We start from the raw sequence: 229513 nt of genomic DNA on the forward strand, positions 1-229513 counted from the left end.
CAACTGGGGCTTAAATCCACCGTGCGCCCTAAGCGCTATCAGTCCTATAGGGGCGCTGTTGGTAAAACAGCTCCCAATTTACTGCAGCGTAACTTTGCAGCTAACAAGCCCAATCAAAAGTGGGTCACCGATGTCACTGAGTTCAATATTAAAGGCGAGAAGGTTTACCTCTCGCCAATATTGGATCTGTATAACCAAGAGATCGTCTCTTATGAGATCGCTGATAGACCTCAGATCCGCTCGGTGATGGAGATGCTCAAAAGTGCTTTTAAAAGACTGGGTAATAGTGAGCAACCTATGCTGCACTCAGACCAAGGCTGGCAATACCAAATGGGGATTTATCAACAGGCTTTGAAGGTACAAGGTCTTAGCCAAAGCATGTCTAGAAAAGGCAACTGTCTGGATAACGCAGTCATGGAAAACTGGTTTGGGATTATGAAAACCGAGTTCTTCTACCAAAAGAAGTTCTCAGATGTTCAATCATTTAAAACGGAGCTTAAGGACTACATCCACTACTACAACCATGATCGAATCAAGGAAAAACTAAAGGGATTGAGCCCGGTTCAATACCGAACTCAATCCCTCGTGCTAACCTGATTAAACTGTCCAACTTTTGTGGGTCAGTTCATAGAGTCTGGCTTTTCTGATTAACGCGAATGAAAATTAGTGCGCTGCTTTAGCAGCATTTCTTTTCTTCATATAGGTACCAAGGAGAATCACAATCGCAACACCAATCACCTCAAAGGCTAACTTAGCATCGCCTAATGCAGCTTGAATGCTATCTTTAATTGCTGGATCCTCGACCAACATGCCACCAGCTAGAAAGCCTAAAAGACCTGCGCCCAAAGTAATGATGATTGGGAAACGCTCCATCACTTTTAGCAACATAGCGCTACCAAAAATAATCAATGGAATAGACATACCCAAGCCAATAATCAACAATAGAAGTTGAGTCTCTTGAGGACCTTTTTGAGCCGCTGCTGCAACTGCCAAAACGTTGTCCAAGCTCATCACTAAATCGGCAATCAAAATCGTACGAATAGCTGCCCAAATACTTGTCTTGCCTTCCATATGCTCTTCGCCTTCACTATCGGCTAATAACTGAACCCCGATATAGACGAGCAAAATTGCGCCAACAAGCTTTAGGTACGGGAGAGTTAAAAGTGCAACGGCGGTAATAGTGAGCACCACCCGCAAGATGATGGCTGCAGCACTACCCCAAAATATTGCCTTCTTTTGCTGGGCAGGCGGCAGATTACGGGAAGCCAAAGCAATGACCACCGCGTTATCACCAGATAACAAAATATTCGCCACGATAATTGAGAGTAATGCCGCCCAAAACGTTGCATCTGAAAATGCTGAAAAATCCATAATGTCTCCGTACCTTATATATTTTAGTTTTGACTACAGGGTATTGCAAAAAGCATGCTGATTATCAGCATGCTTTTATTGATTACAACATAGCTTTGAGTAAAGCAGCCATTTCTGAAGGGTTTCTGGTTACTTTAAAGCCGCATTCTTCCATTACTGCAAGCTTTGCATCAGCAGTATCGGCACCACCAGAAATCAATGCGCCAGCATGGCCCATACGCTTTCCAGGAGGCGCTGTTACACCAGCAATAAAGCCCACAATTGGCTTTTTCATATTGGCTTTGCACCAGAGAGCTGCTTCAGCTTCGTCAGGCCCACCAATTTCGCCAATCATAATGACCGCATCAGTATCAGGGTCTTCATTGAACATTCTCATGATGTCAATGTGCTTTAAGCCATTGATGGGGTCGCCACCAATACCCACTGCAGTGGATTGACCCAAACCAATTGCTGTCAATTGACCAACCGCTTCATAAGTCAAAGTGCCTGAACGGCTAACAACACCAATACGACCTTTTTTATGAATATGGCCGGGCATGATGCCGATTTTGATTTCATCTGGAGTAATGATCCCAGGACAATTTGGCCCGAGCAACAAAGTCTTCTTGCCGCCAGCCGCTTCTTTTGCCGTCATCCTGTTACGAACTTCCAGCATGTCCTTGACTGGAATGCCTTCAGTAATACAAATGACAAAATCGAGGTCCGCTTCAACAGCTTCCCAAATGGCAGCAGCAGCACCAGGAGGTGGAACATAAATTACAGAAGCAGTAGCACCAGTTTGCTGAGCGGCTTCTTTTACAGTTCCATAAATTGGAATATTGAAAATAGACTCGCCAGCTTTTTTAGGATTTACACCAGCAACAAAACAGTTTTTACCGTTTGCGTATTCTTGGCACTTCTCAGTGTGGAATTGGCCAGTCTTACCAGTAATACCTTGAGTAATTACTTTAGTATTTTTATTTACCAAAATAGACATATTGAAGTTCCTTGATTATTTGTTTTTCGCAACAGCAGCAACTACCTTAGTAGCAGCTTCAGCCATTGAATCGGCGCTAATGATTGGCAAACCAGAGTCTGCAAGAATTTTCTTGCCCAACTCCTCGTTGGTACCCTTCATGCGCACAACCAAAGGTACAGTCAAGTTCACCGCTTTACATGCTGTAACCACGCCATCAGCGATCACATCGCAACGCATAATGCCGCCGAAAATGTTCACCAAAATCGCTTCAACACTCTTGTTCTTGAGCATGATCTTGAAGGCCTCGGTAACCTTCTCTGCAGTAGCGCCACCGCCAACATCCAAGAAGTTTGCTGGCTCGCCACCAAACAACTTAATTGTATCCATCGTAGCCATTGCCAAGCCTGCACCATTCACTAAGCAACCAATGTTGCCGTCGAGTGAAATGTAAGCCAAGTCAAACTTAGAAGCCTCAATCTCAGCTGCATCTTCTTCATCGATATCGCGGTAAGCCACGATTTCTGGATGACGATACAAAGCATTTGGATCGAAGTTGAATTTAGCGTCTAGCGCCTTAATCTTGCCATTGCCTTCAAGGATTAATGGGTTGATTTCCACCAATGAAGCATCGGTATCCCAATAAGTCTTGTACAAATTCTTGAACACATCACTTGCCATTGGAATAGAGGCATCTGGAACACCAATACCTTTAGCAATAATGTCGCAATCAGCATCTGTCAAACCAATCAATGGGTCAACAAATACTTTAATAATTTTTTCTGGATGAGATTCTGCAACCTCTTCAATATCCATGCCACCTTCACTAGAAGCCATGATGACATTCTTCTGTGTGCCACGATCAGTAACGATACTAAAGTAGTACTCTTTTTTAATATCAGCACCATCCTCAATTAAGAGACGGTTTACTTTTTGACCTTCCGGGCCAGTTTGATGGGTTTTTAATTGCATACCCAAGATTTCAGAAGCATATTTCTTCACTTCGTCCATGCTTCTTGCTAACTTTACGCCGCCGCCTTTACCGCGACCGCCCGCATGAATTTGCGCTTTAACAACCCATACAGGGCCACCTAGCTTTTCGGCTGCTTTAATTGCCTCATCAACACTAAATACAGGGATGCCATTTGGAACAGGCACATTAAATTGGCGTAGTAATTCTTTGCCTTGGTACTCGTGAATTTTCATTATTACTCCCGAAACGGTATCTTTTTTAGCAAGCGATGAGGATTAGTAAAACCGATTTCGCCTTAATTGCCTACTTACTCTATGACTAACTTTAAGAAGTTAACTGAAATAAATGGGAGGGGCTTCACCGACTCTATAAGTCTAGCATGCTGCAATGCGGCAACATGGCATATTGGATCCGTAGTTGCCCTAATCAGGGCGTCCTGCCACCACCTTAGATACAACAGCAGAGCTAAAGCCCTTAGAAGCTAGAAAACGATACTGGCGGGCACGCTCTTTTTGGTCTGTCGCTAGCACCCCAAATTTCCGTAACCACAGTTCGTGAGCCCTTTGATATTCAGTTTCTTTTAGATTCTTGAGGAGATCTGCAGTCTTTGAGCTATCTACGCCAGCCTGCGCAAGCTCGTCTTGAATTTTGCGGGCACCAAACCGCTCGCTACGGCGCCGAACTAAGGCCTCTGCAAAGCGCTGGTCAGAAAGCCAACCACGGGCCTCAAAATCATCCAAAACCGCTTCAATCTGAACTTCCAAGGGTATTTCTGGCACTGCTAGCCCTGAATCCCCTTCAAGCGGGCGCAATTTCAGCATCCTTGCTGCGGATTCTGCAAGCTTGGAGGCTAAGCCTTTTCGGCTGTACTCTCGCATCGACAAAAGGCGCAAAGCCCGAGCTTTGAGACTCGGGCTTTGTTTATTACCTTTCTTAGTGCTGCGGTCTAACTCTGACATTGAGCGATTACGCTTCCTCTTCTTCGCTCACAACGTCGCTAACTACCACTGTCCCAGCTTTTACACCTAATTTCGCACGAATCTTAGATTCGATATCTTGAGCAATGGCTGGATTCTCTTTTAAAAACTCGCGCACATTGTCTTTCCCTTGACCAATGCGATCGCCGTTGTATGCATACCAAGAGCCTGATTTCTCAACGATATCGGCTTCAACACCCATATCGATAATTTCACCTTCTCTGGAAATACCATGGCCGTACATGATGTCGAAAATTGCTTCACGGAATGGTGGGGCAACCTTGTTCTTCACAACCTTCACGCGGGTCTCATTGCCTACAACTTCATCACCCTTCTTAATGCTACCGATACGACGAATGTCCAAACGCATAGTCGCGTAAAACTTCAGCGCATTACCACCGGTAGTCGTTTCAGGCGAACCAAACATCACACCAATCTTCATGCGAATCTGGTTAATAAAGATGACGGTTGTATTGGTACGCTTGATCGCACCAGTCAGCTTACGTAAGGCTTGGCTCATTAAGCGTGCTTGTAAGCCAGGCAAGGAATCACCCATATCGCCCTCGATCTCCGCCCTTGGAACCAAAGCTGCTACAGAGTCAATTACGATCAGATCGATGGAGCCTGAGCGAACCAGGGCATCAGCAATTTCTAAAGCTTGTTCGCCAGTATCCGGCTGTGAGATCAATAAATTATTAACATCTACGCCAAGACGTGAGGCGTATTGAACATCCAATGCATGCTCAGCATCGATAAAGGCGCAAGTTCCACCAATCTTTTGCATCTCTGCAATCGCATGCAAAGTCAGCGTTGTCTTACCGGAAGACTCAGGACCGTAAATCTCAATCACGCGCCCACGCGCTAAACCACCAACCCCAAGGGCAATATCTAAACCCAAAGAGCCACTTGATACCACTTGAATATCTTGATGAATCTCTGCATCGCCCAATCTCATGATTGAGCCCTTACCAAATTGCTTCTCAATTTGCGCCAAGGCGGCAGTCAATGCTTTTTGCTTGTCTCCGCTCATGCCGTCAAATTCGGATGAGGCTGATTTTTTCTTATCGTCCAAGGCCATGTTTGATCCCTTTTCACTATTAGTTAGGCTGTTTTTTGAGTTTTTTGAGTTTTTTATCAACATGCAACTAACTGTATATAAAAACAGTAGTATTTGCAAGCGACTTTTAAAGGATTTATGGCTGATTTTTTAATAGGGCCGATCCTACGGGTCGATCCCAATAGAAAAAGAGGGGGATGGCTATACCCCAGGCCAGGCCCAGCAGAATGAGTCCGCCAATTTGGCCATTAACACCCCATGCCCCTGCGCCCATTCTGACCCCAGCCTCATAGGACATGGGCCCTGCAATTGCTCCTAGCACCCCACCCAGGATAGGTTTGCCCCGTAGCCAAGCCAAAGAACTATTGATGGTGCTGGCAACTAAAGCCCACAGCGTCCACATCCAAAATGGTGAGAGATAAGCGCTTGGCCAAGGGTTTTGAAAGCTTAAAAAGCCCCAATTGGCTACCAGCGTGTCGACTGCCACCCCAAATAGAGCCGCCTTAAAAAGAAGTTTTAGCTCCGACAGGGGCCGAGGGGAGCGCCAGCTATGAATGGCAAGGTAGACCAAGGTAGCGACTACAGGCCAAAACACCTGCTGATTGGCGGCGCCAATAATGCAAGCAAACCAACCAGCCTGGAAAAGTACAAAATTCCAAAATTTAGCCATCAATCAAATCCCAGTGACATTACCTAAGAAAAAGGCCACTGCCGGTGGGCAATGGCCTTTTGATTTGGTGGCGATTCAGGGATTCGAACCCCGGACCTGTGGATTATGATTCCATCGCTCTAACCAACTGAGCTAAATCGCCGAACGTCAGATTTTAGCTTATTTGATCAAAATCCTCAATTTATCTACTTTGACCCTAATGAACCAGGCAATCAAATGATCTTAATAGTTAAATCCGGCAAATTATCGATGCTGCAACGAACTATGTCGCCACGGACAACCGGCCCCACATTCTCAGGCGTACCAGAGTAGATGATGTCGCCAGGAAATAATTCATTTGCTTCGGATAATTTGGCAATTTGCTCTGCCACCGACCAAATCATTTGCTCTAAATTCGCCTTCTGTTTCACAACTCCGTTTACAGAAAGTGAAATCGCGCCCTTCGTAAAGTGGCCAACTTGACCAACCCGGAAGATCGGCCCAATAGGGGCGGAATGATCAAATGACTTACCAATCTCCCAGGGCTTCTTTTGGTCGCCCATAAAGCGCTGCAAATCACGACGAGTCATATCCAAACCCAAGGCATAACCAAATACATGCTCAAGGGCTTTTTCTACGGGGATATTTTTTCCCCCTTTATTAAGGGCAGCGACCAACTCAACCTCGTAGTGATAGTTTTTGGTCAGCGAGGGATAGGGATGGTCGATTATCTTATTTGGCGCTACAAATTGAATCGCATCGGTTGGCTTTTGAAAAAAGAATGGTGGCTCACGCGTTGGATCCGATCCCATCTCACGGGCATGTGCCGCATAGTTTCTGCCAATGCAGTAAATACGGCGTACAGGGAATTCAGCATCGCTACCCGCAATCGGTATCAGGGTTTGAGCGACCACAAATGGTGTCGAGACTACTTCTGCAGTATGCGCCTCAACAGCAGAAATTAGCCCTACCGATGAAAGGGAGGCAACACCCATTTTGATTGCGTTGCGTCGACCAATGAGATCTTTATCCCGAATTGACATTACTCACTTCTCCTTAAGAATAGCAATCATCGTATTCCGAATAGCGCATATGTACATCAGGAAAACCCCAGTAATCCCAAGCTAATTAAATCTCACTTAATCTGAAAAACGCTCATTGCCTCATCACGGTTATAGCGAATAAAAACCTCGATTTTCTTAGCTAAAAAGAGCTTTTTAAGAACCTCATCCTTATTTTCAAAGGTGATGGCAGTTTGCTCCGGGAAGCGCGAAAAGGGGTCACTCATCACTTCTATGGGTTGACCATCCACTTTAATCAATCGAATCGTCCGCTTGTAAAAGCGATCAGGCTGAATAAATATTAGACGCTTGACATATTTATCTAAGACCAGCTTTTGCCCTTGATCATTGGCTTTGTAGTAATAGACCAACTCGTCTTTACCATTCGTAGTGGCATCCCGCTCCTCATCCCATTTGGCAAATACAGCCTGACTTGCAAGCGTACAAAGAAAAGCTACCACTGCTAACCTATAAAGATGCATCATTTACTTTCCTAGTTGGATCAATTCATCTTATCAGTCATCAGCACATATGCGCCTTCTATCGATCTCGTCTGGCAAAGTCATGCCTCTTTTTGGATCCCATCACCCAAACTATAAAAGCGTTGCTTCTGCTATCAACAAGGAATCTATCAGCAACCTGAATAATCCAGTCCCAGTTGAAATTACCAGACTCGGTGTAGCAGGAGATGAACAGGCAGATCCATCCGTCCATGGAGGACTTGAGAAAGCGATTTATGTTTATCCAGTTGAGCACTACGCTTTTTGGAATGAGCTCCTGACTCGTGAAACAAAGAAATTAGTCAATCTTCCACTTGGCGCCTTTGGAGAAAACTTCACAATAGAAGGCTTGCTTGAAACTGGGGTATATATCGGCGACAGAATTCAAATTGGTGATCTTGAATTTACCGTAGTCAAGTTACGTGAACCTTGCTTTAAGTTTAATGCCAAGATGGGATACAAAGGCGCAGCGAAAGCCATGCTGCAATCTGGATTCAGCGGGTGGTACTTACGTGTCAATCAAATGGGCACACTTACAGTGGGCTTAGACATCAAAGTCATCCCAGGCCAGAGAGTCACCTCGATAGCAGATCAAAACAAGACCCTGTTTAACCGCGGCAATCAAAAAAATCTTTGGGATTAATTTTGGCAATAAAAAACCCGACCACTTAGTGGTCGGGTTTAGTTTTTGAAACAGACCAGTGAAGCTTAGTCTTTAGCGTAAATATCTACGTCTTTAGTTTCTTTAACAAACAGCACACCGATTACCAATGTCATTGCAGCAATGATGATTGGGTACCAGAGACCGTAGTAAATGTTACCGTTCTGCGCTACCAAGGCGAAGGAGATCGTTGGCAACAAGCCACCGAACCAACCGTTACCAATATGGTATGGCAAGGACATAGAGGTGTAGCGAATACGAGTTGGGAACATCTCAACTAACATCGCTGCGATTGGGCCATAAACCATGGTTACCAAAATCACCAAGTACACCAACAAGAGCAATACAGCTACGTAATTGATTTGTGATGAATCAGCTTTAGCTGGGTAGCCGGCAGCATTCAAAGACTCACGAATTGCCTTCTTGAACTCAGCATCTTTTGCTTTCGCATCAGCTGGAGCTAAGCCTTTTGCTGAGTAACCAGTGATTTCTGTATCACCAATCTTCACAACCGCAACACCGCCAGCAGGACCAGCAACAGTGCTATAGCTAGCAGAGTTGGAAGCCATCACTTGCTTTGCGATATCGCAAGAACTTGTGAACTTCGCTGTACCAGTTGGGTTGAACTGGAAGGTACATTCGTTTAAGTCAGCAGTAATTGTGGCTGGTGCTGTTGCCATCGCCTTTTCTAACGCTGGGTTAGCAAAGTGAGTCAAAGCATTGAACACGGAAACTGGTGTATTTGGAATGTAAGTGATGACAGCCAATAACAAGCCACTCATGATGATCACTTTACGACCAATCTTGTCTGACCATGCGCCGAATATCACGAAGAATGGTGTGCCGATTACCAATGAAGCGGCAATCAACAAGTTCGCAGTCTTAGCGTCCACCTTTAACACTTGCGTGAGGTAGAACAAAGCGTAGAACTGACCTGTGTACCAAACCACCGCTTGACCTGCAACCAGACCAAACAATGCCAAGATAACAATCTTCAAGTTTTTCCATTGACCGAATGACTCTGTCAAAGGTGCTTTAGACAATTTGCCTTCATCTTTCATCTTCTTAAAAGCTGGAGATTCGTTCATTGATAAACGGATCCAAACAGAAACAGCTAAAAGACCAATAGAAAGAATGAAAGGAACACGCCAGCCCCAAACATCAAAGTCTGCGCCAGTGAATTCACGTGTGAACAAAATCACGAGCAAGGACAAGAACAAGCCAAGAGTAGCTGTTGTCTGAATCCAAGCTGTGTAAGCACCACGACGACCGTGAGGAGCATGCTCAGCAACGTAAGTTGCAGCACCGCCGTATTCACCACCCAAAGCCAAACCTTGAAGCATGCGCAATGCGATCAAGATCACAGGAGCAGCAACACCGATAGTGGCGTAGTTAGGCAGAATACCCACGATGAATGTGGCGCCGCCCATCAACAGGATCGTCACCAAGAAGGTGTATTTACGACCAATCAAATCACCTAAGCGACCAAATACCAAGGCGCCGAAAGGGCGAACGATAAAACCGGCAGCAAACGCTAGCAAAGCGAAAATGAAGGCTGAGCCTGCATCTAGGCCTGAGAAGAATTGCTTGGCGATAACAGCAGCCAATGAACCGTAAAGATAAAAGTCGTACCACTCAAAAACCGTACCTAAAGAGGAAGCAAAAATAACTTTGCGCTCTTCAGCGGTCATTGGGGCTGCTTTAGTTGATGTTGACATCAGTAGCTCCTAACTATTTTTAATGAAATAAAAAACAACGTGTCGATTATGTCTTGAAAAAATCTAAAGAAATCCACTACTTAGGGTAATTCCCCATCAAATTGGGTCGGGGTTTTCCCCATAAATGTGGAATTGTTGCAACGCATTTGATGCATTCTCATAAAACGCACTTGCACCAAGATGTTGCTAGCAGCCCAATTTAGGTGCAAATCTAATTTAGCACTTATTTGTATCCCGATTTAATTGCATTTGTAGTCCGCATTCGGCAGTGCACTAAAAAAATAATTAATTTAAGGAGCAAGACAAATGAAAAGACGTGACTTTTTAAGTAAAACTGCATTAGGTGCCGCTGCCGGTGTATTGGCAGCTCCAGCCATAGCTCAATCCATGCCTGAAGTGAAGTGGCGCTGTGCCTCTAGCTTCCCTAAAAGCTTGGACACAATTTACGGTGGTGGCGAATACATTTCTAAGCGAGTGGCAGCCCTGACCGATGGCAAGTTTCAGATTCGTATTTTTGGTGCCGGTGAGATTGTTCCAGCATTTGGCACTGTAGACGCTGTGCAACAAGGCACCGTCGAGTGCACCCATACCGCCGGCTATTACTTCGTTGGAAAAAATAAGACTTTTGCTTTTGATACAACAGTACCTTTTGGCATGAATCAACGTCAACAGAATGCTTGGATGTATTGGGGTGGGGGTTTAAAACTCCAGCGTGAATTTTTGCGTGACTACAGCATTGTTTCTTTCCCGGCAGGTAATACTGGAACTCAAATGGGTGGCTGGTTTAAAAAACCCGTCAAGACTGTTGCCGACCTCAAGGGATTAAAAATGCGTATTGCCGGCTTGGGTGGCGAAGTGATGTCACGCCTTGGCGCAATTCCACAGCAAATTGCTGGTGGCGATATTTACCCAGCTCTTGAGAAGGGTGTTATCGACGCAGCTGAGTGGGTTGGGCCATATGACGATGAAAAGTTAGGCTTCTACAAGATTGCTCCTTACTACTACTACCCAGGATGGTGGGAAGCGTGCTCCATGTATTCCATGTACGTCAACATTAAGGAATGGGAAAAGTTACCCAAGCAGTATCAAGAGGCTTTTACTTCCGCTTGCGCTGAATGCAATATCGACATGATGGCCGAGTATGACTACAAAAACCCAATCGCCTTACAGAGCTTGATTAAGAACGGCGTGAAACTTCAGTCTTACTCAACAGAAATCATGAAAGCAGCATCGAATGCGGCCTTTGAGATGTATGAAGAAGAGGCTGCCAAGAATCCGTCCTTCAAGAAGATATATGAGCCATGGAAGAAATTCCGCAACGACCAAATGCTTTGGAACAAAGTTGCAGAACAGACGCTCATGAGCTTTATGTTGACGAACCCAGTCAAATAAGAACCTACCGATAAGTTGATATGCCAAAACAATTATTAGTTTTTTCAAGTTTCGTTGATCGCCTAAATGACCGTTTTGGTGTACTAGCGAGCTGGTTGGTGTTACTTGCCGTACTGGTCAGCACTGCAAATGCGTTGATCCGGTATAGCTTTAACTTCAGTTCCAATGGCTGGTTAGAAGCGCAGTGGTATTTATTTGCCGGGATGGTGATGTTCGGTGCTGCCACTACGTTTCGCCTTAATGAACATGTTCGGGTGGATGTGCTTTATGCGATGTACCCGAACAAAGTTCGCCTCTGGCTGGATTTCTGCGGAGGCATTGTTTTCTTCCTACCGGTGACTATCGTCATTGGGTATTACTCCTGGGAATTTTTTATTACCTCAGTGATTCAGAACGAAACCTCAAGTAATCCCGGTGGACTCATTCGATGGCCAGTTCGCGGCGCCATTACCCTCGGCTTTTTCTTGCTGACCCTTCAGGGTCTGTCTGAAATCATCAAACGATACGCAGCCATCATTGGCGTGATCAAAATCGATCCTAAGTACGAAAGACCTTTGCAATGATTAGTCATGATCTGATGGCCCCCATTATGTTTGGGGGTCTGATTCTATTTTTGTTAATTGGATATCCTGCAGCCTTTTCTCTTGGCGCTGTTGGCTTATTCTTTTCCTTTATCGGCATCGAGATGGGCATGTTCCAACCCACCTTTTTGCAAGCCCTTCCAGATAGAGTCTTTGGCATTCTTTCCAATGACCTTTTGCTCTCCATCCCCTTCTTTACGTTCATGGGAGCTATTCTTGAAAAGTGCGGCTTAGCAGAAGACATGCTTGAGGGATTGGGGCAGTTATTCGGTCCAGTCCGGGGCGGCCTTGCCTATGCCGTCATTATTGTGGGCGCCATACTGGGAGCAATCACAGGTACGGTCGCAGCTTCAGTCATTGCAATGGGCCTTATCTCCCTGCCAATTATGTTGCGCTATGGATATAACCCACGCGTTGCAACTGGCGTTATTGCAGCGTCAGGGACTATTACTCAGCTGATTCCACCATCACTCGTCTTAATTGTGCTGGCTGATCAACTGGGCAAGTCAGTTGGAGATATGTATGCCGGTGCTATTGGACCATCCATTATTCAAATAGTGCTGTTTTGTTTGTTTATTTTCTTTCTCTCAATTTTTAGACCACAAGATGTGCCAGCTCTTCCACCAGAGGCTCGCCCTAAAATTGACTGGAAATTACTCAAGAAAATTCTGTGGGGCATTGTTCCCTCGATTGCCCTGATCTTCTTAGTGCTTGGCACTATCTTGATGGGTCTTGCTACACCAACTGAAGGTGGTGCGATGGGCTCTGTTGGCGCCTTGGTTCTGGCAGCAATGAACAATCGTCTTAAAAAGCCTTTAGTCTGGGAGGCAATGACTTCTACCATGCGCATCAATGCCATGGTGATCTTTATCCTGATTGGTTCCACTGTATTCGGTCTGGCGTTTAGAGGTGTGGATGGCGATCTCTGGATCGAAAATCTACTCTCTGGGCTCCCAGGTGGGCAAGTTGGATTCTTAATCGCAGTGAACTTGTTTGTTTTCTTCTTAGCTTTTTTCTTGGATTACTTTGAGATTGCCTTCATCATTATTCCGCTGTTAGCACCTGTTGCTGAAAAGTTGGGTATTGATCTTATTTGGTTTGGCGTTTTGCTGGGTGCAAACATGCAAACCTCATTCATGCATCCACCATTCGGATTTGCCTTGTTTTATCTTCGGGGTGTGGCACCGAAATCTGTCAAGAGCTCCGACATTTACTATGGGGCCCTTCCCTGGGTTGGCTTGCAACTAATCTTAGTTGCCATCATCATCTTTATCCCAGAAACTGTGACTTATTTTGTTGATAAACCTACAGCCGTCTTTGATGCCAGCGGGCCCTCTGTTGATCCATTGGCCGGTGTAGAGCAAAATGAGATTACGGTAGACTCCAGCTCTGACATTGAACGTCAGTTACGAGAGAATAAATAACAATAAATATTGAGACAGCAGTCAAAGGGGTTTTAGTAATGCAACAAAAATGGGGTATTCGAGGGATGGCGGTAGCGCCACACTCACTAGCGTCAGAATCAGCCTTAGCAGTACTGCGCGAAGGTGGCAATGCATTAGAAGCGATGGTAGCTGCTGCGGCCACCATCGCTGTCGTGTACCCCCACATGAACTCGATTGGCGGCGACTCTTTCTGGGTGGTGCACTCCCCAGGTAAAGCCATGGGTGGCATTGATGCCTGCGGTGCAGCTGCTGGCTTAGCGACTAAAAATTGGTATGCCGAGCGAGGAATTACCAAGGCCATTCCTTTTAGGGGCGCAGTGGCAGCGAATACCGTTGCAGGCACTATCTCTGGATGGGGTGCAGCACAGCAACTCTCAAAACAAGGTTTAGGTGGCACACTTCCCCTATCCCGCTTGCTGGCGGATGCCATTCATTATGCAGAGGAAGGCGTTCCCGTTACCAATAGTCAATCAAGCCTGACTACCAAAAAACGCTCAGAACTCATTAACATTCCTGGATTTGCTGAAACATTCCTTGTGGATGGCAAAGCGCCATTAACAGGCAGCATCTTTAAGCAAGAGCGTCTCGCCAAGACCTTGCGCCAAATTTCGCGGAATGGGACGGAGGATTACTATCGCGGTGATTTGGCTGACCTGCTAGCCAAAGAGCTCACAGAGATTGGTAGCCCCCTCCGACTTGGAGACCTGCATCGCCACCAAGCCAAACTCATTGATCCGCTTGAACTAAAGCATAGCCTAGGCAATGTGTACAACATGACGCCGCCAACCCAAGGCGTTGTGTCCTTGATGATTATTGGAATATTGGATCAACTTAATCTCAAGCGCTTCAAAGTCGACAGTGCGGAATATGTCCACCACTGTGTTGAAGCTACCAAGCAAGCCTTTAAAGTGCGCGATCAATTTGTGACTGACCCGGCGTACATGACAAGAAATGCGCAGTCATTCTTATCCCCCGCGTTTCTAAAAAAACTCGCCAAGAATATTGATCCTGAGAAGGCTTTGCCTTGGGGTCAAGGCAAAGGGCCGGCAGATACCATCTGGATGGGCGTCATTGACGGTAACGGTAATTGTGTTTCATTCATTCAAAGCATTTATCACGAGTTTGGCGCCGGAATTGTTCTTCCTAAATCAGGCGTGAACTGGCAAAACCGTGGCTGCAGCTTCTCACTGGATACAAAGACACTCAATCACCTTGAGCCTTACCGAAAGCCATTTCATACATTAAACCCAGCAATGGCTTTATTTAAAGATGGTCGATCCATGGTGTACGGCACGATGGGTGGCGATGGACAGCCACAAACGCAATGCGCCGTCTTTACTCGCACAGCAACTTACGGGCTTGACCCGCAAGATGCCATTAGTCGTCCGCGTTGGCTCCTAGGTAGAACCTGGGGTCAAACCAGCGACAGCCTAAAGCTAGAATCGCGTTTTAGCCCATGGGTTGCCAAAGAACTCCATGCTTTAGGACATGAGATTGAAATGCTAGATGCCTTTGATGAAACCGTCGGTCATGCAGGCTGCATTATTCGCGATCCATCTGGCACGCTTCGCGGTGGCTGGGACCCTCGTAGCGATGGTGCTGTTAGCGCGTTTTAGTAATAAACAATTTGGGTACGCGCAGATCCCAGTAAATGGCGGCTGCGCGTAAGCCAAAAATAGCGAGCATGCAAAGTACTGATCCCTCTAGCGTTAAGGCGGGAAAGAAATTTAAAATCAGAACATAGACGCAGCAACCTAAAGTTACTGGGATTGCATAAAGCTCATGGGACATGAGCAATGTTTTTCTACCGGCCAAAATATCGCGCAGCAAACCACCGCCAATCGCCGTCACCACCCCCAAAATCACCGGGGCTACTGGTAATCCAAACCCCAAGTTCCACGCCTTATCGGCTCCCTGAATACCAAACAAGGCGGCGCCAAGACCGTCTATATATAGCATCCAGCGATAAATCTGCGGTTGTGTAAAAAAAGACTCAGCTACGAAAGTAACTATGCAGGCGCCCAATGCCACCCAAATATAAATTTGGGCAATCGACCAAAAGGCAGGCACGTCTAAAATAATGTCGCGTACAGTTCCACCACCAATGGCGGTAATCACACCTAGAACCAGAACACCAAAAAGATCGACGCCGCGATCGGCTATGGCAAGAACGCCCGTGACAGCAAATGCGATGGTGGCAACGATGCCAATCCAGAAATTAATTTGATCCATAGCCCTGAGTCTAAATCACTGGAAGCAGACGATCAATTAAGCCCTGAATATACTGAGGGTTATGCTCTCCAAGGAATCTTTCATGAAAACTCAGCTTTATAGTTTTTGGCGTAGTTCAGCAGCGTTCCGGGTGCGCATTGCCCTGAATTTAAAAGGCCTGGAATACGAAGTGATCCCAGTTCATCTTGTTAGGCAGGGTGGCGAACAGACTTCCCCTGAATACGCCAATAAAAATCCCAATCGCTTGGTGCCCCTCTACACCGATGGCAATTACACCATTCATCAATCACTTGCCATTATTGAATACCTAGAGGAGACTCAACCCTCCCCACCCTTATTACCTCGGCTCCCTATCGATCGAGCATGGGTGCGTGCAATAGCGATGGATATAGCTATTGAGATTCATCCCTTGAGTAATTTGCGAGTCTTGCGATACCTCATTAAAAAGTTAGGTATCAGCATGGAGGCGAAAGACGTCTGGTATCAACACTGGATGGCATTGGGACTTGAGAGCCTTGAGAAACAATTAAGCTCTGATTCAAGAGTGGGTCGCTTTGCTTGCGGTGCTCAGCCTGGCTTGATCGATATCTGCTTGGTGCCACAGCTATTTAATGCACTCAGTGCAAAGATGGATATGAAAGCCTATCCCACCCTCATGCGAATCTTTGCTGAGTGCATGACACTACCAGCCTTTATTGATGCCTCTTGGGAAAAACAAATCGATGCAGAAGGATCAAATCCCTTTATTCCACCAAAGGAATAAGGAAAGGGTTAGCAAAGATCCAATAGTCGTTAATAGCACTACTCGAGAAATCATTCTGCCATCCCTCTGGTAATACTGGGCGAGCATAAATGGGCCCGTACCAGTAGGGAGGGCAGCTAATATCACAACCGCACTCACCGACAATTCCGGTAAATTTAAGATCGGTCCAGCAATGAACCATGCAAGCACCGGTTGAATAATGAGTTTTGCAATACTAATTCCCCATGCTTGCTGCGACGCAAACCTTTCTTTTTGCATTAAAAATAGTCCGATAGAAACTAGCGCGCAAGGTGTTGCAGCCGCAGCCAGAAAGGCGATGACTTGCGCCAATGGATCATACAAAACCAAATCTGTAGAAGCCCACAGCAAACCAGCCACGGGAGCAATCAACAATGGATTCGTGCACAGTGATTTGATGACACTCCAAAAAATTTCATGGGATTTTTTGTGCGACAAAATGCCAATCTCAATCAGCACCGTAGCCAGTGCAAACATGACAAAAACAATAAAAGTAGAAATGATTGCTGGGGCCAACCCATCTTGGCCAAGAGCCAACACACACAGTGGGATGCCCATATACCCAGTATTGGAGTAGGACGCACTCAACCCAGAAAAGCTCGCTGCCGCTAAATCTCGATTGCGAACCCAGCTAAGTACCAGGACAAGAATAAATACTGCCAAGCAACTCAGAAAAAAGGCGGCAATAAAACCTGGCTGCCACAGCGTTTGCCAACTACTGCTCGATGCGAAATGAAATAACTGTGCAGGTAGCGCAAGCCAGACGACAAAGCGATTTAACTCTGTAGATGCACTTTCTCCTAACTTACCTGTTCTGCCGCAAACGTATCCAATCAGAATGAGGGCAAATACTGGAAAGACGACATTAAAGACGTAGAACAATTTAGGTGTGCTTTATTAAATTACGCAATCTTCTTGAGACTTTGTTGGTATCGTTGTGCATTGTTGACATAGCGCCCAGCAATATCTTGAATGCCCGCAATCTGCTCTGGCGTGAGTGTTTTCACGGCCTTGGCCGGCGAACCCAAAATCATCGACCCGTCAGGAAACTCTTTACCTTCAGTCACCAATGCACCAGCACCCACCAAACAGTTTTTGCCAATTTTGGCGCCATTCAAAATAACCGCACCAATCCCAATCAAGCTACCATCGCCGATGTGGCAACCATGCAGCATTACCTGGTGACCAATGGTTACTCGCTTACCGATGATGAGGGGGTAACCTGGATCGGTGTGCAAGATAGAGGCATCTTGCACATTACTGTCCTCGCCAATTTGAATGAGATCGTTATCGCCACGGATAACCACCTTGGGCCAGATACTGGCATTTGCGTGTAGCTCAACCTTGCCGATGACTTCTGCGCTCTCGGCAACCCAAGCTCCCTCCGCCAATTGGGGAGCATTTCCGTCTAGTTCAAATATAGCCATCACTCATTATAGGTAATGGCTATATTTAAGAAAGCTTACCAGTTAGGCTCGCGATCTGGCGTGGATGAAATACGGTGAATACTCAAATCAGCACCGTCATATTCTTCTTCATGCGACATCCGAATACCTAAAACAACTTTTAGCAGCCCGTAAACCACAAAACCGCCAATGAGTGCAATTGCAACACCCAGACCGCTTCCAATCAACTGACCCAAGAAGCTAACTCCACCTATACCGCCCAACGCTTTTGTCCCAAAGATACCCGCAGCCAAACCACCCCACAATCCGCACAAGCCATGCAAAGGCCACACACCTAAAACATCATCGATCTTCCAGCGGTTTTGCACCAAGGTGAACATATACACGAACAGGGCGCCAGCAATTAATCCAACTACTAATGCACCCATTGGATGCATTAAGTCTGAGCCTGCACACACCGCGACTAAACCCGCTAAAGGGCCGTTGTAGGTAAAGCCAGGATCATTGCGCCCAACCACCCAAGCAGCTAGAGTCCCACCAGCCATAGCCATCAAAGAGTTCATTGCTACTAAGCCACTTACCTTATCGATGGTTTGCGCACTCATCACATTAAATCCAAACCAGCCCACCGCTAAAATCCACGCGCCCAAAGCCAAGAATGGAATACTTGAAGGGGGATGTGCTGCAACGTTTCCATCCTTTGAATAGCGCCCGCGACGTGCGCCCAAAAGAATGATGGCAGGTAAGGCAATCCAACCGCCTACCGCATGCACCACGATGGATCCAGCAAAGTCATGAAATTCTTCACCAGTGAAACCTTTAATCCAGGCTTGAATTCCATAGTGCTGATTCCAGGCAATGCCCTCGAAGAAAGGATAAATGAAGCCAACTAAAACAAAGGTAGCAATTAATTGAGGATTGAACTTGGCACGCTCTGCAATACCGCCGGAAATGATCGCTGGAATAGCGGCGGCAAAGGTCAACAAGAAAAAGAATTTGACTAACTCATAGCCATTTTTCTCGGCCAACAATTCTGCGCCAGAGAAAAAGTCTACGCCATAGGCAATGCTGTAGCCAATAAAGAAATAGGCAATTGTCGAAACCGCAAAGTCGACCAAGATTTTGACCAAGGCATTGACTTGGTTCTTTTTACGAACGGTACCCAATTCGAGGAATGCAAAGCCTGCATGCATCGCCAGAACCATAATGGCGCCGAGCAAGATAAATAAGACATCACTGCCTGATTTCACAGTTTCCATCGAAATAACCCCTTTATGTTTTTGCGTCATTATGGGGACTATAAGGACCGATTTTGGGCATTAATGCACTGTTTTAGTGCAATTTAATACCAAAAATATGGTTTATTATCAAATTTACATATATCCAAGGGAGAACCCATGAAAAAAGTTTTAATTCTATTGGCTGCTTTAGTCTCATTTTGCGGCTTAGCCCAAGCTCAAGAAAAAGTTCAGGTACTAAGCACGCAAGAGCTAGTGAATGTTTGCAAATTACCTGCAAGCCCAGAATCACGCAGTTTTTGCATAGGCTATACAACAGCTATTTATGACACTTATTTAGCCACACGCCATCCACAGCGCGCGAAACCCTACATTTGCGTCAAGCAACCAGCCCCATCACGTGATGAAGTGATTGGTGAGTTTGTGAAATTTGGCCAAAGCAATCAACAGGTTTCAGATAAACCTGCAGCGGGCGTTTTCTTGGGCTTCTTGGCAGGACGCTTTCCTTGCGCCAGAAAATAATTCAAGACATTTAGCCAATTCAATCTATAGACATAAGGAACAGTTGATATGAAAAAAATGATCGCAATTACTGCTTCAACCCTAGCAATCGCAGGTTGCTCCAACATGAGCAATACAGAACAACGCACATTATCTGGTGCTAGCATCGGCGCAGCTGCTGGTGCAGTTGGCACAGCCATTTTCCACGGCAACCCTATCTGGGGTGCAGTTGGTGGCGCAGCAGTTGGTGCAGCATCTGGTTATGCATACGATGCTTACAAGAAAGAGCAGGCTTCTGAGTACAACTCTGGTTACAACGCTGGAAAAAATAATCAACCGGCTAAAGCTCCGCAGTAATACTTGGTATTACTGAAATAGCTTTAAAACTAGACTAAGTTCTAGTTTAAGAAAAATAAAAAACCCGACCCGCGTAATGCGAGTCGGGTTTTTCTTTAGGGCTTCAGTAATTTAAGAAAGTAACAGCTGATTAATACGTTTTACATAAGCAGCTGGATCATTCAACTGACCGCCCTCAGCCAAGAGAGCTTGATCAAACAAGACCCGAGTCCACTCATCAAAATGCTGGTTATCTGATTTCAACTTAAGCAGTAAAGGATGCTCTGGATTAATTTCCAAAATAGGCTTTGTATCTGGGGCTTGCTGGCCTGCAGCCTTGAGCATGCGCAATAAATTTCCAGAGAGTTCATTCTCATCAGAAACTAAGCATGCTGGGGAATCCGTTAACCGGAAGGTGACACGAACGTCTTTCACCTTATCCTCCAATGCCAACTTCATACGATCGAGCAAGTCCTTGAAATTCTTTTCAGTTTCTTCGTGATCTTTCTTTTCTTTCTCGTCGCTTAAGCTGCCAAGATCAAGCCCGCCTTTGGCCACGGACGTCATTTGCTTGCCATCAAACTCGGTAAAGAAAGAAAGCATCCATTCATCCACTCGATCAGAGAGCAACAGCACTTCGACACCCTTCTTACGGAAGATCTCTAAATGAGGACTGTTTTTAGCGGCGTTAAAAGTATCGCCAGTGACGTAATAAACCTTGTCCTGACCTTCTTTCATACGAGAAACATATTCAGCCAAAGAAACGGTTTGATCTGCAGAGTCGGTATGCGTACTTGCAAAACGTAAGAGTTTTAAGATACGCTCTTGATTTGGCTGATCCTCACCAATACCCTCCTTGAGAACTTGTCCGAACTGAGTCCAGAAGGTGCGGTACTTTTCTTTCTTAAGCTCATCATCGCTGTTAGCCAAATCTTCCAGCATACTCAATACACGCTTGGTCGAGCTTTCTCGGATGATCTTGACATCACGTGATTCCTGCAAAATTTCACGAGAGACATTCAACGGCAAATCAGTTGAATCAATCACGCCCGTGACAAAGCGAAGATACATTGGCATCAATTGCTCTGCGTCATCCATGATGAATACACGCTTCACATACAACTTAATGCCGCCACGCTTATTGCGATCCCATAAATCAAAAGGAGCGCGAGCCGGCACATACAGAAGTTGCGTAAATTCGCTGCGACCCTCTACTCGATTTAATGAGTAGCACAAAGGGCCCTCATAGTCATGAGAAAGATGTTTGTAAAACTCGTCGTATTGCTCTTCTGTAATTTCGGATTTAGCGCGTGCCCATAGGGCGCTCGACTGATTAATGCTCTCTAACTCATCCTTAATGACATGCTCACTTTTATCGGCATCCCATTCCTCTTTATTCATCTGAATTGGCAGAGAGATGTGATCGGAGTACTTGCGAATAATGGATTTTAGTTTATGAGTGGAAAGGAAATCATCCTCGCCTTCACGCAGGTGCATCGTGATTGATGTCCCACGCTGTAGACGGTCAATACTTTCTACCGTAAATTCGCCTGAGCCATCGGACTCCCACCGGACACCATCGGTAGCAGGCAGACCTGCGCGACGAGTTTCAACAGTAATACGGTCAGCCACAATAAATGCGGAATAAAAACCAACGCCAAACTGACCAATCAACGCGGCGTCTTTTTGCTGGTCACCGGAAAGCTTGGAGAAGAACTCTTTGGTACCAGAGCGAGCGATAGTCCCTAAATTGGATATAACCTCATCTCGACTCATGCCGATACCGTTATCCGAAATGGTGACTGTCCTCGCAGTCTTATCAAAACTCACCTTGATCTTCAGATCAGGATCGTCTCCGTACCAATCCGGATGCTCAATGCCCTCGAAACGCAACTTGTCTGATGCATCCGATGCATTAGAGATCAGCTCGCGGAGAAAAATTTCCTTGTTGGAATACAGGGAATGGATCATCAGTTGTAAAAGTTGCTTTACCTCGGCCTGAAAGCCTAAAGTTTCTTTACTAGCTACAGTCATACGAATACCCTCTTCATTAATGAACTTAACTACCCATAAATGGGGGCTAATTACCGCATTTCAAGATCTTTACATACAGGAATTTAGCCGTGGTGCAACTTAGGGTCCTTCTGGGACACAGGCAATTCCGCCTTTTTCCAGGCACTAAAACCACCCTCTAAGTGGCAGACCCCTGGAACCCCCATTTTTTGGAGGGTCTCAGTTGCCAAAGCAGAGCGCCAAGCTGAGGCACAATAAAGCACCAAGCGCTTACCCTCTCCAAAAACTGGCTTGTAATAGGGACTGTCTGGGTCGACCCAAAATTCCAGCATGCCACGGGGTGCATGTAAAGCATTGGGAATCATCCCTTCGCGCTCCAGCTCCCTTACATCCCGAATATCTACAAAAATCACATTTTCATCATCCAAGAGTCTTTGAGCCCGCTCCAAAGGAAGGGTCTCAATTTGAGCCATCGCTTGTGCAATTAACTCTTGATAGCCTAATTTCAATTTCATCAAAATCTCCTAAATCGCCAACATTTTTATTTGGTAAATCTTCGGGATATTTCCACGGGGGATGCCCTGATAATATGTCTCTATGAACTTTACCCCTACAGAACTTGGCGCAAGCATCATTTTTGCCATCGCAGTACTGCACACCTTTTGTACTTCGTATTTTGAAGTGCTTGCTAAAAAATCTCCAAGACATGCTGGTTTATGGCATTTGCTTGGCGAAGTCGAAATCGTTTTTGGTTTTTGGGCTGCCATTCTCATTATCTTTATGTGGCTTGCAAGCGATTTGGCTACGGCAACAGATTACGCCAACAAACGTAACTTTACGGAACCCTTGTTTGTCTTCGCCATTATGGTTGTTGCCGGGAGTAAACCGATTCTGCAGTTTGCAACTCAACTCCTACAAAGACTGGGTAAGGCAATTCAATTGGTGTTGCGCACCAAGCAAGCGCCTACGCTGTATTTCTTAACGCTCAGCATTACCCCGCTACTAGGCTCATTAATCACCGAGCCAGCAGCAATGACGCTTGCAGCCTTCTTATTACGTGACCTAGTTTATCGCCACAAATGCTCAACCCCATTGCTCTATGGCACGCTGGGAGCTTTATTTGTCAATATTTCGATTGGTGGCACGCTCACAAACTTTGCCGCCCCACCCGTCCTCATGGTGGCATCAACATGGAATTGGGACACCCCATTCATGTTCGCCAACTTTGGGTTCGAGGCAACTATCGCTATTTTTATTAACGCTACTGTGGTGACACTACTCTTTCATAAGCAATTAATTGAGCCTGCAAGCAAGTCTCAAACTGCGCGCATTCCACTGGCGATTACAACCATCCATCTGCTGTTCCTAGCTGGCATTGTGGGCTTTGCTCATGACCCTGTGATCTTCATGTGGCTTTTACTATTTTTTATAGGCTTCATTACAGCTTATCCAAAACATCAATGCCCGCTGATTTTGCGTGAGGCGCTATTAGTGGGATTCTTCTTGGCTGGCCTCGTTGTGCTCGGCGGATTACAGGGCTGGTGGTTGCAACCCATCCTGGAAGTCATGAGCCCCACAGCAGTGTTCTACGGAAGCTTGGCATTAACGGCTATTACAGACAATGCAGCGCTAACCTATTTGGGCTCGCTAGTGCAAGGAACCTCGCCGGAATTCAAACTGGCCTTAGTTGGTGGTGCAGTTGCAGGCGGCGGCCTGACTGTAATTGCTAATGCTCCAAACCCTGCGGGGCTAGCAATTTTGCGCAGTTACTTCCCCAATGCAGCAGTTTCTGCTGGATTACTGCTTGTAGCCGCGATTCCTCCTACGATTGTTACCATTCTTGCATTGCGCCTGCTGTAACAGTTTTATCCCGTAAAATCTGAGCTTCGCCCCCAGCTATAAACCTGAAAACGGCATATGAAAAAGCTCTATATCAAAACCTTTGGCTGTCAAATGAACGAGTATGACTCGGGCAAGATGGCTGACCTACTCCACGCCGATGAAGGCATGGTCATGACCGACACCCCCGAAGATGCTGATGTCGTTCTTCTGAATACCTGCTCCATTCGCGAGAAGGCAGAAGATAAAGTGTTCTCTGACTTAGGTCGTCTCCGTGAGCTCAAAAAATTGAAGCCTAATTTATTGATCGGTGTCGGCGGTTGCGTTGCCAGCCAAGAAGGACAACAAATCATCAGCAGGGCGCCCTATGTTGACGTCGTCTTCGGACCGCAAACATTGCATCGCCTATCAGACCTGCTTGCACAACGTCGTGCGACTGGAAGATCACAGGTAGATATCTCTTTTCCAGAAATTGAGAAGTTTGACCACCTACCCTCATCACGTCAGACCCGTGGCTCTGCTTACGTTTCCATCATGGAAGGTTGCTCAAAATACTGTAGCTATTGCGTTGTGCCATATACGCGCGGTGAAGAGGTTTCACGCCCTTTTGATGATGTGCTTACTGAAGTAGCCGGTCTTGCCGCCCAAGGTGTTAAGGAGATTGTCTTACTAGGACAGAATGTCAACGCCTATCTTGGCAAGATGGGTGGCACTGAAGAAATTGCAGACTTTGCATTACTTCTTGAATACGTCGCAGAAATTCCTGGGGTCGAAAGAATTCGCTTTACGACTAGCCATCCCAAAGAATTCACGCAGCGCTTGATTGACGTCTATGCAAAAGTTCCTAAGTTAGTAAGTCACTTACATTTGCCAGTTCAACATGCATCGGATTCAGTGCTATCGGCTATGAAGCGTGGATATACCGCCCTGGAATACAAAAGCATCATTCGCAAGATGCGTGCTGTGCGCCCCGACCTGACCCTTTCTAGCGATTTTATTGTTGGCTTTCCTGGTGAAACCGATGAAGACTTTGCAAAACTACTGAAGATGGTTGAAGAGCTGAATTTTGATAACAGCTTTTGCTTTATCTTCAGCGCCCGCCCTGGTACGCCCGCAGCCAATTTAAGTGATGACACGCCTTACGAAGTCAAACTAAAGCGCTTGCAAACCCTACTTACCCTTGTAGAGTCACAAGCAACTCAGATTAGTCAAAAAATGTTGGGCAACACTGAGCGAGTACTTATTGAAGGCTTAGCAAAAGATGGGGTAAACCTACAAGGTCGTGCAGCGAATAATCGCGTCATTCACTTTACTGCGCCAGATGAAGATATTGAATCTCTCAAAGGGCAAATGGTGGATATCCGTATCACTGAAGTTCTGAATTACACCCTCAGAGGTGAGCTGATTCAGGCACACGCAATCTAAGATGCCCAGTAGATCTACCCCTACACCCAAGCTGGCAATTGAAATTCAATTTGCCAGCCCCTCCATTGAAACTAAGGTGGGTGCAATTGCATCTTCAGCTTTAATTAAAAAATGGGTGAAAAAAGCTATTCAACACGATGGTTCTATAACGCTTCGCTTCGTGAATCAATCAGAAGGTAAAAAACTCAACCTTGCTTTTCGCGCCAAAGATAAAGCAACTAATGTACTCACCTTTCCATACGAGCTCACTAAAAAGACTTTGGCCGCCGATATTATTTTTTGCCTTCCTATTATTCAAAAAGAGGCATCCGAACAAGACAAGACTGTCAAAGCGCATTTAGCCCACCTGATTATTCATGGCTGCTTACATGCGCAAGGTCTAGATCACGTAAGCGATAAAGAAGCCAAAAAAATGGAAAATCGAGAAATAACACTTTTGAAAACGCTAGGCTTTGCTAACCCCTACGCACCTATTTAACGACTCTTTACTTCGATCTTCATTGAATTTACTTATTTCTACGATATTCTTGCTATATGCCTGACCCCAATAAATCCCTTTTAGAACGCCTGGCTGATTTTTTAACGCCACAACCAACCAGCCCAGCAGAACGTCGTCAAGAACTCATTGACACTCTAAGAGAGGCCCAGACTGAGGGCTTAATTGATGCAGATGCCCTCTCAATGATCGAGGGCGTCTTTCAGGTGGGCCAATTGTGTGCTCGAGATATTTTGGTCCCTAGAGCCCAAATTGACTGGATCGATATCAACCTGCCTTTATCTGAAATTATTAAAAGCGTCATTACAGCCGCTCATTCGCGCTTTCCTGTTTTTGAAGGTACCCGCGACAATGTCATTGGCACCCTGTTGGCAAAAGATTTATTGCGCCATTCCACTGAAAAAGATTTCCAGGTGCGTGACTGGTTGCGCCCCGCAGTATTTATTCCTGAATCAAAACGCTTAAGCGTTTTGTTGCGCGACTTTAAAGACAATCGAAATCATTTAGCTATTGTTGTGGATGAATATAGTGGCGTCGCTGGGATCATCACGATTGAAGATGTCCTTGAGCAAATTGTTGGTGACATTGAAGACGAACATGATATTGATGAAGAAGCAGACAACCTCATCTCGTTAGACAACGGTGATATTAGAGTCAAAGGCATCACCGAGCTTGAACAGTTTAATGAAACACTAGGCACTCAATTTGATGTCGAAGGCATTGAAACCGTCGCCGGTCTTGTTATTCAGCGTCTTGGTCGAGTTCCTAAAGTTGGTGAACTCATTAAGATCGACGGCGTTGAATTTGAGGTTCAGCGCGCTGATCCAAGACAGATTCATATTCTGCTCGCACGACAACTTCCTAAAAAGCCTGATTAAGGATTGCTTTGATTGATCGGCTACTGCCAAGGCTTAGCAATAGCATCGGCTTTCTGATGTTGTTCGCTCTTGGCGCAATGCTTGCAGGGGCTGCAGAACTGCCTTTGGGGGGATGGATTCAGATTCCGATCCTCAGCCTCATCTGGTGGCAAATCAGAAAAAATCCATCCACATCTTTTAGGGCAACCTTTTTACTAGGCCTGTCATTTGGCCTTGGCTACTTCGTCCTAGGGCTGTGGTGGATTTTCATTAGCCTGCATGACATCGGTGGAATGAACGTCGCACTCTCCTGCACCGCAGTCTTCTTGCTTGCCGGCCTATTGGCCATCTTTTTCGCTTGCGCCACACTGGCAATCAATGCCTCGAAAGGGAAATTTTTTCCAGGGCTACTTCTGGCGGCTAGTTGGGTAGCAACTGAATATTTGCGGGGCATTCTTTTTACAGGTTTCCCATGGATGGGCCTGGGAGAGACCCAAGTCTATGGTCCATTTGCGCCAGTCGCTCCCTACCTAGGTGGATTGGGATGTACGTTTTTTGTAGTGTTGATCTCTTGGCAACTACTCTCCTTGAGGGCGCATTTCAAAACTACTGCATTATTTTTAGTGTGCATTGTTGGGTTAAGTCAACTCTTGGGTGTTTGGTCTTTTACCAAACCAAAGGGGGGGCCACTTACTGTAGAGCTCATTCAGGGAAATTTTGCTCAAAGTTTAGTTTTTAAACCCGAGGGTATGCTGCAACAAATTGCATTTTATAAATCCACAATGACTGACTCCCAAGCAGATTTGGTGGTGTCTCCAGAAACAGCTTTACCATGGCCTGAGACCAATTTACCCACAGGCACACTGGAAGACCTTCAGGACTTCGCGACCAAGAATAAGCGCTTTCTTTTATTTGGCATCTTAGGGCGACACTTCAATCCTGCGGATGGCAGGGAGTTTTCCAATCGAGCTATTGGTCTAAGCCCAAGCAGCCCGCCTTATCGTTACGATAAGTCTCACCTAGTTCCTTTTGGCGAATTTATTCCTCCAGGATTTCGCTGGTTTGTAAATGCATTTAATGTTCCCTTAAGTGACTTTTCTCGGGGACCTCAAAATCAACCCTTGTTCATCATTAATAGAGAAGGGCAATTACCACTCTACGCAGCGATCACTATTTGCTATGAAGATGTCTTTGGCGATGAGTTAGCCGCACGCTTACGCAATAGCGAAGAATCTGCCAACCTCTTCATCAATATGACCAACCTCGCCTGGTTTGGAGATTCCCAAGCGCCGACGCAACAATTAAGACTATCGCAACTACGCTCACTTGAAACAGGCCTGCCTGCGCTACGCGCCACCAATACTGGGATCACAGCAGTGTTGGGGCCAGATGGCAAAATTTTGGCGGAACTCCCCAAGTTCACCCAGGGGATCTTAAAGACTAGCATTCAAACCTACTCCGGCAAAACGCCCTATGTCATTTGGGGAAATATCCCTATTTTGAGTCTTTCTTGTCTCCTCCTGATCTTAGGCTTCATTCGCCAAAGACGGATTTAATCGTTATTTCATGGTTTGCTCGCTTAGCCATGTAAAATCAAAGGCTTAGCTAGGTTAATCATGCTTACTTTTCAGCAAATCATTCTCAAACTCCAAGATTACTGGGACCAACAAGGTTGCGCCCTATTGCAGCCTATTGACCTTGAGGTCGGTGCCGGTACATCTCACACAGCCACCTTCTTGAGGGCCATCGGCCCCGAGCCATGGAAGGCTGCTTACGTTCAACCCTCACGTAGACCCAAAGATGGCCGCTACGGAGAGAATCCAAACCGTTTACAGCACTACTACCAGTTCCAGGTAGTGCTTAAGCCTGCGCCGGAAAATATTCTTGAGCTCTACTTGGGCTCGCTTACTGCCCTAGGCCTAGATCTTCAAAAGAATGATGTTCGCTTTGTTGAAGATGACTGGGAAAACCCAACCTTGGGCGCATGGGGTTTAGGCTGGGAAGTCTGGCTTAACGGCATGGAAGTGACTCAGTTCACTTATTTCCAGCAAGTTGGCGGCATCGACTGTAAACCCGTTTTAGGCGAAATCACTTACGGCATCGAGCGCTTGGCGATGTACATCCAAAATTGCTCCAACGTGTATGACCTTGTTTGGGCTGATGGTATTTCTTATGGTGATGTATATCACCAGAACGAAGTTGAGCAGTCTTGTTACAACTTTGAACACTCCAATACCGACCTGCTTTTTGCAAACTTCACCAACTATGAAAGTGAAGCCAAGCGCCTGATGGAAGTGCCATTAGCCTTGCCTGCTTACGAAATGGTGCTCAAGGCTGGACATACCTTCAACTTACTAGATGCCCGTGGTGCAATCTCAGTTACGGAGCGTGCGGCTTATATCGGACGCATTCGCAACCTTTCTCGTGCAGTAGCGCAAGCTTACTTTGAGTCTCGAGAGAAATTGGGATTTCCGATGTGTCAACGCCAATCCAAAGCATCAGTAGCGTAACCTAACTATGAGCACACCGAATTTTCTCTCTCAATCAGATACTCTTTTAATTGAAGTATTTACCGAAGAGCTTCCACCAAAATCATTGCGTCGCTTGGGTGATGCATTTAGTGATGGTATTTTCACTAGCTTAAAATCAGCAGGTCTTCTCGGCGAGAGCTCAGCGGCAACTGGCTATGCCACGCCGCGTCGGCTTGCAGTTCAAATTACCAATGTATTGAGCCAGGCTCCCGACTATCCAGTGCGCGAAAAATTGCTACCCATCAGCATTGCGTTTGATGCTGATGGCAAGCCAACCGCGCCGCTAATAAAGAAATTGTCCGCTCTTGGTTACGCTGACATCGACCTCTCCACACTAGAAAAATCAGGTGAAGGAAAAAATGAGGCGCTCTACCTCAATGTCATCGCAACAGGTGCAGCATTAGAGCAGACTGCTCAAGCAGCACTGGGGCAGACATTAAACAAATTACCCATTGCCAAAATGATGCACTACCAAGTACTGCAGAAAAATGGTGAATTAGCAGATGTTGAGTTTGCACGTCCCGCGCACCGCATCGTTGCCCTCCATGGTAAACACACACTCAATATCAGCGCTCTTGGTATTGACGCTGGCAATCAAACCGAGGGCCACCGCTTCCTTGCTCCAGGAGTCGTTACTTTTGCCTCTGCAGATCAATACGAATCTGATCTCAGCAATAAAGCGAAGGTAATGCCCAGCTTTAATCAACGCCGTGAATTTATCCAATCCGCTTTATTAAAAGCTGCTGGAGATGATTTGGTACTGATGCCAGAGAGCCTATTGGATGAAGTTACGGCTTTGGTTGAGTGGCCAGCAATTTATGAATGTCATTTTGATCCAGAGTTCTTGGAAGTTCCACAAGAATGTTTGATTTTGACAATGCAGACTAATCAAAAATACTTTGCATTGACGGATCAGCAGGGTAAGTTACGCAATCGGTTCTTAATCGTATCCAATATTGAGACCGATAAGCCAGAGGCTATTATTTCTGGAAATGAGCGCGTAGTTCGTCCACGTTTATCTGACGCGCGTTTCTTTTTTCAGCAAGATCAAAAGCGTCCATTAGCCTCTCGTGTAGTCGACCTTGGAAAAGTGGTGTATCACAATCAACTTGGCAATCAACTGGACCGGACAAAGCGTGTACAAGCAATTGCTGTTGGTATTGCTAAAGCCTTATCCGCTGATGAAACATTAGCTAGTCGCGCTGCTGAAATTGCTAAAACGGATTTGCTAACTGATATGGTTGGTGAATTCCCCGAACTCCAAGGGATCATGGGTCGCTACTACGCAACACATGATGGTGAAAACGCCGAAGTAGCTTCTGCTTGTAGCGAGCATTACATGCCCCGCTTTGCAGGTGATACATTGCCTCAGACCCAAACTGGCACGATCCTGGCTATCGCTGACAAGTTAGAGACTCTGGTTGGTATTTGGGGTGTTGGTCTCGCACCTACCGGCGATAAAGACCCGTATGCTTTGCGTCGTCATGCCCTAGGTATCTGCCGACTCTTACTAGAGAAGAATCTCAGCCTAAATTTACCGAATTTAATTGAGTTAGCTCGCCAACAGTTTCCGCAGAAAGATGTTCAAGAAAAAGCAAAGGCCGAAGATATCTACGGATTCATCATTGATCGTCTCCGCGCTTACATGCGCGATCAAGCAGTTGCCGGCAAGCCATTCACTACCGAAGAGATTGATGCTGTATTAAGCCAGTCTCCGACTCAACTGAATGATTTAATCGATCGCTTGACTGCCTTGCGTGAATTTAATGCCCTAGCAGAAGCTGCACAGTTAGCTGCTGCCAATAAGCGCATTAGCAATATCTTGAAAAAGAACGCAAGCGCCATTCCCGCGACTTGCTCAGGAAAGCTGCTCCAAGTCCCCGCTGAGATTGCATTGCATCAAGCGCTGGAAAGCATTATCCCGGCACTGACTTCTGCTTATGAGCAGCGTCAATTTGTCGATCTACTGAAAGCGCTTGTAGCTCTCAGCGCTCCAATTGATCAATTCTTTGCCGATGTGATGGTGATGGATCCGAATCCAGAGTTACGCGATAACCGTCTAGCTCTCCTGCAACAACTTCACCAGAAAATGAATCTCATTGCCGACCTCGGCAAACTAGCATGAGCAGTAGCTCTTCTAAACTCATCATTCTTGATCGCGATGGCGTGATCAACGAAGATCGAGATGACTACGTGAAGTCGAGTGAAGAATGGATTCCGCTACCTGGCAGTCTAGAAGCAATTGCACTACTCAATCAAGCAGGCTATCAAATTGCCGTGGCGACCAACCAATCTGGCTTGGCTCGCGGTTATTTCAATATCAATGACCTGCATGCCATGCATAGCAAGATGGATAAGTTGCTCAAACCCTTAGGCGGCCATATTGATAGCGTTTTTTTCTGCCCACACACTGATGCCAATGCTTGCGATTGCCGCAAGCCCCTGCCAGGGATGATGAAAGAAATTGCTCTACGCTATAAAAAAAAATCAGAGCGCTACTCCTTTATTGGGGGTTCCCATTGTTGGCGACTCTTTGCGCGACCTCCAAGCAGGAATCGCTCTTGGTGCAAGCCCCCATTTGGTGTTGACTGGCAAAGGTAGAAAAACTCTTGAAAAAGGTGACCTACCAGAGGGCACGCAGATTCATGAAGATTTGATGGCATTTGCTAATGCAGTCTTACAAGATAGGGTTTAATGCAAATATGACTTTTATCCGTTCCGCCCTGTTCACCCTGTTTCTGCTCGTCTTTACGCCGATCTGGTCAATACTGTGCATATTGGTTTTTCCATTCCTCAATCCTGAGAATCGCTACCGCTTTATCGGCCTCTGGAATAAGGTAGTAATCTGGATTTTGCAGCCCCTCTGTGGCATTCGTTACGAATTTCGTGGCATGGAAAACATGATGGCGGTTTTGGATCAACCCGTTGTCGTACTGAGCAAGCATCAATCTGCCTACGAAACCATTGCCTATATCGCATTACTTCCCAAGCAAGTCTGCTTCGTCTTCAAGCGTGAATTGCTTTGGATCCCATTCTTTGGTTGGGCCTTAGCCTTACTCAAGATGATTCACATCAATCGCAATAGCAAAGAAACTGCCGCCCTCTCAGTGGTTGGGCAAGGACGTAAACGCTTAAGTGAGGGTAAATGGATCCTATTGTTTCCCGAGGGCACTCGAACACCTACTGGCTCGCATAAACCCTATAGCAAAGGTGGCGCAAGACTTGCGAGCGCTACTGAGGCCATGGTTATTCCCATTGCCCATAATGCTGGTCGCTGCTGGCCAAAGAATAGCTTTCTAAAGCAACCGGGGACAGTGATCTTCTCAATTGGTCCTGCCATTGCCTCTGCTGGAAAAACCAGCGGTCAACTTCATCAAGAAGTAGAAAAGTGGATTGAGGCTGAGATGCGAGCGATTGATCCGACTGCCTATCAGTAGCCGATATCCATTTGTGAATTTAAGTGGCTAAGATCTTAGCCCATTCAATATAGCGCTCTACTGAAATATCTTGAGCACGTGCTTTTAATTCAGAGTCAGATAAAGCCAGCCGATCAGCGAAGGCTGATAAGTTAGTGCGTAACATTTTTCTTCTTTGAGAAAAAGCTGCTGCCACTACTTTTTCCAAGGCATGCCACTGGGCATTACTTAAATTGAAATCTTGTCGAGGAATCATGCGAACTACTGCTGAATTCACTTTAGGCTGCGGATCAAATGCTTCAGGAGGAACCTCAAGCACAAGCTCCATGTCATAACGCGCTTGCAGCATCACAGATAGCCTGCTGAATTCTGAGCCACCAGCCTTAGAAACCATCCGCTCTACTACTTCAGCCTGCAACATAAATACTTGCTCATCAATCATATGAGCGGCAGAAACTAGATGAAAGAGTAACGGCGAGGATATGTTGTAAGGCAAGTTACCAACCACCTTGCATAAACCACTATTGGCTGGTCGTACTTTTGCCCACTCTAGAAAATCGAACTTAAGCGCATCTCCCTCAATGACATTAAGTCCCTTCAGATTTTCTTGATTCCAATAGGCAACCAAATCTCGATCAATCTCGAGAAGATCTAAGCGGTCGAGATTACTCAACAGAGGTCTAGTTAGCGCACCAAGACCGGGACCGATTTCAATCACGTGCATATTTTCACTAGGATTAATTGCGGCAACTATGGAGTAGATAACCCCCGAGTCCTGCAAAAAGTTTTGGCCAAATCGTTTACGAGCACGATGCATCATATATTTGCATTCTGAGAATTTACCGCTAATTGATAGGCTAAGCTTAAGGCTTCAAACATACTGCCGGAATCTGCAATCCCTTTGCCAGCGATATCTAGTGCGGTGCCATGATCTACTGAGGTACGAATAATTGGCAAGCCTAAGGTAACATTCACGCCACCACCAAAACTGACAAACTTAAATGGCGCCAAGCCTTGATCGTGATACATCGCAATAAATGCATCCACACTCTCTAAGCAGCCAGCATCAAACATGGTATCACCCGGATAAGGTCCACTCACCTCAGTGCCCAGTTCTTTAGCTGCTTCAATAGCCGGAGTAATCACATCAATTTCTTCGCGCCCTAGGTAGCCCGATTCACCTGCATGAGGATTTAAGCCCGCTACACGAATGACGGGCCTAGCGATACCAAATTTTGCACGCAAGTCCGCGTCAACAATGCGGATAGTTTCCAGAATATGCTCATAGTTCAATGCAGAAGCAACATCCCTCAATGGTAGATGCGTCGTTACTAGAGCCACTCGAAGAGCATGGCTTCTCTGGAGGCCTAAGAAGCCTGCTGGCAAAGTCGCACATAACATCATGACAACATGATCTTGATTGCAGAGCTTGGCCAGATATTCAGTATGTCCAGTAAACAGCGCATCATTTGAAGTGACCCCATCATTAATCACGCTCTTTTGTATTGGTGCCGTCACCATGGCGTCAAAGCGGCCATTAAGACATCCCTTGGTAGCTTTATCCAGAATATCGAGGACATACTGCGCGTTAGTAGGATTCAATTGTCCTGAAATCACCGGCGCAGAAAGGGGAATTGGTTCCACCCTCAAACGAGCCGATAGCCCCTTAGGTATGCTAGATATTGGGAATAGACTTGCATCACCCAGAAGGGTAATAGTCGCCGCAGGCTGCTCTTGCAAGAAGGCTAGCGCAGCTGCGAAAGAAACCTCTGGACCAACCCCTGCAGGCTCGCCAGAGCTAATGGCGAGATTAACGAGGACTGGCTGCTGGATCATCTGCGTTAATGATCTTCACCGTAGCGGTATCGCGTAATTCACGCAACCAATCTTGATAAGCCTGTTCAAACTTACGCTCACGGATTGCTGCGCGAGCAAATTGACGCTGCTTCTCTAGAGTTAACTGCGCTTCACGACGCTCGAGTACTTGAATTAAATGCCAACCGAACTCAGTCTTCACTGGATTGCTTACTTCACCAATTTGCAAGCGATTCATGGCTTGATCAAATTCTGGGACTAAATCACCGGGCCCCATCCAACCAAGATTTCCACCATTTGCGGCAGATCCATCTTCTGAGTACTTTTTAGCCAATTCACCAAAATCAGCAGTCTTTGCACGCACCTGATCACGGTAGCCTGCAAGGCGTCTTTCAGCATCTTGATCGGTCAGTCCAGCACGACTACGCAGCAAAATATGGCGAGACAAAGTCTGTGTCACCATAATGTTTTGGGGGGTTGATGGAGTGCTCTCTTGCGGCGCAGCTTGTTGAACCTCAGGAGCGCCCGCTACCAGTGCACGACGATCCAATACCTTCAGCACGTGATACCCAGCAGGACTTTTGACTACTGCATTGGCAACTTGACCGCTACCGGTGTTTCTAACAGCCTCATAGAATAATTGCGGCAAGCGATCTGGAGTGCGATAACCCAACTCCTGAAACTTAATCTTCGGATTATCTTTTGCAGCCATAGCACCAAGTTGTAAGAAATCTACATCGCCACGGGCATCACGTAAAAGTGATTCTGCTTTTTTCTTTGCCTCAGCTTGAGCGCCAACTCCTGCACTAGCATCTGCAGGAATGAAAATCTGTGCAACATCAATTTCTTCTGGCTCACCCTTTGCAGCTGGGGTTGAACGCGTTGCTTTTCCCACACCAGCTACCGAACGATTTCGGTCTAAGATGAAGTTATCAACTTCTGCATCCGAAATTTTGATCTTGCCTTCAACTTCGCGTTCGCGATAGCGACTAATAATCACATCATCTCGCAGCATTGCTCGATAGCGCTCATAAGAACTACCAGTAGCCTCTATCTTGACCTTCAATTCAGCAATGGTTAATTTATTTTTAGCAGCAATATCACTAATGATTTTGTCGAGCTCCTTATTGCTTACCGTGACGCCTTCTTGTTCGGCATTTTGGATTTGAATCTTTTCAAGGATGAGGCGCTCAAGTACCGTCTTGCGCAAGGTGGCAGCATCAGGAAGTTTAGTTCCCTGCTTTTGAAGTGCCACGATGCGATCATCAATCTCTTTGCGCGTTACATAGCCAGTATTCACAACTGCCGCGACACCATCAATATTGCGAATTTTGCTATCTGACGAAGTCTTGGAGCTATCTTGCGCAAAAGCAAATTGAGACAGCAAGGCAGCGCTAGCCAATATCGTGGCTGCAAGAGCTTGTTTAAATCGATTCCTACGCATCATTGATAGTTCTCATATATTGAAGGGGGTATAGGCTTAGAAGTAGGCATATATCCGGGAACATTAAACTTCATGATATCAACTGGATTGCTTCCAGCGCTACCAAAACCCCTAAATTCGACCTGAAAGAGTACTTGAGTCGTGGTTATTTGTGAAGTATTCAGCATCTGTGAGTAAGCTCCACGCAAAGTCCAGCAGTCTCGCATCCACTCTAGAGCTACAAGTGTATTGAGCGTTTTGGTCGTTAAAGCGTCATAACCCCAGCGGCCCAAGACAGAGACCTCGCGAGTGAGCGGCCATTGGCCTGAAATATTATATTGATCAGTAGTGGTAGCTGCAGGTACAAAAAAAAGCTGGTTATTCTGAATGGATGCTTGTGTTGGCGGGGTCCAAACATTGCGATAGCCAAAGTTTAAACTTCTGCCCGGCGTAGGGCGCCAACTTCCACCTATCGTTGTTTGAACCAGGCGATTTAATTGAGTGTTGTACTGACCGAACATATCCGTGCTGAAGTTGCCAAGCAGGCGAATTGAGGCCGAACCCAATGTATCCGAATAAGTAGAAGGGTTTGCAATGGTGCCGTTTAGGCCCACTTTCTGACCCGTAAAGCCCTGTCGCTGAGCAAGAGTTACATTAGCCCGTTCTGCACCGGTATTGGCCTCAATCATGCGGCTAGTTAAGCCGCCAGTCAGTTTATTGTTATCAGCAATACGGTCATTGCCGATGAATGTGTTTTCGCTAAAAATTTGAGTTACACCAAAACCAGCGTCTGCCGTATCAAACAAAGGGGTTTGAGCTTGGCTTTGAAATGGCGTGTAAACATAAAAAGCTCTTGGCTCCATCGTGAGCAACATATCGCGACCAAAGAAGCCTTTTAACTCAGCAGCATCTCTTTCAAACGCGAGCCCTGAATCCAAACTAAATGTGGGGATAGTGAATCCCTGCGTAGCTGGTGCGCCCACTGGGTTGTATGGTGTTGCGTTATAAGTGTTTGACTGAAAGCTCACTTTAGGGGTGATGTAATAACCAGGCGTAATCTGAGGAAGAGCCATGGCGCCCTTAATCACTGTTCGATCTGCTTGACTGAACGCACCCGGAGCAGTTAGCGCCAAGTTGCCACCAATGTTATAGGCAAAGCGCGTGAAATCGGTTGAAAAGGTCGTTGCAGGACCTGATGGCAAGGTAATGTATTTCCCACTGGTATCGGCAACTGCTGGCGTTAAACGATTGTTATAGGCAGCTGTGATGTTCGGCAAAATATTATAGGGGGACTGCACTGTCACTGTTGGGTCTGGCTGTAAGGTTTGAAAAGTCATTGCCCTCGCCCCCACAGTCCAATTGCTTAAGCTTCCCGTCAAATTCTTAGTGGTGCCCACTTCTTGACGAAACTGACTAGTTACAGCCCCCGCAATACTTTGCGAAAAGTCAGTTGGGTACAAGTTATCTGAAACCCGAGCCATATTGGCATAACCCGTCCATGCACCAGCAATTGGGATTCCACCCATCCCCAATAAGTCACCACTAAAGTTTTGTCTCTGCTGCCAGTCATAGCGCCAGCGATCAGTTCCAGTCTTGCGGTCATAAGGAAGATAGTCTCCACCCAAATTGCCTGAATACTGTTTATCTAAAAATTGGTATTTAGCTCCCAACTGAACCCCACGCTGACCCATGACTCGTGGTATCAATAACAAATCACGGTTTGGTGCGATGTTCACGTAATACGGCTGCGTAATATCAATGCCGTTATTGGAGTTATAACCAGCTACTGGCGACAATATTCCAGAGCGGCGTTGATTGGCAGTTGGGGCTGTGAAATAAGGAACATAAGCAATAGGCACATCAAGGAATCGCATTACACCGTGCGTACCCACCATTTCTTTTTGTTCGTTATCTATCTCAAGCGTACTAGCCGTGAAATACCAATCCAGATTTTCTGGGGTACAAGTGGTGTAGGTTGCTTTATCAAACACAAATACATCAGAGGTTTCGATCGTTAATTTTTTTGCATTGCCACTGGCGCGGTTATCACGTAGCTCGTAATTCGGGGCCTCCATTTCCCCTTCACGTGCATCGACTCTAAAGCGGGCTTTCGGCCCCTTGAAGGATGCATTCCCTTTTGAGAACTCAGTATTGCCAGTTAAACTCGCTACATCTGAATCGGGATCGTATTGAATTTCATCTGCCTTGATGACAGCACCGTTACGACGAATTTGTGCGTGTCCTTTTAAACGCATTTCCCGATCAACAATTCCATCAATCGAATCACTCGATGTGAAGGTTAGCGCTTTACCGTCCTCAATAGGCTTTCCAACTCGCAATTGATCATCTAGCTTTAGGACGGTGACATCCCCACGATCAGGGATCAAAACGGAGTTGGCAGAGCTACCCAAAGACTGTGCTGAAGGGGGCGAAGGTGCGGGTGCTTGGGCAATACTGGGAAGAGCAAATTGTGACAATGCAACCCCCGTCAATACTCGCAGGGTGACAGCTAAAAAAAGAGGGGCGCAAAGGCCGGCGCGACGGCGATAATGACTCATAGATCCAGACCCGCCTTATTATACGAATCGACCATGACTGACTCTCGCTTAGACACCCTCCGCAACTGGCTAAAAGGCCTTGAACCTAGCTGGCAATTAGATCTCCCCACTTTGGCACCAGCCTCGGCAGATGCCAGCTTTCGGCGGTATTTCCGGATTGAGTCCAAAAACCCGGATTTTTCGACTTTGATCGTGATGGACGCTCCACCCCAACATGAGCCCTTGGATGCCTTCATCAAGGTCGATTTATTACTCGAAAATGCTGGTTTAAATGTTCCTCAAATTCTAGAAAAAAATGTTGCCGAGGGATTTCTTTTGCTCAATGATCTGGGAAATAAAACCTACCTCGCGGAGTTGAACGATGAGACGGCGGACTCACTCTATCAAGATGCAACCCACGCTTTAGTGCAAATGCAATTAGCAAGCAAACCAGATGTATTACCAAACTACGATGAAGCGCTCTTGCAGCGTGAGCTAGATCTTTTTCCAGAGTGGTACTTGAAGAAGCATCTGCACACAGAATTAACAGATCTTCAGAATTCTCAAATTAAGCAGGCGTTTGAGTTGATTATTCAAAATAATTTAGCTCAAGAAAAAGTCTACGTGCATCGCGATTACCATTCACGCAATCTTATGGTGACCAAAGAAAATAATCCAGGTGTGATTGATTTTCAAGACGCGGTTTATGGGCCGATTACTTACGATGCCGCCTCTCTCTGGCGCGATGCCTATATTGCATGGCCAGAAGAACGTGTGATTGATTGGGTCATTAAGTTTTGGGAAGAAGGTCGTCAAGCTAGCCTACCAATGCCAAATGATTTTGGACAGTTTTATCGCGACTTTGAGTGGATGGGTTTGCAACGTCACCTCAAAGTCTTGGGTATTTTTGCAAGACTCTTTCATCGTGATGGAAAAGACGGCTACCTCAAAGATATTCCATTGGTTCTCGAGTATGCGATTGCCACTGCCAACCGTTATATTGAATTAAAGCCTTTGGCGCGTATTCTGGAATCGACACGGCCAACTAAGGAATAAGCATCCATTCATAATGAATCAGCGCAATCTCATTCCCTGTTTATTACTTGCCGCAGGTCGAGGCGAGCGCATGCGTCCTTTAACGGATGAGCTACCTAAGCCACTACTCACAATCAAGAACAAATCCTTACTAGCATGGCACTTGGAAGCATTAAGTGCAGCAGGCATTCAAAAGGTTGTAATTAACCATGCTTGGCTAGGTAAAAAGATTGAAGATGCCTTGGGTAATGGCAGTCAATTTGACCTCAAGATCACATACTCCCCAGAAGCTAGCGCCCTAGAAACAGCGGGAGGCATTCGCAAGGCATTGCCCCTCCTAGACCCAAATGACTATTTCCTGGTAATCAATGGCGATGTCTTTTGCCCTAATTTTCCAATCGAACTACTCATTGCACAGCTAGATAAGCTTCGCAAAGAACTAAATCCCCCTCTGGCCCACCTTGTTATGGTGCCCAATCCAGTCCAACACCCTAACGGAGACTTTTATCTCAAAGCCTCCCAAGTGTTCGACCACCCAAGAGATGGGGCTGAAAAGTTGACCTTTTCTGGTATTGGCCTTTATCACCGGGACCTATTTAAAGACCTAGTAATGGGCGCTCCTGCCCAGCTAGCCCCTCTTCTAAGAGAGGTAATACTTAAAAATAGAGTGTCTGGTGAAAAATATACTGGACCATGGCACGATGTAGGTACACCCCAACGATTACAAGAGCTCAATGCAGCGAATGAATAAATCCCTTATTTACCAACAACGTCGAGTCGAACTGGCAAAACTGATCCGCACCAAAACTGGTGGTGGTGTGGCCATCATCACTACAGCGCCTGAGACTGCTCGCAATCGAGATAGTGAGTTTCCATATCGTCATGACAGTGATTTTTTCTATCTCACTGGTTTTGAAGAGCCGGGCGCAACGCTGGTTCTGAAGGTTGCAGGGTCGAGCTCTCAGCCTCAATTAGAGTCCCATCTGTTTTGCAGACCAAAAGATGCGGAGCGTGAAATTTGGGATGGCATTCGCTTAGGGCCAGAAGCCGCACCTGAGGCATTAGGCTTGGAATACGCCCATGGCAACCATGAACTAGATAGCAAGCTGAGTGATTTGTTGGCCGATCAAGATGCAGTCTATGTACGCCTTTCCGAAAGCGCAGAAACAGACCGTCGTTTACGGCATTGGATGAAACAAGTCCGAGGCCAAGCTCGTGCTGGCATCAATCCACCCTCCGAGTTTCATGATGTTGAGAGTTTGATTCATGAGATGCGTCTGTTTAAAGATGCGCATGAAATTGACATCATGCGTCGTGCTGCAGCCATTTCTGCACGCGCCCATATCCGCGCCATGCAGACTTGCAAACCCGGACTACGCGAATACCACCTCGAGGCAGAATTACTGCATGAGTTCCGCTATAGCGGTGCACAAAGCGTTGCCTATAACAGTATTGTTGCTGGTGGTGCCAGCTCTTGCATTCTTCATTACCGCGCCAGCAATGCCGAACTCCGCAGTGGCGAGCTCTGTCTCATTGATGCTGGCTGTGAATTAGATGGCTATGCCTCGGATATCACTCGCACCTTCCCAGTCAATGGCAAATTTTCTGGTCCACAACGTGCCCTGTATGACATCACGCTAGCTTCGCAAGAAGCGGCAATTGCGGCAACGAAGCCAGGCAATACTTTTATTCAGCCTCACGAAGCTGCATTAAGAGTGCTTACTCAAGGCTTACTTGATGAAAAACTTCTCAAGCTATCTGAATTAGGATCTCTGGAAAATGCTATTGAGACTGGCGCTTATCGCCGTTTCTATATGCACCGTACGTCACATTGGTTGGGCATGGATGTGCATGATGTCGGCTCGTATCGCGAACCACTGAGCACAGCAACAGATTCCTCAGAAAAGCCATGGCGCGTACTTCAACCGGGTATGGCCCTCACTATTGAACCGGGCCTATATATTCGACCAGCGGATGATGTGGATGAACGCTTTTGGAATATTGGCATTCGCATTGAAGATGATGCAGTTGTCAATGATTTGGGTTGTGAATTGATTTCTCGCGGCGTACCAGTGAAAGCCGATGAAATCGAAGCACTGATGAAAAATAATTAGTACCCTACCGAGTAAAAAATTACCCAGCATGCAAGCAGAGAACTTCGATATTGTGATTCAAGGTGGTGGGCCAGTAGGCCTCGCTTGCGCTGCGTGGTGCTTGCAAAAATTCCCAGAGGCAAAGATTGCATTACTCGATCGCAACCCTGTGGATGATGCAGACTTGGCAACTGCAGATAGCAGAGGCATTGCCCTATCTCACGGCAGCAAACTATTACTCGACACCATCAATGCCTGGCCAAGTGAATGCGCCGATATTCATCGGGTGCATGTTTCTCAAGCAGGTCATTTTGGTCGCACACTCATGACTCGTGAAGAGTTGAAGCAAGATGCACTCGGTCATATCATTCGCTATCGCGACATTCATCTGACTCTGCGCAAAGCCTTAAGAACGATTCAAGTTAAAAGCCCCAACTTTGTCTGGCGCCATATTGATGCCCAGGCCAATATTGAAAAAATTCAATCCAAATGCATCGTGCATGCCGAGGGTGGATTATTTAAAAATCAGGATTGGGTAGAGTCCGGTAGAGACTACGAGCAATCTGCATTGGTAGGCTTGGTTGAGGTCGAGAATGCAGCGCCTCATCAAGCTTGGGAACGCTTTACCTCCCAAGGCCCGTTGGCTATTTTGCCAAGTCACTATGGCTCCCATATTCTGAATCTGGTTTGGTGCGGATCGCCAGCATCTTCACAAGCTCGCCTAGAGCTAAGTGATGCGGATTTCTTAAAAAGCTTACAAGCAGAGTTTGGTTCGCGCATTGGACAATTTCTAAAGATCCAAGATCGCCGTCTTTATGAGTTAGGCCTCAATTACCGCAAAGAAATTACCCAGGCTAATGAAGTCTGGATTGGCAATGCTGCCCAAACTTTGCATCCTGTTGCAGGACAGGGTCTTAATTTGGGATTGAGAGACGCCTATCTTCTCTCTGAAAAACTCAGCGCACTTTTTTCCAGGCCTGAAGATCAAAAAAATCCCACAGCGATCAAAGAAACTTTGCAGGATTACGCGCTTAGCCGTAAGGCCGATCGCGCTGCCACCATCGGTCTCACTGACTTCATGGCTAGAATCTTCACATCAAATCTACTGCCGATTGTGATTGGTCGAGGATTGGCTTTATCAGCCCTCCAATGGCTCCCTCCAGTCAAGACAGCCTTAGCCCGCCAGATGATGTTTGGTAGGCGCTAGAAGGCTGAAATAGCCTCCAAAATTCAAGCCCTCCCAGTTTGACCTAAATCACGGAATGTGCCTATTTTTTAGGCAGATTTAAGCCCAATTGTGCTAAAGTGACATCCTTTCCTAAGCACTAGAAACAATCCAGATCCCACCCAATGCAAATGAAGATTGGCCCACACCTTCTCGCAAATAGATTATTTGTTGCCCCTATGGCTGGGGTAACAGATCGCCCATTTCGACAGCTTTGTAAAAAGCTGGGGGCTGGTTATGCCGTTTCTGAAATGGTTGCTTCAAATGCCTTGCTATGGAAGAGTGAAAAAACCCAGCGTCGCACTAATCACCAGGGTGAATTCAAGCCCATCGCAGTCCAAATCGCTGGCGCTGATCCACAGATGATGGCCGCAGCAGCCAAACTTAATGTCGATCATGGCGCTCAGATCATCGATATCAATATGGGTTGCCCCGCTAAAAAGGTGTGCAATGTTGCAGCCGGCTCAGCACTCTTAAGAGATGAGCCCTTGGTGCAGCAAATTTTAGAAGCGGTAGTTCAGGCTGTAGGTGTAGGGCCCGATGCCGTGCCAGTAACGTTGAAAATTCGTACTGGCTGGGATCGTGAACATAAGAATGCTATTGATATCGCGCGTCTTGCGGAAAGATCCGGCATCTCTATGCTGACAGTTCACGGTCGCACTAGAGCAGACCTGTATCACGGTGAGGCTGAGTACGAAACCATTACCGCCGTAAAAAATAATGTTGCCATTCCAGTGGTCGCAAATGGCGATATCAACACCCCAGAAAAAGCAGCTTTTGTTTTAAAGGAGACCGGTGCTGATGCCATCATGATTGGTCGCGCAGCTCAAGGACGTCCTTGGATTTTTCGAGAGATTAACCATTTTTTGGAAACGGGCGGTAAATTACCGACACCTCAAATTAATGAGATTCAGGACATCATGAATGCCCACCTGATTGATCACTACGAATTCTATGGCGAATTCATTGGCTTACGTACAGCACGTAAGCATATCGGCTGGTATTGCAAGGGCTTGCGTGACTCCCATGCATTCCGCCAAAGAATGAATACTGCTGACGATTGCAAAACACAACTGCAAATGGTGAATGATTTTTTTGATGAAATGAAATCTCACTCAGATCGTTTGTTATTTTTAGAAGCAGCCTAAATTTAGTTTTAAATTATTTAATTTACCTATGGCCAATAAACACCCCATCACCGAATGTATTGAGACCCAGCTACAGCAGTACCTGGACGATCTCAAAGGAACACCCCCATCTGACTTGTACCAAATGGTTCTAGCAGTTGTTGAAAAGCCTATGCTGGAATTAGTAATGCAGCATGCCAATCAGAATCAATCATTGGCTGCACAGTACCTTGGCATTAATCGCAACACCCTTCACAAGAAGTTGGTCGAACACCAACTTTTGAAATCAGTTCCACCTGAATCGCGAATTCTTGATTAATTACACCTCCAGAAAAATATGATCCGTACAGCCCTACTCTCCGTTTCCGATAAAAATGGCATTGTGCCTTTTGCTAAAGCCCTCCATGAGCAAGGCATCAAGCTGATCTCTACTGGTGGCACTGCCAAGCTTTTGGCTGAAAATAACCTGCCTGTAGTGGAGGTATCCTCGCTAACCAAGTTTCCAGAGATGCTTGATGGTCGAGTGAAGACATTGCACCCCATGGTTCATGGTGGTCTATTGGCTCGCAGAGATTTTCCTGAGCATATGGCCGCTTTAAAAGAACATGGTATTGATACGATCGACATGCTCGTGATTAATTTGTATCCATTTAATGAAACGGTTGCTAAAACTGATTGCTCATTTGAAGATGCGGTTGAGAATATCGATATTGGTGGTCCAGCGATGTTACGTGCTGCCGCCAAAAATCATCAAGATGTCACTGTGTTGATCTCGCCAGAAGATTACGCTCCAGTACTAGAGGAAATGAAAGCCAACAAGAATGTTGTTTCTTATAAGACCAATTTGGGTCTGGCTAAAAAAGTATTTGCACACACCGCTCAATACGATGGTGCCATTGCTAATTATTTATCTGCGTTGGGCGATGACTTAGATCACAAAACGCGCTCCGCTTATCCAGAGACTTTGCACCTCGCATTCGAAAAAGTACAAGAGATGCGTTACGGGGAAAACCCACATCAATCTGCAGCTTTTTACAAAGATATCTCTCCAGTCGATGGTGCACTTGCTAACTATAAGCAACTGCAAGGCAAAGAGCTGTCTTATAACAATATTGCTGACGCTGACTCTGCTTGGGAGTGCGTTAAGAGCTTTACTGGCAATGCTGGCGGTGCCGCAGCCTGTGTCATCATCAAACATGCCAACCCTTGCGGTGTTGCCGTAGGTGCCAATGCACTTGAGGCATACCAAAAGTCCTTTAAAACTGACCCAAGTTCGGCGTTCGGTGGAATCATTGCCTTTAATGTGCCATGTGATGGCGCAGCGGCTGAAGCAATCTCTAAACAGTTTGTAGAAGTATTGATTGCCCCAAGCTTTAGTGATGAAGCCAAAGCAATTTTTGCTACGAAACAAAATGTTCGTCTCTTAGAGATTCCGCTAGGTACTACATTTAATAGCTTTGATTTCAAGCGCGTTGGTGGCGGTCTCTTGGTTCAGTCTCCTGATTCAAAGAACGTTCTTGAAGGCGAAATGCGCGTTGTCAGCAAACGCCTGCCAACCCCAAGCGAAATGCACGACATGATGTTTGCTTGGCGCGTTGCTAAGTTTGTCAAATCCAATGCGATTGTGTACTGCGCTAACGGTATGACCCTCGGAATCGGTGCAGGCCAAATGAGTCGTGTCGACTCTGCACGTATGGCCAGTATCAAGGCTGAAAATGCAGGCTTAAGTCTTAAGGGATCAGCAGTTGCGAGTGATGCCTTCTTCCCATTCCGCGATGGTTTAGATGTTGTGGTGAACGGTGGCGCAAGCTGTGCTATTCAGCCCGGTGGCAGCATGCGTGATGATGAAATCATTGCAGCAGCTAATGAGCATGGCATTGCCATGATCTTTACTGGCATCCGCCACTTCCGTCACTAAGCCACTTAAAGAGACGAAAACAAATAAGTACCCATGCGCTGGATAGGAATTGACCCAGGTCTACGAACAACCGGTTTTGGCATCGTCGATGTTGATGGTCAAAAACTGACTTACGTAGCCTCTGGGACGATTGAAAGTGGTGATCCAGCCCAAGGACTTCCTGAGAGATTGGGAATCTTATATGCGGGCATCAAAGAAGTTTTAGAGACTTACCATCCAGAGCAAGCCGCTATTGAAGAGGTATTCCTGAACGTCAATCCCCGCTCAACCCTGATGCTAGGTCAAGCCCGAGGCGCAGTAATTGCTGCCCTAGTCTCTGAAAAACTTCCCGTAGCTGAATACAGTGCACTGAGAGTAAAGCAATCCATTGTTGGGACTGGTCGAGCTACTAAGCCCCAGGTTCAAGAAATGGTTAAGCGCTTGTTACGCCTAAGCCGCGCACCCGGAACAGATGCGGCAGATGCTTTAGGGGTAGCCATTTGCGCTGCGCATCATGCCCAGATACCTAAAGCAATTACAGCTGCTCTTGCAGTCAAGAAACGCAGTAAGTAAAACCTTAAAACAGTAAGCAACAACAATACAAACAGGTTAAGATCCTCACATGATTGGTCGCATTCAAGGCATTCTCGTTTCAGTTCATCCGCCCCGACTCTTGGTTGATTGCCAAGGTGTTGGATATGAGATCGATGTACCGATGAGTACTTTGTATCAATTACCTGAAATCAATCAAAAGATTACCCTTCTTACACACTTCCAGGTCCGTGAAGATGCACAACAACTCTTTGGCTTTGCCACCGAGACTGAGCGTGAAGCATTTAGACAGTTGATTAAGATCAGCGGTGTTGGTTCCAGAACTGCCTTAGCAGTTCTCTCTGGCATGAGCGTCAATGAATTGGCACAAGCGATTGCCATGCAAGAAGCTGGGCGTCTGACTCAAGTCCCCGGTATTGGCAAAAAGACCGCTGAGCGTCTTTGTTTAGAACTCAAAGGGAAGTTAGCCCCAGATTTAGGTATCACTGGCGGTAAGCCTCAAGCCATTGAAGCTAGTAGTGAAATATTGCAAGCGCTCTTAGCCCTAGGCTATTCAGAAAAAGAGGCTCATTTAGCCCTCAAACAAATTCCTCTGGATAGTACGGTTTCTGATGGCATTCGAATGGGTTTGAAATACCTCTCGAAATCTTAAAACCACTACACTTGTAGCATGGCAATACATACCGAAGACCTCAGCGCTATTCCCGAAGATTTACCAGAAGGTAATGACCGCATCGTGAGCGGTGCAGCCGGCAATTCTGAGGCTGTCTTTGAAAGAGCATTGCGCCCAAAACAGCTTGATGAGTATGTTGGCCAGACTAAAGCCCGCGCCCAATTAGAGATCTTCATTAGTGCAACTAGAGCAAGACAAGAGGCGCTTGATCATGTCCTACTCTTTGGCCCTCCTGGACTTGGCAAAACTACCTTGGCACACATCATCGCTAGAGAGCTTGGTGTTAACTTGCGTCAAACCAGTGGCCCTGTTCTAGATAGGCCCGGTGATCTTGCTGCACTACTGACTAATTTAGAAACCAACGATGTTCTCTTTATCGATGAGATTCATCGCCTCTCTCCAGTTGTAGAGGAAATCCTCTATCCAGCACTTGAGGACTACAGTCTAGATATCATGATTGGTGAAGGTCCAGCCGCGCGTAGCGTCAAGATTGATCTCAAGCCATTTACTTTGATTGGCGCAACTACCCGCGCCGGTATGCTCACTAATCCCTTACGAGATCGTTTTGGTATTGTGGCAAGACTGGAGTTCTACACCACGGAAGAACTCACCAAAATCATCACACGTTCAGCCAGCCTATTAAAGGCAAGCATTGATCCAGAGGGATCTATTGAGATCGCTAAGCGCGCCCGTGGCACTCCGCGTATTGCCAATCGCCTACTGCGTCGTGTGCGCGACTATGCTGAAGTCAAAGGCACCGGCATCATCACTAAAGCCATGGCTGATGCAGCACTTAAGATGCTCGATGTCGACCCAAGTGGTTTTGATGTGATGGACAGAAAATTACTTGAGGCCATCTTGCATAAGTTTGATGGCGGCCCAGTCGGTATTGATAACTTGGCAGCAGCTATTGGTGAGGAACGAGACACCATTGAGGATGTCTTAGAGCCTTACTTAATTCAGCAGGGTTACTTACAAAGAACCTCTCGTGGAAGAATAGCAACCCGACAGGCTTACGAGCATTTTGGCCTCACGCCACCAAACAACTCTGTGATAGAGCCCTAAGACTTAAGTCAGCGTTACCTTAGCAAACTTACGCTTACCTACCTGCACTACATAAGTGCCGAGTTCGATCTTCGCTTGTTTATCAGCAATCGTTACGCCATCAATCTTCACACCATTTTGCTCAATGTTGCGCATGGCTTCTGATGTTGATGGTGCAAGACCTGCGGCCTTGAGAAGATTGGCAATCCCCATAGGAGCGCCAGTCAGGGTTACTTCTGGAATCTCATCGGGCACACCGCCTTTAGCACGGTGGTTAAAGTCTTCTAGGGCTTTTTCTGCTGCATCTTGCGAATGGAAGCGCGCTACGATTTCTTGACCGAGTAGCACTTTGCAATCGCGTGGGTTACGGCCAGCGGCAACCTCTTGCTTCATTAAATCAATCTCCGCCATGGGGCGGAATGATAGCAATGTGAAGTAATCCCACATCAAGTCATCAGAGATGCTCATGAGTTTGCCAAACATTTCGCTAGCAGGCTCACTGATGCCAATGTAGTTGCCTTTGGACTTGCTCATCTTGTCCACGCCATCCAAACCAACGAGGAGTGGCATTGTCAAAATACATTGCGGCTCTTGACCATACTCACGTTGGAGTTCACGACCAACTAGCAAGTTGAATTTCTGATCAGTGCCGCCGAGTTCTAAGTCACTCTTTAAGGCAACAGAGTCATAACCCTGCATCAATGGATACAAAAACTCATGTACAGAAATTGGCACACCACTACGGTAGCGCTTAGTAAAGTCATCACGCTCTAACATTTGGGCAACGGTATATCGTGCTGCCAGCTGAATCATGCCGCGTGCACCGAGTGGATCGCACCACTCACTGTTGTAGCGGACTTCAGTTTTGGCAGGATCAAGCACCATGCTAGCTTGACGATAGTAGGTCTGCGCATTGACCGCAATTTCTTCTGCGGTTAACGGTGGGCGCGTAATATTGCGTCCAGAGGGATCGCCAATCATGCTGGTGAAGTCACCGATCAAGAAAATAACTGTATGACCCAAATCTTGCAGCTGACGTAATTTGTTTAAAACAACCGTATGCCCCAAATGAATATCCGGCGCAGTAGGATCTAAACCCAACTTAATCCGCAAGGGAGTGCCAGTAGCCTGACTTTTGGCTAGCTTCGCAATCCAATCTGCTTCAACTAATAGCTCATCACATCCCCTTTTAGTTACTTCAAGGGCTGCAAAAACTTCAGGAGTCAGTGGATATTTTTGTTCGGGTTTAGCAGGCATGCTGATTTGGTAAGCTGATTCAGTTAAATTAGTATTAGATTGCTAAAGCATAATTGTCGCATTCCTGAGAACAAAGTCCCGATACCGTATGAATAAGCCTCATTCCCTCTATATTGGCCTGATGTCTGGCACTAGCCTAGATGGGATCGATGCCGTGCTAGCGAGGATTGATTCTGACGGAGCGGTAAGCCTATTGGGGGCTGTAAGCAGCCCCTTCACGCCTGAATTACGCAAAGCCCTGCTAGGCCTGCAATCTCCAGGGCCAAATGAGCTCCATCGGGAAAAGCAGGCGGGAAATGCCCTGGCTATAGAGTACGCCCAGGCCGTTCAGGACTTGCTCACACAGAAGAATCTGAATGCCACTGATATCAGTGCAATTGGTGCCCACGGTCAAACCATTCGTCATCAAGCCGATCTTTCTGATCATCTTGCCTATACCCACCAAACCCTCAATCCAGCCCTATTAGCAGAGCTCACTGGGATTGATGTCATTGCTGATTTTAGAAGTCGCGACCTGGCAGCAGGTGGTCACGGTGCACCATTGGTGCCAGCTTTTCATGCGCAGCAATTTTCTGCCGACGAAAATATCGCCGTCCTCAATTTAGGTGGCATTGCTAATCTCACACTCCTCCCAAAAAATGGGGAAGTAAAAGGATTTGATTGCGGCCCCGGAAATATGCTGATGGATGCTTGGATTGCCGATCAGCAAGGGCATACCTTTGACGAAAATGGTACCTGGGCATTACAAGGCGCAGTCAATCAATCACTCCTCACCAGAATGTTGGCTGATCGATTCTTTTCTAAGGCGCCACCAAAGAGTACAGGGCGCGATGACTTTCATCTGGAATGGTTACAAAAACAGATTGGTCTAGACAACATCAATGCCGAGGATGTTCAAGCAACACTCTTGCATCTGACGGTGAACTCATCGCTACAAGCATTAGAGTGCCATGCTCCACATACCCAAACACTCATTGTGTGTGGTGGTGGCGCGCGCAATACGGCACTCATGAATGTATATAAAGCAAGCTCACAAGCGATCTTTAAAAAACCTCTGGAGATCGTGACAAGCGATGCGCTGGGAGTAGACCCGCAGTTAGTAGAGGGCCTCGCATTTGCTTGGCTTGCATGGGCGCATAAAGAAAAACGGCCAGCAAATTTGCCAGCCGTTACGGGAGCGAGGGGACCTAGAATTCTAGGCGCTTGCTATCCTGCGTAGTTTTTAAATTACTTAAGCAGAGAAAGAAGATCCGCAACCACAAGTAGTTTGAGCATTTGGATTCTTAATCACAAACTGTGACCCATTGATATCTTCTTTGTAATCAATCTCAGCGCCAACTAAATACTGAAAGCTCATTGAGTCAACCAACAAAGTCACGCCATTCTTTTCAAAGAGCGTGTCATCTTCATTGACTGCATCATCAAATGTAAATCCATACTGAAAACCTGAGCAACCACCACCTTGAACGAACACGCGGAGTTTCAATTCAGGGTTACCTTCTTCAGCAATCAAGTCGGCCACTTTTGCAGCAGCGCTATCCGTGAACACCAATGGGGTTGGTGGCTCGGCTAAATCTTGTGCAGTTTGTGTCGCTAATTCAGTCATGGTTTACTCCTAAATCAAAAAGGCAATGGTTTATTTTAGACTTTTAATGCCAAGCTTGCTGAAGGGTCTTTCCCTGCTGCCCCTATTATGGGGAAACAGCAATCTGCGTCAATCCAGTGGTCTCAGGCAAGCCAAACATTAGATTCATGCACTGCACGCCCTGGCCTGAAGCACCTTTCACCAGGTTATCCTCGACTACCAAAATGACTAAAGTATCGCCACCGCCTGGACGATGGATGGCAATTCGCAAGCCATTACTACCCCGCACGGAGCGCGTTTCTGGATGACTGCCAGCAGGCATGACGTCCACAAAGGGCTCACCTTGATAGAAGTCTTCATAGAGCTTCTGAAAGTCCACATCCATGCCAGCTTCAGTCAAACGCACATACAAGGTTGAATGAATACCTCTAATCATTGGAGTTAAATGCGGCACAAATGTCAGGCCAATATGCTCATGGCCAGCAATGGCTTTCAAGCCCTGTACGATTTCCGGAAGATGACGATGGCCTTTTACGGCATAGGCTTTGAAGTTATCACTGGATTCTGACAGCAAGGTGCCGATCTCAGCTTTACGTCCAGCACCAGAAGTGCCTGACTTAGAGTCGGAAATAATATGAGTGCCGTCGATCAACTGTTTACCACCAGTCGACTTTGGCGAAAGCAAGGGAGCCAAACCTAATTGCACCGATGTTGGGTAGCAACCAGCCAAGCCAACTACACGTGCTTTTTTGATAGCCTCACGATTTATTTCTGCCAAACCATATACAGCTTCAGCCAAAATTTCTGGGCAGCCATGCTCCATACCGTACCACTTGGCAAACTCTTTAACGTCTTTCAAACGAAAGTCTGCGGCCAGATCCAAAATCTTCACGCCGGCAGCTAATAGTTCTTTTGCTTGCGCCATGGCAACACCATGTGGCGTTGCAAAGAACACGACATCACATTCGCTCAACTTGGCCTCAGCCGGTGTCGTGAATTTCAGATCAATGCGACCACGTAGAGATGGGAACATCTCAGCTACTGGCATGCCAGCTTCGGTGCGAGAAGTAATGGCCTGGATCGTTACATCGGGGTGTTGCGCCAAGAGACGCAACAATTCCACTCCGGTGTACCCAGTTCCGCCTACGATGCCAACTTTAATCATGTCACTCTCCAAAATGCGCTATATCGAAATTATCTTATAGAGCTTAATACTTGATTCTTACAGCTTGCTTAATTGTGGAAACAAAAAGGGCCGCTTGCGCGACCCTTTCAATAATACTAAGCGACTGAAAGAAATTAGCGCTTGCTGAACTGCTTACGACGACGCGCACCGTGCAGACCAACCTTCTTACGCTCAACTTCACGGGCATCGCGAGTTACCAAACCTGCTTTAGACAGGGCTGGCTTCAAAGTGATGTCGTAATCCATCAATGCACGAGTAACGCCGTGACGAACTGCACCAGCTTGGCCAGTTTCACCACCACCAGAAACGTTTACTTTGATATCAAAGGTCGTTAAATGGGCTGTGAGCACCAAAGGCTGACGAGCAATCATGCGCGATGTTTCACGAGCAAAATACGCATCGATAGGCTTACCGTTAACAATGATATCGCCCTTGCCAGATTTAATAAATACACGTGCCACAGAACTCTTGCGACGACCAGTACCGTAATTCCAATTTCCGTAATTAATAGCCATTTGGTTTCCTTAAATCTCTAACGCTTTTGGCTGTTGAGCCGCATGCGGATGACTGGCGTCGCCATAGACTTTTAATTTCTTAATCATGGCATAGCCTAGTGGGCCTTTTGGCAACATACCCTTCACAGCCTTCTCCAAAGCGCGACCTGGGAAACGGTCCTGCATTTTGTCGAAGTTAGTCGAGCTAATACCGCCTGGGTATCCGCTGTGACGGTAATAAATTTTGTTCAAGCCTTTTGTGCCTGTAACACGCAGCTTAGAAGAGTTGATGACAACAATAAAGTCGCCTGTATCAACGTGTGGGGTGTATTCAGGTTTATGCTTGCCGCGTAGACGGAGTGCCACTTCACTGGCGACACGACCGAGGACTTTGTCCGTAGCGTCAATCACGAACCATTCATGCACTACCTCATGGGATTTTGCAGAAAAAGTTTTCATGATTTCTCAAATTGTTATAGTCAAAAAAAAATTACTCCAACCAAACTACGTCCACCTTGGCCCTGCTTATATTTGCAAGCTCGCAGATTCTGTAATTCACTTGGTACAACAATTACCGCTGACTGGTTCGGTAATTCAGTAAAGCCTTGAATTGTAACCCAAAAAAAACCCAGGAACTAGTCCTGGGTTGGAATCCACCTATGTTTTAAGTGGAGGAGACACTGGGAGGTAAGTCGTAGTCTTATATAAGACTAACTACCAATATGGTTATTCTACACAAGATATATGGTGCAACGCAAGATAATTGACCAAAATCAATTTTTTGATGTTTTTTAGCTAAAACGCATTTGTTTGGATCTTGATAAACTATTGATAATATTGATTAATTTAGTAAGTTAGGGGTCACTAATATGGAATGTCGAGTATCTTGGTTGGGTAATGGCGGGATGGCTTTTTCCGCAGAAACAGGCAGTGGTCACCTTGTAAACATGGATGGCCCACCCGAAGCAGGCGGCCAAAATAGTGCTCCAAGGCCTATGGAGTTGATTTTGGCTGGAACTGGGGGATGCTCAGCATTTGATGTGGTTTTAATCCTACAGCGTGCCAAACAAGCAATTAGTGCTTGTGACGTTAAGCTGACTGCTGAACGGGCAGAAGTAGAGCCAAAAGTCTTCACAAAAATTAATCTGCACTTTACGGTGACTGGCAAAGACTTGGAACGGGCTAAGGTTGAACGGGCCGTCAAGTTATCTCACGAAAAATATTGCTCAGCGACCAGTATGTTGGCCAAAACTGCTGAAATCACCTACAGCATTGATATCGTTTCTGAATAAGTGCAGAGTCAATCGATAAGCCGGATTCTGTCGCCTAGATTTGCATCTAGGGGCAATCATTCCTCTAGGCCGGCAGTTACCTGACGGCTCAAGCTCCCTACCCGCAGACTCAGCGGATCGCCTCATCGCCTGCTTACTTGGGATTGCTCCGGGTGGAGGTTACCGCGTTTCACCGTAACTAAATACGCTCGTCTCTGTGGCCCTATTCCTCACGTCGCCGTGGATGGTCGTTAACCATCACCCTATCCTATGGAGTCCGGACTTTCCTCCCCCTCAATAAAGAGGCGGCGATTGCCCAATTGACTCTGCGACTGCAGTCTAACGCAGTCGCAGAAATTTAACCTAAAAAAACTAAAAAACAGGAATGAGAATAGAGCGGGTCTAAACCAATGACCAGGCAATGGTTTCGCCAGCACGCAGTGGGACGATAGTTTCTTCCCCTAGGGGTAGCTCAGACGGAATACTCTGCGTCTGCTTCAGCAAGGAGATAGTTTTAGTATTGCGTGGCAAAGTATAAAAAATCGGGGCCAAAGAAGCTGGCAAAGCCCTCAAGCTTATCTAGCTTGCCAACACTCTCAAATGCTTCGGCATACAAACCTAAGGCATTAAATGCACTGTAGCAACCCGCACATCCACAAGCAGCCTCTTTCGCGCCCTTAGAGTGAGGCGCACTATCAGTGCCCAGGAAAAATCTTGGGCTGCCACTAGTGGCCGCTTCGAGCAGAGCTACGCGGTGCTCTTCACGCTTCAGAACTGGCAAGCAGTAATTATGGGGACGAATACCGCCTGCAAAAATGGCATTACGGTTCATGAGCAAATGTTGTGGCGTGATGGTAGCGGCTAAACTATTTTTTCCACCGGTTTGTGCATCACGAACATAGTGCGCAGCTTGCTTGGTAGTGATATGTTCAAAAACAATTTTAAGTTCAGGGAAGTCTTTACGCAAAGGATGGAGAACCTGATCAATAAATACCGCTTCGCGATCAAAGATATCAATCTCAGGACTAGTGACCTCGCCATGCACTAGCAATGGCATTCCAAGGGCCTGCATTGCCTCAAGCGCAACATAGCAACGTTTAATATCACTGACACCAGCATCACTATTAGTTGTGGCACCAGCGGGGTAAAGCTTAAATGCAGCAATACCTCCCGCTCTCGCCTTCCGAACTTCATCAGCGGAAGTATTGTCTGTGAGGTACAAAGTCATCAATGGTGTAAAGCCGTCAATACCTAAAGATTTGAGATTCACTTCAATCCGAGCACGATAGGCATTTGCCAAATCTACCGTGGTCACCGGCGGCCTCAAATTCGGCATGATGATGGCGCGAGCAAATTGACGCGCAGTATCCGCTAACACATCCCTCATGACCTCACCATCACGAATGTGTAAATGCCAGTCATCTGGTTGGATCAATTGGATTTGAGTTGGGCTAGTAGGCATGTATTGATATTGACTGAATTAATTAAGCAAGATGATGCGGAAATCATTCACATTAGTAAGTGTAGGGCCAGTTTCCACTAAAGCACCTAATTGGGCAAAAAAACCATAGCAATCATGTCGCTCTAAATATTGGGTAGGAAGCAAACCTTGTTCCCCTGCAGTCTGCCGGATTATGGGGGTAAACCAAGCACCAGCATTCTGTTCACTACCATCAATACCGTCAGTATCGGCAGCCAAAGCCGCCATCTTTGGAAGATCTGCGGAAGCAGCAAAGAGTGAGAGCAAATATTCGCTGCAACGTCCACCGCGCCCTTGAAGGCCTGCGGGGATAGTTACCGTACACTCTCCGCCAGAGATGAGGGCTAATCGTTTGTCAGTCTGATTCGCCAAATGCTCACGTGCCATTGCTGCCTGAGTAACACCCACATCTTGCGCCTCACCTGTAATGGTGTCACCCAATATCACAGGCTCGTATCCTTGAGTGCGGATATAGTCTGCTGCGGCCTCAAGACTTTTATAAGCCGTGGCAATCACATGATTATTCACTGGGGCATTTTGCACATCGCCCGCTTTTAATGTCTCCGGCACTTCACCGGCAAGGCCGCGATTCAAATGGAGCAAAACAGATGCAGGGATCGGACCCTCACCTAAACTATATTTAGCGAAAATATCCAAGGCATCCTGATAAGTGGAATAGTCTGCTGCGCATGGGCCACTTGCAATATCTGCCGGAGAATCGCCAGTCACATCTGAAATTAATAAGGCCTCTACTCGAGTACCTCTCGCAATAGCCACTCTGGCTAAGTTGCCCCCCAAGACAGCAGACAAGTGTTTGCGCACTACATTCATTTCCTCAATAGGCGCCCCCGAACGCAACAAAGCCTCCGTAGTCTGTCGCATATCCTCAATACTGATACCTACTTGCGGTAATGTTAGCAAGCTAGACCCGCCCCCAGAGACAAGTGCTATCAAAACATCGCCAGCCTGTAGTTCACTTACTAAGCGATGGATCTCTTTGGCGCCATCCATGCCCGCTTGGTCTGGGACGGGGTGCCCCGCTTCAATAATTCGAATATGCGTAGTTGGCGAACCGTGGCCATAACGAGTCAACACCACACCCTCAATATCAACTTGAGGCCAATGGGATTTTGCATAAGACTCTAATGCGCTAGCCATGGAGGCGCTGGCTTTGCCAGCACCCACCACAACACATCTTCCTATAGGCTCGCACCGAACAGGGAATATCTTCGCTAAATATTGCGGCACAATAATCTGTGGATCAGCTACCGCTAACGCGGCTAGAAAAGCATTTTTTAGAATAGTTTCTTGCTGGCTCATCAGGATATTCTAATCAAGAGCGGTGCGCTCTTGCATTTGCCACATCTCAGCATACCGACCATTGGCGGACAAAAGCTCGCTATGTGTTCCACGTTCTACTATCTGACCATGATCCATCACCAAAATTTGATCAGCATGAACAATAGTTGAAAGTCGATGCGCAATAATTAAGGTAGTGCGATTTTTGGCAAGGCCCAGCAACTCCTCCTGAAACGCACGCTCTGTCTTGGAGTCCAAGGCTGAAGTAGCCTCATCAAAAATCAGCATGGCAGGCTTCTTTAGCAATGTTCGCGCAATGGCAACGCGCTGCTTTTCGCCGCCGGACAACTTCAGACCACGCTCGCCTACTTGCGTGTCATAGCCGTCTGGCAGGCGCTTAATAAAGCCATCAATCTGCGCAGCTCTAGCTGCCTCATGTACTTCTCCGATCGAGGCATGTGGATTTCCATAGGCGATGTTGTAACCAATGGTGTCATTAAATAGAACTGTGTCTTGCGGAACAATGCCAATCGCCTTACGCAGACTGGCCTGAGTTACATCCACAATATTCTGATCATCGATCAGGATCTTGCCTGATTGAACATCATAAAAACGGAACAGTAGCCGGGCCAAGGTACTCTTACCTGCGCCACTTTGCCCTACTACTGCAGTAATCGTTCCGGCTGGAATATTAAAACTCACATCATGCAGAATTTCTCGCTTGGCATCATAGTGAAAAGAAACATTCTCAAAACGAACATCGGGGCCACGCCCTTGATTGCTAATCTGCAAAGGCTGAGCATTAGGTGCATCAGCAATCTCTTTATCCGTATTTAAGAGGGAGAACATCCGATCCATATCGGTGAGCGCTTGTTTAATCTCCCGATAGATCACACCCAAGAAATTCAGCGGAATGTAAAGTTGAATCATCAAAGTATTGACCAGCACTAAATCACCTAGGGTCATAGATCCATCAATGACACCCAAGGTTGCACGCCACAAAATCATAACTAATCCCACTGCAATAATGGTTTGCTGACCAAAATTTAGCAGCGCCAAAGATTTTTGGGATTTGACTGCGGCGGCCTGATAGCGCACGAGATTTTGATCGTAGCGACTAGCTTCGAACGCCTCATTGCCAAAATACTTCACTGTCTCGAAATTCAACAAGGAATCAATCGCTTTCTGATTCGCTTTTGAGTCCATATCGTTCATGGTGCGACGGAAATGGGTACGCCACTCAGTCACAACCACCGTGAAGCCAATATATAAAACTAAGGCGACTAAAGTAATTGCCGCAAACCAAATGTCATATGCATAGGCAAAGTAGCCCAGTACGAGACAGAACTCAATCAGGGTTGGCAGAATACTGTAAAGCGAATAGGAGATCAGCGACTGGATACCGCGAGTACCACGCTCAATATCCCGACTTACTCCTCCAGTCTGGCGAGCCAAATGAAAACTGAGTGCCAAAGAGTGCAAATGCTCAAAGACTTGCAGGGCCACTTTACGAACTGCATTTTGAGTCACACGGGCAAAGAGAGATTCACGAAGCTCTGTAAATAAAGAGGCGGAGATTCTTAATAGGCCATAAGCCAATATCAATCCAGTGGGCACTACTAGTAAAGCTTGTGGAGAATCTGCTTTGATATTGAGGGCGTCAATCAAATGCTTCATCAAAATCGGGATGCCAAGGTTGGTGACCTTAGCAGCAACTAAGCATGTCAGAGCAATCGCAACTCTAAATTTGTATTCCAGTAGATAGGGAAGTAAATCACGAATGACTTTCCAGTCGCTTCCCTGTGCAGGCTTGGAGTCTCCTGCCGAATGGTGATGCCCAGATGAATGTCTCATCGCTCTATCTTAGTCACTTATTTATGTAGATGCAGAGAGCAACTGCAGAATTGCCTCGCCATTGCTACGGGAAAAACATTTACTGGCTGCCTCTTCAAAGGGAAGCCATTGATAGGCCACATGCTCTCTTGGGGCTAATGTGATTTGGACATTCCCTGGCACCATTAATGAAAACCAATGCTCAGTATTTCTAGTCACTCCAGGAGCGTAGCGATGGCGCCACCGAGGATAAATCTCATACTCAATTTGATGGCGCATATTTTGCAAGGAGTTGACTGGGAGGCTTTTAACATCAATACCCGTTTCCTCTAGGACTTCTCGCGCCGCAGCTAGGGCAAGGTCTTCATCAATAGCGTCCAAACTGCCGGTAACAGACTGCCAGAAGTTCGTTTTATCAGCCCGCTCTATTAGCAAGACCTCCCCATTCGATTGATAGATAACCACTAAAACCGAAATGGGGATTTTCAAGATACTCTAAATACTTTCCTGCTTAAGCAGTTGGGGTCGCTTGACGCAAACGAATATGCAGCTCTTTCAATTGACGCTCGTCAACTGGGCTAGGAGCCTGAGTAAGTAAGCACTGCGCACGTTGTGTTTTAGGGAAAGCAATCACATCACGAATAGACTCAGCACCAGTCATCATCGTAACGATACGATCTAAGCCGAATGCAATACCACCATGCGGAGGCGCACCATACTGCAACGCATCTAATAAGAATCCGAACTTCGCCTGAGCTTCTTCAGCGCCAATCTTCAACGCGCGGAATACCTGGCTCTGCACTGCCTCTTGGTGAATACGGACTGAACCACCACCAATTTCGCTACCGTTAAGAACCATGTCATATGCTTTGGCCAAACACTTGCCTGGATTAGATTCAAGATACTGCATATGCTCATCTTTAGGGCTGGTAAACGGATGATGGCAAGCTACCCAACGGGCTTCGCCTTCATCGTAATCAAACATCGGGAAATCAACTACCCACAATGGTTTCCAACCCTCAATAGAGAGACCGTGTGCCTTACCCCAAGCGGAGTGGCCAATCTTCAAACGCAGACCGCCGATAGCATCATTCACTACTTTTTCTTTATCAGCGCCGAAGAAAATAATATCGCCGTCTTTAGCGCCTGTGCGCTTCAAGATGCCTTCGATTGCAGCATCATGCAAGTTCTTTACGATAGGAGATTGCAAACCATTACGGCCTTCTGCAACGGAGTTCACCTTAATCCATGCCAAACCTTTGGCGCCATAGATAGCCACAAACTGGGTGTAGTCATCGATTTCACTACGACTAATTTCAGAGCCGCCTGGAACACAGAGACCCACAACACGACCACCCTCTTGATTGGCTGCACCAGAGAAGACTTTGAAATCCACATCTTTCATTAAGTCAGTCAATTCGGTGAACTCAAAGTTGATGCGAAGATCCGGCTTATCAGAACCAAAGCGCGCCATACCCTCAGAGTAAGGCATGGTTGGGAATGGGTTCGGCAACTCTACATTCATGGTGGTTTTGAAGATATGGCGAATCATGTTTTCAAACAATTCACGAATTTCTATCTCATCCAAGAAAGCGGTTTCACAGTCGATCTGAGTGAATTCAGGCTGACGGTCAGCGCGCAAATCTTCATCACGGAAACACTTGGTAATTTGGTAGTAGCGATCAAAGCCAGCAACCATCAATAACTGCTTAAACAGCTGAGGAGATTGTGGCAAAGCAAAAAACTGACCGTCATGAACACGGGATGGCACTAAATAATCGCGCGCACCTTCAGGAGTGCTCTTCGTCAACATAGGAGTCTCAATATCGATGAAACCAGCAGCATCTAAGTAACGACGGGATTCCATGGCAACGTTGTAACGCAGACGCAAATTCTTTTGCATCTGCGGGCGACGCAAATCTAAAACGCGGTGGGTTAAGCGAGTCGTCTCAGATAAATTCTCGTCTTCCAATTGGAATGGAGGGGTGATGGAGGCATTCAATATCACCAAGCTATGGCAAAGCACTTCAATCTTGCCGCTGACCAAATCATTGTTCTCGGTGCCAGTAGGACGCGCACGCACCAGACCTTTAACCTGAATACAAAACTCATTACGAACCTGTTCAGCCAAAGCAAACATGTCTGGGCGATCTGGATCACACACTACCTGCACAAAACCTTGATGATCTCGCAAGTCAATAAAGATCACGCCACCGTGGTCGCGGCGACGATTCACCCAACCAGAGAGGGTTACTTCTTGACCAATGAGTGATTCAGTTACCTGACCGCAGGTATGGCTTCGCATCGACATAACAATTTCCTATAAATCAAAGATGATGGTTTGACACAATAGCGGTCAAACCAGTTGAACTGGTGGGAGGAACGGATCCCATTGAAACAATGTGCTTGAGCGCCTCTTCGACGCTCATCTCCAATTCAATGGTGTGCGCACGTGGGACGATCATAAAAAATCCAGAAGTTGGATTTGGGGTGGTTGGTAAAAATACATTTACATAGTCTTCACCCAGTTTTGCAGCAACCTCTCGTGCGGGTACGCCCGTCTGAAATGCAATCGCCCAAGAATCTGCGTGCGGATAGCGGATCAGTAACGCTTTACTAAAGGCTTGGCCGTTGCCAGAAAATAGGGTCGACGAAACTTGTTGAACGCTGGAATAAATGGATCGGACAATCGGAATACGATTCATCAGACGATCCCACACTTTCATCCACCACTGTCCAGCAAAACTAATGGCGAGCAGACCGGTCATCATAATCACGAAAACAACAATCAAAATACCGACGCCAGGTAATTCGCGGAAATGCTGTAGATCGTTGGCAAACTGATTTGGGAATACGGCAATGATGGCATGCATCACGGAGCCAAAAACACCATCGAGCAGACCCAGGCCCCATGCAATCACCCAAATGGTGATTGACATCGGTGCCCACACCAGAATGCCCGCAATAAAGTATTTTTTCATATGCCTATGCTTGTGCTTTGCCTAACCTGGCATTTTAGCGGGTTAAGAGGTGACAGGCGACAGACTAATAAAGACCAAGGCCGATGAGCAAAATCCCAGCCAAAAATCCGCCTGCGAACAACAAAGCCCCAACTAACAGGCGATGTGCACGCCTTTCCTGCAATAAAAGGCCTTTCAAGACCTCTAATTCAGCGTTTTGCTCCCTTTGAGGGGTGCGTGCTTGCGCCAAACTCTCTGCAATCAGGCGGGGCAAGGTTGGCAAAATTTGAGCCCAGCTTGGCGCCTCAGCCTTGATGCCATCAACCAAAGCCCTCCAACCGAGCTGCTGACTGATCCATTTTTCCAAAATTGGCTTGGCAGTCTTCCAGAGATCGAGATCGGGATCTAACTGACGAGCAAGCCCCTCTACGTTCAATAAAGTCTTCTGTAGCAAAGTGAGTTGCGGCTGAATCTCCACCTTAAAACGGCGGGAAGTTTGGAACAAACGCATCAGCACGATCCCTAAGGAGATTTCTTTTAGAGGACGGTCAAAGTAAGGCTCACAAACAGAACGTACTGCGCCCTCAAGCTCCTCTACCCGGGTATTGGCAGGAACCCAACCAGATTCAATATGTAATTCAGCAACACGGCGGTAATCACGATTAAAAAAGGCAAGGAAATTTAATGCTAAATAACTTTTATCGGACTGACTCAGTGCACCAACAATGCCGAAATCTAAAGAAATAAATCGGCCAAATGTTTCTGGCTCGAGGCTAATCATGATATTTCCAGGATGCATATCTGCATGAAAGAAACCGTGCTCAAATACTTGTGTAAAAAATATTTCTACGCCATCTGCAGCAAGTTTTTTAAAGTCAATACCAGCAGCGCGCAACTCTGCAGTGCGCCCAATGGAAATGCCATCCATCTTTTCCATCACGATGACATTGGTATGGCATAAATCCCAATACATCTCCGGGATCATTAACTTCTGAGAGTCAACAAAATAACGACGTAACTGACTTGCGTTTGCTGCCTCGCGCATGAGATCTAATTCATCATGCAAATACGTATCAAATTCTGCAACGTTCTCACGAGGCTTTAAGCGACGACCATCCTCTGAAACTCTCTCAACAATTTTTGCCAAGTCATATAACAAAGCAAGGTCGCCATCAATAATTGGCAAAATACCAGGACGCAAGACCTTGACTGCTACAGCACGGCCCTCCCACTCAGGATGTTTTTCAGTACCGCGCAATAAACCAAAGTGCACTTGAGCCACAGAGGCGCTGGCCACAGGAGTAGCATCAAAACTAATAAATACTTCTTCAATAGTTTGTCCAAGCGCCCGCTCAATCAAGCGACAAGACTCGTCATTAGAAAATGGAGGCACTTGATCCTGCAATTTCGCCAATTCATTGGCAATATCTTCGGGCAACAAATCTCGGCGAGTAGAGAGTACTTGTCCAAACTTTACAAAGATTGGACCAAGTACCTCTAGAGTCAAGCGAATACGTTCGCCTCTAGGTAAAGATTCACCTGGGGAGGTCCAGCAAATGATGGTTAATGCTCCACGACGAATGCCGGGCTTCAGAATATCTCGTAGTAGTGGTAGCAAGCCATAACGCCATGCGGTAAAGAAAATAAAGGAAAGGCGAGCAAGGCGACGCACGATCAATTAACCTTTTCGCTCTAGAAGTTGGATGCGTTTTTCCATGCGATCAACTGCATCACGCAAGACATTCAATTCATTTTTGCGAATCATAAAATCTCTTTTATTTAAAAGTACTTTTCTTTCTTCGCTGACATACTCCACCACATTCCCTAGCAAGTCAGAAGCAGCTGATCGTCCTGCAGAAATCAATTTCTTACCCTGACTCACGGCGAAGTTAGCGGGTGCATCACCAATCAAACGTGCCAAGTCTTCTTCATACTCCCAGCGAATCTGTCCTGCTAAGCGTCCCAGCAATTGCGCTAAGTCTGCATCGCCAGTAATCCTGACCGACTTCATTGCCTGCTCTCGTAAGCCTCCAGAACCGCCTGCAAGAGCACTCATTACCTCAGCGGAAATATCCAATTCCAGAGAGGGTGCATCAAATTCTGCTGAAGGAGCTAAAGAACCCTTGAGAGTCAACTCAAAACAAAGATTGCCAACAGGCAGCTTCACCAAAATGACTTTGCCTGCATGTCGCGCAAGCTCAGCCATTGCCCATGGCTCTGCCATTAGGACATGATTAATCCCTCGGCAAGCGGCAGCAGCTGCAATATGGTGAGTAGCGGGAGTTGCGGTGGTCATCAGTGTAAAAAACCCGCACAAGTGCGGGCTTTCAGTGGAAAGTACCTCAAGCTTAAACCAACTGAGAGATACCCGCCAGTACCCAGCCTCCAGGGCCAGTTACTGGCTTGCTGAGGTTCCAAATTTCAGAGAAATTATTTGCCTGGGCACCTGCTTGCTCACGAATCATGCCAGTGAACTGCACGCTACAGTAATACATATTGTTAATTGTCTCAATTCCCAATAATTGCGCATTAAGTGTAACGACATCAGTTTGATTGGCGCTATCGGCACGACCTGAAAGATCTTGCTCGATGGTAGCGAACATCTCGGGGGTGGTGAACTCACGCAATGCAGTTAAGTCACCTTGATCCCATGCTTTTTGCAAACCTGAGAAATATTGCTTCGCATTCTCTAAAAATGCGTATTCATCAAATCCTGGCGGCAGGGTTGACTGAAACGGTGCAGGCTCAGCGGCAAGGCCACCAAAAGCATTGGCAGCAGGTGTAAATGCAGGCTCCTGCCTTGGTGCCTGGTCCACATTGGTCCGCTGCATTCCTTGTGAAGTAACTTGAGGAGCTTTATTTGCACCAGACAAAGCAGGCAACAACCTTCTCATTACAAACATGATGGCAAATCCAGCAAGGACCGCAATCAACAATCCAGTAATCAAAGAGGATGCAGCCTCACCCATGCCAAAGTGGGATAAAAGATACCCAATACCAAGTCCTGCAGCAAGTCCACCCAAGATGCCACCCATGCCGCCAAAGCGACTAGGTGCTGGTGCTTGAGGGGCTGCGGCTGGTGCAGTTGGTTGAGCTTGTTGGGCTGGCTTTTGTACAGGAGAAGCTTGCTTCTGTATAGGAGCACTTGGCGCTTTACCGATACTTCTACCGCCACCCAAACGCGCCGCATCAGCATGACCAACAGTAGCAAATATTAAGCTGACACTTAATAGGAATGCCTTGAAAAAATGCTTATGCTTATTCATATTTTTATCCCCCATAGAACAACTCTAACTCTTAACCGCTAAAAATTACCAATTCACTAGTATTTAATACCAATATGTAGCGCAACGATACCCCCAGTCATTCTATGGGTATCAACTTCATCAAAACCGACCCCCAACATGATTTCTTTCAGAGCCTGCGCATCTGGATGCATCCGAATGGATTCAGCCAAATAGCGATAACTCTCGGAATCTTGTGCAATCTTCTCACCCAGCCAAGGCAAGACCTTAAATGAATAGGTGTCATAAACGGGCTGTAAAAAAGCATCCGGCTTAGAGAACTCCAGCACTAAAACTCGACCCCCGGGCTTGATGACGCGAAGCATCTCTGCCAAAGCAACATCTTTGTGAGTCATATTTCTCAAACCAAATGCCACTGTCACCACATCAAAGTGATTAGCAGGAAATGGAATTTTTTCTGCATCAAACTGAACGCAAGGCAATGCCAAGCCTTTATCTAACAGACGGTCGCGGCCAACTCCCAGCATAGAAGCGTTGATATCACTTAACCAGACCTGAGCCTCAGTGTTATGACCCCAATCTGCTGCGCGCGCAAAGGCTGCTGCCAAGTCGCCTGTACCGCCGGCAATATCTAATACTTTTTGACCAGGACGTACTTGAGCGCGAGCAATAGTGACTTTTTTCCATAGCCGATGCAATCCAAATGACATCAAGTCATTCATCACATCATATTTACTAGCTACAGAATGAAATACTTCTGCAACCTTGCCGGCTTTTTCAGCTTCATCAACGCTTTGGTATCCAAAATGGGTCTTACTCATGTTCTTCTTTACTCTGCTGAAATAACCATTAATGACTACCGCATGAATGTCCACCAACATTCATGGGGGTATCACGATCTACACCAGCGGCAGCTAATTTTTCCAAATGCTCTTTCCATATCTGCTCATGGTTTTCGCATAAAAAGTGTAAGTAGTCCCAAGTATATAGACCGGAATCATGTCCATCAGAGAAAGAGGGCTTCAAAGCGTAGTGACCCACGGGCTCAATATTGGCAATTAAAACCTCACGCTTACCGGTTTGCAGGGTCTCCTGCCCAGGGCCGTGGCCCTGCACTTCAGCCGATGGTGACACTACTCTTAACAACTCAAAAGGGAGGCGATAGGTATTGCCATTGTCATAAGTGAGCTCTAACACTTTCGACTGCTGATGAACAACAACATTAATTGGGATCATTAAACCAATACCCTTTCGATTCCGCCTTGATTGGCTTTCGCAACATACTCTTGCATCCAATCAGGGCCCAATAATTTTTGAGCCATTTCAACCACTATGTAATCTGCCGTTGTATCGCTATCAGCATCAAAGCGAGTTAAGCCCTGCAAACAGGATGGACAGCTTGTCAGCACCTTGACCTCACCAGTGAAATCGCCTTTACGCAATTCATTAGCGCCCTTCTCCATTTCAATCTGCTTACGGAAGCGCACCTGCGTAGAAATATCTGGACGCGTCACTGCCAGCGTTCCAGCCTCACCACAGCAACGATCATTCTTCTGAATGGCTTTGCCATCTTCCAACTGAATCAGCTCATTCACCGTCTTGAGTGGATCTTGCAACTTCATTGGCGAGTGACATGGATCGTGATACATGTACTTCACACCAGTCACATTGGAAAGCTTGACACCCTTCTCCAGCAGATACTCATGAATATCGATAATGCGACAACCAGGAAAGATCAGTTCAAACTGATAGCCGGCCAACTGGTCGTAGCAAGTTCCACAAGAAACCACCACTGTCTTGATATCTAAATAGTTGAGGGTATTCGCAACGCGATGGAAGAGTACGCGATTGTCCGTAATCATCTTCTCCGCTTTATCGAAGTCGCCATTACCCCGCTGTGGATAACCACAACACAAGTAGCCCGGAGGCAATACCGTTTGAACACCTACATTCCACAGCATTGCCTGGGTTGCCAATCCCACCTGTGAAAACAAGCGCTCTGAACCGCACCCTGGGAAATAAAACACTGCCTCAGTGTCAGCGGAAGTCGTTTTTGGATCCCGAATAATCGGTACGTAATTTGCGTCCTCGATATCTAAGAGTGCACGAGCAGTTTTCTTAGGTAAGTTACCAGGCATTTTCTTATTGACAAAGAAAATCACCTGCTCTTTTAAGTTCGGCTTGGTTACCGTCGCGGGTGGGTGCGCAGTTTGTTTGCGCGCCAACTTCCGAAATACATCATTACCCAAGCGCTGAAGCTTGTAACCCCAGCCAATCATAGTCTTACGAACCAAGTTGATAGTATCTGGATCAGTAGCATTCAAGAACAGCATTGATGCTGCTGTTCCCGGATTAAAGCGTTGCTGCCCCATCTTGCGCAACAAGTTGCGCATGTTCATCGTGACATCACCAAAATCAATGTTGACAGGACAAGGCGTTAAACACTTATGACACACGGTGCAATGCGCCGCGACATCATCAAACATTTCCCAATGGCGAATCGATACGCCACGGCGTGTCTGCTCTTCGTATAAGAAAGCTTCGATCAACAAAGAAGTTGCCAAGATTTTATCGCGTGGACTGTAAAGCAAATTCGCCCGCGGTACATGGGTAGCGCACACTGGTTTGCACTTACCGCAACGCAAACAATCTTTCACACTATCAGCAATTGCGCCGATATCACTCTGCTGCATGATGATGGACTCGTGCCCCATCAAACCAAAGCTCGGAGTGTAAGCAATGCTGAGATCAGCATGCGGCATTAATTTGCCCTTGTTGAAGCGACCCTCAGGATCAACACGCATTTTGTAAGCGCGGAAATCTTTTAGTTCTGCTTCAGTTAAATACTCGAGCTTCGTAATACCAATCCCATGCTCACCCGAAATCACACCATCCAATGAGCGCGCGAGCTTCATGATCCGAGCAACGGCGCGATGAGCATCTTGCAACATCTCGTAGTCATCTGAGTTCACTGGAATATTGGTGTGAACATTGCCGTCACCAGCATGCATATGCAGCGCTACAAATACTCGTTTGCGCAAAATAGTTTTATGGATAGCTTCAAGTTCATTGAGGATGGGCTCGAATGCTAGGCCGCCAAAAATAATTCTGAGCTCAGCACGAACTTCTGTCTTCCAGGAGGCCCGCAGAGTGTAATTTTGCAGACCAGGGAAATACACATCCATCTGCGTAAGCCAATCAGACCAACGTGTACGCACATTAGTAATGAGTTCAAGTGCCTGCTGCACGCGATCACCCAAAATTTCGGCAGTCGGGATTTCGTAATCTTCAGTCGCCTTACCTAATGGCAATGCACTCTTTTTCAAGAATGCTTCAAGGCCATCCAAAACTTGTAATTTATTTTTGAGGGAGAGCTCAATATTGATGCGCTCAATACCGTTGGTGTACTCACCCATACGCGGCAATGGGATCACCACATCTTCATTGATCTTAAAAGCATTGGTATGGCGAGCAATTGCAGCGGTGCGGGCACGATCTAACCAAAACTTCTTGCGCGCTTCAGCACTAACAGCCACAAAGCCTTCGCCAACCCGATTATTAGCCATACGAACAACTTCACTAGTCGCTGCAGCTACGGCCTCTTCATCATCACCAGCAATATCGCCAATCAATACCATTTTAGGTAAGGCATTGCGTTTGGACTTAGTGGAGTAGCCAACCGCCCTCAAATAGCGATCATCCAAGTGTTCCAAGCCAGCCAAAATAGGGCCGCCATTTTTAGTCAAACCATCAATGTAAGCCTTAATTTCTACAATGCTCGGAATGGCTTCTTGTGCTTGACCAAAAAACTCCAGGCAAACAGTGCGCATGTATTTCGGCATGCGATGCAAGATCCAAGTAGCGCTGGTAATCAAACCATCACAACCTTCCTTTTGAACGCCAGGTAAGCCTGATAAAAACTTATCAGTCACATCCTTACCTAGACCTTCTTTACGGAAGCGTTTACCCTCTACTTCCAGAATTTCTGTTTTTAAGATTCGTTGGCCTGGCTCACTTGAACCATCAGACCAAGTTAACTGAAAGCGAACTTTTTCTGCGACGTGGATTTTTCCCAGATTGTGATCTAGACGTTCAACATCTAACCAATTGCCCTCTGGATCCACCATGCGCCAGCTAGCCAAGTTGTCTAAGGCTGTGCCCCAGAGAACTGCCTTCTTGCCACCGGCATTCATAGCAATATTGCCACCAATACAGCTGGCATCTGCAGAAGTAGGGTCGACCGCAAACACAAGCCCAGAGCGCTCTGCAGCATCTGAAACTCTGCGCGTAACAACACCAGCACCCGTAAAGATCGTCGAAACTTCATGATCTACACCAGGCAAACGCTTCACCTTGACGCCGTCAATTTGCTCCAGCTTCTCAGTATTAATGACTGCTGACATGGCATACAGCGGAATGGCGCCACCGGTATAACCAGTGCCCCCTCCGCGTGGAATAATCGTCAAACCTAATTCAACACAGGCCTTCACTAAACCCGGGATTTCAGATTCGTAATCCGGCTTGAGAACCACGAGTGGAAACTCAACACGCCAGTCAGTTGCATCAGTCACATGCGCTGCTCGAGAGACGCCATCAAAACAAATGTTGTCAGAAGCAGTAATGCGACCAAGCTCCTTACGAGCACGCTTTCGAATCTCAGTAACCTCTTTAAAGCCCCGCTCGAAACTTTCGACAGCCTGATGCGCGGCCTTTAATAGGACTTGAACTTGCTCAGCAGACTCCCCGCTCGATCTTTTCTTCACTTCGCCAAGGCGATGCCATAGTGCATCAATCAATAATTGGCGACGATTGGCGTTATCCAACAGATCGTCTTGCAAGAAGGGGTTGCGTTGAACCACCCAAATATCGCCTAGCACCTCGAACAGCATGCGAGCTGAACGGCCGGTGCGACGAACCCCACGCAAATCATTCAGAACGCGCCAAGACTCCTCGCCCAGTAAGCGAATTACGATTTCACGATCGGAAAAAGAGGTGTAGTTATAGGGGATTTCGCGGAGGCGGGGCGAACCCGCCTCAGCATCTAGCAACTGGTTCAAAGCTAATGGAGCGTTCATAGCGTCATATTTGATAAATATGCATTTTAATTGAGGGATCTTGATATTGGCAGGAAACCAAGAAAGATGTTGGTCCAAGGCGATAAACCCTTGCAGATCTAAGGGCTTAGAGCCCATTCATGGTACGCTCATCGCATGGCAACGAACTATTTAAAGAAAATTTTATCGGCCCGAGTCTACGATGTGGCCAGGGAAACAGAGCTCCAAGTAGCCCCCGAACTCACCAAGCGCTTAGGTAACCAAGTTTTACTCAAAAGAGAGGATAACCAGCCGGTTTTCTCCTTCAAACTGCGTGGCGCCTATAACAAAATGGCGCATTTACCCCCAGAAGCCCTAAAACGGGGGGTTATCGCAGCCTCAGCAGGCAATCATGCCCAAGGCGTAGCCCTAGCGGCAGCAAAAATGAAGTGCAAAGCAGTCATCGTCATGCCCACAACCACTCCCAGCGTCAAAATCGATGCAGTAAAGGCCCGTGGCGGCCCGTGGGTTGAAGTGATCTTGCATGGCGAGTCCTATAGTGACGCTTTCAAATACTCCGAACTTTTAGAGAAAAAACGGGGCTTAACCTTCGTTCACCCTTTTGATGACCCGGATGTCATTGCTGGCCAAGGCACGATTGCCCTAGAAATCTTTCAGCAGCACCAAGAGCCGATCGATGCCATTTTTGTAGCCATTGGTGGTGGTGGCTTAATTGCCGGCATTGGTGAGTACGTCAAAGCAGTCAGCCCTAAGACCAAAGTTATCGGTGTTCAATCAGTAGATTCAGATGCGATGAGAAGATCTCTCGAAGCCAATAAGCGTATTGAAATGAAAGATGTCGGTCTTTTTTCAGATGGCACCGCAGTCAAACTTGTTGGCAAAGAAACCTTCCGGATTTGCAAACGCGTTGTAGATGACATCATCACTGTAGATACCGATGAAATCTGCGCAGCAATCAATGATGTATTTACTGACACGCGTAGCATTCTGGAGCCTGCTGGCGCCCTCGCCATTGCGGGCATGAAGAAGTATGTAGAAAAACATCGCCTTAAAAAGAAAACATTAGTGGCTGTTGCTTGCGGTGCCAACATGAACTTCAGCCGCTTACGCTTTGTAGCTGAGCGCGCTGACGTTGGTGAGTTCCGCGAAGCAGTTTTCGCAGTCACCATTCCTGAAGAGCGCGGATCCTTCAAACGCTTTTGTGAATTACTCGGCAATCGCAATGTAACGGAATTTAACTATCGCATCGCCGACCAAAGTGAGGCGCATATTTTTGTCGGCATTGGCACACAAAAAGCAGCGGATAGCGCGGCGATTGAAAAGCATTTCCGAAAGGCAAAATTTGCTACGATCGATCTAACCCATGATGAGCTAGCTAAATCCCATTTACGTCATATGGTTGGCGGTCGCTCCTCACTTGCAAAAGATGAGTTGCTTTATCGCTTTGAGTTTCCTGAGCGTCCGGGCGCCTTGATGAAGTTCCTCACCAGCATGGCGCCCAATTGGAATATCAGCCTTTTCCATTACCGTAATCACGGCGCCGACTATGGTCGCATCTTAGTTGGCCTGCAGGTGCCAAAAAATGAGCAGAAGAAATTCCAAAACTTCTTAGCTTCACTCGGTTATCCACATTGGAATGAGACTGATAACCCTGCTTATCGTCTGTTCCTTAAATGAGATGTAATTCATAAATGTCATTCACGCTCACCGGAAAACTCGTCGTTGCGATTTCATCGCGCGCACTTTTTGACTTCGAGGAAGAGAATCGCATCTTCGAATCTACTGATGACAGCGCCTATATGAAGTTGCAGTTGGAGCGCTTATCTAAAGCCGCTCAGACGGGAGTAGCCTTTCCATTGGTAAAAAAGTTGTTGGCCTTCAATGAAGAAGGTGAACAGCGCGTTGAAGTGGTGATCCTGTCACGCAATGATCCTGTCAGTGGTCTGCGAGTCTTCCGCTCTGCCAAGCATCATGGCTTACATTTGGAGCGGGGTGTATTCACGCGAGGACGCCCGCCATACCACTATCTACGCTCATTACATGCCAATTTATTTCTCTCAGCAAATGAAGATGATGTGCGTGCAACAATTGATGCAGGCTTTCCTGCAGCGCGCGTTTATCCAGAATCGAGCAAGACTGCAGAGTCTCATCCCAATGAAATCCGCATCGCCTTTGACGGAGACGCAGTACTCTTTTCAGATGAAGCCGAGCAAGTATTTCAGAGCGAAGGTTTAGTAGCGTTTGTAGATCATGAAAGCAAGAAAGCTGCTATCCCATTGCCGCCAGGCCCATTTAAGCCATTACTAGAAGCCCTACACCGCTTGCAACGCTCTACCAGTGAGAAGGGTATGCGTATTCGCACCGCCTTAGTTACCGCTCGTTCGGCCCCTGCACATGAGCGTGCTATTCGTACATTGATGGCTTGGGGTATTGATGTAGATGAAGCGATGTTCCTTGGTGGACTTTCTAAAAGCGAGTTTCTCCGCGAGTTTGAGCCAGACTTTTTCTTTGATGACCAAACTGGCCACTGCCAGTCCGCTGCATCAGTAGCGCCTACTGGTCACGTTGTATCTGGCGTATCGAATAAACCTAAAAGCTAAGTACGCAACGTATGTCAAAGCTATCCCTTGGCCAAGCAACGCAATATCCAGATCAATATGATCCAAGCCTGCTATTCCCCATTACACGCGCTGAGAATCGCCTCAAGCTAAACATCAAACCAAATCAGACCTTACCTTTTGTCGGTGTTGATATTTGGAATGCCTTTGAGCTCAGCTGGCTCAATAAAAAAGGAAAGCCCCAGATTGCTTTGGCAGAATTTCAAGTGCCAGCAGATTCGCCGAACATGATTGAATCTAAATCATTCAAGCTCTATCTAAATAGTCTGAATAACGCTCGCTTTGAAGATGAATCTGAAGTTCGAGAAAAATTGATTGGGGATTTATCAGCAGTGGCTGGCAGCAAAATTTCTACCCGCATTCATCCAACTGAAGCAGTTGCCAAAAAAGGAATGCAGGAAATGAGCGGCGTCCTGATGGATCGTCTCGATATCGAGATAGATCCAAGCTTATCGGCAGATCCCGCGCTACTCGAAGTAAACGAATCTTTTGGGCCCATCGAGCAGTGCTTAGTCTCTCATTTACTCAAATCCAATTGCCCAGTCACCGGTCAACCAGATTGGGCAAGCGTACAAATTCGTTATCAAGGACGTCCAATACTTGAAGAAGGTTTATTGCGCTACCTGATTGGCTTTAGGCAATTGGGTGAGTTTCATGAGCATTGTGTGGAAACGATTTTTTGTGACATCAAGCGGCAATGCAAGCCCGAGAAGCTCTCCGTCTATGCTCGCTACACTCGTCGCGGTGGGTTGGATATCAACCCCTTCCGCACCGATCACAACGCGCCCTGGCCAGATAACATGCGCCATGCAAGGCAGTAACAAAATCTGCAGGTAAATAAAAAGCCCTTCTAAAAGGGCTTTTTACATGAGGCAATACTAATGAACGAAATGGTTAAAACGGAATATCGTCATCCATTGCGCCAAGTGATGCTGCATTTGAAGATGCTGGAGCAGATTGCTCAGCCGGCTTTGAGCGACTATAACTTTCACCACCGCCATCACCGCTACCACCTACTGGCTTACCACCAAGCATTTGCATTGTTTCTGCAACGATCTCAGTGGAATATTTTTCTTGGCCGCTAGCATCAGTCCATTTACGTGTACGCAAACGACCTTCTACATAAACCTGTGAACCTTTTTTGAGGTATTGACCAGCAATCTCTGCAAGCTTGCCAAAGAATGCAACGCGGTGCCATTCTGTGGTTTCTTTCATTTCGCCAGACTGCTTATCTTTGTAACGATCTGATGTCGCTACTGAAATGTTTGTTACAGCGTCGCCGCTTGGCATGTAACGTGTTTCTGGATCGCGTCCTACGTTACCTACGATGATGACCTTATTTACCGAAGCCATGTTGTCTCCCGAAGAAAAATACTGCTGTTATTACTACTAAAAATAAGCTACCCGCTTTAATTAAACCAATGAAGCTACGGCACTGTCTTTGGTGCTACATCCTTTGATTCTGTGGCTCTCGTTGGCATCGCACCCATCGACCAAGCAATTATAAGCCAGCACAAAAGCAGTAATGCGCCCATGATAAAAACCGATAAATCACCATGGCTATCCATCAGCCAACCCCCAATAACAGCCCCTGTAAAGAGGCCAATCGACTGGGTAGTGTTGTAAACACCTAGAGCAGTACCCTTAGATTCCTTGGCAAAACGAGAAACTAAGGAAGGTTGCAATGCTTCCAACAAGTTAAAGCCAACGAAATAAATCAACAAGGCGACGGTGATAGCAGTAATTGAATGGGCGCTCGTAAACACGAATTCAGCAATCAAGAGCAGCACAATGGCCACCAATAAAACCGTACGCAATTGCTGCTTCTTTTCACCAAAAATCAGAATGGGCGCCATCAAGAAAAAGGAGAGTAGCACCACAGGGAGGTAAACCTGCCAATGGGAGGCTAATGGGAGGCCGGCTTGCACTAGCAAACTGGGCACTACTAAAAACATGGCTACTTGGGTGGCGTGCAATACAAATACACCAGCATTCAGACGCATTAACTCAGGGCGCAGAAAAACGTCCTTCAAACTCGCTTGCTGCACCTTGGGTTCAGGCTTAGTACTAGGCAGAACGTAGTAGGCGACAAACATCGCCCCTACCCCAAGCACCGCCAACACCACAAAGATGCCGCTTAAGCTGATCAAGCGATAGATTGGGGCAGCGATCACCAAGGAGAGGGCAAACGAGAGGGCAATACTGCCGCCAACTAAGGCCATTGCACGGGTGCGGACTTGCTCACGGGTTAAATCAGCGACCCAGGCAGAAATCGCTGCTGAGACAGCTCCCGCGCCCATTACCCCGCGACCGATGGCAATCCATAGGAGATCATCTTGGGCCGCACAAATCAAGGCACCCGCCACAAATAAGGAGAGTCCCCATAAAACGACGGGTTTTCGACCAATTCGGTCGGATAGGCGCCCCAAAGGGATATAGAAGCAGGCTTGAACAATATTGAAGATTCCGAGGGTCAATCCCACCCACAGGGCATGTTCGCCGCCAGGCAAGCCCCGCGCATGAATGCTAAAAACCGGCAAAAGCAGAAATAGGCCCAGCATACGGAGGCCAAAGATGCCTGCTAAGGCCAGAGTGGAGCGAAGTTCAGAAGGATTCATGGGAAAGGGCTATATTAACAAGTTACGCTAAAAAATCATGAATAACGAAATTAAGATCCGCGGTGCGCGCACGCACAACCTCAAAAATATCAATCTAGATATCCCTAGAGAGAAATTGGTCGTTTTGACTGGACTCTCTGGCTCAGGCAAAAGCTCGCTAGCCTTTGATACCCTTTATGCCGAAGGTCAACGAAGATACGTAGAATCCTTATCGGCCTATGCCCGCCAGTTCTTACAACTGATGGAAAAGCCAGATGTCGACACGATTGAAGGCCTCTCTCCCGCGATTTCCATTGAGCAAAAAGCGACTAGCCACAATCCCCGCTCTACGGTGGGCACGGTCACAGAGATTCATGATTACCTGCGTTTGTTATTTGCACGCGCTGGCACCCCGCACTGCCCAGAGCACGATCTGCCATTAGAGGCGCAAAGCGTTTCTCAAATGGTGGATACCGTTTTGGCAATGCCCGAAGACACCAAGCTGATGATTCTTGCTCCCGTAGTGAGTGAGCGCAAAGGTGAGTTCGTGGACTTATTTCAAGATCTGCAAGCGCAAGGATTTGTGCGCTTTCGGGTGCGCTCGGGTGGTGGCACAACTAATACTGCAAAAGCCGAAATCTTCGAAGTTGATCAATTACCAGTGCTTAAGAAAAACGATAAGCATTCTATTGAAGTAGTAGTAGATCGCATTAAAGTGCGCCCCGATATTCAGCAACGTGTAGCAGAATCTTTTGAGACTGCACTGCGCCTCGCTGACGGCAAAGCGATGATTGTCAATATGGATACCGGCAAAGAGATGATTTTCTCGAGCAAGTTTGCCTGCCCAATTTGCTCTTACTCATTGCAAGAACTTGAGCCACGTCTTTTCTCGTTTAATAACCCGATGGGAGCCTGTCCATCGTGCGATGGCCTGGGTCATCAGTCTTTCTTTGATCCAAAACGTATCGTTGCCCATCCCGACTTGTCGCTGGCATCGGGCGCCATCAAAGGCTGGGATCGTCGTAATCAGTTTTACTTCAAACTCTTGCAGACACTCGCAAAGCATGGTGGCTTTGATGTTGAGAAACCTTTTGAGACTCTCAATAAGAAACAACAAGATCTCATTTTGTTAGGCTCAGGTGATATCACCATTCCATTTGAATACATTAATGAGCGTGGCAAAAACAGTATTCGTGAGCATGCCTTTGAAGGCATTGTTGCTAACTTTGAAAGACGTTATCGCGAGACTGACTCTTCGACAGTTCGAGAAGAATTATCGCGTTATCAAAATATGCAAACATGTCCAGAATGCAGCGGCAGTCGTTTGCGCAAAGAGGCACGATTTGTCAAAGTAGGCGATGGCAAACAATCACGCGCTATTTATGAAATCAGCGCCCTACCTTTAAAAGAAGCTAAAGAATATTTTGAAGCGCTCGAGCTTAAAGGTGCTAAACGAGAAATCGCCGATAAGATTGTTAAGGAGATCGGCTCGCGCCTGCGCTTCTTAAACGATGTAGGTCTCGACTATCTCTCATTGGAGCGCAGCGCAGATACGCTCTCTGGTGGTGAAGCCCAACGTATTCGCCTAGCATCTCAAATTGGTTCCGGCCTCACCGGCGTAATGTACGTATTAGATGAGCCGTCAATTGGCTTACATCAACGCGATAACGATCGCCTCATTGGAACCTTAAAACACTTGCGCGATTTAGGTAATAGCGTATTGGTGGTTGAGCACGATGAAGATATGATTCGCGCTTCTGACTACGTCATCGATATTGGTCCAGGCGCTGGCATTCATGGCGGTGAAGTCGTTGCTGAAGGCACTCCAGCCGAAGTAGAAGCCAATCCTAAATCTCTGACAGGCGCCTATTTGTCTGGTCGAGAGTGGATTGCTGTTCCCGAAAAACGTATCCCGGTAAATGACAAGTTCTTAGAAATCATTGGGGCCCGTGGCAATAACTTGCAATCCGTTCATGCGCAGATACCAGTGGGCTTATTAACCTGCGTCACTGGCGTATCCGGCTCTGGTAAATCCACTCTCATTAATGACACACTGCATCACGCAGTTGCACAGCATATCTATGGCTCAAATGCAGAGCCTGCAGCGCATGATGCAATTAAGGGCCTGGAGAACTTTGACAAGGTCATTAGCGTAGACCAATCCCCTATTGGCAGAACGCCCCGCTCTAACCCAGCAACCTATACCGGCTTATTTACACCGATTAGAGAACTCTTTTGTGGTGTGCCCGCTTCACGTGAGCGCGGCTATGAGGCTGGTCGCTTCTCTTTTAATGTCAAGGGCGGTCGTTGCGACGCCTGCGAAGGTGATGGCGTTATCAAAGTAGAGATGCATTTCTTACCAGATGTCTATGTGCCATGCGATGTCTGTCATGGCAAACGCTATAACCGCGAGACTTTAGACATCCGCTACAAAGGCAAGAATATTCATGAAGTGCTGTCGATGACGATCGAGCAAGCTCATGAATTCTTTGAAGCCGTTCCCATCGTCAAACGTAAACTCAAAACCTTGCTCGATGTGGGTTTGGGCTACGTCAAGCTCGGTCAAAGTGCTACCACCCTATCAGGCGGTGAAGCGCAACGCGTCAAGCTCTCGCTAGAACTTTCAAAACGCGATACTGGCAGAACGCTCTATATCCTAGATGAGCCAACTACTGGCTTACATTTCCATGATATTCAGTTGCTCCTAACTGTTTTGCAAACCCTAAAGAAACAAGGTAATACGATTGTCATCATTGAACATAATTTAGATGTGATCAAGACTGCCGATTGGATTATTGATTTAGGACCTAAAGGCGGCGCTGGTGGTGGACAGATTATTGCTACTGGTACGCCTGAAGAAGTTGCTAAAAATGAGGCCAGCTTTACCGGTCACTACTTAGGGCCATTACTGATTCGTAAATCAGTCGCCAGTAAAAAGAAAAAGTAATTAGAGCAATTTAGATTCGGCTAAATCAGTCGCTTCTGAATTGCCTGAGAGCACTAGGATGTCGTTAGCTTGTAAACGTAATTCTGGGGTGAGCTCTAACTTGACATAGTCAGAGCCGCCCACTTTTCGTCTTACAGCCTGAACACTCACACCCTCATTTTCAAGATGAAGCTCGTCTAGTGTTTTGCCAATACTGATCGATTCTGGCAACAAGGTAACTGAATGCAAACGCCATGATTCATTCGATCCAAAATCATCATCAGCAGCACCACGGAAGTACCCTCTTAACAAGCTATAGCGCGCCTCGCGTGCACTGGTAATACGCCGCACTACTTTCCGCATAGGCACACCCATCATGAGCAACACATGTGAAGCCATCATGAGGCTACCTTCGATTAACTCTGGTACAACCTCGGTTGCGCCTGCTGCTTGTAGCTTAGCTAAGTCTGCATCATCCTTAGTACGTACCAAGGTAGTCATACCTGGGCGTAAATGCTCGACCTGATGCAATACCTTTAATGTTGCTGGTGTATCCGCATAAGTAATGACAACCGCCTTGGCCCTTGCTAAACCAGCAGCAACTAAATAATTTTCTCTGCTTGCATCCCCATAGACCACGTTGTCGCCCGCGCCAGCGGCTTCTTTCACCCGGTCGGGATCCATATCTAAAGCAATGTAAGGAATTTTTTCTTGATCAAGCATGCGAGCCAAGCTTTGACCGGAACGACCAAATCCACAAATCACCACATGGTTCTCCGTACGCACGCTTTTTGCTGCAACACGTGTCAGCGCCAATGACTGCAAGAGCCACTCATTGCTGGAAAAGCGCATGGCAATACGATCGCTATATTGAATAAGGAAAGGAGCGCCAAACATGGAGAGCAGCATCGCTGCTAAGACCGCCTGACTTAAGGCAGGATCAATCAAGTCAAGACCATCAATTTGATTGAGCAACACAAAGCCGAATTCACCTGCCTGCGCTAAACACAAACCCGTCCGAATAGAGATGCCTGGACTGGAACCAAAGGCACGTGATAGCAAGGCAATCAAGCCAAACTTGAAAATCAGTGGGCCAATCAATAAGAGTAGGACCAATACCCACTGCTGATGAATGACCTCAAAATCTAGCAACATGCCTACGGTAATAAAGAAGAGTCCCAGCAAAACATCTCTAAAAGGCTTAACGTCTTCCTCAACTTGATGGCGGTAGGGCGTCTCTGCAATCAACATACCAGCCAAGAAGGCGCCAAGCGCCAAGGACAAGCCAAAATGCTCTGTCAGCCCAGCCATACCCAACACAATAAGCAAGAGGTTGAGCATGAAAAGCTCTTGGGAACGCAATTTAGCTACCAAGCTAAACCAGCGACTCATTAAGGTTTGCCCAATGACAAAAATGAGCACAAGCGCCACCGAAATCTTGATGGATGCGGCGGTTAGGGCTAAAAATAGATCCCCTGGATTTTTACCAAGGGAAGGCAACAAAATCAACAGGAAGACCACCGCTAAATCCTGAAATAGCAAGATCCCGATAATGTTGCGGCCATGCTCAGTTTCAATTTCTGAGCGATCAGAGATGAGTTTAGTGACGATGGCGGTTGAGGACATGGCTAGTGCACCCCCCAAAGCAATGGCTGCCTGCCACGAGATCGGGTAAATCCAATTCATTAGCAGGCTGGCTGGAACCGCTAGGAGCATGGTCAAAATGACCTGACTGCCGCCCAGCCCAAATACGATGGACCGCATAGCCCGTAGCTTGTGGAGATTAAATTCCAGGCCGATAGAGAACATCAAGAAAACTACGCCAAATTCCGCTAAATACTTGACGGTAGCTGAATCATTGGCCAAACCGAGGGCATGAGGCCCGATCAGGACGCCAATAGCCAAATAGCCCAAAATAGGAGGTAGCCCGAAATAGCGGAAAATAACTACCCCGGCCACTCCGGAGGCCAGCAAGATGAGAGTTAACTGAAGGACTGACGGCATATACTCACCCCATGATAGCTAAGACTCGTGACCGAACCCTAAAGCTTGCGCGCGACACCCTCACTATAGAGGCTGCTGCACTGCAAACCATGCGTGATCGCCTTGAGGGCGCCAATGCAGATGCCCTAGTGCTAGCCATTGATCTTTTGCATTCTTGTAAAGGTCGCATTGTGGTTTCTGGCATCGGCAAGTCTGGGCATATTGCCCGAAAGATTGCCGCTACATTTGCCTCTACTGGCTCCCCCGCTTTTTTTGTCCATCCCGCAGAAGCCAGCCATGGTGACTTGGGTATGGTGACTCGTGACGACGTCTTTGTTGCTTTATCCAATTCTGGTGAAACTGATGAGCTCCTCACCATCGTGCCAATCGTAAAACGCACGGGTGCAAAACTGATCGCGCTCACTGGCGCGCCAAACTCCTCTATAGCGAAATTGGCGGATGCCCATTTGGACACCAGTGTTGAAAAAGAAGCTTGTCCACTTAATCTTGCCCCAACTACTAGCACTACTGCTGCACTCGCCATGGGCGATGCGCTGGCAGTTGCCTTGCTTGATGCTCGCGGTTTTCAAGCGGAAGATTTCCAACGCTCCCACCCAGGTGGGCGCTTGGGCCGCAAACAGTTGATGCATGTCAGCGAAGTCATGCGCAACCTAGATGAGACTCCAAAGATTTCGATCTCCGCCTCACTCCAAGAGGCTTTACTAGAGATGACTGCCAAGCGCATGGGTATGGTGGTGACCTTAAACAGCGCAAATAAAGTTGCTGGTATTTTTACTGATGGCGACTTACGCCGTCTGCTTGAAAAGAGCACCAATCTGGATGGCCTCACTTTAGAAAAGGCGATTACTTCAGCTCCTCGCACTATTCCTCCTGAACTGTTGGCGGAAGAAGCCATTGAAATGATGGAGAAACATCGAATCAACCACCTAGTGGTGACCGACCCTCAAGGCGCATTACTTGGAGCCCTCAATCTCCATGATTTATTTGCAGCCAAGGTCATTTAAGTAAACTCAAACCTTCACTGATCTACACCTATGCCTAGTGCCTTTAATGCTCATAACACCAACCCATTAAGCCAATATCCACAGGCTTGGGATCGCGCCAGCGCTATAAAACTCTTGGTATTGGATGTCGATGGCGTACTCACGAATGGCCACGTATTGTTCGGCGATAACGGCAAAGAGTCGCTAAAAGCATTTGATATTCAGGATGGATTGGGAATAAAGCTATTAGAAAAGATTGGTATTCCAACAGCCATCATTACAGGACGTAGCTCTGAAATGGTTTTAGCACGCTGCGAAGAGCTAGGCATCAAACATGTGCACATGGGCGTAGATAACAAAGCCATCGCTTTAGAAAAGATTCTCCAGTCCCTGGAGCTGAAGTCTACAGATTGCGCGGTTATGGGTGATGACTGGCCTGATTTCCAGATGATGAAGTCTGCCGGACTGAAAGTATGTCCCGCTCAAGGGCATGAGGCCGTCAAGGAAACTGCTCACTTTGTTACTACGAGATCTGGTGGTAGTGGAGCCGTGCGCGAAGTTTGCGACCTCATCCTGAAAGCGCAAAACCGCTATGAGGAATTGCTGGCTCAGGCGCGCGCTTAAGGTCTCTAGCAATGCAACTCAACCCCAAAAAAATCAAACTGAGCATATGGCGAGTCCTATTGCGCCTCATGCCTTTGATCTTGATGGGTACGCTCACTCTCGTTACGTTTTGGTTGGTCAAGAAAAATACGCCGGCGGAAAAATCTGCTATCGAACGAGTGCGTTTACACGAGCCTGATTACACCATTACGAATGGTGCGCTATCCGCCCTAGATGAATTTGGCAATACTAAATATCGAGTATTGGGCAAGAAGGTGACTCACTACGATGATGACGCCTCAATTGATATTGAAACGCCACGTATGCGCCTGTTCCCGCCTGAAAAAGCGCCAGTCACCGTCAAAGCAGATATAGGGCATTTAGATGGTGACCTCACTATTTTGGATTTGATTAATAACGCAGAAATTTTTAGGCCGCCCCAAGCTGCATCATCGACTGAGCCTGCAAGACCGCGCATGCTCGCGCGTTCTTCTTATTTCAAGGTACTTATTAACGATGACATTATTGAAACGGATAAACCCATTACGCTTGAGCAGGGCATATCTATCATGCACTCAACCGAGGGTGGCGTATTTAATAACATCGAACAGAGCATGGTTTTATCAGGGCAAGTAAGAGGTCGTATCGAGCGCATACAACCGAGAGCGCAACCATGATTCATGAGCGCTTCAATTTCTTGCGTCAACTCATTATCTCGACTGTGGCCTTAGCTGCTTGCATGATGACAGTGGCTCATGCTGAAAAGGCAGATCAAGATAAACCGATTATTTTGGAGGCCGAGAAGGTCTCAGTAAATGATGTTCGGCAAATTTATGAACTTGATGGTGAGGTGCTCCTAACCAAAGGTAGCATTCTGATTACTGGTGAGAAAGGCAACATCAAGGTTGATCCCGAAGGTTATGAATACGTTGATGTTCAAGGCAATCCTGAATCTACCGCCAGCTTTAGACAAAGACGCGAGGGGCCAGCTAATGAGTTCATGCAGGGTCGTGGGCAAACTGTGACTTACAACGCAAAGACTGAGCTCCTGACCCTGACTGGGGATGCTAATTTGAAGCGCCTTCATAATATGCAAATGCTAGATCAATTACGCGGCTGGAAAATTGAGTATGACGATGTTAAGCAATACTATCGGGTCTCCCCACCCACAGATGCCAAGCCAGATGACCTACCGCTGGCTAGAGCCATCCTTTCACCAAGAAGAAAAGCTACACTAGAAAAATGATCACGGATTCCAGCGGTAGTCACAAACCGGCAACCTTAAGCGCTCAACATCTTCAAAAGCGCTACGGGTCCCGCACGGTGGTGCGAGATGTTTCGGTAGAAGTAAAGTGCGGCGAAGTGGTTGGGCTCTTAGGGCCAAATGGTGCTGGCAAAACAACCTCTTTTTACATGATTGTTGGCCTAGTTCCACTGGACGGCGGTAGCATTGTTTTGGATGGCACTGATATCACCCGCCTCCCCATTCATGAGCGAGCTCGTATGGGTTTGTCCTACCTCCCACAAGAAGCTTCCGTTTTTAGAAAACTCAATGTAGCGGAAAATATTCAGGCTGTACTCGAGCTTCAAGTTCAGGGTGGCAAGCCTTTAAGCAAGGCTGAAATTGCACACCGCTTAGATGAGCTCTTAGGCGAACTTCAAATTAGTCATCTGCGTAATAACCCAGCCCTATCCTTATCTGGCGGAGAACGTCGACGTGTTGAAATTGCTAGAGCCTTAGCATCCCAACCTAAGTTCATTTTGCTAGATGAGCCATTTGCTGGTGTTGACCCTATTGCAGTCGGAGAAATCCAGCGGATCGTGCGCTTCTTACGAGACCGTCAAATTGGCGTCCTGATCACCGACCATAATGTTCGAGAAACTTTAGGTATTTGTGATCATGCCTACATCATCAGCGAAGGTAGCGTTCTGGCGGAAGGTAAGCCAGATCAAATCATTGAGAACGATGCCGTTAGAAGAGTCTACCTGGGTGAAAACTTCCGCATGTAAATATTCAGAGTTTTTCGAATATTTATTAAATAAAAGTGATCTGCCCCCTTGGTTTTCAGCAAAATCGCTGATACGCTGGAGGCTCATGAATTGCATTTCCATATAAACAAGTACAACTTTACAGGGGCCCGCTGCGCACCCTGGGTAATTATTTGCGCATGCATTTTGTTTTGCCATGAATAGGAGCTGCTGATGAATTTAAAAATTAATAGTCGTCATGTCGAAGTTACCCCAGCTATGCGTACTCACCTCGAAACTGGCTTAGCCAAAATTCGTAAACACTTTGATCACGTCCTCGATGCCTCCGCATTTTTGATTGTTGATAACGCTAAAGAAAAAAATCTTCGTCAAGCTGCCGAGATCACTATTCATCTTAAAGGCAAGGAACTCTTTGCAGAGGCGCACAACGCCGATCTCTACCATGCCATGGATGCGGTGGTCGATAAACTTGAGCGTCAAGTGGTGAAACACAAAGAAAAGATCCAAGATCATTACCACGACAAGCATTTTGAGTAATCCCTGGCGTCAGGGCACCTATAATCAATTGACATGAATGCCCTGACTGATCTTTTTACCCTCGACCGCATTGCCCTTGATAGTCCCGCCGCAAATCGGGCCGAGGCATTTGCGGCCGTAGGGGAGTTATTTTCCAAGCAAGCAGGCCTTGAGGCTGATGCGATTGTTGGCTTCTTAAATGCCCGCGAAGACCTGGGCTCCACCGCCCTGGGCGCTGGTGTTGCTATCCCGCACGGTCGCGTAAAAGGACTTAAGCACCCTATTGCAGCATTTTTGAAACTAAAAGAGCCGATTGAATTTGCCGCGCCCGATGGCGAAGCCGTCTCTATTCTGATTTTTTTACTCGTTCCTGAAAAAGCCACCCAACAACATCTAGAAATTTTGTCCTCAATTGCACAGCTCTTATCAGACCAAGAGACTCGTAAGTCACTAGCGTCGGAAGATAGCCCAGAGAAGGTGTGCCAGCTTTTACAAACGTGGGGCTCCGTTTGACAATCCAGCCCTTACTCCTGGAAGGTGTTACCGCCCAGCAGATCTTTGATGACAATGTCTCTGACTTAAAGCTCTCTTGGATTGGTGGCCTCGAAGGTGCGGATCGCACTTTTCCTCCAGAGGCTGTTAAAGCAGCCGCAGCCAGCTCAGACTTAGTTGGCCACTTAAATCTAATTCATCCAAGCAGGATTCAAATTTTTGGTGAGCAAGAGGTCGACTACCACGCCCAACTCGAGCCAAAGCAAAAGCAGGAGCAAATCTCCAGCTTGATTTCAAAGACGCCGCCTTGTGTGATTGTGGCGGATGGTAAAGCGGCTGACCCTGATCTACAGCTCTTTTGCCAAAGATCATCAACACCCCTATTTACAACCGCCATTTTGGCTGCGGAGGTTATTGATCACCTCCGCACTTACCTCACCAAGATTGGCGCCCCTCAGATCACTATGCATGGCGTTTTAATGGATATTCTGGGCTTAGGCGTCTTAATCATGGGTGAGTCTGGGCTAGGCAAAAGCGAATTGGGCTTAGAGCTAATTTCTCGCGGTCACGGCTTAGTGGCTGATGATGCGGTAGATTTTTCCCGCCTTGGCCCCGATTACATTGAAGGTCGCTGCCCCGTGATCTTGCGCAACCTCCTAGAGGTTCGCGGACTGGGTCTGTTAGATATTCGCACCATCTTTGGCGAAACTGCCGTGCGCCGTAAATTAAAATTGCGTTTAATCGTGCAATTAGTTCGCCGTAATGATGGTGAATTCGAGCGTTTACCTTTGGAAGCGCAGCATATTGATGTTTTAGGCATCAAGATTAGAACTGTAAAAATTCAAGTGGCTGCAGGTCGCAACTTAGCAGTTCTAGTTGAGGCAGCGGTTCGTAATACCATTTTGCAATTGCGCGGCATTGATACCCTAAAAGAATTTATTGAGCGCCAGCGTTTACAAATGAATGCCGAGGCAGAGTCCACCAAGTCCCAGGGTCGCCTCCTCTAATATGCAAATCAATCTGATTACCGGCATCTCGGGCTCAGGTAAATCGGTTGCACTGAGGTCCTTTGAGGACGCGGGCTATGACTGTGTAGATAATCTCCCAGTTACCCTACTAGAAAATCTCATCGCCACACTAGAAGATGAAAAGAGTGAGCGTGTGGCAGTAGCAATTGATGCGCGCCGCGGACAAGCGCTTGCAGAGCTACCCAAGATCTTAGAAAACCTGCGGCGCAATCATCAAGTGCGCGTTGTTTTCCTCAATGCAGATACCAATACACTCATACAGCGCTTCTCTGAAACCCGCAGGCGTCACCCACTCTCAGGCAAGACCAAACAGACGCAAGCTGCCACCCTCATTGAGGCGATTGATAAAGAACGTAGCCTCCTAGAGCCTTTGCGCACGCAAGCCCATAGCATTGATACCAGCAACCTTCCTGCTCATGCATTGCGCTCCTGGATTCAGGACCTTCTAAAAGATAAGCCTCAAGGTCTCACCGTTATTTTTGAATCTTTTGGATTTAAAAGAGGTTTGCCAAGTGAAGCTGATCTTGTATTTGATGTACGCTGCCTTCCGAATCCTCACTATGACAAAGCCTTGAGCCCTCTGTCTGGAAAGGATCAAGCGGTCAGAGAGTTTTTAGAAAAAATTCCTGAGGTGGTCAGCATGGAAAGTGACATCATTCAGTTTGTTGAAAAATGGCTACCCCACTATATTGCGGATGGTCGCAGTTATCTCACCGTTGCTATTGGTTGTACTGGTGGACAACATCGCTCGGTCTATCTTGTTAGCCGAATCATTGTGCATTTTTTGGCGAAAAGAGATTTGGCTGCACTCCAAATCAACTTCTTAAGTCGTCACCGCGAACTAGACTCAATGCCTGCAAAAGTAATTTAATCGGTTGCGGTAAACCGTACTTACCTAATTGACGCAGCGACACCCACTGCAAGTCTCCACCGGACAATTTCACAGCATCACTCGTAGAGACATGCCAAATCTGCATCCATAAACGTCGATGAGTAAAAATATGCTTAATCTCTAATCCTCGTTCAATTGGCTTGCAGCTCTTCAGAGCAGTAAAGGTCTTTTCATTCGGTAACACCAACTTGAATAAGTCCTTAGAAGTCAAATAAGCCTCACTTCTCTGCGCATGACCAGCTAAATTTTTCTCTTTTGCTCTCCACTCAGACTCAGGCAAAGACCAGAGTCCACCCCAAATTGCTTTTTCTGGACGCTTTTGCAACAGCACAGTATCGCCGTGTCGCAACAACAACATGTCGCAATCAAATTCAGGAGATTTTGCTTTAATTACTTTGCGAGGCAATACCAATACTTGATCACTTAAATTGGCCTGGCAATCTTTTGCAAAAGGGCATCGCTTTATTCCAGTCAAACACACTGGCTTACGAGAAGTGCACCAGGTGGCCCCAAAGTCCATCAAGGCTTGCGTGTATACCGGCATATCTGCAGCATTGTTGGGAAGCAGTTTTTTTGCCAAGAGCCACAGCTGGTCATTTACTGCTTTTTCCTGAATAGTGCCCTCTATGCCAAACAGACGCGCCAGAATACGTTTGACATTAGCATCTAGAATCGGCGCCCGCTCATGAAATGCAAAGGCTGCGATTGCACCTGCCGTTGACCTACCAATGCCTTTTAATTGCTCAAGCAAGATAGTGTCGCTCGGAAACTTGCCTCCAAACGCTTCTACGACTTGCTTGGCACAGGCATGCAAATTACGAGCGCGAGTGTAATAACCAAGTCCAGCCCATTCAGCCAAGACATCGTCCAATGGAGCGGCAGCTAACTTTTTTATCGTCGGGAAACGTTTCATAAAACGTGGATAACGCTCTAGGACGGTAGCCACCTGAGTTTGCTGCAACATAATTTCCGAAACCCACACTGCATAGGGATCGCGAACACTCTGCCAAGGTAAGCCCTGGCGCCCATCCACGCCATGCCAAGCAATAAGTTTTTTGGCAAAGTGTTTAATTAGCGCTTCTGACATTGGGGACAAAAATAGGTGGAGCGCTGACCTTGCACTATTTGCTTGATGGCTGTTTTACAAATCTTGCAGGGTTGATCCTTACGGTCATAGACTTTAGTTTGCATCATGAAGTGCCCGGGATCCCCTTCGCTATTGACGAAGTCTTTTAAAGAACTACCACCAGCGGCAATCGCTTTTGTCAAAATTGATCTTACGGAGCTTGCCAAACGCGAACATTGCGGCCTTGTTAACTTTCCAGCAGCTTTTGCTGGATGAATGCCAGCCTCCAATAAGCTTTCGGAGCAATAGATATTGCCAACACCAACTACCGCTTGCCCTGCCAAAAGAAATTGTTTCACTGCGATACGACGGTTGCGAGATTTTTGATACAACACTTCCGCACCAAGTTCGCCCGAAAATTCTGGTGAGAAAGGTTCGACTCCCAATTTTTGCAGGAGGGCATTTTTTTCAATCGGCCCCGTGGATTTTGGGTGCCATAAAACAGCACCAAACTTCCGGGGATCATGCAAACGCAGACTTAACTTGTCAAACTCAAATGTCACACGATCATGTGGCTTTAGCGGATCACTACTAGGGAGCACCCGCAATGTTCCCGTCATACCCAAATGCAGCAAAAGATAACCGGCGTCTAATTCCATCAACAAATATTTTCCGCGTCGTTCTATACCCAAGACTTTTTGGCCAGGAAGAAACTTACCCAAATTACTGGGTACTGGCCAACGCAGGCGGCCGTCAATAATCTTGACCGCACTCAGCTTCCGGCCTTCTAAGTGCGGCTGGATACCTAATCGGGTAACTTCGACTTCTGGGAGTTCTGGCATGAATGGATTGTAGATTCGCAGATTAGAATGTGCTTATGACCAAATTTTCACTAAAGCCCTCTTTATGGGCCTTACTGCTCGTAACTGGACTTGGCATCAGCCTTTTCTCTAATCATGCCATCGCCAAAACCAGTAGCCTAGATAGTGGTGAAGCCATATTTGAGGTTCTAGCTTCTGAAATCGCTTTACAACGCGGTGAAGCTGGTCTTGCCTACAGCACCTATTTAGAGCTCGCTCGCCAGTTGAACGACCCTCGCTTGGCGCAAAGGGCTATGGAGATTGCCATTACGGCAGGCGCACCGGATTTAGCGCTACAAGCTGCCCAAACCTGGGATGGCCTCGCAGGGCCCAAACAGATCAAGCCCAAGGAAGTCCTAGTTACTCTCCTGATCCTCAATCAGCGCTGGTCAGATGCGGTCAAACCAGCCATCGCCCTTTTGAATCAGCAAACTCCAGCACAACGTGAAAATACTTTGGTGCAGATTCAGGCGCTACTGGCCAAGGCAAGTGATGAAACTCAGGCATTAAGGGCTTTCTACGAAATCGTTTCGACACTAAAGCCAGAACCACAAGATCCTAGCCTTCTCTACACCTACGCCATGTCTGCTGAAAAATCAGGGCGCATCGATGTCATGGAGAAAACCTTGCGCGAGATTTTGCGCAAAAATCCGAATGATGTGAATAGTCTGAATGCACTGGGTTATTCATTAGCGGATCGCAATCAGAAATTGCCAGAGGCATTCAAGCTCATCAGCAAAGCACATCAACTCTCGCCTAGAGATGGCTTCATCTTGGACAGTCTTGGTTGGGTTAATTTTCGCATGGGCAAAAATGCCTTGGCACTAGAACAACTCCAGCAAGCTTTCAACATCAAGCCTGAGGCAGATATTGCTGCGCATATCGGTGAAGTCTTGTGGGTCATGAATCGCCCAATAGAAGCAGAAGATATGTGGCGTAAAGGGCAACAACTAGATGCCAACAATCCTACTCTCAAAGAAACCTTGAAGCGTTTGAAACCAGATTGGTCAGTAGCGGATACCGCCCTCAAAGGCTCATGGGATGGTCGTTTCGCTGTAAAGGTCACTGGATTAACCGAAAGCAGAAATCAGGGTGGCTCAGGTGGATTTACCCTGACCCAAGATGCGCTCACTGATGTTTTGGAAATTCGCAATCCTGTTGGTGGATCGATTGCCAAAATTACGATTAAGCCTGGCGAGGCCATTCTGGAGCGAGATGGTCAATTAACTACAGCGATTGATGCCGACACTTTGATTCATACTGCGTTAGGACTTCCGCTGCCTGCTCGTGGCTTATCCGACTGGTTGCGCGGACAAACTCGTCCTGGCAGCAATGCCAGCATTGAGCGCAATGCAAACGGGCAAGTGAGCAAAATCACGCAAGATGGCTGGACCCTTAATTACAACTGGGGTAACACTCAGCAACTAGAAAAACTCACCATGACTCGTAGCTCTAATATCGGGTCTATTGATATCCGCTTGGTATTCGATACGCCGAATGAGTGAAGTTAGGATTGAAAGTGCTGCCTTAGAGCTTCGCTGTCCAGCAAAGCTGAATCTCTTTTTGCATATTGTTGGACGTCGTGCAGATGGTTACCACCTGCTTCAATCCGTTTTTCAGCTGATTGACTGGTGCGATGTCCTCACACTCAAGCGCATCCCAGAAAATACTATTCGCCGCATCGACCCCATTCCGGGCGTGCCCCCAGAACAAGATTTAGTAGTTCGTGCAGCGCAACTATTAAAAGATTTCTGCAAACTTGATCATGGCATTGAAATTAGCCTAAAGAAAATGATCCCAATGGGTGCTGGGCTGGGTGGAGGGTCTTCTGATGCCGCCTCCACATTAATTGGGCTTAATTACCTCTGGAATCTCCATCTCGATACTCCCACTTTGAGCCAACTCGGCCTCAAACTAGGGGCAGATGTGCCATTTTTCATCTTTGGTCAAAATGCCTTTGTAGAGGGCGTTGGGGAGAGATTGCAAGCAATCCCCTTGGAAATCCAAGACTTTGTGGTGATCTTCCCAAATCAAGGCATCGCGACTGCGCAGATTTTTCAAGACCCTCAATTGACCCGAGATCACGCTCCGATTACAATAGAAGGCTTTCTTGCATCGCCAAAGTCATTTCAGTCAAACGATTGTCAGTCAGTAGCGGTGCAGAATTGTCCTGAAGTGAAGCAAGCATTAGATTGGATTTACAAGGCAGTGCCAAACTCGGCGCCCTGCATGTCCGGCTCTGGAAGTAGCGTATTTGCCGCCTTAGACCCTAAGACGGATACCGCAAATCTGGAAAATCTTCTGCAAAATCTTCCAAAAGGATGGATAGGTCGAATTGTTCGAGGGCTAAATAAAAATCCCGCTTACAATTTGATTTCTTCAGATTGACCTGTAGGGGAATCGCCAAGCTGGTTAAGGCACTGGATTTTGATTCCAGCATGCGAAGGTTCGAATCCTTCTTCCCCTGCCAACAACTGTAGATACGACCAAAAGACATCCATTCGACCCTTACCAAAATTCCAAAATCCCCTATGTCCGCCACAATGAACGCAGATTTACTGACTCTTTTCACAGGCAATGCAAATCCGGTTTTGGCCCATGCGGTAGCCAAAGAGCTCAATCTCCCGATGGGAAAAGCTTTTGTAGGTCGCTTCTCCGATGGTGAAATCCAGGTAGAAATTCAAGAAAATGTCCGCGGTAAAAATGTCGTAGTCATCCAATCTACTTGTGCTCCAACGAACGATAGTTTGATGGAGCTTATGATCATGATTGATGCTCTCAAACGAGCTTCTGCGGGCCGAATAACCGCAGTGATCCCTTACTTCGGTTACGCTAGACAAGACCGTCGCCCACGCTCAGCTCGGGTTGCGATCTCCGCCAGAATCGTGGCAAACATGCTTCAGTCCGTTGCCGGCGTTGAGCGTGTTTTAACCATGGATCTCCATGCTGACCAAATTCAGGGCTTCTTTGACATCCCGGTAGACAACATCTATTCATCCCCAGTATTGCTTGCTGACCTTCAGGCTCAGAAGACCCAAAAAGATCTCCTTATTGTTTCGCCAGATATTGGTGGCGTTGTTCGCGCCCGCGCAATGGCCAAGCAATTGGGTACAGATTTGGCAATTATTGATAAACGTCGCCCAAAAGCAAATGTGTCAGAAGTAATGCACCTGATTGGCGAAGTAGAGGGCCGTCACTGCGTGATCATGGACGACATCATTGATACTGGTGGCACTCTCTGTAAAGCTGCTGAGGCCCTAAAAGAGCGTGGCGCCAAGGGCGTTACTGCCTACTGCACCCATGCTGTTCTCTCTGGTGGTGCTGTGGCACGTATTGCCGCTTCTGAGTTAGACGAATTAGTCGTTACCGACACCATTCCACTGACTTCAGAAGCTCTGAAAGTAGCCAAAATCCGCCAATTGAGTGTTGCCCCGATCCTAGCTGAGACCCTTTCCCGCATTAGCAAGGGTGATTCAGTCATGTCGATGTTCGCCGAATAAGCCCAAAATAGCGTTTACAACCCTGTTTTTTATAGTTTTGAGGCTCTTCTAGCCAAAAACTGCTATTCCCACGATATAATCAAAGGCTTTTCTGTTTGGTCGCGAACGGAAATTAACCTTAATTTTAGGAATTCGATATGAAAGTAGTAGCCTTTGAAAGAAGCGTACAGGGAACGGGTGCGAGCCGCCGTCTGCGCAACTCCGGTAAAACTCCGGGCATCATCTATGGCGGTAAAGACGCCGTATCAGTAATTGAGTTGGATCACAACGCACTATTCCATGCTCTCCGTAAGGAAGCATTCCACTCATCCATTCTTGATCTTGAAATCGGCGGCAAAGCACAAAAAGTGTTGTTACGCGATTACCAGATGCATCCATTTAAGCCTTTGGTTCTGCATATCGACTTCCAGCGCGTTTCTGCGACTGAGAAAGTTCACATGCGCGTTCCATTGCACTTCATCAATGCTGATACTTCATCTGCAGTGAAATTACAAGGCGCTGTAGTTAGCCACATCTCCACTGATTTGGAAGTGTCTTGCTTACCAGCAGACTTGCCAGAGTTCATTGAAGTGGACTTGAGCAAAATTGAAGTTGGTCATGGTATTCATGCTAAAGACATCACATTACCAAAAGGCGTTTCCTTGGTATTGCATATCGAGCAAGAAAACCCAGTATTAGCTAACGCACGTATCCCAGCAGTGAAATCTGCCGATACTGAAGCTGCTCCTTCAGCTGCTGGAGCTCCTGCTGCTGAAGCTGCAAAAGATAAATCTTAATTATTTAAGCCTTATCTTTGCGACAAAGAAGGCCCGCTGAATAGCGGGTTTTCTTTTTTGCAGAAATACTTTTATGCTTAAGCACTGAATATGACTAAATTAATTGTTGGCCTCGGCAACCCAGGCGATGAACATAAAGAAGATCGGCACAACGCTGGTTTCTGGTTTGTAGACGCCCTCGCCAAGCAATTAAACACCCGCTTTGAAACTGAAAAACGCTTTCATGGAAAAGTGGCGAAGGGTAAATGGGGTGGCGAAGATCTCTTCTTACTAAAGCCCTCTACCTATATGAATCTCAGTGGTCAGGCCGTAGGGGCACTTTGCCGCTTCCACAAAATTACACCCCAAGATGTGTTGGTGGTGCAGGATGAGCTGGATCTCAAGCCCGGCACGGCGCGCATCAAGCTTGGCGGCGGAACTGGCGGACACAATGGCTTAAAAGACATCCAAGCCCACCTCAGCACACCTGAATACTGGCGCTTACGATTAGGCATCGGCCACCCTCGCGACCTTACTGCGGAAGGCGCTCGTCCGATGGATGTGGCTGACTACGTATTAAGACGGCCCTTGCAGGCAGAACAAAAACAAATTGAAGCCAGTATTGAAAATGGCTTGCAAATTCTTTCTTTGTTTCTCAAGGGTGATACTCAAGCAGCGATGCTGGAATTGCATTCCAAAACAAATTAATTGCCGCTGAATTTCTGAAGAGTTATTTAGCTAGCGCTTTTTTGGCGGCAGTTAAGAGTTGATACTTCACCAATAACTGCGTTTGATTTTCTGGAAATGCAGGATTCAACGGGATACAGTCGACTGGGCACACTTGCTGACACTGGGGGGCATCGTAGTGACCCACACATTCAGTGCACTTATTGGCATCAATCTCATAAATCTCCAGGCCCATATAAATGGCATCGTTCGGACATTCAGGCTCACACACATCACAGTTGATGCATTCATCCGTAATCATTAAAGCCATGTTATTGGTCTGCCAGCCTTACACTTTATTTTGATTGGCAGCCGCAATCTTTTTTACCAGCCACTTTTCTACGGATGGGAAAACAAATTTACTGACATCGCCGCCCATTAAAGCGATCTCACGAACAAAAGTTCCAGAGATAAATTGATACTGGTCGGATGGCGTCAAAAACAAGGTTTCTACATCGGGCAATAAATAGCGGTTCATACCCGCCATCTGAAACTCGTATTCAAAATCCGATACTGCGCGCAAGCCACGCACAATCACACGAGCATTATGCTGACGGGCAAAGTCTTTTAAGAGGCCTGTGAAGCCAACAATCTTGACGTTGGAATAATGACCAAGAACTTCTTTGGCGATTTCAATGCGCTCTTCCAAGTTAAAGAAAGGGTGCTTGCTACGACTATCAGCAACACCAACAATCAGTTCACCGAAGATGCTAGAGGCACGGCGTACCAAGTCCTCGTGACCACGAGTAAAAGGATCAAATGTTCCAGGGTATACAGCAACAGTCATAACACTCCTAAGGCTTTATCAGCTACAGGCAAGATTTTAGTCCCTTCTAGAGCGAAATAGACAAGCTTTTACCTGACCAGCCTCTAAGTACTTTCCACAATGCCAATTAGGCATTAGGGCCTCAATCTGATCACGAGAGCGACTTGCAGGAAACTCTACATAAATCCCCCCGCCAGCACTGTCATCGCATACACGGGCAGCCTCCGCAAGCGCTTGATTTAATAAGCCCTCTTCCTGAAATGGTGGGTCTATGAAAATCAAATTGCTAGAGTGATCAGCCTGTTGCTTTAAAAATTCCAAACTATCTCTGTGCAGTATTTGAATTACCCCAGGCGCCGGAGAAGATTGGAGTGCGGCAAAATTGGTCAGAAGATTTGCATGGGCTTTTTTATCTTTTTCCAACAAGATCACCGCATTGGCATGTCGCGAAGCAGCCTCAAAACCTAAAGCGCCCGTTCCAGCGAACAAATCCAAACAGTTCAAGTCGGTGAGATCCTGCCCCAACCAATTAAATAATGTCTCACGAACCCGATCCGTGCTCGGACGCAAACCTGGCAGATCCAAAACGTTCAATAAGCGGCTACGCCAAACTCCCCCAATGATGCGAATTTTCTTGGGGGGATCAGAGCGCTTTCCTGGCTTTCCTAGATGCGCTGATTTGGCTAGCTTATTTATTTTTAGCCCCCAAAACCACAATCTTCATCCGATCCATGGCTAAATATTTTTGAAATGCCGCCTTTACCTGCTCCAAGCTCACTGCTTCCACTTGCTTAGTCCACACCTCCATCGTATCGAGCGGTAAATTATTCCAAGCAATTGATGAGACGTTATCCAGTAACTTGCGGTTGTTATCAATTCTTAATGGATAGCCATTCATCAAATTTGCTTTGGCAGCATCCAGTTCAATTTGTGTAGGTCCATTAACAATAAATTGTGCGATCGTTGAGCTCATTACTTCTAGCGCCAAGGTAGCTTGATCATTCTTGGTTTGTAATCCAGCCTGAAATATCCCCGCATTCTTACCAGGGGCAAAGTAACTAAAGACACTGTAGGCCAGTCCACGCTGCTCACGAACTTCTGACATCAATCTCGAAACGAAGCCGCCGCCGCCCAGGATGTAGTTGCCGACCAGTAAGGGGAAGTAATCGGGGTTACTGCGCGTGACCGCTGTCATTCCCATGGCAATATGCGCTTGCTGAGAATCAAATGGAATAGTCATCTCACGTTGACTCAAGGGCTCTACTGGTGAACGCTCGAACTCTGGCAACTTCGCGATAGGAGAGCCAGATTGAGGCACTTTTTGCAATAAGCCCTGAACTATTTCAGCAGCCTCAGCCTTACTGACATCGCCAACAATGCTGACAATCATTCTGTCACCACGGTAAAACTCTTTGTGGAATTGCTGCAAATCAGTTGCACTGATATTGGCAATAGTCTGCACAGATGGCGAATTACCCAATGGATAATTTCCGTAAACTGATTTTCTAAAGCGGCGCTCTAGTACTGCCTCCGGTTTAGTCTCAGACTCAAGTAAAGCAGTAGTCATTCTTTGCTTCTCACGCACTAAGATCTTGGCATCGTAAGTAGGTGCACTCAACATGGCTGAGGCTAATTGAACAGCACGATCGAGCAGATCTTTTCTGCTCAGGGTCCGTATGCGCATAGTCGCGCGCTCACCACCGACAGAGACTCCAAGGTTTGCACCCAAGTCCGCAATCTCATCGGCAATCTGCGCCTCTGTAAGCAAACCTGTATTGGACTTGGCGCCATAGTTCATTAGCTGGCCGGCCACAGTTGCTAAGCCACTCTTTGCTGCAGGATCATAGCGATCGCCTGCATCAATGCTGATCTCAATATCAACCATAGGCAAAGTTTTAGTTTGAACCAAATAGGCCTGTGCACCCTTATAAGAATCCAACTTCTCAATGGGTAAGATGGCATGTGCAGATGTGAGTAATCCAGCTGTCAATACCGCTACAAGATAGGCTTGCTTAATCAATTTATTTAACGGCACGATTGTCTCCTTGCTTGCTCTCACTAGACTTGCGCGCCTGTGGATCCAAGACTGCAATGGTCAGCCCTTTATCGACTAAATATTTTTTAGAAACCGCCTGAACTTGGGCTGGAGTGATGGTTTGCATCCTCTCCAACATCACATCAATGTCTCGCCAAGAGAAGCCCGCCATCTCAGTGCTACCAATTTCCATGGCTTGACCAAAAATAGAGTCGCGCTTATAAATCTGCTCCGACAGAATGCGTACCTTGATGCGCTTTAACTCTGAATCCAGGATTCCGTGATCCACAATTTCTTTTAGGGCCTTCCGAATACTGCTTTCCGCTTGCTCGACTGTTTTGCCCTTGGCCATACTAGTGCTAATTAAAAATAATTCTGGGCCCCTGGAGATCATGTCGTAGCCAACACCTACATCATTGACCACTCGCTCTTGCTTAACAAGCGTGCGATTTAGACGGGCATTGTCATAGCCATCTAGTACAGCTGCCAATAGCTCTAAGGCATAGGGTTCATCGTCATCCAATTTGCCAGGCTGAAGTTTTGGCACTTTCCAAGCCATAGCCAATTGGGCGCTATCCGCTGGCGCCTTTACTTGCACCTTCTTGATGCCTTTTTGTGTTGGCTCTACCTGGGGCTTACGTACCGGCAACTCTCTTGCAGAAGCAGCCCCGTAATATTTTTCTACAACTTGTAAAACTACTTTTGGGTCAACATCACCAGCAATCACTACAGTTGCATTATTCGGCTTGTACCAACTGCGATACCAGTCACGCGCATCTGCCGCCTTCATATTCTCAAGATCATTCATCCACCCGACTACTGGATGACGATAGGGGGAGCTCATATAAGCAGTGGCCATTAAGGATTCGTTGAGTAAGCTGCTGGGATTATCTTCGGTGCGCAGACGACGCTCTTCCATCACTACCTGAATCTCTTTTAAGAACTCGGCATCATCAAAATTGAGATTGCTCATCCGATCAGCCTCAAGCTTCATCACTTCATCTAATTTGGATTTTTCAACCTGTTGAAAGTAGGCTGTGTAATCACGTGAGGTGAATGCATTCTCGCGCCCACCAACAGCAGCCACCATGCGAGAGAATTCGCCTGACTTTACTTTGTCTGTACCCTTAAACATCATGTGCTCAAGCACATGAGCTACACCAGTTCGGCCATTGACTTCGTCCATTGATCCGGCGCGATACCAAACCATATGTGCAACGGTAGGTGCTCGGTGATCTTCGCGCACGATGAGCTTGAGTCCATTAGAAAGTTGAAACTCATGGGTATTTGGTGTGCCAGCATCCGAGGCTGCCCAAGCGGTCTGGCAACAGAGCATCAAATAGAAAGAAAAACGCAGTAAAGTAGAGCGCATCTGTAAGATCACCTATCCCAAGAATTAAATTGATAAGATGCAAGGATTAAATTGTATCGATTATGTTCGGCCTACGTAAAACCCTCGGATCCCTATTTAAATCCAATCAGACTGATGAAGCCTGGTTTGATGCCCTAGAAGAATCTCTCATCCTTAGCGATGTGGGCCTACCTACGACTGAGCAACTGATTAGTAAACTCCGTAAGGCCGCTAAATCTGAAAAAGCCAATAGCCCAGAAGATCTTCAAAAGTTATTGATTCAAGAAGTTGCCACCCTATTAAAACCATTAGAGCCGATTCCCAATCCTTTATATGTGCATGAACAAAAGACGGTGCCTGAAGTTTGGCTAGTGATTGGCGTCAATGGTGCAGGCAAGACCACGACGATCGGCAAGCTTTGCCGCCTCTTCCAGTCACAAGGTAAATCCGTTCTGCTGGCAGCGGGCGATACCTTCAGGGCCGCAGCGCGGAACCAGCTCCTTGAATGGGGTGATCGTAACCAAGTAGACGTCATCATGCAAGAGAGTGGCGACGCTGCAGCAGTGGCTCACGATGCCATTCATGCAGCGATTTCACGCAATAATGACATTCTGATTATTGATACTGCTGGCCGACTTGCCACCCAAGATCACTTAATGGAAGAACTAAAGAAGGTAAAAAGAGTCATCGGCAAGGCCCTTCCTGGGGCGCCTCACCAGACTTTGCTGGTTCTTGATGGCAATACTGGTCAAAACGGTTTAAGCCAGGTGAAGGCGTTTCACGCAGCTTTAGGGCTTAGCGCTCTAATCGTTACTAAATTAGACGGCACCGCCAAAGGGGGAGTGATTTGCGCACTCGCCCATATCTTGAATAACGGGCCAAAACCAGTAGTTTTAGCCTTGGGTAAAGGGGAGGGAATTGATGACTTAGCCCCCTTCACAGCCGCCCAATATTCGTCAGAATTATTCAATTAAATCATAGACTTATAGAATTAAAAAACCCTTGGCACTCTCTTGACAAGAGTGCTAAAATGGATTCTTATTCATACCTGAAATGCATAAAAAAAATGGTTCAAAAGAAAGCATATAAACCGCAATTGCAAGCAAGGCAGACACTGCCGGCCGCGCAGACTGCTGCGGCTTCGCTTGCCTTTCCGATGTTGCCTTCCCTAGGGGTTGGAACGCTCGACTCTTATATTGCGTACGTTAATCGCGTACCCATGCTCAGCGCTGCAGAAGAACTGCATCTAGCGCAGGAGTTTCGTCGCACTGAAAATGTGGATGCTGCGAAAACTTTAGTTCTTTCACACCTCCGTCTGGTGGTGTCTGTTGCACGCCAATATCTAGGCTATGGAATCCCTCATGCTGACTTGATCCAAGAGGGCAATATCGGCCTCATGAAAGCCGTTAAGCGTTACGACCCCAATCAAGGTGCACGCTTAGTCTCTTATGCCATTCACTGGATTAAGGCAGAGATTCATGAGTACATTCTCAAGAATTGGCGCTTAGTTAAAGTTGCCACGACTAAAGCACAGCGCAAGTTGTTCTTTAATTTACGCAGCAACAAGCCCACTCTCGCCGCCCTCACCCCAAATGAAGTGGAGGCACTAGCCAAGGCCCTTGATGTCAAAGGTTCTGACGTTAAAGAAATGGAAATGCGCCTTGCTGGCGGTGATGTTGCCCTAGAGGGTGATGACAGCGATGATGAGTCAGCCTATGCGCCGATTCAATGGTTGGCCGACAACAGCCAAGAGCCTACTGAGATGATGGCTGCGGCTGCCACTGATGCATTACATGGTCCCCAACTTGATCAAGCCCTCATGGCTTTGGATGAGCGCAGCCGTAACATTGTGCAATCACGCTGGTTGGCAATGGATGCGGATGGTAAAGGGACAAAAACATTGCATGATCTCGCGAGTGAGTACGGTATCTCAGCAGAACGCATCCGTCAGATTGAGACCTCTGCACTCAAAAAGATGCGCGGCCTCTTACAAGCGCAAGCGGCCTAAATACACTTCCGTTACTTCGTAATTTTTACTTCAGCAGCTCTTTCAAGTCTTGCGCCAAGGTTTCCGGACCTTGCGCATGCTTGATATAAAGACGCAGATGCCCCTCTGGGTCAAAGGCGTAGCTTCCTGCTGTGTGATCCATGGTGTATGAATTAGGGCTGGTGCCAGGCACCTTCTTGTAATAAATCTTAAAGTCCTTAGTCACTTTCTCCAAAGCCGCCTCATCCGCTGGACGCAAGCCCAAGAAACGTGGATCAAACGCGGGAACATATTGCTTCAGTATTGCCGCAGTATCCCGATCTGGATCTACTGTTACAAATAGAACTTGTACCTTATCAGCCTGAGGACCCAGTAAAGTCATGACATGTTGCATCTCAGTGAGTGTCGTCGGGCAAATATCTGGGCACTGGGTGTAACCAAAGAACATGACTACTGCTTTGCCCTTAAAGTCAGCCATCGTTCTAACATTGCCATCGGGATCAAGCAAACTGAAGTCATTGCCAAACGCCTTACCACCCGTAATGTCGACATTCTTGAAGCTAGCCTTTGGGCTACAGGCAAGTACAGTCAAGCCTAATAGTGACACCATCAAAATGCGGGCAACGCGGAAACTTAGCTTTGATAAATTCATGCTCATCTCAAATGAAGTAATGATCTATTAACAGCGCTGCAAACAACAGCGATAAATAGGTAATTGAAAATCGGAAAGTCTTCTTCGCCAGTGCATCACTATAAGAGACAAATAAGGCAATTGCATAAGCCAAGAATATGAAGCCCAGAATGATTGCAGAAATGAGATACACCATGCCACTCATACCGTAAATGTAAGGGAGTAAGGTAGCAGCAATCAGAATCAAGGTGTACAGCAAAATATTAAGCAGCGTGAAGCGTTCGCCATGCGTCACCGGCAGCATCGGTAAACCGCTTTGCACATAATCATCGCGACGATATAAAGCCAGCGCCCAAAAGTGTGGCGGGGTCCAAACAAAAATAATGAGCACTAAGAGCCATGCTTCAGCAGATAAACCATTGGTCACCGCAGCCCAACCTAAAGCAGGTGGCATTGCGCCAGAGAGCCCGCCAATCACGATGTTCTGGGGGGTTGCGGGCTTCAGTAGCCAGGTATAGATAACGGCATAACCAACAAAGGTTGCGACCGTGAGCCACATCGTTAATGGGTTACAGAAGTTCCACAAAATCACCGCACCCAAACTACCGAGAACAATAGAAAAAATAGTAATGTGAAAAGGCGTTACTTCACCGGTTGCCGATGGTCTCCAAGCAGTACGCTTCATCTTGGCATCTACAGCCTGCTCAATTAAGCAGTTCATAGCAAAAGCTGCGCCAGCCAGCAGCCAAATACCCACGATGCCGCCAATCAGTACGGGGTAAGGAACCATGCCTGGCGTTGCCAAGAACATCCCAATCACGGCACAGAAAACAGCCAGCTGAGTGACGCGAGGTTTAGTCAATACCCAGAACTGGCGCCAACGTGGCATCGCTGCAGGAGAAGAAGGTGTAGGACTGCTCATAATTATTTGGCTATCTTAATATGAATGGGTGCACTCCATGATGCCCAGCTGCTTAAGCGTACCAAGCAAAACACTAATGCTGCAGAGCCAGCGGTGTGCATTAAGGCAGCAACTAAGGGCCACTGAAAAACCACGTTAGAAATACCAGTCAGCGCCTGAAGGATCAGCAGGGTCAGCAATAGCCTAGCAATACGCCCTAATCCTGATAAAGCTGTACTCGTCACACTAAATGCATTCAGTGACAACAATCCCAGAGCCGCAAGAGCGCAGATCGCAAATACGCGATGCGCCCAATGGATCGTTTGCAGAGCCATAGGTGAAATAGATTCGCCCAGGGCATTGAGGCCCAGCGCGCGCCATAAAGTAAAACCCTCTTGCCAAGCAGTTTCTGGCCAGAGAGCGCCCATGCAGGTTGGAAAATCAGGGCATGCCAACACAGCGTAATTGGTGCTCACCCACGCACCCAAAAATATCTGCATTGCTAACGTGACTGAAGCCAATAACAGCAACTTTGCAGAAAGGGGTCTTACTTGAAGCTGCCTTACTGAGGAGAGCTGGTCTTCCCATTCTTCTTGTGCGTAGGCAGTTAAGCAAGCAAGCAATACCAAGGCCAACATTAAATGAATACTCACAATGATGGGTTGCAACTTCAGCGTGACAGTCCACGCACCAAATGCACCTTGAATACAGACCAAGAGCAACAAACTAAGACTGCCCAGCAAAGGGCTCTTACCCAAGTGCTTGAGCTTGCTCCAAGCCAATCCCACCTGGATCAAAATCAAGGCACCTACTGTCATTGCTAAATAGCGATGAATCATTTCGATCCACGCTTTGATTACAGTTACTGGGCCAGTGGGCATCGTTGCTTCTGCAAGCGTGATCTCACCAATCGCATGCCACGGATTTGAAGTGCCGTAGCATCCCGGCCAATCAGGGCAACCCAAGCCAGAATCCGTTAGGCGAGTAAAAGCACCAAACACAATCAGATCAAAGGTCATAAAGACCAATACCCAATTGAGCTTCTGGAAAAAATTGTAGCCCGGCCTTTTCCATAAATAGAGCAGCGGTAGGCCAGCAAAGACAGCGGCGATTAACGCTAACTCCGCAAGCAACAACAAGTTACTCATTGCAAGTTCTCGCCTTTGCGATTGAGACGCAGTAGTTTTTCTAGATCTTTTTTAATGCTGCCGAATTCTTTAGGGGAGTTAGTCACTGGAAAGACCATCATCTTAGCTGGGCTAGGATCAATCAACTGAATCTTCTGGCCTGCGCCATCCCGATTGAGCCAAGCCTCAAACTCACCCTTTAACTTAGGGTCTGTTGGCAACGTAAGAATCTGAAAGCCTGCCGTCTTCTGATCGTAGGCTAGCAATACCTCTGGATCTACTGACTTACCATCAGTATTAATCCACACCAACTGCACGCGACCACTCTCTCGACCTACGGCAATACGAAGCTGGCGCATTAAAAATAATGCCTCGAGGCAGGATTCATTTTTTGCAGTGCATTCACTAGCGGGTCTCGCTACCAACAAAGTCCATTTACCTTTAAATGGCATATCAAACCAGGCAGGATTCAGTTCTTGCGCGGGCTGAACCAAGGTTCCAAAATTGGTTTTTCCACCCTCTGGTTTAAATACGTAATAAGCCAAATAAGAGGCGATCACGGGTGCAGCACAAGCCAGCAATAAAAAAAGCATTTGCAGGCGCCCACGACGGGTCTGGGCATTAATCGCTGATGCGTCTGTTTGCGAAGCTGGGATCAATAACTCTTTATCACTCACACTCTATCTCCGTTGACAACAAGCTCTCGCCGATATTTCATGAGCCCATTGATGAGCCAAAACAAAAATCCTGATAAGGCCAATGCAAACCACTGAAAGGCATAAGCATAATGGCGATCGACTCCATTTGTTGGCGAGGGCCAATTCCTGATCAAACCATCATTTTTGCTTGATTGGGACTCTCGTACGATGAACGGTAACTGTGCCCAACTGTGGCTTTGAGCCTCAAGCGCTAAATCAAAGTTTTGCTCAATCCGGGGCTTCATTACTGTGCCACCCTTTTCACCCAACTCATACACTTTTCCAGGATGAGGAAAGCCAATGCCTTCAATCGTGACTACCTCATCAGCAGTCTTTACAGGCGGCAACTCAATACGATTGTCATTATTGCGGGGAGCCCAACCGCGGTTTACCCACAAAACCGATTCTTTCCCATCTAGTCTCAAAGGCATCATCAAATAAAAACCAGATTGCCCCACACTACCAGCGCCACCATCAGGAATAGGGCGAGGCCGGTTATCCAGCCAGATTGCCTCATCTTGAACAAAGCGGCCACGAGCAATAATCCGCCGCTCTGCAGCCTGCTCTAAAGTCAAACTGTCGGCATTCGCATTCAGAATGGGCATTTGCAGTTTGGCAGCTAGGGACTCACCCAAGCGAATCTTCTGATCTGCCCGATTGAGCTGCCAAATACCAGCACTGCAGCCAACTAAAATCACCACTAGGGCTGATAAAGTAGCGACTATACGACTAGTAATTAAGCTAGAAAACATGTTCACAGGAGTACTTTGAGATGAAATGGATTATTCCAATTGCACTGCTAATGATTGTGGGAAGCTTAGGCTCAGCACTCTACTACATGATGAAGGATAAGGGCGGCAGCTCAAGAATGGTTCAGTCCCTCATGCTCCGTATTGGGCTTTCAATAATTCTATTTCTTGGCATTCTGATTGCCCACTATTTTGGCTTTATTGAGGCTACTGGTGTTCGGGTTGGAACAAACTAAGCGCCACGAAAAAACCAGCCAAAACAAATCGGGGCTTAGCGCCCCGATTTTTATTTCCTTACATCCAATAAACGGCAATATAGAGGCCTAGCCAGACAACGTCAACGAAGTGCCAGTACCAAGCAGCGCCCTCAAACGCGAAATGATTATCAGCAGTAAAGTCGCCACGAATCATACGACGTAAGACAATCGCCAACATCAAGCCACCTAGAAATACGTGGAAGCCATGAAAACCAGTCAACATAAAGAAAGTTGAGCCATAAACGCCTGAAGTTAACTTCAGGTTGAGCTCATGATAAGCATGGTAGTACTCGTAACCCTGGAAACACAAGAATATAAAGCCCAGACCAACAGTAGCAGCTAAGCCTCTGATTGCCTGCTTCATGTGATTCTCACGAAGTGCATGGTGAGCGTAAGTCACGGTTACACCTGAGCTCAAGAGCAGCAAGGTATTAATCGTAGGAATTGGCCATGGACCCATCGTGGTAAATTTCTCAACCAGTCCTGCAGGGCCATCATTAGGCCAAACAGCGGTGAAGTTAGGCCAAAGCAATTTGCTCTCCACATCGCCCATCCAAGGCATTGCAATATTGCGCGCATAGAACAAAGCAGCAAAGAATGCACCGAAGAACATAATCTCTGAGAAGATGAACCAGGCCATCGACCAGCGATAAGAAATATCAACGTTCACACCGTTCTTACCAGCATTAGATTCGGCGATTGTGTCCCCAAACCAGTTATAGAGAACAAATAAAATCCAAAGGACGCCAACTGCAGTAACAGGGCCTCCCCAGGCTGCGTGGTTTACCCAACCAGACATACCGGCACCAAAGGCAAGCAAGCCTAGAGCTGCCGCGGCTGGATGACTAGATAGTCCGGGAACATAATAGTAAGGGGTTGAATTGGATGACATCTTATTCTCTCTATTCAATCAAAAAATAATCAATGGGACACAACTGCTTTAACTATCAAGAGGAGGATGCCCATGAAAATTAAGGCGCCAAGTACTCCCGCAATAATAATATGGACAAAACTTAATGAAGCTACATCTTCCTGCAATCCTGATTTTTTACGCACACCCAAAAAAGCCCATAACACTGCGATCATGGATTGCATAAAAGTACTTTTCTTGCTCATGATGCCGATTTCGACTTAGGGGTTGTTGATCCCGCCGGCTGCTGACCGACGCCTAATTCAAAGAAGGTATACGACAAAGTAATAGTTTTTACATCAGAGGGTAAACCTGCATCAATCACAAACACTACCGGCATTTTTTTAACCTCATGAGCTGCCAGAGTTTGCTGCTGAAAACAGAAACATTCCAATTTCGTAAAAAACTCCATTGCGCTTTTTGGGGCATAACTAGGAATCGCCTGAGCTTCTACAGGGCGATTCATATTATTGGTGACTTCATACACAATTTCAGTCATCTCGCCCGGATGCACTTCCAAGTAATTCTTCACTGGACGGAACGTAAATGGGCCACGGCTATTAGAATCAAACTCAATCGTTACCACTCGTGAGTAGTCCACTTGAGTGTTGCCCACTTTGTTAGGGCTATACGCCCGAATACCGTAATCATTCTTGTTGGTCACTACATTAATACCAGTAACCTCACATAGCGCTTTGTACATTGGCACCAGCGCATAACCAAAACCAAACATCATTACTGAGGCAATCAGTAGCTTCAATAAGATTTGGCGGTTAATGGAGGCAATAGCAGACATGAATAGTGATTGAGCGTTAGCTCAATACGCTCCGCTTAATCACAATGCCAATAAAAAACACAATGGCAACGCTCAAAAGGATAAAACCCAATCTGCGATTACTGGCAGATTGGGATTTTTGTAGGGCTACTTTAGATTCCTGCAGCATTTAACTCTTCAGCACTAGGAGGAGTTTCAAAGGTATGGTGTGGCGCTGGTGAAGGCACAGTCCACTCCAAACCTTTGGCGCCATCCCATGGCTTCATTGGCGCTTTTTCGCCTTTGCCACTGTATGCCGGCAACACAACGAATACCAAGAAATATACCTGAGATAGGCCAAATCCAAGGGCACCAATAGAGGCAACCATATTGAAGTCAGCAAACTGAGTAGGGTAGTCGGCATAGCGACGTGGCATACCTGCTAAGCCCAAGAAGTGCATTGGGAAGAAAGTGACGTTGAAGAAAATCATGGAAGTCCAGAAATGGATCTTGCCGCGAGTTTCATTGGCCATGAAGCCAGTCCACTTTGGACACCAGTAATAGAAACCAGCAAACATGGCAAACAATGAGCCAGCCACCAATACGTAATGGAAGTGAGCAACAACGTAATATGTGTCTTGCACACCAATATCAATTGGGGCCATCGCCAGGATCAAACCTGTGAAACCACCCATGGTGAATACAAAAATAAAGCCAACTGCCCACAACATCGGAGTTTCAAAGGTCATTGAACCTTTCCACATAGTGGCTACCCAGTTAAAAATCTTTACACCAGTAGGAACAGCAATCAACATCGTTGCGTACATGAAGAATAGTTGGCCTGTTACAGGCATACCAGTTGCAAACATGTGGTGAGCCCAAACGATGAATGACAAGATCGCAATAGATGCGGTTGCATAAACCATAGAGCTGTAGCCAAACAATGTTTTTCTAGAGAACGCAGGAATAATTTCACTCACGATTCCAAACGCTGGAAGAATCATGATGTAAACCTCTGGGTGACCAAAGAACCAGAAAATATGCTGGAACATGATTGGATCGCCACCACCAACTGCGGAGAAGAAAGAAGTACCAAAATGGCGGTCTGTGAGAACCATGGTGATGGCGCCAGCCAACACAGGCATTACAGCGATCAGCAAATAAGCAGTGATCAACCAAGTCCAGCAGAACATTGGCATTTTCATCAATGTCAAACCAGGGGCGCGCATATTCAAGATGGTCACGATGATGTTAATCGAGCCCATGATGGAAGAAGCACCCAATAAGTGGAGTGCAAAAATACCCATGTCTAAACCTGGGCCCATCTGTGAAGTGAGTGGTGCGTACAAAGTCCAACCACCAGCAGGTGCGCCGCCAGGAGCCAAGAAAGAACCAAATAATAAACAAGCCGCTACTGGAAGAATCCAGAAACTAAAGTTATTCATACGGGCAAAGGCCATGTCAGATGCGCCAATCTGCAATGGAACCATCCAGTTTGCAAATCCAACGAATGCCGGCATGATCGCGCCAAACACCATCACCAAGCCGTGCATGGTCGTCAATTGATTAAAAAACTCCGGACGCAAGAACTGCAAGCCTGGTTGAAATAATTCCAAACGAATACCCAGAGCCATGACACCACCAGCCATCAGACTGATGAAGGAGAAGATCAGGTACATAGTGCCAATATCTTTATGGTTGGTTGCGAACAACCAACGACGCCAGCCATGTGGCGTGTGATCATCATGCGCATGGTCGTGTGCGTGATCGTGGGTGGTAGAGACTGTGCTCATGGATTACTCCGGTTTAGTTTGATCTGTATTAATGAATGAATTACTTGCCAGCGCGAGTAGTAATAATGTCTTGGGTCTGAATCACATCACCCGTTTTATTACCCCAAGCATTGCGAGTGTAGGTAATCACTGCAGCAATATCGCCATCAGAAATTACGCCTGCCCACTTAGGCATTGCACCCTTACCATTCAAGAGAATGTTGTATTGCGCATCCTTAGGACCCAGCACTACTTTGCTGCCGTCCAATGCCGGGAATGTGCCCGCACCCTTGCCGTTAGGCTGGTGGCAAGCTGCGCAGTTAGCTGCATATACTTTTGCGCCGCGCTCTTTTTGCTCATCCAATGTGTAAACCTTGGATGGATCATCTGAGGCAGCACCCATTTCTTTTTTCTTCTGCTCTACCCACTTGGTGTAGTCATCTTGTGAAACGACATTGACCACAATAGGCATAAAGGCATGTTCAGCACCGCACAACTCAGAACATTGGCCGCGGAATTTACCGATAGCGTCAGCACGGAACCAAGTGTCACGTACGAAACCAGGAATCGCATCCTGCTTGACGCCGAACGCTGGAATAGTCCATGAATGGATCACGTCATTCGCAGTGGTAATAATACGAATCTTTTTACCAACAGGCACAACCATCTCGTTATCCACTTCCATCAAATACGTATTTGATTTAGGGGCTAAGTTATTGATGGCTTCACGTGAAGTAGATAGGGTAGACAAGAAACTAATGCCTTCGCCCTCACCTTTGATGTAATCGTAACCCCATTTCCACTGGTAACCAGTGGTCTTAATAGTGATATCGGAGTTAGTGGTGTCTTTCATAGCCACAACAGTTTTTGTTGCTGGCAAGGCCATACCAATGACGATCAGGAGTGGAATGACTGTCCAAATGATCTCTACAGTGGTGCTCTCATGAAATGAGGCAGATTTAGCACCTAATGACTTACGGTGCTTGAGCATGGAATAGAACATCACCCCAAAAACACCCACAAAAATCACGGCACAAATGATCAACATCATCCAATGCAACCAATGGATTTCTTGCATGATTTTGGTTGCTGGAGCTGTGAAATTCAACTGCATGACAGCAGGGCCGCCTTGCATATCTTCAACTGCATATGCAAATGCAGTGCCGAAGGCTGCTACTAAATAGAGCGAAGCCCTAATGACTTTTCCAAATAAATTCATCTTATTCTCAGTTTATTGTCATGAACTTCTGTGGCAATACAGCCCCAGATAGTCCAAAAAAGCGGTATCAAGCCAATACATCTAGCGCTGATTATAGGGTTATTTAAGTTCAACAACAAACCAGGTGAACCTAGCTTGCCTCAATCTTGATAAAGGTTTAAAAGATAGTAAGCACTTACACTTAAGCAGAATCACTCCTAGTCTTGCGCCCGATTTGATTTGGATCAATATAGGCGACATGATCCTGTGCTTTAGCTAGGTGCTTACCCAAAGCCCAAGCGTGGCCATAAACGACCTCTAAAGTGAGTTTTTTAGGTAATTGAGCAGATGGAGTGCTATTTCGACCTTCGGCAGCCAGCAAATTTAAGGCAATAACATCTGCCCACAGCACTGCGTCAGACTCATAATCCAAATTGAGGAACTCCATATCCATTACTGGGTCAGAAAAACGCTCGCCTAGAAGGGCATCCCCCATGTCATGCATATCCCAAGGGCTGGCCAGCTTCTTCAGGGGAAATTGTTGAGCCAGATCTTCAGAGCGGAGCTCTTTGGCGGTATCGGGGCCCAGATAGCTCAATGTGAGTAAGCCCCCCTCTTTAAGCACTCGCCAACACTCCTGCAAAAAATGCTTTGGGTCAGCCAAATCCTGGATGAACAAAATACTGAAGACCAAATCAACCGAATTATCAGGAAGATTAATTCGGCCCGTTTTCTTATAGTCATCCAAAGAAACCAGGGGTGTAGATTTCAAACTTGAATTCCAAAAACGGGTCATCCTGAACTTCAATAAATCAAAGCCGGATAACTCGGCTTCTGGCGCACTATGAAAACAAATTCCTTGAAAACGTTTTGTCAGGAAACGTGCATACGACCCAGGGAAATCTGGAATGACGAGCACATCCCTTACTTCCAGCTTGACGATATCTAATTTTTGCAACATCCGGTCTGCAATTTCGTCCTGAAGCCATCTAATTGATTGGGTCATTGGCTCAGTATACTCAGCAGCCCATGCGCCCAATAGAGAATATTTTCCAAGCAATTTATGCTCAAATATTACCTAGCGCATGCATTGTTTGTGCAGCATTTCAACAGCACATTCTCTGCACTCGAGGATTTAATCAAAGCTGGGAATTGGCTAGATGCATTCGCTGCACAAACCAAATAAAGAAACATCCTCATATCTTGCTACGCCACCACCTCACACAACATCAGGACCATGAAAACTGAGTGAATCGTTATAAAGCCATTCGGGACATGTTCTACGTCAACCCCAAACACAGAGGGCGCCTAGAGTCCACAACTGTTATTGTGTTTGACGATGTCATGACTAGCGGAGCAACCTTAAATGAAATCGCACGCATTCTGAAGGACAATGGTGCATCTCTTGTGATTAATTGGGCTCTATTGAGAACACCTCGCCCAACACAACAAAGAACGGTACAAAGAGCAGAGCATGTTTAATATTGTTTTATTCGAACCAGAAATTCCACCAAACACGGGCAACATCATTCGCCTGTGCGCGAACACGGGTGCGAACTTGCATTTAATCGAGCCAATGGGTTTTCCGATGGAGGATGCCAAACTTCGTAGAGCGGGTCTCGACTATCACGAGTTCGCCAAAGTGAAGGTACATAAAAACTGGGCACAATTTCTTGGAAACGAACAACCCAAGCCTGAACGTATTTTTGCCTTAACTACTAAAGGGTCTGGAAAGTTTCATGATGGTCAATATTTGCCCGGTGATTACTTTGTTTTTGGCTCAGAGACCAAAGGGATCTCGGAAGAGGTCAGAAATGCTATTCCAACACCCAATCAAATGCGCTTAGCAATGCAAGATAGCAGTCGCAGTTTGAATCTCTCAAATACGGTAGCGATTGTGGTGTATGAAGCTTGGCGCCAAAACGGACTGCTTGGGGGGAACTAGTCGAAACTTAAAGTTCAACCTTGGGGTCGCGCCCCATCAGTTTTTTAACGGCGTCCTGTGGCGATAGTGTTCCAGATAAAACTTCACCCATCATGGCGGTAATTGGCATCTCGACACCCAAACGCGTAGCGAGATTACCTACTGCCGAAGCGCACAAGACACCTTCTGCAACGTGTCCTAAGTTACCCAAGATTTCAGGCAAGGATTTTCCTGCTGCCAGTGCTAATCCAACCCGGCGATTGCGAGAGAGATCGCCCGTGGCAGTCAAAATTAAATCACCTACGCCAGTCAATCCCATGCAGGTCTCAGGCCTACCACCAGCAGCCTTTACTAAGCGCATCATCTCCGCAAGACCGCGGGTTAATACCGCAGCTCGCGCATTTAAACCAAGATCTAAACCATCACCAATACCAGCAGCAATGGCTAAGACGTTTTTAACAGCACCACCTAATTCAACGCCAACCAAATCATCGCTGGCATAGATACGCATATTCCCGTGATGAAATGCACCTTGAACGATGTCGCACAAAGTATTTGATTTACTAGCAATCGTTAATGCGCAAGGCATACCATTGCCAACTTCTTGCGCAAAACTAGGGCCAGATAATGCACCATAGGAATGGTGGAGGCCATGACTATGAAGCTTGTCTTCACGATCCACCACTTGATGTGGCAATAAGGTAGTGCTGGGCTCTAAACCCTTACATAACCAAACGATATTGAGTGGGTGTTTTGCAAGATGCAATACCTGTGTTGCGGTTTCTGATAATCCCGACATCGGGGTGGCAATCACCAAGAGATCGTTTTCAGAAAGACGTTCAATGGCGCGCTCAAAACTACTCTCAAATTGCAGGCTTGTGGGCAAGGTGACGCCAGGCAAATATGCTGTGTTTTGACCCGCCCTTTGAATGCCTTCTAACTGCTCAGCACTTCGTGACCACAGACAAACATCACCCGACTGAAGATGGCGCGCAGCTTGTGCGGCCATAGCAGTACCCCAAGCACCAGCTCCAAGCAGCGTCACTTTCATGATCTGTGGGCTTTAGCTAACTAGGCTTAGTGAGGAAGAATGATTTTGCTTTCATCGGCAGAGCTGCTCTCCGTTGCAACTCCTTGCGCGGCCTGCATGATGCGATGCTCATACATCCCGTGGAAATTTATTTCATTCAGATGAATTGGCTGGAAGCCGGCACGACTAATGACATCGGCAATGTTCGAGCGCAGGTAAGGATACAAAATGGTTGGGCAGGCAATGCCTAACATTGGATCAATTTGCTCTGCAGGAATATTGCTAAATTCAAAAATACCCGCTTGCTTTGCCTCAACCAAAAAGAGCACTTTGCTCTCAACTTTGGCAGTGACGGTCGCAATTAAGGCAACTTCAAAAATCTCATCACTTAAGCGAGTGACCGCAATATCCACCTCAACCTCTACTTGTGGCTCAGCGGCGACTAGCAAAATTTGCGGGGCATTCGGTTGCTCTAAAGACAAGTCCTTGAGATAGATCCGCTGAATACGGAAACCCGGTTCTTTTGAGGTATCGGCTCCGCCTGGAGCGGAAGTAGTTTGTTCAGTCATAAGAAACTTTCTGAGTAAATATTTAAGCTAATAGTGGATCCAATTGGCCAGCACGATCTAGGGCAACTAAATCGTCGTAACCACCAACATGGGTCTCACCAATATAAATTTGAGGCACAGTGCGGCGACCCGTACGCGTCATCATGATCTCGCGCTGCACAGGATCCCGATCAATCAAAATCTTCTCTAAATTGGCAACACCCTTCTTCTGTAAAAGCTTCTCTGCCATAACGCAGTAAGGGCAGACTTGGGTGCTATACATCGTGACTGGTGGCATATCTCAGGCTCGCTGAATTATTTGACTAACGGCAGCGCTGCAGCCTGCCAAGCCTGAACACCGCCATCTAGGGTGCCCACTTCAGCAAAACCTAGCTTTTGCACTTCAGCAATCGCCTTACGGGAGCTCACACCAGTTTCACAAACCAAAATTAGTGGGTTCTTGGGGTCTAGCTTAAGCTTTTCAATCCTAGCGGCAATCGCATTAGATGGGACATGTTTTGCACCTGGCAAATGACCAGCTTTAAATGCGTCTTCTGGGCGGAGGTCTAAAACCGCCGCTTTACGACGATTCATCCAAATAGTCGCCTCAGTAGGGGATAAGCCTTTTCCGCTAATTAGCGTAGATAATGTAGGAAGGAAGAGCGCTGCGCCCGAAACGAGCAGGAGGGCGATAAGCGCTAAATTATCAATTTGAGTGAGAAAGTTCATCACCGGATTATAGAATGGCTCTATGAAACAACTTGTCCTTATTCGTCATGGCGAATCCGCCTGGAACCTTGAAAACCGCTTTACTGGCTGGGCGGACGTTGACTTGACCCCAAAAGGCACTGAACAGGCCCTTGCTGCAGGTGAAAACCTCCGTAAAGCAGGCTATGAATTTGATGTGGCCTACACGTCAGTCTTGCGAAGAGCCATCCGAACCCTTTGGCATGTTCAAGACACCATGGATCTCATGTGGTTACCTGTGGTTCATAGCTGGAGATTGAATGAGCGTCACTATGGCGCCCTTACCGGCCTCAATAAGGCAGAAACTGCTGCTCAGTACGGAGATGCGCAAGTCCATATTTGGCGCCGCTCTTACGATGTGCGGCCACCACTCTTAGAGGCGGGTGATGAGCGCAACCCACAAAATGATCGTCGCTATGAAAAACTTAGCGCCGCCGACATCCCTCTGGGCGAGTGCTTAAAAGACAACGTCGAACGTGTCTTGCCCCTCTGGAATGAATCCATTGCCCCGGCCCTCAAAGCGGGTAAGCGGGTATTGCTAGTGGCGCACGGCAATAGCATTCGCTCATTAATTAAGTATCTCGATCAGGTTTCTGACGAGGATATTATGGAAATCAATGTTCCTAATGGCATCCCACTCGTTTACGAGCTTGATGACAATCTCAAACCGATTCAGCATTTTTATTTGGATTAAGGTAAAACAGAAGCATGCGCGTATTTTTTAAGAACTTTGCCCTAGTCTCTGTTGGTCTCATAGCCGGGGTCGCAGCCACCATCCAACTGTCAGCTACTGCCCAACAAGGTGCAACACTGCCGTTGGATGAGCTGCGCACGCTATCTAATGTCTTTGCTCAAATTAAACGTGAGTACGTTGAACCAATTGAAGATAAGCAGTTGCTAACCGATGCCGTGAAAGGCATGGTGAGCAGCCTTGATCCTCACTCCACCTATCTTGATAAAAAAGATTTTTCAGAGATGCAGGAGCAAACCAGCGGTAAGTTTGCTGGTCTTGGAATTGAAATCACATCCGAAGATGGTGTTGTCAAAGTACTGAATCCAATCGAAGATAGTCCTGCAGCACGCGCTGGCTTGCAAGCTGGCGACCTCATTACCCGCCTAGATGACAAGCCAGTTCGCGGCATGTCTCTTGATAAAGCAGTACGAACCATGCGCGGTACACCGGGCACAAAAATCACTTTGACAGTCTTTCGCAAAAGTGAAGAGCGTAGCTTTCCAGTCACAATCACTCGCGCTGAGATCAAGGTGCAATCTGTCAAAGCCAAAATTTTAGATAACAATATTGCCTGGGTCAGAGTGACCAGCTTCCAAGAGCGCACCGTTCCCGACCTTGCAAAAAAATTAGCAGAACTCGCCAATCAAGACCCAAAAATGAAGGGCATCATTCTTGATCTGAGAAATAATGGCGGTGGATTGCTGCAAGGCGCGGTAGGTGTTGCTGCTGCTTTCTTGCCTGCGGATGCTGTGATCGTTTCGACTAAAGGTCAAACGCCTGATGCAAAACAGGTATTCAATGCTACGCCAGCGATGTATCGCCTGAGTGAACCCGGAGATCCTTTAGCAAGCGTACCTGCGATATATAAGAAGCTACCGATGGTAGTTTTAGTAAATGCGTATTCCGCATCTGCCTCTGAGATTGTTGCTGGCGCACTGCAGGATTACAAACGCGCAACGATTATTGGTAAGACTACTTTTGGCAAGGGCTCAGTACAGACGGTTCGCCCATTAAGTAATGATTCAGCACTCAAAATCACCACGGCCTACTACTACACACCAACCGGGAAATCCATTCAGGCTTATGGCATCAAACCAGATATCGCGGTTGATCAAAACAAAGATGGCGATCCTGATGATGTATTAATTACGCGTGAGATTGATAGCGAAAAGCATTTACGCAATAAGCAATCCTCAGAAGAAAAATTGATTGCCGATCGTGAGAAGCGTCGTCTTGAAGAGCTTCAGCGCATTGAAGAAAAAAATGCCAAGAAGACTCCTGAAGAGAAAGAAAAAGATAAAACCAAAAAGCCAGTCGAGCTTGGTGGTGCGGATGACTTTATGCTGACTCAGGCAGTAGCGTTTATCAATGGTGAGCCTGTAAAACGCTCAGCCTCTAAGCTAGAGTAAATTCTAGCAATTGGGGCATACATATGAATGATGAGCAGCTACTACGCTACTCGCGGCATTTACTGCTAGAGGAAATTGATGTTGCTGGCCAAGAAAAACTGCTTGGCTCACACATACTCATCATTGGTGCTGGTGGCTTAGGTAGCGCTGCTGCACCATACTTAGCTGCAGCCGGCGTGGGAAAAATAACTCTAGTCGATCATGACAAAGTTGAGCTCACTAATCTGCAGCGACAAATTATGCATAGCGAGCATTCAATTGGTAAGAGCAAGGTGGCATCAGGCAAAGAGTTTCTGCAAGATATCAATCAAAACCTCATCATCGATACACTTGAAGAGAAGGTATCAGGAACTCTACTAGATAGCTTGCTACCAGAAGTTGATATTGTTTTGGATTGCACGGATAACTTTGCTACTCGCCATCTAATTAATGCTGCTTGTTTCAAACATCAAGTGCCACTAGTCTCAGGATCAGCGCTCAAGTTTGATGGTCAACTCAGTGTCTTTGATTTTCGCAATACAACATCCCCCTGTTATGCCTGCCTCTTCTCACCAGAAGAGCAACTTGAGGAAGTTAGTTGCGCCAGCATGGGCATCTTCTCTCCTTTAGTGGGAATCATTGGCGCCATGCAAGCAGCACAAGCCTTGCAAGTATTGATTGGATTTGGACAGCCCTTAGTGGGGAGAATGTTGCTATGGAATGCGCTTAATACTCAGATTGATGAGATCCGAATTAGCCGCAATACTGAGTGCCTAGTATGTGGCTCTCAATATTAGGAAATTAAGAAAGTAATCGCTCCAAAGCTTTAGCCTGCTCTTCGGGCTCATATGCACGAAGGACTCTAGGCGCGCGTGCTTTTAATAAACCCACATTTGCCTTTAAGATCTCACGCTTAACCAATAATAATTGACTGAAGTGCATCGAGAAATCTGTCAGTCCCAGTGCAAGTAATAGCTTTGTTAATGCGGGATCGCCAGCCATCTCACCGCAAACAGCAATAGGCACATCTGCGCGCTTAGCTTGATCAATAATACTTGACAATAAATTCAATATGGCTGGATGCAAGGGGTCGTATAAATGCGCCACCGAGTGATCTGCGCGATCAATCGCCAAGGTGTACTGGATTAAGTCGTTAGTGCCAATAGAAAGAAAATCGAATCGATTAATAAATAACGGTAGTATCAAAGCAGCTGCCGGAATTTCAATCATTGCACCCACTTGAATATCAGGATTAAACGCATTGCCGCGCTGATGCAGTTGTTGCTTTGCCTTTTCAATCAATCTAAATGTTTCATCAATTTCTTTGGCGTGCGCCAACATTGGAATCATGATCCGCGCTTGACCATGCGCCGATGCGCGCAAGATTGCTCTAAGTTGGGTTAAAAAGATTTCTGGCTCAGTCAAAGACCAGCGAATCGCACGCAATCCAAGTGGTGATGTACCAGTTTGAGAAACATCGCCGCCGCCGCCCAATGCTTTGTCGGCACCAACGTCAATAGTTCTAATATTAATAGGTAGGCCATGCATTAAATCGACTACACGCCGATATTCTTGATACTGTTGCTCTTCATCAGGTAAGGCCAACTTGCGATCCATAAATAAAAATTCAGAGCGGAATAAACCAACACCCACAGCGCCCAACTTCACCGCCTGAATGGCATCCTCTGGGAGCTCAATATTGGCAAATAACTCAATCTCAACTCGGTCTAGTGTTTCAGTCTTTGCATGCTTTAACTGCTTTAGCTTGCGAGCCTCTTTTATGGCTTGGGTTTGTAGTTTTCGATATTCAGCAAGAAGGTGCTCATCGGGAGCAACCACCACAACCCCGTGCTCACCATCCAATACCAGCCAATCCCCATGACGAATCATTTCGCTGGCATGTCGCACACCCACTACCGCAGGAATCTCCATGCTGCGCGCAACGATAGCGGTATGAGAGGTCTTCCCTCCAAGATCCGTAACAAACCCTGTAAAAGCATGCTCTTTGAAACGCAACATGTCATGAGGAGCAATATCATGAGCAACAATGATGGATTCAACGCCGATATCGCTAGCAGTCAAGGAATCGACATCATTTAAGGGATCTTTTTTCTGAGCATTTAAAGCTTTAATCACTCGCTCAGCCACCTGCCGGATATCGTTGGCGCGCTCTTTTAAATAGACATCCTCAATATCCGCAAATTGCTCTAAAAGATCATTAAGCTCAGTTGTTAAGGCCCAAGCTGCATTTAATCTTTGAGTGCGAATCAATTTAATGGGCTTCTCGGCCAAAGCGGGGTCAGCCAGAATCATGCCATGCACATCTAAGAATGCAGCCATTTCCTGCGGCGCATCTTTAGGTAAGCCCTGACGTAGCTGCGCTAACTCAAGGCGAACCTGCTCAAAAGCATCTAATAATTTTTTGGCTTCCGCCTCTTCTTTCCCAGCCTCAACTAAGTAATGACTAACCTCTAATGCTGCACGCGAAATCAGTACGGCCCTGCCAATAGCAATGCCTTTTGATACTGCAATTCCGTGCAAAGCAAAAGTCATTACTATTCACCCTCACCAAATCGATTATTAATCAGCTCCGTTAAGGCGATCATTGCATCATCAGCTTTTTCGCCCACCGTCTCCAATGTCACCGTACTACCAATTCCAGCAGCCAACATCATCACACCCATAATGCTCTTGGCATTGATTTGACGGCCATTGCGTGACAACAATATTTCACAAGGGAATTCAGCGGCAAGTTGCGATAGCTTTGCAGAGGCGCGCGCATGCAAACCCAACTTATTAATAATTTCTATTTCAGCAACCGGCATAGCTCACCTTATTTCTCAGTCTATTCTTGCGGAGTTTTAGACCCCAAACGCAAAATTCCATTTTGGCCACCTTGAAGCGCTTTTTGAGCCAACTCTTCCAAGCCCTCGCCACGATGGGAGATGCAACGCATCAACATGGGTAAATTTAATCCCGCCAAAACAATCACTGGCGTATTCAACCCCGATAAAGGTCCGAGTGCTTCGAGCTTGGAGGCCACATTGGCCGGGGTCGCGCCCATCACATCCGTCAGAATTAACAAACCACTGCCAGTGTTCACGCCGTATGCCGCCCTAACCACGCGATCAAAGCTGGCCTTAGTATCTTCATAAGGTGGAATGTCGACCGCCCTAACTCCCTCAGGCAATACTCCAAAAGCATGCTCCGCAAAACCGAGCATCGCGCTTGCCACTGGAGTGTGGGCAACAATTACGATTCCTACCATCTTTATACCAATGCCTTTTCGAGCGCTGTTAACCAAAATTGTGGGACATCAAATCCACTCTGCTCAGTAATCTCTACAAAACATGTTGGGCTAGTCACATTAATTTCTGTGACATAAGCCCCAATTAAGTCTAATCCTACCAAGAACAAACCACGCGCATTCAAAATAGGGGCAAGTCGCTCCGCAACATTCTTTTCGGCATCCGTTAAGGGCATCGCAACGCCCTTCCCACCAGCAGCTAAGTTTCCTCGGATTTCACTACCTTGTGGAATGCGGGCTAACGCAAACGGCACCACCTCACCGCCGATGAGCAGAACGCGTTTATCTCCCTGCGCAATCTCTGGCAAGAAGCGTTGCACCATCAAGGTACGGGCACCGTTTTCTCCTAAGGTTTCAACGATGCTGGCCAGATTCAAACCATCTGGTCCCACGCGAAATACACCCATGCCGCCCATGCCATCCAAAGGCTTGATCACAATGTCCTGATGCTCTTGATGAAATACTTCAATCGCACTCAGTTCGCGAGTAACCAAGGTTGGTGGAATCAGCTCAGGAAATTCCGTGATCGAGATCTTCTCAGAGTGGTCCCGAATAGCGGTCGGATTATTAAGTACTTTTGCACCTTGACGAGTCGCAGCAGATAACAACCAAGTGGTATTGAGATATTCAATATCAAACGGTGGGTCAGTGCGCATCAGGACTGCGTTAAATGTATTTAATGGGCGACTCTCTATGGCACCCAACTCAAACCAAGTTGTGCTGCTTGGCTTAATAAGCAGGGCTTGACAGTCAGCCACCACAAAGTCGTCTCTCCAGAGCACATTACGGCTTTGGCAACACCAGAGTTGATGACCGGCCGCTTGCGCAACACGCATCATTGCCAAAGTGGAATCTTTACTAATCTTGAAAGATTCCAGGGGATCGGCAATAAAAAGGAGGTCCATCTTTATGCCCAAATATAAGAAATTAAATTAAGCCGCTTCAGCATTAGGGTCAGAACGCTCTAACTCTAGAGAGGCCGCAAGCAAGGCCAAGCGTGCCACAACACCATAAAGATAGAAGCGATTCGGTGGCGCACTACCGGGCTTAGCGGCCATGTCTGGCATAGAGTTTTGCTCAAATGCTAGAGGTACAAAATGCATGCCTGGCGCATTGAGATTCTCATCGGGGCCGCGGTCAGTATGCACGCGATAGAAGCCACCAATGACATAACGATCAATCATGTATACCACCGGCTCAGCAACCGCCTCATTGACCTTCTCAAAGGTATATACACCCTCTTGGATCAATACATCACTCACCTCAAGGCCCTCTTTCACGACACTCATCTTATTGCGGTCTTTACGATTTAAACCTTTGAGCTGAGCTGGGTCATTCACCACCATCACACCCATGCCATAAGTACCTGCATCTGCTTTCACAACGACATACGGCTTTTCTTTAATACCGTACTCACGGTATTTCTTGGCGGTCTTCTTCAGCACTTTTTCGACAGCAGCTTGTAACTCTTCTTCACCTTTGCGCTCATGGAAATTCACATTAGAGCAACTAGTGAAATATGGATTGATCATCCAAGGATCAATATCAACTACCTTGGCAAATTTCTTAGCCACTTCATCGTAAGCAGCAAAGTGATTCGATTTACGACGGACATGCCAGCCAGCATGCAGGCCTGGCAAAAGGTATTGCTCATGCAAGTTTTCCAAGATCGGCGGAATACCTGCCGATAAATCATTGTTCAACAAGATCGAGCAGGGATCAAAATCTTTCAACCCCAATCGCTGCTTCTTCAAGCCAAGGCGCGATAAAGGCTCCATCAATAGACGATTACCATCCGGCAAATCAATCCAGGTCGGCTTTTTAATTTCATCAGACAAAGTGCCTAAGCGCACATTAAGTCCCGCTTGACGCAAGATTGAGGACAAACGTGCAATGTTCTGTAAATAAAACGTATTGCGAGTGTGCCGCTCTGGTATCAACAGTAAATTTTTTGCTTCTGGGCAAATCTTCTCAATCGCGGCCATTGCAGCCTGAACCGCCAAAGGCAACATTTGGGGTGAGAGATTATTAAAACCACCCGGAAAGAGATTGGTATCAACCGGTGCCAGCTTAAAGCCTGCATTACGTAAATCCACCGAACAGTAGAACGGCGGAGTGTGCTCCTGCCATTCAAGCCTAAACCAGCGCTCAATCGTGGGAGTTGCTTCTAATACCTTCGACTCGAGATCGAGGAGGGGGCCGCTAAGGGCAGTGATGAGATGTGGGACCATATCACCATTGTAAGATTTTTAAAAGAAAGACGCGGAATCCGAGGATCCCGCGCTTAAAAACCGGGCAACCAACAAAAGTCGCCCGATAGGGGTTAAATCTACTGATTAAGACTCGTATGCAGACTCACCGTGTGAGCTGATATCCAAGCCTTCGCGCTCTTCATCTTCTTTGACGCGGAGACCAATCACCATATCTACCAATTTAAAGGCTATATATGAGACAACGCCGGACCAAATCAAGGTCACGATGACACCTTGGCTCTGAATCCACAATTGGCTAGCGATTGAGTAATCAGGAGCTGCAGCATTAGCCACATAATCCCAAATACCTGTTCCGCCTAAAGCTGGGTCTGCGAATACGCCAGTTAACAAAGCGCCCAAGATACCGCCAACGCCATGCACACCGAATACGTCCAAGCTGTCGTCTGAACCCAAAATCTTCTTGAGACCAGTAACACCCCATAAGCAAACTACACCAGCAGCAGTACCGATCACGAGAGCACCCATTGGGCCTACGAAACCAGCTGCAGGAGTGATCGCAACCAAACCAGCTACGCAACCAGATGCGCCACCCAACATGGAAGGCTTACCTTTGAGAACCCACTCGGCAACTGACCAGCTTAATACTGCAGCAGCGGTTGCCAACAATGTGTTTACGAATGCCAAGGCTGCACTACCGTTTGCTTCGAGAGCAGAACCAGCATTGAAACCAAACCAACCGAACCACAAGAGTGAAGCACCAATCATGACGAACACTAAGTTGTGTGGCTTCATTGCTTCTTTACCGTAACCCAAACGTTTGCCGATCACGAATGAACCTACCAAGCCTGCAATCGCAGCATTGATATGAACAACGGTACCGCCAGCAAAATCGAGAACACCCTTCTGCCACAACCAACCAGCACGAGCTGTGATTGCTTCAAGTGATGCAGCATCTTTAATATCGTCAGGACCAGGCCAGAACCAAACCATGTGAGCGATTGGCAAGTAGCTGAAAGTGAACCACAAGATCACAAATAAAATGATTGCAGAAAACTTAGCACGCTCAGCAAATGAACCAATGATCAAGCAGCAAGTAATGGTTGCGAACGCAGCTTGGAAGGCCATAAATACATACTCAGGAATCACAATGCCTTTACTAAATGTAGCAGCAACTGAGTCTGGAGTAATGCCTTGCAAGAACAGACGATCGAGTCCACCAATGAATGCGCCGCCTTCAGTAAATGCAAAGCTATACCCATAGAGAGACCACAACACTGTGATGAGTGCGAAAACAAACATACACTGTACAAGTACAGAAAGAATGTTTTTGCTACGTGTCAAACCGCCGTAGAACAAAGCCAAGCCTGGCAACGTCATCAAGATTACTAATGCAGTACACACCAGAACCCAGGCTGTATCACCTTTGTTAGGTACTAATGCAGGCGCAGCAGCAACCGCGGCTGCGGCAGCAGCGGCAACTGGCTTAGCTTCATCAGCAAAAGCCGGCGAAGCCACCATGACACTGGTTGCACCAATGGCCAAGGCCATTGCGCTTCCAGCTAGGAGTCGTTTCATCCAAGTTAACATTTTGAACCTCTCTTTAAAGTGCTGACGCGCCGGTTTCACCGGTACGAATGCGAATGACGTGTTCAACTGAAGAGACAAAAATCTTGCCATCACCAATCTTGCCAGTACGAGCTGATTTTTCAATTGCTTCAAGCGCTCGCTCCAAAATGCCATCTTCAACAGCAGCTTCAATTTTTACCTTAGGCAAAAAGTCGACTACATACTCAGCACCACGATATAACTCGGTGTGACCTTTTTGACGGCCAAAGCCTTTAACTTCAGTGACGGTGATGCCCGAAACTCCCACCTCAGAGAGAGCTTCGCGCACCTCGTCAAGCTTGAAGGGCTTGATGATTGCAGTAATTAATTTCATACGTTTCTCCGTTCAGAGGAAAGAATTAGAAAGTTTTTGTGAGTGTAACTACGCCTGTTGAACCGCCTAAGTTTTTGCCTGATGGGCTAACGTATGCATAAGTACTACCAACTTTCTTTGCATCAGTTCCGATGTAAGCAGCAGCCAGGGATAAGCCACCTCCAAAGTCTTTAGTTACGCCTAATTTCCAATCGGTGTAGCTGTAGAGGCTGGAATTAGAAGTGCTTGTACCAGCTGGAGTTCCAGCAATATATTGGTAACCAACGTGTGCATTCAATGCAAGCCCCCAGATACCAGTATCGTAGTTAGCAGTCAAATCAGGGTAGTAAGAACCTGAGCTATTTTGGTTTCCGAAAGTATTTGTTACTGCATAAGAGAATTTCAAGAAGCCAGTTACGGGACCAAATGTGTAGTTCTGTGCAGCGTAAATCTCTGTTGTATTTGGATTCACAGAAGGGCTAGTGAAGTTTCCACTGGTTGGGTAGTAGTACTGCAAAACACCTAGATCAGAAGCAAAACCTTCTCCAATCAACTCCTTCTTCACACCGGCATAGAAATCCATCTCAACGCCTGAAGAGACATTTGGATTTAAGTTATTAACCCATGTAATAGAGCTATTCCAGTTGCCAATGTAGAAGCCGCTTTCGTGAGCATAATCAAACCCACCTTGAATTGCTGGCCTCAGGTTTGACTGAGAAATACCGCGGTAACGATAATCAGACACCAATGAAACGTTAGCTGTAACTGGGCTCGCCTCTGGAGCCTCTGGTGCAGCTGGAGCTGTTTGCGCAAATGCCGCTGTTGCGAATAAGCCAGAAGCCGCAAGAGCGATGGCTGTCTTTTGAATCGTTTTCATATGAAACTCCTTAGTAGTCATGAAAAAAGGGGTAAATGCTTTATTGCATGGAGTCATCATGAATCTCGGGGCGTTCACGTTTTTGTCACAATTCCCCTAAATAAGGCGAATTCCCATTATTGGTGCACATCTATGCACCTTTTTTGTACATTTTGGTGCACTTTCCGGTTTTAAGGCCTTTTTTGCCTGTTTTTGGCACTACAACTTAAAATAGCTACTATGTCTTTTATGCAACTCCTTACAGAATGGCGGGCAGCATCATGCAAAAACCAGGCGAAATCCTAGAACAAATTCAGCGCATTGCTAGCGACATGCAAAGCAAAGTTGGCGATGCTATTCGCAATTCACCGGCACAAGAAATTGAGAAGAATGTGCGGGCTATGATGAATCAAGGTTTTCAGAAGATGGATTTGGTAACTCGTGAAGAGTTTGAATTGCAATCAAAAGTGCTATCCAAGACCAGAGAAAAACTAGAGGCCCTAGAAGCTAAAGTGGCAGCCCTAGAAAAATCTTAATCAGAGATTTTTAGGCTTTGAGTTTATTAACTCAAAATTACTCAGGATGAAATTCATCAAAGAAGTTTGAGTACGCCTCTTCAGAAAAAAACTTCCTTGCATCTACCCGCGCTGGGGCGGTATGCAATACAGATAACTGATAAATCCATGCGCCATTATTTGGAGTGACTCTTGTGATCCAACGCACCCGCATTGATTGCTCTACCGCACCAGTAGATTTAAATTCCAGAAAATAATCCTTAGCAGGCGGGCGCTGACGATTGGCCGTTTGATAAAAGGTATTTTCGCTGATAGCAGTTTCAGTATTAACGCCCGCTCTACCCAGCAGATTGTTTTGTAATTGCTCTAATAATTTTGGCGCGAGCGCGATTTGATCTTTACTCAGATGAATAGTGCTGACTGAATAAATATCATCCTCTATTTTTACTGCCTCTAAAGTTTGGGGTATCTCTTGGTTTTGATATGGCAAGCGTCGCTCAATCTTTTCAGGCTTGCCTGGAAATAATGCGCTATAGCCTTCCTGAGAAGACTGCACTGTGCGCCAATCTAACTTGGGACTACAAGCGGCTAGCAGAAATGCAAAGGCTAAAAATACCCCAAGCCTGTGGAGGGGCTGTTTAGACAACGCCCGCCCCATGCGCTTGTTCATCTGCATGGTAGCTAGAGCGCACCATGGCCCCTACGGCAGCATGCGAGAAGCCCATGGCATAAGCCTCTTCCTCGAAGTGCTTAAACACATCCGGATGTACATAGCGCTGCACTGGCAGGTGGTGGCCTGACGGTGCCAAATACTGGCCAATGGTGAGCATATCGATATTGTGCTCTCGCATATCTCGCATGACCTCCAAAATCTCTTCATCAGTTTCACCCAAGCCAACCATCAAACCACTCTTCGTTGGAATATTTGGGAAGCGCTCTTTAAAGTCCTTTAAAAGCTTGAGGGAATGCGCATAGTCCGCACCAGGTCGCGCCTGTTTATACAAACGCGGCACGGTTTCTAAGTTGTGATTCATGACATCAGGCAAGCCTTGTGGTGCATGCTCAGAAAAAATATCTAAAGCTTTATCTAAGCGACCCCGAAAATCAGGAACTAATACTTCAATACGCGTATTAGGAGATTGGCCTCTCGATTGAGAAATACAATCCACAAAATGCATGGCGCCACCATCACGTAAATCATCACGATCTACGCTGGTAATCACTACATAATTTAATTTCAGAGCAGCGATCGTACGCGCTAAATTGCCGGGCTCTTTTGCATCCAATGGGTCTGGTCTACCATGCCCAACGTCACAAAATGGGCAACGACGCGTACATTTATCACCCATGATCATGAAGGTGGCCGTACCTTTGCCAAAACATTCACCAATGTTGGGGCAACTCGCTTCTTCACACACAGTCACCAGTTCGTTTTCTCGGAGAATCTTTTTGATCTCAGAAAAACGGGAGTTGCCAGATGCAGCTCGAACCCGAATCCATTCGGGCTTCTTGAGTACTTGCTCCAAGGGCACGATCTTGATTGGAATACGCGCAGTCTTCTCGCTCGACTTCTGCTTGCGTGAAGCGTCGTAGTTAAGATCCTGCCGACTATTACTATTGGCAGTGGAATCGAGATCCAGCTTATTGGTGGTCATGATGAAATCAGTTGCCTTTGCAAATGCTCCAAGAGGGTTTGGCTAATAATGTCCATATTGTCCTTGATCCCCAGAGTTTGCATATCGACTGTCTTTAAGCCCTCATAGCCACAAGGGTGGATACGGGCAAAAGCCTCCAAATCTGTTGCCACATTTAAGGCTAAGCCATGATAAGAGCATCCTTTGGAGACCTTCAGGCCCAAGGCCGCAATCTTGGCACCCCGATACTCCGCAGCAATACCGCCATCCTGAGCGACATAAATACCAGGCGCACCAGGATGTCTTTCTGCTTGAATACCAAAATCTGCCAGGGTGTCAATCAAGGCCTGCTCAATTCGAGAAACCAGCTCTTTTACAAAAATCCCCAAACGCCTGAGATCTAATAAAAGATAAACCACAATTTGTCCGGGGCCATGATAAGTGATCTCACCCCCACGATCCACCTGCACCAATGGAATTTGACTGCTAGGGGAATGTAAGTTGCTTGCATCTCCCGCAAGACCCAAAGTAAACACTGGAGGATGCTCTAGGATCCAAATTTCATCCGAGGTACTACTATCCCGCTGTTGCGTGAAATCTCGCATCGCTTGATAGGTCAAATCGTAATCAGCAATCCCTAGATGCTTTACTAAAAAGGACATGTAAGCAACTTAAAGAACGACGCTGACCAAGGGATGCGTAGATAAGGTTCGATACAACTCATCTAACTGCTCACGGCTCGTTGCCGTAATGGGCAAAGTAATGCCAAGATAATTGCCATCTTTAGAAGGTCGCTGCTCAACCTTACTCTCATCAAATGTCGGATCGAATTGACGGGCAATATGCAAAATCGCAGGGAGATATTCTGGATTGGCTTTACCCATCACCTTAATCGGAAACTCAGATGGGTACTCAATCAGGGATTTCTGCTCTTCAGTCATGATTTCTTTCCTCTTAATTGTTGCGATGATCAGGCATACCCAACCAAGCACCAGTGATGATGTTCCGAATGCAATGTAAGCGCCGATGGAAAAAATGATCAGCTCCTGGCACTACTTGCACCGTGAGCTCTTGTGGGCGCGCCCAATCCAACACATCAAGCAGCGGAATGGTTTCATCTACTTCACCATGGATCAAAATCGTATCTGCAGGCACGGGTGCCAATGTCCACTTGCCTGCTGCGCTACCGACCATGACTAATCTCTCAGCTGGACGACCTAATTCCGCCAACCGTTGCACTAAATGGCTGCCAACGAAACTTCCAAATGAAAACCCAGAAACTACCAAAGGCAAGGTATTTGCAGTCTGAATCCATGCTTGATGTGATGTTGCCTCGAATTGATTCCAGCTTGATGGGGTCCGCATCCAATCAGTGACATGCAGCAAATCCTCCATCTCACCAACGCCATCATCATGCACACCTGCAGTAGCGCCCACTCCACGAAAATTCGGGCGCACGCTAACGTAACCTAATTGATTAAAGGCACGTGCCATCGTTTGTGCCACCTTGTTGTCCATCGTTCCACCCATCAGAGGATGCGGATGTGCCACCAAAGCCAAACCTCTTACTAAGAAGTCTGGATTATTTTTTAATTCATCAGGAAGGTCGATAGACATTTCAATCTGACCTACGACACCCTCAATATGAATTATTTTTGTACGGCTATTCATAAAATAACTTTCTAAAATCTTTTTTAAGCTAACTGCAGACGCTCCACTGGACGTCCTTGTATTAAGTGCGATTGAATAACTTCCTCAACATCCTCAACATCAACAAAGGTGTACCAAACACCCTCTGGGTAAATCACCGCCACCGGGCCATCAGCACAACGATCCAAGCATCCAGCCTTATTAACGCGAATCTTTCCTGGGCCAGACAGACCCAGCTCTTTCACACGATTTTTTGCATACTCAAATAATGCAAATGCATTGTGTCGATCACAACAGTCTTCGCCATTGTTGCGCTGGTTAAGGCAGAAAAATACATGGTGTTTAAAACTCATACACAGTCTCAATCAAGGTTTTAAATTAAAGGTCGTCTTATTCCGAATCACCCAAAACAAAGCTAATGGCAACCATACCACTGAAACCCACTGCATTAATTCGTTAAAGTGTAATAGTCGCCCTTGATGCCAATGTCGCAAGGTGAGAATAAAGTAAGGATTGTCCGGCAAAAAATTAATCGCAATAGTGGTGCTGACCAAACAAGTAAGCGCAAGCCAAGCCTTGGTGGTTCCAGAAAATTTCAGAGCCCACCTCAACAACAAAATTCCAAATACCATCCCCCAAATTGCCCCAGCCGTAAGCCAGAGCAAACTAAATTCTGCCCCGAATTGCAGCGTCGTAAAGGCAATCTTCACTAAAACAGTAAAGCAAAGTAGGCTATTCAAGATTTTCCACTGAGGCGCTTTAACTCGCATCCCCAGAGACAACAAAAGTCCCGTGCCAAGCCAACATATCGCAGTAATGATGGACTCCTGGACGACATGGTTCACCACCATCGTCCCCCAGTCGACCGAGGCAAAAATGGCATGTCCCCATACTCCAGTCCCCAACCAAGAGCTTTGAGGGTAAATCTGGGCCCAAGGGAAGAGCAGAAATAAGGCGCAGGCAGCCCAATTCAAACCAAACCACTGATCAAACCGACGTCGAATAGCGCTGCCAGAGAGCCATTGTGGGCCCAAAGGAATAGCCAATAAACCGCCCAACAAGCCCCCTAGAACATTTGCCCACCAATCCATCTGGCTTGGTATCCGAGTGGGTAACCACGTTTGCAATGATTCCACGCTGAAAGCCAATATGGCACTGAAGCCCAAAGCGATGCCCAGGGCAACAAAATTGTGCCAGCGCGGGTAGCAGGCAAAGACCAGTAAAAATCCCAAGGGGATATAAGCCAAGATATTCACCGAGACATCAAAGAGCGTAATAAAGCGTGGCAAAGGGGCATCTAACCATGCCCAAGCAGCAATACCATTCTGGAAGTTGAAATCAAAGGGGTTTAGGCTGACATAGATGATCAAAAGCGCATAACTTAAGCTAATGGCTCTAGCCAAAGGCATGGCCTGGAGAGGCCAAACGAACTTACGAGGGCGCTGATCTTCGTGATGCATTCCCCCATTCTAGGTCAGCCAGGTCAGATCTTTCTACAATAGGAAAATGAGTCCGAATTGCATCCTAGAACGCGTCGCTACTACCAAATCTACTAATGACGATTTATTGGTCCGTTGGCGGGCTGGGGAGTTAATTGACCCCGTAGCTCGGATCGCGCATGAGCAGACTGCCGGCAAAGGCAGGGCTGGGAGAGTCTGGCTATCCAACCCTGAAGATACCCTGTGCTTCTCTCTGGCCTATCCTTTCCAGAAGCGCCCAAACGAACTGAGTGGCCTCAGCCTAGTGATTGGCTTGGCGGTCATTGCCGGAATTGCTGCGGCATTAGGCATCAGCGAAGCAGCGCTCCATCAACAAGGTTTGCGACTGAAGTGGCCCAATGATTTGCTAATAAATAATGCCAAGCTTGGCGGCATTCTTATTGAAGGCGGGCAAACCAATTTAAGCTCACCTACCTGGATGGTGATTGGCCTTGGCCTGAACTTACGTAATGCAGATGCTATTCAACAAAATTTAGAAGCTAATTCATCCTTCGGCGCCACCGCCTTGGATCAACTGATGCCACATCAGGCGCCAGTTCCCGATACTGAGTTTATTTGGCTAAAACTAATTGAGTCATTTGAACGGTATTTATCTGAATTCAATCAACATGGCTTTAGCCACTTTCAAAATCACTGGAAACAGTGGGATGCCTATGATGGGCAAGCTGTTTGTATTTCTGGTGCCGGCAAAGAATCTGTATTCGGCATCGCAGACGGAGTAGATGGCACTGGTGCACTACTCCTAAATCAACATGACAAAACTATTGCCATACATGCGGGTGATGTTTCTTTACGAGTTCAATCATGAGTCTCTATTTAGTATTTGATATTGGCAATACGCGTCTCAAATGGGCCGCTGTTGAATCCACGCAAAACATTGCCGATCGCAACAAAAAATTGTGGGCCTACTCTGGATCCATTAGCAATCAATCTTTCCAGTCTCCCGAACTTCGTGCAGAGTTATCGGATTATATTTCTAAAACCATGCCAAAGCCTGATGCCATCGGCTTTTGCTGTGTGGCGGCCAGCGCTACTATTGACAATCTGCGCAGTCTTTTTCCGCAATGGCAGAATCTCGATTGGAAGCAGTTCACCGGCAGCAGTCCTTATGAGGGAGTCCGCACACTCTATGAAGAACCAGGCAAGTTAGGTGCAGATCGTTGGGCAGCCCTAATTGGAGCAAGAGCACTATCCAATACAAACACACTAGTGGTGAATACAGGCACTGCGACCACCATTGATTTACTAGGTGGCAATGGCGTTCATTACGGCGGCTGGATCTTGCCAGGACTTAGCTTGATGCAAGAAAGTCTCCAAAGCAATACCGCTCAACTTCCATTGGCAATTCGCTCCAGCACCCTAGCAGCCCAAGCAAAATTTGGTACGAATACTAATGAAGCGATTACAGGTGGTTGTGATGCAGCGCAAATGGGAGCAATATTGCGAGCGGTTTACTTAGCAAAGGAAATCCATCATCCCGTTGAACGCATTTGGCTTGATGGTGGAAACGCCAAAATTTTGGCAACTGAAATCAAACAATTCCCAGAATTAGCAGCGCTTCCGATTGAGCCTATTGAAGGATTGGTCTTGCGTGGCCTTTGGGCCTGGCTTCTACAAAACCTCTAAAGGCCCAAATCCACCTTGATTGGAAGTACTGACTATTTAGCTAGTACGGATCTTGCCCAAAAGAGTCGTTGTAGAGCGCTCATATAAAAATGGGATAGCGATTGCTTTACCACCCCAAGTCTTCACCAGACGCGTTTCTTCCAAAGTATCGATATCATAATCTCCACCCTTGACATAAATATCCGGACGAATTTTGGCGATCAAATTCACCGGAGTCTGCTCAGTAAACAACACTGCCAGATCCACGCTTGCAAGGGCAGCCAATAAGGCTTGGCGGTCTGCCTCTGAATTAATAGGGCGGTCATCTCCTTTTCCGAGCATCCTGACTGAGGCATCGGAGTTCACCCCAACCACGAGACTGGCCCCCAACTCCCGAGCTTGAGCTAAATAGCTGGCATGCCCGCGATGCAAAATATCGAAGACGCCATTGGTAAATACAAGCGGTCTTGGGAGCGCGGCAATACGAGCATCCAACTCTTCTGGATAGCATACTTTTGACTCAAACGAGGGTAAAGATAAAGAGGTCATAACGTCATATTAATGGCATTGAGACAGGTCCAACGATATTTGCCAGAATGTCTTAGACTTAGACATCCCCGCTCAAGTAAAAGGCTTTAGATGATCCGCAATATGACAAGGCACCTATTGGCACTTCTTTTACTAGCTTCAGCAATGCAATTCGTAGAGGCAGCTCCTCCCATGAGTCCCAACTGCAGCGCCCTCTTGTCCCATACCTTCCCAAGGCTGCAGGATGAGGCCCCACAAAATCTCTGCCAATACCAGGGTAAGGTGATCTTGGTCGTGAATACTGCGAGTTTTTGTGGATTTACTAGCCAATATGAGAGCCTAGAGAAGTTATATGCCAAATATAAAGATCGCGGCTTGGTTGTACTGGGATTTCCATCCAATGATTTTGGTCAGCAAGAGCCCGGTAGCAATAAAGAAATTGCTGAATTCTGCAAAAATACCTATGACGTGAAGTTTCCCATGTTCGCCAAGAGCTCAGTCAGCGGAAGCAATCCAAACCCCTTATTTAAGATGCTCATTGCCAAAACTGGCACGACGCCTAAATGGAATTTCTATAAATATCTGATTGATCGTAACGGTAATGTAATCGATGCATTTGGCAGCATGACTAAACCCACTAGCAGCAGCCTTACGAGCGAGATAGAAAAACTTCTTGGAGAAAAAAATTAGTGAGTAAGAAAAAAGTTGCCATTATTGGCGCTGGGATATCTGGACTGGGATGCGCCTATGCATTAAGACAGCGCCCCGATTTAGACATCACGATATTCGAAGGTGGCAATCATATCGGTGGTCACAGCAATACCGTGGACATCTCATTGAATACACCTCAAGGTACCCTTACTCATGGGGTGGATACTGGGTTTCTAGTATTCAATCGCAAGACCTACCCTCGCTTAGTACGTCTATTTGAGGAGATCCAAGTTCCGATTGCGCCATCAGAAATGTCGTTTTCGGTATCGATTGATGCTAGTGAAAAAACGGGGCGCTCAAAAAAAATTGAATGGGCTGGTAACGATCTCAATTCTTTTTTTGGTCAAAGATCAAACTTGATTTCACCCTCTTTTTGGAGAATGGCCTATGACATCTTGCGCTTTAATCGTCTTGCCACCCAACTAGCCGAGGAGCAAATTACTGCGAAGCTCGAATATTCTGAGCCAGATGAGTGCATCAAAGACTTTCTGGATCGCAATCGCTTTAGCACCAGCTTTAGAGAAAATTATTTCTTGCCGATGATTGGTGCAATCTGGTCATGCTCGGTTGAGCAGATGCTGGAGTTCCCCATTCAGACTATGGTGCGCTTCTGCCACAACCATGGCCTTTTGCAAATTCAGAATCGCCCTCAGTGGCTTACCGTTCAGGGTGGGTCACGAGAGTATGTGAAGCTTCTAGTAAAAGCCCTAGAGAAACATCAAGTCAGGGTTTTACGTGAGTCTGTTAGCCGCGTCAATGCGAGCCAAGCAGAAAAAGGTCCAGTTGAAGTCATCACAGCCTCTGGCTCACATTGGTTTGACGAAGTAGTGATGGCTTGCCATAGCGACCAAACTTTAGATTTAGTGCACGGCATTAAGCAAGATGCTAGGAATATTCTGGCATCGATTCCCTATCAAAAGAACCGTGCAATTTTGCATACAGATACCGATTTCTTGCCTACTAACGAGCGCTGCTGGGCGGCTTGGAACTACACGGCAAAATCTGGCGCAACCCCAACTGCACAACAGCATGTGAGCGTGAATTATTTAATCAACCGCTTACAGCCCTTGCCTAAAGCACTTCAAAACACGCAAATTATTGTGAGCTTAAATCCGCTCACAGACCCCAATCCAAAGTTAGTGCATGAAGAAATTCATTACTCACACCCCGTATTTGATATGCGTGCTGTACAGGCGCAAAAAAAGCTGCCTCTGATTCAGGGCAACTCCTCTATTTGGTATTGTGGTGCATGGACAGGTTTTGGCTTCCATGAAGATGGCCTACGCTCAGGTGAGCTGGTGGCGAAGGATCTGATAGAAAGTATCTCCTATCGCATCCAATCAAACTCCCCCCAAAATATTCAATAAATGAATTTGCCAACGATTAATTTTGGGGCGGTAAAACATCGGCGTTTTCGCCCCGCCCAAAATACATTTGGTTATGGTGTATTTACCTTATCCATTCCAATGCGTGCGCGCAAAGCAGACAACACATTGCTAAGCAAACATGGGTTACGGGACAATCACTTCGGACTTTTTGCATTCTTCGATCAAGATCATGGGGTAGGTAATAGAGATAGTCTTGCCTGGATTGAGCAAGTGCTTCAAGAAAACCACATTCACTCTGTCGATGGTGAGATTTGGCTACAAACCTTCCCGCGGGTCTTGGGCTATGTCTTTAATCCAGTGAGCTTTTGGATCTGCGCTAGAGCCGATGGGCAAGTACAAGCTGTACTCGCCGAAGTCAATAACACCTTTGGTGAGCGGCACTGCTACCTTCTCCATCATGATTCTGGTGAAGTACTCAAATCTGGGGAGACCCTCGTTAGTAAGAAAGTATTTCATGTATCGCCTTTCTGTGATGTGCGAGGGGACTATCACTTCCGCTTTTTGTTTCCCCAAGATAGCAAGTCCAAAAGAAATATTGTCTGTCGCATTGAACTCCATGAGGATGGCGCCCCACTGATCAATACCAGCATTAGTGGCTTAGCTGAACCTTTGGACAAGAGCGCCCTCTACCTCGCGTTTCTGCGTTACCCCCTGATGAGTCTGGGAGTCATTGGTAGAATTCATTGGCAAGCATTGAAATTATGGCTAAAAGGTGTACCTTTTTATTCAAAACCAAAACCTCCTGAAATTGAAATCACTCGATGAATCGCCCCGGTCAATCATTGTTGTCGCGCCTGATATTTTCTCGGTCAGAGAAGCGAGAGTCTAAGCAGCAGCAACACCGCGCGAGCACAGACGCCTTTCTGGGCTTGCTGGCTCGATTGCGTAGCGGACATCTTGTACTTACCCTGCCTAACAAAGGGGTAAGGGAGTTTGGCAATCGCACCGATCTGCTCCATGCAGAAATCCAGATCTTAGACTGGTCCGTCTTTAAGCAGGCGCTATCCCATGGTGATATTGGCTTCGCTGAAAGCTATATTCGCGGGCAATGGAATACCCCTGATCTCAAGGCTGTTCTGGAACTTGCCATTCGAAATCGCACCATCCTAGAAAAAGCAATTTATGGCAGCTGGCTCGGCTCTTTAGCTTATCGCCTCAGGCATTGGTTTAGAGATAACTCAAAAGCGGGTAGCCGCAAAAATATTCATGCGCACTATGATTTGGGCAATGCTTTCTATACGCTCTGGCTTGATCCCACCATGAGCTATTCCAGTGCCTGGTTCTCTGAGGGCGACCAACAATCATTGATGGATGCCCAGCGCGACAAGATCAAGCGCATTTTGAAGTCTATCCGCGCTAAAGCTGGTGATCAACTTTTAGAGATAGGTTGTGGCTGGGGTGGCTTCATGGAGGAAGCGCTGCGAAATAACAATCAAATTACCGGCCTCACTTTATCTACAGAGCAAAAAGCTTTTGCGGAGTCTCGACTTCAACAGGTCTCTGTAGAAGTAGGTGGCTTGAAAAAATTTGAGGTTCGCCTTCAAGACTACCGCGACTGTACAGAGCAGTTTGATGGCATTGCCTCCATTGAAATGTTTGAAGCAGTAGGTGAAAACCACTGGGGTGAATACTTCCAAACCATTGCTAAACGCCTCAAAGCAGGTGGTAGGGCTTGCATTCAAACGATCGTCATTGCAGAGGATCTGTTTGAGCGCTATCGCCATAGCACCGACTTTATTCAGCAATATGTTTTTCCAGGAGGCATGTTGCCATCACCCTCTAAATTTAAGGCTGCTGCAGCTAGTGCAGGCCTAGTGGTGGAGTCAGAGTTTGCCTTTGGTGCCGACTATGCAAAAACCTTATGTCTCTGGCGTGATAGTTTTAATCAGAAGATTGACGAAATCTATCGATTAGGATTTGATGAAGCTTTTATACGTCTCTGGAATTTCTACCTGATGTATTGCGCGGCTGGCTTTTCTGAAAAGAATATTGATGTCGTGCAATACACCTTAAAACACCAATCTAATCACCTTTCTGGCGACGCACTGACACCATGAAACAACAAGGGCTCGAGAATTTTCTAAATAAGCGCATCTGGGTCATTGGCGCCTCTAGCGGGATCGGCGAAGCTTGTGCTACCGCTTTATTAAAGCTGGGTGGAAAAGTAGCTCTCTCTAGTCGTCGTGCCGAGCGTCTAAATACCCTCGCACAACTTGGAGGCAAAGAACAAACTTTGGTTCTTCCTCTAGACGTTACCCGCCAAGGGGATCTGGAATCTGCCTATCAATCCATTCTTGATAGCTGGGGTGGATTAGATTTGTTACTGTTTGTTTCGGGGATGTATGTCCCCTTACGCGCTGACAACTTTGATTTCGATATTGCGCAAAAAACAATTGATGCTAATTTACTTGGCCCCATGCGCGCAGTTGCAGCCGTCTTGCCTGAAATGCTCAAGAATCACGCTGGTCATATTGCCATTGTGGGTAGTGTGGCGGGCTATAGCGGACTCCCAAAAGCCTTGGCGTATGGGCCTAGCAAAGCGGGGATTATTAATTTCTGCGAAACCCTTTATTACGACTTACTACCACAAGGCATCAGCGTACACATGATCTCCCCAGGCTTTGTGGCCACTGAAGCTACTGCAAAAAATGATTTTGAGATGCCGGCACTCATCACTGCAGATGAAGCTGCACAGGAAATTTTAAAAGGCATTCAGGCTGGGAAATTTGACATTCACTTCCCTAAGCGGTTTTCAGGATTCTTAAAGTTCCTCAGAATCCTGCCCTACCCACTTTACTTTTGGATCGTACGTCGCTTCGTTCAACTCTAAAAAATTATTTGAATTTATCCTTACGGATTTTTTGCTCTAAGTAATCCATCACGGAGATCGCTTTCGCTTTAGTGCCAGCAATCGATGGTGAAGTTACATAACGGCCCTGCATCACAATGGTTGGCACTCCATCAATGCGGTACGCGTCAGCCATTTGTCTTGCTGCACGCGCCTTAGCTACCACCGCAAACGAACGATAAGTCGCCAAGAAAGTATTGCGATCAATGCCTTGTGATGCAACCCAGTCAGCAATCTCATTCTCGGTCATGAGGCGCTTATTCTCTTTGTGCATGGCGTACATCACTTTTTCATTCATTGCCTCGCCTTTACCCATCGCCTCTAGGGCATAGAACAACTGGCTATGTGGCATAAAGTCATCGCGGAACGCAACAGGCACTCTACGGAATGTCACATCCTTAGGCTGGCGTTTTATCCATGCACTTAACTCTGGCTCAAAGTCATAGCAATGTGGGCAACCGTACCAAAAGAATTCGATAACCTCAACCTTGCCTTTAGATTCCACTGGCTGAGCAACTGGCAGAATACGGTAATCAAATCCTTCCTCGATCTTAGGACTTTGCGCATTTGAAAGGCCAGAAAAAGAAATTGCCAGACTTAGGGCGGCAACAGATAGAAGGGTTCGCTTCGACTTAGATAATGTAATCATGATTTGCTAGATTTAATAACGCTAGGTTTAATGCCCATGCTATTAAGCCTATCTCGCACGGGATTGCTTTCTTCAACACTGTTATATGGACCAACACGAACGCGCCAAAGTGTATTGCCCTCGCTACTGATCTCACTCAATTGCGACTGAATACCTTGAATGGCCAAACTCGCCTTTTGTGCATCAGCATCAGCGCGCTTATTAAAAGCGCCTACTTGTAAGAAATAGATTGCATCGGATTTGGCTACAGCAGCTGGGGCCACTTCTGCTGGTTTCTTACCAGCAGCTACGTCACCAATCGGATCCGATGTATTGGCAGCGGGTGCAGAAGATTTACCTTGTAAGGGTTTATTCAAATCTAGAGGCTCTGCCGGATTTGCCACCCCACCCTCTGCGGGTGCAGGAGCAGATTTAATCGTTAGCGGAAGATTAGGGGCCCTTACTCCTGGCCTCTCCTGTGGGGTGTTCTTTGAAAGGTAAAACGCAATCACAAATGCCACACCCAAGCCAACTCCTAAGCCCAAAATAAAGCCTAGGATGGTACCACCGTACTCCGAGTTTGAAGTATCCACTTTTGGAATATAGCCAGCCTGTTGATTCGTTTTTTTCATCGCGTCTCCAACCTTCTTTTTTACTTCTTTAGCACCACCAAACACTCACAGCTTACATCTTAGCTGGTGCTGAAACTCCCAATAGTTTTAAACCATTTTCAAGCACTTGGCGAGTCGCCGAAAGCAGGGCTAATCGAGCCAACTTCAAGGCGGCATCATCCACCAAGACACGGTCCGCGCTATAGAAGGTGTGGAAATCTCCTGCCAAATCACGCAAATAAAAAGCTAAGGCATGGGGCGCTAAATCCGCAGCTGCATCAGTAAGCATTTCTGGGTACTCAGCTAAGCGACGCAATAGATGGTCGGAAGCCTTACTTTGCAGCAAAGAAAGATCTGCTGCCTTGAGGTCAGACACCTGACCGCCCCATTGAGTCAAGATAGAGCAAATACGCGCATGAGCATACTGCACGTAGAACACGGGGTTCTCATCGTTTTGTTGCAGCGCTAAATCAATATCAAAGACAAACTCAGTATCGGCCTTACGTGAGATTAAGAAAAAGCGTACGGCATCTCGCCCACGCTGTAATGCGAACTCACGTTCATCGGCAGTCATCTCTGGCGTAACGCCGCCAGACCACTCCACTAAATCACGCACAGTCACATAAGATCCTGCACGCTTAGAAATTTTAACTTCTTCACCATGGCGCATCACTGTGACCATCTTGTGCAACACATAATCAGGGTAGGTTTTAGGAATATCCCAGCCACGCTTCTGCGCTACGCCCTGCAATCCAGAGCGCACACGGGCAATCGTACCGTGGTGATCACTGCCTTGAACGTTAATCACCTTTGCAAAGCCACGATTCCACTTGCTGGTGTGATACGCGACATCGGGCACAAAATAAGTAAAGCTGCCATCAGACTTACGCATGACGCGATCTTTATCATCGCCATCATCAGTGGTCTTAAGCCAAAGCGCACCCTCAGATTCATAGGTCTTGCCAATGCTCTGCAACTCCTCAACAATTTTTGCAACACTGCCATCAATATACAAAGAAGACTCTAAGTAATAGCAATCGAACTTCACGCCAAAGATTTTTAAATCAATATCTTGTTCGTTACGCAAGTAAGCGACCGCAAATAGACGGATCGCCTCCATTCTTTCTGCATCTGATAAATCATCTCGATATCCAGGAGCCACTTTATAAGCGCTTGCAATCTCAGCAATGTACTCGCCGTTATAGGCATTCTCTGGCCAAGCAGCATCGCCTGGCTTCAAGCCATTTAAGCGCGCCTGAACGGAAAGCGCCAAATTGGCAATCTGTACGCCAGCATCGTTGTAATAAAACTCGCGATGCACTTTAATGCCTTGAGTTGCCAAGAGGTTTGCTAGCGCATCACCCAAAGCAGCTTGGCGGCCATGACCCACATGCAAAGGGCCAGTGGGATTGGCTGAGACAAACTCAATCATGGCGCTGGGTACCAGAGCATTCTCTGGGGCTAATTGGCCAAATTGAGATCCCGCTGTCAGCACCTCTTGAACCACAGCGGTTTTAGCGGAATTGCTGAGGCGAAAGTTAATAAATCCGGGGCCTGCGATTTCGCAAGAAGCAATCAGATCGCTATAACCGGGTTGCTGCTCTAGGCGCTCAACCAAGGCTTGCGCCAATTCTCGAGGATTAAGTTTCCAGGCCTTGGAGAGCTGGAGAGCGATATTACATGCGACATCCCCATGATCGACCGCCTTAGGGCGCTCCAAACGGGGCTGGGGAGCCTCGCCTAAACCACGCTCCTGAGCCAAACCTTGCAGTGCAACGCCGAGCATTTCAATTAAACGATTTTTATTAGTTAACAACATAGATAAGTGAGTTTATCAGGTGGTAAGCTATTGAAATGATCTATCAATTTCGCTCCAAAGCGGGCCCAGACGTCATTATGTTGGCTGATCTGACTCAACGGATATTTGATATCTTGGGTCGCTCCTTAGAACACAGAGGAATTTTGACGGTTGAGCAATTGCCACCCCTCATCACCGCCCTAGAAACCGCTATCCTGAAAGACCTTGAGGAGCGCTCCAAAAGCAATACCGCCGAACAAGAAAATACGGAAAAACCGAAGTTAGCAGACAGACTCGGGCAGCGCGCCTACCCCTTCCTAGAGCTTATGAAACAGGCTAAGGCCAAAGATGAGCCGGTAATGTGGGGCGTTTAAACGAAGCCACCCCGCTCCACATAATCCAAACAAAGTAACTGTATTTAATCGATTGAGCTAGCCAGCTGGCGACGCACATCCTCAATAGACTCATCACGGCGTTTAGCTAGATCCTCAACCTGATCAGCAGAAACTTTACCCACGTTAAAGTAGCGTGCATCCGGATGGGCTAGGTAAAAGCCACTGACGCTAGAGGCTGGATTCATAGCCATTGACTCGGTCAGAGTCATGCCAATATCCTCCGAACCAATGACGCGCAGTAAATCCCTCTTCACTTCATGGACTGGACAGGCTGGGTAACCAGGAGCCGGACGAATACCGCGATATTCCTCGTTAATCATTTGATCACTCGTCAAGAACTCGTCTGTCGCATATCCCCAAAGGTCAGTACGGACGCGGTGGTGCATGAGCTCTGCAAATGCTTCCGCCAAACGATCGGCCAAAGATTGCAGCATGATTGCACTGTAGTCGTCATGCTTCGCATGAAACTCAGCAACCTTCTTCTCAACGCCGTGGCCTGTAGTGACTGCAAAGCAGCCTAAATAATCTGCAACACCCAAATCTTTTGGCGCAACATAATCTGCCAAACAACGATTAGGGCGACGTACGCCATCGACTACCGGACGCTCAGCTTGTTGGCGCAAGTTATGCCAAACAAATAGTGGGTGCTCGCGAGACTCATCGCTATATAAGACGATGTCGTCGCCAACCGCATTAGCGGGATAGAAGGCTACCACTGCATCAGCTTGCAGCCATTGGCCTTTGATGAGCTTATCTAGCAACACCTGAGCATCTTCAAAGACGTTGCGAGCCTCTATGCCCACCACTTCATCATCAAGGATTTGCGGGAACTTGCCAGCCAAATCCCAAGTCTGGAAAAATGGTGTCCAGTCAATGTATTTGGCGATATCACTTAAAGCGAAGTTCTTGAAAATACGACGCCCAATAAATTTGGGTTTCTCAGGCACATAGTTGGCCCAATCAATCAACTCACGATTCTTACGTGCAGCCTCCAATGAAATCGTTGGAGCTACCTTTTTATTCGCATGCTGTTCACGAATGCGGACATAGTCATCGCGCAAATCTTGAATAAATTTCTTAGAATTCTCATCAGACAACAAGCTAGATGCTACCGATACAGAGCGAGACGCATCTGGAACATAAACCACCGGACCATCGTAGTGTGGTGCGATCTTCACGGCAGTATGCACACGGGAAGTTGTTGCGCCACCAATCATCAGCGGAATTTGACGCTCACGGAAGTAATCATCACGCTGCATTTCTTGCGCAACATAAGTCATCTCTTCAAGTGAAGGTGTGATCAAACCAGATAAGCCAACGATGTCCGCCTTTTCTTCTTTAGCGCGCTTGAGAATTTCTGCGCAAGGCACCATCACACCCATATTGGCAACTTCGAAGTTATTACATTGCAACACTACAGTCACAATATTTTTACCAATATCGTGAACATCGCCCTTCACGGTAGCCATGACAATTTTGCCCTTGGCTTTCGCTTCACCACCAGAAGCAATGTGGAGGCGCTTCTCTTCTTCAATGTAGGGAATCAAAATGGCAACAGCTTGTTTCATCACGCGCGCGCTCTTCACTACTTGCGGCAAGAACATCTTACCCTCGCCAAACAAGTCGCCAACGACATTCATGCCGTCCATGAGCGGACCTTCAATAACTTCAATCGGCCTGCCGCCTGCGCCCATAATTTGCGCACGCAACTCTTCCGTATCTTCTTCAATGAAAATAGTAATACCATGCACGAGTGCATGCGTTAAACGAGCACGCACTGGCGATTCACGCCAAGCCAAGTTCTCAACCTGCTTTGCGCCACCACCTTTAAATTGGTCGGCAATATCGAGTAAACGCTCGGTTGGAGTCTTACCTTCTTTTTCTTTAAAGCGGTTGAGAACAACATCTTCAACGCGCTCACGCAACTCAGCATCTAAGTCTGCGTAGACGCCAAGCTGTCCTGCATTGACGATACCCATGTCCATGCCCGCCTGAATAGCGTGATACAAGAACACCGTATGAATAGCTTCACGCACGCGATCATTGCCACGGAATGAGAAGCTAACGTTCGATACTCCACCGCTAACTTTTGCGCCCGGTAGATTTTCTTTAATCCAGCGAGTGGCATTAATGAAATCAACCGCATAGTTGTCGTGCTCTTCAATCCCCGTAGCGATTGCAAAGATATTGGGGTCAAAAATAATATCTTCAGCGGGGAAGCCAACCTCATTAACCAAAATCTCATAGCAACGTTGACAGATTTCTGTCTTGCGCTTAAAGGTATCGGCTTGGCCCGCCTCATCAAACGCCATCACCACAGTAGCAGCACCGTAACGACGAAGTAAACGAGCTTGCTTTCTGAAAGGCTCTTCACCTTCTTTCAGGGAAATCGAATTGACAATCGGCTTACCTTGAATACATTTCAGACCGGCCTCGATCACGCTCCACTTAGAGGAGTCCACCATGATGGGTACGCGCGCGATATCGGGTTCAGAAGCAATCAGATTTAAGAAGCGCGTCATCGCCGCCTCAGAATCTAGCATCGCCTCATCCATATTGATATCGATGACTTGGGCACCGTTCTCCACTTGCTGTCTCGCTACTACCAATGCTTCATCAAACTGATTATTTAGAATCATGCGTGAGAATGCTTTGGAGCCCGTAACGTTCGTACGCTCACCAATGTTCACAAAGCCGACATCGGCCGTGACATTAAAGGGCTCTAGGCCAGATAGCTTCATCGCTGGCATAGCAGATTTATTTACTGGTTTATTTTCTTTGGCGCTCATGATGATGCCTCCGCGCTCTCTCGATAAAAGGCACGTGGCTTACGCTTTGCTACCGCATTGGCAATTGCGCGAATATGATCTGGCGTAGTTCCACAGCAACCACCCACCAGATTGACCAAGCCATCTTTTGCAAAACCATCAACCAAGCTAGAGGTAATTTCTGGAGTCTCATCGAAACCGGTATCACTCATCGGGTTAGGTAAGCCAGCATTCGGATAGCAAGACACTGCCGCATCACAGATGCGAGCAAGCTCTGCAATATAGGGGCGCATCAATGCTGCACCTAAAGCGCAGTTCAGGCCAAAGGTTAAAGGTTTAATGTGACGCAAGCTATTCCAAAAGGCTTCAACTGTTTGACCAGATAAAATGCGGCCAGAAGCATCGGTTACCGTTCCTGAAATCATGACGGGCAAACGCTCGCCCGTTTCTTCAAAGAATTCATCTAACGCGAATAATGCAGCTTTGGCATTGAGCGTATCAAAAATAGTTTCTACTAAAAATAAATCAACGCCACCAGCAAAGAGTCCTTCAATTTGCTCACGATACGAAGCGCGCAAAACCTCAAAAGTTACATTGCGTGCGCCAGGATCATTGACGTCTGGAGAGATGCTTGCCGTCTTGGGCGTTGGCCCAATCGCGCCCGCAGCAAAACGGGGTTTATCTGGTGTACTGTATTTTTCACAAGCAGCACGAGCGAGTTTGGCAGAGATTTCATTCATCTCATATGCCAAGCCGGCCATCTTGTAATCCTCTTGAGCTACCGAGGTGGCGCCAAAGGTATTGGTCTCAATAATGTCTGCGCCAGCATCAAGGTACTGCTCATGAATTTTGCTAATAATTTGGGGTTGAGTGAGCACCAGCAGCTCGTTATTGCCCTTAATATCGCCCGGATGATCTACAAAACGCGTATTGGTGGGCATGCCACGGTAATCGGCCTCATTCAACTTGTATTGCTGAATCATGGTGCCCATAGCGCCATCCAAAATCAGAATGCGTTGCTTTAGGAGCTCAGGAAGGGCCTGACCACGGGTGTAAGGCTGGGATAAACCATTAGATTGCATTGCTTAACCGGGATTAATCTCTAGAATCTCTTATTGTATTGGCATTACGCCACTTTTATCTGACCCGGAGCCCCCTATGTTTGGAACTATCCCAGAATTCAATCAAAGCCTTGAAATGATGAAAACCATGTGGGGTCAAGGCGCGACTGGGCAGATGCCTGGCCAATTTCCCTTCACTACAGATGCCTCTAAGGCGGCAGGAGGGTTTGGATCAGCATTTCCAGGCCTCGATACAGATGAGCTGGAGAAGCGCATTAAGGACCTTAAAAGCGTTGAAAACTGGCTCAACCTCAATCTCAATATCTTAAAGTCCACCATTCAGGGCTTAGAAGTGCAACATGCCACCATGATGGCACTCAAATCCTTTGGTGACGCGGTTTCAGCAACCGCTGCTGCTGCCACCGGATCGTCTGAAGAATCCGGAACAAAAGCTGCTAAACCACGCAAAACCGCAACACGCCGTCATCGCAAAGCTGGCGACTCAACTTACCTCGACGAAGTAGGTAATTCAGATGAGCAATAGCCTCACCCATGGCAAATGTCATTTGATGAGTATCTAACTCACGTTTAAACAAAACCGGCACTATCTCACGAGCAGTTGCCGGTTTTTTACATGCCCCAAGCGTTTCAGCTAAGCGCTCATCATGATGGGCTTTAAGTTGATCAATCCGTGGCTTCATACCAGTAAATGGCTTACCGTGAGATGGCAATACGAGAGTGCCGTCAGGTAAGGGCAAGTATCGATCTAAAGAGCTGAGATACAAACCTAAAGGATCGGCATCCGGATCGGCATCGTAGACGCTGACATTGGTAGAGATACGCGGCAACAACATATCGCCCGAAATCAACACGCCCAAATTTTTGCAAAATAGTGAAGCATGCTCAGGCGCATGTCCAAATCCCATGATGACCTGCCATTCGTGCCCACCAATCAGAATCATTTCACCATCGATGATCCGACGATATTGGCGCGGCACACCAGGAACCATATTGCTATAGTAATTAGAACGCGCCCGAATTTTTTCTAAATCTTCTGGCGCACTGAGTCCATGTTTTTGAAAGTGATCAGCAGAACCGCCGCTGCCCGCACGAGCGCCTATCGCGGCACCGCCCTCTTTATGGCTGAGCCACTGAGCCGTTAAATAGTCCGTCATGGAAATCCACAGTGACACATTCCATTTTTCACATAGCCACTGGGAGAGACCTACATGGTCCGGATGCATGTGGGTAACGATGACCCTCAATACAGGCAGGCCCCCTAACTGCGTGGCAAAGATTTGCTCCCACGCAACCTTCGTCTCATCATTAGCAATGCCGCAATCGACAATTGTCCAGCCCTGGACCCCCTCAAACTCGTCGCGCAAAAGCCATAGATTGATGTGATCCAAAGCAAAAGGAAGGCGCATGCGAAGCCAGCGCACACCAGGCGCAACCTCCACCGAACTGCCCGCTTCCGGCAAAGCATCCACCAAAGGATAATGAATTGAACTAAGATCGCTGGATTGGTTTTTGGTCTTCATTTATTTCTACCTAGGTTTACTTTGGCAACAGTTCCATCGCCTTGCATCAATTGGTGCGACATTAATCCAGAAAATGGCTTTTGTCGTGGTTGTTATCGCACTCTGACTGAGATTGCGGACTGGTCTAAATTATCTAATCCCGAGAAGCTTGCGGTTTGGGCCAATCTCAAAATGCGCAAACCTCCAACTTCGGAGTAAATACTTTTAATTTGTTATTTATTCACGTCCACAATTAAGCGCCCACGAACATTTCCCGCCATGAGTTCAGCGGCATACTTCAAAGAATCTTCCAGGCTAATCTCGTGAGAGATCTCTTCTAATGTTTTTAGGTCGACTAACTTACTGAGTTGTTCATAGGCGGCAATGCGCTTTGCTTTCGGCACAGTCACACTATTAATGCCATAGAGAGTGACGCCGCGCAAAATAAATGGTGCTACGCTCGATGGAAAATCCATTCCTTGGGCTAGTCCACAAGCAGCAACTGCGCCATCACTCTTGGTTTGTGCACACGCATTGGCCAAGGTATGACTACCTACGCTATCGACTACCGCAGCCCAACGCTCTTTGGCTAAAGGCTTCCCGGGTGCTGATAAAACAGCGCGATCAATTATTTCAGTGGCACCCAACTTCTTCAGATAATCAGCCTCAGTCATGCGGCCAGTACTTGCTACAACGGTAAAGCCTAGTTTGCTTAGCAGGGTAATCGCAAAACTTCCAACACCGCCAGCTGCGCCAGTGACCAATACCTCACCATCACTTGGCTTAAGACCATGCTTTTGCAATGCCATGACACACAACATCGCCGTATAACCTGCAGTACCGATGGCTAGTGCTTGTTTAGCAGTAAACCCTTTCGGCAATGGAATCAGCCACTCAGATTTCACACGTGCTTGTTGAGCTAGGCCGCCCCAATGACCTTCGCCAACACCCCAACCATTGAGAAGCACCATATCACCCACTTTGAAGTCTGGGCTGGCACTCTCTAAAACCTCTCCTGCAAAATCAATTCCAGGAACCATTGGGAAGCTGCGCACTACTGGACCTTTGCCAGTAATTGCCAAACCATCTTTGTAGTTCAGTGTTGAATAGAGCACCTTAACCTTAACATCACCCTCGGGCAGGCTAGCATCATTGACCTGAGAAAGCTCGGCCCGATAGCCTTGATCATCTTTATTTACCAAAATTGCTTTAAACATGTCTCTTCCTTTTAAAAGCGCCGCATTCTCCACCGCAAATTCGTAATAGGTTTATCCTAACGAGCATTGCTGATTATGGAGGCTTCCATGAAAAAAATTCTACTATTAACTACGATTTCTAGCTTAGCGCTGCTTGGATGCTCATCAAGCCAAATAAATATGTCTATGGGTAATATGCGCTTAATCACTTCTAGCGCTGCGCCGCAAGATGTAATGGATTTTGCCAATACCGCCTGTAAAAATGATTTCTACCAAGGCGCTAGCTTTCTGTCTAAAGCTGGCAAGGAATATCGCTTTAAATGCGTTAAAGCTGAAGAAAATGAAATCCTGACCCCGATTCCTGGGACAAGCATTCCTGCTGAAGTATCTGCGCCAGCCGCAGCGAAGTAAGCCAAGATGACCCCCTTTACCTCTCAAGAGCTACGCAAAGGATTTTCTTCTTTCGCAACCGGGGTCACTGTAATCACTTGCTTAGATTCTGATCAAAATGCTCATGGCATCACGATCAGCTCCTTCAACACTGTTTCTTTGGAACCACCACTGATTCTGTGGAGCCTGAAGAAGCACTCCCGCTTAATGCCTCACTTTGAAGTTGGTCACAAGCAACTCGTTCATGTGCTGGAGCGCTCACAAGAAGCAATGGCGATGCATTTCGCTACTGTGAAAGAAAATCAGTTCATCGCCATTCCACATGAAATTGCAGCCAGTGGCCTTACCCAAATTGATGGATGCTGCGCTTACTTCGAGTGTGAAACTGTTTCTGTACATACCGGCGGTGACCACAACATCATCGTTGCCAAAGTTCTCAATCTGAAACATAGTCCAGATAGTCAGCCACTCATCTTTGCTCACAGCAAATTTCTTGGCTTAGATTTGTCGCTTTAACAATACCAAAAAATAGGAGTTCTCATGATGCGCTTATGGGGGAGAAAAAGTTCTATCAATGTGCAGAAGGTTTTATGGTGCCTTGCAGAACTCGGATTAAAAGAGGGTGAAGATTTTGAGCGCATTGATGCGGGTCTAGATTTTGGCAAGAACCGCACACCCGAATTTCTAGCGCTTAATCCGAATGGCTTAGTGCCTACCCTCGAAGACGGCGATCTCGCGCTTTGGGAATCTAATACCATCCTGCGCTATCTTGCTCACCAGCACGATCTATCAAAGCGCTTCCCCACCGACATTGCAGGCCAATATTCATCTGAGAAGTGGATGGATTGGCAGCTAGGGACCATGTGGCCCACTTTACGAGTTACTTTTTTAGGCCTCACTCGCACCCCCGAGAGCGAAAGAAACTACGGGGCTATTCGAAAGGCCTATCAAGATACCAACGCATTACTTGGCCTACTGGATCAACAATTAGCAAATCAACCATACTGCTCAGGAAATACTTTTAACATTGGTGACATCCCGCTCGCACTCTGCGTCAGCCGCTGGAATTTATTGCACCAAACGTTTCCAGATCAAACTGGGCCACGCTTAACATTGCACAACCTTGATGCATGGATGAAGCGAATAGAAGAAGGCACTCAGTACAGCCTGGTGGCTGAAAAAGAACTCAATATTGTGAAGTAGTTATTAGCATGCATCTCAAGCAGTTCTGAAATACAAAAAGGGTGAATTAGATTCACCCTTTTTCTTGAGAAGCTTACAAGTACTTACTGTTGCTTAAATTTCTTCTGATGGTGATCGGCGCCGATAAATAAATACATCGCCGGCACAACAAAGAGGGTGAATAGCGTACCGATCGATAGGCCAGTAAAAATCACAATACCCATAGACTGACGGCCTGCGGCACCAGCACCAGAAGCAATCACCAGTGGCACCACACCCAGCACCATTGCAGCGGTCGTCATCAAGATCGGACGTAACCGTACGCTACTCGCCTCAACGATGGCATCCAACTTACTTCGACCAGCCTCTTGAAGTTCATTGGCAAATTCCACAATCAAAATGCCGTGCTTACTAATTAGACCCATCAGCGTCACGAGTCCAACTTGGGTGTATACGTTGAGAGTAGTAAAGCCGAGGTTAATGAAGATGAGCGCCCCAAATAGTGCAAGCGGCACTGAGACCAAAATCACGATTGGATCACGGAAACTTTCGAACTGCGCAGCTAGTACCAAGAACACGATCAAGATCGCAAAGAACATGGTGACCAGGAAGCCGCCAGATTCCGCCATAAACTGGCGTGAAGGACCGGCGTAATCCATCGTATAGCCGCTCGGTGCAACCTCTTTCAAAGTCTGACGCATGAACTCCAATAAATCCGCTTGAGAAATAAATGGCGTACTCACACCAGAGATCGTTGCTGAGTTCAGCTGCTGAAAATGGTTAATCGATTGCGGAACCACTTTTTGCTTAATAGTTGCAATCGTTCGCGCCTGAATCATCTGCCCACTTGGAGTGCGAATGTAGTAATCCAAAATCTGATCTGGATTAAGACGGTCCACTTGCTTTACTTGTGGAATGACACGATAGGAGCGGCCAGCTACAGAGAAGTAATTCACGTAGCCACCACCCAAAGCTGCCGATAAGGCGCTACCCACCTGTTGTTGCGTCATTCCCAGCGCAGCAACTTTTTCACGATCAATCACCAAAACATCTTGCGGCTTATCAATTTTCAAATCGGAGTCGACGAAAAAGAAGTTTCCGCTGCGACGAGCCTTATCAAGCACCGCCTGAGAAACCTCATTGAGCTGCTCATAAGACTCGGTAGTATTGATCACCACCTGAACAGGAAGGCCTTGCGCTCCCGGTAAAGCCGGAAACTGGAAGGCTGCTACACGAGCACCAGCAATCGTATTCCACTTGCTCTGCATATCCTCTTGGAACTTGGTGGCATTACGGCTGCGCTGATCCCAATCTTTCAGCAGTACACCGCCAAAACTACTGGTAGGACTAGTAATTTGGAACATCTGCTCGTACTCAGGCTCTGCAGCAGATATTTGGTAAATCTGATCAGCATAGGTCTGCATCTGATTTACAGTGCTATTGGGTGGTCCTGAAGCCTGCATCAAGACAATGCCTTGGTCTTCCGTTGGCGCTAATTCAGCACGAGCAGTGGCATAAAGGTATGCGACAGCGCCTAACAAAATCACACCCATCACAATGATGACTTGCCAAGTGCTTAAGAGTTCACGCAAAGTCGTTTGATAGCTATGGTGAACCTTTTCAAAAATACGGTCGATCTTCTGTACAAAAGGAGATGCCTCTTGCTCTTCCGTAAAGATCCGTGAACACATCATGGGAGAAAGCGTCAACGCAATCAATCCTGATACTGCCACCGCACTTGCCAAAGTAAATGCAAACTCGGTAAAGAGTGCGCCCGTTAAGCCGCCCTGAAAACCAATCGGAATATATACAGCAATCAACACAATCGTCATTGCCAAGATAGGCCCGCCCAATTCGCGAGCAGCTATCAAGGAAGCCTCTAAGGGAGACTTTCCTTCTTTCATGTGACGGTCAACGTTCTCCACCACAATAATGGCGTCATCCACCACCAGACCAATCGCAAGGACAAGAGCGAGCAGGGTTAGTAAATTGATGGAGTAGCCCAATACCTGCATCAAGAAAAAGGTGCCGATTAAAGAGAGTGGCATCGCAATCACCGGTACAGCAACCGCTCGAGCGCTTCCTAAAAATAGATAGATCACGACTGTCACAATCAACAATGCCTCTAGCAGTGTTGCAACAACCTCATCAATCGAGGTCGTAATGAACTTGGTGGAGTCATAAACAATCTTTCCAGACATGCCGGTCGGCAACTGCTGCTGAATATCGGGCACCGCAGCACGCACCCGCGCAGCAACATCCAATAAGTTAGCTTGTGGCGCTACCTTAATTGCAATAAATACGGACTTCTTGCCGCTGAACGCTACATTGGTGTTGTAATCCTCAGAGCCCATGCTCACGGTGGCTACCTGGTCCAAATAGACAATATTGATGCCATCTTTTTTGATGACTAATTTGCGGAACTCATCGAGCGTATGTAAGTCAGTACCGGCTACCAAGTCAACCGCAACCATGTCGCCCTTGGTGCTCCCCACTGCTGATAGGTAGTTATTGGCAGCCATCGCGCTATAAACGTCATCAGCGCCCACTCCAAGACCAGCCATCTTCTCTCGGTCTAACCAGGCACGCAGTGCAAATTTTCTACCCCCAGTAATTTCAGCATTCTGCACACCATCTACTGAGTCTAGCTTTGGCTTGACTACGCGTAACAAGTAATCCGTAATCGCATTGTTGGGGATGTCATCACTATAAAAGCCCATGTACATCGCCGCAGTCGACTGACCAATTTGCACCGTCAATACGGGTTGCTGGGCTTGTGGCGGCAGCTGATTCTTCACTGAGCTAATCTGCGTCTGAATCTGTGTCAACGCCGCATTGGAGTCATAGTTGAGCTTCAAGGTGGCTGTAATAGTAGACAGACCACTCACACTCATCGACGATAAGTAATCGATGCCCTGGGACTGTGCAATGGCAGTCTCTAGCGGCTGAGTAATAAATCCAGCAATCGTTTCTGGATCAGCGCCGTAGTACGCAGTCGTAATGGTGACGAGCGCATTTTGCGTTTGCGGGTATTGATTGACGGGCAAAGATCCAACTGCCTTCAAGCCAAACACTAAGACAAGCGCACTCACCACCAGTGATAGCACTGGCCTACGAATAAATATGTCAGTCCAATTCATCTAGGACTTATTCCTGTGGCTGTGGGTTTGGTGAATTTGAAGGCTGCACTTTGTTATTCACAATCAATGGTGTGCCATTCTTCAGCTTCAGCTGACCACTAGTTACTACTATGACACCCTCTTCAACACCTTTCAAAATTGCCACCTGGTCTCCACGTGTAGGGCCCGTAGTTACAAAGACCTGCTGTGCTTCAAGCGCAGGGTTGCCTTGTTTATCTTTCTTGCCAGTTGGCTTGGCAATAAATACTGTGGAGCCGTAGGGGTTATAAGTCACAGCAGTCTGCGGCAAAGTTAGCAACTTCACCTCATCGCCTAGCTTGATATTGACGTTGGCAAACATGCCCGGCAATATCTTTTTATCTGGATTGGCCAACTGCGCTTCAATCTGAATATTACGGGTGTTGGTATCGACCTTCGGGCTCACTGCAGTCACTTTGCCAGTAAAGCTCACATCCTTAAAGGCATCCGTCGTAACAACAATCTCTTGTCCAACCTGAATTTGTGACGCATTGCTTTGCGGCAAATTAAAGTCGACAAAGATAGGATCTAAGGTCTGCAGGGTCAGTAATTTATCGCCAGGATTGACATATTGACCTGGGTTAATCATCACGATGCCAACTCGACCACTAAAGGGTGCCTTCAAATTCTTCTTGGCGACCAATGCAATTTGTTGCTCAACCTGGGCTTGCTTGGAAGCGGCATCAGCCTTGCTGGTATCAAACACATTTTTGCTAATCGCCTGAATGGCCAACTGCTGCCTATCCCGCTCATTAATGACTTTGGCTAAATCCGCCAATGCTTTTAGTGAATTTAATTGAGCAACATCAGAAGCATCATTCAACTTAATGAGCAACTCGCCCTCTTTGACATCCATGCCTGATTTAATGGGAACCGTTTGTACTAGACCACCGATTTCGGTACTCAGCTCGACGCCCCTGTAAGCACGCACATTGCCCACGCTGGAAAGCTTTGGCTGCCATTCTGTGAAAGTTACTGCTAATGTAGAGACTGCTGCAGGAGGCAAGCCCATGCCAGCAATGAAATGCTTAATCATGAAAGTCTTGAGTTGATTAAAACCAAAGATCAATCCCAGCAACAAAAATACACCGCATAGCATGATGGTCATACGACGACGCAATGGTGTCATAGCCTGCAGCTTGGCATAGGCTTTAGTTCGCAACAAGCGTTCGCGCAAACGAACCCCGAGCGCCCTTACCTTTTCCCAAAGAGCAGCGAGCTTCTCGCGAAGCTTCCACTCTTCTGCTTTAGCATGCGCCCAAGCCCATAAGGCAACTGTAGCTGCAGTTACTTTGGCTTTAATTGTTTCCAGAAGTTTCATTTTGATCTTTGTTCGCTATGGCTTTTGGTTGAAAGGCTGGGCCGGTACGATTCCACCAACCACCACCTAGTGCTGCAAATAATGCTGCTGAATCAGAGAACCGAGTTGCTTGCGCAGAAACGGATTTGACTTTAGCAATTTGATATTGATTTTGATAGTAGAGAACAGCTAGGTAACTTGCGGTACCTAATTTATATTGCTGCTGAACTAAATCGAGAGTTTCGTAAGCGTAACGCTCCGCATCAGATGCTGACTTCAATGCTTGAGCGCCAGTCTCTAAAGCCCGCAATGCATCAGCCACTTCCTGAAACGCTTTCAGAACAGTTGCCTGATATTGATAAACCGCTTGCTCGTAGTTGGCCACAGCGCCACGACGTTGTGCCAACAACTGGCCACCCTGAAAGAGTGGCTGGAAGATGCCGCCAGCAATCGACCATAAAGCAGCATTAGGTCCAAATAGTGCGTTACTCGTTAATGCGGCAGAGCCAATGGCACCCGTAATATTAAATTGTGGCAACAAGTTTGCAGTAGCGACACCAACCAATGCATTGGTTGCCTTTAGCTGGGCCTCTGCAGCACGCACATCTGGACGTTGACGCACTAAGCTTGATGGCACCGAGAGTGGCAACTTATCAGGTAAGTGCAAAGACTGTAAATCGAACTTAGTAATGTTGGCATTACTCGGCAACTCACCAACCAAGACTGCCAGTTGATTGCGAGCAAAGGAGAGATTGCGCTCATACGTAAACAAATCTACTTGGGAGTTAGATACCAAAGTTCTTTGTGAGGTAACGTCAACTCTAGAAACGGTGCCGATCACCAATTGCTTCTCGGTTACTTCAGCTAGATTAGTTTGAGCCTTCAGAATTTCTTCAGTGGCTTGCATCTGGGCACGTAGTGCTGCTTCGCGTACGGCACCAGTCACAATATTGGCCGTTAAAGAAAGGTAAGCACCCTCCAACTGAAACTGGGCGATCTCAGCTTGTGCTCTTGCGCCCTCAACGGCACGACGCGCACCACCGAAAACATCAAGCTTATACGTAACATTTACCGAGGCGTTATATAGGTTGTAAGTATCAGAACCATAAGGTAGACCATAGATCGCGGAAGGCTGCAGCTGTCGTGTAGCGCCCCCATTTAAACCAATGGCTGGGAAGTATTGCCCACCAATTTGTGCGCTGACATTTTCTTGGCTGGCGCGTAGCGCAGCATCAGCAGCACCTAAATTTGGATTTTGCTGCAGGGCTTTTTTGATGAGGACATCTAACTCGGGAGACTTAAATAATTCCCACCACTGAGCCTCAATATCCGCGCCCTCGATAAACTCTTGATTCGTACCACCAGGTACCCCAGGTGCAGTAGTTAATTTCTTAGAAAGAGTGGTCTCGGTATAGGTAGAAGTATTGGGCGCATCTGGTTGCTTAAAGTCTGGGCCCACCGCACATGCAGAGAGAAGTCCCGCGGAAAGTAGCGAAAGCAAACGCACAATAGAGAAATCTTTTGAATCAAACATGAGGTGGTACAAATATCTTTTTCTTCACGAGATATTTAAACACACTTTTCTAATTCAGTCTGTGTAACACCTTGATTTGAATAATGAATTTTGTACACAGCTGAGTGTAGAAGTCAAACGGATTTTTTATACTCCAACCCTATTGTTAGTGGGCAATTTTTCCAAAACTACCGCTATTGAAATCCTGCATCGCCTGAGCGATCTCTTCTTTGGTATTCATAACAAAGGGGCCATATCCAACAATCGGCTCGTCAATCGGTTCTCCACTAAGCAATAAGGCAACAGAGTCCTCCAAGACATTAACTTGGATATCTTCGCCCTGCTTGCTAAACATCAACATCTGAGCATCTTTTGCTACTATGCCCTCACCAGCCTCAATAGCGCCCTTCAGAACAACGAGGGAGGTATTCCACCCTTCAGGCACAGGAATAGTAGATGAGCCCTTCTTTAATTTCAAATCAATGACATTTAGCGGAGTAAAAGTATTGGCAGGTCCTTTATGGCTATTGAACTCCCCTGCAATGATGCGTGCTTGTCCTGCGCCATTCTTCAAATTGACCACCGGAATCTGCTTATTCAGAATAGCCTGCTAGCCCGGCTGAGTCATTTTGAGTTTAGTTGGTAAATTCACCCACAGTTGCACCATATCTAATGTGCCACCATTTTTGGCAAAACCTTCCGAATGAAACTCTTCATGCAAGATGCCAGAGCCAGCAGTCATCCATTGCACATCACCAGGGCCAATGACACCGCCCTGACCAGTTGAATCCTTGTGGGCCACTTCACCCTCGTAAACAATCGTGACTGTTTCAAAACCACGATGGGGGTGTGAGCCCACACCCTTGCGCTCAGTCGTTGGAAGAAACTCTGCCGGACCTGCGTAATCAAGCATCAAGAACGGGCTCATTTGTTTTCCTAAATCTTGATAGAAAAACAATGTGCGCACTGGGAAGCCGTCGCCAACCCAGTGGCCCTGATCATTTCCTTGTATGCCGATTACTTGTTTCATAGTTTCCCCAATATATTTACAGCCAATACTTCCAAGCCAATTACTTGCTTTTAAATTCGCTGGCAATCTTAGCAATACGCTCACCATAAAGACGGGCAGTCTCTAAATCACCTATATTCACTTCATCCGCACTGGCATCTGAAGGCGTCTGCATCATGGCGCCAGCAGATGAGCCGACATAGTTCACATCATCACGCCTAGCTGCTTTGGTGTTGGAAGGCATTAAACCAGTACCCACCCAAATTCCTGAGTGCTGCATCGCCAAGGTAAAGAAATAATGCAATGTGGAATGCTTATCCCCATTCATCGTGGCAGAGTTCGTGAAGCCACCGAATACCTTATCTTTCCACTGTTGTGTAAACCATGGCTTAGAGCTGGCATCAGCAAACTTCTTAAACTGCCAGCTGACTGTACCCATATAGGTTGGAGAGCCAAATACAATGGCATCGGCTACATTTAAAGCCTCCCACTGCGCATCAGTAATATTGCCTTCAGCATCAATCGCTACCAGAGTGCCATTAGCGCCTTTTGCAACTGCTTCAGCCTGTTTAACGGTGTGGCCATAACCACTATGAAATATAACGGCTACTTTAGTCATGATTTTTTCCTTAGATGAATAAAATTACTTCGCTACCTTGCGACCGTCAATACTGAAACCACCAGCACCAGCAGAAGCGAGAATTAAAAGACCGCCCATGACGGCAATATTCTTAAAGAATAATAATTGTGCAATGAATACCGCGTCAGCGGGAGCGGCCCAGAATGCATGGCCAGTAACTGCTGCGATTAAAGTAAAGAGCGCCATGATCAAAGCAACCACTCTTGTGTGGAAGCCCACGAGCAAAGCAATACTACCTACAACCTCAATCACAATTGTTGCTACCAAAGAAAACACTGGTGCTGGAATACCTAATGATGCGAAATAAGCTAAGGTTCCCTCAAAGCCAGCCAGCTTTGACAGTCCCGCTGGTAAAAACAAGGCCACAATTAAGATTCGACCGATAAGATTTAATGCGTTTTGATATGTTTTCATTTGCTATTCTTTTTTAAGACTTCTTTATCTGTTGATTAATTAAATATTGATTTAATACTTTGGAGAGCTATCACTGCCTGCTCTAATTCTTTTTTACTAAGTTTTCCGAAAGCTTTACCCAGATACTCGACATGCTCCGGAAATACTTTTCTGAACAGCTTGTCGCCACCCTTAGATAAACTGATCTTGTAACTACGGCCATCTTCAACATTCATCAATTTTTCTATGAGACCTTTAGCCTCTAAGCGCTCTAGAACCCCAGTCATGGTGCCTTTAGAAACAAGTGTCTTTTCACCCAGCTCCTTACAAGTCATTGGTGGCTGGTTCCCTAAGGTCGCAACAATGTCGAACTGAGTGGTCGTTAAGCCCATCTTCTTAATATGCGCTCCAGAGTGCGCCTCAAATGCCTGATAAGCCTGAACCAGTCCCTTGACCAGCAATAGGTGATTCATCTTGATACCTTATTTAGTTTGTATACGTACTAGTTTAGTACTAGTTTGTACTAAATGCAAGGGCCCAAAAAAACACTCACCATTTTTAGCGGCCAAGCATTGATATAGGCAGCCTAAGAAAGGTTTGCGGACTCTTCTTTGCCCCGGAAGATATAGAAAGGAAAATGGGAAAATATTCCCAGTGGGGTGAAGCAGCAAAACCTAGGAGGTAAAACAGGGATTACTCTACGGTAACCGACTTTGCCAAGTTACGGGGTTTGTCGACATCAGTACCCAGGGCACAAGCCGTGTGATACGCCAAAAGCTGCAATGGAACTACATGCAAGATTGGGGAGAGGTTGCCATAGTGCTCAGGCAGGCGAATCACGTTGATACCTTCGCTGCTTGTAATATCCGTATCTTGGTCAGCAAACACATACAACTTGCCACCACGTGCTTTGACTTCCTGCATATTGGATTTAAGCTTCTCCAACAAGTCATCTTTTGGTGCCACTGTGACTACTGGCATCTTCTCAGTAACGAGCGCAAGCGGTCCATGCTTTAACTCACCAGCGGGATAGGCTTCAGCATGAATATAAGAAATCTCTTTGAGTTTGAGCGCGCCTTCAAGGGCAATCGGGTAATGCATACCACGACCCAAGAACAAAGCATTCTCACATTTAGCAAATGCAGTACTCCACGCTATGATCTGTGGCTCAAGTGCTAAGACCGCATGCAAAGCTTTTGGCAAATGGCGTAGGTCACGTAAAAGCTCTTTTTCTCGCTCGGGGCTCACTTTGCCCGCACGTTTAGCCAATGAGACGGTCAGTAAGTAGAGTGCGACTAGCTGAGTCGTAAAGGCTTTCGTAGATGCCACACCAATCTCAGTACCGGCCTTAGTTAAGAAATTCCAATGGGTTTCGCGAACCATGGCGCTACTGGCAACGTTACAAATAGCTAAGGTGTATTGATGACCCAGTGCCTGTGCGTGACGCAAAGCAGCCAAGGTATCAGCAGTTTCACCAGATTGGGACACAACAACAATGAGCGTAGTTGGATTAGGTACGGTTGTGCGATAACGATACTCACTAGCAATTTCTACCTGCGTCGGAATACCAGCAAGATCTTCTAACCAATATTTGGCAACACATGCAGAGTAATAACTTGTGCCGCACGCCAAGATCAAAATTTGATCGAACTTTTTCCACTGCTCAGGATCTGCATTAAATAACTCTGGGCCAAAGCTAGCAATATTGGCAAGCGTGTCACCAATTGCTCTTGGTTGCTCAAAGATCTCTTTTTGCATGTAATGCTGATAAGGCCCAAGATCTACAGAGTCAGCTTGAGCGGGCATAGCCTTATGCTCTCTTTGTGCCGCTTTGCCAGATTGATCAATGATCTCAACACTATCAGCCTTCAGAATAGCAATATCACCCTCTTCAAGGTACATCATCGAATGGGCGCGTCCAGCTAAAGCCAAAGCATCAGAGGCAAGGAAATTTTCATTCTCACCAAGTGCCACCACCAATGGGGACCCAACGCGTGCACCCACCAAAACATCTGGACGATCTTGTGCAATGACACCAATCGCATAAGCGCCATGCAGCCTTGGCAATACTGATCTAACTGAAGCAACTAGATCCATTTGTTTGCTGGATACATAAGCTTGATGAATTAAATGCGCAATGACTTCGGTATCTGTTTCTGAAGTAAAGATATACCCCGCAGCCTTTAATTCAGTACGCAGGGATTCATAGTTTTCAATAATGCCGTTGTGAACAACAGCGATCAATCCACCAGAAATATGGGGATGTGCATTTTGTGTGTCTGGCTTGCCGTGTGTTGCCCAGCGAGTATGCGCGATACCTAAGGTGCCATGAAAATCTTTGCCCTGCTCCGCCAACTCGGAAACACGGGCAGTAGTGCGGGCGCGTTCAATCGGATGCTGCTCATCATTGCCATTAATTACTGCAAAACCACAAGAATCATAGCCGCGGTACTCAAGACGGCGCAGGCCTTCAATCAACACATCAACAATATTCTCGCGCGATGCTGCGCCAACAATTCCGCACATTATTTTTTAGCCTTAACGGATTTTTTGGCACTTACTTTTTTGTCTATTTTTTTCGCTGCTGGCTTTGGGGCAACCTTCTTCACTGGTCGTTGCCACTGCAAAGAAATTTGCTTGGCGCGTGAGACTGTTAATTGATTCGGTGGCGCATCCTTTGTTAAGGTTGTACCCGCACCCAATGTAGCCCCGCGCCCTACGCGCACCGGAGCAACCAACTGAGTATCGGAGCCAATGAAGACATCATCCTCAATAATGGTTTGGTGTTTATTCACACCATCGTAGTTACAAGTAATCGTGCCCGCACCAATATTAACTCTGGAGCCAACAATCGAATCACCCACATAAGCCAAATGATTAGCTTTGCTATTGGCAGCAATCTTACTGTTCTTCACTTCTACAAAGTTGCCAATATGCACATCGTTAGCTAAGTCTGCACCTGGGCGCAAACGCGCATACGGACCAATTAAAGAACTTGGGCCAACCTTTGCGCCATCAATATGGCTATATGGATGAATCGTGACACCCTTGCCAATTACGCTATTACGAATAATGCAGTAAGGGCCCACTTTTGTACCTGAGGCCAAAGTGACACGCCCTTGAAAAACGCAACCCACATCAATAAACACATCAGTACCGCACTCTAAGCTTCCACGAATATCTATCCGCGCTGGATCGGCCAAGGAAACGCCTGCATCCATCAATATATTTGCTTGATTGAGTTGATGAACTCGCTCGAGCGCTGCCAACTGATCACGACTATTGACGCCAACAGTCTCGTATTCAGCATCAGCTTGTGTTGTCCGAATCGGCACACCGTCTTTAACCGCCATCGCAATCACATCAGTCAAATAGTATTCGCCTTGAGCATTGCTGGCACGCAGACCCTTTAACCACTTCTTAAGCGAGTTAGTTGGTAGAACCATGATTCCGGTATTAATTTCTTGAATGCGCTTTTGCGCAGGCGTCGCATCTTTTTCTTCAACAATTGCTTTGACTGATCCATCAATATCACGCACGATGCGGCCATAGCCCGTTGGATCGCTCAGATGTTGAGTCAAAAGCGCTAGAGCAGAATCTTGACCACGTACACCGTCAGCCAATTTGGCTAATTTAGAAAGTGTCTTTTTGCTCGTGAGGGGGACATCGCCATAAAGAACCAAAGTAGGCTCATTCACATCCAATTTAGGCAAGGCTTGCAATAAAGCATGGCCCGTTCCCTTTTGCTCGGCCTGTAGTACGGTGCTCACCTTGCTAAAGCTAGGATCTTGCTCGCTGGCGATCTGAAGGAATTGTTTTACATCGGCAGCACCATGACCAACCACGACGATTGGACCAGTTTTAGCGCTTTTGCCCTGTAGGTCCAGAGCTGTATTGAGCACATGCTGGAGAAGCGGTTTCCCGGCCAAGGTTTGAAGAACCTTGGGTAATGCGGATTTCATCCGCTTTCCCTGCCCAGCAGCCAAAATAACGATGTTCATAAAGAGGGATTATAAGACCCCTGAATGAGTGTGCCGCAGGCTAATTCATCGATTTCTGTCTCATCAATTGCCTTATCGCCAGTTGACCTGGCAGCAATACCCGACAGTTCTGTAGAAATCTCTAGATTCTTGAAATCAAATGCCTCCCCATCCATTAAATGAGAGGGGACGATATGGTGCATTGATCGGAATATATTCTCTACGCGGCCAGGATGCTTCTTCTCCCATTCGCGCAACATGTCTTTCATAGCACCGCGCTGCAAATTTGGCTGACTGCCACAAAGATTGCACGGAATAATTGGGAAGTGCATATCCACCGCATAACGTTCCAGCAACTTTTCTGGAACATAAGCCAAAGGACGAATCACAATATGCTTGCCGTCATCTGAACGTAGCTTTGGTGGCATTCCTTTGAGCTTGCCTGCAAAGAACATATTTAGCAACAAGGTTTCTAAGATGTCATCGCGATGATGTCCCAAAGCAATCTTGGTGGCACCCAGTTCATCGGCTACACGATACAAGATGCCACGACGCAATCGAGAGCATAGTCCGCAAGTGGTTTTGCCTTCTGGAATAACGCGCTTCACGATACTGTAGGTATCTTGATTCTCAATATGGTACTGAACACCCAAAGCCTTTAAATAGTTCGGCAAAATATCTTCTGGGAATCCTGGCTGCTTCTGATCAAGGTTTACAGCAACAATCTCGAAATCAATTGGAGCGCGTTCACGCAACTTTAAAAGTATGTCGAGCATGGCATAACTATCTTTACCGCCTGACAAACATACCATCACTTTGTCGCCATCTTCGATCATGCCAAAGTCGCCAATCGCTTGACCAACTAAACGGCATAGCTTTTTCTCAAGCTTGTTTTCTTCGAAGACGACTTTACGAATATCGCTCATAGCTATTCAATTCTTTTCTGACAACTTTTACGCCTGCTTCATCCGAAATACCTCAACGCCTACTGAGTGGCAGTCTGGGTACACGTCTGGCTTAGCCGTGCTGACACGAGCAGCAATCACTTTGGGATGCAGCAACATCGCAGTTATGATGTCATCACAGAAGGTCTCTTGCAAGTGAATATGGCCCTGGGAGGACCGCGCCTTAATAGTTTCACGCATAAAGTCATAATCCACCACCTCTTCTAGCAAGTCTTTGGAAGGGGTATTCATATTCAGGGGAATATACAAATCTACATTCAGGATGACGCGCTGCTCAGCCTTCTTCTCAAAATCATGCACACCAATATTGATATAGATTTCATAGTCGCGTAAAAATAAACGACGGCAATCAGCTAATGCTGGATGAGAAAGAATAGCGTGCATAAATTGTGTATTAACTCTTTCTTTTTAACTTTTTTGTTTTTTATTGGAACACTTAGTTTGTTTTAAACATTACATCGCGTGAAGATGGCAGTAAGTGTTGTCCACCATCTACATATAAAGTGCTACCAGTAATAGCATTAGAGCTTGCCAAAAATACTGCAGCTTTAGCAATATCACTCGGTGTGGATGATTTCCCTAGAGGCGTCATTTGATGGGCTTTAGAAAATCCCTCATCAGTTTGATCGCCTGAAGTCAGCGTAATGCCGGGCGCCAATCCAATCACTCTTAAGTGAGGGGCAAAATCCACTGCCAACAATTCCACCGAAGTGAGAAGGGCTGCTTTAGATAAGGTGTACGACAAGTAATCTGGATTGAGATTAATCAACTTTTGATCGAGTAATTGAATCACCGAGGGGATAGAAAAATCGGTATCAGCTATTTTTCTCGCCCTGCTCTTTTGATATTCAAACATCAACTGAGATAGCAAAATTGGCGCAGCTAAATTGACCTGCATATGATCTTGCAAGCTTTTACCATTCAATGGGGTATCAGAATTAGCGCGATCATATTCAAAGATTGAAGCGCTATTGACTAGGCAATCTAACTCAGCAAACCCACTGATGACAGACTCAAATAAGTTATTGATTTGTGCTTCGTTCGCGAGATCAGCTTTAAATGCCATAGCATTGCTTCCGAGCCTTTGGATTTCTGCCACGGTAGCTTGGGCATCTAATTCAGACTGCCCATAATGAACCGCCACATCCCAGCCTTGGCGAGCAAACTCCAAAGCAATCTCTCGACCAAGACGCTTGGCAGCGCCGGTCACTAAAACTGCTTTATTTTGCCGAGGTTGTGAGTTTGAACTCAAGTTCACTTAAATTCTCTTAGACTAGCGAGCTATGGATATTACCTTGACCAGCCTTGAAACGTCTCATACCGAGCTTCTCAGCCAAAAAATAATGGCAGAAATTGCCTCCCAAGGCGGCTGGATGGCCTTTTCAAGGTATATGGAAATGGCTTTATACGAGCCAGGAATGGGTTATTACAGCGCTGGGGCCCATAAATTGGGTGCTGGCGGGGATTTCACGACCGCCCCAGAACTCTCTCCCTTATTTGGCGCAGCGATTGTTTCAAGCCTTTTACCGATTCTTGAAGGACTTAGAGCGCAAGGCTTGCCTACACAGATTTTAGAGTTTGGTGCTGGTTCAGGCAAATTGGCAGAATCCATTCTGACCCGCCTGAATGATCTGGGCCTCCCCTTGGATAGTTACGACATCATTGAGATCTCGCCAGATCTGGCCCAAAGACAAGAGGCTCGCCTCAAGGCTCTCCCGGAAAAGCTCAGCATATCCACTCAATGCGCCTGGCCAAGCTCTTTACCCAGCAACTTCAAAGGGATCATTCTGGCTAATGAAGTGATTGATGCCATTCCTTGCGATGCCATCATCTATCGAAATGGCTTTTGGTATTGGCAAGGGGTTACCGTAATTGATGGCAAGCTTGCTTGGTCAATAGGAACACCAGTAGAGCAATCTTTGCTTCCCGAAGTTTTGCTGACGGGTAAATTTTCAGAAGACTATGTCACTGAATTACACGCGCCAGCAAATGCCTGGATGCGCCAAGTAGCCAAACATCTTGATACTGGTCTCTTCCTCACTTTTGATTACGGCTTCCCTGAGAATGAGTACTACCATGCTCAAAGACTGGAAGGCACGCTGATGGCGCATCATCGCCATCATGCCATTCAAGATCCCTTTCATCTTCCGGGTCTGTGTGATGTAACGACTCACGTGGAATGGTCTCAGATTGCTCGCAGCGCTTTAGAAGAACAAGCAGATGATGTCTATCTCAGCAATCAAGCGAGTTACCTGCTTGATGCCGGTATTGGCGATATCGCTCTAGAAATTGGCGACCCAGGCAATCCAGAAACCTTCTTACCGATTTCTAATGCATTGCAAAAGTTATTGTCTGAAGCGGAGATGGGGGAGTTGTTTAAGGTCTTTGCATTTACAAAGAATTTGAATACCATATTACCGGGCTATTCCCTGGAAGACCTGCCGGGATTGCGTGGCAGGAACCGACTCTAAGTCTTTAGTGTTTGAGTGCGGCCGAAATAGCCGATAGCCTTGCAACATCTACAGCGCTTCGAATGCTTTCACCATTGGCGCGATCTTCAGCAGGAACACCCGCAATAATTTCTGCTGTGTTGAGTGACTGAGCTTTCTGCACTGCATCGATCAAGACAGTCACTGGTAAACCAATCTGCTGAGCGAGTTTAAGCAAGGCATGTCCACGCTCAGGCTTGCGCCAAACATCAGCTCGGTTAAGCCAGGCCAATACATCAACAGCTTGGTATGCACCACCTGTGGTGTGCACCGTCTTTTCGATCAGTAAATTGAGTTCACTAAATATTTCACTGAAATCACGTACATCATTTGGCATTTTTACGCACTCTGCCCATGAGCGAATTTCATTGGCAGGTAAATGCATCAACACTACTGCGCAGCGATCTTCCAAGCCACTATCTACTGCGTGGAAATGGGCGATCAAGTCCTCGCGATATTCCCCTTTGGCCAAATTAACCGTAAATGCTGATGGCAGCAACGTTTTGGCTGCACCCGTGTCCAGCAATACTTGCAACATGCGCATTGGCTTAATAGCAGTAAAGCCCCTCGCCAATTCTTGCCAGATCCGTTCAGCAGATAATGCCGACAACTCATTTGACTGCACAATGGCCTTTAGGGCATCCATAGTTTCTGGTGCTACCGTAAATTCAGGGAAGCGAGCCGCAAATCTTGCGATACGCAATAGGCGCAATGGATCTTCTGCAAATGCATCTGATACATGGCGGAATATTTTGGCTGCCAAATCTTCCTGGCCGTTATAAGGATCCAGAATGGGGCCTATCCATTGACCATCTTCGCCAACCTCTTGCGCCATCGCATTAATCGTCAGATCGCGACGCTCTAAATCTTGCTCCAAGGTTACGGTGGGGTCGGCATAGAACATAAAGCCCTTATAGCCCTTCCCCGTCTTACGCTCGGTACGGGCTAGAGCATATTCAGCTTGAGTCTCTGGATGCAGGAAGACGGGGAAATCCTTGCCAACAGGGCGGTAGCCTAGGGCAATCATCCCTTCTACGCTAGAGCCAACCACCACATAATCTATGTCGTGCACCGGTAAACCCATGAGGGTGTCCCGAATAGCGCCACCAACTGCGTAGATCTTCATTTATTTACTTCATGCCTTCTAATGTGCGGCGGCTAATACCAAACACTTTAGTCAATGCATCCAGCCCATTGAGTGGCAAGATATTAGGAGCCTTCATAGACGCAATATTGTCTCGCGACATCAAAGTTGGGACTGGCAAAAACTCAAATGCCAGAGCTTGCAAATATCCTATAAATGCAGGTACAGGAATAATGGCGCAACGGGTATGCGCTTTGCGCGCCGCAAACTCTACAATCTCTTTCATGGTGTAAACAGTGGGGCCTACCAAATCATAAGATTGATGGATGGTTGATGGCATTTTTAAAGACTTTGTAAAAGCTGTGGCCACATCATCTACGCTTACCGGCTGAAACTGCGCTTCCGAATTTGCTAAAGGCATAGCCGGAAATAGTTTGGTCAGCTTGGCAAACAAGTTAATGAATTGATCTTGCGCACCAAAAATGACTGAGGGCCTAAAGATGGTCCAATCTAAATTACTGGATTTAACCGCAGATTCGCCGTCACCTTTACTGCGCTGATACATGGAAGGGCCTTTTGAGTCAGCACCTAAGGCACTCATATGCAAATAGCGCTTGAGGCCATTCATCTGCATAGCCGTCATGATATTTTTTGGGAGATCAACATGCGCTGCTTGAAATACTTTTCCATAAGGCTGTGCGGGCTTGTCATGCAATACGCCCACTAAATTGATCACGGCGCCATTAGGATTAATTCGCGAGCAAAGCGCTTGCAGAGAATCAAATTCATGTACATCAGCATCTTCTAAATGGATCTTAGGCAACATGCGCAATTCACGGGCGGCCGCTAAGTGACGAGTAGGCAACAAAACAGAATACCCCTCTGCCTGCAATTGAGCGGCTAAAACTCTACCTACAAAACCGTTACCACCGATTAGCAGAATGTCATATTTCATAAAACTCCAGTGTGGTTGAAGTACTAGGGTAGCTCAGATGCGATTGCCGCTTTAGGAGTAATCACGCCTAAACGCTGTTTTAAAGACTGCGATTGACCATGCATCACTGATGAATAATACGTCGCATTAGCCAAGACATTTTTTACATAGGTTCGCGTCTCATTAAACGGAATAGTTTCTGCAAAGATCGCGCCTTCTGTTGGGCTCGTGAGTTTTTCACGCCAAGACTTCGAGCGCGAAGGCCCAGCATTGTAGGCCGCCGAAGCTAGAACCCAGGAGCCATCCAAGTCTACCAAGACCATATTCAAATAATTGCTTCCCAATGTCAGATTGGTATTGGTGTCGCTCAATTTGTCATTGGTGTAAGTGGTCATGCCAATTTTCTTGGCCACGTACTTTGCAGTATTAGGCATCACCTGCATCAAGCCAGAGGCGCCCACCGAAGAGGAGGCATTCATGATGAAGCGGGACTCTTGACGAATGAGCCCATAAGCCCATGCCAAGTTCAAATCAATTTGTTTTGCAATGGGCGAAAGTTCATCGCGATACGGTGTTGGATAGCGCAAGCTAAAGTCATGCTCTTGCTTGGTGCGATCTGCAGTATTGACAACGCGGTCATACAGGCCGATGCGCTTAGCGTATTCAGCAGAGGCCAGTAGCTGTTTATCGCTCATATTGCGTAATTCCCAGTTCCACTCACGGTTGCCTTCGAAGCGTAAATTCATGGCATACAAACGCTCGCCTCGAATAAATCCTTTACGACTCGCCATCACCTCGATTTCTGCATCGCTGACTTTAGTGCGTGCAGGTGCATGATTAGATTTACCCAAGTCTTCGCGGGCTAACTGTCCATAAAAGTTGTATTGATCGGCAACCAGCTCAAGGCTCTCACGTGCCTTCTCATTTTGGCCGTCCACCTTCAGTGCACGTGCATACCAATAAGTCCAGGCAGGATCCTTGCTGCGCACTGCCGGGTTCATGCCCTCAATGGCGTTCTTGACCAAAGTCCAATCTTTCGCACGCAAACCTGCGCGCACCTTCCACTCTTGTCCCTCAGTGGAGAGAAGCTCGTTGTAGCCCAACTCTTGTTGCAAGCGATATGCATCATCTGCGTTGGGATCTAATTTCTTGGCCAAGAATTGGCCAATCACACCCCAAGCTACCGCTTGATTCTCTTTGCTGTAGCGCGATGCATTTTGTAAAAAATCTTTATAGGCTTTTGCAGGATCCGCTTTAGCAGCCTTTACGACATCGGCAATAGGGTCCTCACCACCCAAGCGGCGTGACATGGTGTCAAAACCCATTTCACTAGCGGCCCGGCCTATAGCCTTGGCTTCGCTAGGAGTTATGCCCCCAGCACTGACTAAAGCGGGAACCAACTCTTGGCAAGCCTGTCCAAAATAGCGTGGGTCTAGCAATATTGCGCGCGCATCAATTCCTACCTTGGCTGGATTCTCGCCTTGAGCCAACTTAGATTGCAGTGAATAACACTTCACCGGGGTATCGTCATCCAAAACAAACTTGGGATACTCAATATCAAATCGCGTCCAATCTTTGCGCTTACCCAATACCAAGAGCCAATCATTGCGCATCCGATCTGCCAAGGCGGTTCCTTGATATTGATTCAGAAAAGCCATAACCTGAGAGTCTGCATTGCTATCTGCGCGAGCACCGCCTGCGCTATCAAATAGCTGGGGCTTAATGCGGAAATAGGCTACATAGTCATCGTAGGGGTAATTGGAGAGGCTCGCCGCTAAGGTCTGTGAACGTGCAACATCATTTCTTTTAGCAGCTTCACGTAGTTCAATAAAGGTGCGATCGCCCTCAGTAACCTCAAAAGCGGAGATCCTGCTTTCTTTAGCAGGGACAGTTTTTTTAGATTTCTCTGCTGAAATACTAGGGGCATTAGCTAGCAAGGCAAAAAATACAATCCCGCCTAGCGTTTTTTCCCAGCCACCAAAAACATCAAACCTCTTTTTCACCGTTTAACCCTATCGATTTACTATATCTCTTAATTTTCGCCTGATAATGGTCGATATGCACGGCAATTCTCCAAAATCGCTACGGCAGGACTTACTAGCCCAAAGGAAACAGTTTGCGGCCAGCGCAAGCTATCCAGCTGCACAAGAAGCTATTTTGACTAGCTTTAGTCGATTTCTTGCAGATTACGATGCACAGATTCAAACTATTGCCTTGTATTGCCCCATTCAAGATGAGCTTGATCTGCGACCCGCTCTATTAGCATGGGCTGCCAACAAAGCAGGCAAAACACTTAGCCTCCCTTTTGCGCGCCCCGATAAACATTTAGATTTTTACGCGTGGCAAGAGGGCGATCTTCTCATTCCAAGTCGCCACGGAGTACTAGAACCCGACCCCAATAATCCACGCAGACCTCAAGCCACTCCAGACTGTATTTTGATCCCCTGTGTAGGCTGGTCAAAATCCCCGTCAGGAGATCGCAATCACTATTGGCGCCTTGGGTATGGTGGTGGCTATTTCGACCGTACCTTAACGCAATTACGCGCTAGCAATCCAAGTCTACTTTGCGTAGGGATTGGATTTGATTGGCAAAAACTAGATGATGCGCAGTGGCAAGCTCAAACGCATGATGAGCCCCTGGATCTACTCCTAACGGAGTCAGGGTTACTGCGCTAACCCCCCGTTGAGGCTGATTGAGTGCTTACCTATTTACCTATTCAGACTCAAATTATCCGCAATCGCTAAAACAGCATCTGCCTGATTGAGTGAGTAGAAATGGAGTCCAGGTGCGCCAGCCGTTAATAGCTGATCACAAAGGTCGGTAACCACCTCTTCACCAAAAGCCCGAATTGAGGCGGTGTCATCGCCATAAGACTGCAAGCGCAAGCGGATCCAACGCGGAATCTCTGCGCCACAAGCATCTGAGAAGCGGAGTAGCTGGGTACTATTGGTAATCGGCATGATTCCAGCGATGACTGGCTGAGTCACCCCCAGGTCATACGCTTCATCTACAAAACGGAAATAAGCATCGCTGTTGTAGAAATACTGAGTCACTGCTGAATTGGCTCCGGCCTTCATCTTCTGCACAAAGAAATCGACATCCGTTGCCGGCGACTTAGCCTGAGGATGGCATTCTGGGTAAGCTGCCACATCAATATGAAACCACTCGCCGGTTTCTGCACGGATAAACTCCACCAATTCATTAGCGTGGTGGAACTCACCATACTGGCCCATGCCAGATGGCAAGTCGCCACGTAAAGCCACAATCCGTTTAACGCCCAAAGCTTGATATTGTTTCAACATTTCGCGCACGCTCTCACGTGAACTACCAACACAAGATAAGTGCGGAGCAACCGCTGCACCTGCAGCATGAATATCGCTCACTACTTTTAATGTGCCAGATTGTGTAGAGCCGCCGGCACCAAAAGTCACAGAATAAAAAGCGGGCTTGAGTGTTTCACTAAAACGCTCGCGCACAAGATGTAGCTTAGCCTCACCTTCAGGTGTTTTTGGAGGGAAGAATTCAACGCTTAATTCCATGATCTTGGGCCTGTGTCTCTATTGAACAATATCTAACAATGGTGCAGATTAATAACGGTAGTGGTCAGCCTTATACGGGCCTTCTTTTGTTACGCCAATGTACGAAGCTTGCTGATCTGACAATACAGTTAACTGTGCATTCAATGTCTTGAGCTGTAAACGAGCAACCTTCTCATCCAAATGCTTAGGCAAAGTGAAAACACCGATTGGATATTTATCTGTACCAACTGCATTCCACAATTCGATCTGCGCAATTACTTGGTTTGCAAATGAAGAGCTCATTACATAGGAAGGATGTCCTGTACCGCAACCTAGGTTAACTAAGCGACCTTTAGCCAAGATGATGATGCGCTTCTCAGGCTTGCCATTGGCTGCTGGGAAAATCACATGATCTACTTGTGGCTTGATCTCTTCCCACTTGTACTTCTCAATACCAGCAACATCAATCTCGTTATCGAAGTGGCCAATGTTACAAACGATGGCTTGATTCTTCATCTTGATCATGTGGTCATGCGTGATCACATGGTAGTTACCTGTTGCAGAAACAAAGATGTCCGCTTTATCAGCAGCGTAGTCCATCGTTACGACGCGGTAGCCTTCCATTGCCGCTTGCAGTGCGCAGATTGGATCTACTTCAGTAACCCAAACTTGAGCAGACAAAGCTCGCAGTGCTTGTGCAGAGCCCTTACCCACATCGCCGTAACCACAAACAACAGCAACCTTACCAGCAACCATCACATCGGTTGCGCGCTTAATTGCATCCACCAAAGACTCGCGGCAACCGTAGAGGTTGTCGAACTTGCTCTTAGTAACAGAGTCGTTGACGTTAATAGCCGGGAACTTCAAGTCGCCCTTGGCGAACATCTGATACAAGCGATGCACACCAGTGGTGGTTTCTTCAGTAACGCCCTTAACTTTCTCTAAGCGTGTGGAGTACCAAGTTGAATCTTGAGCTAATTTGTTTTTGATCGCAGCAAACAAAATAGTTTCTTCTTCGCTGGTTGGGTGATTCAAGCAAGCTTGATCTTTTTCAGCACGAGCACCAAGGTGCAATAACAAAGTAGCATCGCCGCCGTCATCCAAAATCATATTAGTGAAGCCACCATCAGCCCACTCAAAAATACGGTGGGTGTAATCCCAGTATTGCTCAAGGGTTTCGCCTTTAATCGCAAACACAGGTGTGCCATTAGCAGCAATCGCAGCAGCAGCGTGATCTTGTGTAGAGAAAATATTGCAAGATGCCCACTGCACTTCAGCACCTAGAGCCTCAAGCGTCTCAATCAGTACTGCAGTCTGAATGGTCATGTGCAATGAACCAGTGATGCGTGCACCACGTAGTGGCTGTTGGGCTGCGAATTCGTCGCGAATCGCGATGAGTCCTGGCATTTCAGTTTCGGCAATAGCGATTTCTTTACGGCCAAAGTCAGCCAAAGAAATATCAGCAATAGCGCAACGGGTTGCTACAAAGTTGTTTAAATCGGAAACGGTACTCATGAATGCTCCAGCTAAATACGATCCAATGCTGGAGTAGAAACTCGCTAGCCATTGAATCATGGGTTAGCGAGCGCAGTTGCAATTAGCAAACTCTGGGGTTACCTAGGAGTCCACTCCCTTCAAGCCTGGGGAAACGCTGGTTCTCAGCATTCCTTGCAACGCTCCTTGAAGGTATGGCGAAATTGTAATCAATTTCGCCATATTTCGCCTCAATACAACTACATACTGCAAATTTACTACTTAGAAAGCAGATTACAGGCCAGCTGCTGCACGTAATACGGGCGCCTTATCGCACTGTTCCCAAGTAAATTCTGGCTCTTCACGACCAAAGTGACCATAAGCAGCGGTCTTGCGATAAATCGGACGCAAGAGGTTCAACATCTTGACGATGCCCTTTGGACGCAAGTCAAAGTGCTCGGATACCAATTGCGCAATCTTTTCATCAGAGATCTTGCCGGTACCAAACGTGCTCACCATGACTGAAGTTGGTTTAGCAACGCCAATAGCGTAAGAGATCTGAATCAAGCACTTGCTTGCCAAACCAGCAGCAACCACGTTTTTCGCAACGTAACGACCGGCATAGGCAGCAGAACGGTCCACTTTAGAAGGATCTTTGCCGGAGAAGGCGCCACCACCATGCGGGGCTGCACCACCATAGGTATCCACAATGATCTTACGACCAGTCAAGCCGCAATCGCCTTGTGGGCCGCCGATCACAAATCGACCTGTTGGGTTTACCAAGAAGTTAATCGCACCTTTAATCAGATGCTTTGGCAATACTGGTTTGATGATTTCTTCGATAACAGCTTCACGCAATTTCTCGAGAGAGATTTCTTCATCATGTTGAGTAGAAAGCACAACAGTATCAATAGAGTCCGGCTTGCCATCGACATAACGCAAAGTCACTTGTGACTTGGCATCTGGGCGCAACCAATTCAAACGGCCATCGCGGCGCAGTTGGGATTGACGCTCCACTAAACGGTGCGACAAATGAATCGGCAAAGGCATGAGCTCTGTAGTTTCGTCACAGGCGTAACCAAACATCAAGCCTTGGTCGCCGGCGCCTTGATCTAGGCCATCGTCATGTGCCTTATCTACGCCCTGAGCAATGTCTGGACTCTGCTTGTCGTAAGCCACTAATACCGCACAGCCCTTGTAATCAATACCGTAGTCAGTATTGTCGTAACCAATTTCACGCAAAGTGTTGCGGGCCACTTGGATGTAATCCACGTTTGCATTGGTAGTGATTTCACCGGCCAGTACAACTAAACCAGTGTTACACAAGGTTTCTGCAGCAACTCGTGCTGTTGGATCTTGGGCCAAGATGGCATCCAAGATGGCATCAGAAATTTGGTCTGCTACTTTATCGGGGTGACCTTCAGAAACGGATTCTGAGGTAAAGAAGTAATCATTTGCCATTGCATATTCCTTTAAAAATTAACACGATCTATGGGACAACTCGACGTGCCAGGAACTACAACGGCGACGCTTTAGCAGAATTTATGAATCGCCCTGCAAGTTGCCTTAACTCAGCGATAGGGTAATTCTATCCGAAAAATGCCTTATCCATCAAGCCTTATGAGAAATTTGGCCCTACCGCCCGCATTGAATATCATGAGGGGGTGCGCAAACTACTACTCAAGCTAACCCTCAATGTAATTGCTGTATTACCCCTATTCCTGGCTCAAGTCATTGGGGCGGCTTTAGGGGTCTTGGCTTATGTAGGCTCCAAGCAATATCGATCACTTTTTCGCCCTCAATATGAGGCGGTAGTGAGCAGCCATCATTTACCCCGGCAAATTTGGCGTGCGACAGCAGCCTCAGGCCAACTCTTATCTGACAGCCTCTGGATCTGGCGTAACCCTCAAAAAGCTTTAGAGCTAGTTGAAGTTCAAGACTGGGACTTGGTGGAGTCAGCGATTAACGAAGGCCATGGACTCGTAATGCTCACCCCACATTTGGGCGGCTTTGAAATTATTCCCCGCGTATTAGCGCAGCACTTTCCAGCAACTATCCTCTATCGCCCCTCACGGCAAGAATGGCTCAATGAAGTAGTTGAAACTGGTCGCGCCTATCCCAATATGCATTTCGTACCAACGAACCTCAATGGCGTTCGCCAAATGACACGCGCCCTGACGCGCGGAGAGGCCATTGGCATTCTTCCCGATCAGGTGCCTAGCGGCGGTGAAGGCGTATGGGTGCCGTTTTTCGGACGCCCGGCTTATACAACGCCACTACCCGCACGGCTAGCGAACCGGAACAACACGCCAGTTGTGATGTTTACCGCTAAACGCAAAGGGCTTGGCAAAGGCTGGCTCATGCAGGCCAAGAGATTGGGATCGCTTTCTGAGGATTCCACCATCGCAGCAACTGAACTCAATATCGCCATTGAAGATGCGATCTTAGTTGCGCCTAACCAATTCATCTGGGCGTACAACCGCTATAAACATCCAAGCGGAGCAGAGTTACCACCGCTCTAAGTCTTGAACACAAAGGCTATATTTGCATTATTAGTGCGCATGAATAAATACATCGAAGAGCTTGTCCGAGAAAAGCCGGCAGGGTACTATTGGGTACATAAACGCTTTAAACATCTGCCGTCTAGCGAGCCCAGCCTATACAACTAATTGGAATTCTTTTGAGCACGAATTTAAGCAAACCCACACGCAAACTGCGCTTCACCAAAATGCATGGTGCTGGCAATGATTTCATTGTGCTCAATGGTATTGATCAAGATCTCAGCGACATGACTCGAGAGCAATGGCAAAAACTAGCTCATCGTCAGCTTGGTATTGGTGCCGATCAAATCTTGTTGGTCGAAAAAGCAACGCATCCTGACGCCGATTTTCGTTACCGAATTTTCAATGCTGACGGTGGTGAAGTGGAGCAATGCGGCAATGGTTCACGTTGCTTTGTGCGCTTTGTGCTCGACCAAGGTTTATCCGCCAAAAATCCTTTGCGTGTTGAAGTGGCGCATACCGTTCTTACCCTCAAATCTCATGAAGATGGGCAAGTAGAAGTAGATATGGGCGCACCTATTTTTGAGCACAGCCAAATTCCTTTTAATGCAAAAGACCTCCCGAACAAACAAGAGTTTCATGAAATGCTTTATGCACTTCCGCTTAATACTCCAGCAACTCACGACAGTTGGATTGGCGTGGTCTCCATGGGTAATCCGCACGCCGTCCAAGTAGTTGGGGATGTGGATAGTGCGCCCGTATTAGAAGAGGGTCCGTCAATCGAGAAGCATGCCGCGTTTCCTAAAAAGGTCAACGCGGGCTACATGCAAGTTTTAAATCGCAATCAAATTAAGCTACGCGTATTTGAGCGTGGCGCTGGTGAGACCTTGGCTTGCGGCACTGGCGCATGTGCTGCAGTGGTGTCTGGCATTCGTCGTGGCTTGCTTGACTCACCCGTCAAGGTACATACCCGAGGTGGTGATTTGCAAATTGCCTGGGGCGGAATAATTAATGAAGTCGCTCAACCAGTCATCATGACTGGCCCAGCCGTTACTGTGTTTGAAGGTGAAGCAAGCATCTAAAGGGCAGTTACAGCAGTTTCACTCTTAAGATTAAATTCCGTACTTCTCGCGGTAAGCTTTCACAGCAGGCAAATAATCCGTGAGCTCGGTATTGCTCGATGCCTTTAAGAAAGCCATTACATCAGCTAAGTTCGCAATCGCCACTACTGGAAGCCCAAATTCCTGTTCAACCGCTTGTACCGCTGACTTCTCACCAATATCTATTGCGGTACCCGACCTCTCCATGCGATCTAAGGCAATTAATACGGCGGCGGGTTCAGCGCCGGCAGCGCGAATTAATTCAACAGACTCTCTGACTGAAGTTCCAGCAGAAATCACATCATCAATGATGACTACTTTTCCTTTGACTGGGGCGCCAACCAAAGAGCCGCCCTCGCCGTGGTCTTTGGCTTCTTTGCGGTTGTAGGCATAAGGCACATTACGTCCGGCATCTGCCAAAGCGATCGCCGTAGCGGCGGCCAAGGTAATGCCCTTATATGCTGGCCCATAGAGCATGTCGTACTCAATGCCAGATTCCTGCAAAGCTTTGGCGTAATAACGGCCCAAGGCACTTAAACGGGCGCCGTCATTAAATCCACCCGCATTAAAGAAATAAGGAGAAAGACGCCCCGCTTTGGTTTTAAACTCCCCAAACGACAAAACATTTGCCTCCAAGGCAAATTGAATAAAGTTATCTTGATTAGAATTTTTTGAGCTCATAGGCCTATATGTTACGCATCATTTCTGCCAACCTCAACGGTATCCGCTCTGCGGTCAAAAAAGGCTTTTTACCATGGGTGACCAAACAAAAAGCCGACTTTGTTTGTATGCAAGAGCTCAAAGCCCAACAAGATGATCTCGAAGACGCCATCCTCAATCCCGATGGCTTGCACGGCTTTTTTCATCATGCCGAGAAAAAAGGCTATAGCGGTTGTGGAATCTATACCCCCCACAAGCCCGATGTAGTGCTCTACGGCTACGGTAATCCAGAATTTGATGCTGAGGGACGCTATGTAGAGGCTCGGTTTAAAAAGCTGTCAGTAATCTCGGTATATATGCCCTCAGGCTCAAGCTCGCCTGAAAGGCAAGAGGCCAAATATCGCTATTTGGATTCTTTCTTGCCGCACCTGGTGGAGCTGAAAAAGTCGGGGCGCGAAATTGTGCTGTGTGGCGACATCAATATTGCCCATAATGAAATCGACCTCAAGAACTGGAAAGGCAATCTTAAGAATTCAGGATTTTTACCAGAAGAGCGTGCGTGGCTAAGCAATCTATTTGAGCGAGTAGGCTATGTAGATGTCTATCGAGCATTAGAGCCAGAAGCCACTGACGATTGTTATACCTGGTGGAGCAATCGTGGCCAGGCTTATGCAAAGAATGTGGGTTGGCGCATCGACTATCACATCACCACACCGGGGATTGCTGCTAGCGCCAAAAATACTGCGGTCTACAAAGACGAGCGCTTCTCAGATCATGCGCCACTCACAGTGGATTACAACTGGGCTATTTAGAAACTTGTGAGTCGTGCTTTTTGAATTCAACTACCTTAAAGTGAATGGCCAGCCAAATCAGAATTAACACTGGTGCGCCAATAACAGCAGTGATGATGAAGAAGTTTTGGTATCCGAAAGAATCAACAAAGACTCCCGAGAAGCCAGCCAACCACTTTGGCAACAAGAGCATCATCGAACTAAATAATGCGTACTGCGTCGCGGAATACTGGATATTAGTCAAGGCTGATAAGAATGCAATAAAAGCCGCTGTTGCAATTCCGGAACTCAGATTGTCAGCGGAGATGACCCACACCAATCCATGCAAATCATGGCCCTGGGTAGCTAGCCAAGCAAATAACAAATTACTCACGGCAGACAAGATTGCACCCAAGAATAAGATCCGCATGACTCCAAAGCGCAAAGTCAGCACCCCGCCCAAAAAGGCTCCCACTAAAGTCATGACTACACCAAATACTTTGCTGACAGCGGCCACCTCATCCTTGGTATAGCCCATATCTACATAAAAAGGATTGGCCATAATGCCCATCACCACATCACTAATTCGGTAAATTGCAATCAGAGACAAAATCAGAGCGGCATGCCAGCCATAGCGCTTAATAAAATCCGCAAATGGTTCAATCAAGGTTTGATGCAACCAAGCTTTAGCATTGCGCGCTTTTTCCAACTCAATACGCACTGGCTCTTTGCTAAATAAAGTAGTGATCACGCCGACACTAATCGAAAGCGCCATACAGAGATAAGCAAATTGCCAGGCGCTTGCGTCATAACCAGTATTACCAGCCTCAGCGCGGGCCGCCAACCAAAGAACGCCGGCTCCCGACCAAATTAAAGCCAGTCGATAACCAGTTTGATAAGTGGCTGCCAAAGCCGCTTGATGATCACTATCTGCCGACTCAATACGAAAAGCGTCTAAAGCGATATCTTGGGTTGCAGAACCAAACGCGACGAGAAGTGCGCACCACACAATCGGCGTGAGCTGAACTTTGGGATCAATACTAGCCATGCCCACTAGACCAAGAATGATCAGCATCTGAGCAAAGATTAGCCAGCTGCGCCTTCTACCGAAAAATTTTGACAATACGGGAATAGAAAGTCGATCAACCAAAGGGGCCCACATCCATTTAAAGGCATAGATCAAGCCAACCCAAGTGAGATAACCAATGGTACTACGATCAATGCCCGCCTCTCTCAGCCAAAAGCTAAGTGTTCCTAAAATCAGTAGCAGAGGTAGGCCCGCAGAGAAGCCCAGGAAGAGCATTCGAAGGCAAGGCCATTCGAGATAAACCCGAAAATCTTTCAGCCAGGACTGAGCGGTACTAAGCACGTCGAACGCGGAACAGCGCTAGACTTCCAAAAAGATTGGGCATCAAAGTAACCTGCCGCCCTTCATGCAAGATGCATTGATCTAAAACTTTTAATCCTAGGCTTGAAGCCAGCTTCTCAAAATCGGCTACGGTGAGTACGCGGACATTGGGCGTGTTGTACCACTGATATGGCAAGCTCTTAGAAACAGGCATACGACCAAAGCCAACCGCCAAGCGATGTGACCAATGGCCAAAGTTAGGGAAAGAGACAATAGACTCTTTTCCGACGCGCACCACTTCACGCAAGATCTTTTCAGTTTCATGAATAGTTTGCAAAGTTTGTGAGAGCACCACGGTGTCAAAGCTATTGTTCTCAAACAATGCTAAGCCACCCTCCAAGTTTTGCTGAATGACATTCAAACCTTTTTGGACGCAAGAGAGCACGCGAGCATCATCAATCTCAACACCATATGCATGTACTGGTTTCTGTTTTTGCAAATACTCCAAGAAACTGCCATCACCACAACCGAGATCAAGCACCTCGCTATTGGGGGCGATCCAATTGGCTATCGCAGCAAAATCTGCGCGCTTCATGATTTGACCTCTAGCATTTGTTCAAAGTAAGCATGGATCAGGTTGTGATAACGAGGATCATCCAACAAGAAAGCATCATGTCCATGAGGCGCATCTATTTCCGCATAACTGACTTCACTCTTATTGCTGAGCAAAGAGGCCACAATCTCGCGACTGCGGTTTGGCGGGAAGCGCCAATCGGTAGAGAAGCTCACGACCAAGAACTTGGCTTGTACCTCAGCAAGGGCGCGATTCAGACTGCCTTCATAACGACGTGAAGGATCAAAATAATCTAGCGCTCTCGTAATGAGCAAGTAGGTATTGGCATCAAAGTAAGTGGAGAATTTATCTCCTTGATGACGCAAATAACTTTCGACCTCAAACTCCACATCAAAGCTGAAGCGGTAATCATTAGATTCGCCATTCGGTCTTTGTAGCTCGCGCCCAAATTTTTCAGCCATATCGTCATCTGACAGGTAGGTAATATGCCCCACCATACGCGCCAACCTGAGGCCTCGCTTCGGCACTACACCATGTTCATAGTAGTTGCCACCATGAAAATCCGGGTCAGACAAAATAGCGTTGCGCGCCACTTCATTAAAAGCAATGTTCTGTGCACTGAGTTTTGGTGTGGATGCAATGACTAAGCAATGCGCTAAGCGCTTTGGGAACTGGATTGCCCAAGCCAAGGCTTGCATACCACCCAAGCTTCCGCCCATTACCGCAGCAAAACGACGAATGCCTAACTTGTCCGCTAAGCGCGCCTGAGTGTTCACCCAATCTTCCACTGTAATGACTGGAAAATCTGCACCGTAAGGCTTGCCACTGGCGGGATTAATACTCATGGGCCCTGTGGATCCAAAACAAGAGCCTAAGTTGTTTACGCCGACGACAAAAAAGTGATCCGTATCTACTGGCTTACCCGGCCCAATCATGTTGTCCCACCAACCAATATCGCTTGCATCATCGGGGTTAGGACCGGCAACATGGTGCGATGCATTTAATGCATGGCAGACCAATACAGCGTTACTTTTGTCAGCATTCAGTTTGCCGTAAGTTTCAATAACTAGATCGTAGCCAGATAAGATGGCGCCACTTTGCAAAGGCAAGGGCTCGGCAAAGTGGATAGTGTTTCTAGAGAGGTGTAGCTCGCTCATTCGGATAGAAGAATGCGAAGACTAATATCAGACGCCTCAGTTGGAAGCTTCTTAAAGCCGCTACGAGCAAAACGATGCCAGCGGCCTAATACGTAGCTCATCAACATTGCCGCGCGAATACTGACCTCATCTTGACCTACACTTGCCCAAGAGCCACCTTGCGTTTGAGCAATGCGTAAGGCTTGTTTCAGTGATGCCTCCACACGATCAAGCACTTGGGTAATACGCTCTTGCAGACGGTCATCCTCTTGCAACAAAGCATCACCCAAGAGTACGCGGGTCATACCCGGATTCTTTTCAGCGAAGAACAAGAGCATCTGCAAAATACCGCGCGCTTGTGCAAGCCCAGACTCTTCTTTTTGATTAATTTGATTAATTAGACCAAAAACAGTTTGCTCAATAAAAGAGATTAAACCTTCAAACATCTGCGCCTTACTGGCGAAGTGTCGATAGAGCGCCGCTTCTGAAACTTGAATTTTTGCCGCCAAGGCTGCAGTGGTTACGCGCTCGGCCTTCGGATTTTGTAGCATCTCTGCCAACACCTGCAGAATCTGAAGGCGACGCTCTCCAGGGCGAGGGCGTTTACGCGTTTTACCCTCATCAGCAATTGAAGCTTCGATGTCTGATGCAGTGGGGTCTAAAGAATCGCGCATGGTTATATCTCTTATTTAGTCCCTTAACGCGAGCGAATCATCGTTCCAAATGCCTGCTCGGTCAAAATCTCCAACAGTAAGGAGTGCTCAATTCTTCCATCAATAATATGAACTGAATTCACGCCACTCTTTGCTGCATCTAATGCGGAAGAAATCTTCGGCAGCATGCCGCCAGAAATCGTGCCATCAGCAAACAAACCATCAATCTCACGAGCCGTAAGGTCAGTTAACAGTGTGCCGTTTTTATCCATCACACCAGGGATATTCGTCATCATGACCAATTTCTCTGCATGCAAGATTTCTGCCATCTTACCGGCCACTAAATCGGCATTGATGTTGTAAGCCTGACCTTCTTCGCTAAAGCCAATTGGAGAGATCACGGGAATAAACGCGTCATCCTGCAATGCTTTTACGACCGCAGGATTAATGGCCTCAATCTCGCCAACAAAGCCTAGATCTATCATGGCCCCAGCATGCTGTTGATCTGGAACCAACATCTTCTTCGCGCGAATCAAGCCACCATCTTTACCAGTTAAGCCAACTGCCTGACCGCCAAAGTGGTTGATTAACATCACGATGTCTTGTTGCACTTCGCCACCTAGAACCCACTCAACTACTTCCATGGTTTCTTCGTCGGTCACTCGCATGCCCTGAATAAAGGTGCCGGCTTTGCCAATCTTCTTTAAAGCTTCATCAATTTGTGGGCCACCACCGTGTACTACTACAGGGTTCATGCCGACGAGCTTCAGCAAGATAACGTCGCGTGCAAAACTTTCCTTCAAGCGCTCTTCCACCATGGCGTTTCCGCCGTACTTAATCACAATAGTTTTACCGTGATACGCGCGGATGTAAGGCAAAGCCTCAGCCAAAATCTCCGCCTTTAATAAAGGAGGGATTTCGCTAATAGATGGTGATTGCTTAGTCATTGCTGCTTTTATATTCGGTCTAGTCAATTAATCGCCAAACAACTTTTGACGAAGTTCACGACGCTCTTGAGCCTCAAGAGATAAATTGGCTGTTGGGCGGGCAATTAAACGATTTAGACCAATCGGCTCACCAGTTTCTTCACACCAGCCATAATCGCCAGACTCAGTGCGGGCTAAGGCCTGCTCTACTTTTTTCAACAACTTGCGCTCGCGATCACGGGTGCGTAACTCAAGAGCGTGCTCCTCTTCAATGGTTGCGCGGTCAGCCGGATCGGGAACTAAAATATTTTCGCGAAGATGCTCTGTCGTCTGCGAAGCATTCTTCAAAATGTCATTCTTTAGGGTCAAGAGCTTCTGACGGAAAAAATCTAACTGAGCCGCACTCATATAGTCCTTTTCAGACATCTTGAGCAATTCAGCTTCTGTTAAAGGCTCACCCTTTACAGCCTTGCTACTTGTTTTTGCCGTAGCCGTAGATTTCGTTGGTGTTTTTACCGTCATTTCATTCTTTCCATGGGTTGAACCATTATTGCTTCATTCTGCCAAAGTTTTGCTACCCTTTGCCAATATTTATCAATATTGACTGTGGCGGCGGATTGTACTTTAAATTTCCTAGGCCAAGCAGCCATCAAGCCCAGCCAGCAGGGTATCCTTAGGCAAATCGATGCCTATAAACACCATGCGGGTTTGCTTCGGCTCTGCACCCCATAAACCAGCTAAATCACTGCCCATCATCTGATGGACGCCCTGGAACACGACTTTTCGGTTGCTACCCTTCACATAGAGAACGCCCTTGTAACGCAACATCTTCTCTCCAAAGACCTCCAAAATACCGCCTAAGAAGTCCTCTAATTTTTTATGGTCAAAGGGTTTATCACTACGAAAAACAAAGGATTGGATGCGATCGGTATGGCCTGCATGGCCATGGTGATCGTGACTGTGGTCGTGGCCACAGGTACTATGATCATGATCGTCATGCCCATGATCATGTCCGCAAGTGGCGTGGTCATGATCATCTTGCCCTAAAAAGTGAGGGTCGATATCGAGCTTGGCGTTCAAATTGAAGCCTTTGAGATCTAAAACTGCATCTAAAGGCACCACTCCTTTAGAAATCCCCTGAATCGGTGCGCGGGGGTTCATGTGCATTAAGCGATTCCGCAAGGCATCTACTTCAGCGGGTGTTACTAAATCTGTCTTGGTAATAAAGATTTGGTCAGCAAAACCCACCTGACGCTGCGCCTCTTCATGCTCATTGAGCTGTTGCGGGCCATGCTTCGCATCCACTAAGGTGATCACTGCATCCAAAACATAATGGTCAGCAACATCATCATCCATAAAGAAGGTTTGAGCCACCGGGCCAGGATTGGCTACGCCGGTTGTCTCAATCACCACACGTTCAAAGCTGATTTTTTTATCTTTGCGTTGCTCCCAAAGCGTATTTAGCGCTTCGACTAAGTCACCGCGAATCGTGCAGCAGATACAACCATTACTCATTTGCACAATGTTTTCTTGATTATCTTGAACCAAGATGTCGTTATCGATATTCTCTTCGCCGAACTCGTTCTCAATCACGGCAATTTTTTTGCCGTGCTGTTCGGTCAGGATGTGCTTGAGCAAAGTCGTTTTGCCACTGCCCAAAAAGCCTGTGAGAATTGTTACCGGAATTAACGCCATCATTGATCCTATCAAAATCTATAAATACATTCCCCAAATGGGAAACATGACATCTTACCGAGTTCCTCAGCCTTTGACAGCCTTTGCTCTCGGATGCGCTTTGTCATATGCCTGTGCTAAGTGCTGAAAGTCTAAGGAGGTATAAATCTGGGTGCTGGCAATACTGGCATGTCCCAGCATCTCCTGCACGGCGCGAAGATCCTGAGAAGACTGCAAAACATGGCTAGCGAAGCTATGACGCATCATATGCGGATGAACATGGGTAGGCAGTCCCGCCCGCATAGCTAGGGTGCGTAAGCGCGCCTGAACGGTGCGGGGAGATAAGCGCGCGCCTGTGGCCGATATAAATAAGGCGGCTGAAAGCTGAGATTGCCCCGACAGCGTCGCCTCCTCACGAACATCGCGCCAGACTCTCAAGGATTGCATGGCGGGGGCCCCAACAGGTACGGAGCGACGTTTCCCGCCCTTACCCAAAACAGTAACTTCCGCAGCATCCCAATCTAACCATCCAGCAGATTCGTGCTGACGATCCTTGCTCTGCATCACATCAATACCCAGAAGCTCCGATAAGCGCAGGCCGGAGGAATATAGCAAATCGATGATCGCGGCGTCACGCACCGTTTCTAAATCTGGCTTCGCTTCTGCTTCTTTGACCGCTTGGTTTACTAAAGATAGGGCTTGCTCAACCGAGAGTGCTTTAGGCAAAGACTTCAAACGCTTGGGGGCCTTTACATCATCTACTGGATTGGCAACTAGGTTTGCCGTTGCGCGTCCTGCTTGCGCATCACGACGCGCATCTTTTTCGGTCAACCAGTCATACCAACCCCGCCACGCAGAAAGGGCTCTAGCAATGGTGCGAGATGACTTTCCTTTCGAGTGCAGGCGTCCCGCCCAGCGACGCACATGGGCATTTGTTACCCTCAAGAGTTCTACAGAATCTTCAGATGCAAAAGCTTGGAGCTCACTCAAATCCATTCGATACGCTTTGAGCGTATGGGGTGAGAGTTGCCTTAATACATGCAACTCATGCAAATATTCCTGTACGAGGGGGTGAAGGTCAGTTAGGGCTTGGCTCATAAGCCTGGATGCGGTCCAAAGCTGCAGCGGTTAGCTCGGCAATCTGACGCAAGTAAAAGGCGCCCATGTCAGCCGTAAAACGGGTCTCATCTTTGCTTGCCAGCAGCAGCACGGCTGGTGACTGAACGGTTCCGATACTTTTACCTAATGGCAAACCAATCGCCACCATGCTTTGCCATTCAGAATCAATGGTGACTTGGGTGGCCAATAAATCCACACTGGCAGAGGCCAGCTCTTTAGCCGATCCACACAGGGGTGTGTCGATCCATGGACCAAACGCAGCGTTTGGCGACAGGAGTTGTGCTGACTCAACCTCAAATACTTCGGCCAAACCTGCAGTCACCGCAGACTCCACATCCGCCTTGCTATTGGCCCCCATCAAGCGCAATAACCAGGACACTAGGCTTTGCTGAGTTTTATCATTGCGGCTACCAAAGTGCAGCATCTCACTCAAGCGGCGATTGAGCTCCTGATTCTGAGTGCGCAATAAAGTCATCTGACGCTCTTGCAATGAGATTGCCCGGTCTTCATGTGGATGCTTTAAACGAATTTCATTCAAGAGATTGGCGTAACGCTCAAAGAAACCTGGGGTCACACGTAACCACTCCGCAACCAACTCTTCTTGTTCGGCTTGCTTGGGATCAATTGCGCTCATCTATTTCTTTCTTGTTTAAATTTGATTAACTCAGCTTTTTATGGAGCAACTCATTGACTTGGCCTGGATTGGCCTTACCTTGCGACGCCTTCATGATCTGGCCCACCAAAGCATTAAACGCTTTTTCTTTGCCAGAGCGGAACTCTGCAACAGACTTCTCGTTAGCGGCCAAGACCTTGTCAATCATGGTCTCTAGCTCACCGCTATCGCTAATCTGTTTTAAGCCTTTGGCATCAATCACCTGATCAACTGTGCTGATAGTTTTACCAGCCACAGCCTCTTCCCACAAAATTGCAAAGATATCTTTAGCAATCTTGTTAGAAATAGTGCCGTCAGCTACACGAGTGAGTAGTGGCGCCAAATGTTCCGCTTTTAAAGGGGCGTTGGCAGTAGCGATGCCCGCACGATTAAGCGATGATGCAAGCTCTCCCGCAATCAGGTTGGCCGCTGCTTTTGCCAAGGACTTACCAACAATAGCCAATAACGCTTCAAAGACTTTTGCCGTATCTCGATCTTGCGTCAGCAATTGTGCATCGTAAGCACTTAATCCAAATTCACTTTGCCACTGTTTACGAAGTTGCGCTGGAAGTACTGGCATTTTACTGCGTACTGCGGCAATCCAGGCATCGTCAATCACGACTGGTAACAGATCCGGATCAGGGAAGTAGCGGTAGTCGTTTGCATCTTCTTTACTCCGCATGCTGCGGGTTTCCTGACGATCAGGATCATACAAACGGGTTTCCTGAACAACCGTGCCGCCATCTTCAATTAATTCAATTTGTCGACGCACTTCATATTGAATGGCCTCCTCCAAAAAACGGAAGGAGTTCAAATTCTTGATTTCGCAACGAGTGCCAAATTCCACTTGCCCCATGGGACGCACAGAAACGTTGGCATCGCAACGGAAAGAACCCTCTTGCATATTGCCGTCACACACTCCAAGCCAGACTACAAGGGTATGCAATGCTTTTGCATAAGCTACTGCTTCAGCGGCGCTGCGCATCACTGGCTCGGTCACAATTTCTAATAATGGTGTGCCAGCACGATTTAAATCGATGCCACTAGATGCTTCACCATGCGGGCCCAAGAAACCTTCCTCATGAACGGACTTACCAGCATCCTCTTCCATGTGCGCGCGTGTGAGCTCAACCACCTTCACTTGATCGCCGACCAAGATTTCTAAATGGCCGCCTACGACTAGGGGGAGCTCCATCTGACTAATCTGATATCCCTTCGGCAAATCAGGATAGAAATAATTCTTTCGAGCAAAAATACTCGCTGGAGAAATTTTTGCGCCCACAGCCAATCCAAAACGGATGGCATGCTCAACCGCTTGGCGATTGAGCACAGGCAATACACCAGGCAAAGCTAAGTCGACCGCACAAGCTTGGGTATTCGGGCCTGCTCCAAAGCGCGTACTGGCACCGCTAAAAATTTTTGATTGCGTTTGTAATTGTGCGTGGGTCTCTAGACCAATAACGACTTCCCATTGCATCATGCCACCTCGCTTGCTTGACGCAAATGCCAGTCACTATTTTGCTGATACTGATGTGCCACTTGCAATAAGCGCGCTTCAGAAAAATAATTACCAATCAACTGCATGCCAATCGGCAAATTGCTTGTATTAAAACCACAGGGAACGCTCATTGCTGGCAGCCCCGCTAAGTTTGTAGAGAGCGTATAGATATCTTCTAAATACATCTGCACAGGATCTTTCGATTTTTCGCCTAGTCGCCATGCGACATCAGGGGCAACGGGACCTAAGATCACATCGCATTTTGCAAATGCAGCCTGAAAGTCAGCTGCAATGATGCGACGAATTTTTTGCGCTTGCAGATAATAGGCATCGTAATAACCATGGCACAGTACATATGTGCCAATCAAAATACGGCGCTTTACTTCGGCACCAAAACCTTCGGTGCGCGACTTCTTATACATGTCCGACAAATCGCGATATTCATTGGCGCGATGTCCGTAGCGCACACCATCAAAGCGACTCAAATTGCTAGAGGCTTCGGCGGGCGCCAAGACGTAATACACCGGTATAGACAGTTTTGTTTTGGGCAGACTCACTTCAACTAGCTCTGCACCTAAATCTTGCAGTGCTTTTGCTGCAGTATTGACAGCATTAGCCACTTCTTGCGCGAGGCCTTCTGCAAAAAATTCCGTTGGCAGCCCAATGCGCAATCCTTCTAGGGGCTTTACTGCATTGGTATTGCCTTCTTTCCAAGCTTGCGTGAGGTAACGACCATAGTCTTCCCCTGAATCAGCCAAAGAAGTCGAATCACGAGGATCGTGGGAAGACATGGCTGTGAGCAACAAAGCGCAATCTTCTGCAGTTTTACCTATTGGGCCAGCCTGATCCAAAGAAGAGGCATAGGCAATCATCCCGTAACGGGATACGCGCCCATAACTTGGCTTAATGCCAGTTAAGCCACAAAAAGCCGCCGGCTGACGTATTGAGCCCCCGGTATCGGTACCAGTTGCAATTGGGGCCAATCCCGCTGCTACGGCAGCTGCTGAACCGCCTGAGGAACCGCCGGCTACATATTCAGAATTCCAAGGATTGAGTACGGGGCCATAGGCTGAATTCTCATTCGAGGAACCCATGGCGAACTCGTCCATATTGGTCTTGCCCAGACAAACCATTCCAGCGCCATTTGGATTTTCTTCGCTAGGAATTCCTAGGTTGGCCACCACGGTAGCGTCAAACGGGCTGAGGTAACCCTCGAGCATTTTGGAGGCTGCAGTCGACTTCCAGCCGCGCGTCACAAAGACGTCTTTATGGGCAACTGGAATGCCTGTCAATTTTCCGCCTTGACCAGCTGCTAATATGGCATCCGCTTTAGAAGATTGCTCTAAGCTTAAGTGAGCGCTTACATCAAGGTATGCATTCCAGCGCTTTCCTGCCTCGATACGATCTAAAAAGTATTGGGTCAGCTCGGTACTAGAGACCTCTTTTGCAGCCAATGCTTTAGCCATTAAGGCGATAGGAGTTTGGTGCCAGCTCATTCAATCACCCTGGGAACTAAGAAATAACCATCCTGCTCAGCAGGGGCAGATTGCATATTCTGGGCGCGCTCGTCAGACTCTGTGACGGCATCTGGGCGCAAAGGTTGCGCCAAGTCACGCAAAAAGAGAATGGGGTGAGCCAAGGGAGCAAGACCACTTGTGTCGACAGCCTGCATCTCCTCAACCAAGGCAAAAACAGCCTGTAATTGGGGTAAAACTGCCTCGGCTTCTGCCTGACTTAACTCAAGACTGGAAAGGTGCGCAATGCGCTGGACATCATTAAGTTTCATGGGGCGCTAGAGTATCATTCCTATATATATTTTTTAACACTTACTTATTTTCCCACTACATCATGTTTGGTTTTTTCCGCAGCTACTTTTCTAATGACCTGGCCATCGACCTAGGTACCGCTAACACCTTAATTTACATGCGTGAACGAGGTATTGTGCTTGATGAACCATCGGTTGTGGCAATTCGCACCGAAGGCGGCCCAAATGGCAAAAAAACCATTTTGGCCGTTGGAAAAGAAGCAAAAGCGATGTTGGGTCGTGTTCCTGGAAATATTGAGGCGATTCGCCCCATGAAAGACGGTGTTATTGCCGATTTCACGATTACAGAGCAAATGCTCAAGCAATTCATCAAATTAGTTCACGAGAGCAAGCTGTTAAAGCCAAGCCCACGAATTATCATTTGCGTTCCTTGTGGCTCCACCCAAGTTGAGCGTCGTGCGATTCGCGAATCTGCATTAGGTGCAGGCGCATCTCAGGTATTTTTAATTGAAGAGCCAATGGCCGCAGCGATCGGTGCTGGTCTGCCAGTATCAGAAGCAGCCGGCTCGATGGTGGTTGACATCGGTGGTGGTACAACCGAAGTTGGTGTGATGTCATTGGGTGGCATGGTGTACAAAGGCTCTGTTCGTGTTGGTGGCGATAAGTTTGATGAGGCGATCACAAATTACATCCGTCGTAACTACGGCATGTTGATCGGCGAACAAACTGCTGAGTTAATCAAGAAGACTATTGGCTCCGCATTTCCTGGTCAAGAAGTACGCGAGATGGAAGTAAAGGGTCGCAATCTTTCCGAAGGTATCCCACGTAGCTTCACTGTGACAAGCAATGAAGTGCTGGAAGCCTTGACAGACCCGTTGAATCAAATCGTGACCGCAGTAAAAGCAGCGCTGGAGCAAATTCCTCCTGAGCTCGCGTCCGATATCGCTGAGCGCGGCATGATGCTGACTGGTGGTGGCGCATTGTTGCGTGACCTCGATCGCTTGCTGCTCGAAGAAACTGGCCTCCCAATTCATGTTGCAGAAGATCCCCTCACTTGCGTCGCTCGTGGTTGCGGTATTGCTTTAGAGCGCATGGACAAGCTGGGTGGCGTGTTCTCACAAGAGTAATTGACTTAAGTATTGATTAGGGAATTGCAACATAGCGCTCCTCCTCTTTTCAGACAAGGCGTTCCGGCTTTAGTCAAACTGATTGTCTGTCTATCGATCAGCGTCGCATTGATGTTGATCGATTTCCGCTTTAAAGCGCTCGACCCCATTCGCAACAACGTCAACTGGTTGTTGCGTCCACTTGAGTATGCAATGATGATGCCGCGTAATGCGTATGAAGCTACATCAGAATATTTCACAACACGCGGAACACTCGATAAAGAAAATCAAGAAATGAAAGTGCGACAAGCGGAGCTCTCTTTGCTTGCCAATCAATCTGAGTTTCTTCTCGTCGAAAATCAAAATTTGCGCCAGTTAATGGATTTGCAAAAACAAACTTCATTTAAAACCCTGCCGGTTGAAATTTTATTTAATCCACCCAACCCGATTTCACAACGCATTGTGGTGAACCGTGGAAGCAGTGATGGTCTCAAGCTCGGCAACCCCATCGCCAATGACTCCGGCATCTTGGGGCAAGTGGTGCGTATTTACGATCACTCCGCGGAAGTCTCTTTATTAGAGGATCGTGATTTCGCAGTTCCCGTACAAGTAGCCCGCAACGGCTTGAGGGCAGCGGTTTTTGGTGTGGGGCGCGGCAATCCCCTCGAGCTTCGCTATCTTCCAGTAGCTAGTGACCTAGAAGTAGGCGATGTGCTTATTACCTCTGGCATTGACGGAGTTTATCCTCCAGGCTTTGCCGTTGCAGTAATTAGCCGCATTGAACGCAATGCCGATAAAAACTCTTCGAATGTATTTTGCGTACCGGTTGCGCCAGTCAATCGCTATCGCCAGGCCTTAGCCCTACTTTACGATCCGCAGTGGGATGCCAAAGCATCCACTGCAACTAGCAAACCCGGCGCACCCCTGACAAACACGCCTGGTCGTCGCCAAACTCGTGCGCGAGGCATGCAATGATTGATTTTCAAAGCGGCTATATTCTGCGCCCGGTCAATCCGGTATTTATTTATTTCAGCTTGTTTTGTGCGCTGCTGTTGAATCTCTTGCCAATTGGCAATTACGGCTGGGTGCCAGACTGGTTGATTATTTGTATTGTATTTTGGAATATCCACCAGCATCGCTATGTGGGCGTGATCATTGCATTTACTCTTGGCCTGTTGATGGATGTTCACAACTCTGACCTATTGGGTCTTCATGCCTTTAGCTACTCATTGGTTGCCTTTCTTGCAATCTCTTGGCATCGGCGAATTATTGCTTTATCTGTCATGACGCAAGCACTCCACCTTTTACCAATCTTCTTATTGGTTTCACTATTCCCCGTACTGGCACATTGGTTGTTGAGTGGGGAAATTTATTGGTGGGCATTGACTGGCGCGATTCAAGCACTGATCGAAGCATTATTGTGGCCCCTGGCAACGCGCATCTTGCTGTCGCCCCAACGTCGCCCAATTGACGTTGATCACAACCGTCCCATTTAAAGAGCGGTATGGTTTCATTTAAAAAACCAGATCTCGACTCATTTCAAGAGCGCATTTATATTGCGACTTTGTTTGTTACCTTTTGCTTCTTATTATTGATTACACGCTTAGTGTGGCTACAGCTAGTGAGTCACGGTAAATATGCACTCCTCGCTGAAAATAATCGCATAGCCTTGGTGCCCGCGCCAGCGAACCGAGGCCTCCTGATAGACCGTAACGGCATTGTGATTGGTAGAAACTATTCTGCCCTGACTTTGGATGTGAATGCTGAAGAGGTCAAAGGCAATGTGGATGAGCTGATTGATGAACTCTCCAAAATCGTACTGATTTCACCTAGAGATCGTCGGAATTTCAAGCGCTCCCTCGAAGATTCTCGAAAAATGGGCATCTTTCCCCTTAGATCGATGCTCACTGAGGCAGAAACAGCCCGTTTTATGGCTAATCGCTATCGATTCCCTGGGGTAGAGATCCGCGCCCGGAGCTTTCGAGAGTATCCCTACAATGAGTTAGCCTCCCATTTAATCGGCTACATCGGGCGAGTTTCCCAGCGCGATAAAGAACGTATGCAGTCAGAAATTGAGAGCTCCAGAGTAGATGATCCCGATGCATTGCAGACCTCTTTTTTGCCGGGGATTCAATACGTTGGAAAGATTGGTTTAGAACAAAGCTATGAAACTGTTCTCCGCGGCGTACCAGGCTATGACCAGGTAGAAATCACTGCGGGCGGCAAACCCGTGCGTACACTTTCTAGCTCGCCGTCTGTGCCTGGAAAAAATGTCGTGCTCTCCGTAGATATCAAACTGCAATATTTAGTCGAGCAACTCTACGGAAACTTCCGCGGGGCATTTGTTGCGATCGAGCCAGAGACTGGTGACATCCTGGCTTTTGTCTCAAAGCCAAACTTCAATCCCAATGACTTTGTTGAAGGCATTGATTCAGTGACCTGGAAAGAGTTGAATGACTCGCCCCAAAAGCCACTCTACAACCGTCCCCTCAAAGGCATCTATCCGCCTGGATCAACTTATAAACCGTTCATGGCGCTTGCTGCTTTAGAAACCAAAAAGCGCACGCCATCACAAACGATTTCTGACCCAGGTTATTTTAATTTCGGCAATCACACATTTCGCGATGATAAAAAAGGTGGGCATGGCATTGTCGATATGCAAAAGTCTATCGTTGAATCCTGCGATACCTACTATTACACGTTGGCACGTGACATGGGCGTGAATATGATGCATGACTTCATGAAGCCATTTGGCTTTGGACAAATCACAGGGATTGACTTGCAAGGCGAATCAAAAGGCATCCTACCGTCAACCGAGTGGAAAAAAAATACCTTTAAGAAACCAGAGCAGCAAAAATGGTACGAGGGTGAAACGATCTCCCTAGGCATTGGTCAGGGCTACAACGCATTTACTATTTTGCAGTTGGCGCATGCCATGGCCAATATGGCGAACAACGGCATTGTGATGAAGCCGCACTTAGTAAAGGCGATTGAAGATCCCTTTACTAGACATCGCACTCTAACCACGCCCAAAGAAAGTTATCGCATTGATCTTGTTCCCGAGAACATTGAGGTAATTAAGAAGGCAATGGTCGAAGTAAATAATTCAGGTACCTCTGCTTCTGTTTTTAAAGGCACCGGATATCAAGTCGGCGGTAAAACAGGAACGGCCCAAGTATTTAGTTTGAATTCAAAAGAATATAAACATGGATCTACTGCAGAGTTTTTGCGTGACCATGCTTTATACATTGCTTTTGCTCCTGCAGAAAAACCGACCATTGTGATTGCGATGGTAGTTGAGAATGCTGGATTTGGAGCGCAGCATGCTGCACCCATTGCGCGTAAGGCGCTCGATTTTTATCTTGAGGGTAAATGGCCAAAGGAGGTTCCTGAATGGAAAAGAGCGCCATAAGCAAAGCAAAGAAAATATTTTTCAGTATTTTCAGTGGGCTTGATCGCCAGCTAAGTCTTATTCTGATTGGCTTGGCGGCTGTAGGGTTTATTACCTTTTTATCGGCCAGCCAAAATACACCCGTTCGCTTTGAAGATGAACTACGCAACCTAGCACTCTCTTTTGTTGTGATGTGGCTGGTCTCTCGGGTTCCACCGAAATGGTTAGAGACGGCTGCAGTTTGGATTTATGGAGTGGGCATCGCACTACTCGTTGCGGTAGCTGTATTTGGCCTGATTAAAAAAGGTGCGAGGCGGTGGCTCAATATTGGATTCGTCATTCAGCCTTCGGAATTAATGAAGATTGCCATGCCACTCATGCTGGCTTGGTACTTTCAAAAACGTGAGGGCATACAAAAATCTTGGGACTATGGAGTGGCCGCCATCATTCTCGGTATTCCAGTATTGCTGATTGCGCGTCAACCTGACTTGGGTACTGCGCTCTTAGTATTTGCTGCGGGTATGTACGTGATCATTCTGGCTGGTTTACCTTGGAAATGGATTTTGCCATTTATAGGTGTTGGCGTATTTGGAATTATTCTCGTCATTATTTTTGGAGACACTATTTGCGCCAATGATGTTGTATGGCCATTCGTTCACAACTACCAGAAGCATCGAGTATGTACTTTGCTCGATCCGAGTAGCGACCCCCTTGGAAAAGGTTTTCATACGATTCAATCCATGATTGCCATCGGCTCCGGTGGTTTTTTTGGTAAGGGTTGGTTTCAAGGCACTCAAGCACATCTGGAATTTATTCCAGAAAAACACACTGACTTTGTCTTTGCTGTTTTCTCTGAAGAGTTTGGACTATTAGGTAATTTGGTGTTGCTAGCACTTTTCTTTGCACTTGTTAAAAGAGGTCTAGCTATTTCCGCAAGCGCGCCCAATTTGTTTACTCGCCTGCTCGGGGCATCAGTGACGCTGATTTTCTTTACCTACGCCTTTGTCAATATTGGGATGGTAAGCGGACTACTACCGGTGGTAGGTGTTCCCCTACCCTTCATTAGTTATGGGGGCACTGCTCTAGTGACGCTGGGGTTTGGGGCTGGAATTTTGATGAGTATTCACCGCCATCGACGGCTGGTGCAAAGCTAGAAAATAGGGCCAAAATATATGCGCAAGATTATTGCGCTATTTCTAGAAACAAAAAAGCCCGGCATGCCGGGCTTTTTCATCGACAAAGCAAGAATTACTTCTTACGCTTGTTAACTGAATCTTTAAATGCTTTACCAGCAGAAAACTTAACAGTTTTAGCAGCAGCAATTTTGAGTGGCTCGCCAGTTTTTGGGTTACGACCCATACGCGCAGCGCGCTTACCAGATGCAAAAGTACCAAAACCGATCAGTTGTACTGAGTCGCCTTTAGTAACAGCTTTAATGATTTGCTCAATAGCAGAATTCAATGCAAATTCAGCTTTGGCTTTTGAGATCTCAGCATCGCCAGCAATAGCTGCGATTAGTTCTGCTTTGTTCAAGTGAAGCTCCTTATAAATATTGATGTCGGCGCACGTTGCGCTTACATGGCGGATTCAAACACGAAGTGCAACACGGTTTAAAGATTGCATAAAGACTTCACTTGGTGTTTTAAATCCCAAGCGCTTTCTGGGTCGGTTGTTTAATTGATCTTGGATCATTCTAAGCTCCTCATCCGTTACGGTTGATAACTGTCTTTTCTTGGGGATGTATTGCCTTAGCAGTCCATTGAAGTTTTCATTCGATCCCCTTTGCCAGCTAGCAAAAGGATCGGCAAAGTATGTGGTGCTATTTAATGCAGCATCAATTTTGCTGTGTCCTGCAAATTCCTTCCCGTTGTCAAAAGTAATAGTTTTGACCAGTGGGGCTAAGGGACTCAGTTTGTTAATGATGGCGCTACCTACTGAATCAGCAGTTTTATTGATGACTTTGGCGATGAGGGCATAACCACTCTTACGTTCTACTAAGGTCACTACGGCTTGCTTGTGATGGGCTCCAATGATGGTATCGCCTTCCCAATGACCCACTTGGGCTCGAGTCTCAATATGGACCGGGCGCTCGCTAATGGGCCTTCTGCCGATGATCTGACCTCTGCGTTCCCGACCGCTGGCATAGCGCTTTTTACGCTTCTTTTGGCAGCGCAGCTGTTGATATAGGCTACCGCCAGCCGCTTTATCCGCATAGACATGGCGGTAAATCGTCTCATGGCTAATGCCTACTTGATTGGCAATTTGGACTGGGCTCCACTTGTCTAAGAGGCAATCAACTGCCTTGCTCCAGTCGGTAGCAGCAATCTGGGTAGCGTTGCGAGAGCCTAAGGATCGTTCTTGCGTCAAGAGACAGGCTTGCCTAGGTCGATAACCCTTACCTCCCGTATTGCGAGCAAGCTCACGGCTAATGGTCGACTTATGTCTATCCATCAGCTTTGCAATCTGGGTTTGGGTTTTTCCGTCTTTCATGAGGATATAAATCTGATATCGTTCAGTTTGGCTAAGGTGTTGATAGGTCATGGCTACTTTGACTTGCAGGTCTAGAAGCTTTGGATACTAAAACATCCTTAGCCACTAGGCGTTTATCAAAGTTGCACTTCGTAGTTGAATCCGCCCATTATTTTAACCACAAAAAATTATAAAAATAAAGCTGCGTTACAGCAATTTTATTAATTGCCTATTTTTTTACTCTTCTATCACTGTGACACCCGACACAAAATACTCGGTATCGCCAAAACAGCTTGTAGGCAATCCAATATGCTGGTCATACTTAAGGGCAACCTTTTTACCTAAATTGGCATTGATTTTTTGCGCCACAGCATCTTCACGCACCGTAAAAAGGAACTTTTCAGACATGGTTCCCGGCATGGAAACCATTGCCAACTCCCCCTCCCAGGTTTTGCAAATGTATCCACGATTAGAAAACTTCTGGACGTAACCAGCTCGCTCGCCACTACCGTAGCTCCAATTGAACATAATCCAGGTGTACACCGCCAAGCCAGCCAAGCCAATCAAAACAAGGCTTACGAGCCATTTTACAAATCCATTCATGTGATTTTCCTTAATAAATCATCCTTGCAGCCCTCATTAGGTGCAATCCCTGTAGCCTGTTTTGACCCCAATTCATATTTGAGCATAATCATTACAGAAATAGGGATGAAATCACCCTCTATCCAAATTAAAATACTGGTATTAACGCTAATTGGTAAATCCCATGGAACTACGTCACGTCATCTTTATTATCTTTGTTGTCTCGGCTATTTATGTCTACTTTAGAGGCAAGGTTCGATTTGGCATAGTGCGCTCACTGACGGACTATCAAGTTCTTTTGGCACCCATCAATTGCCTGCTCTATTTATTTTCCAAAACCAAGGCTGGGGCATTTATTCCGGTTGCGGACTTCCCTGAAATGAAGCCCCTTCAAGATCATTGGCAGACCATCAGAGATGAAGCGCTCGCACTAAATGCAGATGGTGCCATAGCAGCCGCTACGGGATACAACGATATTGGGTTTAACTCCTTTTTTCGTACGGGCTGGAAACGCTTTCACCTCTACTGGTATGGCAAAGAAATGCCTTCGGCACAACTAAATTGCCCTAAAACTGTGGCACTTCTCAAATCTATACCCTCAATTAAGGCGGCAATGTTTGCCTCCTTGCCGCCAGGAGCAACGCTAGTGCGCCACCGCGACCCTTATGCAGGCTCGTTGCGCTATCACATTGGCCTAGTTACCCCAAATGATCCCAAATGCTTCATTGATGTGGATGGCGAGCGTTATTACTGGAAGGATGGCGAAGCTGTGATGTTTGATGAAACCTACATTCACTATGCCGCCAATGAAACAGATCAACAGCGTATCGTCTTATTTTGCGATGTGGAGCGCCCAGTTCACACTAAATTGGTGCAATTATTAAATCGCTTGTTTGGGCGCTATGTCATGAGCGCCGCCTCTTCTCAAAACGTCGAGGGAGAGAAGGTAGGATTTGTAAACATTCTCTTTAAGTATTTTTATCACTTAAGGGCACAAGCGAAAAAACTTAAAGCAAAACATCGTAGCGTTTACTACATCGGCAAGTGGGTTTTGATTCTAGGAATCTTGTGGGCAATCTTTTGGTAAGCCCTAGGGGCTGAGTACTTCAATAATTTGCTCTGGGGTGATTGAACCCCAGATTTCCACCCGCTTGATACGGCTATTTTGCCCAGATAGCAGCTGAATTTGTTTTTGTGGCACCCTTAACTGCTTGGAAAGCCAAGACAACAGCATCTCATTCGCCTTATTTTCCAGGGCAGGAGCCTGAAGAGATATCTTAAGGCAACCATCATGCAGTCCGACCACCTTGGTCAGCTTTGCGCCCGGCTGGCAATGTAAATTCAGGGTAATGCCGGTGGGGGTTTGTTTTAACCAAAGGGGCATCATCAAAGTACTTTAAACTCAAATCATGATTATGAAGAACTCTAGCGCCTTAGACCAGTTATTTGCCAATAATCGCGAATGGGCTGAAGCCAAGATCGCCAAGGACGCCGATTTTTTCAAGCGCCTGGTTTCTCAGCAAGCACCAGAATATCTTTGGATTGGCTGCTCAGATAGTCGCGTGCCTGCAAACGAAATTGTGAACCTGCTTCCAGGTGAACTCTTTGTCCACCGTAACGTTGCCAACGTGGTTGTTCATACTGACTTGAATTGTTTATCGGTAATTCAATTTGCGATTGACCTATTGAAGGTAAAGCATATTTTGGTGGTTGGCCACTATGGCTGTTCTGGTGTGCATGCCGCTCTCGCAGACAAACGCATAGGTCTTGCTGATAATTGGCTGCGCCACGTTAAGGACGTCCATCAAAAGCATGGGCGCTATCTTGGGGACAGTATTCCAACTCCAAAACGCCAAGATCGCTTATGCGAGCTTAACGTCATCGAACAAGTTGTCAACGTTTGCGAGACCACTATCGTGCAAGATGCTTGGTCGCGGGGTCAGGATCTAACTGTTCATGGTTGGGCCTATCGCCTTGAAACTGGCTTGGTAAATGATTTAGGCATGTCCATTAGCTCTACCGAAGAAATGAATCTACGTTACGCCAAATCCTTATCTCGCTACGACGTCGAATAAATTCAGCTTTGTTTAAAAACTTTTCGAACTACACCGGAGTTGCTCTCCTCAGATTTCTGGCATCCCTTCCATATAAGACTTTAGTTTCACTCGGTTATGGCTTAGGTTACTTGGCATCACACATCCCCAATGATCGCAATCGCGTTGTTCAGAAAAATCTAGAGCTCTGCTTCCCGGAGCTCAGCGCACATGAGATTGATCAACTCAGAAAACAACATTGGCGGCTACTAGGCCGCAGCCTGGTAGAGAAAAGCATTATTTGGCTGGGCAGCACAAAACAGCTCAGTAACATGATCGAAGTTCAATCTGAGGTAGACCTCGCCGATAGAAAACCTCGAATCTTAGTAAACATGCACTTCGTCGGCATTGAAGGCAGCATTATTTTGAGCGCACTCGCAAAAGATAAAGGTTGGCCCCGCACCTCTGGTTTTTTTCAAAGAATGAAAAGCCCTTTCTTCAATCAAAAGATTGTTGAGTGGCGCAATCGCTTTGGTGGAAACTCTATTGATCGACAAGGAAACTCGATTGCGCTCATTCGAGAAATCCACAAGGGTAGCTTTATCATCATTGCGCCCGATATTGATTTGGGTCTTAAGGACTCCGCCTTCGTGCCCTTCTTCAATATTCCAACCAATACGATCACGGCCGTATCGCGCCTTGCCAAAATAACGGGCGCGCAAGTCTGCATGATGATCACAACCCTCAAAAAAAATGAAGCGGGCTATATCTGCTCCATTAGCAAGCCCCTGGAGAATTTCCCGACCGACAATCCTGAGGCAGATACTGCACGGCTAAATCAGATTTTTGAACAGGAAATTCGCCTCAGGCCCGCCGAATATTATTGGGTACATAAGCGCTTTAAAAATAGACCTTTTAACGAAGTAAGCCCTTATTAGCCCTTCTGCTAGAGGCGCTTTTGTCCTATCATTAAAGAATGACCGAACGTATTGGGCTATTTGCCGATCTACATAGCAATTTAGAAGCTTTTGATGCCTGCATGGAGCAGGCTAAAGAGCTTGGCGTCACCCGTATGGTTTTTTTGGGAGACCTTGTTGGCTATAACGCCGATCCTGGCGCCGTGATTGATCGCATCGGCGAAATGGTTGCCAACAAGAAGGCGATTGCAGTTCTAGGCAATCATGATCAAGCTGTATTTGAAGACCACAGCAAACAAATGAATGCGAGCGCAAACGCAGCAATCGAGTGGACCAAAAGTCAGCTGAACGCCACCCAAGTACAGTTTCTAAAAGATTTACCGTTAATGATTCAAGAAGAGAACATATGCTTTGTTCATGCGTCAGCTCATAATCCTGCCGACTGGAATTACATTACCGACAGCATGAGTGCTTGGCGTTGCGTACAAAGCTCAGGCAAGACATACACTTTTGTTGGTCATGCTCATGAACAAGCGCTCTTTTATCAAAGCGCTGTCGGCAAGCTGATTCGTTTTGCTCCGCATCCTGGTGATGAAGTGCCGGTAATGCATCATCGCCAATGGGTTGGAGTAGTGGGATCCCTTGGTCAGCCGCGAGACGGAAATCCTGAAGCCTGCTTCGCAGTATTTGAGCCAGAATTAGAAGTCTTGACCTTTCACCGCACCGCCTACGATCAATTCACCGCAGCGGATAAAGTCCGCCGTGCTGGATTGCCGGAAGATCTTGCCAATCGCCTCATCACAGGCAAATAATTTCCCCATGCCAATTAACACTGATATCGAAGCAGTTGATGAGATTTTTCAAGATGGCAAAGTTGTAGATGGATTTATTTTGGGAACGGAGGTTCATCGTGGTGGCATGGCCAGCCTGTACTCCGCAACCAAAGAGGGGATTGATGTACCCATTCTTCTAAAGATTCCAAGGGTCGGTCGCGATCAACCTGTTGAAAGTCTGATTGGTTTTGAAACCGAACTCACCATTCTGCGCTCACTTAAGAGCCCCTATGTTCCAAAATATCTCGGCTCTGGCAATATGGCCACGCGCCCCTACATTGCAATGGAACGAGTTGCGGGGCGACCCCTTGAGGACTCCATAAAAGAAGGTAAAGTTTTTACAATCGATGAGGTGGTGCAGATTGGTTCTGACCTAGCGCAAGCGGTGCAATCGCTACATTCTCAGGATGCAATTCATTTAGATATCAAGCCAGAAAATATTCTGATTGACGATCAAGGCAAACTCACTTTAATTGATTTTGGTCTGTCGCATCATGCGCGCTTCCCCGACTTACTCGCAGAAGAAATGCGCAAAGGTATTGGTTCCGCGCCCTATATCTCACCAGAGCAAGTCATCGGTATTCGCTCAGACTACCGTAGTGATATTTTCTCTATCGGCGTCATCATGTACGAGCTTCTGACAGGAGAGCTTCCTTTCGGCAATCCACAGACAATGAGCGGCTTGCGCAAAAGGATGTGGGCACAAGCGTTCCCCCCACGTGCAATCCGCAAAGAAATTCCTCGTTGGCTACAAGAGATTGTTTTGCGCTGTCTAGAGCCCCGTGCAGCAGACCGCTATCAAAGCGCCACCCGCTTACGTCAAGTCTTGCTGAATCATGAGAGCGTCACTCTTACCGAGCGTGCGGATCGGGTTGATCCACTGAGCTTTTGGGATAACCTGAAGCGCATGTTGCGCGCTGCGGGTTACGAGCCCTCACCCAGCCCGCGCCCCAGTATGGGAAATTACGATGCCCCATTAATGGTTGCGGCAATCGATACGCGGCAATCAGATGCAGATTTGCGCGAGCGCATGCAAACAACTGCTAAAAATTTACTATACGCATATCCTGAAAGTCGCCTAGTGTGTATTAGCACCATTGCAGGCACACCTACTTTTGAAGGCAACCAAGAAAGTGAAACTGCTAGTGGCATCGTCCGTGGCCACCTCGTTCAGCTAATGGAATGGGCAAAGCCCTTGAAATTGCCGCCGGAGCGCATTTCGTATCACGTACTAGAAGCGCTTGATCCAGCCAGTCGAATCGTAGAATTCGCCAAAGACAATGATGCTTCGCTGATCTTGATTGGCGCCTCTCACAAACTGCCAAACAAAGTAACGCCTTGGCGAACCTCAATGACGAAGATCGTTGAAGAGGCCCCTTGTAGCGTGCATATCGTCAGAACCTAGTCTTTAGCAGGGCAATTGCCCGATAATGCAGTCATGGAAGAAAAAATTCGTGTATCCAAGCTACTTTCTGAGCTAGGCCTATGTTCCCGTCGTGAAGCAGACTCTTATATTGAACAGGGCCTGGTCACCGTAGATGGTGAGGTAGTCAATGAGCTAGGCTCCCGCGCCTTTCGTCATCAGAAGATTGAATTACAGTCAGGCGCTAAAGCACAACAAGCCTCCCGGATTACCGTCATCCTCAATAAGCCCGTAGGCTTTATTTCTCATTTTGATGACGAGCAAGAGTATCAACCTGCCGCCTCACTGATTACCCCAGACAATTACTTTGCTAGCCCGCTAGATAAGGGTCGCAATCCACGCTTTAATACCCGCGGCCTGGCACCAGCTGGGCGTCTTGATATTGACTCCACCGGCATGCTGGTCTTGACTCAAGATGGTCGCATTGCAAAACTCCTCATTGGTGAAAATAGTCCTATTGAGAAAGAATATTTAGTCCGCGTAGAAGGCGCTCTCTCTTTTGAAGATCTAGACCGCTTAAAACATGGCCTGGAATTGGATGGAGTAGTTTTAAAACCAGCCCAAGTGAGCTGGCAGAATGAAGATCAGCTCCGCTTTGTTTTGCGTGAGGGGCGTAAGCGTCAGATTCGTCGTATGTGCGAGATGGTTGGTCTTAAAGTTCTAGGATTAAAGCGGGTACGCATGGGCAAAATTTCTCTTGGCGCCCTACCCCCCGGTAAATGGCGCTTTGTAAGGCCTGAAGAGCAATTCTAAGGGGCTGTGCCCGCTTATAATTCTGTCAACTAGATTAGGCACAGAATTACCATCGATACCATCACCTCCAGCACTCCCGGCGCAGAAGTTTTAAGACGTCGCAGCTTTGCCATCATCTCTCACCCAGATGCGGGTAAAACCACGCTCACAGAGAAACTCTTGTTATACGCGGGCGCCATTCAAATTGCGGGTAGCGTGAAGGCTCGCAAGGCCAGTCGGCACGCCACCTCGGACTGGATGGAGATTGAGAAACAACGCGGTATTTCGGTTGCAAGCTCTGTAATGCAGATGGAATATCGCGATTGCGTTATTAACCTCTTAGATACTCCAGGGCACCAAGACTTCTCGGAAGACACTTATCGCGTACTCACCGCAGTAGATTCTGCGCTCATGGTGATTGATGCGGCCAATGGTGTGGAGTCACAAACCCTGCGCTTGCTTGAAGTCTGTCGTGCACGCAATACGCCAATCGTCACCTTCATTAACAAAATGGATCGCGAAGTAAAGCCTCCCATGGAATTAATGGATGAGATTGAAACTGCACTTGGCATTGAAGTAGTTCCTTTTACGTGGCCAGTGGGCATGGGCAAATCATTTGCCGGTGTAATCGATATCGCCAACTCCCAAATGCGCATGTTCAAGGCAGGCGAAGATCGCGTGACGGAAGACTCTCATGCAATAGTTGATATCAATGACCCTGCACTGAAGGAGCGTCTTGGAACCGATCTTGAAAATGCGCTTGCTGAAGTAGATTTAATTAAAAATGCTATGCCCGCATTCGATCGTGAAGCATTTTTAGCGGGGCGTCAGTCACCGGTGTTCTTTGGCTCAGCCATCAATAACTTTGGCGTGCGAGAAATCCTCAACACCTTAGTAGAACTTGCGCCATCACCTGGCTCACGCAAGGCTTTACAGCGTGAGGTGAGTCCTGCTGAAAATAAATTTACTGCAGTTGTCTTTAAGATTCAGGCAAATATGGATCCAGCTCATCGAGATCGAGTTGCCTTCTTGCGCATTTGCTCAGGACATTTTCAGCGTGGTATGAAACTCAAGATTTGTCGTAATGGTAAAGAAGTGCGCACCAATAATGCCCTATCTTTCCTGTCACAACGGCGCGATATTTTGGATGAAGCTTACCCTGGCGACATCATTGGCCTGCCAAACCATGGGCTGCTGAGGCTAGGTGACACACTCACTGAAGGTGAGCAATTGCAATTTACCGGCCTGCCATTTTTTGCACCAGAGATTTTCCGCATGGTGGAGTCGGCTGACCCATTGCGTTCCAAACAATTACGCACTGGCTTGATGCAGCTAGGCGAAGAGGGCGCGATTCAAGTGTTTCGCCCCATGATAGGCGGCACTATGTTGCTCGGTGCATTTGGACAGCTGCAGTTTGAAGTGGTTAGCCATCGCTTGCAAACTGAGTATGGTGCCGAAGTTCGCCTGCTTCCTGCGCGCTACAACCTGGCGCGCTGGGTAAGCTCAGATGATCCTGTGGCGCTGAAGAAATTCATTCAAGAAAATATTCACCGCATGGCTGAAGACGTTGTAGGTGCTTCTGTATTTTTAGCCAGCCATAAATCCGAATTAGATGTCGCTCAACAACGTTGGGAGTCCATTCAATTCCATGCCTTAAGAGAGCATGCCGGCCTGATCTACCAATCAGACCTAGCTGGCTAACTCTAGCGCGGACTTGCTTGCGGCCAATTGCAGTCAAACACTGCAACTAGCTGAGTATCACTCTTCCTAAAAGATGCAGTCTTGCCATATTGCGCACAATAAGAATTTGCTTTTTGCATCAGCGATGCAATGGATTCGCCATCACTGTTGAGAAAAGTAACGTGATTCGCATCCGAAGCATCGGTGTAAACCGCAGCACAACCACTCAAACTGAGAATGCTTAACAACAGAATATATTTGAGATACTCCATACAATTCCTCTTATCCGCTAAATAGGTTGATCGTGCTTATTGCCTGAGTTTATTGACCAAAGTTATAGTGAGATTACTCGCAAAAGGCCGATAGATGAGAATGCAAATAATCGCAACGGGGTAGGCTACAGACCAAACCTCAAACCATGCCCAAAGGAAATGCTGTACCAGCCCCACTCTCATCAAGGTCGTGGCCAAGGTAATACTCAAAGACATGAGTCCACCCATGATGACGGCAAAGATGAGGTTGGGAATATTAGTCATGATTCAAGCATAAAGTAAGTGTCATATAGGCCTTGGAGCGCATCGGCAAGCCAATAGAGCTGTTGGGCATGCATAATCATAGCGCCTGGATCGCTTAACTGTTATTCTGACTCGTGTGATCACTATCCCGCGCCCTATCTAGGGGAGTCTGCTGAGCAAGCTCAGAGGTTCATCATTTAAAGACCCCAGGAAAATATATGGCTGTTGGCCAAAATCAAAGAAACAGAAAAAATGACCCCATGGTTAGCAAAACTGGCAAAGCTAAATTGGGCCCGCTCAACGTCACTCAATTGACCAAATTACTTGACTCAAGCACCAAGCCCAAAGAGAAGGCAAAGATTCAGAGAGCTCTTAACAAGCGCCCTCCAGCAGCAGTAATAGCGGAACCAGCAACTGCAGCAGCGTAAATACTAAGCCCCGAAATTACCGGGGCTTTTTCTTATGTAATATGCTCTCATCATGACGGCATCTCCACAGATCCACTCGCTGTACATCGCTAATCTAGCAGGCGAACCCATGATCCAGATTGGGCAAGCTAACATTGTTTCGGGAGAAGGCATTGTTGGTGACCGTTATGCAGCAGGCCTTGGAGCGTTCTCTGTCAAACAGCCAAAAATACGTCATATATCTCTCATTGCCCTTTCTGGCATAGCAGATGCTAACCGCGAATTACTGGCCAATCAACATATCCCCTTTAACGAAGGCGATACCCGCAGAAATATTGTGATCAAGCATCTTTCTGCAGATGAGCTCAACAAGCTAGTAGGCAAGACTTTCTATTTAGGCGGTCTCGCATTCAAAGGAACTGAGCTCTGCGTACCCTGTCAGAGGCCAGCAAAATTGCTGGCAAGGCCCGATTTCATTAAAGCCTTTGAGGGTCGGGGTGGAATCAGAGTGGAAGCGTTGGAGTCCGGAATTCTTACTAACGAGGACTTACTCACCCACCAATTGAATATTAGAAGATGACCACAACAAAACTTTGCCTTATCCGTCATGGGGAAACTGCCTGGAATGCTGAAAGGCGCCTTCAAGGACACACTGATATTCCGCTTAATGCGAAGGGTGAAATACAGGCACTTCAAATGGCGCAAGCACTTAAAGATACAAAACTCACCTTCGATGTGCTGTACACGAGCGACCTCAAAAGGGCAGCAGATACTGCTAAAGCAGTCGTTCAATTATTTGGAGTGAAGGCCCGAGTTGAGAGCGCTTTGCGAGAGCGTCATTTTGGAGTGCTCCAGGGATTATCAATTAGTGACGCGCCCTTTCTAAAGCCTGATATTTGGCAGGCTCATATTGCTCGCGACTTAGATCATGAGCTCGAGGGTGGTGAAAGCATTCAGCAATTCGCATTACGAGTCCAAAAAGCCTTAGATCAGATTCAGGAACAGCATGCTGGTAAAACAATTTTGATTGTTAGTCATGGCGGCACGCTCGATATGATGTACCGCATTGCCAGCAATCAAGCCTTAAGTGCCGAAAGAATAGCTTCTGTTCCAAATGCCTCGCTAAATTGGATTGCCCATCATCAGGGTGCCGGCTGGGTAGTCGACCAATGGGCTGACACTCGCCATCTCGAAGGCCCCGCCCTAGATAACGTTGACCTCTAAGAAATAAGCCACCCGAAGGTGGCTTTTAACTTTTCAGAAAAGACTTACTTTCTGATGTGTGCGTGACGTGCAGCATCCTGTGACATGCCTTCGCCTTTTGGCTTGCCTTCGAGCGTTTCTTTTTCAGCAGTAATTTCTTTACGGCGCTCTTTGCAAGAGCCGGCAATCTCTTGCAAAGCCTTGCGAGCTCTAGCTGCAGATGCCTTGATTCCTTTGCCCTGAAACTTTTCATTCTCTGATTGGTAAGTCTCGAAAGCGGCAACTAACTTGTCATGATGGGACATATTTTTTCCTTATGAATTATTGAAATAATCGGCTAAAAGTGCACTTTAACTCATTACCAAGTCGTCAACTACATTTATTGCGCCCACTGGCCCTTAATTTCCTTGAGCTTTTCTGGCCCAAGTTCTGCAAGATAAAGATTAAAGTCGTCGCGTAACTTTGAACCCTTCTTAAAGGCAAATCCTAGGTTATCAAACCCTACCACTTGGTAACTACTGCTAACCGGTAGATTTAAGGATTTTTGATAATTGACCAGCATAACGCTATCCACGAATACCAAATCCACATTACCATTTTGCAATGCAATCAGCGCCTCAGCTGGAGATGGATATAGCTTCACTTGTTCTACCGAGTAATAGCCTTTAGGCTGCAATACGGTTTTTACATAATCATCAAATACGCTGCCTGTTGGATAGGCAATGGTGTATTTCTTTAGCTGCGATAAATCCGTTATTTTGATGTTGCGATTTTTTAATCCAATCAATTGCCAAGTGCTAGTGAAATAGGGGTTTGAAAAATCCATTACTTCTTTACGTTTATCGGTAATGGATATTCCGGAAAATGCGACATCTGCCTGCCCACTGCTAACTGCGCCCAACATGCCTAGCCAATCGTAAGCAGTCATTTTGAATGTGCAAGCCCGCGACTTACAGTAGCCCTCAAATATCTCCAAATCCATCCCCGTGTATTTGCCATCTTTCTCAAATAGCATTGGGGGAATAGTAGGAGATATCGCCACCTTAATTACATTGGATTGCTCCTCTTTGGAGCAGGCGCCAAGAATCAACAGGATCACTAGTAATGCAGGAATTAGACGGGCCAGTCTCATGATGTATTTGAAGTTAATTTAGATGAGTAATCTTAACAATAATTAAATAGTTAAAAACCACCCGAAGGTGGTTTTTAACATTTTCTGCCAATAGTGCAATACCGCTTTATCTAGCTGTCACTTTTTATCTAGACTATGGCTTGCCTTACAAAACTCCACAATGGCATCTGAAAACTTGAGATAGCGTGCATTCACTCGCCTGAGTTCACTTAACTCTGAAATGGTTTTTGAAACTTCACTCTTAAATGACGCATCCTCATATCCTGGATGGTACGGGGCTTCTTCTGTGTATTGCTTGTTCATGGCCTATGCCTTATTCAGTAAGTGTTTGATAGATCCCTGCTGGGGAAGCTAATAATGACTTCTTGCTGAATTAATTGGAGGTGGTATTCATGCGGGACTCCTAACATTTGCGCGCGTGCAAACCAATGCATCACTTGCCTGCCGCTCCCCCTGTCCTTGTTACCTGAGAGATTCACACCAAGACCCAGCTTAGTGCTTGCTCCTTCGGTGCACCATAAAATGATGACTCTCCAGACGGCTATTTAGGATAAGCAGTACCTTCCTGTTGGGTACCTGAGCGTTCATGGGAGTTTGCGCCTTCGGTGGAGGCCTAGACCTCGCTCTCCTGCTTGACGCCAGTATATCTTGTTAAATTATCTTTCAACTACGGGCTTATACCTAGCCTCACTACTCAGCAGGAAATTAATTTACTTTCTTAATTTCTTTAATGGTGTTGCCTTCGCCCAACAAAACAATCTTGGGGATATGCTGCGCAATTTCATCGTTGCCGACTTGGCCGTAAGTACAAATAATTAAATGATCGCCAACATGTGCCTTGCGTGCAGCAGCGCCATTGAGGGAGATGATCCCAGAGCCACGTTTTGCTTTAATAATGTAGGTTGAAAAACGCTCGCCATTATTGATGTTGTAGAGTTCGATCTTTTCAAATTCACGCATATCAGCAGCATCAAGTAAATCCTCATCGATTCCGCATGATCCTTCGTAGTGCAAGTCCGCCTCAGTGACGGCTGCTCTGTGAATTTTTCCCAACAACATAATGCGATTCATAGTATTTCCCCAGGAATTAAAAACGTGCCTCTTTCAGCATTTATGAATGACTGCCTTACTATTTTCTCAAATTTTTTTGAGGCGACACCATCAAAAAAACCCCGCATATACGGGGCTTTCTGAATGGCTATTATCTACTAATTACTTAGCGCGACTTTTTGCTGCTTTAGGCGCTTGGCCAAATTGACCTTGTGAAGCCTTCATTGCTGTTTCAACACTTTTCTCAAAGTTTGCAAATGCATCTTGAGTGCTTGAGCGAACTTGATCAAAGTTTTGCATTGTAGTATTAAATGCTGAAGTAAAAGCGCTTACATATGCCTCTGTACCAGCGGGTGCTTTTGAAGTAGCTGCAGCTACAAAACTCTTCAAGTCATCCTGAGATTGGTCAATAGCTGCTTCTACTGCCTCAACCAATTCCTGGTTTCCGCGACGCAATACTGCGGCAACTTTTTTCTGATACGCAGCAACTTCAGCAACTGCCTCTTGTACTTCTGGGCTCTGTAGTAGTTCTAACGCTGCCTTGGCATCTTTACCTTTTAACAATTCAGCAGCCTTTGCTTGTGCATTGGCTACAGCTTGTTGCGCTGCCTGGTAATTAATTTCACTCAATTCTTGAGCATTCTCAAGAGCGGTTTGTCCTAAAGCGCGTGCGCTTTCAACGGATTTAGCTTGGTTTTCTGCAAATTGATTTTTGAACATGATATTTCCTTTAAGGGGTTTATTTGTTGCACTGCACCATATTAATAGTTTATTTGGGGCTTAGCAAGCAAATATTGCTGCAAAGCAACATATGCCCTCGTCAGACCTGATGATTTATCACAAAAACAGGGTTGAGGACCGCTTAGAGCTTATTTTGCCGCCCACCAAAAGATTAGGCGGGTTTGTTTTTTAAATAGTTGATCACCCACGCCGGATCCCTATCACTTGGAAATATGGGGTAATGAACAGCCTCAATCACGCCCTCATTGGCAATTAAGGTGATGCGCTTTAATAAAGTCATTCCAGCTGCAACAAACGTGGGTAATTGCAGCGCCCGCTGAAATTGATAATCCACATCGCTGACTATCGGAAATGGTAAATGCAAACGATCCGCCATCTCTCGCTGGTATGCAGTTGATTGAACGCTCAGCCCCACCACCTGTGCACCAAGAGATTGAAGCTCTTGGTAGTGATCTCTGAACGAGCAGCTTTGCGGCGTACAACCTCTTGCCCCTGGTATCTGGTCCCATCCGTCTGGCAACGCAACATTGGGCTGGCCTGTCATGGGGTAACAGTAAATAACCAAATGGCCCTTGATGTCACCCAAGTTGAGTTCCTTGCCCGTGCTTGCGCTCAACAAAAGAGTGGGTATGCGCATGCCCACTAAGTGATTAGCAGCTCCATCATCTTGAGGGATGGGCAGGTCGGTGGGAAGCTGATTGAGATTCGTCATATCTTTTACTTTATCTTAATTTCACCCAATTTACTTGCATGCCCTTGGCGAAGATGACCCCTTTAAGGATGCTAGCTCAGCCATTGCCTCAAACTGTCGGCGCACAATGTTTTTGATAAAAAACTCAATCACTGCTGACGGCAGCAAAGAGTTTGGTTCAACTTGTGCGTCGTACTTAAATGTAGTGAAACCCTTGTCAGGCGATAGCCGCCAACTTCCTTTGTAATATTTTGTATCCCCACTCAACTGCTCAAAAAGCAGCACTTTGTTAGGAACTTCAACGTACTCAAGCTCGGAGCGCATCTCAATCGGCATAAACAGTATTCGTTCTTCGAGCAAACGGGCCACCCTCACCTTATTGCCCAATCTTGAAAGCACCTTCGAATCTACTACCCCTGGAAAACTCTTAGCGCCCTCATAGTCAGTAATAAATGCAAAAGCTTCGCATACCGTAATGGGCACTTCATAGCTCGCACTCACCTGAAAACGATCGCCAGTTCTGGCAATCGCCAGCTTCAAGTCATAAGGATTAGATGCATCTTGCGCAAGGGCAATAGCAGCAGCTACAAAAAGGAAAATGCCGAGGATCCGCTTCATGACAGTAGTTTAGGGGATTTTTATGACACCCTATTTTCGGATGTTTTCCAGCTTTTCACTTAAGGCCTCCACCGCTTTTGTTAATGCGCGTAGCTCTTTCTCTTTCATCAAATCAATTTTTTGATGGAGCAACTCTATCTCTAGCTCCGCCTTTATATTCACCTCAAAGTCATTGCTAGCCTGTTGACGATCAATTTCTGACAGTCGGTTTTGGCTCATCATAATTGCTGGGGCCGTGTATGCCGCCTGAAAAGACAACATTAGATTTAGCAGAATAAATGGGTAGGGATCCCATGCATTTGAGCCATTAATTGAGTTGTAGCTAATCCAAGCAAAGATACAGACACTCTGAATGATGATGAACTTCCAGGAGCCCACTGTTTTAGCAACAACATCAGAAATATGCTGGCCCGCTGTTAGTTCGGGTGCCAAATCATGCATGTGGCCCGAGATCCTGCTGGGAAGTCCTTGGCGGTGCCTTCTTCTGTGGGCTCTTAAGGCCTCTAGCACTTGCAACTCTTCAGTGGTGGGTGTTATTGCAGTCATAGCCCCTCTTCCTTATTTAAGCTCTATATGCCTATTTTATGGGAGTGCAGCTCAATCAGTAGCCGAACGTAGCAGCCCCAATGGTTCATCTTCATGTTCTAGCAGGCGGCATTCCGCAAACGAAAAACCACCCGAAGGTGGTTTTGGTATTCCTTGATGACCCAAGATAAAAATAGTTAGAGCCAAGGTGCGGCTCTTATTTAATTAGTCCGCAAGCAATTCTAGGGCCAGAATTACCTGCTGGCTGTGATTTGTAATCATCGGGATCGCGATGAACAACAACAGATCTTCCCAAGATTCCATTCGGGCCATTATTAACCGCAAAACCACTTAGCTTGGCTGAATAACTAGCATTACCATTGGCATCCGACTTAATATTGGGCATATCTCCAGCATGATTTGACCCGCTACCTGGCATCCCGTGTGATTTTGTATCTGGGTTAAAGTGCCCGCCCGCACTAGTGGCATCAGGAGCAGTGCAATCCCCTTTTTCGTGAACATGGAAACCTTGCTCAGCATTCGGTTTCAAGCCAGAAAAGTTTCCGCTTACCAAAACATCATGCCCTTGCCATACAAAATTCACCGTACCCTTAGCATTTGATCCTGAGCGCGAATCTAGGCTGGCCGATGCTTTTTGTCCATTGCCATGCTCGATAGACTGACACGCAACCAACGATACAGTGGCCAAAGCGCCGATTACCAGAGAAATACGTTTAATCATTGCCGCTACTCCTTATTCATATTAATAGAAAATATCTCACAATTAATTCTCACATAAATAATATCGAACCAAAGCAAAGACCCCATAGCGAGTAGTCTTATTGATATTAGATCTACTTTTTAGACTTATATTTTTGTATTGCCTCTTTGAGGTCGGTATATTCTTCGCACCCAAAAGTACACGCCTTATCAAGCCTTGCCAATAGAGCCTCTGCACCAGGCAAGTCATTATTAATCAACTTGAGCTTTCCGTAATACTCGAGAGCCCCGCGATGCTCTGGATTTAATTTCAACGCGGCTTGATAATATTTTTCAGCCCCAACTAAGTCGGGCGGCTGCTTTTTACGCAGGCTATAGCCCATCAAATTATTCCAATCAGCTGAACTTGTGTCATTAGCACCCTGCAATTGCTTAATGGCCTGATCGTATTTTTCAGACTTAATACTTGCCCTTGATTCTGTTAGCCAAGTCGGATCTTGTTTGGTCGGAGAAATGTCTGCAGCTCGAGATGGCTCAAGCATAGAGAGAAGTAATAAAAATGTTGTGGCTATTTTTCTCATATAAGGGACTCTGATTAATGATCCGTCATTTATATACCCATTCCTCAAATCATGCTTAGGGTGGCCTTAGTTTTAATCGAGTCCAACACTTTGCTTAATGCACTACCTTCAAAGTTTGGTTTTTCACCAATCTCTTCAAAAGGGTGGCCGAATCGATTGACCCAAAACACATCAAAGCCGTACCACTTAGCCGCCAGAGCATCCCAAGCGTTGCTAGATACAAACAAAATTTCTTCTTTCTTGACGGAGAATGCTGTTAATAGCAATTCATAGGCTTGTGGGGCAGTTTTAAATAAGCGCACATCCTCGATAGTGACCACTTTATCTAGGTAAGGCTTCAAGCCATTACTCTCGACCACGGTGGCTAACATCTCCTTGCTTCCATTTGACAAAATGGCAGTAGAAATTCCTTTTTCTTTGATTGTCTTAAGTACATTTAGGCTATCGTCAAAACTAGTGAGCTTGGCATACTGATCCATCAATTGCTTCTCGTAGTCAGGGGTAAGATGTAAGTCCATCCGCTTACAAACATAACGCAAGGAGCGAATTGTTAACTCCCAAAAGGGAAGGCAATACTTACTTCCATTTGGGTTGGGATCGCTCATTGTCACTAAGCGGGTATATTCGATTTGGCGATCACGCCACATCAAAGCAAGGGCCTGACCATGCCCCGGAAATAATTCTTCTGCTAACCGCCCCATGGAATACACGTCAAATAATGTTCCGTAGGCATCAAAGGCTATGAGCTTATACATGTTATCCCCCATTCTTATGTATGAATTTCTATTGTCGTTTAAAACGACATTTCTTGATGGCTCGATGCGGACTTGACCAAGGGCATACGAGCCCTCATCCTTGCGGAAAGAGCTCACATGCCTCCCAGCAATTTGGGGCTTATAAATCACCTTAAATTGATCGCCTCAATTATCCATTCCCACATATAAAAACCACCCGAAGGTGGTTGTGTTGTTTCTTGGTTGCCAGAGACGCGAGTAAGCTTACCCTAAAGGAGCCCTCTCGGCTCCGGCTGGATGTTTGTAGCGGTTATAAGACCACAAATATTGGTGCGGCCTGGAAACGATCATGTCCTCAAAATATTCATTCATTTCTGTACAGGCCTCAACCAAGCATTCTGGGAATGCCTGCGGCATTAGTCGACTCTTAATCATCCAGCCCTTGCCAAGCCCCAACCTTTCTGCACCAACAAAAATGGTTGCCACATTAGCTTGACGAGCTAGTTTGACTGGGAATGAAGTTGTATAAGCGTACTGATTAAAAAATTTTGCCCAAACTCCATCGCCGACACTGGGGACTTGGTCAGCCAATATACCAACCACCTCGCCCCTTGCTAAGGCTCGCTTAATCTGACGAACGCCGCCAATATTCGCCTCAACAAACTCCATCCGGGAATGTTTCCGAGATTTAAGCATTAGCTCATTCACCCACCTTTTTCGGGCTGGTCTATACATTACCGTTGCCCTCATATGCTCGGCAAAAATACGAGGCACTATTTCAAACCCGCCCAAATGTGATGCAAGAACAATTAATCCATTTCCATTTTTGGATAACTCAATAATTTGATCTAAGTTTTCTATGGTTGCTTTATTAATGGAAGATTTTGGATGTCCCCAAATCCACAGAGTATCTGCAAACATCATTCCAGATTCTGCCGCCACCCTCCATGGAGTTAATTTAAATCCAGAGTAATCTGCGGCGCTGTGATGATTTTTATTTAAGCGCGCCCGATACCGATGGGAGCACAAGTAAATCATTAGCCCTACACCTGCCCCAGAAATCTGAAGGGCTGCCAACGGAAGTGAGCTAAAGAGCCTCAATATGAAATACAACATTGGCCATTCTAGACTCTATTAAAGAAAAGTCGCCTGAAGGTGATTTTGGCGCTTGATGGTTGCGCGGCAGTTGGTCAACTGGGGCCTAGGATGCCCAATCCTTCATCTTCGCGCTAATATCCCGATATATCTGAAAACCAGCAATCAAGACAAGCAAGAGGGATAAGGGGATCACTGATATATAGCCAACCTTATTAAAGCTAAGCGCTCCAATAATCCCGCCAATCAGAAACATTCCAAAAATAAATAAATGGGTTTTTAACTTTTCTCTATTGGCCCTCACATAAGCACCCTCATTAGCCTCTTGTGACTTATTCCAATAAATCAATTTTCCCAATTCAATACCTATATCCGTAATTACGCCTGTCATATGAGTGGTCCTAATTTCCGCTCTAGAGGCTTTAGTAACTATGGCGTTCTGCAAGCCCATGACAAAACATAAGAGTAGGGCAATCGCCGGAACCGTTAAAGGCAAATACATATTTAGGTTGGCGCCCACTAAACCAAATACCAATAACAAAACCGCCTCAACCAATAAAGGCAAAGCAAACTCACTATGGATTTTTCTTCTACGCCCCCAATTAACAATGATGGCAGTGGTTGCGGCGCCAGATAGAAACGAAAGCAAAAGTGAAATGCCGCCCAAAACAGAAATAAAGTCATTAAGAGCTAGGTCATCGCCAATTGCCGAAATAATTCCACTCATATGGGAGGTATAGCGGGCAATGGCCAAAAATCCGCCAGCATTTACCGCGCCGGCTACAAATGCCATGTAGGCACCCAACTGAACATTGGTCTTATATGACCGTTGCGTACTCGTTAAAAGTTGAATGAACTTAATTGGCATTGAGGCTTCATTCTACGGCCACGGGCTTGATGCCCCCTTATCGAGCCCCGCAAATGAAAAAAGACCCAGAGTAGTTTTGGCACTTCTTGGTGACTCGGGACGTAATCAACTAGGGCCGAGGATGCCCGATCTTATTATCGATAATTTCGATTATTGAGTTCATTTAAATTCATTGGCCTGATATCGACAGAAGGAGCAAGATAAGTTCATCGCAACCAACAATAGATGAAGTTAAAAATGAAAATTCAAAATAGATTAGCGAGAATAGCTGAAGGCCTGTACTTTATTAACCATAGATACGAGATGGATTTGAAAACTATTTTAAATCTGGCTCCAGGGGCCATTAAGGAGACTCAATCATGAACATTCTCATCCACTTCATGGCGGGTAGATGGCCGTCACAAAAAGGGAGTAGCATCAAAATTAAGCAAATCGAACTAAATCAGCTAAGCTGAAATAGTCGTCCAAAATGATTTACTTCAAAGGAGATCAATATGACATCAAAAGGCACATGCCCTGTCGCTCACGGAGCCAATACTGAATCTGGCAATAGCCCAATGGCCTGGTGGCCCAAGTCACTTAATCTAGATATTCTTCACCAGCACGATACAAAGACAAATCCACTGGGACCATCCTTTAGCTATCGAAAAGAATTAAAAAAACTTGATGTCAATGCACTCAAAAAAGATGTCAAAAAATTACTGACTACCAGTCAGGATTGGTGGCCAGCTGATTGGGGTCACTATGGCGGTCTCATGATCCGTATGGCTTGGCACTCCGCTGGCTCTTATCGCATTGCCGATGGTAGAGGTGGAGCTGGCACAGGTAATCAACGCTTTGCGCCACTCAATTCTTGGCCAGACAACGCCAACCTAGATAAAGCACGCAGGCTTCTATGGCCAATCAAAAAGAAATATGGCAACAAGATTAGTTGGGCGGATCTCATGATTCTGGCGGGCACAATTGCCTATGAGTCCATGGGCCTCAAAACCTTTGGCTTCTCTTTTGGTCGCGAAGATATTTGGCATCCCGAAAAAGATATCTATTGGGGCTCAGAAAAAGAGTGGCTCCAAAAAAGCGGTGGCGAAGGTAGTCGCTATTCAGGTAAGCGTGATTTAGCCAACCCATTAGCCGCAGTAATGATGGGCTTAATTTATGTCAACCCAGAAGGCGTAGACGGCAAGCCTGATCCATTAAAAACTGCCCATGACATTCGCGTGACATTTGCTCGCATGGCCATGAACGATGAAGAAACCGTTGCGCTGACTGCTGGTGGACATACGGTAGGTAAAGCCCATGGCAATGGCAATGCGGCAAACTTGGGACCAGTGCCCGAGGCCGCACCGATTGAAGAACAAGGGCTTGGCTGGATGAACCACAAGACTAGGGGCATTGGTCGCGATACGGTTACCAGCGGCATTGAAGGCGCTTGGACAACGAACCCAACTCAATGGGATAACGGCTATTTCAACTTATTACTTAATTACGACTGGGAGTTAACCAAAAGCCCGGCTGGCGCATGGCAATATCAGCCCATTAACATCAAAGAAAAAGACAAGCCCGTTGATGTAGAAGATGCCTCAATTCGTTGCATGCCAATGATGACTGATGCTGACATAGCCATGAAAATGGATCCAGAGTATCGAAAAATTTCAGAAAAATTTCATAAAGATCAGGCTTATTTCTCCGATACCTTTGCTCGTGCTTGGTTCAAACTCACTCACCGTGACATGGGCCCTAAAGCAAGATACTTTGGTCCAGATGTACCTAAGGAAAATTTGATCTGGCAAGACCCAGTTCCAAAAGGCTCTAAAAAATATGACCTAAAAGCAGTAAAGTCCAAAATTAAAGCCAGCGGCTTATCTAACAGCGAGATGATTAATACCGCCTGGGATAGTGCCCGCACTTACCGCGAATCAGATAAGCGAGGCGGCGCGAATGGGGCTCGTATCCGCTTAGCCCCACAAAGAGATTGGATTGGTAATGAGCCAAAGCGTTTATCTAAAGCTCTAGGAATTTACGATGCGATTGCCAAAAAAACAGGCGTGAGTATTGCCGACATCATTGTTCTAGCTGGCAATATCGGCATTGAACAAGCGGCCAAAGATGGCGGCTTTAATGTCAAAGTGCCATTTACTCCAGGGCGCGGCGATGCTACGCAAATGATGACTGATATTGAGTCTTTTGAAGCACTTGAACCGGTAGCAGATGGGTATCGCAATTGGTTAAAAGAAAACTATGTGGTCACACCTGAAGAATTGTTATTAGATAGATCTCAGCTGATGGGGCTATCAGCCCAAGAGATGACCGTCTTAATTGGTGGAATGAGAGTGCTAGGAACAAATCATGGCGGCACTAAACATGGGGTGCTTACAACCAAAGTGGGAGTTCTGAGTAATGACTTTTTTGTTAATCTGACTGACATGAATTACATATGGAAACCAACTGGTCGCAATAGCTACGATATTGTCCATCGAAATACGGGCAAAACTAAATGGACAGCAAGTAGAGTTGATTTAGTATTTGGCTCTAACTCAGTGCTTCGTTCTTATGCGGAGGTTTACGCTCAAGACGATAACAAAGAAAAGTTTGTGGGGGATTTTGTTGCGGCATGGACTAAAGTCATGAACGCCGACATGTTCATTTAAATAAATCAGAAATTACTTATAAGAGGTAGCAGTTGCTACCTCTTTTTTATTAATCAAAATTTATCGCTTAAAACAGCATCTACTAAAACAGAAATATCGACTTGATATGCCCTTTTAGTGCGCTCAATTGAAAGCCTATCGCGACTATTGCAAGGAAAATCACCAGAGTAAGTATTTCCGCAATGTGTCTTATTAAGTAATTCTGAGACTTACGGCGCACCATTGTCTGGAAAAAAGCAAATGGCCCAACAGCTAGGCTATTCGGATTTTTGATGTTCCGAGCAGAATCGAACCAACAATATAAGGTTTATCGGCCTTGACAAACAAGAGGCAAATCCCACAAGGGCTTACCTTGACTGTAGTCACAATTCACTCCAACTGACGAGGTTGAACTGGATGCGCAGCCAGTTAAGATCAAAAAAAATATAAACATAGCTGCCGCACTAAATAGTTTTTTCATTGCACTGGACCTCCAATTGGCTTATTTAGACCCATTTTCCCATGGCATCTTGAGGACGCCAAGATAAAAACCACCCGAAGGTGGTTTAGGTGCTTCTTTATGGCCCAGAGCGAAATCCAACAGGGCCCAGGATGATTAATCCTAAATCACTATTTTTACATCTTGATAATGCGCCACGCACCCTCTGATCGACCATCTCCAATCTTATCGCCTGGTTTGATGTCTTTGACATAGAAATACAAAGGCATGCCATTAAACGCCAACTGCTTTTTGCCGTCATCGCGGGCAATAACTGAATAATCGCCAGATACAGCAGGGCTACCTTCCACTAAAAGGGGCGGCCAATTGGCAGCACACATACCATTGCAAACTGACTTACCTGAGCCAACGACATCCTTGCCATAGGTGTATAAGGTCATACCATTATTACCCGCTAAAACACCATCATTAGCCTTGGTAAATGGCGCTAATGCTACTCCGGTCATTGAAGCACAAGCGACTAAAGTAGCTGTAGCCACTAAGGCCATTAATAAACTTTTAATTCGATTCATGTTTCCCCCCTTTGTTGGTTGATTTAATACTTTAACCCTAATTTATATCCGCCGCTTTACACAACACCAAACGATGCCAGGATATGCGCTTGATGCGTACTTTTAAGGGCAATTGATGATCGGGCGCACACTACATTCTATTTACCACTCACTCTTCAAGAGCGTAACTTATGTCCAATTTCTGTGGTCGTAAAGTTACATGAGAATATTTCAAAAAATTTTCTCGATGCCTTCTGTAGAATAAAAGACCCTCCTTTATGCTGGTAACTGTGGCGCCTTGTTCGAGCATCTTGTCCCAAAGGTTCCAGTCTTCTTGAGGGTGAATACCATCCTCATACCTCTTCTTGTAGCCAATTCTTTGTCCAAAAGCCGTACGATACATCATAGATCCGTGATGCTGTTCTTGGCGATTCCAATACAAGTCGCCCTGATAAGGAATGGTCTCACCAGGTACCCGAACCAAGATTTCTTCTTTTAATTCACCCGTAACAACAATGTCATAAGTAACAACATCGGTGCTGGCATTTGATAACAACTCAATTGCATCTGAACGCAACCAATTATCAGCGCCTATGAATAGAACATACTCCGTATTGATCCGAGATAGTATGTCTTGAAAGTTGTCTACAACTCCCAAGTTTTCCTGCCTCAATATATATTCAATATCGGGATATAGGCTTGGCAAATGATTGCAGTCGAACGCACCATCATCAACAAATAAAATCCTTGCGGGTGGAGTTGTTTGGGAGAGTAATGACTCGATGCAATGTGCGGCAAGGTGTCCATACTTATAGGAGGCAATAACGACAGTAATCATATTGAGTGGCATTAGAGCACGAAACTATGACGTTTGATGCCATCCAACACTTTATTAGCCTTTAGTTAACTTGGCTCTTCCGTGCATAAAAAATTTCCTGCCAACAAAGTTCATCGCCAAAGAAATAATAGTTGTGATTGCGCCCGTCACAATTGCTTCCGTTGTAAAGCTACCAAAATGAGTTGGGTGCGCCAATAAATCTGCAACAAAGCACATTCCACCGGTAATGCCTGCGACTACATATTTATTGCCAAGCCAGCGATGAGTTAGCAGCGAAAGAATAAGAACGCCAGCGCCGGTGATAAACCCTGTCTCTAGTGCCTTTTGAAAGTGGCTAATGGTTGCCAACCAAATATTGCCCTGCACCATAACTAATAGGCAGGCAGGGGTTGCTTCGCAAAATGGCGTTAGAAAAATCTTAATTTTTTGACTCAGCATTTTGAGCTCTCATCAATGGGATAGCCCACGGTACCATGCCCAACTAAACTGCACAGACAATAAAACTACCCGAAGGTAGTTTTATTGTTCCTTGGTGGCCCGGGGCGGAATCGACCAGAGCTCAAGATATTTAACTTAATTACTTATCAAGCTTTACAGTAACTCCACTAGCGCTGAGGTTAAGCTGAAGGCCTTCAGAAGTGCTGGTTAGGCGCATGATGACACCATTTTCATTTTTAAGAACGGTTCCACCAACGCCACCGCCCAATGTGATGCTGCTCTCTAATTTGGTAAAGGTGCCAGGAAACTTAGATATATTAGTTAAGTCGTACACCTCACCACTTGCGGCCAATTTAGACACGCCCACATTGGCGCCAAGACTCATTCCACTAATCTTGAATGGATACTTTTTCCCTTGATAGGTCAGTACACCGCCACCAGTGCTGCCGCCAATAATTAAAGCAAACTGGGTTTCATTAATACTTACTGTACCAGATGGCTTTTTAGGGGCATCTGCCGCACTAGCGCCAAAACTAAAAATTGCTAATCCTAAAATTAGAAAGGAAAGAAACTTGCGAATACTTGTCATATAACTTCTCCACTTGTTGTAGCCCATAAAATGATTATGGAATCAGCAATATTGCCAATTAAAGCTTACTCCGGTTACGCGATCAAGACAAATGAAAAAACCACCCGAAGGTGGTTTTGGTGTTTCTTGGTGGCCCGGGGCGGAATCGAACCACCGACACAAGGATTTTCAATCCTCTGCTCTACCGACTGAGCTACCAGGCCAAGATTGGTAATTATAAATGAAACTGTAAGTAAGCCCTCTAAAACCGGGTAACTGGGCTTACCCTTATTCAGATTTAATCAGGGCGCCAAGCGCAGATCCAGTAAATGTGGATAGTATCTCCAACATTAGAGGGGTGAATTGCATCAAACGCATATTGACTCCTTGCTGACGATCTAGTTATTGGTCGCCATCGCTTTAGCCCGAGCCGCATGCAATTTTCTATAGCTGTCGATTAAGCGGTGGTGCCTATCAAGCCCCTCCAGTTTTACGCTAGTTGGAGTTAATCCGTAGAATCGTACGCTACCATCCACTGATCCTATTACGGCATCCATCCGCTCATCGCCAAACATCCGGCGCAAATTAACTATGTAGTCGTGGAGCTCTAAATCGTCATCCAGCTCAATCTCCAACACCGCACTTAAGGCCTGATAAAACAATCTACGCTCGACTGTGTTGTCGTTATATTGAAGGAAGGCGCCCACTAGCTCATTGGTCTCATCCAATTTCTTTAAGGCAAGCTGAATCAGTAGCTTCAATTCAAGAACGGTTAACTGACCCCAAGGCGTATTCTCATCAAACTCGATGCCGATCAATGTAGCGATGTCGCCATATTCATCTAACTCGTTGTTTTCTAGGCGCTCAAGCAACGCACCTAGGCTTGCATTATCTAGTGCGGATAGATTCAAAATATCCGCGCGGAACAACAAAGCCTTATTGGTGTTATCCCAAATCAGATCTTCTATCGGATAAACCTCAGAATAGCCAGGCACCAAGATTCGGCATGCAGTTGCACCTAGCTGGTCATACACCGCCACATAAGATTCTTTGCCCATAGACTCCAGAATCCCGAATAAAGTTGCCGCCTCTTCCGCATTGGAGTTTTCTCCCTTGCCGGAGAAATCCCACTCAACAAAATCGTAATCTGCTTTTTCGCTAAAAAAGCGCCACGAGACAATGCCACTGGAATCAATGAAGTGTTCAACAAAGTTATTGGGCTCAGTCACCGCTTCACTTGCGAAAGTGGGCGGCGGCAAATCATTCAGACCCTCTAAGCTACGTCCCTGTAGTAGCTCTGTCAAACTCCGCTCCAGCGCTACCTCTAGGTTGGGGTGTGCACCAAAGGAAGCAAAAACACCGCCTGTTCGTGGATTCATCAAGGTAACGCACATTACGGGATAAGTGCCGCCCAGCGAAGCATCCTTTACCAATACCGGAAAACCCTGCTCTTCTAGCCCTCGAATACCCTCCACAATGCCAGGGTATTTCGCAAGCACTGCCTGCGGTACATCGGGCAAAGCAATTTCACCTTCTAGAATTTCACGCTTGACTGCTCGCTCAAAAATCTCCGACAGGCATTGCACCTGCGCTTCGGCCAAGGTATTGCCAGCGCTCATGCCATTGCTGACGTAAAGGTTTTCGATGAGGTTGGACGGAAAATAAACAGGTTCGCCATCCGACTGACGCACATACGGCAATGAACAAATGCCACGCTGCGCATTACCGGAATTGGTATCAATCAAATGTGAGCCACGCAATTCGCCATCGGGATTAAAAATATTAAGGCAGTACTCATCCAGAATTTCTGTGGGGAGCGCATCTTTACTGCCCGGCTTGAACCAGCGTTCATTCGGGTAATGTACAAATGCCTCATTGGCGATGTCCTCACCCCAGAACACGCCGGCATAAAAATGGTTGTTACTCAGTCGCTCAATGTACTCGCCCAAGGCCGATGCCAATGCACTTTCCTTGGTCGATCCCTTCCCATTGGTAAAACACATCGGCGAGTGCGCATCGCGGATGTGTAAGGACCACACGTTAGGAATGATGTTGCGCCACGAAGCGATTTCAATCTTAATTCCCAGGTTCGCCAATACACCAGACATATTGGCAATGGTTTGCTCCAGCGGGAGATCTTTGCCCGCAATATAAGTAGTGGCATCAGATGCTAGCTTCAAGGTCAACAAAGTCTGCGCATCTGCATCTAGGTTCTTTACTTCTTCAATGACAAACTCTGGTCCAGCTTGCACCACTTTTTTAACCGTACAACGCTCTATGGAGCGCAAAATCCCTTGGCGATCACTGGCAGAGATTTCTTCAGGCAACTCAACTTGAATCTTGAAAATCTGCTGATAACGATTTTCTGGATCCACAATATTATTCTGTGAGAGGCGAATATTTTCAGTAGAAATATTGCGTGTGTCGCAGTACAGCTTCACAAAATAAGCCGCACACAAGGCTGATGAAGCCAGAAAGTAATCGAATGGGCCTGGAGCCGAGCCATCGCCCTTATATCGAATAGGTTGGTCAGCAATCACCGTGAAGTCATCGAACTTGGCCTCAAGACGCAGCTTATCGAGAAAGTTAACCTTAATTTCCATGGGAATAATTCCGAAATGATGTGGCCGCTATTATCCGTCGCAACGCCGATGCTGTGTTCTGCATCAACGCCTTCAACAAACGCTCACGCAAATAATCAATTGCCGGTTACTTATGGCAAATTATTTGCTAAAGGTCTTATTGCTCAGTCTTATTACGCGAAGTATCAATTCCCAGGGCTTTTAGCTTGCGATAAAGATGTGTGCGCTCTAAGCCGGTGTACTCAGAAATCTTGGTCATACTACCGCCCATGATGATCATTTGATGCTCAAAGTATGCCTTCTCAAACAAGTCCCTGGCCTCTCGGAGTGGCAAATCAAAATACGTCTTTGCAATACCGCTGATGTATTCACCATCTTGAGCTTGTGAAGCTTGATCGCTAACTGCTACTTTAGGGCTTAGGCTGGATGAGGACGCTAGAGACGCTTTTTCTTCAGCAGGCTCAACATACTTCGGCGAACTCTCTAGGGCTTTAGTGACAGTCTTGAGTAGCTTCTGAAGTGCAATTGGTTTTTCTAAAAAGTTGAGCGCACCAATACGAGTAGCTTCAACTGCTGTATCAATCGTGGCATGCCCCGACATCATGACAACAGGCATGGTAAGTTGGCCGGTCTTAGACCACTCTTTTAGCAAGGTAATGCCATCAACATCGGGCATCCAAATGTCGAGCAGAACAAGATCTGGACGCATTTGTTCGCGAATAGTACGCGCTTGCATAGCGCTCTCGGCCGCATAAACAGTATGGCCCTCATCCGTTAGAATCTCGTTAAGAAGCTCACGAATTCCCATCTCATCGTCGACTACTAAGATACTTGCCATTCTTATGCTGCCTCTTTTGCCAAATTCATAAACAAAATAGATACTTTCGCACCGACCACCTCATCACCCCGCATACGATTCCGGACTTCAATTTTGGCGCCGTGATCATCTACGATTTTCTTTACAACCGCCAAACCTAATCCAGTACCTTTACTCTTCGTTGTTACATACGGCTCAAATGCTCTTGCCAATATCTTAGCTGGAAACCCTGAACCACTATCACTTATTGTTAAACGCACCGCATTTTGTACGATGCCGTTCAATTCACCATAAGGCACCAATTCTGTTTTTACCTCAACCGGCTCGGCTTGATGCCGTCCCTCAAGAGTAGCATCCTGGGCATTCTGCAAAAGATTATGAATAATCTGTCTTAGTTGAGTTGAGTCGCCCATAATATTTGGGCACTGCGGATCTAGCTGGGTTTTTAAGGGGCTACCCTCATATAAACCCAGGATCTCTTGCGTCAAAGTATTAATAGAAATAGATTTCAATTGCGGACTGGGAGTTTTAGCAAAATCCCTGAAATCATTGACCATCTCTTTCATGGCTTGAACTTGCCCAATAATAGTTTTCGTACTGCGATTCATCATCTCTTCCTGCTCAGGACTCAATTTACCAGCCAGCTTATGCTGCAAGCGCTCAGCGGAGAGTTGTATCGGGGTGAGTGGGTTCTTAATCTCATGCGCCAAGCGTCTAGCTACTTCGCTCCAAGCAATGGAGCGCTGCGCACTCACCACATCAGTAATGTCATCAAACACCACCATACGCAAATCTGAGGTCAGCTCCGTTCCACGCACAAATAAAGTGACGCCAGACTCATTCTCGAACTCATTTGTACTGTGAAGCTGAACCTGCTTTTGCCACACTGGCGCAGATTTGCCGACTTCCGCGCTCGGGTGACCACCATCAACCCCAACCGTCAGCTTCATGGTTGCAAAGCCTTCTTTAATGGCTTGCTCAAACTCAACTAGGGCTGGGCTATCGCTTAAAGGGCGCCCATCCATCTGAGTTAAGTCTTGCCCAAAGATTCGGTCCGCCCCAGCATTGCTAGAGACCACATTAAAGCTTTTATCAAAGATACAAACGCCCGCAGTTAAGTTACCTAAAACAGTCTCTAAAAATGATTTGGATTCTTGTAGAGAGGTTCTTGTGTCGGCAAGCTGACGTGTCATCACATTAAATTGACGAGTCAACATGCCGAGCTCATCGCCAGTATCTAGCTCAGGCTTGGGAGACAAATCCCCTTGCGCGACGGCCTGCGTGCCCTTTAATAGCATTAGCAAAGGTCTAGCCAGTTGTCGCCCAAGTATTAAGGCCAGGGTAACCGCAACAAATAATGCGAAGAACAGCGTTAATGTGAGCGTGCCCACAAACATCTTGCGCAAACCAGTACGCCCCAATGACTTCTCTTGATAGTCGCTATAAGCAGATTCAACTGCAAAAATATTCTTAGCCAATGGGCTCGGAATATAACGCACCAACTGCAAAAAATATCTGTCTTCAGTCTCTTTGCCGGCATCTAATTTGCTTTGAATCGGTTTTTTTCGCACAATCGGCACGATCGCTCTCACTCGATAGCCGCGCTGCCCATCCTCCATTTCAATTTGCTCTAAAGAGGTAAGGCCCTTCTTTTTAAATGCCTCTGAAATTACATCGGCACTGGGGGCCGGTAGATATTTTTTAGACTGGAGCTCGCTCGATAAAATCAAAGTGCGCTGCATAGTGAAGAGGCTCACCTCTTGAATGCCAAATTGATTGCGAATCTTCATTACCAGGGCTCCGACCTGATCAGAATTGGTTCCAGAGGGAACCTGAGTCACCTGTTCCGCAATGAACTTACCCTCAGCCAAAATTTCTTCTTGAGCAACCTGCAAGGTAACGCGCCCCAACTCTAAGCCCGAGTTCAGCGCGGACTCAACCTGCACGTCAAACCAAGTTTCAATACTACGAGAGACGAATTGTAGAGATACACCGTACAAAATTAATCCCGGCACCACGCCCACTAAAGCAAAAATCATAGCCAACTTTGCAATCAGGCGAGTACCAAAATGTCCCTTATGCCAGCGAATTGCAATCACAATCACCAAGGTCAAAATGACTAAGAGCAAGCAAACTCCAATCGCCACGTTCGCCGCGTAGAGCCAAATAAAATAGTTTTCGAAAAACTCAGTATTGGAAGAGGCAATCGATAGTAACGCCAGCAGTAGTAGTGCAAAAGCGCCAATCACCGCCATTGCTATAGGAAGCGCACGTCTCTTCCAAGCGTTTTTTTCAAACGCATTTGACCCAATGAAGTCGAAAGATATCTTCATCGCTTAATCTGATTGGGCCCATTTGGTGAAAAAGGAAACCGCAACCAATCACTACTGACATTCCAGTCACGATTATTTAAGGCATTGACTTGAAACGGTTTGGGCAACTTGCTCAAATCTAGAGTCATTCGTAATGCTGCGGTGTAAGCCTTGCTGGGATCAATTTGGTTGTTATCAATGACTAGCCAGCCACCAATACTGCCAACCACCTGCAGGGCCTCAGAAATAGTTTTGGCAGAAAAAGTAAGGCCCTCGGAGGCGATTCGATATTGCTGAGTCAGCGGTTGATAGGATAAGCGCGTTTGTCGTTGTGCAAGCGCAGGCTTTTCGTCAAACCAATACCAACGCGAACGAGTCAAGTCAAACTCAGTCTGAAAATATAAGACCACACCTTTTTGGACTGCATCTTCTAAGCCTGGAGTTAACTCAATCTTAAATGTGGCATTTAATAGCCAGTCACCATCTACCCGCTCCAATTCGGCAGATTTAATCTTAATTCCCTCTGCGCCAGCAGCTACTGAAAATAGACTCAGCGCTAACAAACCACAGAGAATGAATTGTTTAATGCCTTGGCTCATGGCCCATTTTTCTTAAACAAAGCATAGTAAAAACCGTCATTAAGCTCAGCAGGCAAAATTTGCCCAGGAGCGCTTAATCGTAATGCATCGGCATGCTCTGCAGCAAACCAAATTGCCTGCTCTTCACCCTCTTCAGGAAACACGGAACAAGTCACGTATAAAAGCGTTCCTCCGGGCTTTAACATCTTCCAGGACTGCTCCACTATTGCGCGCTGTCTTAGCTGCAAGGCCTTAATATCCGCCTCGCGACGTAGAAATGGAATATCAGGATGCCTTGCAACAATGCCTGAAGCTGAGCAAGGCGCATCCAACAAGATTTTGTCAAATGGTTTGCCGTCCCACCAAGCAGCCTTCGAGGCATCCCCACGGACTACCTGTACAGAATCCGACTGCAGACGCAGGCGATCGAGGTTGCCACCAATTTTTCCAAGCCGCTCGCCATCTAGCTCCAGGGCAATCATTTCACATTCGGCAAGCTCTAATATGTGGGCGGTCTTCCCTCCGGGTGCGGCACAGGAATCTAATATCCGCTCTCCCGGCTGTGGATCAAGCAATACCGCAGCAATCTGTGCACCAGCATCTTGAACAGAGACTGCACCGCTATAAAAACCAGGCAAATCCGAAACTGGTACTGGCTCACGTAAAAGTAAGGCTGAATTTAGGGCAATGCCGGCAATCTCGCCAATAGGCTCTGACGCAATACCAGCCTGTTGTAGCAAATCTTGATATTCCTCACGCGTATGCTGCTTGGCATTCACTCGCAAAATCAGGGGTGCACGTTGCGCCTGCTGAATCAGCATTGCCTGCCAAACCTTCGAATAGTTACGCTTGAGACTAGCTCGCCACCAGGGCGGGAAAAACATCGGGATGGGGTCTGGTGGATAAGGCTTTTCATTCTCAGCCTGGACCGCCAGACTTACCTTGCGTAAGACGGCATTCACCAAGCCCTTGGCATACATCGTTGGCTCATATTCGCTACAGGCCTTTACAGCCTGATCAACAATCGTATGTGCCGCATAGCCTTTGCCCTCTGCCCCATTTTGTAAAAACAAGGCAATCGCAACGCTTAGTAAATACTCCACCTCTAGTGGCGGCGTCTTCGGAATAAATTGCTGAATGAATTCGTGAGACCTTACCCACTTACGCAATGCATCAAAAGTTAGACTTTGAACAATGGGGCGCTCATGCGCATCCAGCTGGTCTAGCACCTCCGTGAGCGATCTGCCGGCCATCACCTCGCCAATTGCTTGCGCAGAAATCGTAATAGCCTCAGATAGAGGAAGGCTGTGCGGTGTTTTTTGATCGGTCAAATTAATCTTTCTTGAACTGCATTATTTTTTCTTGCGTGCGATAAGTCTGCAGGCAAGCACTTGCACCAGTCTTTTTTCCGCCGGGCTTTTGCATCTCTAAGATTTCAATTACACCCACTCCACACTGAACATACACACCATCTTCGCTAAACCCCAAAACTTGTCCAGGGTTTAGAGATTGCTCTGTCTGCCCCTTGTTAGGTAAACAAGAATCCCAAAACTTCAGTAAATCACCATTAAGGCTGCTAGTGGCCCCAGGGAACGGATTAAAAGCACGAATGCGTCGATCGATTTCAACAGCACTTAACTGCCAATCAATCTCCGCTTCATTTTTTAGAATTTTTTCTGCATAAGTGATGCCGTCACTAGACTGTGGAGTTCTGGTAATCACCGCGCCCCGCTCCAAGGCATTGAGGGTCTTCACCATTAACTCAGCGCCTAACGCTGCTAGACGGTCATGTAGGGATGCGCTTGTTTCTTGTGGAGCAATTTTCAGGTCTCCAACTAAGACGGTATCACCAGTATCTAGACCGGCATCCATCTGCATGATGCTAATGCCAGTGCTGGCGTCACCGCTTTCGATGGCGCGCTGAATCGGTGCGGCACCTCGCCACCTCGGCAGCAAAGAGGCGTGAATATTAAAACAGCCATGTCGCCCATTTTTAGAGGCTAGGCCTAAGATGTCTTGAGGAAGAATTAATCCGTAGGCAACCACCACCATTGCATCAAATTCAATACTGGATAAATATTGATAAGCCTCTTGGGCTACAGTTCTTTTTTGTAAATCTGCATGGTCTTGCTTTAAGGTTGCTGGTTGCAACACGGGAATGTTGTGCTCTTGTGCAAATACTTTTACAGGACTTGCATGCAGATGCATCCCGCGGCCCGCACGACGATCTGGTTGCGTTAGCGCCAAGACAATTTCATGGCCGGCCTGATCTATTGCGCGCATTGCTTGTGCGGCGAAATCCGGGGTGCCTGCAAAAACAATTTTCATTGGGCGCTTAGCGCTCGCCAACTAATTCTTTAGTGCGCTTCTTCATCCTGAGAGAGATGCGATTGCGCTTCAACATGGAGAGATATTCAACAAATACTTTGCCTTGCAAATGATCCATCTCATGTTGCAAGCAGACTGCTAACAAGCCATCCGCCTCCACCTCAAATTCTTTACCATTAATATCGAGCGCCCTCACTCGAACAACAGCAGGACGATCCACCTCGTCGTAATACTCCGGCACAGAGAGACAACCCTCGCGCCATGATTTTTTTTCTGCGCTTGCCCACACCAGCTCTGGATTGATAAACACCATCAACCCATTCTGGTTTTCTGATACGTCAATCACCACAATCCGCTCATGAATATCTACCTGGGTTGCAGCCAAGCCAACCCCAGGGGCTTCGTACATCGTGTCGGCCATATCGGCCACAATTTTTTTGATGCGCGCATCCACCTGCGCAACAGGTTTGGCAACCTTGTGTAGGCGTGGATCTGGATAACAAAGGACGGTTAATAAAGCCATAAAGGAATTATCCAACAACGCAATCAGGCTGTCCCGATAGTTCTGACTGGCCCCATGCTGAAAATTGCTTTATGTCCTCTCCAAAAATCTCAAACATCGCCCTAATACAGCGAAATGATCCTTGCTACCCAGCCCGCCCACTGGATTTGTACGACCCACCCAATTCACTCTATATATATGGCGATATTCAGCCATTAAGTTTATCTATGCTCGCCATCGTTGGCTCGCGCGCTGCCAGCCCAAAGGGGATCAAAAATACCCACTGCTTTTCGCGAGCCTTGTCTGAGGCGGGATATTTAGTGATTTCTGGCTTGGCCCGATACATCTCCCCCTCTCTAGGGGCTGTCACCAACCACTTCAACAAGACCTCGAACTGATTCAATCTCCCCGAGATATTCTTGAGAGGCCGCCAAAATAGCCAAAAACACCTTTTAAATACCATTAAACCCTGGTTTTGATACGAAGGAGTTGCTGAATAGACTTCAAATAAACCGAAAAAAAGGGGTTTTTGGACTTTTGACAATTTATCGGTTAATAATAAAAAAGGGATGTAGGGAGCGTCAGGCTGGGATTAGGTTTAAATTGACCCTCTGTTTTCCCTGTTAAAACATCATTTCAAGCTCAAATTTAGGCAAAACGCGTGGCAACTAAAGCATCTACCAAAAAAAGCAGTCCAAAGACTACAGCTGGGGATCACCCCAAAGCACTGATCATTGCGGAGAAACCTTCCGTTGCGAATGACATTGCTAAGGCTTTAGGTGGCTTTACTAAATATGAAGACTATTTCGAAAGCGATGACTTTGTTATCTCTTCTGCGGTTGGCCATCTATTAGAAATAGCCGCCCCTGAAGAGTTTGAGGTCAAACGCGGTAAATGGTCCTTTGCCAACCTCCCGGTTGTGCCACCTTATTTTGATTTGCGCCCCATCGCCAAAACTGAATCGCGGCTGAAGGTATTGCAAAAACTCATTAAGCGTAAAGATATTCATGAGCTCATTAACGCATGCGATGCGGGTCGCGAAGGTGAGCTAATCTTCCGCCTGATTGCGCAGCATGCAAAAGCGCCACAGGCCATCAAGCGACTGTGGCTGCAATCAATGACGCCCGCAGCCATTCGTGATGGCTTTGCTTCTCTACGCAGTGATAAAGATATGCAGCCATTGGCTGATGCTGCACGCTGCCGATCCGAGGCAGACTGGCTAGTAGGCATCAATGGCACCCGTGCCATGACAGCCTTCAATAGCAAAAGCGGCGGATTCTTTCTGACGACTGTAGGTCGAGTGCAAACTCCAACCCTCTCGATTGTGGTTGAGCGTGAAGAGCTGATCCGTAAATTTATTTCTAAAGACTATTGGGAAGTAAAGGCTGAGTTTATTGCTGCGGCTGGTGTTTATGAGGGTCGCTGGTTTGACCCCAAGTTTAAGAAGGATGTCGTAGCACCAGATGCTCGCGAGAATCGCCTTTGGAGCGAAGCTGCTGCGCAAAGCATTGTTGCTGCCTGTCGCGATAAAAAAGCGAGCGTGAAAGAAGAGGCAAAGCCGGCCACTCAACTAGCCCCTCAGTTGTTTGATTTAACCAGCTTGCAACGCGAGGCAAACGCACGCTTTGGCTTCTCCGCTAAAAATACTTTGGGGTTGGCACAGGCGCTGTATGAGCGTCACAAAGTGCTTACTTATCCACGTACTGATGCCAAAGCTTTGCCCGAAGATTATTTGGATACTGTTAAGCAGACCATGGAAAATCTGGCTGAGAATTCGCAAGAATATCGACAGTTCGCCAAACAAATTTTGCAAGGCGACCCCAAAGATCCAAAAGCCAAAGAAGGTTATGGCTGGGTCAAACCAAACAAACGTATTTTTGATAACTCAAAAATATCTGACCACTTTGCGATTATCCCCACCTTAGAGTCTCCTAAAACTCTCAGTGAGCCAGAGCAAAAATTGTATGACTTGGTTGTGCGCCGCTTCTTGGCCGTGTTTTATCCTGCGGCCGAGTTCCGCGTCACCACTCGTATTACCGAAGCATCAGGGCATCACTTTAAAACTGAAGGTCGAGTATTGGTCACTCCGGGTTGGTTAACGGTATACGGCCGATCCAATCAAGCGGACGATGAATTAGTGGCGGTACAAGAAGGTGAAACCGTACAAACTGAATCCATTGACGCTGTTCCACTAAAGACCAAGCCGCCCGCTCGCTATACCGAAGCAACATTGTTATCCGCCATGGAGAGTGCTGGCAAAAGGGTTGATGACGATGACATGCGAGAAGCTATGGCTGAAAAAGGCCTGGGAACACCTGCAACTCGTGCAGCCATTATTGAAGGCCTGCTAGCAGAAAGGTATATGGTTCGCGAAGCGCGTGAACTCATTCCAACAGCTAAAGCATTTCAGCTAATGACACTCTTGCGCGGACTAGATGTTGAAGAGCTCACCAGACCAGATCTCACAGGTAATTGGGAAAACAAGCTCTCACTAATTGAGCGCGGTGAAATGAACCGCGACACCTTCATGCAAGAAATTGCACAGATGACGCAACGCATCGTGAAACGCGCAAAAGAATATGACAGCGATACCATTCCAGGTGACTACGCAACCATGTCCACGCCGTGTCCACACTGCAAAGGTGCGGTTAAAGAGAACTACCGTCGATTTGCTTGTGAGAAGTGCGGCTTTACGATTAGCAAAACTCCGGGTGGACGCGCCTTTGAATATCCAGAAGTAGAAGAGCTACTTAGTGAAAAAACCATCGGACCTCTACAGGGGTTCCGCAGCAAAATCGGAAGACCGTTTGCAGCAATTATCAAACTCAGTGAAATTCCCGAAGATGATGCCGATTATCCGAATGCAGGCTTCAAATTGGAGTTTGATTTTGGTAACTCTCAAGAAGACGAGTCAGAGGCAATCGACTTTACAGGTCGCCAGGCTTTAGGCGCCTGCCCTAAGTGCTCTGGTGCTGTATATGAAGATGGCATGCGCTACTTGTGCAAAAAAAATACTGGTCCTGAAAAGACCTGTGACTTCAAAACCGGTAAGGTTGTTTTGCAGCAAGAAATTTCTACAGAGCAAATACAAAAACTGCTCACGGAAGGCAAAACAGATTTGTTAACCAATTTCAAATCTAACCGAACTGGTAGAGGATTTAAAGCTTACTTAGCTCTGGGCGCTGACGGTAAGATTGGGTTTGAATTTGAAGCTAAAGTGCCAAAGGCGGGAGCTGCAGCTAAAGCTCCAGCAAA

Annotated in this window: 235 protein-coding genes, 3 tRNA genes, 1 other RNA gene, 4 pseudogenes and 3 riboswitches (1 of these 246 cut by a window edge); of the genes and pseudogenes, 94 read left to right on the forward strand and 149 right to left on the reverse strand. The window is 46.8% G+C overall.

What is annotated here, in order from left to right; translation table 11 throughout:
- Positions 1 to 597, forward strand: a 597-nt coding sequence (locus tag CBI30_RS00585; protein WP_143744334.1) for an IS3 family transposase, incomplete at its 5' end; no start/stop codon positions are given.
- Between the two features lie 66 nt (positions 598 to 663).
- Here CBI30_RS00585 and CBI30_RS00590 read toward each other — a convergent pair.
- The 9 genes from CBI30_RS00590 to CBI30_RS00630 form a co-directional block, all read right to left on the reverse strand.
- Positions 664 to 1371 carry a TerC family protein gene (locus CBI30_RS00590; protein WP_088526416.1) on the reverse strand — a complete coding sequence of 236 codons (708 nt, stop codon included), beginning with the start codon at positions 1369 to 1371 and terminating at the stop codon, positions 664 to 666.
- 82 nt (positions 1372 to 1453) lie between these two features.
- A complete protein-coding gene (gene sucD / locus CBI30_RS00595) occupies positions 1454 to 2347 on the reverse strand; it encodes a succinate--CoA ligase subunit alpha (RefSeq protein WP_088526417.1) in 894 nt (297 codons plus the stop codon).
- Between the two features lie 15 nt (positions 2348 to 2362).
- Positions 2363 to 3532 carry an ADP-forming succinate--CoA ligase subunit beta gene (gene sucC / locus CBI30_RS00600; RefSeq protein ID WP_088526418.1) on the reverse strand — a complete coding sequence of 390 codons (1170 nt, stop codon included), beginning with the start codon at positions 3530 to 3532 and terminating at the stop codon, positions 2363 to 2365.
- Positions 3533 to 3721: 189 nt separating this feature from the next.
- Positions 3722 to 4258, reverse strand: coding sequence for a RecX family transcriptional regulator (locus CBI30_RS00605; RefSeq protein WP_088526419.1), 537 nt, complete (start codon positions 4256 to 4258; stop codon positions 3722 to 3724).
- 7 nt (positions 4259 to 4265) lie between these two features.
- Positions 4266 to 5348: a recombinase RecA gene (recA, locus tag CBI30_RS00610; RefSeq protein WP_370652594.1), complete on the reverse strand. Its 1083-nt coding sequence runs from the start codon at positions 5346 to 5348 to the stop codon at positions 4266 to 4268.
- Between the two features lie 121 nt (positions 5349 to 5469).
- Positions 5470 to 6003, reverse strand: coding sequence for a DUF2878 domain-containing protein (locus tag CBI30_RS00615; protein WP_088526421.1), 534 nt, complete (start codon positions 6001 to 6003; stop codon positions 5470 to 5472).
- Between the two features lie 65 nt (positions 6004 to 6068).
- Positions 6069 to 6145 (reverse strand) — tRNA-Met (locus CBI30_RS00620).
- A gap of 70 nt (positions 6146 to 6215) precedes the next feature.
- Positions 6216 to 7025, reverse strand: coding sequence for a fumarylacetoacetate hydrolase family protein (locus CBI30_RS00625; RefSeq protein WP_169711229.1), 810 nt, complete (start codon positions 7023 to 7025; stop codon positions 6216 to 6218).
- Positions 7026 to 7117: 92 nt separating this feature from the next.
- Positions 7118 to 7528 (reverse strand): hypothetical protein, encoded by a 411-nt coding sequence (locus CBI30_RS00630; RefSeq protein ID WP_088526422.1) that lies wholly within the window; start codon positions 7526 to 7528, stop codon positions 7118 to 7120.
- Between the two features lie 79 nt (positions 7529 to 7607).
- On the opposite strand from CBI30_RS00630, the gene CBI30_RS00635 reads away from it, so the two are divergent.
- Positions 7608 to 8186 (forward strand): MOSC domain-containing protein, encoded by a 579-nt coding sequence (locus CBI30_RS00635; RefSeq protein WP_240553453.1) that lies wholly within the window; start codon positions 7608 to 7610, stop codon positions 8184 to 8186.
- A gap of 65 nt (positions 8187 to 8251) precedes the next feature.
- Here CBI30_RS00635 and CBI30_RS00640 read toward each other — a convergent pair whose 3' ends face one another.
- Entirely contained in the window at positions 8252 to 9922 is a 1671-nt protein-coding gene (locus CBI30_RS00640) for an MFS transporter (RefSeq protein ID WP_088526424.1), read from the reverse strand.
- A 306-nt stretch (positions 9923 to 10228) separates the two neighbouring features.
- On the opposite strand from CBI30_RS00640, the gene CBI30_RS00645 reads away from it, so the two are divergent.
- The 4 genes from CBI30_RS00645 to CBI30_RS00660 are packed head-to-tail and all read left to right on the forward strand — an operon-like array spanning position 10229 to position 14956.
- Entirely contained in the window at positions 10229 to 11314 is a 1086-nt protein-coding gene (locus CBI30_RS00645; protein ID WP_088526425.1) for a TRAP transporter substrate-binding protein, read from the forward strand.
- A gap of 20 nt (positions 11315 to 11334) precedes the next feature.
- Positions 11335 to 11877 (forward strand): TRAP transporter small permease subunit, encoded by a 543-nt coding sequence (locus CBI30_RS00650; RefSeq protein ID WP_088526426.1) that lies wholly within the window; start codon positions 11335 to 11337, stop codon positions 11875 to 11877.
- Positions 11874 to 13319: a TRAP transporter large permease gene (locus CBI30_RS00655; RefSeq protein WP_088526427.1), complete on the forward strand. Its 1446-nt coding sequence runs from the start codon at positions 11874 to 11876 to the stop codon at positions 13317 to 13319. Before CBI30_RS00650 ends, CBI30_RS00655 begins: the two co-directional genes overlap by 4 nt.
- 38 nt (positions 13320 to 13357) lie before the next feature.
- Complete coding sequence (locus CBI30_RS00660) at positions 13358 to 14956, forward strand: gamma-glutamyltransferase family protein (RefSeq protein ID WP_206075512.1); 1599 nt, start codon at positions 13358 to 13360, stop codon at positions 14954 to 14956.
- Here the strand turns inward: CBI30_RS00660 and CBI30_RS00665 are convergent.
- Positions 14943 to 15572 (reverse strand): trimeric intracellular cation channel family protein, encoded by a 630-nt coding sequence (locus CBI30_RS00665; RefSeq protein WP_088526428.1) that lies wholly within the window; start codon positions 15570 to 15572, stop codon positions 14943 to 14945. The genes CBI30_RS00660 and CBI30_RS00665 overlap by 14 nt on opposite strands.
- Before the next feature lie 82 nt (positions 15573 to 15654).
- Here CBI30_RS00665 and maiA point away from each other — a divergent pair, with 82 nt between their 5' ends.
- Positions 15655 to 16335 (forward strand): maleylacetoacetate isomerase, encoded by a 681-nt coding sequence (gene maiA, locus CBI30_RS00670; protein ID WP_088526429.1) that lies wholly within the window; start codon positions 15655 to 15657, stop codon positions 16333 to 16335.
- Here maiA and CBI30_RS00675 read toward each other — a convergent pair.
- From CBI30_RS00675 to CBI30_RS00685, 3 genes are read right to left on the reverse strand one after another with little or no spacing between them, the layout of a single operon-like run.
- A complete protein-coding gene (locus tag CBI30_RS00675) occupies positions 16306 to 17235 on the reverse strand; it encodes an AEC family transporter (protein ID WP_088526430.1) in 930 nt (309 codons plus the stop codon). The two genes, maiA and CBI30_RS00675, sit on opposite strands and share 30 nt — an antisense overlap.
- Positions 17236 to 17255: 20 nt before the next feature.
- Complete coding sequence (locus CBI30_RS00680; protein ID WP_088526431.1) at positions 17256 to 17780, reverse strand: gamma carbonic anhydrase family protein; 525 nt, start codon at positions 17778 to 17780, stop codon at positions 17256 to 17258.
- Between the two features lie 35 nt (positions 17781 to 17815).
- Positions 17816 to 19018 (reverse strand): ammonium transporter, encoded by a 1203-nt coding sequence (locus tag CBI30_RS00685; protein ID WP_088526432.1) that lies wholly within the window; start codon positions 19016 to 19018, stop codon positions 17816 to 17818.
- A gap of 138 nt (positions 19019 to 19156) precedes the next feature.
- Between CBI30_RS00685 and CBI30_RS00690 the strand changes: the two genes are divergently transcribed.
- Complete coding sequence (locus CBI30_RS00690) at positions 19157 to 19519, forward strand: Rap1a/Tai family immunity protein (protein WP_088526433.1); 363 nt, start codon at positions 19157 to 19159, stop codon at positions 19517 to 19519.
- Positions 19520 to 19567: 48 nt separating this feature from the next.
- The gene (locus CBI30_RS00695) at positions 19568 to 19855 is read left to right on the forward strand and encodes a glycine zipper domain-containing protein (protein WP_088526434.1); all 288 of its coding nucleotides are present in this window, start codon (positions 19568 to 19570) and stop codon (positions 19853 to 19855) included.
- A gap of 111 nt (positions 19856 to 19966) precedes the next feature.
- On the opposite strand, the gene htpG is transcribed toward CBI30_RS00695, so the two are convergent.
- Both htpG and CBI30_RS00705 read right to left on the reverse strand, forming a co-directional pair.
- A complete protein-coding gene (gene htpG, locus CBI30_RS00700; RefSeq protein ID WP_088526435.1) occupies positions 19967 to 21868 on the reverse strand; it encodes a molecular chaperone HtpG in 1902 nt (633 codons plus the stop codon).
- Between the two features lie 83 nt (positions 21869 to 21951).
- Complete coding sequence (locus CBI30_RS00705; RefSeq protein ID WP_088526436.1) at positions 21952 to 22362, reverse strand: rhodanese-like domain-containing protein; 411 nt, start codon at positions 22360 to 22362, stop codon at positions 21952 to 21954.
- An 82-nt stretch (positions 22363 to 22444) separates the two neighbouring features.
- Between CBI30_RS00705 and CBI30_RS00710 the strand changes: the two genes are divergently transcribed.
- The 9 genes and pseudogenes from CBI30_RS00710 to CBI30_RS00750 all read left to right on the forward strand — a co-directional run bounded on the left by CBI30_RS00710 (position 22445) and on the right by CBI30_RS00750 (position 32432).
- Positions 22445 to 23707: a putative Na+/H+ antiporter gene (locus tag CBI30_RS00710; RefSeq protein ID WP_088526437.1), complete on the forward strand. Its 1263-nt coding sequence runs from the start codon at positions 22445 to 22447 to the stop codon at positions 23705 to 23707.
- A gap of 57 nt (positions 23708 to 23764) precedes the next feature.
- Entirely contained in the window at positions 23765 to 25111 is a 1347-nt protein-coding gene (miaB, locus tag CBI30_RS00715) for a tRNA (N6-isopentenyl adenosine(37)-C2)-methylthiotransferase MiaB (protein WP_088526438.1), read from the forward strand.
- Positions 25112 to 25187: 76 nt separating this feature from the next.
- Entirely contained in the window at positions 25188 to 25589 is a 402-nt protein-coding gene (ybeY, locus tag CBI30_RS00720) for an rRNA maturation RNase YbeY (protein WP_240553454.1), read from the forward strand.
- Between the two features lie 56 nt (positions 25590 to 25645).
- The gene (locus CBI30_RS00725; protein ID WP_088526440.1) at positions 25646 to 26485 is read left to right on the forward strand and encodes an HlyC/CorC family transporter; all 840 of its coding nucleotides are present in this window, start codon (positions 25646 to 25648) and stop codon (positions 26483 to 26485) included.
- Positions 26486 to 26493: 8 nt separating this feature from the next.
- On the forward strand, positions 26494 to 28020 hold the full coding sequence (gene lnt / locus CBI30_RS00730) for an apolipoprotein N-acyltransferase (protein WP_240553455.1): 1527 nt from the start codon (positions 26494 to 26496) through the stop codon (positions 28018 to 28020).
- A gap of 60 nt (positions 28021 to 28080) precedes the next feature.
- Positions 28081 to 28974, forward strand: a complete 894-nt coding sequence (gene glyQ / locus CBI30_RS00735) for a glycine--tRNA ligase subunit alpha (protein WP_088526442.1) — start codon at positions 28081 to 28083, stop codon at positions 28972 to 28974.
- Positions 28975 to 28981: 7 nt separating this feature from the next.
- Complete coding sequence (gene glyS, locus CBI30_RS00740; protein ID WP_088526443.1) at positions 28982 to 31120, forward strand: glycine--tRNA ligase subunit beta; 2139 nt, start codon at positions 28982 to 28984, stop codon at positions 31118 to 31120.
- Positions 31117 to 31690 (forward strand): annotated as a pseudogene (gene gmhB, locus CBI30_RS00745) (D-glycero-beta-D-manno-heptose 1,7-bisphosphate 7-phosphatase). The gene glyS and the pseudogene gmhB overlap by 4 nt, the downstream one beginning before the upstream one ends.
- Before the next feature lie 7 nt (positions 31691 to 31697).
- Positions 31698 to 32432: a lysophospholipid acyltransferase family protein gene (locus CBI30_RS00750; protein WP_088526750.1), complete on the forward strand. Its 735-nt coding sequence runs from the start codon at positions 31698 to 31700 to the stop codon at positions 32430 to 32432.
- Between the two features lie 19 nt (positions 32433 to 32451).
- Here CBI30_RS00750 and rsmA read toward each other — a convergent pair whose 3' ends face one another.
- From rsmA to CBI30_RS00770, 4 genes are read right to left on the reverse strand one after another with little or no spacing between them, the layout of a single operon-like run.
- Positions 32452 to 33228: a 16S rRNA (adenine(1518)-N(6)/adenine(1519)-N(6))-dimethyltransferase RsmA gene (gene rsmA, locus CBI30_RS00755; RefSeq protein WP_088526751.1), complete on the reverse strand. Its 777-nt coding sequence runs from the start codon at positions 33226 to 33228 to the stop codon at positions 32452 to 32454.
- Positions 33228 to 34247 carry a 4-hydroxythreonine-4-phosphate dehydrogenase PdxA gene (gene pdxA, locus CBI30_RS00760; RefSeq protein ID WP_088526444.1) on the reverse strand — a complete coding sequence of 340 codons (1020 nt, stop codon included), beginning with the start codon at positions 34245 to 34247 and terminating at the stop codon, positions 33228 to 33230. Before pdxA ends, rsmA begins: the two co-directional genes overlap by 1 nt.
- Positions 34222 to 35673, reverse strand: a complete 1452-nt coding sequence (locus tag CBI30_RS00765; RefSeq protein ID WP_088526445.1) for a peptidylprolyl isomerase — start codon at positions 35671 to 35673, stop codon at positions 34222 to 34224. Before CBI30_RS00765 ends, pdxA begins: the two co-directional genes overlap by 26 nt.
- Positions 35670 to 38207, reverse strand: a complete 2538-nt coding sequence (locus CBI30_RS00770) for an LPS-assembly protein LptD (RefSeq protein ID WP_088526446.1) — start codon at positions 38205 to 38207, stop codon at positions 35670 to 35672. Before CBI30_RS00770 ends, CBI30_RS00765 begins: the two co-directional genes overlap by 4 nt.
- Positions 38208 to 38240: 33 nt before the next feature.
- On the opposite strand from CBI30_RS00770, the gene CBI30_RS00775 reads away from it, so the two are divergent.
- From CBI30_RS00775 to ruvB, 10 genes are all read left to right on the forward strand, one after another.
- Positions 38241 to 39242 carry an aminoglycoside phosphotransferase family protein gene (locus CBI30_RS00775; RefSeq protein WP_088526752.1) on the forward strand — a complete coding sequence of 334 codons (1002 nt, stop codon included), beginning with the start codon at positions 38241 to 38243 and terminating at the stop codon, positions 39240 to 39242.
- A 13-nt stretch (positions 39243 to 39255) separates the two neighbouring features.
- Positions 39256 to 39972, forward strand: coding sequence for an N-acetylmuramate alpha-1-phosphate uridylyltransferase MurU (gene murU / locus CBI30_RS00780; protein ID WP_088526447.1), 717 nt, complete (start codon positions 39256 to 39258; stop codon positions 39970 to 39972).
- On the forward strand, positions 39965 to 41335 hold the full coding sequence (locus CBI30_RS00785) for an aminopeptidase P N-terminal domain-containing protein (RefSeq protein WP_088526448.1): 1371 nt from the start codon (positions 39965 to 39967) through the stop codon (positions 41333 to 41335). The genes murU and CBI30_RS00785 overlap by 8 nt, the downstream gene beginning before the upstream one ends.
- Positions 41336 to 41363: 28 nt before the next feature.
- Complete coding sequence (locus CBI30_RS00790) at positions 41364 to 42521, forward strand: FAD-dependent monooxygenase (protein WP_088526449.1); 1158 nt, start codon at positions 41364 to 41366, stop codon at positions 42519 to 42521.
- 149 nt (positions 42522 to 42670) lie between these two features.
- Positions 42671 to 43687, forward strand: a complete 1017-nt coding sequence (gene dusB, locus CBI30_RS00795; RefSeq protein WP_088526753.1) for a tRNA dihydrouridine synthase DusB — start codon at positions 42671 to 42673, stop codon at positions 43685 to 43687.
- A 28-nt stretch (positions 43688 to 43715) separates the two neighbouring features.
- Positions 43716 to 43985 (forward strand): helix-turn-helix domain-containing protein, encoded by a 270-nt coding sequence (locus tag CBI30_RS00800; RefSeq protein WP_088526450.1) that lies wholly within the window; start codon positions 43716 to 43718, stop codon positions 43983 to 43985.
- 18 nt (positions 43986 to 44003) lie between these two features.
- On the forward strand, positions 44004 to 45584 hold the full coding sequence (gene purH, locus CBI30_RS00805; protein ID WP_088526451.1) for a bifunctional phosphoribosylaminoimidazolecarboxamide formyltransferase/IMP cyclohydrolase: 1581 nt from the start codon (positions 44004 to 44006) through the stop codon (positions 45582 to 45584).
- Positions 45585 to 45617: 33 nt separating this feature from the next.
- Positions 45618 to 46136 (forward strand): crossover junction endodeoxyribonuclease RuvC, encoded by a 519-nt coding sequence (ruvC, locus tag CBI30_RS00810; RefSeq protein ID WP_088526452.1) that lies wholly within the window; start codon positions 45618 to 45620, stop codon positions 46134 to 46136.
- Positions 46137 to 46185: 49 nt separating this feature from the next.
- The gene (gene ruvA / locus CBI30_RS00815; protein WP_088526453.1) at positions 46186 to 46767 is read left to right on the forward strand and encodes a Holliday junction branch migration protein RuvA; all 582 of its coding nucleotides are present in this window, start codon (positions 46186 to 46188) and stop codon (positions 46765 to 46767) included.
- An 18-nt stretch (positions 46768 to 46785) separates the two neighbouring features.
- Positions 46786 to 47853, forward strand: a complete 1068-nt coding sequence (ruvB, locus tag CBI30_RS00820; RefSeq protein ID WP_088526454.1) for a Holliday junction branch migration DNA helicase RuvB — start codon at positions 46786 to 46788, stop codon at positions 47851 to 47853.
- Between the two features lie 3 nt (positions 47854 to 47856).
- Here ruvB and tyrS read toward each other — a convergent pair whose 3' ends face one another.
- On the reverse strand, positions 47857 to 49089 hold the full coding sequence (gene tyrS / locus CBI30_RS00825) for a tyrosine--tRNA ligase (protein WP_088526455.1): 1233 nt from the start codon (positions 49087 to 49089) through the stop codon (positions 47857 to 47859).
- A gap of 88 nt (positions 49090 to 49177) precedes the next feature.
- Here tyrS and CBI30_RS00830 point away from each other — a divergent pair, with 88 nt between their 5' ends.
- Positions 49178 to 50308, forward strand: coding sequence for an anhydro-N-acetylmuramic acid kinase (locus tag CBI30_RS00830; protein WP_088526456.1), 1131 nt, complete (start codon positions 49178 to 49180; stop codon positions 50306 to 50308).
- Positions 50309 to 50320: 12 nt separating this feature from the next.
- On the opposite strand, the gene erpA is transcribed toward CBI30_RS00830, so the two are convergent.
- The 4 genes from erpA to rplM all read right to left on the reverse strand — a co-directional run bounded on the left by erpA (position 50321) and on the right by rplM (position 52813).
- Complete coding sequence (gene erpA / locus CBI30_RS00835; protein WP_088526457.1) at positions 50321 to 50695, reverse strand: iron-sulfur cluster insertion protein ErpA; 375 nt, start codon at positions 50693 to 50695, stop codon at positions 50321 to 50323.
- 85 nt (positions 50696 to 50780) lie between these two features.
- Positions 50781 to 51839, reverse strand: a complete 1059-nt coding sequence (gene argC, locus CBI30_RS00840; RefSeq protein WP_088526458.1) for an N-acetyl-gamma-glutamyl-phosphate reductase — start codon at positions 51837 to 51839, stop codon at positions 50781 to 50783.
- 134 nt (positions 51840 to 51973) lie between these two features.
- Positions 51974 to 52375 carry a 30S ribosomal protein S9 gene (gene rpsI / locus CBI30_RS00845; RefSeq protein WP_088526459.1) on the reverse strand — a complete coding sequence of 134 codons (402 nt, stop codon included), beginning with the start codon at positions 52373 to 52375 and terminating at the stop codon, positions 51974 to 51976.
- A gap of 9 nt (positions 52376 to 52384) precedes the next feature.
- Positions 52385 to 52813, reverse strand: a complete 429-nt coding sequence (gene rplM, locus CBI30_RS00850; protein WP_015422034.1) for a 50S ribosomal protein L13 — start codon at positions 52811 to 52813, stop codon at positions 52385 to 52387.
- Positions 52814 to 53223: 410 nt separating this feature from the next.
- Between rplM and CBI30_RS00855 the strand changes: the two genes are divergently transcribed.
- Positions 53224 to 53646 carry an OsmC family protein gene (locus CBI30_RS00855; RefSeq protein WP_088526460.1) on the forward strand — a complete coding sequence of 141 codons (423 nt, stop codon included), beginning with the start codon at positions 53224 to 53226 and terminating at the stop codon, positions 53644 to 53646.
- Here the strand turns inward: CBI30_RS00855 and rnpB are convergent.
- The 13 genes and pseudogenes from rnpB to CBI30_RS00920 form a co-directional block, all read right to left on the reverse strand.
- Positions 53647 to 53953, reverse strand: an RNA gene (gene rnpB, locus CBI30_RS00860) — RNase P RNA component class A.
- Between the two features lie 74 nt (positions 53954 to 54027).
- Positions 54028 to 55087: pseudogene (pyrC, locus tag CBI30_RS00865) on the reverse strand (dihydroorotase).
- Positions 55088 to 55105: 18 nt separating this feature from the next.
- Complete coding sequence (locus CBI30_RS00870) at positions 55106 to 56425, reverse strand: glycerate kinase type-2 family protein (protein WP_088526461.1); 1320 nt, start codon at positions 56423 to 56425, stop codon at positions 55106 to 55108.
- 9 nt (positions 56426 to 56434) lie between these two features.
- On the reverse strand, positions 56435 to 58258 hold the full coding sequence (locus CBI30_RS00875; RefSeq protein ID WP_088526462.1) for an ABCB family ABC transporter ATP-binding protein/permease: 1824 nt from the start codon (positions 58256 to 58258) through the stop codon (positions 56435 to 56437).
- 21 nt (positions 58259 to 58279) lie between these two features.
- Positions 58280 to 58726: a dihydroneopterin triphosphate diphosphatase gene (gene nudB / locus CBI30_RS00880; RefSeq protein WP_088526463.1), complete on the reverse strand. Its 447-nt coding sequence runs from the start codon at positions 58724 to 58726 to the stop codon at positions 58280 to 58282.
- Positions 58727 to 58748: 22 nt separating this feature from the next.
- Entirely contained in the window at positions 58749 to 60548 is a 1800-nt protein-coding gene (gene aspS, locus CBI30_RS00885) for an aspartate--tRNA ligase (RefSeq protein WP_088526464.1), read from the reverse strand.
- 16 nt (positions 60549 to 60564) lie between these two features.
- Positions 60565 to 61218 (reverse strand): DUF502 domain-containing protein, encoded by a 654-nt coding sequence (locus tag CBI30_RS00890; protein WP_088526465.1) that lies wholly within the window; start codon positions 61216 to 61218, stop codon positions 60565 to 60567.
- 64 nt (positions 61219 to 61282) lie between these two features.
- Positions 61283 to 62869, reverse strand: coding sequence for a ubiquinone biosynthesis regulatory protein kinase UbiB (ubiB, locus tag CBI30_RS00895; protein WP_088526754.1), 1587 nt, complete (start codon positions 62867 to 62869; stop codon positions 61283 to 61285).
- A 6-nt stretch (positions 62870 to 62875) separates the two neighbouring features.
- Positions 62876 to 63493 carry a ubiquinone biosynthesis accessory factor UbiJ gene (locus CBI30_RS00900; protein WP_088526466.1) on the reverse strand — a complete coding sequence of 206 codons (618 nt, stop codon included), beginning with the start codon at positions 63491 to 63493 and terminating at the stop codon, positions 62876 to 62878.
- Positions 63494 to 63545: 52 nt separating this feature from the next.
- Positions 63546 to 64463: a Tim44 domain-containing protein gene (locus CBI30_RS00905; protein ID WP_088526755.1), complete on the reverse strand. Its 918-nt coding sequence runs from the start codon at positions 64461 to 64463 to the stop codon at positions 63546 to 63548.
- Positions 64464 to 64519: 56 nt separating this feature from the next.
- A complete protein-coding gene (gene ubiE, locus CBI30_RS00910; protein WP_088526467.1) occupies positions 64520 to 65263 on the reverse strand; it encodes a bifunctional demethylmenaquinone methyltransferase/2-methoxy-6-polyprenyl-1,4-benzoquinol methylase UbiE in 744 nt (247 codons plus the stop codon).
- Between the two features lie 28 nt (positions 65264 to 65291).
- Entirely contained in the window at positions 65292 to 65678 is a 387-nt protein-coding gene (locus tag CBI30_RS00915; protein ID WP_088526468.1) for a gamma-butyrobetaine hydroxylase family protein, read from the reverse strand.
- On the reverse strand, positions 65678 to 69517 hold the full coding sequence (locus CBI30_RS00920) for a DUF3683 domain-containing protein (RefSeq protein WP_088526756.1): 3840 nt from the start codon (positions 69515 to 69517) through the stop codon (positions 65678 to 65680). The genes CBI30_RS00915 and CBI30_RS00920 overlap by 1 nt, the downstream gene beginning before the upstream one ends.
- Before the next feature lie 135 nt (positions 69518 to 69652).
- Here CBI30_RS00920 and ilvA point away from each other — a divergent pair, with 135 nt between their 5' ends.
- From ilvA to queF, 3 genes are read left to right on the forward strand one after another with little or no spacing between them, the layout of a single operon-like run.
- Positions 69653 to 71173, forward strand: a complete 1521-nt coding sequence (gene ilvA / locus CBI30_RS00925; RefSeq protein ID WP_088526469.1) for a threonine ammonia-lyase, biosynthetic — start codon at positions 69653 to 69655, stop codon at positions 71171 to 71173.
- A gap of 14 nt (positions 71174 to 71187) precedes the next feature.
- Positions 71188 to 72096 carry a 5'-nucleotidase gene (locus tag CBI30_RS00930; protein WP_088526470.1) on the forward strand — a complete coding sequence of 303 codons (909 nt, stop codon included), beginning with the start codon at positions 71188 to 71190 and terminating at the stop codon, positions 72094 to 72096.
- 11 nt (positions 72097 to 72107) lie between these two features.
- Positions 72108 to 72935 carry an NADPH-dependent 7-cyano-7-deazaguanine reductase QueF gene (gene queF, locus CBI30_RS00935; RefSeq protein WP_088526471.1) on the forward strand — a complete coding sequence of 276 codons (828 nt, stop codon included), beginning with the start codon at positions 72108 to 72110 and terminating at the stop codon, positions 72933 to 72935.
- A gap of 73 nt (positions 72936 to 73008) precedes the next feature.
- Here the strand turns inward: queF and ssb are convergent, their stop codons facing one another.
- Positions 73009 to 73467, reverse strand: a complete 459-nt coding sequence (gene ssb, locus CBI30_RS00940) for a single-stranded DNA-binding protein (protein WP_088526472.1) — start codon at positions 73465 to 73467, stop codon at positions 73009 to 73011.
- Positions 73468 to 73541: 74 nt separating this feature from the next.
- A complete protein-coding gene (locus CBI30_RS00945; RefSeq protein ID WP_088526473.1) occupies positions 73542 to 74732 on the reverse strand; it encodes an MFS transporter in 1191 nt (396 codons plus the stop codon).
- A gap of 37 nt (positions 74733 to 74769) precedes the next feature.
- On the opposite strand from CBI30_RS00945, the gene uvrA reads away from it, so the two are divergent.
- The gene (gene uvrA / locus CBI30_RS00950; protein ID WP_088526474.1) at positions 74770 to 77658 is read left to right on the forward strand and encodes an excinuclease ABC subunit UvrA; all 2889 of its coding nucleotides are present in this window, start codon (positions 74770 to 74772) and stop codon (positions 77656 to 77658) included.
- Here uvrA and CBI30_RS00955 read toward each other — a convergent pair whose 3' ends face one another.
- Positions 77659 to 79641, reverse strand: coding sequence for a monovalent cation:proton antiporter family protein (locus tag CBI30_RS00955; protein ID WP_088526475.1), 1983 nt, complete (start codon positions 79639 to 79641; stop codon positions 77659 to 77661).
- Between the two features lie 11 nt (positions 79642 to 79652).
- Between CBI30_RS00955 and CBI30_RS00960 the strand changes: the two genes are divergently transcribed.
- From CBI30_RS00960 to rapZ, 9 genes are all read left to right on the forward strand, one after another.
- Positions 79653 to 80645, forward strand: a complete 993-nt coding sequence (locus CBI30_RS00960; protein WP_088526476.1) for a KpsF/GutQ family sugar-phosphate isomerase — start codon at positions 79653 to 79655, stop codon at positions 80643 to 80645.
- Between the two features lie 30 nt (positions 80646 to 80675).
- The gene (locus CBI30_RS00965) at positions 80676 to 81248 is read left to right on the forward strand and encodes a KdsC family phosphatase (protein WP_088526477.1); all 573 of its coding nucleotides are present in this window, start codon (positions 80676 to 80678) and stop codon (positions 81246 to 81248) included.
- A gap of 11 nt (positions 81249 to 81259) precedes the next feature.
- Positions 81260 to 81904 (forward strand): LPS export ABC transporter periplasmic protein LptC, encoded by a 645-nt coding sequence (gene lptC, locus CBI30_RS00970; RefSeq protein ID WP_088526478.1) that lies wholly within the window; start codon positions 81260 to 81262, stop codon positions 81902 to 81904.
- A complete protein-coding gene (gene lptA / locus CBI30_RS00975) occupies positions 81901 to 82473 on the forward strand; it encodes a lipopolysaccharide transport periplasmic protein LptA (RefSeq protein WP_088526479.1) in 573 nt (190 codons plus the stop codon). Before lptC ends, lptA begins: the two co-directional genes overlap by 4 nt.
- The gene (lptB, locus tag CBI30_RS00980; protein WP_088526480.1) at positions 82470 to 83237 is read left to right on the forward strand and encodes an LPS export ABC transporter ATP-binding protein; all 768 of its coding nucleotides are present in this window, start codon (positions 82470 to 82472) and stop codon (positions 83235 to 83237) included. The genes lptA and lptB overlap by 4 nt, the downstream gene beginning before the upstream one ends.
- Positions 83238 to 83429: 192 nt before the next feature.
- Positions 83430 to 83753 (forward strand): ribosome hibernation-promoting factor, HPF/YfiA family, encoded by a 324-nt coding sequence (gene hpf / locus CBI30_RS00985; RefSeq protein WP_088526481.1) that lies wholly within the window; start codon positions 83430 to 83432, stop codon positions 83751 to 83753.
- A gap of 33 nt (positions 83754 to 83786) precedes the next feature.
- Entirely contained in the window at positions 83787 to 84245 is a 459-nt protein-coding gene (locus CBI30_RS00990; RefSeq protein ID WP_088526482.1) for a PTS sugar transporter subunit IIA, read from the forward strand.
- Positions 84246 to 84262: 17 nt separating this feature from the next.
- Positions 84263 to 85231: an HPr(Ser) kinase/phosphatase gene (gene hprK, locus CBI30_RS00995; RefSeq protein ID WP_370652575.1), complete on the forward strand. Its 969-nt coding sequence runs from the start codon at positions 84263 to 84265 to the stop codon at positions 85229 to 85231.
- Between the two features lies 1 nt (position 85232).
- Positions 85233 to 86123: an RNase adapter RapZ gene (gene rapZ / locus CBI30_RS01000; RefSeq protein WP_088526483.1), complete on the forward strand. Its 891-nt coding sequence runs from the start codon at positions 85233 to 85235 to the stop codon at positions 86121 to 86123.
- On the opposite strand, the gene mutY is transcribed toward rapZ, so the two are convergent.
- Together mutY and mutM are read right to left on the reverse strand one after the other, a co-directional pair.
- Positions 86068 to 87231 carry an A/G-specific adenine glycosylase gene (mutY, locus tag CBI30_RS01005; RefSeq protein ID WP_088526484.1) on the reverse strand — a complete coding sequence of 388 codons (1164 nt, stop codon included), beginning with the start codon at positions 87229 to 87231 and terminating at the stop codon, positions 86068 to 86070. The two genes, rapZ and mutY, sit on opposite strands and share 56 nt — an antisense overlap.
- Positions 87216 to 88052: a bifunctional DNA-formamidopyrimidine glycosylase/DNA-(apurinic or apyrimidinic site) lyase gene (mutM, locus tag CBI30_RS01010; protein ID WP_088526485.1), complete on the reverse strand. Its 837-nt coding sequence runs from the start codon at positions 88050 to 88052 to the stop codon at positions 87216 to 87218. The genes mutY and mutM overlap by 16 nt, the downstream gene beginning before the upstream one ends.
- Before the next feature lie 35 nt (positions 88053 to 88087).
- Between mutM and CBI30_RS01015 the strand changes: the two genes are divergently transcribed.
- The 6 genes from CBI30_RS01015 to pth all read left to right on the forward strand — a co-directional run bounded on the left by CBI30_RS01015 (position 88088) and on the right by pth (position 93033).
- Positions 88088 to 89575, forward strand: a complete 1488-nt coding sequence (locus tag CBI30_RS01015) for a lipoprotein insertase outer membrane protein LolB (RefSeq protein WP_088526486.1) — start codon at positions 88088 to 88090, stop codon at positions 89573 to 89575.
- Complete coding sequence (gene ispE / locus CBI30_RS01020; RefSeq protein WP_088526487.1) at positions 89568 to 90458, forward strand: 4-(cytidine 5'-diphospho)-2-C-methyl-D-erythritol kinase; 891 nt, start codon at positions 89568 to 89570, stop codon at positions 90456 to 90458. Before CBI30_RS01015 ends, ispE begins: the two co-directional genes overlap by 8 nt.
- 5 nt (positions 90459 to 90463) lie before the next feature.
- Positions 90464 to 90540, forward strand: a tRNA-Gln gene (locus CBI30_RS01025).
- Positions 90541 to 90601: 61 nt separating this feature from the next.
- Positions 90602 to 91570, forward strand: coding sequence for a ribose-phosphate pyrophosphokinase (locus CBI30_RS01030; protein WP_088526488.1), 969 nt, complete (start codon positions 90602 to 90604; stop codon positions 91568 to 91570).
- Between the two features lie 137 nt (positions 91571 to 91707).
- On the forward strand, positions 91708 to 92346 hold the full coding sequence (locus tag CBI30_RS01035; protein WP_088526489.1) for a 50S ribosomal protein L25/general stress protein Ctc: 639 nt from the start codon (positions 91708 to 91710) through the stop codon (positions 92344 to 92346).
- A gap of 90 nt (positions 92347 to 92436) precedes the next feature.
- Positions 92437 to 93033, forward strand: coding sequence for an aminoacyl-tRNA hydrolase (gene pth, locus CBI30_RS01040; RefSeq protein WP_088526490.1), 597 nt, complete (start codon positions 92437 to 92439; stop codon positions 93031 to 93033).
- 22 nt (positions 93034 to 93055) lie between these two features.
- Here pth and CBI30_RS01045 read toward each other — a convergent pair whose 3' ends face one another.
- Genes CBI30_RS01045 through CBI30_RS01065 form a run of 5 tightly spaced genes read right to left on the reverse strand, consistent with a single transcriptional unit; the run spans position 93056 to position 97224 of the window.
- Positions 93056 to 93322: a YfhL family 4Fe-4S dicluster ferredoxin gene (locus CBI30_RS01045; protein ID WP_088526491.1), complete on the reverse strand. Its 267-nt coding sequence runs from the start codon at positions 93320 to 93322 to the stop codon at positions 93056 to 93058.
- Between the two features lie 18 nt (positions 93323 to 93340).
- Complete coding sequence (coaD, locus tag CBI30_RS01050; protein ID WP_088526492.1) at positions 93341 to 93838, reverse strand: pantetheine-phosphate adenylyltransferase; 498 nt, start codon at positions 93836 to 93838, stop codon at positions 93341 to 93343.
- Between the two features lie 36 nt (positions 93839 to 93874).
- Complete coding sequence (rsmD, locus tag CBI30_RS01055; protein ID WP_088526493.1) at positions 93875 to 94534, reverse strand: 16S rRNA (guanine(966)-N(2))-methyltransferase RsmD; 660 nt, start codon at positions 94532 to 94534, stop codon at positions 93875 to 93877.
- Entirely contained in the window at positions 94506 to 95852 is a 1347-nt protein-coding gene (locus CBI30_RS01060; protein WP_240553456.1) for a M16 family metallopeptidase, read from the reverse strand. The genes rsmD and CBI30_RS01060 overlap by 29 nt, the downstream gene beginning before the upstream one ends.
- Positions 95839 to 97224, reverse strand: coding sequence for a M16 family metallopeptidase (locus CBI30_RS01065; protein ID WP_088526494.1), 1386 nt, complete (start codon positions 97222 to 97224; stop codon positions 95839 to 95841). Before CBI30_RS01065 ends, CBI30_RS01060 begins: the two co-directional genes overlap by 14 nt.
- A 62-nt stretch (positions 97225 to 97286) precedes the next feature.
- Between CBI30_RS01065 and ftsY the strand changes: the two genes are divergently transcribed.
- Positions 97287 to 98177: a signal recognition particle-docking protein FtsY gene (gene ftsY / locus CBI30_RS01070; RefSeq protein WP_088526495.1), complete on the forward strand. Its 891-nt coding sequence runs from the start codon at positions 97287 to 97289 to the stop codon at positions 98175 to 98177.
- A 92-nt stretch (positions 98178 to 98269) separates the two neighbouring features.
- A complete protein-coding gene (rpoH, locus tag CBI30_RS01075) occupies positions 98270 to 99211 on the forward strand; it encodes an RNA polymerase sigma factor RpoH (RefSeq protein WP_088526496.1) in 942 nt (313 codons plus the stop codon).
- Positions 99212 to 99236: 25 nt separating this feature from the next.
- On the opposite strand, the gene CBI30_RS01080 is transcribed toward rpoH, so the two are convergent.
- From CBI30_RS01080 to CBI30_RS01100, 5 genes are read right to left on the reverse strand one after another with little or no spacing between them, the layout of a single operon-like run.
- Entirely contained in the window at positions 99237 to 99800 is a 564-nt protein-coding gene (locus tag CBI30_RS01080; protein WP_420812033.1) for an SCO family protein, read from the reverse strand.
- A 49-nt stretch (positions 99801 to 99849) separates the two neighbouring features.
- A complete protein-coding gene (gene cyoE / locus CBI30_RS01085; RefSeq protein WP_088526498.1) occupies positions 99850 to 100743 on the reverse strand; it encodes a heme o synthase in 894 nt (297 codons plus the stop codon).
- A 2-nt stretch (positions 100744 to 100745) separates the two neighbouring features.
- Positions 100746 to 101870 (reverse strand): COX15/CtaA family protein, encoded by a 1125-nt coding sequence (locus CBI30_RS01090; protein ID WP_088526499.1) that lies wholly within the window; start codon positions 101868 to 101870, stop codon positions 100746 to 100748.
- Positions 101867 to 102526, reverse strand: a complete 660-nt coding sequence (locus CBI30_RS01095; RefSeq protein WP_088526500.1) for a hypothetical protein — start codon at positions 102524 to 102526, stop codon at positions 101867 to 101869. The genes CBI30_RS01090 and CBI30_RS01095 overlap by 4 nt, the downstream gene beginning before the upstream one ends.
- The gene (locus CBI30_RS01100; RefSeq protein ID WP_240553470.1) at positions 102523 to 103299 is read right to left on the reverse strand and encodes an SURF1 family protein; all 777 of its coding nucleotides are present in this window, start codon (positions 103297 to 103299) and stop codon (positions 102523 to 102525) included. The genes CBI30_RS01095 and CBI30_RS01100 overlap by 4 nt, the downstream gene beginning before the upstream one ends.
- A 20-nt stretch (positions 103300 to 103319) precedes the next feature.
- Here CBI30_RS01100 and CBI30_RS01105 point away from each other — a divergent pair, with 20 nt between their 5' ends.
- Positions 103320 to 103532, forward strand: a complete 213-nt coding sequence (locus tag CBI30_RS01105; protein ID WP_088526502.1) for a twin transmembrane helix small protein — start codon at positions 103320 to 103322, stop codon at positions 103530 to 103532.
- A 58-nt stretch (positions 103533 to 103590) separates the two neighbouring features.
- Here the strand turns inward: CBI30_RS01105 and CBI30_RS01110 are convergent, their stop codons facing one another.
- The 7 genes from CBI30_RS01110 to CBI30_RS01135 form a co-directional block, all read right to left on the reverse strand.
- Positions 103591 to 104445: a cytochrome c oxidase subunit 3 gene (locus CBI30_RS01110; protein WP_088526503.1), complete on the reverse strand. Its 855-nt coding sequence runs from the start codon at positions 104443 to 104445 to the stop codon at positions 103591 to 103593.
- Positions 104446 to 104474: 29 nt separating this feature from the next.
- Positions 104475 to 104669, reverse strand: a complete 195-nt coding sequence (locus CBI30_RS01115) for a DUF2970 domain-containing protein (protein WP_169711230.1) — start codon at positions 104667 to 104669, stop codon at positions 104475 to 104477.
- Entirely contained in the window at positions 104666 to 105259 is a 594-nt protein-coding gene (locus CBI30_RS01120; RefSeq protein ID WP_088526504.1) for a cytochrome c oxidase assembly protein, read from the reverse strand. Before CBI30_RS01120 ends, CBI30_RS01115 begins: the two co-directional genes overlap by 4 nt.
- A 16-nt stretch (positions 105260 to 105275) precedes the next feature.
- On the reverse strand, positions 105276 to 105407 hold the full coding sequence (locus CBI30_RS11250) for a cytochrome oxidase small assembly protein (protein ID WP_240553457.1): 132 nt from the start codon (positions 105405 to 105407) through the stop codon (positions 105276 to 105278).
- Positions 105391 to 107010 carry a cytochrome c oxidase subunit I gene (gene ctaD, locus CBI30_RS01125; RefSeq protein ID WP_088526505.1) on the reverse strand — a complete coding sequence of 540 codons (1620 nt, stop codon included), beginning with the start codon at positions 107008 to 107010 and terminating at the stop codon, positions 105391 to 105393. Before ctaD ends, CBI30_RS11250 begins: the two co-directional genes overlap by 17 nt.
- Before the next feature lie 40 nt (positions 107011 to 107050).
- Positions 107051 to 108208 (reverse strand): cytochrome c oxidase subunit II, encoded by a 1158-nt coding sequence (gene coxB / locus CBI30_RS01130; RefSeq protein ID WP_088526506.1) that lies wholly within the window; start codon positions 108206 to 108208, stop codon positions 107051 to 107053.
- 181 nt (positions 108209 to 108389) lie between these two features.
- On the reverse strand, positions 108390 to 109193 hold the full coding sequence (locus CBI30_RS01135) for a methyltransferase domain-containing protein (protein ID WP_088526759.1): 804 nt from the start codon (positions 109191 to 109193) through the stop codon (positions 108390 to 108392).
- Between the two features lie 242 nt (positions 109194 to 109435).
- Between CBI30_RS01135 and CBI30_RS11035 the strand changes: the two genes are divergently transcribed.
- Both CBI30_RS11035 and trmL read left to right on the forward strand, forming a co-directional pair.
- A complete protein-coding gene (locus CBI30_RS11035; protein WP_240553458.1) occupies positions 109436 to 109669 on the forward strand; it encodes a ComF family protein in 234 nt (77 codons plus the stop codon).
- Positions 109662 to 110132 (forward strand): tRNA (uridine(34)/cytosine(34)/5-carboxymethylaminomethyluridine(34)-2'-O)-methyltransferase TrmL, encoded by a 471-nt coding sequence (trmL, locus tag CBI30_RS01140; RefSeq protein WP_088526507.1) that lies wholly within the window; start codon positions 109662 to 109664, stop codon positions 110130 to 110132. Before CBI30_RS11035 ends, trmL begins: the two co-directional genes overlap by 8 nt.
- A 7-nt stretch (positions 110133 to 110139) precedes the next feature.
- On the opposite strand, the gene CBI30_RS01145 is transcribed toward trmL, so the two are convergent.
- Genes CBI30_RS01145 through CBI30_RS01160 form a run of 4 tightly spaced genes read right to left on the reverse strand, consistent with a single transcriptional unit; the run spans position 110140 to position 112418 of the window.
- Positions 110140 to 111162 carry an NAD(P)H-dependent glycerol-3-phosphate dehydrogenase gene (locus CBI30_RS01145; protein ID WP_088526508.1) on the reverse strand — a complete coding sequence of 341 codons (1023 nt, stop codon included), beginning with the start codon at positions 111160 to 111162 and terminating at the stop codon, positions 110140 to 110142.
- A gap of 26 nt (positions 111163 to 111188) precedes the next feature.
- Positions 111189 to 111710: a protein-export chaperone SecB gene (secB, locus tag CBI30_RS01150; RefSeq protein ID WP_088526509.1), complete on the reverse strand. Its 522-nt coding sequence runs from the start codon at positions 111708 to 111710 to the stop codon at positions 111189 to 111191.
- 22 nt (positions 111711 to 111732) lie between these two features.
- Positions 111733 to 111987 carry a glutaredoxin 3 gene (gene grxC / locus CBI30_RS01155; RefSeq protein ID WP_088526510.1) on the reverse strand — a complete coding sequence of 85 codons (255 nt, stop codon included), beginning with the start codon at positions 111985 to 111987 and terminating at the stop codon, positions 111733 to 111735.
- Between the two features lie 17 nt (positions 111988 to 112004).
- Entirely contained in the window at positions 112005 to 112418 is a 414-nt protein-coding gene (locus CBI30_RS01160) for a rhodanese-like domain-containing protein (protein ID WP_088526511.1), read from the reverse strand.
- 22 nt (positions 112419 to 112440) lie between these two features.
- Between CBI30_RS01160 and gpmA the strand changes: the two genes are divergently transcribed.
- From gpmA to CBI30_RS01175, 3 genes are read left to right on the forward strand one after another with little or no spacing between them, the layout of a single operon-like run.
- Positions 112441 to 113130, forward strand: coding sequence for a 2,3-diphosphoglycerate-dependent phosphoglycerate mutase (gene gpmA / locus CBI30_RS01165; RefSeq protein ID WP_088526512.1), 690 nt, complete (start codon positions 112441 to 112443; stop codon positions 113128 to 113130).
- 14 nt (positions 113131 to 113144) lie between these two features.
- The gene (locus CBI30_RS01170) at positions 113145 to 114578 is read left to right on the forward strand and encodes a S41 family peptidase (protein WP_088526513.1); all 1434 of its coding nucleotides are present in this window, start codon (positions 113145 to 113147) and stop codon (positions 114576 to 114578) included.
- Positions 114579 to 114601: 23 nt separating this feature from the next.
- Entirely contained in the window at positions 114602 to 115354 is a 753-nt protein-coding gene (locus tag CBI30_RS01175; RefSeq protein ID WP_088526514.1) for a HesA/MoeB/ThiF family protein, read from the forward strand.
- A gap of 4 nt (positions 115355 to 115358) precedes the next feature.
- On the opposite strand, the gene ptsP is transcribed toward CBI30_RS01175, so the two are convergent.
- The 8 genes from ptsP to CBI30_RS01215 all read right to left on the reverse strand — a co-directional run bounded on the left by ptsP (position 115359) and on the right by CBI30_RS01215 (position 122872).
- Positions 115359 to 117110, reverse strand: coding sequence for a phosphoenolpyruvate--protein phosphotransferase (ptsP, locus tag CBI30_RS01180; RefSeq protein WP_088526515.1), 1752 nt, complete (start codon positions 117108 to 117110; stop codon positions 115359 to 115361).
- 2 nt (positions 117111 to 117112) lie between these two features.
- Positions 117113 to 117382 carry an HPr family phosphocarrier protein gene (locus CBI30_RS01185; RefSeq protein ID WP_088526516.1) on the reverse strand — a complete coding sequence of 90 codons (270 nt, stop codon included), beginning with the start codon at positions 117380 to 117382 and terminating at the stop codon, positions 117113 to 117115.
- Positions 117383 to 117402: 20 nt separating this feature from the next.
- Positions 117403 to 117825 carry a PTS sugar transporter subunit IIA gene (locus CBI30_RS01190; protein WP_088526517.1) on the reverse strand — a complete coding sequence of 141 codons (423 nt, stop codon included), beginning with the start codon at positions 117823 to 117825 and terminating at the stop codon, positions 117403 to 117405.
- Between the two features lie 2 nt (positions 117826 to 117827).
- The gene (gshB, locus tag CBI30_RS01195; RefSeq protein ID WP_088526518.1) at positions 117828 to 118769 is read right to left on the reverse strand and encodes a glutathione synthase; all 942 of its coding nucleotides are present in this window, start codon (positions 118767 to 118769) and stop codon (positions 117828 to 117830) included.
- Between the two features lie 27 nt (positions 118770 to 118796).
- Positions 118797 to 120095: a glutamate--cysteine ligase gene (gene gshA / locus CBI30_RS01200; protein ID WP_088526519.1), complete on the reverse strand. Its 1299-nt coding sequence runs from the start codon at positions 120093 to 120095 to the stop codon at positions 118797 to 118799.
- Between the two features lie 105 nt (positions 120096 to 120200).
- Positions 120201 to 121664 carry an ammonium transporter gene (locus tag CBI30_RS01205; RefSeq protein ID WP_088526520.1) on the reverse strand — a complete coding sequence of 488 codons (1464 nt, stop codon included), beginning with the start codon at positions 121662 to 121664 and terminating at the stop codon, positions 120201 to 120203.
- 13 nt (positions 121665 to 121677) lie between these two features.
- On the reverse strand, positions 121678 to 122016 hold the full coding sequence (locus tag CBI30_RS01210) for a P-II family nitrogen regulator (protein ID WP_088526521.1): 339 nt from the start codon (positions 122014 to 122016) through the stop codon (positions 121678 to 121680).
- A gap of 25 nt (positions 122017 to 122041) precedes the next feature.
- The gene (locus CBI30_RS01215; protein ID WP_206075515.1) at positions 122042 to 122872 is read right to left on the reverse strand and encodes a TorF family putative porin; all 831 of its coding nucleotides are present in this window, start codon (positions 122870 to 122872) and stop codon (positions 122042 to 122044) included.
- A gap of 260 nt (positions 122873 to 123132) precedes the next feature.
- Between CBI30_RS01215 and CBI30_RS01220 the strand changes: the two genes are divergently transcribed.
- Positions 123133 to 123387: an accessory factor UbiK family protein gene (locus CBI30_RS01220; protein WP_088526761.1), complete on the forward strand. Its 255-nt coding sequence runs from the start codon at positions 123133 to 123135 to the stop codon at positions 123385 to 123387.
- Positions 123388 to 123424: 37 nt separating this feature from the next.
- Here CBI30_RS01220 and CBI30_RS01225 read toward each other — a convergent pair whose 3' ends face one another.
- The 7 genes from CBI30_RS01225 to CBI30_RS01255 are packed head-to-tail and all read right to left on the reverse strand — an operon-like array spanning position 123425 to position 128110.
- Complete coding sequence (locus CBI30_RS01225; RefSeq protein ID WP_240553459.1) at positions 123425 to 124012, reverse strand: hypothetical protein; 588 nt, start codon at positions 124010 to 124012, stop codon at positions 123425 to 123427.
- Positions 124005 to 125021 carry a lipoyl synthase gene (gene lipA / locus CBI30_RS01230; RefSeq protein WP_088526522.1) on the reverse strand — a complete coding sequence of 339 codons (1017 nt, stop codon included), beginning with the start codon at positions 125019 to 125021 and terminating at the stop codon, positions 124005 to 124007. The genes CBI30_RS01225 and lipA overlap by 8 nt, the downstream gene beginning before the upstream one ends.
- On the reverse strand, positions 125018 to 125662 hold the full coding sequence (gene lipB, locus CBI30_RS01235; protein ID WP_088526523.1) for a lipoyl(octanoyl) transferase LipB: 645 nt from the start codon (positions 125660 to 125662) through the stop codon (positions 125018 to 125020). The genes lipA and lipB overlap by 4 nt, the downstream gene beginning before the upstream one ends.
- Positions 125663 to 125671: 9 nt before the next feature.
- A complete protein-coding gene (locus tag CBI30_RS01240) occupies positions 125672 to 125941 on the reverse strand; it encodes a YbeD family protein (RefSeq protein ID WP_088526524.1) in 270 nt (89 codons plus the stop codon).
- A 13-nt stretch (positions 125942 to 125954) separates the two neighbouring features.
- Positions 125955 to 126671 carry an alpha/beta hydrolase gene (locus CBI30_RS01245; protein WP_088526525.1) on the reverse strand — a complete coding sequence of 239 codons (717 nt, stop codon included), beginning with the start codon at positions 126669 to 126671 and terminating at the stop codon, positions 125955 to 125957.
- A 23-nt stretch (positions 126672 to 126694) separates the two neighbouring features.
- Complete coding sequence (locus CBI30_RS01250) at positions 126695 to 127003, reverse strand: (2Fe-2S) ferredoxin domain-containing protein (RefSeq protein ID WP_088526526.1); 309 nt, start codon at positions 127001 to 127003, stop codon at positions 126695 to 126697.
- A gap of 12 nt (positions 127004 to 127015) precedes the next feature.
- Positions 127016 to 128110, reverse strand: coding sequence for a VanZ family protein (locus CBI30_RS01255; protein WP_088526527.1), 1095 nt, complete (start codon positions 128108 to 128110; stop codon positions 127016 to 127018).
- A 46-nt stretch (positions 128111 to 128156) separates the two neighbouring features.
- On the opposite strand from CBI30_RS01255, the gene CBI30_RS01260 reads away from it, so the two are divergent.
- Positions 128157 to 128957: a biotin--[acetyl-CoA-carboxylase] ligase gene (locus CBI30_RS01260; protein ID WP_088526528.1), complete on the forward strand. Its 801-nt coding sequence runs from the start codon at positions 128157 to 128159 to the stop codon at positions 128955 to 128957.
- Positions 128954 to 129775, forward strand: coding sequence for a type III pantothenate kinase (locus tag CBI30_RS01265; RefSeq protein ID WP_088526529.1), 822 nt, complete (start codon positions 128954 to 128956; stop codon positions 129773 to 129775). The genes CBI30_RS01260 and CBI30_RS01265 overlap by 4 nt, the downstream gene beginning before the upstream one ends.
- A gap of 36 nt (positions 129776 to 129811) precedes the next feature.
- Here the strand turns inward: CBI30_RS01265 and rfaE2 are convergent, their stop codons facing one another.
- Positions 129812 to 130303 (reverse strand): D-glycero-beta-D-manno-heptose 1-phosphate adenylyltransferase, encoded by a 492-nt coding sequence (gene rfaE2 / locus CBI30_RS01270; protein ID WP_088526530.1) that lies wholly within the window; start codon positions 130301 to 130303, stop codon positions 129812 to 129814.
- 90 nt (positions 130304 to 130393) lie between these two features.
- Between rfaE2 and CBI30_RS01275 the strand changes: the two genes are divergently transcribed.
- From CBI30_RS01275 to CBI30_RS01295, 5 genes are read left to right on the forward strand one after another with little or no spacing between them, the layout of a single operon-like run.
- Positions 130394 to 130972, forward strand: coding sequence for a glutathione peroxidase (locus CBI30_RS01275; RefSeq protein ID WP_088526531.1), 579 nt, complete (start codon positions 130394 to 130396; stop codon positions 130970 to 130972).
- Complete coding sequence (locus tag CBI30_RS01280) at positions 130972 to 132360, forward strand: NAD(P)/FAD-dependent oxidoreductase (protein WP_088526532.1); 1389 nt, start codon at positions 130972 to 130974, stop codon at positions 132358 to 132360. The genes CBI30_RS01275 and CBI30_RS01280 overlap by 1 nt, the downstream gene beginning before the upstream one ends.
- Positions 132361 to 133146: a DUF1365 domain-containing protein gene (locus tag CBI30_RS01285; protein WP_088526533.1), complete on the forward strand. Its 786-nt coding sequence runs from the start codon at positions 132361 to 132363 to the stop codon at positions 133144 to 133146. It abuts the gene before it with no gap.
- Positions 133143 to 134438: an SAM-dependent methyltransferase gene (locus CBI30_RS01290; RefSeq protein WP_088526534.1), complete on the forward strand. Its 1296-nt coding sequence runs from the start codon at positions 133143 to 133145 to the stop codon at positions 134436 to 134438. The genes CBI30_RS01285 and CBI30_RS01290 overlap by 4 nt, the downstream gene beginning before the upstream one ends.
- The gene (locus tag CBI30_RS01295; RefSeq protein ID WP_088526535.1) at positions 134435 to 135211 is read left to right on the forward strand and encodes an SDR family NAD(P)-dependent oxidoreductase; all 777 of its coding nucleotides are present in this window, start codon (positions 134435 to 134437) and stop codon (positions 135209 to 135211) included. Before CBI30_RS01290 ends, CBI30_RS01295 begins: the two co-directional genes overlap by 4 nt.
- A 4-nt stretch (positions 135212 to 135215) precedes the next feature.
- Here the strand turns inward: CBI30_RS01295 and CBI30_RS01300 are convergent, their stop codons facing one another.
- Genes CBI30_RS01300 through argS form a run of 3 tightly spaced genes read right to left on the reverse strand, consistent with a single transcriptional unit; the run spans position 135216 to position 138287 of the window.
- Positions 135216 to 135878: a thiol:disulfide interchange protein DsbA/DsbL gene (locus tag CBI30_RS01300; protein ID WP_088526536.1), complete on the reverse strand. Its 663-nt coding sequence runs from the start codon at positions 135876 to 135878 to the stop codon at positions 135216 to 135218.
- The gene (locus CBI30_RS01305; RefSeq protein ID WP_088526763.1) at positions 135875 to 136489 is read right to left on the reverse strand and encodes an SPOR domain-containing protein; all 615 of its coding nucleotides are present in this window, start codon (positions 136487 to 136489) and stop codon (positions 135875 to 135877) included. Before CBI30_RS01305 ends, CBI30_RS01300 begins: the two co-directional genes overlap by 4 nt.
- A gap of 52 nt (positions 136490 to 136541) precedes the next feature.
- A complete protein-coding gene (gene argS, locus CBI30_RS01310; RefSeq protein ID WP_088526537.1) occupies positions 136542 to 138287 on the reverse strand; it encodes an arginine--tRNA ligase in 1746 nt (581 codons plus the stop codon).
- 35 nt (positions 138288 to 138322) lie between these two features.
- Here argS and CBI30_RS01315 point away from each other — a divergent pair, with 35 nt between their 5' ends.
- Entirely contained in the window at positions 138323 to 138640 is a 318-nt protein-coding gene (locus tag CBI30_RS01315; RefSeq protein ID WP_088526538.1) for a DUF1840 domain-containing protein, read from the forward strand.
- A 44-nt stretch (positions 138641 to 138684) separates the two neighbouring features.
- On the opposite strand, the gene metH is transcribed toward CBI30_RS01315, so the two are convergent.
- Positions 138685 to 141450: a methionine synthase gene (gene metH / locus CBI30_RS01320; RefSeq protein ID WP_088526539.1), complete on the reverse strand. Its 2766-nt coding sequence runs from the start codon at positions 141448 to 141450 to the stop codon at positions 138685 to 138687.
- Entirely contained in the window at positions 141447 to 142511 is a 1065-nt protein-coding gene (locus CBI30_RS01325; RefSeq protein WP_088526540.1) for a homocysteine S-methyltransferase family protein, read from the reverse strand. Before CBI30_RS01325 ends, metH begins: the two co-directional genes overlap by 4 nt.
- Before the next feature lie 76 nt (positions 142512 to 142587).
- Between CBI30_RS01325 and CBI30_RS01330 the strand changes: the two genes are divergently transcribed.
- Entirely contained in the window at positions 142588 to 143034 is a 447-nt protein-coding gene (locus CBI30_RS01330) for a PhaM family polyhydroxyalkanoate granule multifunctional regulatory protein (protein WP_088526541.1), read from the forward strand.
- Here CBI30_RS01330 and CBI30_RS01335 read toward each other — a convergent pair.
- Positions 142946 to 144031, reverse strand: coding sequence for an MBL fold metallo-hydrolase (locus CBI30_RS01335; protein WP_088526542.1), 1086 nt, complete (start codon positions 144029 to 144031; stop codon positions 142946 to 142948). The genes CBI30_RS01330 and CBI30_RS01335 overlap by 89 nt on opposite strands.
- Positions 144032 to 144052: 21 nt before the next feature.
- On the opposite strand from CBI30_RS01335, the gene CBI30_RS01340 reads away from it, so the two are divergent.
- Positions 144053 to 144229 (forward strand): DUF1289 domain-containing protein, encoded by a 177-nt coding sequence (locus CBI30_RS01340; RefSeq protein ID WP_088526764.1) that lies wholly within the window; start codon positions 144053 to 144055, stop codon positions 144227 to 144229.
- A 14-nt stretch (positions 144230 to 144243) separates the two neighbouring features.
- Here the strand turns inward: CBI30_RS01340 and acuI are convergent, their stop codons facing one another.
- Positions 144244 to 145227 carry an acrylyl-CoA reductase (NADPH) gene (acuI, locus tag CBI30_RS01345; RefSeq protein WP_088526543.1) on the reverse strand — a complete coding sequence of 328 codons (984 nt, stop codon included), beginning with the start codon at positions 145225 to 145227 and terminating at the stop codon, positions 144244 to 144246.
- 87 nt (positions 145228 to 145314) lie between these two features.
- Here acuI and CBI30_RS01350 point away from each other — a divergent pair, with 87 nt between their 5' ends.
- From CBI30_RS01350 to CBI30_RS01360, 3 genes are read left to right on the forward strand one after another with little or no spacing between them, the layout of a single operon-like run.
- Positions 145315 to 145617 carry a hypothetical protein gene (locus CBI30_RS01350; protein WP_088526544.1) on the forward strand — a complete coding sequence of 101 codons (303 nt, stop codon included), beginning with the start codon at positions 145315 to 145317 and terminating at the stop codon, positions 145615 to 145617.
- Between the two features lie 6 nt (positions 145618 to 145623).
- Positions 145624 to 146112, forward strand: coding sequence for a flavin reductase family protein (locus CBI30_RS01355; protein ID WP_088526545.1), 489 nt, complete (start codon positions 145624 to 145626; stop codon positions 146110 to 146112).
- Positions 146113 to 146136: 24 nt separating this feature from the next.
- Positions 146137 to 146799 carry a glutathione S-transferase family protein gene (locus CBI30_RS01360; protein WP_088526546.1) on the forward strand — a complete coding sequence of 221 codons (663 nt, stop codon included), beginning with the start codon at positions 146137 to 146139 and terminating at the stop codon, positions 146797 to 146799.
- Positions 146800 to 146882: 83 nt separating this feature from the next.
- On the opposite strand, the gene CBI30_RS01365 is transcribed toward CBI30_RS01360, so the two are convergent.
- From CBI30_RS01365 to CBI30_RS01420, 12 genes and pseudogenes are all read right to left on the reverse strand, one after another.
- A complete protein-coding gene (locus CBI30_RS01365) occupies positions 146883 to 149918 on the reverse strand; it encodes an efflux RND transporter permease subunit (RefSeq protein ID WP_088526547.1) in 3036 nt (1011 codons plus the stop codon).
- 7 nt (positions 149919 to 149925) lie between these two features.
- Entirely contained in the window at positions 149926 to 151065 is a 1140-nt protein-coding gene (locus CBI30_RS01370; protein ID WP_088526765.1) for an efflux RND transporter periplasmic adaptor subunit, read from the reverse strand.
- A 169-nt stretch (positions 151066 to 151234) separates the two neighbouring features.
- Positions 151235 to 152770, reverse strand: coding sequence for an efflux transporter outer membrane subunit (locus tag CBI30_RS01375; RefSeq protein WP_088526548.1), 1536 nt, complete (start codon positions 152768 to 152770; stop codon positions 151235 to 151237).
- A 145-nt stretch (positions 152771 to 152915) separates the two neighbouring features.
- Positions 152916 to 153779: pseudogene (locus tag CBI30_RS01380) on the reverse strand (pirin family protein).
- A 40-nt stretch (positions 153780 to 153819) separates the two neighbouring features.
- Positions 153820 to 154377, reverse strand: coding sequence for a flavodoxin family protein (locus tag CBI30_RS01385; RefSeq protein WP_088526549.1), 558 nt, complete (start codon positions 154375 to 154377; stop codon positions 153820 to 153822).
- A 24-nt stretch (positions 154378 to 154401) separates the two neighbouring features.
- A complete protein-coding gene (locus CBI30_RS01390; RefSeq protein WP_088526550.1) occupies positions 154402 to 154812 on the reverse strand; it encodes a DoxX family protein in 411 nt (136 codons plus the stop codon).
- A 35-nt stretch (positions 154813 to 154847) separates the two neighbouring features.
- Entirely contained in the window at positions 154848 to 155264 is a 417-nt protein-coding gene (locus CBI30_RS01395) for a MarR family winged helix-turn-helix transcriptional regulator (protein WP_088526551.1), read from the reverse strand.
- A 220-nt stretch (positions 155265 to 155484) separates the two neighbouring features.
- Positions 155485 to 157317 (reverse strand): glutamine--fructose-6-phosphate transaminase (isomerizing), encoded by a 1833-nt coding sequence (gene glmS, locus CBI30_RS01400; RefSeq protein WP_088526552.1) that lies wholly within the window; start codon positions 157315 to 157317, stop codon positions 155485 to 155487.
- Entirely contained in the window at positions 157317 to 158792 is a 1476-nt protein-coding gene (gene glmU, locus CBI30_RS01405) for a bifunctional UDP-N-acetylglucosamine diphosphorylase/glucosamine-1-phosphate N-acetyltransferase GlmU (RefSeq protein WP_088526553.1), read from the reverse strand. Before glmU ends, glmS begins: the two co-directional genes overlap by 1 nt.
- A complete protein-coding gene (ttcA, locus tag CBI30_RS01410) occupies positions 158789 to 159697 on the reverse strand; it encodes a tRNA 2-thiocytidine(32) synthetase TtcA (RefSeq protein ID WP_088526554.1) in 909 nt (302 codons plus the stop codon). The genes glmU and ttcA overlap by 4 nt, the downstream gene beginning before the upstream one ends.
- Positions 159698 to 159724: 27 nt before the next feature.
- Positions 159725 to 160120, reverse strand: coding sequence for a dihydroneopterin aldolase (locus CBI30_RS01415; RefSeq protein WP_088526555.1), 396 nt, complete (start codon positions 160118 to 160120; stop codon positions 159725 to 159727).
- Between the two features lie 52 nt (positions 160121 to 160172).
- Positions 160173 to 160994, reverse strand: coding sequence for an SDR family oxidoreductase (locus CBI30_RS01420; RefSeq protein ID WP_088526556.1), 822 nt, complete (start codon positions 160992 to 160994; stop codon positions 160173 to 160175).
- A gap of 85 nt (positions 160995 to 161079) precedes the next feature.
- Here CBI30_RS01420 and CBI30_RS01425 point away from each other — a divergent pair, with 85 nt between their 5' ends.
- Positions 161080 to 162207, forward strand: a complete 1128-nt coding sequence (locus CBI30_RS01425) for a class I SAM-dependent methyltransferase (RefSeq protein ID WP_240553461.1) — start codon at positions 161080 to 161082, stop codon at positions 162205 to 162207.
- Positions 162208 to 162211: 4 nt separating this feature from the next.
- Here CBI30_RS01425 and CBI30_RS01430 read toward each other — a convergent pair whose 3' ends face one another.
- From CBI30_RS01430 to CBI30_RS01440, 3 genes are read right to left on the reverse strand one after another with little or no spacing between them, the layout of a single operon-like run.
- Positions 162212 to 163351: a tRNA nucleotidyltransferase/poly(A) polymerase-related protein gene (locus CBI30_RS01430; protein WP_088526558.1), complete on the reverse strand. Its 1140-nt coding sequence runs from the start codon at positions 163349 to 163351 to the stop codon at positions 162212 to 162214.
- Positions 163352 to 163355: 4 nt separating this feature from the next.
- Complete coding sequence (locus tag CBI30_RS01435) at positions 163356 to 164264, reverse strand: complex I NDUFA9 subunit family protein (protein ID WP_088526559.1); 909 nt, start codon at positions 164262 to 164264, stop codon at positions 163356 to 163358.
- A 23-nt stretch (positions 164265 to 164287) separates the two neighbouring features.
- Positions 164288 to 166195: a lytic transglycosylase domain-containing protein gene (locus CBI30_RS01440; protein ID WP_420812034.1), complete on the reverse strand. Its 1908-nt coding sequence runs from the start codon at positions 166193 to 166195 to the stop codon at positions 164288 to 164290.
- A gap of 106 nt (positions 166196 to 166301) precedes the next feature.
- On the opposite strand from CBI30_RS01440, the gene CBI30_RS01445 reads away from it, so the two are divergent.
- Positions 166302 to 166919: a 5-formyltetrahydrofolate cyclo-ligase gene (locus CBI30_RS01445; protein WP_240553462.1), complete on the forward strand. Its 618-nt coding sequence runs from the start codon at positions 166302 to 166304 to the stop codon at positions 166917 to 166919.
- A 33-nt stretch (positions 166920 to 166952) separates the two neighbouring features.
- On the opposite strand, the gene metF is transcribed toward CBI30_RS01445, so the two are convergent.
- The 3 genes from metF to metK form a co-directional block, all read right to left on the reverse strand.
- A complete protein-coding gene (metF, locus tag CBI30_RS01450; RefSeq protein WP_088526562.1) occupies positions 166953 to 167783 on the reverse strand; it encodes a methylenetetrahydrofolate reductase [NAD(P)H] in 831 nt (276 codons plus the stop codon).
- Between the two features lie 48 nt (positions 167784 to 167831).
- Positions 167832 to 169277: an adenosylhomocysteinase gene (ahcY, locus tag CBI30_RS01455; RefSeq protein ID WP_088526563.1), complete on the reverse strand. Its 1446-nt coding sequence runs from the start codon at positions 169275 to 169277 to the stop codon at positions 167832 to 167834.
- Positions 169278 to 169338: 61 nt separating this feature from the next.
- A riboswitch (S-adenosyl-L-homocysteine riboswitch) is annotated at positions 169339 to 169450 on the reverse strand.
- Positions 169451 to 169529: 79 nt separating this feature from the next.
- Entirely contained in the window at positions 169530 to 170696 is a 1167-nt protein-coding gene (gene metK, locus CBI30_RS01460) for a methionine adenosyltransferase (RefSeq protein ID WP_088526564.1), read from the reverse strand.
- Between the two features lie 203 nt (positions 170697 to 170899).
- On the opposite strand from metK, the pseudogene CBI30_RS01465 reads away from it, so the two are divergent.
- Both CBI30_RS01465 and dapF read left to right on the forward strand, forming a co-directional pair.
- Positions 170900 to 171904, forward strand: a pseudogene (locus CBI30_RS01465) (lysophospholipid acyltransferase family protein).
- Between the two features lie 59 nt (positions 171905 to 171963).
- The gene (gene dapF / locus CBI30_RS01470) at positions 171964 to 172818 is read left to right on the forward strand and encodes a diaminopimelate epimerase (protein WP_206075531.1); all 855 of its coding nucleotides are present in this window, start codon (positions 171964 to 171966) and stop codon (positions 172816 to 172818) included.
- Between the two features lie 30 nt (positions 172819 to 172848).
- Here the strand turns inward: dapF and pyrE are convergent, their stop codons facing one another.
- A complete protein-coding gene (pyrE, locus tag CBI30_RS01475) occupies positions 172849 to 173517 on the reverse strand; it encodes an orotate phosphoribosyltransferase (protein WP_088526567.1) in 669 nt (222 codons plus the stop codon).
- An 8-nt stretch (positions 173518 to 173525) separates the two neighbouring features.
- Between pyrE and CBI30_RS01480 the strand changes: the two genes are divergently transcribed.
- The gene (locus CBI30_RS01480; protein ID WP_088526568.1) at positions 173526 to 174308 is read left to right on the forward strand and encodes an exodeoxyribonuclease III; all 783 of its coding nucleotides are present in this window, start codon (positions 173526 to 173528) and stop codon (positions 174306 to 174308) included.
- Here CBI30_RS01480 and CBI30_RS01485 read toward each other — a convergent pair.
- From CBI30_RS01485 to gatC, 12 genes are all read right to left on the reverse strand, one after another.
- Entirely contained in the window at positions 174301 to 175635 is a 1335-nt protein-coding gene (locus CBI30_RS01485; RefSeq protein ID WP_240553463.1) for an AmpG family muropeptide MFS transporter, read from the reverse strand. The genes CBI30_RS01480 and CBI30_RS01485 overlap by 8 nt on opposite strands.
- Positions 175628 to 176209, reverse strand: a complete 582-nt coding sequence (gene metW / locus CBI30_RS01490) for a methionine biosynthesis protein MetW (RefSeq protein ID WP_088526570.1) — start codon at positions 176207 to 176209, stop codon at positions 175628 to 175630. Before metW ends, CBI30_RS01485 begins: the two co-directional genes overlap by 8 nt.
- A complete protein-coding gene (metX, locus tag CBI30_RS01495) occupies positions 176206 to 177345 on the reverse strand; it encodes a homoserine O-succinyltransferase MetX (RefSeq protein WP_088526571.1) in 1140 nt (379 codons plus the stop codon). The genes metW and metX overlap by 4 nt, the downstream gene beginning before the upstream one ends.
- A complete protein-coding gene (gene slmA / locus CBI30_RS01500) occupies positions 177342 to 177998 on the reverse strand; it encodes a nucleoid occlusion factor SlmA (RefSeq protein ID WP_088526572.1) in 657 nt (218 codons plus the stop codon). The genes metX and slmA overlap by 4 nt, the downstream gene beginning before the upstream one ends.
- A gap of 23 nt (positions 177999 to 178021) precedes the next feature.
- Positions 178022 to 178924 (reverse strand): acetylglutamate kinase, encoded by a 903-nt coding sequence (gene argB, locus CBI30_RS01505; RefSeq protein WP_088526573.1) that lies wholly within the window; start codon positions 178922 to 178924, stop codon positions 178022 to 178024.
- Between the two features lie 27 nt (positions 178925 to 178951).
- Positions 178952 to 179329, reverse strand: a complete 378-nt coding sequence (dksA, locus tag CBI30_RS01510; protein ID WP_206075532.1) for an RNA polymerase-binding protein DksA — start codon at positions 179327 to 179329, stop codon at positions 178952 to 178954.
- A 207-nt stretch (positions 179330 to 179536) separates the two neighbouring features.
- The gene (locus CBI30_RS01515; protein WP_206075517.1) at positions 179537 to 180601 is read right to left on the reverse strand and encodes a CobW family GTP-binding protein; all 1065 of its coding nucleotides are present in this window, start codon (positions 180599 to 180601) and stop codon (positions 179537 to 179539) included.
- A 63-nt stretch (positions 180602 to 180664) separates the two neighbouring features.
- Positions 180665 to 181675 (reverse strand): tyrosine recombinase XerC, encoded by a 1011-nt coding sequence (locus CBI30_RS01520; protein ID WP_088526576.1) that lies wholly within the window; start codon positions 181673 to 181675, stop codon positions 180665 to 180667.
- Positions 181656 to 182330, reverse strand: a complete 675-nt coding sequence (locus CBI30_RS01525; RefSeq protein ID WP_088526577.1) for a DUF484 family protein — start codon at positions 182328 to 182330, stop codon at positions 181656 to 181658. The genes CBI30_RS01520 and CBI30_RS01525 overlap by 20 nt, the downstream gene beginning before the upstream one ends.
- A gap of 25 nt (positions 182331 to 182355) precedes the next feature.
- Positions 182356 to 183825, reverse strand: a complete 1470-nt coding sequence (gene gatB / locus CBI30_RS01530; RefSeq protein ID WP_088526766.1) for an Asp-tRNA(Asn)/Glu-tRNA(Gln) amidotransferase subunit GatB — start codon at positions 183823 to 183825, stop codon at positions 182356 to 182358.
- Positions 183825 to 185342 (reverse strand): Asp-tRNA(Asn)/Glu-tRNA(Gln) amidotransferase subunit GatA, encoded by a 1518-nt coding sequence (gene gatA, locus CBI30_RS01535; protein ID WP_088526578.1) that lies wholly within the window; start codon positions 185340 to 185342, stop codon positions 183825 to 183827. The genes gatB and gatA overlap by 1 nt, the downstream gene beginning before the upstream one ends.
- Positions 185339 to 185632 carry an Asp-tRNA(Asn)/Glu-tRNA(Gln) amidotransferase subunit GatC gene (gene gatC / locus CBI30_RS01540; protein ID WP_088526579.1) on the reverse strand — a complete coding sequence of 98 codons (294 nt, stop codon included), beginning with the start codon at positions 185630 to 185632 and terminating at the stop codon, positions 185339 to 185341. The genes gatA and gatC overlap by 4 nt, the downstream gene beginning before the upstream one ends.
- A gap of 62 nt (positions 185633 to 185694) precedes the next feature.
- Between gatC and CBI30_RS01545 the strand changes: the two genes are divergently transcribed.
- Genes CBI30_RS01545 through rodA form a run of 5 tightly spaced genes read left to right on the forward strand, consistent with a single transcriptional unit; the run spans position 185695 to position 191262 of the window.
- A complete protein-coding gene (locus CBI30_RS01545) occupies positions 185695 to 186738 on the forward strand; it encodes a rod shape-determining protein (RefSeq protein ID WP_088526580.1) in 1044 nt (347 codons plus the stop codon).
- A 24-nt stretch (positions 186739 to 186762) separates the two neighbouring features.
- Entirely contained in the window at positions 186763 to 187692 is a 930-nt protein-coding gene (mreC, locus tag CBI30_RS01550) for a rod shape-determining protein MreC (RefSeq protein WP_088526767.1), read from the forward strand.
- The gene (gene mreD, locus CBI30_RS01555) at positions 187689 to 188213 is read left to right on the forward strand and encodes a rod shape-determining protein MreD (RefSeq protein WP_088526581.1); all 525 of its coding nucleotides are present in this window, start codon (positions 187689 to 187691) and stop codon (positions 188211 to 188213) included. Before mreC ends, mreD begins: the two co-directional genes overlap by 4 nt.
- 8 nt (positions 188214 to 188221) lie before the next feature.
- Positions 188222 to 190129 (forward strand): penicillin-binding protein 2, encoded by a 1908-nt coding sequence (gene mrdA, locus CBI30_RS01560; protein ID WP_088526582.1) that lies wholly within the window; start codon positions 188222 to 188224, stop codon positions 190127 to 190129.
- On the forward strand, positions 190111 to 191262 hold the full coding sequence (rodA, locus tag CBI30_RS01565) for a rod shape-determining protein RodA (RefSeq protein WP_088526583.1): 1152 nt from the start codon (positions 190111 to 190113) through the stop codon (positions 191260 to 191262). The genes mrdA and rodA overlap by 19 nt, the downstream gene beginning before the upstream one ends.
- 94 nt (positions 191263 to 191356) lie before the next feature.
- Here rodA and CBI30_RS01570 read toward each other — a convergent pair whose 3' ends face one another.
- The 3 genes from CBI30_RS01570 to CBI30_RS01580 form a co-directional block, all read right to left on the reverse strand.
- Entirely contained in the window at positions 191357 to 191641 is a 285-nt protein-coding gene (locus CBI30_RS01570) for an HU family DNA-binding protein (RefSeq protein WP_088526584.1), read from the reverse strand.
- Between the two features lie 54 nt (positions 191642 to 191695).
- Positions 191696 to 192649: an IS30 family transposase gene (locus tag CBI30_RS01575; RefSeq protein WP_088526585.1), complete on the reverse strand. Its 954-nt coding sequence runs from the start codon at positions 192647 to 192649 to the stop codon at positions 191696 to 191698.
- Between the two features lie 165 nt (positions 192650 to 192814).
- Complete coding sequence (locus CBI30_RS01580) at positions 192815 to 193180, reverse strand: hypothetical protein (RefSeq protein WP_088526586.1); 366 nt, start codon at positions 193178 to 193180, stop codon at positions 192815 to 192817.
- Positions 193181 to 193343: 163 nt separating this feature from the next.
- On the opposite strand from CBI30_RS01580, the gene CBI30_RS01585 reads away from it, so the two are divergent.
- A complete protein-coding gene (locus CBI30_RS01585; protein WP_088526587.1) occupies positions 193344 to 194246 on the forward strand; it encodes an aspartyl/asparaginyl beta-hydroxylase domain-containing protein in 903 nt (300 codons plus the stop codon).
- Positions 194247 to 194249: 3 nt separating this feature from the next.
- On the opposite strand, the gene CBI30_RS01590 is transcribed toward CBI30_RS01585, so the two are convergent.
- The gene (locus CBI30_RS01590) at positions 194250 to 194546 is read right to left on the reverse strand and encodes a DUF167 domain-containing protein (RefSeq protein WP_088526588.1); all 297 of its coding nucleotides are present in this window, start codon (positions 194544 to 194546) and stop codon (positions 194250 to 194252) included.
- A gap of 22 nt (positions 194547 to 194568) precedes the next feature.
- On the opposite strand from CBI30_RS01590, the gene can reads away from it, so the two are divergent.
- Genes can through CBI30_RS01620 form a run of 6 tightly spaced genes read left to right on the forward strand, consistent with a single transcriptional unit; the run spans position 194569 to position 200798 of the window.
- Positions 194569 to 195234 carry a carbonate dehydratase gene (gene can, locus CBI30_RS01595; protein WP_088526589.1) on the forward strand — a complete coding sequence of 222 codons (666 nt, stop codon included), beginning with the start codon at positions 194569 to 194571 and terminating at the stop codon, positions 195232 to 195234.
- An 8-nt stretch (positions 195235 to 195242) separates the two neighbouring features.
- Positions 195243 to 196130 carry an LpxL/LpxP family acyltransferase gene (locus CBI30_RS01600; RefSeq protein ID WP_088526590.1) on the forward strand — a complete coding sequence of 296 codons (888 nt, stop codon included), beginning with the start codon at positions 195243 to 195245 and terminating at the stop codon, positions 196128 to 196130.
- Between the two features lie 38 nt (positions 196131 to 196168).
- The gene (locus CBI30_RS01605; protein ID WP_088526591.1) at positions 196169 to 196921 is read left to right on the forward strand and encodes a metallophosphoesterase family protein; all 753 of its coding nucleotides are present in this window, start codon (positions 196169 to 196171) and stop codon (positions 196919 to 196921) included.
- A 7-nt stretch (positions 196922 to 196928) separates the two neighbouring features.
- Positions 196929 to 198347, forward strand: a complete 1419-nt coding sequence (locus CBI30_RS01610; protein WP_088526592.1) for a serine/threonine protein kinase — start codon at positions 196929 to 196931, stop codon at positions 198345 to 198347.
- Positions 198348 to 198380: 33 nt separating this feature from the next.
- A complete protein-coding gene (locus tag CBI30_RS01615) occupies positions 198381 to 199118 on the forward strand; it encodes a pseudouridine synthase (protein WP_088526593.1) in 738 nt (245 codons plus the stop codon).
- 60 nt (positions 199119 to 199178) lie between these two features.
- Positions 199179 to 200798, forward strand: coding sequence for a peptide chain release factor 3 (locus tag CBI30_RS01620; protein WP_088526594.1), 1620 nt, complete (start codon positions 199179 to 199181; stop codon positions 200796 to 200798).
- 2 nt (positions 200799 to 200800) lie between these two features.
- Here the strand turns inward: CBI30_RS01620 and CBI30_RS01625 are convergent, their stop codons facing one another.
- Both CBI30_RS01625 and CBI30_RS01630 read right to left on the reverse strand, forming a co-directional pair.
- The gene (locus tag CBI30_RS01625; RefSeq protein WP_088526595.1) at positions 200801 to 201049 is read right to left on the reverse strand and encodes a hypothetical protein; all 249 of its coding nucleotides are present in this window, start codon (positions 201047 to 201049) and stop codon (positions 200801 to 200803) included.
- Between the two features lie 36 nt (positions 201050 to 201085).
- The gene (locus CBI30_RS01630) at positions 201086 to 201313 is read right to left on the reverse strand and encodes a DUF2798 domain-containing protein (protein ID WP_169711231.1); all 228 of its coding nucleotides are present in this window, start codon (positions 201311 to 201313) and stop codon (positions 201086 to 201088) included.
- Between the two features lie 239 nt (positions 201314 to 201552).
- Between CBI30_RS01630 and CBI30_RS11085 the strand changes: the two genes are divergently transcribed.
- From CBI30_RS11085 to CBI30_RS01645, 3 genes are read left to right on the forward strand one after another with little or no spacing between them, the layout of a single operon-like run.
- Entirely contained in the window at positions 201553 to 201720 is a 168-nt protein-coding gene (locus tag CBI30_RS11085; RefSeq protein WP_161492259.1) for a hypothetical protein, read from the forward strand.
- 52 nt (positions 201721 to 201772) lie between these two features.
- Positions 201773 to 202279, forward strand: coding sequence for an MOSC domain-containing protein (locus tag CBI30_RS01640; RefSeq protein ID WP_088526598.1), 507 nt, complete (start codon positions 201773 to 201775; stop codon positions 202277 to 202279).
- Positions 202276 to 202923, forward strand: a complete 648-nt coding sequence (locus tag CBI30_RS01645) for a histidine phosphatase family protein (RefSeq protein ID WP_088526599.1) — start codon at positions 202276 to 202278, stop codon at positions 202921 to 202923. The genes CBI30_RS01640 and CBI30_RS01645 overlap by 4 nt, the downstream gene beginning before the upstream one ends.
- A 44-nt stretch (positions 202924 to 202967) precedes the next feature.
- Here the strand turns inward: CBI30_RS01645 and CBI30_RS01650 are convergent, their stop codons facing one another.
- From CBI30_RS01650 to CBI30_RS01710, 13 genes are all read right to left on the reverse strand, one after another.
- Complete coding sequence (locus CBI30_RS01650; protein ID WP_088526600.1) at positions 202968 to 203207, reverse strand: hypothetical protein; 240 nt, start codon at positions 203205 to 203207, stop codon at positions 202968 to 202970.
- Positions 203208 to 203281: 74 nt separating this feature from the next.
- Entirely contained in the window at positions 203282 to 204034 is a 753-nt protein-coding gene (locus CBI30_RS01655) for a transporter substrate-binding domain-containing protein (protein WP_088526601.1), read from the reverse strand.
- A 117-nt stretch (positions 204035 to 204151) separates the two neighbouring features.
- Positions 204152 to 204337: a hypothetical protein gene (locus tag CBI30_RS01660; RefSeq protein WP_088526602.1), complete on the reverse strand. Its 186-nt coding sequence runs from the start codon at positions 204335 to 204337 to the stop codon at positions 204152 to 204154.
- A gap of 140 nt (positions 204338 to 204477) precedes the next feature.
- Positions 204478 to 204581, reverse strand: a riboswitch (glycine riboswitch).
- Positions 204582 to 204585: 4 nt separating this feature from the next.
- Positions 204586 to 204675, reverse strand: a riboswitch (glycine riboswitch).
- A gap of 64 nt (positions 204676 to 204739) precedes the next feature.
- Positions 204740 to 205105 (reverse strand): aspartate 1-decarboxylase, encoded by a 366-nt coding sequence (panD, locus tag CBI30_RS01665; protein WP_088526603.1) that lies wholly within the window; start codon positions 205103 to 205105, stop codon positions 204740 to 204742.
- Between the two features lie 141 nt (positions 205106 to 205246).
- Entirely contained in the window at positions 205247 to 205804 is a 558-nt protein-coding gene (locus CBI30_RS01670) for a phasin family protein (protein ID WP_088526604.1), read from the reverse strand.
- 172 nt (positions 205805 to 205976) lie between these two features.
- Positions 205977 to 206537, reverse strand: coding sequence for a peroxiredoxin (locus CBI30_RS01675; RefSeq protein ID WP_088526605.1), 561 nt, complete (start codon positions 206535 to 206537; stop codon positions 205977 to 205979).
- Positions 206538 to 206567: 30 nt separating this feature from the next.
- Complete coding sequence (locus CBI30_RS01680) at positions 206568 to 207134, reverse strand: SRPBCC family protein (RefSeq protein WP_088526606.1); 567 nt, start codon at positions 207132 to 207134, stop codon at positions 206568 to 206570.
- 30 nt (positions 207135 to 207164) lie between these two features.
- The gene (locus CBI30_RS01685; RefSeq protein WP_088526607.1) at positions 207165 to 207680 is read right to left on the reverse strand and encodes a DUF1003 domain-containing protein; all 516 of its coding nucleotides are present in this window, start codon (positions 207678 to 207680) and stop codon (positions 207165 to 207167) included.
- A 196-nt stretch (positions 207681 to 207876) separates the two neighbouring features.
- Positions 207877 to 208401, reverse strand: a complete 525-nt coding sequence (locus tag CBI30_RS01690; protein WP_088526608.1) for a superoxide dismutase family protein — start codon at positions 208399 to 208401, stop codon at positions 207877 to 207879.
- Between the two features lie 112 nt (positions 208402 to 208513).
- Positions 208514 to 208960 carry a tetratricopeptide repeat protein gene (locus tag CBI30_RS01695; RefSeq protein WP_143744336.1) on the reverse strand — a complete coding sequence of 149 codons (447 nt, stop codon included), beginning with the start codon at positions 208958 to 208960 and terminating at the stop codon, positions 208514 to 208516.
- 44 nt (positions 208961 to 209004) lie between these two features.
- Positions 209005 to 209715 carry a haloacid dehalogenase type II gene (locus tag CBI30_RS01700; protein ID WP_088526610.1) on the reverse strand — a complete coding sequence of 237 codons (711 nt, stop codon included), beginning with the start codon at positions 209713 to 209715 and terminating at the stop codon, positions 209005 to 209007.
- 243 nt (positions 209716 to 209958) lie between these two features.
- On the reverse strand, positions 209959 to 210810 hold the full coding sequence (locus tag CBI30_RS01705) for an LpxL/LpxP family acyltransferase (RefSeq protein WP_088526611.1): 852 nt from the start codon (positions 210808 to 210810) through the stop codon (positions 209959 to 209961).
- An 85-nt stretch (positions 210811 to 210895) separates the two neighbouring features.
- The gene (locus CBI30_RS01710) at positions 210896 to 211657 is read right to left on the reverse strand and encodes a YoaK family protein (protein WP_088526612.1); all 762 of its coding nucleotides are present in this window, start codon (positions 211655 to 211657) and stop codon (positions 210896 to 210898) included.
- Positions 211658 to 212151: 494 nt separating this feature from the next.
- Here CBI30_RS01710 and katG point away from each other — a divergent pair, with 494 nt between their 5' ends.
- Positions 212152 to 214305: a catalase/peroxidase HPI gene (gene katG, locus CBI30_RS01715; RefSeq protein WP_088526613.1), complete on the forward strand. Its 2154-nt coding sequence runs from the start codon at positions 212152 to 212154 to the stop codon at positions 214303 to 214305.
- 615 nt (positions 214306 to 214920) lie between these two features.
- On the opposite strand, the gene CBI30_RS01720 is transcribed toward katG, so the two are convergent.
- From CBI30_RS01720 to def, 12 genes are all read right to left on the reverse strand, one after another.
- On the reverse strand, positions 214921 to 215316 hold the full coding sequence (locus CBI30_RS01720; protein ID WP_206075518.1) for a COG4315 family predicted lipoprotein: 396 nt from the start codon (positions 215314 to 215316) through the stop codon (positions 214921 to 214923).
- A gap of 148 nt (positions 215317 to 215464) precedes the next feature.
- Positions 215465 to 216133: a glycosyltransferase family 2 protein gene (locus CBI30_RS01725; RefSeq protein WP_161492260.1), complete on the reverse strand. Its 669-nt coding sequence runs from the start codon at positions 216131 to 216133 to the stop codon at positions 215465 to 215467.
- 54 nt (positions 216134 to 216187) lie between these two features.
- Positions 216188 to 216571 carry a hypothetical protein gene (locus tag CBI30_RS01730; RefSeq protein WP_088526615.1) on the reverse strand — a complete coding sequence of 128 codons (384 nt, stop codon included), beginning with the start codon at positions 216569 to 216571 and terminating at the stop codon, positions 216188 to 216190.
- A gap of 139 nt (positions 216572 to 216710) precedes the next feature.
- Complete coding sequence (locus CBI30_RS01735) at positions 216711 to 217160, reverse strand: DUF1134 domain-containing protein (RefSeq protein WP_088526616.1); 450 nt, start codon at positions 217158 to 217160, stop codon at positions 216711 to 216713.
- A gap of 127 nt (positions 217161 to 217287) precedes the next feature.
- Positions 217288 to 217363: transfer RNA gene (locus CBI30_RS01740), tRNA-Phe, on the reverse strand.
- Positions 217364 to 217537: 174 nt separating this feature from the next.
- Positions 217538 to 219742 (reverse strand): OsmC domain/YcaO domain-containing protein, encoded by a 2205-nt coding sequence (locus CBI30_RS01745; RefSeq protein ID WP_088526617.1) that lies wholly within the window; start codon positions 219740 to 219742, stop codon positions 217538 to 217540.
- Positions 219743 to 219878: 136 nt separating this feature from the next.
- Positions 219879 to 220559: a response regulator gene (locus CBI30_RS01750; protein ID WP_088526618.1), complete on the reverse strand. Its 681-nt coding sequence runs from the start codon at positions 220557 to 220559 to the stop codon at positions 219879 to 219881.
- Positions 220560 to 220561: 2 nt separating this feature from the next.
- On the reverse strand, positions 220562 to 222871 hold the full coding sequence (locus CBI30_RS01755) for a sensor histidine kinase (protein WP_088526619.1): 2310 nt from the start codon (positions 222869 to 222871) through the stop codon (positions 220562 to 220564).
- Positions 222868 to 223449 carry a DUF4390 domain-containing protein gene (locus tag CBI30_RS01760; RefSeq protein WP_088526620.1) on the reverse strand — a complete coding sequence of 194 codons (582 nt, stop codon included), beginning with the start codon at positions 223447 to 223449 and terminating at the stop codon, positions 222868 to 222870. The genes CBI30_RS01755 and CBI30_RS01760 overlap by 4 nt, the downstream gene beginning before the upstream one ends.
- Positions 223446 to 224759: a 16S rRNA (cytosine(967)-C(5))-methyltransferase RsmB gene (gene rsmB, locus CBI30_RS01765; RefSeq protein ID WP_088526621.1), complete on the reverse strand. Its 1314-nt coding sequence runs from the start codon at positions 224757 to 224759 to the stop codon at positions 223446 to 223448. The genes CBI30_RS01760 and rsmB overlap by 4 nt, the downstream gene beginning before the upstream one ends.
- Before the next feature lies 1 nt (position 224760).
- Entirely contained in the window at positions 224761 to 225756 is a 996-nt protein-coding gene (fmt, locus tag CBI30_RS01770; protein ID WP_088526769.1) for a methionyl-tRNA formyltransferase, read from the reverse strand.
- A 7-nt stretch (positions 225757 to 225763) separates the two neighbouring features.
- On the reverse strand, positions 225764 to 226279 hold the full coding sequence (gene def, locus CBI30_RS01775; RefSeq protein ID WP_206075519.1) for a peptide deformylase: 516 nt from the start codon (positions 226277 to 226279) through the stop codon (positions 225764 to 225766).
- A gap of 71 nt (positions 226280 to 226350) precedes the next feature.
- On the opposite strand from def, the gene CBI30_RS01780 reads away from it, so the two are divergent.
- Positions 226351 to 226656, forward strand: a complete 306-nt coding sequence (locus CBI30_RS01780) for a DNA-processing protein DprA (RefSeq protein WP_088526622.1) — start codon at positions 226351 to 226353, stop codon at positions 226654 to 226656.
- A gap of 263 nt (positions 226657 to 226919) precedes the next feature.
- Positions 226920 to 229513, forward strand: partial view of a DNA topoisomerase III gene (locus CBI30_RS01785; RefSeq protein ID WP_088526623.1) — the 5' portion only. The gene runs 85 nt beyond the window's last position; the window shows 2594 of its 2679 coding nt (coding positions 1-2594); the start codon lies at positions 226920 to 226922; the stop codon falls past the right edge of the window.

Source organism: Polynucleobacter aenigmaticus (genome assembly GCF_002206635.1).
Taxonomy (GTDB): domain Bacteria; phylum Pseudomonadota; class Gammaproteobacteria; order Burkholderiales; family Burkholderiaceae; genus Polynucleobacter; species Polynucleobacter aenigmaticus.

Bases quoted from the DNA above. Each gene is read 5' to 3' on its own strand.
- CBI30_RS01135 (WP_088526759.1), bottom strand. From the start codon at position 109,193: ATGACCCAATCAATTAGATGGCTTCAGGACGAAATTGCAGACCGGATG.
- CBI30_RS01385 (WP_088526549.1), bottom strand. From the start codon at position 154,377: ATGACTAAAGTAGCCGTTATATTTCATAGTGGTTATGGCCACACCGTT.
- fmt (WP_088526769.1), bottom strand. From the start codon at position 225,756: ATGAAAATTGTTTTTGCAGGCACCCCGGATTTCGCCGCACAAGCAATG.
- CBI30_RS01605 (WP_088526591.1), top strand. From the start codon at position 196,169: ATGACCGAACGTATTGGGCTATTTGCCGATCTACATAGCAATTTAGAA.
- argS (WP_088526537.1), bottom strand. From the start codon at position 138,287: ATGTTGTTAACTAATAAAAATCGTTTAATTGAAATGCTCGGCGTTGCA.
- CBI30_RS01430 (WP_088526558.1), bottom strand. From the start codon at position 163,351: ATGAAGATCTACGCAGTTGGTGGCGCTATTCGGGACACCCTCATGGGT.
- CBI30_RS00770 (WP_088526446.1), bottom strand. From the start codon at position 38,207: ATGAGTCATTATCGCCGTCGCGCCGGCCTTTGCGCCCCTCTTTTTTTA.
- CBI30_RS01645 (WP_088526599.1), top strand. From the start codon at position 202,276: ATGACCACAACAAAACTTTGCCTTATCCGTCATGGGGAAACTGCCTGG.
- CBI30_RS01090 (WP_088526499.1), bottom strand. From the start codon at position 101,870: ATGAGTAACTTGTTGTTGCTTGCGGAGTTAGCGTTAATCGCCGCTGTC.
- CBI30_RS00830 (WP_088526456.1), top strand. From the start codon at position 49,178: ATGAATAAGCCTCATTCCCTCTATATTGGCCTGATGTCTGGCACTAGC.
- CBI30_RS00690 (WP_088526433.1), top strand. From the start codon at position 19,157: ATGAAAAAAGTTTTAATTCTATTGGCTGCTTTAGTCTCATTTTGCGGC.
- mutM (WP_088526485.1), bottom strand. From the start codon at position 88,052: ATGCCAGAACTCCCAGAAGTCGAAGTTACCCGATTAGGTATCCAGCCG.
- metH (WP_088526539.1), bottom strand. From the start codon at position 141,450: ATGAGCGCCAAAGAAAATAAACCAGTAAATAAATCTGCTATGCCAGCG.
- CBI30_RS00710 (WP_088526437.1), top strand. From the start codon at position 22,445: ATGAACTTTACCCCTACAGAACTTGGCGCAAGCATCATTTTTGCCATC.
- ruvB (WP_088526454.1), top strand. From the start codon at position 46,786: ATGGCAATACATACCGAAGACCTCAGCGCTATTCCCGAAGATTTACCA.
- metX (WP_088526571.1), bottom strand. From the start codon at position 177,345: ATGAGCGAGCTACACCTCTCTAGAAACACTATCCACTTTGCCGAGCCC.
- ttcA (WP_088526554.1), bottom strand. From the start codon at position 159,697: ATGAGCGATATTCGTAAAGTCGTCTTCGAAGAAAACAAGCTTGAGAAA.
- glmS (WP_088526552.1), bottom strand. From the start codon at position 157,317: ATGTGCGGAATTGTTGGCGCAGCATCGCGCGAGAATATTGTTGATGTG.
- CBI30_RS01285 (WP_088526533.1), top strand. From the start codon at position 132,361: ATGAATTTGCCAACGATTAATTTTGGGGCGGTAAAACATCGGCGTTTT.
- CBI30_RS00605 (WP_088526419.1), bottom strand. From the start codon at position 4,258: ATGTCAGAGTTAGACCGCAGCACTAAGAAAGGTAATAAACAAAGCCCG.
- katG (WP_088526613.1), top strand. From the start codon at position 212,152: ATGACATCAAAAGGCACATGCCCTGTCGCTCACGGAGCCAATACTGAA.
- CBI30_RS01695 (WP_143744336.1), bottom strand. From the start codon at position 208,960: ATGAGAAAAATAGCCACAACATTTTTATTACTTCTCTCTATGCTTGAG.
- gshA (WP_088526519.1), bottom strand. From the start codon at position 120,095: ATGGTCCCACATCTCATCACTGCCCTTAGCGGCCCCCTCCTCGATCTC.
- CBI30_RS00635 (WP_240553453.1), top strand. From the start codon at position 7,608: ATGCCTCTTTTTGGATCCCATCACCCAAACTATAAAAGCGTTGCTTCT.
- metF (WP_088526562.1), bottom strand. From the start codon at position 167,783: ATGGAATTAAGCGTTGAATTCTTCCCTCCAAAAACACCTGAAGGTGAG.
- CBI30_RS01650 (WP_088526600.1), bottom strand. From the start codon at position 203,207: ATGTCCCATCATGACAAGTTAGTTGCCGCTTTCGAGACTTACCAATCA.
- CBI30_RS01325 (WP_088526540.1), bottom strand. From the start codon at position 142,511: ATGCAATCTAATGGTTTATCCCAGCCTTACACCCGTGGTCAGGCCCTT.
- CBI30_RS00890 (WP_088526465.1), bottom strand. From the start codon at position 61,218: ATGAAAAAATACTTTATTGCGGGCATTCTGGTGTGGGCACCGATGTCA.
- CBI30_RS01375 (WP_088526548.1), bottom strand. From the start codon at position 152,770: ATGTTTGATTCAAAAGATTTCTCTATTGTGCGTTTGCTTTCGCTACTT.
- panD (WP_088526603.1), bottom strand. From the start codon at position 205,105: ATGAATCGCATTATGTTGTTGGGAAAAATTCACAGAGCAGCCGTCACT.
- mreD (WP_088526581.1), top strand. From the start codon at position 187,689: ATGATTGATTTTCAAAGCGGCTATATTCTGCGCCCGGTCAATCCGGTA.
- CBI30_RS01350 (WP_088526544.1), top strand. From the start codon at position 145,315: ATGAAAAAAATTCTACTATTAACTACGATTTCTAGCTTAGCGCTGCTT.
- CBI30_RS00930 (WP_088526470.1), top strand. From the start codon at position 71,188: ATGTCATTCACGCTCACCGGAAAACTCGTCGTTGCGATTTCATCGCGC.
- CBI30_RS01210 (WP_088526521.1), bottom strand. From the start codon at position 122,016: ATGAAATTAATTACTGCAATCATCAAGCCCTTCAAGCTTGACGAGGTG.
- CBI30_RS00875 (WP_088526462.1), bottom strand. From the start codon at position 58,258: ATGAGACATTCATCTGGGCATCACCATTCGGCAGGAGACTCCAAGCCT.
- ispE (WP_088526487.1), top strand. From the start codon at position 89,568: ATGAGTGAAGTTAGGATTGAAAGTGCTGCCTTAGAGCTTCGCTGTCCA.
- CBI30_RS00800 (WP_088526450.1), top strand. From the start codon at position 43,716: ATGGCCAATAAACACCCCATCACCGAATGTATTGAGACCCAGCTACAG.
- secB (WP_088526509.1), bottom strand. From the start codon at position 111,710: ATGACTGAACAAACTACTTCCGCTCCAGGCGGAGCCGATACCTCAAAA.
- CBI30_RS01630 (WP_169711231.1), bottom strand. From the start codon at position 201,313: ATGACTAATATTCCCAACCTCATCTTTGCCGTCATCATGGGTGGACTC.
- can (WP_088526589.1), top strand. From the start codon at position 194,569: ATGATTATGAAGAACTCTAGCGCCTTAGACCAGTTATTTGCCAATAAT.
- queF (WP_088526471.1), top strand. From the start codon at position 72,108: ATGTCAAAGCTATCCCTTGGCCAAGCAACGCAATATCCAGATCAATAT.
- ruvC (WP_088526452.1), top strand. From the start codon at position 45,618: ATGCGCTGGATAGGAATTGACCCAGGTCTACGAACAACCGGTTTTGGC.
- ubiE (WP_088526467.1), bottom strand. From the start codon at position 65,263: ATGAGTAAGACCCATTTTGGATACCAAAGCGTTGATGAAGCTGAAAAA.
- gpmA (WP_088526512.1), top strand. From the start codon at position 112,441: ATGAAACAACTTGTCCTTATTCGTCATGGCGAATCCGCCTGGAACCTT.
- purH (WP_088526451.1), top strand. From the start codon at position 44,004: ATGATCCGTACAGCCCTACTCTCCGTTTCCGATAAAAATGGCATTGTG.
- CBI30_RS00590 (WP_088526416.1), bottom strand. From the start codon at position 1,371: ATGGATTTTTCAGCATTTTCAGATGCAACGTTTTGGGCGGCATTACTC.
- lptA (WP_088526479.1), top strand. From the start codon at position 81,901: ATGATTCATGAGCGCTTCAATTTCTTGCGTCAACTCATTATCTCGACT.
- CBI30_RS01580 (WP_088526586.1), bottom strand. From the start codon at position 193,180: ATGAATGGATTTGTAAAATGGCTCGTAAGCCTTGTTTTGATTGGCTTG.
- CBI30_RS01760 (WP_088526620.1), bottom strand. From the start codon at position 223,449: ATGAGCCAAGGCATTAAACAATTCATTCTCTGTGGTTTGTTAGCGCTG.
- CBI30_RS01480 (WP_088526568.1), top strand. From the start codon at position 173,526: ATGTTACGCATCATTTCTGCCAACCTCAACGGTATCCGCTCTGCGGTC.
- CBI30_RS00900 (WP_088526466.1), bottom strand. From the start codon at position 63,493: ATGACCACCGCAACTCCCGCTACTCACCATATTGCAGCTGCTGCCGCT.
- maiA (WP_088526429.1), top strand. From the start codon at position 15,655: ATGAAAACTCAGCTTTATAGTTTTTGGCGTAGTTCAGCAGCGTTCCGG.
- murU (WP_088526447.1), top strand. From the start codon at position 39,256: ATGAATCAGCGCAATCTCATTCCCTGTTTATTACTTGCCGCAGGTCGA.
- CBI30_RS01615 (WP_088526593.1), top strand. From the start codon at position 198,381: ATGGAAGAAAAAATTCGTGTATCCAAGCTACTTTCTGAGCTAGGCCTA.
- CBI30_RS01295 (WP_088526535.1), top strand. From the start codon at position 134,435: ATGAAACAACAAGGGCTCGAGAATTTTCTAAATAAGCGCATCTGGGTC.
- CBI30_RS01525 (WP_088526577.1), bottom strand. From the start codon at position 182,330: ATGAGCGCAATTGATCCCAAGCAAGCCGAACAAGAAGAGTTGGTTGCG.
- CBI30_RS11250 (WP_240553457.1), bottom strand. From the start codon at position 105,407: ATGCTGCAGGAATCTAAAGTAGCCCTACAAAAATCCCAATCTGCCAGT.
- CBI30_RS01160 (WP_088526511.1), bottom strand. From the start codon at position 112,418: ATGAACTTTCTCACTCAAATTGATAATTTAGCGCTTATCGCCCTCCTG.
- CBI30_RS01700 (WP_088526610.1), bottom strand. From the start codon at position 209,715: ATGTATAAGCTCATAGCCTTTGATGCCTACGGAACATTATTTGACGTG.
- glyQ (WP_088526442.1), top strand. From the start codon at position 28,081: ATGCTTACTTTTCAGCAAATCATTCTCAAACTCCAAGATTACTGGGAC.
- CBI30_RS00965 (WP_088526477.1), top strand. From the start codon at position 80,676: ATGCCTAGTGCCTTTAATGCTCATAACACCAACCCATTAAGCCAATAT.
- htpG (WP_088526435.1), bottom strand. From the start codon at position 21,868: ATGACTGTAGCTAGTAAAGAAACTTTAGGCTTTCAGGCCGAGGTAAAG.
- CBI30_RS01655 (WP_088526601.1), bottom strand. From the start codon at position 204,034: ATGAGACTGGCCCGTCTAATTCCTGCATTACTAGTGATCCTGTTGATT.
- CBI30_RS01035 (WP_088526489.1), top strand. From the start codon at position 91,708: ATGAAAGTAGTAGCCTTTGAAAGAAGCGTACAGGGAACGGGTGCGAGC.
- metW (WP_088526570.1), bottom strand. From the start codon at position 176,209: ATGAAGCGCGCAGATTTTGCTGCGATAGCCAATTGGATCGCCCCCAAT.
- miaB (WP_088526438.1), top strand. From the start codon at position 23,765: ATGAAAAAGCTCTATATCAAAACCTTTGGCTGTCAAATGAACGAGTAT.
- metK (WP_088526564.1), bottom strand. From the start codon at position 170,696: ATGGCAAATGATTACTTCTTTACCTCAGAATCCGTTTCTGAAGGTCAC.
- CBI30_RS00765 (WP_088526445.1), bottom strand. From the start codon at position 35,673: ATGATGCGTAGGAATCGATTTAAACAAGCTCTTGCAGCCACGATATTG.
- def (WP_206075519.1), bottom strand. From the start codon at position 226,279: ATGGCTTTATTAACCGTCCTTTGTTATCCAGATCCACGCCTACACAAG.
- CBI30_RS01215 (WP_206075515.1), bottom strand. From the start codon at position 122,872: ATGAAAACGATTCAAAAGACAGCCATCGCTCTTGCGGCTTCTGGCTTA.
- CBI30_RS01275 (WP_088526531.1), top strand. From the start codon at position 130,394: ATGATCCGCAATATGACAAGGCACCTATTGGCACTTCTTTTACTAGCT.
- CBI30_RS00750 (WP_088526750.1), top strand. From the start codon at position 31,698: ATGACTTTTATCCGTTCCGCCCTGTTCACCCTGTTTCTGCTCGTCTTT.
- rfaE2 (WP_088526530.1), bottom strand. From the start codon at position 130,303: ATGACCTCTTTATCTTTACCCTCGTTTGAGTCAAAAGTATGCTATCCA.
- mutY (WP_088526484.1), bottom strand. From the start codon at position 87,231: ATGTCAGAAGCGCTAATTAAACACTTTGCCAAAAAACTTATTGCTTGG.
- CBI30_RS11085 (WP_161492259.1), top strand. From the start codon at position 201,553: ATGGTTAGCAAAACTGGCAAAGCTAAATTGGGCCCGCTCAACGTCACT.
- gshB (WP_088526518.1), bottom strand. From the start codon at position 118,769: ATGGACCTCCTTTTTATTGCCGATCCCCTGGAATCTTTCAAGATTAGT.
- CBI30_RS01305 (WP_088526763.1), bottom strand. From the start codon at position 136,489: ATGAAAAAAACGAATCAACAGGCTGGCTATATTCCAAAAGTGGATACT.
- lipB (WP_088526523.1), bottom strand. From the start codon at position 125,662: ATGTCCTTTTTAGTAAAGCATCTAGGGATTGCTGATTACGATTTGACC.
- CBI30_RS01735 (WP_088526616.1), bottom strand. From the start codon at position 217,160: ATGACAAGTATTCGCAAGTTTCTTTCCTTTCTAATTTTAGGATTAGCA.
- CBI30_RS01175 (WP_088526514.1), top strand. From the start codon at position 114,602: ATGAATGATGAGCAGCTACTACGCTACTCGCGGCATTTACTGCTAGAG.
- CBI30_RS00725 (WP_088526440.1), top strand. From the start codon at position 25,646: ATGCCTGACCCCAATAAATCCCTTTTAGAACGCCTGGCTGATTTTTTA.
- CBI30_RS00955 (WP_088526475.1), bottom strand. From the start codon at position 79,641: ATGCCGTCAGTCCTTCAGTTAACTCTCATCTTGCTGGCCTCCGGAGTG.
- gatB (WP_088526766.1), bottom strand. From the start codon at position 183,825: ATGCAATGGGAAGTCGTTATTGGTCTAGAGACCCACGCACAATTACAA.
- CBI30_RS01680 (WP_088526606.1), bottom strand. From the start codon at position 207,134: ATGAAGCGGATCCTCGGCATTTTCCTTTTTGTAGCTGCTGCTATTGCC.
- ilvA (WP_088526469.1), top strand. From the start codon at position 69,653: ATGGCAACGAACTATTTAAAGAAAATTTTATCGGCCCGAGTCTACGAT.
- CBI30_RS01015 (WP_088526486.1), top strand. From the start codon at position 88,088: ATGACCAAATTTTCACTAAAGCCCTCTTTATGGGCCTTACTGCTCGTA.
- ptsP (WP_088526515.1), bottom strand. From the start codon at position 117,110: ATGACTTTTGCTTTGCACGGAATTGCAGTATCAAAAGGCATTGCTATT.
- CBI30_RS00915 (WP_088526468.1), bottom strand. From the start codon at position 65,678: ATGATCCCAATTAATGTTGTTGTTCATCAGCAGTCGAAAGTGTTAGAG.
- CBI30_RS01355 (WP_088526545.1), top strand. From the start codon at position 145,624: ATGACCCCCTTTACCTCTCAAGAGCTACGCAAAGGATTTTCTTCTTTC.
- argC (WP_088526458.1), bottom strand. From the start codon at position 51,839: ATGATTAAAGTTGGCATCGTAGGCGGAACTGGGTACACCGGAGTGGAA.
- CBI30_RS01290 (WP_088526534.1), top strand. From the start codon at position 133,143: ATGAATCGCCCCGGTCAATCATTGTTGTCGCGCCTGATATTTTCTCGG.
- CBI30_RS01660 (WP_088526602.1), bottom strand. From the start codon at position 204,337: ATGAACAAGCAATACACAGAAGAAGCCCCGTACCATCCAGGATATGAG.
- CBI30_RS00790 (WP_088526449.1), top strand. From the start codon at position 41,364: ATGCAAGCAGAGAACTTCGATATTGTGATTCAAGGTGGTGGGCCAGTA.
- lptC (WP_088526478.1), top strand. From the start codon at position 81,260: ATGCAACTCAACCCCAAAAAAATCAAACTGAGCATATGGCGAGTCCTA.
- argB (WP_088526573.1), bottom strand. From the start codon at position 178,924: ATGACTAAGCAATCACCATCTATTAGCGAAATCCCTCCTTTATTAAAG.
- CBI30_RS00705 (WP_088526436.1), bottom strand. From the start codon at position 22,362: ATGAAATTGAAATTAGGCTATCAAGAGTTAATTGCACAAGCGATGGCT.
- CBI30_RS01265 (WP_088526529.1), top strand. From the start codon at position 128,954: ATGAGTCTCTATTTAGTATTTGATATTGGCAATACGCGTCTCAAATGG.
- CBI30_RS01625 (WP_088526595.1), bottom strand. From the start codon at position 201,049: ATGGAGTATCTCAAATATATTCTGTTGTTAAGCATTCTCAGTTTGAGT.
- CBI30_RS01520 (WP_088526576.1), bottom strand. From the start codon at position 181,675: ATGAGCCAAGCCCTAACTGACCTTCACCCCCTCGTACAGGAATATTTG.
- cyoE (WP_088526498.1), bottom strand. From the start codon at position 100,743: ATGAGCAGTCCTACACCTTCTTCTCCTGCAGCGATGCCACGTTGGCGC.
- CBI30_RS00680 (WP_088526431.1), bottom strand. From the start codon at position 17,780: ATGGCTATATTTGAACTAGACGGAAATGCTCCCCAATTGGCGGAGGGA.
- CBI30_RS01515 (WP_206075517.1), bottom strand. From the start codon at position 180,601: ATGATGGCGTTAATTCCGGTAACAATTCTCACAGGCTTTTTGGGCAGT.
- CBI30_RS01360 (WP_088526546.1), top strand. From the start codon at position 146,137: ATGATGCGCTTATGGGGGAGAAAAAGTTCTATCAATGTGCAGAAGGTT.
- CBI30_RS01750 (WP_088526618.1), bottom strand. From the start codon at position 220,559: ATGGCAAGTATCTTAGTAGTCGACGATGAGATGGGAATTCGTGAGCTT.
- CBI30_RS01755 (WP_088526619.1), bottom strand. From the start codon at position 222,871: ATGAAGATATCTTTCGACTTCATTGGGTCAAATGCGTTTGAAAAAAAC.
- CBI30_RS01690 (WP_088526608.1), bottom strand. From the start codon at position 208,401: ATGATTAAACGTATTTCTCTGGTAATCGGCGCTTTGGCCACTGTATCG.
- CBI30_RS01685 (WP_088526607.1), bottom strand. From the start codon at position 207,680: ATGACTGCAATAACACCCACCACTGAAGAGTTGCAAGTGCTAGAGGCC.
- CBI30_RS00655 (WP_088526427.1), top strand. From the start codon at position 11,874: ATGATTAGTCATGATCTGATGGCCCCCATTATGTTTGGGGGTCTGATT.
- CBI30_RS01705 (WP_088526611.1), bottom strand. From the start codon at position 210,810: ATGTTGTATTTCATATTGAGGCTCTTTAGCTCACTTCCGTTGGCAGCC.
- dapF (WP_206075531.1), top strand. From the start codon at position 171,964: ATGCATGGTGCTGGCAATGATTTCATTGTGCTCAATGGTATTGATCAA.
- rpoH (WP_088526496.1), top strand. From the start codon at position 98,270: ATGGTTCAAAAGAAAGCATATAAACCGCAATTGCAAGCAAGGCAGACA.
- CBI30_RS01390 (WP_088526550.1), bottom strand. From the start codon at position 154,812: ATGAAAACATATCAAAACGCATTAAATCTTATCGGTCGAATCTTAATT.
- ctaD (WP_088526505.1), bottom strand. From the start codon at position 107,010: ATGAGCACAGTCTCTACCACCCACGATCACGCACACGACCATGCGCAT.
- CBI30_RS01395 (WP_088526551.1), bottom strand. From the start codon at position 155,264: ATGAATCACCTATTGCTGGTCAAGGGACTGGTTCAGGCTTATCAGGCA.
- sucC (WP_088526418.1), bottom strand. From the start codon at position 3,532: ATGAAAATTCACGAGTACCAAGGCAAAGAATTACTACGCCAATTTAAT.
- rplM (WP_015422034.1), bottom strand. From the start codon at position 52,813: ATGAAAACTTTTTCTGCAAAATCCCATGAGGTAGTGCATGAATGGTTC.
- CBI30_RS01185 (WP_088526516.1), bottom strand. From the start codon at position 117,382: ATGCCGGTTGCTGAAATAGAAATTATTAATAAGTTGGGTTTGCATGCG.
- tyrS (WP_088526455.1), bottom strand. From the start codon at position 49,089: ATGCCTGCTAAACCCGAACAAAAATATCCACTGACTCCTGAAGTTTTT.
- CBI30_RS01100 (WP_240553470.1), bottom strand. From the start codon at position 103,299: ATGTTTTCTAGCTTAATTACTAGTCGTATAGTCGCTACTTTATCAGCC.
- CBI30_RS00905 (WP_088526755.1), bottom strand. From the start codon at position 64,463: ATGAATAAGCATAAGCATTTTTTCAAGGCATTCCTATTAAGTGTCAGC.
- CBI30_RS01435 (WP_088526559.1), bottom strand. From the start codon at position 164,264: ATGAAATATGACATTCTGCTAATCGGTGGTAACGGTTTTGTAGGTAGA.
- CBI30_RS01220 (WP_088526761.1), top strand. From the start codon at position 123,133: ATGCAAAAACCAGGCGAAATCCTAGAACAAATTCAGCGCATTGCTAGC.
- CBI30_RS01045 (WP_088526491.1), bottom strand. From the start codon at position 93,322: ATGGCTTTAATGATTACGGATGAATGCATCAACTGTGATGTGTGTGAG.
- CBI30_RS01425 (WP_240553461.1), top strand. From the start codon at position 161,080: ATGGCAGAAATTGCCTCCCAAGGCGGCTGGATGGCCTTTTCAAGGTAT.
- aspS (WP_088526464.1), bottom strand. From the start codon at position 60,548: ATGTCGATGCGAAGCCATACCTGCGGTCAGGTAACTGAATCACTCATT.
- dusB (WP_088526753.1), top strand. From the start codon at position 42,671: ATGAAGATTGGCCCACACCTTCTCGCAAATAGATTATTTGTTGCCCCT.
- coxB (WP_088526506.1), bottom strand. From the start codon at position 108,208: ATGAATTTATTTGGAAAAGTCATTAGGGCTTCGCTCTATTTAGTAGCA.
- CBI30_RS00695 (WP_088526434.1), top strand. From the start codon at position 19,568: ATGAAAAAAATGATCGCAATTACTGCTTCAACCCTAGCAATCGCAGGT.
- CBI30_RS01260 (WP_088526528.1), top strand. From the start codon at position 128,157: ATGAGTCCGAATTGCATCCTAGAACGCGTCGCTACTACCAAATCTACT.
- CBI30_RS01745 (WP_088526617.1), bottom strand. From the start codon at position 219,742: ATGGAAATTAAGGTTAACTTTCTCGATAAGCTGCGTCTTGAGGCCAAG.
- CBI30_RS00775 (WP_088526752.1), top strand. From the start codon at position 38,241: ATGACTGACTCTCGCTTAGACACCCTCCGCAACTGGCTAAAAGGCCTT.
- CBI30_RS01315 (WP_088526538.1), top strand. From the start codon at position 138,323: ATGATCTATCAATTTCGCTCCAAAGCGGGCCCAGACGTCATTATGTTG.
- CBI30_RS01370 (WP_088526765.1), bottom strand. From the start codon at position 151,065: ATGACACCATTGCGTCGTCGTATGACCATCATGCTATGCGGTGTATTT.
- grxC (WP_088526510.1), bottom strand. From the start codon at position 111,987: ATGCCACCAGTCACGATGTATAGCACCCAAGTCTGCCCTTACTGCGTT.
- ftsY (WP_088526495.1), top strand. From the start codon at position 97,287: ATGTTCGGCCTACGTAAAACCCTCGGATCCCTATTTAAATCCAATCAG.
- CBI30_RS00630 (WP_088526422.1), bottom strand. From the start codon at position 7,528: ATGATGCATCTTTATAGGTTAGCAGTGGTAGCTTTTCTTTGTACGCTT.
- CBI30_RS01030 (WP_088526488.1), top strand. From the start codon at position 90,602: ATGTCCGCCACAATGAACGCAGATTTACTGACTCTTTTCACAGGCAAT.
- CBI30_RS00625 (WP_169711229.1), bottom strand. From the start codon at position 7,025: ATGTCAATTCGGGATAAAGATCTCATTGGTCGACGCAACGCAATCAAA.
- CBI30_RS00920 (WP_088526756.1), bottom strand. From the start codon at position 69,517: ATGAACGCTCCATTAGCTTTGAACCAGTTGCTAGATGCTGAGGCGGGT.
- CBI30_RS01250 (WP_088526526.1), bottom strand. From the start codon at position 127,003: ATGAGTTTTAAACACCATGTATTTTTCTGCCTTAACCAGCGCAACAAT.
- CBI30_RS01205 (WP_088526520.1), bottom strand. From the start codon at position 121,664: ATGTTAACTTGGATGAAACGACTCCTAGCTGGAAGCGCAATGGCCTTG.
- CBI30_RS01670 (WP_088526604.1), bottom strand. From the start codon at position 205,804: ATGTTCAAAAATCAATTTGCAGAAAACCAAGCTAAATCCGTTGAAAGC.
- acuI (WP_088526543.1), bottom strand. From the start codon at position 145,227: ATGTTTAAAGCAATTTTGGTAAATAAAGATGATCAAGGCTATCGGGCC.
- lptB (WP_088526480.1), top strand. From the start codon at position 82,470: ATGATCACGGATTCCAGCGGTAGTCACAAACCGGCAACCTTAAGCGCT.
- gatC (WP_088526579.1), bottom strand. From the start codon at position 185,632: ATGAAACTTAATGATGTCCAGCGCATTGCGCACCTTTCCAGTCTTGAG.
- pdxA (WP_088526444.1), bottom strand. From the start codon at position 34,247: ATGATCCAGCAGCCAGTCCTCGTTAATCTCGCCATTAGCTCTGGCGAG.
- uvrA (WP_088526474.1), top strand. From the start codon at position 74,770: ATGAATAACGAAATTAAGATCCGCGGTGCGCGCACGCACAACCTCAAA.
- CBI30_RS01725 (WP_161492260.1), bottom strand. From the start codon at position 216,133: ATGATTACTGTCGTTATTGCCTCCTATAAGTATGGACACCTTGCCGCA.
- CBI30_RS01780 (WP_088526622.1), top strand. From the start codon at position 226,351: ATGTCCTCTCCAAAAATCTCAAACATCGCCCTAATACAGCGAAATGAT.
- CBI30_RS01730 (WP_088526615.1), bottom strand. From the start codon at position 216,571: ATGCTGAGTCAAAAAATTAAGATTTTTCTAACGCCATTTTGCGAAGCA.
- CBI30_RS01445 (WP_240553462.1), top strand. From the start codon at position 166,302: ATGCACGGCAATTCTCCAAAATCGCTACGGCAGGACTTACTAGCCCAA.
- CBI30_RS01415 (WP_088526555.1), bottom strand. From the start codon at position 160,120: ATGCACGCTATTCTTTCTCATCCAGCATTAGCTGATTGCCGTCGTTTA.
- CBI30_RS00615 (WP_088526421.1), bottom strand. From the start codon at position 6,003: ATGGCTAAATTTTGGAATTTTGTACTTTTCCAGGCTGGTTGGTTTGCT.
- ahcY (WP_088526563.1), bottom strand. From the start codon at position 169,277: ATGAGTACCGTTTCCGATTTAAACAACTTTGTAGCAACCCGTTGCGCT.
- CBI30_RS01255 (WP_088526527.1), bottom strand. From the start codon at position 128,110: ATGCATCACGAAGATCAGCGCCCTCGTAAGTTCGTTTGGCCTCTCCAG.
- CBI30_RS01065 (WP_088526494.1), bottom strand. From the start codon at position 97,224: ATGCGCTCTACTTTACTGCGTTTTTCTTTCTATTTGATGCTCTGTTGC.
- lipA (WP_088526522.1), bottom strand. From the start codon at position 125,021: ATGACCACCAATAAGCTGGATCTCGATTCCACTGCCAATAGTAATAGT.
- CBI30_RS00870 (WP_088526461.1), bottom strand. From the start codon at position 56,425: ATGAGCCAGCAAGAAACTATTCTAAAAAATGCTTTTCTAGCCGCGTTA.
- rsmA (WP_088526751.1), bottom strand. From the start codon at position 33,228: ATGCATCGTGCTCGTAAACGATTTGGCCAAAACTTTTTGCAGGACTCG.
- hpf (WP_088526481.1), top strand. From the start codon at position 83,430: ATGAATTTAAAAATTAATAGTCGTCATGTCGAAGTTACCCCAGCTATG.
- ssb (WP_088526472.1), bottom strand. From the start codon at position 73,467: ATGGCTTCGGTAAATAAGGTCATCATCGTAGGTAACGTAGGACGCGAT.
- CBI30_RS00640 (WP_088526424.1), bottom strand. From the start codon at position 9,922: ATGTCAACATCAACTAAAGCAGCCCCAATGACCGCTGAAGAGCGCAAA.
- CBI30_RS01170 (WP_088526513.1), top strand. From the start codon at position 113,145: ATGCGCGTATTTTTTAAGAACTTTGCCCTAGTCTCTGTTGGTCTCATA.
- CBI30_RS01120 (WP_088526504.1), bottom strand. From the start codon at position 105,259: ATGTCTGCTATTGCCTCCATTAACCGCCAAATCTTATTGAAGCTACTG.
- pyrE (WP_088526567.1), bottom strand. From the start codon at position 173,517: ATGAGCTCAAAAAATTCTAATCAAGATAACTTTATTCAATTTGCCTTG.
- ruvA (WP_088526453.1), top strand. From the start codon at position 46,186: ATGATTGGTCGCATTCAAGGCATTCTCGTTTCAGTTCATCCGCCCCGA.
- CBI30_RS00855 (WP_088526460.1), top strand. From the start codon at position 53,224: ATGGAATGTCGAGTATCTTGGTTGGGTAATGGCGGGATGGCTTTTTCC.
- CBI30_RS01610 (WP_088526592.1), top strand. From the start codon at position 196,929: ATGCCAATTAACACTGATATCGAAGCAGTTGATGAGATTTTTCAAGAT.
- coaD (WP_088526492.1), bottom strand. From the start codon at position 93,838: ATGACTGTTGCTGTATACCCTGGAACATTTGATCCTTTTACTCGTGGT.
- CBI30_RS01640 (WP_088526598.1), top strand. From the start codon at position 201,773: ATGACGGCATCTCCACAGATCCACTCGCTGTACATCGCTAATCTAGCA.
- CBI30_RS01675 (WP_088526605.1), bottom strand. From the start codon at position 206,537: ATGACGAATCTCAATCAGCTTCCCACCGACCTGCCCATCCCTCAAGAT.
- CBI30_RS00945 (WP_088526473.1), bottom strand. From the start codon at position 74,732: ATGAATCCTTCTGAACTTCGCTCCACTCTGGCCTTAGCAGGCATCTTT.
- CBI30_RS01545 (WP_088526580.1), top strand. From the start codon at position 185,695: ATGTTTGGTTTTTTCCGCAGCTACTTTTCTAATGACCTGGCCATCGAC.
- CBI30_RS00990 (WP_088526482.1), top strand. From the start codon at position 83,787: ATGAATGCCCTGACTGATCTTTTTACCCTCGACCGCATTGCCCTTGAT.
- sucD (WP_088526417.1), bottom strand. From the start codon at position 2,347: ATGTCTATTTTGGTAAATAAAAATACTAAAGTAATTACTCAAGGTATT.
- CBI30_RS01720 (WP_206075518.1), bottom strand. From the start codon at position 215,316: ATGAATCGAATTAAAAGTTTATTAATGGCCTTAGTGGCTACAGCTACT.
- rapZ (WP_088526483.1), top strand. From the start codon at position 85,233: ATGCAAATCAATCTGATTACCGGCATCTCGGGCTCAGGTAAATCGGTT.
- CBI30_RS01080 (WP_420812033.1), bottom strand. From the start codon at position 99,800: ATGGTGTCACTATTAGGCTTGACTGTACTTGCCTGTAGCCCAAAGGCT.
- CBI30_RS01240 (WP_088526524.1), bottom strand. From the start codon at position 125,941: ATGACTGAAGAGCAGAAATCCCTGATTGAGTACCCATCTGAGTTTCCG.
- trmL (WP_088526507.1), top strand. From the start codon at position 109,662: ATGTTTAATATTGTTTTATTCGAACCAGAAATTCCACCAAACACGGGC.
- CBI30_RS01330 (WP_088526541.1), top strand. From the start codon at position 142,588: ATGTTTGGAACTATCCCAGAATTCAATCAAAGCCTTGAAATGATGAAA.
- CBI30_RS01575 (WP_088526585.1), bottom strand. From the start codon at position 192,649: ATGACCTATCAACACCTTAGCCAAACTGAACGATATCAGATTTATATC.
- CBI30_RS01590 (WP_088526588.1), bottom strand. From the start codon at position 194,546: ATGATGCCCCTTTGGTTAAAACAAACCCCCACCGGCATTACCCTGAAT.
- glmU (WP_088526553.1), bottom strand. From the start codon at position 158,792: ATGAACATCGTTATTTTGGCTGCTGGGCAGGGAAAGCGGATGAAATCC.
- CBI30_RS01365 (WP_088526547.1), bottom strand. From the start codon at position 149,918: ATGAATTGGACTGACATATTTATTCGTAGGCCAGTGCTATCACTGGTG.
- CBI30_RS01190 (WP_088526517.1), bottom strand. From the start codon at position 117,825: ATGGTAGGAATCGTAATTGTTGCCCACACTCCAGTGGCAAGCGCGATG.
- CBI30_RS01105 (WP_088526502.1), top strand. From the start codon at position 103,320: ATGAAATGGATTATTCCAATTGCACTGCTAATGATTGTGGGAAGCTTA.
- dksA (WP_206075532.1), bottom strand. From the start codon at position 179,329: ATGTCTGAAAAGGACTATATGAGTGCGGCTCAGTTAGATTTTTTCCGT.
- CBI30_RS01110 (WP_088526503.1), bottom strand. From the start codon at position 104,445: ATGTCATCCAATTCAACCCCTTACTATTATGTTCCCGGACTATCTAGT.
- erpA (WP_088526457.1), bottom strand. From the start codon at position 50,695: ATGACTGAATTAGCGACACAAACTGCACAAGATTTAGCCGAGCCACCA.
- CBI30_RS01115 (WP_169711230.1), bottom strand. From the start codon at position 104,669: ATGAGCAAGAAAAGTACTTTTATGCAATCCATGATCGCAGTGTTATGG.
- CBI30_RS01335 (WP_088526542.1), bottom strand. From the start codon at position 144,031: ATGAAGACCAAAAACCAATCCAGCGATCTTAGTTCAATTCATTATCCT.
- glyS (WP_088526443.1), top strand. From the start codon at position 28,982: ATGAGCACACCGAATTTTCTCTCTCAATCAGATACTCTTTTAATTGAA.
- CBI30_RS00960 (WP_088526476.1), top strand. From the start codon at position 79,653: ATGATAGCTAAGACTCGTGACCGAACCCTAAAGCTTGCGCGCGACACC.
- gatA (WP_088526578.1), bottom strand. From the start codon at position 185,342: ATGAGCTGGCACCAAACTCCTATCGCCTTAATGGCTAAAGCATTGGCT.
- CBI30_RS00660 (WP_206075512.1), top strand. From the start codon at position 13,358: ATGCAACAAAAATGGGGTATTCGAGGGATGGCGGTAGCGCCACACTCA.
- pth (WP_088526490.1), top strand. From the start codon at position 92,437: ATGACTAAATTAATTGTTGGCCTCGGCAACCCAGGCGATGAACATAAA.
- mrdA (WP_088526582.1), top strand. From the start codon at position 188,222: ATGGTTTCATTTAAAAAACCAGATCTCGACTCATTTCAAGAGCGCATT.
- CBI30_RS01585 (WP_088526587.1), top strand. From the start codon at position 193,344: ATGGAACTACGTCACGTCATCTTTATTATCTTTGTTGTCTCGGCTATT.
- CBI30_RS01145 (WP_088526508.1), bottom strand. From the start codon at position 111,162: ATGAAAGTGACGCTGCTTGGAGCTGGTGCTTGGGGTACTGCTATGGCC.
- rodA (WP_088526583.1), top strand. From the start codon at position 190,111: ATGGAAAAGAGCGCCATAAGCAAAGCAAAGAAAATATTTTTCAGTATT.
- CBI30_RS00650 (WP_088526426.1), top strand. From the start codon at position 11,335: ATGCCAAAACAATTATTAGTTTTTTCAAGTTTCGTTGATCGCCTAAAT.
- CBI30_RS00665 (WP_088526428.1), bottom strand. From the start codon at position 15,572: ATGGATCAAATTAATTTCTGGATTGGCATCGTTGCCACCATCGCATTT.
- CBI30_RS00645 (WP_088526425.1), top strand. From the start codon at position 10,229: ATGAAAAGACGTGACTTTTTAAGTAAAACTGCATTAGGTGCCGCTGCC.
- CBI30_RS00685 (WP_088526432.1), bottom strand. From the start codon at position 19,018: ATGGAAACTGTGAAATCAGGCAGTGATGTCTTATTTATCTTGCTCGGC.
- CBI30_RS01245 (WP_088526525.1), bottom strand. From the start codon at position 126,671: ATGAATAGCCGTACAAAAATAATTCATATTGAGGGTGTCGTAGGTCAG.
- CBI30_RS00785 (WP_088526448.1), top strand. From the start codon at position 39,965: ATGAATAAATCCCTTATTTACCAACAACGTCGAGTCGAACTGGCAAAA.
- rpsI (WP_088526459.1), bottom strand. From the start codon at position 52,375: ATGGCTATTAATTACGGAAATTGGAATTACGGTACTGGTCGTCGCAAG.
- slmA (WP_088526572.1), bottom strand. From the start codon at position 177,998: ATGCGCGATTCTTTAGACCCCACTGCATCAGACATCGAAGCTTCAATT.
- CBI30_RS01300 (WP_088526536.1), bottom strand. From the start codon at position 135,878: ATGATTACATTATCTAAGTCGAAGCGAACCCTTCTATCTGTTGCCGCC.
- CBI30_RS01710 (WP_088526612.1), bottom strand. From the start codon at position 211,657: ATGCCAATTAAGTTCATTCAACTTTTAACGAGTACGCAACGGTCATAT.